Origin of the sequence: Burkholderia pseudomultivorans, from assembly GCF_001718415.1 — a bacterium.
Taxonomy (GTDB): Bacteria; Pseudomonadota; Gammaproteobacteria; order Burkholderiales; family Burkholderiaceae; genus Burkholderia; species Burkholderia pseudomultivorans_A.
The window spans coordinates 4,224,677-4,448,972 of the sequence record NZ_CP013378.1 but is presented as its reverse complement, the minus strand read 5'-3'; the positions used below and the strand labels follow the sequence as shown (position 1 = coordinate 4,448,972).

The 224,296-nt window shown below is 68.5% G+C and carries 208 protein-coding genes, 2 tRNA genes, 1 pseudogene and 1 riboswitch (1 of these 212 only partly in view); of the genes and pseudogenes, 108 read left to right on the top strand and 103 right to left on the bottom strand.

Annotated features, from left to right (window positions below; all coding sequences use genetic code 11):
- Positions 1-353: 353 nt before the first annotated feature.
- Positions 354-1,325 carry a DNA-binding protein YbiB gene (gene ybiB, locus WS57_RS32875; RefSeq protein WP_069245510.1) on the bottom strand — a complete coding sequence of 324 codons (972 nt, stop codon included), beginning with the start codon at positions 1,323-1,325 and terminating at the stop codon, positions 354-356.
- Positions 1,326-1,491: 166 nt separating this feature from the next.
- Between ybiB and maiA the strand changes: the two genes are divergently transcribed.
- Entirely contained in the window at positions 1,492-2,136 is a 645-nt protein-coding gene (gene maiA, locus WS57_RS32870) for a maleylacetoacetate isomerase (protein WP_009695235.1), read from the top strand.
- A 98-nt stretch (positions 2,137-2,234) separates the two neighbouring features.
- On the opposite strand, the gene ftsY is transcribed toward maiA, so the two are convergent.
- The gene (gene ftsY / locus WS57_RS32865; protein ID WP_059512664.1) at positions 2,235-3,389 is read right to left on the bottom strand and encodes a signal recognition particle-docking protein FtsY; all 1,155 of its coding nucleotides are present in this window, start codon (positions 3,387-3,389) and stop codon (positions 2,235-2,237) included.
- A 213-nt stretch (positions 3,390-3,602) separates the two neighbouring features.
- Between ftsY and rsmD the strand changes: the two genes are divergently transcribed.
- The 3 genes from rsmD to WS57_RS32850 all read left to right on the top strand — a co-directional run bounded on the left by rsmD (position 3,603) and on the right by WS57_RS32850 (position 5,140).
- A complete protein-coding gene (rsmD, locus tag WS57_RS32860; RefSeq protein WP_059512667.1) occupies positions 3,603-4,217 on the top strand; it encodes a 16S rRNA (guanine(966)-N(2))-methyltransferase RsmD in 615 nt (204 codons plus the stop codon).
- 111 nt (positions 4,218-4,328) lie between these two features.
- Positions 4,329-4,826 (top strand): pantetheine-phosphate adenylyltransferase, encoded by a 498-nt coding sequence (gene coaD / locus WS57_RS32855; RefSeq protein WP_006398238.1) that lies wholly within the window; start codon positions 4,329-4,331, stop codon positions 4,824-4,826.
- A gap of 59 nt (positions 4,827-4,885) precedes the next feature.
- Positions 4,886-5,140, top strand: a complete 255-nt coding sequence (locus WS57_RS32850) for a YfhL family 4Fe-4S dicluster ferredoxin (RefSeq protein WP_040128236.1) — start codon at positions 4,886-4,888, stop codon at positions 5,138-5,140.
- Positions 5,141-5,270: 130 nt separating this feature from the next.
- Here WS57_RS32850 and hisC read toward each other — a convergent pair whose 3' ends face one another.
- The 8 genes from hisC to WS57_RS32810 form a co-directional block, all read right to left on the bottom strand.
- Positions 5,271-6,338, bottom strand: coding sequence for a histidinol-phosphate transaminase (gene hisC / locus WS57_RS32845; RefSeq protein WP_060255075.1), 1,068 nt, complete (start codon positions 6,336-6,338; stop codon positions 5,271-5,273).
- 130 nt (positions 6,339-6,468) lie between these two features.
- The gene (gene pth, locus WS57_RS32840; RefSeq protein ID WP_060255076.1) at positions 6,469-7,068 is read right to left on the bottom strand and encodes an aminoacyl-tRNA hydrolase; all 600 of its coding nucleotides are present in this window, start codon (positions 7,066-7,068) and stop codon (positions 6,469-6,471) included.
- A gap of 120 nt (positions 7,069-7,188) precedes the next feature.
- Positions 7,189-7,794, bottom strand: coding sequence for a 50S ribosomal protein L25/general stress protein Ctc (locus WS57_RS32835; protein ID WP_009690955.1), 606 nt, complete (start codon positions 7,792-7,794; stop codon positions 7,189-7,191).
- Positions 7,795-7,956: 162 nt separating this feature from the next.
- Positions 7,957-8,913: a ribose-phosphate pyrophosphokinase gene (locus WS57_RS32830; RefSeq protein ID WP_009690953.1), complete on the bottom strand. Its 957-nt coding sequence runs from the start codon at positions 8,911-8,913 to the stop codon at positions 7,957-7,959.
- Positions 8,914-8,958: 45 nt separating this feature from the next.
- A tRNA-Gln gene (locus tag WS57_RS32825) sits at positions 8,959-9,035 on the bottom strand.
- 52 nt (positions 9,036-9,087) lie between these two features.
- Positions 9,088-9,969, bottom strand: a complete 882-nt coding sequence (gene ispE / locus WS57_RS32820; RefSeq protein ID WP_059512673.1) for a 4-(cytidine 5'-diphospho)-2-C-methyl-D-erythritol kinase — start codon at positions 9,967-9,969, stop codon at positions 9,088-9,090.
- A gap of 14 nt (positions 9,970-9,983) precedes the next feature.
- Entirely contained in the window at positions 9,984-10,604 is a 621-nt protein-coding gene (lolB, locus tag WS57_RS32815; protein ID WP_040128229.1) for a lipoprotein insertase outer membrane protein LolB, read from the bottom strand.
- On the bottom strand, positions 10,604-12,427 hold the full coding sequence (locus tag WS57_RS32810) for a tetratricopeptide repeat protein (RefSeq protein WP_040128227.1): 1,824 nt from the start codon (positions 12,425-12,427) through the stop codon (positions 10,604-10,606). Before WS57_RS32810 ends, lolB begins: the two co-directional genes overlap by 1 nt.
- 88 nt (positions 12,428-12,515) lie before the next feature.
- Between WS57_RS32810 and mutM the strand changes: the two genes are divergently transcribed.
- Together mutM and mutY are read left to right on the top strand one after the other, a co-directional pair.
- Complete coding sequence (mutM, locus tag WS57_RS32805; protein ID WP_059512676.1) at positions 12,516-13,343, top strand: bifunctional DNA-formamidopyrimidine glycosylase/DNA-(apurinic or apyrimidinic site) lyase; 828 nt, start codon at positions 12,516-12,518, stop codon at positions 13,341-13,343.
- Positions 13,344-13,368: 25 nt separating this feature from the next.
- Positions 13,369-14,478 carry an A/G-specific adenine glycosylase gene (gene mutY, locus WS57_RS32800; RefSeq protein ID WP_059512678.1) on the top strand — a complete coding sequence of 370 codons (1,110 nt, stop codon included), beginning with the start codon at positions 13,369-13,371 and terminating at the stop codon, positions 14,476-14,478.
- Positions 14,479-14,508: 30 nt separating this feature from the next.
- On the opposite strand, the gene WS57_RS32795 is transcribed toward mutY, so the two are convergent.
- The 11 genes from WS57_RS32795 to kdsD all read right to left on the bottom strand — a co-directional run bounded on the left by WS57_RS32795 (position 14,509) and on the right by kdsD (position 23,732).
- Positions 14,509-15,147, bottom strand: a complete 639-nt coding sequence (locus tag WS57_RS32795) for an LON peptidase substrate-binding domain-containing protein (RefSeq protein WP_009693758.1) — start codon at positions 15,145-15,147, stop codon at positions 14,509-14,511.
- A 27-nt stretch (positions 15,148-15,174) separates the two neighbouring features.
- Entirely contained in the window at positions 15,175-16,083 is a 909-nt protein-coding gene (rapZ, locus tag WS57_RS32790; RefSeq protein ID WP_009693757.1) for an RNase adapter RapZ, read from the bottom strand.
- 67 nt (positions 16,084-16,150) lie between these two features.
- Positions 16,151-17,119 carry an HPr(Ser) kinase/phosphatase gene (gene hprK / locus WS57_RS32785; RefSeq protein ID WP_006483133.1) on the bottom strand — a complete coding sequence of 323 codons (969 nt, stop codon included), beginning with the start codon at positions 17,117-17,119 and terminating at the stop codon, positions 16,151-16,153.
- A 128-nt stretch (positions 17,120-17,247) separates the two neighbouring features.
- Positions 17,248-17,760: a PTS sugar transporter subunit IIA gene (locus tag WS57_RS32780; RefSeq protein WP_040129020.1), complete on the bottom strand. Its 513-nt coding sequence runs from the start codon at positions 17,758-17,760 to the stop codon at positions 17,248-17,250.
- Positions 17,761-17,957: 197 nt separating this feature from the next.
- Positions 17,958-18,317, bottom strand: coding sequence for a ribosome hibernation-promoting factor, HPF/YfiA family (gene hpf / locus WS57_RS32775; protein WP_009693755.1), 360 nt, complete (start codon positions 18,315-18,317; stop codon positions 17,958-17,960).
- A gap of 158 nt (positions 18,318-18,475) precedes the next feature.
- A complete protein-coding gene (locus tag WS57_RS32770; RefSeq protein WP_040128221.1) occupies positions 18,476-19,981 on the bottom strand; it encodes an RNA polymerase factor sigma-54 in 1,506 nt (501 codons plus the stop codon).
- Between the two features lie 154 nt (positions 19,982-20,135).
- Positions 20,136-20,912: an LPS export ABC transporter ATP-binding protein gene (gene lptB / locus WS57_RS32765; RefSeq protein ID WP_009693752.1), complete on the bottom strand. Its 777-nt coding sequence runs from the start codon at positions 20,910-20,912 to the stop codon at positions 20,136-20,138.
- Positions 20,909-21,574, bottom strand: coding sequence for a lipopolysaccharide transport periplasmic protein LptA (gene lptA / locus WS57_RS32760; protein ID WP_009693751.1), 666 nt, complete (start codon positions 21,572-21,574; stop codon positions 20,909-20,911). The genes lptB and lptA overlap by 4 nt, the downstream gene beginning before the upstream one ends.
- Positions 21,575-21,594: 20 nt before the next feature.
- Positions 21,595-22,209 (bottom strand): LPS export ABC transporter periplasmic protein LptC, encoded by a 615-nt coding sequence (gene lptC, locus WS57_RS32755; RefSeq protein WP_009693750.1) that lies wholly within the window; start codon positions 22,207-22,209, stop codon positions 21,595-21,597.
- Between the two features lie 3 nt (positions 22,210-22,212).
- A complete protein-coding gene (locus tag WS57_RS32750; protein WP_060255080.1) occupies positions 22,213-22,749 on the bottom strand; it encodes a KdsC family phosphatase in 537 nt (178 codons plus the stop codon).
- Entirely contained in the window at positions 22,749-23,732 is a 984-nt protein-coding gene (kdsD, locus tag WS57_RS32745; RefSeq protein WP_040128218.1) for an arabinose 5-phosphate isomerase KdsD, read from the bottom strand. Before kdsD ends, WS57_RS32750 begins: the two co-directional genes overlap by 1 nt.
- A 125-nt stretch (positions 23,733-23,857) precedes the next feature.
- On the opposite strand from kdsD, the gene WS57_RS32740 reads away from it, so the two are divergent.
- From WS57_RS32740 to purU, 5 genes are all read left to right on the top strand, one after another.
- On the top strand, positions 23,858-25,864 hold the full coding sequence (locus WS57_RS32740; RefSeq protein WP_059601051.1) for a monovalent cation:proton antiporter family protein: 2,007 nt from the start codon (positions 23,858-23,860) through the stop codon (positions 25,862-25,864).
- A gap of 82 nt (positions 25,865-25,946) precedes the next feature.
- Positions 25,947-26,513: an adenine phosphoribosyltransferase gene (locus tag WS57_RS32735; RefSeq protein WP_009693743.1), complete on the top strand. Its 567-nt coding sequence runs from the start codon at positions 25,947-25,949 to the stop codon at positions 26,511-26,513.
- A gap of 26 nt (positions 26,514-26,539) precedes the next feature.
- Positions 26,540-27,154: a LysE family translocator gene (locus tag WS57_RS32730; protein ID WP_040128215.1), complete on the top strand. Its 615-nt coding sequence runs from the start codon at positions 26,540-26,542 to the stop codon at positions 27,152-27,154.
- Between the two features lie 5 nt (positions 27,155-27,159).
- Positions 27,160-28,017 carry an NUDIX hydrolase gene (locus tag WS57_RS32725; RefSeq protein ID WP_059601055.1) on the top strand — a complete coding sequence of 286 codons (858 nt, stop codon included), beginning with the start codon at positions 27,160-27,162 and terminating at the stop codon, positions 28,015-28,017.
- Positions 28,018-28,084: 67 nt separating this feature from the next.
- A complete protein-coding gene (gene purU, locus WS57_RS32720) occupies positions 28,085-28,969 on the top strand; it encodes a formyltetrahydrofolate deformylase (protein ID WP_059482826.1) in 885 nt (294 codons plus the stop codon).
- A 114-nt stretch (positions 28,970-29,083) separates the two neighbouring features.
- Here purU and WS57_RS32715 read toward each other — a convergent pair whose 3' ends face one another.
- Both WS57_RS32715 and uvrA read right to left on the bottom strand, forming a co-directional pair.
- Positions 29,084-30,166, bottom strand: coding sequence for an AI-2E family transporter (locus WS57_RS32715; RefSeq protein ID WP_040128209.1), 1,083 nt, complete (start codon positions 30,164-30,166; stop codon positions 29,084-29,086).
- A 235-nt stretch (positions 30,167-30,401) separates the two neighbouring features.
- Positions 30,402-33,287, bottom strand: a complete 2,886-nt coding sequence (gene uvrA, locus WS57_RS32710) for an excinuclease ABC subunit UvrA (protein ID WP_009693734.1) — start codon at positions 33,285-33,287, stop codon at positions 30,402-30,404.
- A gap of 244 nt (positions 33,288-33,531) precedes the next feature.
- Between uvrA and WS57_RS32705 the strand changes: the two genes are divergently transcribed.
- From WS57_RS32705 to WS57_RS32665, 9 genes are all read left to right on the top strand, one after another.
- On the top strand, positions 33,532-34,719 hold the full coding sequence (locus tag WS57_RS32705; RefSeq protein WP_009693732.1) for an MFS transporter: 1,188 nt from the start codon (positions 33,532-33,534) through the stop codon (positions 34,717-34,719).
- A gap of 100 nt (positions 34,720-34,819) precedes the next feature.
- Positions 34,820-35,362: a single-stranded DNA-binding protein gene (locus WS57_RS32700; RefSeq protein WP_040128207.1), complete on the top strand. Its 543-nt coding sequence runs from the start codon at positions 34,820-34,822 to the stop codon at positions 35,360-35,362.
- 463 nt (positions 35,363-35,825) lie between these two features.
- On the top strand, positions 35,826-36,107 hold the full coding sequence (locus WS57_RS32695) for a hypothetical protein (RefSeq protein WP_155774382.1): 282 nt from the start codon (positions 35,826-35,828) through the stop codon (positions 36,105-36,107).
- Between the two features lie 269 nt (positions 36,108-36,376).
- Positions 36,377-37,003 carry a DNA-3-methyladenine glycosylase gene (locus WS57_RS32690; RefSeq protein ID WP_069245334.1) on the top strand — a complete coding sequence of 209 codons (627 nt, stop codon included), beginning with the start codon at positions 36,377-36,379 and terminating at the stop codon, positions 37,001-37,003.
- 105 nt (positions 37,004-37,108) lie between these two features.
- Complete coding sequence (locus tag WS57_RS32685; RefSeq protein WP_059512688.1) at positions 37,109-37,873, top strand: ParA family protein; 765 nt, start codon at positions 37,109-37,111, stop codon at positions 37,871-37,873.
- 475 nt (positions 37,874-38,348) lie between these two features.
- On the top strand, positions 38,349-38,930 hold the full coding sequence (gene phaP / locus WS57_RS32680; RefSeq protein WP_040128200.1) for a TIGR01841 family phasin: 582 nt from the start codon (positions 38,349-38,351) through the stop codon (positions 38,928-38,930).
- Positions 38,931-39,235: 305 nt separating this feature from the next.
- Positions 39,236-40,417 carry an acetyl-CoA C-acetyltransferase gene (locus WS57_RS32675; RefSeq protein ID WP_069245333.1) on the top strand — a complete coding sequence of 394 codons (1,182 nt, stop codon included), beginning with the start codon at positions 39,236-39,238 and terminating at the stop codon, positions 40,415-40,417.
- Between the two features lie 225 nt (positions 40,418-40,642).
- Positions 40,643-41,386 carry an acetoacetyl-CoA reductase gene (gene phbB, locus WS57_RS32670; RefSeq protein WP_009691477.1) on the top strand — a complete coding sequence of 248 codons (744 nt, stop codon included), beginning with the start codon at positions 40,643-40,645 and terminating at the stop codon, positions 41,384-41,386.
- 135 nt (positions 41,387-41,521) lie between these two features.
- Entirely contained in the window at positions 41,522-41,731 is a 210-nt protein-coding gene (locus WS57_RS32665; protein ID WP_059513323.1) for a hypothetical protein, read from the top strand.
- 54 nt (positions 41,732-41,785) lie between these two features.
- On the opposite strand, the gene WS57_RS32660 is transcribed toward WS57_RS32665, so the two are convergent.
- The 10 genes from WS57_RS32660 to WS57_RS32615 form a co-directional block, all read right to left on the bottom strand.
- Positions 41,786-42,097 (bottom strand): hypothetical protein, encoded by a 312-nt coding sequence (locus WS57_RS32660; RefSeq protein WP_040128196.1) that lies wholly within the window; start codon positions 42,095-42,097, stop codon positions 41,786-41,788.
- Positions 42,081-42,578 carry a hotdog family protein gene (locus WS57_RS32655; RefSeq protein ID WP_069245332.1) on the bottom strand — a complete coding sequence of 166 codons (498 nt, stop codon included), beginning with the start codon at positions 42,576-42,578 and terminating at the stop codon, positions 42,081-42,083. The genes WS57_RS32660 and WS57_RS32655 overlap by 17 nt, the downstream gene beginning before the upstream one ends.
- Positions 42,575-43,393, bottom strand: coding sequence for a beta-ketoacyl synthase chain length factor (locus tag WS57_RS32650; RefSeq protein ID WP_069245331.1), 819 nt, complete (start codon positions 43,391-43,393; stop codon positions 42,575-42,577). The genes WS57_RS32655 and WS57_RS32650 overlap by 4 nt, the downstream gene beginning before the upstream one ends.
- Positions 43,390-44,610: a beta-ketoacyl-[acyl-carrier-protein] synthase family protein gene (locus WS57_RS32645; protein WP_040128190.1), complete on the bottom strand. Its 1,221-nt coding sequence runs from the start codon at positions 44,608-44,610 to the stop codon at positions 43,390-43,392. Before WS57_RS32645 ends, WS57_RS32650 begins: the two co-directional genes overlap by 4 nt.
- Before the next feature lie 63 nt (positions 44,611-44,673).
- Positions 44,674-45,570: a polysaccharide deacetylase family protein gene (locus tag WS57_RS32640; RefSeq protein ID WP_069245330.1), complete on the bottom strand. Its 897-nt coding sequence runs from the start codon at positions 45,568-45,570 to the stop codon at positions 44,674-44,676.
- A complete protein-coding gene (locus tag WS57_RS32635; protein WP_069245329.1) occupies positions 45,567-48,044 on the bottom strand; it encodes an MMPL family transporter in 2,478 nt (825 codons plus the stop codon). Before WS57_RS32635 ends, WS57_RS32640 begins: the two co-directional genes overlap by 4 nt.
- Positions 48,044-48,673 carry an outer membrane lipoprotein carrier protein LolA gene (locus WS57_RS32630; protein WP_059513334.1) on the bottom strand — a complete coding sequence of 210 codons (630 nt, stop codon included), beginning with the start codon at positions 48,671-48,673 and terminating at the stop codon, positions 48,044-48,046. Before WS57_RS32630 ends, WS57_RS32635 begins: the two co-directional genes overlap by 1 nt.
- Positions 48,670-49,644: an acyl-CoA synthetase gene (locus WS57_RS32625; RefSeq protein WP_059513336.1), complete on the bottom strand. Its 975-nt coding sequence runs from the start codon at positions 49,642-49,644 to the stop codon at positions 48,670-48,672. Before WS57_RS32625 ends, WS57_RS32630 begins: the two co-directional genes overlap by 4 nt.
- Positions 49,641-51,392, bottom strand: a complete 1,752-nt coding sequence (locus tag WS57_RS32620) for an AMP-binding protein (protein ID WP_069245328.1) — start codon at positions 51,390-51,392, stop codon at positions 49,641-49,643. Before WS57_RS32620 ends, WS57_RS32625 begins: the two co-directional genes overlap by 4 nt.
- Positions 51,393-51,453: 61 nt before the next feature.
- Positions 51,454-52,098, bottom strand: a complete 645-nt coding sequence (locus tag WS57_RS32615) for a hypothetical protein (protein ID WP_069245327.1) — start codon at positions 52,096-52,098, stop codon at positions 51,454-51,456.
- Positions 52,099-52,658: 560 nt separating this feature from the next.
- Between WS57_RS32615 and WS57_RS32610 the strand changes: the two genes are divergently transcribed.
- The 5 genes from WS57_RS32610 (at position 52,659) to WS57_RS32590 (ending at position 56,891) form a co-directional block, all read left to right on the top strand.
- Positions 52,659-52,922 carry a phosphopantetheine-binding protein gene (locus WS57_RS32610; RefSeq protein WP_208610309.1) on the top strand — a complete coding sequence of 88 codons (264 nt, stop codon included), beginning with the start codon at positions 52,659-52,661 and terminating at the stop codon, positions 52,920-52,922.
- A gap of 108 nt (positions 52,923-53,030) precedes the next feature.
- Positions 53,031-53,747, top strand: a complete 717-nt coding sequence (fabG, locus tag WS57_RS32605) for a 3-oxoacyl-ACP reductase FabG (protein WP_059478776.1) — start codon at positions 53,031-53,033, stop codon at positions 53,745-53,747.
- A 55-nt stretch (positions 53,748-53,802) separates the two neighbouring features.
- Positions 53,803-55,056, top strand: coding sequence for an endoribonuclease L-PSP (locus WS57_RS32600; protein WP_069245509.1), 1,254 nt, complete (start codon positions 53,803-53,805; stop codon positions 55,054-55,056).
- 125 nt (positions 55,057-55,181) lie between these two features.
- Complete coding sequence (locus tag WS57_RS32595; protein WP_081055817.1) at positions 55,182-55,967, top strand: glycosyltransferase family 2 protein; 786 nt, start codon at positions 55,182-55,184, stop codon at positions 55,965-55,967.
- 162 nt (positions 55,968-56,129) lie between these two features.
- The gene (locus WS57_RS32590) at positions 56,130-56,891 is read left to right on the top strand and encodes a M48 family metalloprotease (protein ID WP_009691029.1); all 762 of its coding nucleotides are present in this window, start codon (positions 56,130-56,132) and stop codon (positions 56,889-56,891) included.
- 134 nt (positions 56,892-57,025) lie between these two features.
- Here WS57_RS32590 and WS57_RS32585 read toward each other — a convergent pair whose 3' ends face one another.
- Genes WS57_RS32585 through WS57_RS32570 form a run of 4 tightly spaced genes read right to left on the bottom strand, consistent with a single transcriptional unit; the run spans position 57,026 to position 61,781 of the window.
- The gene (locus tag WS57_RS32585) at positions 57,026-58,735 is read right to left on the bottom strand and encodes a lactate permease LctP family transporter (protein ID WP_059513346.1); all 1,710 of its coding nucleotides are present in this window, start codon (positions 58,733-58,735) and stop codon (positions 57,026-57,028) included.
- Positions 58,736-58,789: 54 nt separating this feature from the next.
- Complete coding sequence (locus tag WS57_RS32580) at positions 58,790-60,235, bottom strand: LutB/LldF family L-lactate oxidation iron-sulfur protein (RefSeq protein WP_059513348.1); 1,446 nt, start codon at positions 60,233-60,235, stop codon at positions 58,790-58,792.
- Positions 60,232-60,987: a LutC/YkgG family protein gene (locus tag WS57_RS32575; RefSeq protein WP_069245326.1), complete on the bottom strand. Its 756-nt coding sequence runs from the start codon at positions 60,985-60,987 to the stop codon at positions 60,232-60,234. The genes WS57_RS32580 and WS57_RS32575 overlap by 4 nt, the downstream gene beginning before the upstream one ends.
- Positions 60,984-61,781: a (Fe-S)-binding protein gene (locus WS57_RS32570; RefSeq protein ID WP_069245325.1), complete on the bottom strand. Its 798-nt coding sequence runs from the start codon at positions 61,779-61,781 to the stop codon at positions 60,984-60,986. The genes WS57_RS32575 and WS57_RS32570 overlap by 4 nt, the downstream gene beginning before the upstream one ends.
- Positions 61,782-61,910: 129 nt before the next feature.
- Between WS57_RS32570 and WS57_RS32565 the strand changes: the two genes are divergently transcribed.
- The 3 genes from WS57_RS32565 (at position 61,911) to WS57_RS32555 (ending at position 65,476) form a co-directional block, all read left to right on the top strand.
- Positions 61,911-62,624: a FadR/GntR family transcriptional regulator gene (locus tag WS57_RS32565; protein WP_040128171.1), complete on the top strand. Its 714-nt coding sequence runs from the start codon at positions 61,911-61,913 to the stop codon at positions 62,622-62,624.
- A gap of 322 nt (positions 62,625-62,946) precedes the next feature.
- Positions 62,947-64,563 carry a phospholipase D family protein gene (locus WS57_RS32560; protein ID WP_069245324.1) on the top strand — a complete coding sequence of 539 codons (1,617 nt, stop codon included), beginning with the start codon at positions 62,947-62,949 and terminating at the stop codon, positions 64,561-64,563.
- 139 nt (positions 64,564-64,702) lie between these two features.
- Positions 64,703-65,476: a class II aldolase/adducin family protein gene (locus WS57_RS32555; RefSeq protein WP_009687291.1), complete on the top strand. Its 774-nt coding sequence runs from the start codon at positions 64,703-64,705 to the stop codon at positions 65,474-65,476.
- 6 nt (positions 65,477-65,482) lie between these two features.
- Here the strand turns inward: WS57_RS32555 and WS57_RS32550 are convergent, their stop codons facing one another.
- Positions 65,483-66,484, bottom strand: coding sequence for a hypothetical protein (locus WS57_RS32550; RefSeq protein WP_069245323.1), 1,002 nt, complete (start codon positions 66,482-66,484; stop codon positions 65,483-65,485).
- A gap of 574 nt (positions 66,485-67,058) precedes the next feature.
- On the opposite strand from WS57_RS32550, the gene WS57_RS32545 reads away from it, so the two are divergent.
- Both WS57_RS32545 and WS57_RS32540 read left to right on the top strand, forming a co-directional pair.
- Complete coding sequence (locus WS57_RS32545) at positions 67,059-67,493, top strand: CHRD domain-containing protein (protein ID WP_059478781.1); 435 nt, start codon at positions 67,059-67,061, stop codon at positions 67,491-67,493.
- 88 nt (positions 67,494-67,581) lie between these two features.
- Entirely contained in the window at positions 67,582-68,544 is a 963-nt protein-coding gene (locus tag WS57_RS32540; RefSeq protein WP_069245322.1) for an alpha/beta hydrolase, read from the top strand.
- On the opposite strand, the gene WS57_RS32535 is transcribed toward WS57_RS32540, so the two are convergent.
- Positions 68,514-69,356, bottom strand: coding sequence for an EcsC family protein (locus tag WS57_RS32535; protein ID WP_069245321.1), 843 nt, complete (start codon positions 69,354-69,356; stop codon positions 68,514-68,516). The genes WS57_RS32540 and WS57_RS32535 overlap by 31 nt on opposite strands.
- A gap of 107 nt (positions 69,357-69,463) precedes the next feature.
- Between WS57_RS32535 and WS57_RS32530 the strand changes: the two genes are divergently transcribed.
- Positions 69,464-71,059, top strand: coding sequence for an MDR family MFS transporter (locus WS57_RS32530; protein WP_059513364.1), 1,596 nt, complete (start codon positions 69,464-69,466; stop codon positions 71,057-71,059).
- Positions 71,060-71,082: 23 nt separating this feature from the next.
- On the top strand, positions 71,083-71,532 hold the full coding sequence (locus tag WS57_RS32525; RefSeq protein ID WP_009687298.1) for a MarR family winged helix-turn-helix transcriptional regulator: 450 nt from the start codon (positions 71,083-71,085) through the stop codon (positions 71,530-71,532).
- 90 nt (positions 71,533-71,622) lie between these two features.
- Here the strand turns inward: WS57_RS32525 and WS57_RS32520 are convergent, their stop codons facing one another.
- Both WS57_RS32520 and WS57_RS32515 read right to left on the bottom strand, forming a co-directional pair.
- On the bottom strand, positions 71,623-72,204 hold the full coding sequence (locus WS57_RS32520) for a DJ-1/PfpI family protein (RefSeq protein ID WP_040128161.1): 582 nt from the start codon (positions 72,202-72,204) through the stop codon (positions 71,623-71,625).
- 142 nt (positions 72,205-72,346) lie between these two features.
- On the bottom strand, positions 72,347-73,627 hold the full coding sequence (locus WS57_RS32515; protein ID WP_059478786.1) for an amino acid deaminase: 1,281 nt from the start codon (positions 73,625-73,627) through the stop codon (positions 72,347-72,349).
- Positions 73,628-73,747: 120 nt separating this feature from the next.
- On the opposite strand from WS57_RS32515, the gene WS57_RS32510 reads away from it, so the two are divergent.
- The 3 genes from WS57_RS32510 to WS57_RS32500 all read left to right on the top strand — a co-directional run bounded on the left by WS57_RS32510 (position 73,748) and on the right by WS57_RS32500 (position 76,643).
- Positions 73,748-74,686, top strand: a complete 939-nt coding sequence (locus tag WS57_RS32510) for a MurR/RpiR family transcriptional regulator (RefSeq protein WP_009691928.1) — start codon at positions 73,748-73,750, stop codon at positions 74,684-74,686.
- 2 nt (positions 74,687-74,688) lie between these two features.
- A complete protein-coding gene (locus WS57_RS32505) occupies positions 74,689-76,170 on the top strand; it encodes an N-acyl-D-amino-acid deacylase family protein (protein WP_069245320.1) in 1,482 nt (493 codons plus the stop codon).
- Between the two features lie 86 nt (positions 76,171-76,256).
- Positions 76,257-76,643 carry a RidA family protein gene (locus WS57_RS32500; RefSeq protein ID WP_009691931.1) on the top strand — a complete coding sequence of 129 codons (387 nt, stop codon included), beginning with the start codon at positions 76,257-76,259 and terminating at the stop codon, positions 76,641-76,643.
- Between the two features lie 81 nt (positions 76,644-76,724).
- Here WS57_RS32500 and queF read toward each other — a convergent pair whose 3' ends face one another.
- The gene (gene queF / locus WS57_RS32495) at positions 76,725-77,549 is read right to left on the bottom strand and encodes an NADPH-dependent 7-cyano-7-deazaguanine reductase QueF (RefSeq protein ID WP_009691932.1); all 825 of its coding nucleotides are present in this window, start codon (positions 77,547-77,549) and stop codon (positions 76,725-76,727) included.
- Positions 77,550-77,561: 12 nt separating this feature from the next.
- Positions 77,562-79,085 carry a threonine ammonia-lyase, biosynthetic gene (gene ilvA, locus WS57_RS32490; protein WP_009691933.1) on the bottom strand — a complete coding sequence of 508 codons (1,524 nt, stop codon included), beginning with the start codon at positions 79,083-79,085 and terminating at the stop codon, positions 77,562-77,564.
- 580 nt (positions 79,086-79,665) lie between these two features.
- On the opposite strand from ilvA, the gene WS57_RS32485 reads away from it, so the two are divergent.
- From WS57_RS32485 to WS57_RS32400, 18 genes are all read left to right on the top strand, one after another.
- Positions 79,666-83,685, top strand: a complete 4,020-nt coding sequence (locus WS57_RS32485) for a DUF3683 domain-containing protein (RefSeq protein ID WP_069245319.1) — start codon at positions 79,666-79,668, stop codon at positions 83,683-83,685.
- A gap of 74 nt (positions 83,686-83,759) precedes the next feature.
- Positions 83,760-84,203 (top strand): HIT family protein, encoded by a 444-nt coding sequence (locus tag WS57_RS32480; protein WP_009691935.1) that lies wholly within the window; start codon positions 83,760-83,762, stop codon positions 84,201-84,203.
- Complete coding sequence (locus WS57_RS32475) at positions 84,200-84,613, top strand: gamma-butyrobetaine hydroxylase-like domain-containing protein (protein WP_009691936.1); 414 nt, start codon at positions 84,200-84,202, stop codon at positions 84,611-84,613. The genes WS57_RS32480 and WS57_RS32475 overlap by 4 nt, the downstream gene beginning before the upstream one ends.
- A 52-nt stretch (positions 84,614-84,665) precedes the next feature.
- Positions 84,666-85,397: a bifunctional demethylmenaquinone methyltransferase/2-methoxy-6-polyprenyl-1,4-benzoquinol methylase UbiE gene (ubiE, locus tag WS57_RS32470; protein WP_009691937.1), complete on the top strand. Its 732-nt coding sequence runs from the start codon at positions 84,666-84,668 to the stop codon at positions 85,395-85,397.
- A 41-nt stretch (positions 85,398-85,438) separates the two neighbouring features.
- On the top strand, positions 85,439-86,461 hold the full coding sequence (locus WS57_RS32465; protein WP_040128156.1) for a Tim44 domain-containing protein: 1,023 nt from the start codon (positions 85,439-85,441) through the stop codon (positions 86,459-86,461).
- A gap of 141 nt (positions 86,462-86,602) precedes the next feature.
- The gene (locus WS57_RS32460; protein ID WP_009692410.1) at positions 86,603-87,229 is read left to right on the top strand and encodes a ubiquinone biosynthesis accessory factor UbiJ; all 627 of its coding nucleotides are present in this window, start codon (positions 86,603-86,605) and stop codon (positions 87,227-87,229) included.
- Between the two features lie 13 nt (positions 87,230-87,242).
- Positions 87,243-88,820 (top strand): ubiquinone biosynthesis regulatory protein kinase UbiB, encoded by a 1,578-nt coding sequence (ubiB, locus tag WS57_RS32455; protein ID WP_009692409.1) that lies wholly within the window; start codon positions 87,243-87,245, stop codon positions 88,818-88,820.
- Between the two features lie 17 nt (positions 88,821-88,837).
- Complete coding sequence (locus WS57_RS32450; protein ID WP_059513368.1) at positions 88,838-89,464, top strand: SAM-dependent methyltransferase; 627 nt, start codon at positions 88,838-88,840, stop codon at positions 89,462-89,464.
- 95 nt (positions 89,465-89,559) lie between these two features.
- Positions 89,560-89,883, top strand: a complete 324-nt coding sequence (locus WS57_RS32445; RefSeq protein ID WP_059513370.1) for an FmdB family zinc ribbon protein — start codon at positions 89,560-89,562, stop codon at positions 89,881-89,883.
- A gap of 61 nt (positions 89,884-89,944) precedes the next feature.
- The gene (locus WS57_RS32440) at positions 89,945-90,595 is read left to right on the top strand and encodes a DUF502 domain-containing protein (protein WP_040128152.1); all 651 of its coding nucleotides are present in this window, start codon (positions 89,945-89,947) and stop codon (positions 90,593-90,595) included.
- A gap of 67 nt (positions 90,596-90,662) precedes the next feature.
- Positions 90,663-92,465 carry an aspartate--tRNA ligase gene (aspS, locus tag WS57_RS32435; RefSeq protein WP_009693425.1) on the top strand — a complete coding sequence of 601 codons (1,803 nt, stop codon included), beginning with the start codon at positions 90,663-90,665 and terminating at the stop codon, positions 92,463-92,465.
- Between the two features lie 156 nt (positions 92,466-92,621).
- Positions 92,622-93,110: a dihydroneopterin triphosphate diphosphatase gene (nudB, locus tag WS57_RS32430; protein ID WP_009693426.1), complete on the top strand. Its 489-nt coding sequence runs from the start codon at positions 92,622-92,624 to the stop codon at positions 93,108-93,110.
- Complete coding sequence (gene clsB / locus WS57_RS32425) at positions 93,107-94,381, top strand: cardiolipin synthase ClsB (protein WP_009693427.1); 1,275 nt, start codon at positions 93,107-93,109, stop codon at positions 94,379-94,381. The genes nudB and clsB overlap by 4 nt, the downstream gene beginning before the upstream one ends.
- A 188-nt stretch (positions 94,382-94,569) precedes the next feature.
- Entirely contained in the window at positions 94,570-95,169 is a 600-nt protein-coding gene (locus WS57_RS32420) for a TetR/AcrR family transcriptional regulator (protein WP_009693428.1), read from the top strand.
- 57 nt (positions 95,170-95,226) lie between these two features.
- Positions 95,227-97,014 carry an acyl-CoA dehydrogenase C-terminal domain-containing protein gene (locus WS57_RS32415; protein ID WP_009693429.1) on the top strand — a complete coding sequence of 596 codons (1,788 nt, stop codon included), beginning with the start codon at positions 95,227-95,229 and terminating at the stop codon, positions 97,012-97,014.
- Between the two features lie 112 nt (positions 97,015-97,126).
- Positions 97,127-99,562, top strand: a complete 2,436-nt coding sequence (locus tag WS57_RS32410; protein WP_009693430.1) for a 3-hydroxyacyl-CoA dehydrogenase/enoyl-CoA hydratase family protein — start codon at positions 97,127-97,129, stop codon at positions 99,560-99,562.
- 26 nt (positions 99,563-99,588) lie between these two features.
- A complete protein-coding gene (locus WS57_RS32405; RefSeq protein WP_009693431.1) occupies positions 99,589-100,788 on the top strand; it encodes an acetyl-CoA C-acyltransferase in 1,200 nt (399 codons plus the stop codon).
- A 91-nt stretch (positions 100,789-100,879) separates the two neighbouring features.
- Positions 100,880-101,647, top strand: coding sequence for an enoyl-CoA hydratase (locus WS57_RS32400; RefSeq protein WP_009693432.1), 768 nt, complete (start codon positions 100,880-100,882; stop codon positions 101,645-101,647).
- A gap of 22 nt (positions 101,648-101,669) precedes the next feature.
- Here WS57_RS32400 and fdhD read toward each other — a convergent pair whose 3' ends face one another.
- Positions 101,670-102,494: a formate dehydrogenase accessory sulfurtransferase FdhD gene (gene fdhD / locus WS57_RS32395; RefSeq protein WP_009693433.1), complete on the bottom strand. Its 825-nt coding sequence runs from the start codon at positions 102,492-102,494 to the stop codon at positions 101,670-101,672.
- 122 nt (positions 102,495-102,616) lie between these two features.
- Here fdhD and WS57_RS32390 point away from each other — a divergent pair, with 122 nt between their 5' ends.
- Positions 102,617-103,099: a nitrate reductase associated protein gene (locus WS57_RS32390; protein ID WP_009693434.1), complete on the top strand. Its 483-nt coding sequence runs from the start codon at positions 102,617-102,619 to the stop codon at positions 103,097-103,099.
- 19 nt (positions 103,100-103,118) lie between these two features.
- On the opposite strand, the gene WS57_RS32385 is transcribed toward WS57_RS32390, so the two are convergent.
- Positions 103,119-103,514 (bottom strand): acyl-CoA thioesterase, encoded by a 396-nt coding sequence (locus WS57_RS32385; protein WP_009693435.1) that lies wholly within the window; start codon positions 103,512-103,514, stop codon positions 103,119-103,121.
- Between the two features lie 170 nt (positions 103,515-103,684).
- Here WS57_RS32385 and WS57_RS32380 point away from each other — a divergent pair, with 170 nt between their 5' ends.
- Positions 103,685-105,556, top strand: a complete 1,872-nt coding sequence (locus WS57_RS32380) for an ABCB family ABC transporter ATP-binding protein/permease (protein ID WP_040128146.1) — start codon at positions 103,685-103,687, stop codon at positions 105,554-105,556.
- Between the two features lie 50 nt (positions 105,557-105,606).
- Here the strand turns inward: WS57_RS32380 and murU are convergent, their stop codons facing one another.
- Entirely contained in the window at positions 105,607-106,323 is a 717-nt protein-coding gene (murU, locus tag WS57_RS32375; RefSeq protein ID WP_059604698.1) for an N-acetylmuramate alpha-1-phosphate uridylyltransferase MurU, read from the bottom strand.
- A 21-nt stretch (positions 106,324-106,344) separates the two neighbouring features.
- Positions 106,345-107,394: an aminoglycoside phosphotransferase family protein gene (locus tag WS57_RS32370; protein ID WP_009689494.1), complete on the bottom strand. Its 1,050-nt coding sequence runs from the start codon at positions 107,392-107,394 to the stop codon at positions 106,345-106,347.
- Between the two features lie 212 nt (positions 107,395-107,606).
- Here WS57_RS32370 and WS57_RS32365 point away from each other — a divergent pair, with 212 nt between their 5' ends.
- The 4 genes from WS57_RS32365 to rsmA all read left to right on the top strand — a co-directional run bounded on the left by WS57_RS32365 (position 107,607) and on the right by rsmA (position 113,269).
- Positions 107,607-109,967, top strand: coding sequence for an LPS-assembly protein LptD (locus WS57_RS32365; protein WP_040128143.1), 2,361 nt, complete (start codon positions 107,607-107,609; stop codon positions 109,965-109,967).
- Positions 109,968-110,016: 49 nt separating this feature from the next.
- Positions 110,017-111,375, top strand: coding sequence for a peptidylprolyl isomerase (locus WS57_RS32360; RefSeq protein WP_009689496.1), 1,359 nt, complete (start codon positions 110,017-110,019; stop codon positions 111,373-111,375).
- A gap of 11 nt (positions 111,376-111,386) precedes the next feature.
- Positions 111,387-112,376 (top strand): 4-hydroxythreonine-4-phosphate dehydrogenase PdxA, encoded by a 990-nt coding sequence (pdxA, locus tag WS57_RS32355; RefSeq protein WP_059604692.1) that lies wholly within the window; start codon positions 111,387-111,389, stop codon positions 112,374-112,376.
- Positions 112,377-112,441: 65 nt separating this feature from the next.
- Positions 112,442-113,269: a 16S rRNA (adenine(1518)-N(6)/adenine(1519)-N(6))-dimethyltransferase RsmA gene (rsmA, locus tag WS57_RS32350; RefSeq protein ID WP_069245318.1), complete on the top strand. Its 828-nt coding sequence runs from the start codon at positions 112,442-112,444 to the stop codon at positions 113,267-113,269.
- A gap of 93 nt (positions 113,270-113,362) precedes the next feature.
- On the opposite strand, the gene WS57_RS32345 is transcribed toward rsmA, so the two are convergent.
- The gene (locus tag WS57_RS32345) at positions 113,363-114,292 is read right to left on the bottom strand and encodes a DMT family transporter (RefSeq protein WP_040128140.1); all 930 of its coding nucleotides are present in this window, start codon (positions 114,290-114,292) and stop codon (positions 113,363-113,365) included.
- A gap of 338 nt (positions 114,293-114,630) precedes the next feature.
- Here WS57_RS32345 and gloA point away from each other — a divergent pair, with 338 nt between their 5' ends.
- Positions 114,631-115,020: a lactoylglutathione lyase gene (gene gloA, locus WS57_RS32340; protein WP_009694039.1), complete on the top strand. Its 390-nt coding sequence runs from the start codon at positions 114,631-114,633 to the stop codon at positions 115,018-115,020.
- A gap of 93 nt (positions 115,021-115,113) precedes the next feature.
- On the opposite strand, the gene WS57_RS32335 is transcribed toward gloA, so the two are convergent.
- From WS57_RS32335 to glyQ, 5 genes are read right to left on the bottom strand one after another with little or no spacing between them, the layout of a single operon-like run.
- The gene (locus WS57_RS32335; RefSeq protein WP_069245317.1) at positions 115,114-116,001 is read right to left on the bottom strand and encodes a M48 family metallopeptidase; all 888 of its coding nucleotides are present in this window, start codon (positions 115,999-116,001) and stop codon (positions 115,114-115,116) included.
- 46 nt (positions 116,002-116,047) lie between these two features.
- The gene (locus tag WS57_RS32330; RefSeq protein WP_040128138.1) at positions 116,048-116,812 is read right to left on the bottom strand and encodes a lysophospholipid acyltransferase family protein; all 765 of its coding nucleotides are present in this window, start codon (positions 116,810-116,812) and stop codon (positions 116,048-116,050) included.
- Positions 116,813-116,855: 43 nt separating this feature from the next.
- Positions 116,856-117,419 (bottom strand): D-glycero-beta-D-manno-heptose 1,7-bisphosphate 7-phosphatase, encoded by a 564-nt coding sequence (gene gmhB / locus WS57_RS32325; protein WP_009689825.1) that lies wholly within the window; start codon positions 117,417-117,419, stop codon positions 116,856-116,858.
- Between the two features lie 10 nt (positions 117,420-117,429).
- Positions 117,430-119,529: a glycine--tRNA ligase subunit beta gene (gene glyS, locus WS57_RS32320; RefSeq protein ID WP_059478806.1), complete on the bottom strand. Its 2,100-nt coding sequence runs from the start codon at positions 119,527-119,529 to the stop codon at positions 117,430-117,432.
- A 22-nt stretch (positions 119,530-119,551) separates the two neighbouring features.
- Positions 119,552-120,556, bottom strand: coding sequence for a glycine--tRNA ligase subunit alpha (gene glyQ / locus WS57_RS32315; RefSeq protein ID WP_009689827.1), 1,005 nt, complete (start codon positions 120,554-120,556; stop codon positions 119,552-119,554).
- Between the two features lie 304 nt (positions 120,557-120,860).
- Here glyQ and WS57_RS32310 point away from each other — a divergent pair, with 304 nt between their 5' ends.
- Complete coding sequence (locus WS57_RS32310; RefSeq protein WP_069245316.1) at positions 120,861-122,492, top strand: hypothetical protein; 1,632 nt, start codon at positions 120,861-120,863, stop codon at positions 122,490-122,492.
- A gap of 43 nt (positions 122,493-122,535) precedes the next feature.
- Here WS57_RS32310 and WS57_RS32305 read toward each other — a convergent pair whose 3' ends face one another.
- The 9 genes from WS57_RS32305 to WS57_RS32265 form a co-directional block, all read right to left on the bottom strand.
- Entirely contained in the window at positions 122,536-122,874 is a 339-nt protein-coding gene (locus tag WS57_RS32305) for a hypothetical protein (protein ID WP_155774381.1), read from the bottom strand.
- 264 nt (positions 122,875-123,138) lie between these two features.
- Positions 123,139-124,803: an apolipoprotein N-acyltransferase gene (lnt, locus tag WS57_RS32300; protein WP_069245314.1), complete on the bottom strand. Its 1,665-nt coding sequence runs from the start codon at positions 124,801-124,803 to the stop codon at positions 123,139-123,141.
- A gap of 59 nt (positions 124,804-124,862) precedes the next feature.
- The gene (locus tag WS57_RS32295) at positions 124,863-125,750 is read right to left on the bottom strand and encodes an HlyC/CorC family transporter (protein ID WP_009690996.1); all 888 of its coding nucleotides are present in this window, start codon (positions 125,748-125,750) and stop codon (positions 124,863-124,865) included.
- A gap of 280 nt (positions 125,751-126,030) precedes the next feature.
- Positions 126,031-126,180 carry a hypothetical protein gene (locus WS57_RS37765; protein ID WP_167361747.1) on the bottom strand — a complete coding sequence of 50 codons (150 nt, stop codon included), beginning with the start codon at positions 126,178-126,180 and terminating at the stop codon, positions 126,031-126,033.
- Positions 126,181-126,254: 74 nt separating this feature from the next.
- Positions 126,255-126,887 carry a gamma-glutamylcyclotransferase gene (locus WS57_RS32285; RefSeq protein WP_059513388.1) on the bottom strand — a complete coding sequence of 211 codons (633 nt, stop codon included), beginning with the start codon at positions 126,885-126,887 and terminating at the stop codon, positions 126,255-126,257.
- Between the two features lie 12 nt (positions 126,888-126,899).
- Positions 126,900-127,676: an rRNA maturation RNase YbeY gene (ybeY, locus tag WS57_RS32280; protein WP_009690871.1), complete on the bottom strand. Its 777-nt coding sequence runs from the start codon at positions 127,674-127,676 to the stop codon at positions 126,900-126,902.
- A 160-nt stretch (positions 127,677-127,836) separates the two neighbouring features.
- A complete protein-coding gene (locus WS57_RS32275; RefSeq protein ID WP_040128130.1) occupies positions 127,837-128,883 on the bottom strand; it encodes a PhoH family protein in 1,047 nt (348 codons plus the stop codon).
- 71 nt (positions 128,884-128,954) lie between these two features.
- Positions 128,955-130,328, bottom strand: coding sequence for a tRNA (N6-isopentenyl adenosine(37)-C2)-methylthiotransferase MiaB (miaB, locus tag WS57_RS32270; RefSeq protein ID WP_009690874.1), 1,374 nt, complete (start codon positions 130,326-130,328; stop codon positions 128,955-128,957).
- A 265-nt stretch (positions 130,329-130,593) separates the two neighbouring features.
- Positions 130,594-131,526, bottom strand: coding sequence for a LysR family transcriptional regulator (locus tag WS57_RS32265; protein WP_059513389.1), 933 nt, complete (start codon positions 131,524-131,526; stop codon positions 130,594-130,596).
- Positions 131,527-131,672: 146 nt separating this feature from the next.
- Between WS57_RS32265 and WS57_RS32260 the strand changes: the two genes are divergently transcribed.
- From WS57_RS32260 to ribB, 3 genes are all read left to right on the top strand, one after another.
- The gene (locus tag WS57_RS32260) at positions 131,673-132,848 is read left to right on the top strand and encodes an MFS transporter (protein WP_069245313.1); all 1,176 of its coding nucleotides are present in this window, start codon (positions 131,673-131,675) and stop codon (positions 132,846-132,848) included.
- Positions 132,849-133,106: 258 nt separating this feature from the next.
- Positions 133,107-133,790, top strand: a complete 684-nt coding sequence (locus tag WS57_RS32255) for a helix-turn-helix domain-containing protein (RefSeq protein WP_059513390.1) — start codon at positions 133,107-133,109, stop codon at positions 133,788-133,790.
- A 147-nt stretch (positions 133,791-133,937) separates the two neighbouring features.
- Positions 133,938-134,086, top strand: a riboswitch (FMN riboswitch).
- 118 nt (positions 134,087-134,204) lie between these two features.
- Positions 134,205-134,915 (top strand): 3,4-dihydroxy-2-butanone-4-phosphate synthase, encoded by a 711-nt coding sequence (ribB, locus tag WS57_RS32250; protein WP_069245312.1) that lies wholly within the window; start codon positions 134,205-134,207, stop codon positions 134,913-134,915.
- Positions 134,916-134,973: 58 nt separating this feature from the next.
- Here the strand turns inward: ribB and WS57_RS32245 are convergent, their stop codons facing one another.
- Positions 134,974-135,660, bottom strand: coding sequence for an HAD family hydrolase (locus WS57_RS32245; RefSeq protein ID WP_069245311.1), 687 nt, complete (start codon positions 135,658-135,660; stop codon positions 134,974-134,976).
- Between the two features lie 43 nt (positions 135,661-135,703).
- Here WS57_RS32245 and WS57_RS38230 point away from each other — a divergent pair, with 43 nt between their 5' ends.
- Positions 135,704-135,826: a hypothetical protein gene (locus WS57_RS38230; protein WP_257786279.1), complete on the top strand. Its 123-nt coding sequence runs from the start codon at positions 135,704-135,706 to the stop codon at positions 135,824-135,826.
- Between the two features lie 147 nt (positions 135,827-135,973).
- On the opposite strand, the gene WS57_RS32240 is transcribed toward WS57_RS38230, so the two are convergent.
- The 3 genes from WS57_RS32240 to glpD form a co-directional block, all read right to left on the bottom strand.
- Entirely contained in the window at positions 135,974-136,690 is a 717-nt protein-coding gene (locus WS57_RS32240; RefSeq protein WP_009690905.1) for an MIP/aquaporin family protein, read from the bottom strand.
- Positions 136,691-136,769: 79 nt separating this feature from the next.
- Positions 136,770-138,272, bottom strand: a complete 1,503-nt coding sequence (gene glpK, locus WS57_RS32235; protein ID WP_009690906.1) for a glycerol kinase GlpK — start codon at positions 138,270-138,272, stop codon at positions 136,770-136,772.
- A 97-nt stretch (positions 138,273-138,369) separates the two neighbouring features.
- The gene (glpD, locus tag WS57_RS32230; protein WP_059513393.1) at positions 138,370-139,893 is read right to left on the bottom strand and encodes a glycerol-3-phosphate dehydrogenase; all 1,524 of its coding nucleotides are present in this window, start codon (positions 139,891-139,893) and stop codon (positions 138,370-138,372) included.
- A 247-nt stretch (positions 139,894-140,140) separates the two neighbouring features.
- On the opposite strand from glpD, the gene WS57_RS32225 reads away from it, so the two are divergent.
- Positions 140,141-140,509 carry a hypothetical protein gene (locus tag WS57_RS32225; protein WP_063888033.1) on the top strand — a complete coding sequence of 123 codons (369 nt, stop codon included), beginning with the start codon at positions 140,141-140,143 and terminating at the stop codon, positions 140,507-140,509.
- 91 nt (positions 140,510-140,600) lie between these two features.
- Here the strand turns inward: WS57_RS32225 and WS57_RS32220 are convergent, their stop codons facing one another.
- Together WS57_RS32220 and WS57_RS32215 are read right to left on the bottom strand one after the other, a co-directional pair.
- Positions 140,601-140,798 (bottom strand): hypothetical protein, encoded by a 198-nt coding sequence (locus WS57_RS32220; protein WP_009690381.1) that lies wholly within the window; start codon positions 140,796-140,798, stop codon positions 140,601-140,603.
- A 309-nt stretch (positions 140,799-141,107) separates the two neighbouring features.
- Positions 141,108-141,887 carry a DeoR/GlpR family DNA-binding transcription regulator gene (locus tag WS57_RS32215; RefSeq protein WP_009690380.1) on the bottom strand — a complete coding sequence of 260 codons (780 nt, stop codon included), beginning with the start codon at positions 141,885-141,887 and terminating at the stop codon, positions 141,108-141,110.
- 433 nt (positions 141,888-142,320) lie between these two features.
- On the opposite strand from WS57_RS32215, the gene WS57_RS32210 reads away from it, so the two are divergent.
- Positions 142,321-143,148, top strand: a complete 828-nt coding sequence (locus WS57_RS32210) for a ferritin-like domain-containing protein (protein WP_009690379.1) — start codon at positions 142,321-142,323, stop codon at positions 143,146-143,148.
- 75 nt (positions 143,149-143,223) lie between these two features.
- Positions 143,224-143,730 carry a hypothetical protein gene (locus WS57_RS32205; protein ID WP_040128117.1) on the top strand — a complete coding sequence of 169 codons (507 nt, stop codon included), beginning with the start codon at positions 143,224-143,226 and terminating at the stop codon, positions 143,728-143,730.
- Here the strand turns inward: WS57_RS32205 and WS57_RS32200 are convergent.
- The 3 genes from WS57_RS32200 to WS57_RS32190 form a co-directional block, all read right to left on the bottom strand.
- Entirely contained in the window at positions 143,724-145,157 is a 1,434-nt protein-coding gene (locus WS57_RS32200; protein ID WP_059513396.1) for a DEAD/DEAH box helicase, read from the bottom strand. The genes WS57_RS32205 and WS57_RS32200 overlap by 7 nt on opposite strands.
- A gap of 126 nt (positions 145,158-145,283) precedes the next feature.
- On the bottom strand, positions 145,284-146,582 hold the full coding sequence (locus WS57_RS32195) for a c-type cytochrome (protein WP_059513398.1): 1,299 nt from the start codon (positions 146,580-146,582) through the stop codon (positions 145,284-145,286).
- 19 nt (positions 146,583-146,601) lie between these two features.
- On the bottom strand, positions 146,602-147,366 hold the full coding sequence (locus WS57_RS32190) for a c-type cytochrome (RefSeq protein ID WP_059478840.1): 765 nt from the start codon (positions 147,364-147,366) through the stop codon (positions 146,602-146,604).
- Positions 147,367-147,747: 381 nt separating this feature from the next.
- Between WS57_RS32190 and WS57_RS32185 the strand changes: the two genes are divergently transcribed.
- Positions 147,748-148,680, top strand: coding sequence for a CopD family protein (locus WS57_RS32185; RefSeq protein ID WP_059603358.1), 933 nt, complete (start codon positions 147,748-147,750; stop codon positions 148,678-148,680).
- Positions 148,681-148,788: 108 nt separating this feature from the next.
- Here WS57_RS32185 and dgoD read toward each other — a convergent pair whose 3' ends face one another.
- On the bottom strand, positions 148,789-149,937 hold the full coding sequence (gene dgoD, locus WS57_RS32180) for a galactonate dehydratase (RefSeq protein WP_069245310.1): 1,149 nt from the start codon (positions 149,935-149,937) through the stop codon (positions 148,789-148,791).
- A 121-nt stretch (positions 149,938-150,058) separates the two neighbouring features.
- Between dgoD and WS57_RS32175 the strand changes: the two genes are divergently transcribed.
- Positions 150,059-150,775, top strand: a complete 717-nt coding sequence (locus WS57_RS32175; protein ID WP_069245309.1) for a FadR/GntR family transcriptional regulator — start codon at positions 150,059-150,061, stop codon at positions 150,773-150,775.
- Positions 150,776-150,847: 72 nt separating this feature from the next.
- On the opposite strand, the gene WS57_RS32170 is transcribed toward WS57_RS32175, so the two are convergent.
- Together WS57_RS32170 and WS57_RS32165 are read right to left on the bottom strand one after the other, a co-directional pair.
- Positions 150,848-151,093 (bottom strand): DUF1272 domain-containing protein, encoded by a 246-nt coding sequence (locus tag WS57_RS32170; protein ID WP_009689915.1) that lies wholly within the window; start codon positions 151,091-151,093, stop codon positions 150,848-150,850.
- 115 nt (positions 151,094-151,208) lie between these two features.
- A complete protein-coding gene (locus WS57_RS32165) occupies positions 151,209-152,594 on the bottom strand; it encodes an MFS transporter (protein ID WP_069245308.1) in 1,386 nt (461 codons plus the stop codon).
- A 296-nt stretch (positions 152,595-152,890) separates the two neighbouring features.
- Between WS57_RS32165 and WS57_RS32160 the strand changes: the two genes are divergently transcribed.
- Positions 152,891-153,238, top strand: a complete 348-nt coding sequence (locus WS57_RS32160; protein ID WP_059479175.1) for a GFA family protein — start codon at positions 152,891-152,893, stop codon at positions 153,236-153,238.
- A gap of 41 nt (positions 153,239-153,279) precedes the next feature.
- Here WS57_RS32160 and WS57_RS32155 read toward each other — a convergent pair whose 3' ends face one another.
- Positions 153,280-156,387: a transglycosylase domain-containing protein gene (locus WS57_RS32155; protein WP_059603368.1), complete on the bottom strand. Its 3,108-nt coding sequence runs from the start codon at positions 156,385-156,387 to the stop codon at positions 153,280-153,282.
- Between the two features lie 408 nt (positions 156,388-156,795).
- Here WS57_RS32155 and WS57_RS32150 point away from each other — a divergent pair.
- Both WS57_RS32150 and WS57_RS32145 read left to right on the top strand, forming a co-directional pair.
- Positions 156,796-157,188, top strand: a pseudogene (locus tag WS57_RS32150) (MAPEG family protein).
- 133 nt (positions 157,189-157,321) lie between these two features.
- Positions 157,322-157,606, top strand: coding sequence for a PAAR domain-containing protein (locus WS57_RS32145; RefSeq protein WP_009689930.1), 285 nt, complete (start codon positions 157,322-157,324; stop codon positions 157,604-157,606).
- Between the two features lie 41 nt (positions 157,607-157,647).
- On the opposite strand, the gene WS57_RS32140 is transcribed toward WS57_RS32145, so the two are convergent.
- On the bottom strand, positions 157,648-157,959 hold the full coding sequence (locus WS57_RS32140; protein WP_009689929.1) for a cupin domain-containing protein: 312 nt from the start codon (positions 157,957-157,959) through the stop codon (positions 157,648-157,650).
- Positions 157,960-158,012: 53 nt separating this feature from the next.
- Positions 158,013-158,696 (bottom strand): DJ-1/PfpI family protein, encoded by a 684-nt coding sequence (locus WS57_RS32135; RefSeq protein ID WP_009689928.1) that lies wholly within the window; start codon positions 158,694-158,696, stop codon positions 158,013-158,015.
- Between the two features lie 115 nt (positions 158,697-158,811).
- On the opposite strand from WS57_RS32135, the gene WS57_RS32130 reads away from it, so the two are divergent.
- Complete coding sequence (locus WS57_RS32130) at positions 158,812-159,783, top strand: GlxA family transcriptional regulator (RefSeq protein ID WP_009689927.1); 972 nt, start codon at positions 158,812-158,814, stop codon at positions 159,781-159,783.
- A 234-nt stretch (positions 159,784-160,017) separates the two neighbouring features.
- Positions 160,018-160,992, top strand: a complete 975-nt coding sequence (locus WS57_RS32125; protein WP_040128106.1) for a LysR family transcriptional regulator — start codon at positions 160,018-160,020, stop codon at positions 160,990-160,992.
- Positions 160,993-161,020: 28 nt separating this feature from the next.
- Here the strand turns inward: WS57_RS32125 and WS57_RS32120 are convergent, their stop codons facing one another.
- The 6 genes from WS57_RS32120 to WS57_RS32095 all read right to left on the bottom strand — a co-directional run bounded on the left by WS57_RS32120 (position 161,021) and on the right by WS57_RS32095 (position 166,306).
- A complete protein-coding gene (locus WS57_RS32120; protein WP_009689925.1) occupies positions 161,021-161,374 on the bottom strand; it encodes a hypothetical protein in 354 nt (117 codons plus the stop codon).
- A 4-nt stretch (positions 161,375-161,378) separates the two neighbouring features.
- Positions 161,379-161,753 carry a hypothetical protein gene (locus tag WS57_RS32115; protein ID WP_009689924.1) on the bottom strand — a complete coding sequence of 125 codons (375 nt, stop codon included), beginning with the start codon at positions 161,751-161,753 and terminating at the stop codon, positions 161,379-161,381.
- 131 nt (positions 161,754-161,884) lie between these two features.
- A tRNA-Met gene (locus tag WS57_RS32110) sits at positions 161,885-161,961 on the bottom strand.
- Positions 161,962-162,095: 134 nt separating this feature from the next.
- Positions 162,096-163,754 carry an MFS transporter gene (locus tag WS57_RS32105; RefSeq protein ID WP_059478862.1) on the bottom strand — a complete coding sequence of 553 codons (1,659 nt, stop codon included), beginning with the start codon at positions 163,752-163,754 and terminating at the stop codon, positions 162,096-162,098.
- A gap of 227 nt (positions 163,755-163,981) precedes the next feature.
- Positions 163,982-165,529, bottom strand: a complete 1,548-nt coding sequence (locus WS57_RS32100; RefSeq protein WP_059513412.1) for a sensor histidine kinase — start codon at positions 165,527-165,529, stop codon at positions 163,982-163,984.
- Between the two features lie 18 nt (positions 165,530-165,547).
- Positions 165,548-166,306, bottom strand: a complete 759-nt coding sequence (locus WS57_RS32095) for a response regulator transcription factor (RefSeq protein WP_059513413.1) — start codon at positions 166,304-166,306, stop codon at positions 165,548-165,550.
- Between the two features lie 190 nt (positions 166,307-166,496).
- Here WS57_RS32095 and recA point away from each other — a divergent pair, with 190 nt between their 5' ends.
- The 10 genes from recA (at position 166,497) to WS57_RS32045 (ending at position 177,222) form a co-directional block, all read left to right on the top strand.
- Positions 166,497-167,570: a recombinase RecA gene (gene recA, locus WS57_RS32090; protein ID WP_006398386.1), complete on the top strand. Its 1,074-nt coding sequence runs from the start codon at positions 166,497-166,499 to the stop codon at positions 167,568-167,570.
- On the top strand, positions 167,570-168,445 hold the full coding sequence (recX, locus tag WS57_RS32085) for a recombination regulator RecX (protein ID WP_009694257.1): 876 nt from the start codon (positions 167,570-167,572) through the stop codon (positions 168,443-168,445). The genes recA and recX overlap by 1 nt, the downstream gene beginning before the upstream one ends.
- A gap of 146 nt (positions 168,446-168,591) precedes the next feature.
- Positions 168,592-169,200, top strand: coding sequence for a DUF2889 domain-containing protein (locus WS57_RS32080; protein ID WP_009694256.1), 609 nt, complete (start codon positions 168,592-168,594; stop codon positions 169,198-169,200).
- Positions 169,201-169,269: 69 nt separating this feature from the next.
- On the top strand, positions 169,270-170,436 hold the full coding sequence (gene sucC / locus WS57_RS32075; protein WP_009694255.1) for an ADP-forming succinate--CoA ligase subunit beta: 1,167 nt from the start codon (positions 169,270-169,272) through the stop codon (positions 170,434-170,436).
- Positions 170,437-170,503: 67 nt separating this feature from the next.
- On the top strand, positions 170,504-171,385 hold the full coding sequence (gene sucD / locus WS57_RS32070) for a succinate--CoA ligase subunit alpha (protein ID WP_009694254.1): 882 nt from the start codon (positions 170,504-170,506) through the stop codon (positions 171,383-171,385).
- Between the two features lie 100 nt (positions 171,386-171,485).
- Positions 171,486-172,949, top strand: coding sequence for an IS1182 family transposase (locus WS57_RS32065; RefSeq protein WP_155741224.1), 1,464 nt, complete (start codon positions 171,486-171,488; stop codon positions 172,947-172,949).
- 185 nt (positions 172,950-173,134) lie between these two features.
- Entirely contained in the window at positions 173,135-173,839 is a 705-nt protein-coding gene (locus WS57_RS32060; protein ID WP_040128099.1) for a TerC family protein, read from the top strand.
- Positions 173,840-173,939: 100 nt separating this feature from the next.
- The gene (locus WS57_RS32055; protein ID WP_069245508.1) at positions 173,940-174,536 is read left to right on the top strand and encodes a pilin; all 597 of its coding nucleotides are present in this window, start codon (positions 173,940-173,942) and stop codon (positions 174,534-174,536) included.
- A 144-nt stretch (positions 174,537-174,680) separates the two neighbouring features.
- A complete protein-coding gene (locus tag WS57_RS32050; protein ID WP_069245307.1) occupies positions 174,681-176,462 on the top strand; it encodes a PglL family O-oligosaccharyltransferase in 1,782 nt (593 codons plus the stop codon).
- 409 nt (positions 176,463-176,871) lie between these two features.
- Positions 176,872-177,222, top strand: a complete 351-nt coding sequence (locus tag WS57_RS32045) for a TonB family protein (RefSeq protein ID WP_009688111.1) — start codon at positions 176,872-176,874, stop codon at positions 177,220-177,222.
- A 160-nt stretch (positions 177,223-177,382) separates the two neighbouring features.
- Here WS57_RS32045 and WS57_RS32040 read toward each other — a convergent pair whose 3' ends face one another.
- Together WS57_RS32040 and WS57_RS32035 are read right to left on the bottom strand one after the other, a co-directional pair.
- On the bottom strand, positions 177,383-178,576 hold the full coding sequence (locus WS57_RS32040; RefSeq protein WP_069245306.1) for a hypothetical protein: 1,194 nt from the start codon (positions 178,574-178,576) through the stop codon (positions 177,383-177,385).
- 145 nt (positions 178,577-178,721) lie between these two features.
- Entirely contained in the window at positions 178,722-179,960 is a 1,239-nt protein-coding gene (locus WS57_RS32035) for a WD40/YVTN/BNR-like repeat-containing protein (protein WP_230949723.1), read from the bottom strand.
- A 189-nt stretch (positions 179,961-180,149) separates the two neighbouring features.
- Between WS57_RS32035 and WS57_RS32030 the strand changes: the two genes are divergently transcribed.
- The gene (locus WS57_RS32030; RefSeq protein ID WP_059513419.1) at positions 180,150-180,605 is read left to right on the top strand and encodes a cupin domain-containing protein; all 456 of its coding nucleotides are present in this window, start codon (positions 180,150-180,152) and stop codon (positions 180,603-180,605) included.
- A 73-nt stretch (positions 180,606-180,678) separates the two neighbouring features.
- Here the strand turns inward: WS57_RS32030 and moaC are convergent, their stop codons facing one another.
- Positions 180,679-181,158: a cyclic pyranopterin monophosphate synthase MoaC gene (moaC, locus tag WS57_RS32025; RefSeq protein ID WP_009688107.1), complete on the bottom strand. Its 480-nt coding sequence runs from the start codon at positions 181,156-181,158 to the stop codon at positions 180,679-180,681.
- A 327-nt stretch (positions 181,159-181,485) separates the two neighbouring features.
- On the opposite strand from moaC, the gene WS57_RS32020 reads away from it, so the two are divergent.
- A complete protein-coding gene (locus WS57_RS32020) occupies positions 181,486-183,171 on the top strand; it encodes a M48 family metalloprotease (protein WP_069245305.1) in 1,686 nt (561 codons plus the stop codon).
- Between the two features lie 39 nt (positions 183,172-183,210).
- Here the strand turns inward: WS57_RS32020 and WS57_RS32015 are convergent, their stop codons facing one another.
- The 6 genes from WS57_RS32015 to WS57_RS31990 form a co-directional block, all read right to left on the bottom strand.
- Entirely contained in the window at positions 183,211-183,798 is a 588-nt protein-coding gene (locus WS57_RS32015; RefSeq protein ID WP_069245304.1) for a DUF2946 family protein, read from the bottom strand.
- A complete protein-coding gene (locus tag WS57_RS32010; protein WP_040128088.1) occupies positions 183,791-184,828 on the bottom strand; it encodes a YheT family hydrolase in 1,038 nt (345 codons plus the stop codon). Before WS57_RS32010 ends, WS57_RS32015 begins: the two co-directional genes overlap by 8 nt.
- 26 nt (positions 184,829-184,854) lie before the next feature.
- On the bottom strand, positions 184,855-185,301 hold the full coding sequence (locus tag WS57_RS32005) for a nuclear transport factor 2 family protein (RefSeq protein ID WP_009694967.1): 447 nt from the start codon (positions 185,299-185,301) through the stop codon (positions 184,855-184,857).
- Positions 185,302-185,416: 115 nt separating this feature from the next.
- Entirely contained in the window at positions 185,417-186,454 is a 1,038-nt protein-coding gene (gene waaF / locus WS57_RS32000) for a lipopolysaccharide heptosyltransferase II (RefSeq protein ID WP_009694968.1), read from the bottom strand.
- 141 nt (positions 186,455-186,595) lie between these two features.
- Entirely contained in the window at positions 186,596-186,790 is a 195-nt protein-coding gene (locus tag WS57_RS31995; protein ID WP_009694969.1) for a zinc-finger domain-containing protein, read from the bottom strand.
- A 50-nt stretch (positions 186,791-186,840) separates the two neighbouring features.
- Entirely contained in the window at positions 186,841-187,764 is a 924-nt protein-coding gene (locus tag WS57_RS31990) for a branched-chain amino acid transaminase (RefSeq protein ID WP_009694970.1), read from the bottom strand.
- A 194-nt stretch (positions 187,765-187,958) separates the two neighbouring features.
- On the opposite strand from WS57_RS31990, the gene WS57_RS31985 reads away from it, so the two are divergent.
- From WS57_RS31985 to WS57_RS31975, 3 genes are all read left to right on the top strand, one after another.
- Positions 187,959-188,714 (top strand): AzlC family ABC transporter permease, encoded by a 756-nt coding sequence (locus WS57_RS31985; protein WP_069245303.1) that lies wholly within the window; start codon positions 187,959-187,961, stop codon positions 188,712-188,714.
- Positions 188,711-189,034: an AzlD domain-containing protein gene (locus WS57_RS31980; RefSeq protein ID WP_059513424.1), complete on the top strand. Its 324-nt coding sequence runs from the start codon at positions 188,711-188,713 to the stop codon at positions 189,032-189,034. The genes WS57_RS31985 and WS57_RS31980 overlap by 4 nt, the downstream gene beginning before the upstream one ends.
- A 279-nt stretch (positions 189,035-189,313) precedes the next feature.
- The gene (locus WS57_RS31975) at positions 189,314-190,510 is read left to right on the top strand and encodes a phosphoglycerate kinase (protein ID WP_009694974.1); all 1,197 of its coding nucleotides are present in this window, start codon (positions 189,314-189,316) and stop codon (positions 190,508-190,510) included.
- A 157-nt stretch (positions 190,511-190,667) separates the two neighbouring features.
- Here the strand turns inward: WS57_RS31975 and WS57_RS38225 are convergent, their stop codons facing one another.
- Positions 190,668-190,796, bottom strand: coding sequence for a hypothetical protein (locus WS57_RS38225; RefSeq protein ID WP_257786278.1), 129 nt, complete (start codon positions 190,794-190,796; stop codon positions 190,668-190,670).
- Between WS57_RS38225 and pyk the strand changes: the two genes are divergently transcribed.
- The 6 genes from pyk (at position 190,795) to WS57_RS31945 (ending at position 197,536) form a co-directional block, all read left to right on the top strand.
- A complete protein-coding gene (gene pyk, locus WS57_RS31970; RefSeq protein ID WP_009687785.1) occupies positions 190,795-192,231 on the top strand; it encodes a pyruvate kinase in 1,437 nt (478 codons plus the stop codon). The genes WS57_RS38225 and pyk overlap by 2 nt on opposite strands.
- Before the next feature lie 296 nt (positions 192,232-192,527).
- Entirely contained in the window at positions 192,528-193,592 is a 1,065-nt protein-coding gene (fba, locus tag WS57_RS31965; RefSeq protein ID WP_009687786.1) for a class II fructose-bisphosphate aldolase, read from the top strand.
- 186 nt (positions 193,593-193,778) lie between these two features.
- On the top strand, positions 193,779-194,669 hold the full coding sequence (locus WS57_RS31960; RefSeq protein WP_040128084.1) for a phosphoribosylaminoimidazolesuccinocarboxamide synthase: 891 nt from the start codon (positions 193,779-193,781) through the stop codon (positions 194,667-194,669).
- A 15-nt stretch (positions 194,670-194,684) separates the two neighbouring features.
- Positions 194,685-195,206, top strand: a complete 522-nt coding sequence (purE, locus tag WS57_RS31955; RefSeq protein WP_009687789.1) for a 5-(carboxyamino)imidazole ribonucleotide mutase — start codon at positions 194,685-194,687, stop codon at positions 195,204-195,206.
- A 90-nt stretch (positions 195,207-195,296) separates the two neighbouring features.
- Positions 195,297-196,493: a 5-(carboxyamino)imidazole ribonucleotide synthase gene (locus WS57_RS31950; protein WP_009687790.1), complete on the top strand. Its 1,197-nt coding sequence runs from the start codon at positions 195,297-195,299 to the stop codon at positions 196,491-196,493.
- Positions 196,494-196,507: 14 nt separating this feature from the next.
- Positions 196,508-197,536, top strand: a complete 1,029-nt coding sequence (locus WS57_RS31945) for an L-threonylcarbamoyladenylate synthase (protein WP_040128082.1) — start codon at positions 196,508-196,510, stop codon at positions 197,534-197,536.
- Between the two features lie 108 nt (positions 197,537-197,644).
- Here WS57_RS31945 and WS57_RS31940 read toward each other — a convergent pair whose 3' ends face one another.
- The 3 genes from WS57_RS31940 to dacB form a co-directional block, all read right to left on the bottom strand.
- Positions 197,645-198,781 carry an SGNH/GDSL hydrolase family protein gene (locus WS57_RS31940; protein WP_059603244.1) on the bottom strand — a complete coding sequence of 379 codons (1,137 nt, stop codon included), beginning with the start codon at positions 198,779-198,781 and terminating at the stop codon, positions 197,645-197,647.
- Positions 198,782-198,874: 93 nt separating this feature from the next.
- Entirely contained in the window at positions 198,875-199,789 is a 915-nt protein-coding gene (locus WS57_RS31935; RefSeq protein WP_059603240.1) for a sterol desaturase family protein, read from the bottom strand.
- A gap of 333 nt (positions 199,790-200,122) precedes the next feature.
- Complete coding sequence (gene dacB / locus WS57_RS31930) at positions 200,123-201,664, bottom strand: D-alanyl-D-alanine carboxypeptidase/D-alanyl-D-alanine-endopeptidase (RefSeq protein WP_059513427.1); 1,542 nt, start codon at positions 201,662-201,664, stop codon at positions 200,123-200,125.
- A gap of 197 nt (positions 201,665-201,861) precedes the next feature.
- On the opposite strand from dacB, the gene WS57_RS31925 reads away from it, so the two are divergent.
- From WS57_RS31925 to WS57_RS31900, 6 genes are all read left to right on the top strand, one after another.
- Positions 201,862-202,524, top strand: a complete 663-nt coding sequence (locus WS57_RS31925; RefSeq protein ID WP_009691805.1) for a response regulator — start codon at positions 201,862-201,864, stop codon at positions 202,522-202,524.
- Positions 202,525-202,527: 3 nt separating this feature from the next.
- Positions 202,528-203,874, top strand: a complete 1,347-nt coding sequence (locus WS57_RS31920; RefSeq protein WP_040128078.1) for an ATP-binding protein — start codon at positions 202,528-202,530, stop codon at positions 203,872-203,874.
- A 110-nt stretch (positions 203,875-203,984) separates the two neighbouring features.
- The gene (locus WS57_RS31915) at positions 203,985-205,469 is read left to right on the top strand and encodes a DegQ family serine endoprotease (RefSeq protein WP_059603235.1); all 1,485 of its coding nucleotides are present in this window, start codon (positions 203,985-203,987) and stop codon (positions 205,467-205,469) included.
- Between the two features lie 107 nt (positions 205,470-205,576).
- Positions 205,577-206,014 (top strand): carboxypeptidase regulatory-like domain-containing protein, encoded by a 438-nt coding sequence (locus WS57_RS31910; RefSeq protein WP_009687940.1) that lies wholly within the window; start codon positions 205,577-205,579, stop codon positions 206,012-206,014.
- A 134-nt stretch (positions 206,015-206,148) separates the two neighbouring features.
- Positions 206,149-206,508, top strand: coding sequence for a DUF427 domain-containing protein (locus WS57_RS31905; RefSeq protein WP_009688207.1), 360 nt, complete (start codon positions 206,149-206,151; stop codon positions 206,506-206,508).
- A 19-nt stretch (positions 206,509-206,527) separates the two neighbouring features.
- Positions 206,528-207,235: a CoxG family protein gene (locus WS57_RS31900; RefSeq protein ID WP_059513431.1), complete on the top strand. Its 708-nt coding sequence runs from the start codon at positions 206,528-206,530 to the stop codon at positions 207,233-207,235.
- A 48-nt stretch (positions 207,236-207,283) separates the two neighbouring features.
- On the opposite strand, the gene WS57_RS31895 is transcribed toward WS57_RS31900, so the two are convergent.
- Positions 207,284-208,294, bottom strand: coding sequence for a helix-turn-helix domain-containing protein (locus tag WS57_RS31895; RefSeq protein WP_196482399.1), 1,011 nt, complete (start codon positions 208,292-208,294; stop codon positions 207,284-207,286).
- A gap of 158 nt (positions 208,295-208,452) precedes the next feature.
- Positions 208,453-209,094 (bottom strand): TetR family transcriptional regulator, encoded by a 642-nt coding sequence (locus WS57_RS31890; RefSeq protein ID WP_059478898.1) that lies wholly within the window; start codon positions 209,092-209,094, stop codon positions 208,453-208,455.
- Positions 209,095-209,489: 395 nt separating this feature from the next.
- Here WS57_RS31890 and WS57_RS31885 point away from each other — a divergent pair, with 395 nt between their 5' ends.
- Genes WS57_RS31885 through WS57_RS31875 form a run of 3 tightly spaced genes read left to right on the top strand, consistent with a single transcriptional unit; the run spans position 209,490 to position 215,515 of the window.
- Entirely contained in the window at positions 209,490-210,776 is a 1,287-nt protein-coding gene (locus tag WS57_RS31885) for an efflux RND transporter periplasmic adaptor subunit (RefSeq protein WP_060254730.1), read from the top strand.
- A 15-nt stretch (positions 210,777-210,791) separates the two neighbouring features.
- A complete protein-coding gene (gene bpeB / locus WS57_RS31880) occupies positions 210,792-213,992 on the top strand; it encodes an efflux RND transporter permease BpeB (RefSeq protein WP_059513433.1) in 3,201 nt (1,066 codons plus the stop codon).
- Positions 213,992-215,515, top strand: coding sequence for an efflux transporter outer membrane subunit (locus tag WS57_RS31875; protein WP_069245302.1), 1,524 nt, complete (start codon positions 213,992-213,994; stop codon positions 215,513-215,515). The genes bpeB and WS57_RS31875 overlap by 1 nt, the downstream gene beginning before the upstream one ends.
- 254 nt (positions 215,516-215,769) lie before the next feature.
- Here the strand turns inward: WS57_RS31875 and WS57_RS31870 are convergent, their stop codons facing one another.
- Complete coding sequence (locus WS57_RS31870; protein ID WP_009690436.1) at positions 215,770-217,146, bottom strand: nucleobase:cation symporter-2 family protein; 1,377 nt, start codon at positions 217,144-217,146, stop codon at positions 215,770-215,772.
- Between the two features lie 425 nt (positions 217,147-217,571).
- Between WS57_RS31870 and WS57_RS31865 the strand changes: the two genes are divergently transcribed.
- The 3 genes from WS57_RS31865 to fghA all read left to right on the top strand — a co-directional run bounded on the left by WS57_RS31865 (position 217,572) and on the right by fghA (position 221,434).
- The gene (locus WS57_RS31865) at positions 217,572-219,023 is read left to right on the top strand and encodes a xylulokinase (protein ID WP_069245301.1); all 1,452 of its coding nucleotides are present in this window, start codon (positions 217,572-217,574) and stop codon (positions 219,021-219,023) included.
- Positions 219,024-219,462: 439 nt separating this feature from the next.
- The gene (locus tag WS57_RS31860) at positions 219,463-220,569 is read left to right on the top strand and encodes an S-(hydroxymethyl)glutathione dehydrogenase/class III alcohol dehydrogenase (RefSeq protein ID WP_006406473.1); all 1,107 of its coding nucleotides are present in this window, start codon (positions 219,463-219,465) and stop codon (positions 220,567-220,569) included.
- Between the two features lie 16 nt (positions 220,570-220,585).
- A complete protein-coding gene (fghA, locus tag WS57_RS31855) occupies positions 220,586-221,434 on the top strand; it encodes an S-formylglutathione hydrolase (protein ID WP_069245300.1) in 849 nt (282 codons plus the stop codon).
- Between the two features lie 111 nt (positions 221,435-221,545).
- Here fghA and WS57_RS31850 read toward each other — a convergent pair whose 3' ends face one another.
- The 4 genes in view from WS57_RS31850 to WS57_RS31835 are tightly spaced (at most 46 nt apart) and all read right to left on the bottom strand, a layout consistent with a single transcriptional unit that may run on beyond the window.
- On the bottom strand, positions 221,546-222,328 hold the full coding sequence (locus tag WS57_RS31850) for a metal ABC transporter permease (protein WP_009688263.1): 783 nt from the start codon (positions 222,326-222,328) through the stop codon (positions 221,546-221,548).
- Entirely contained in the window at positions 222,321-223,208 is an 888-nt protein-coding gene (locus WS57_RS31845) for an ABC transporter ATP-binding protein (protein WP_040128067.1), read from the bottom strand. Before WS57_RS31845 ends, WS57_RS31850 begins: the two co-directional genes overlap by 8 nt.
- Complete coding sequence (locus WS57_RS31840) at positions 223,205-224,146, bottom strand: metal ABC transporter solute-binding protein (protein WP_060335699.1); 942 nt, start codon at positions 224,144-224,146, stop codon at positions 223,205-223,207. The genes WS57_RS31845 and WS57_RS31840 overlap by 4 nt, the downstream gene beginning before the upstream one ends.
- 46 nt (positions 224,147-224,192) lie before the next feature.
- Positions 224,193-224,296, bottom strand: partial view of a Fur family transcriptional regulator gene (locus WS57_RS31835; RefSeq protein WP_009688267.1) — the 3' portion only. It continues 358 nt past the right edge of the window; 104 of the gene's 462 nt are visible here — the last part of the coding sequence; the start codon falls outside the window, past its right edge; the stop codon is at positions 224,193-224,195.

Here is a 224,296-nt window from a genome sequence, read left to right as displayed (position 1 = left end):
ACGGACGGCATGAGCGACGGTTGACGCTGCCTCGCACCGTGGCGCCGGATCGCGCTGCGGATGCGGATGATCTTCGCGAATCGACCGACGGATAGACGGACGAAAGCTGACGACTTCGGGTTGTAAAAACTGCGAGAAGGGTGCTGCGAGAACTGCTGGGAGGGACCGTGCGGACAGCACACGGCGCTACGACAGCCTTAGGCTAGTCGTAGCGATAGCGGCCGCGCTAGGCGGCCGGAGGTAATTCGGAGGGTGTTCGGAAAGGAACGCATGGCGACAACTCTATGCCAGGATGCCCGCGCGTGTCAAATGGTCGGAGGTGAAACCGGCCCGCGTCGCCGTGGCAGCGCCCGTCAGGGCGCGATCCGCGCGATTCGCACGATCGTCTCGACCTGTCGCGCGAGCGCCTCGGGCACCGGAACCTCGCCGCGCAGCACGGCGCCGGTCCACGCGGCGGTCGTCTCGGCATCGCGCGATTCCGGCAGCTCGACCGGCGGCGCGTCGGCCGACGAACGCTCGGCGGCGATCAGCGTGTCGCAGACGCCGTCGTGCAGCCAGTCGACCTGCACCTGGCGCCGCGTGTCGGCGACCGCCTCGCCCTCGGTGCCGCGCGCGAGCAGCGCACCGCCGAGCGCGGCATCCGGATGGTCGCGGAACAGCTGGGCGAGGCTGTCGCGGTACGGCGGATGCGTATAGTTGACGAGCCGCAGGCCCGCCGGCGCGAACGGCTGCAGCAGCTTCACGAGCGTGTGCGTCGAATTGCGCACGCCGAGCACCGCGCGCAGCGACAGCAGGCGCGCGATGCGCGGCGCCAGCGCGTCGATCGGCGCGAAGGCGACGCGGCGCTCGGCGAGCGTGTCCTCGATCGCGTCGTGCGACGTCGACGGCGCGATCGACAGCGCCGCGAAGATCTCCGCGCTCGTCACGCGGCCCGGATCCTGCGACACGCCGTGCACCAGCACCGGCACGCCTTCGCGCGCGAGCAGCAGCGCGAGCAGCGGCACGAGGTTCGGCTGCTTGCGCGCGCCGTTGTAGCTCGGGATCGACACCGGACGGAACGCGGCGTCCTGCACGTGCAGCGGCTCGAACGACGCATGCGTGGCGGCGAGCATCGCGGCCAGCTCGTCGGCGGTTTCGCCTTTCAGGCGATAGGCGATCAGGATCGCGCCGAGCTCGAGGTCCGACACGCGCGCATCGAGCATCGCGCGATAGAGCGCGAACGTGTCGTCGGCGGACAGCGCGCGCGCGCCGTGCGGGCCGCGGCCGATTTCCTTGATGAAGCGGGCGCAGGGGAACGGGGTGGCGGAATCGTGGGCAGCGGTCATCGGAGCGTGGGGCGCGGCCGGCATCGGGTCGCGCGGTGAGCGGTCAGGAATGCACCGAGTATCGCACGGGCAGCGGGCGCGCAAGCGTCGGGCCGCCGCGCGGCCGCGCTACACTCTGGTTCCCGGCGGTGCGCCGCCGGCCGAATACGACTACGAGAGACATCCCATGAAGCTCTACAGCTATTTCCGCAGTTCCGCTTCGTACCGCGTGCGGATCGCGCTGAACCTGAAGCGGCTGCCGTACGACTACGTGCCCGTGCACATGCTGCGCGACGGCGGCCAGCAACTGAAGGACGACTATCGCGCGCTGAATCCGGATGCGCTCGTGCCGACGCTGATCGACGGCGACGCGACGCTGCAGCAGTCGCTCGCGATCATCGAATATCTCGACGAAACCCATCCCGAGCCCGCGCTGCTGCCGAAGCAGCCGGTCGATCGCGCGTACGTGCGGGCGATCGCGCTGCAGATCGCGTGCGAGATCCATCCGCTCGACAACCTGCGCGTGCTGAAGTACCTGAAGCACACGCTGAAGGTGTCCGAGGATGACAAGAACGCGTGGTACCGGCACTGGATCGAGTCGGGCTTCGCGTCGCTCGAAACGCGCCTCGCGAGCGATCCGCGCACGGGCAAGCTGTGCTTCGGCGATACGCCGACGCTCGCCGACATCTGTCTCGTGCCGCAGGTGTTCAACGCGAACCGCTTTTCGATCGACACGACCGTCTACCCGACGATCCAGCGGATCGCCGACTATGCGTCGACGCTCGACGCGTTCAAGGCGGCCGAGCCCGGCGTGCAGCCCGACGCCGAGTAACGCAGCGCAGCCGCGCGCCGCGCGCTCGCGGCGCGCCGGCCCGGCCATTGAAAAAGGCGCCCGAAGGCGCCTTGTGCGTGCGGTGCGCAGCGCGGCGTTCAGCCGAGCAACGCGTCCGCGAATTCCTCGGCGCTGAACGGCTGCAGGTCCTCGACCTTCTCGCCGACGCCGATGAAGTAGACCGGCACCGGCCGCTGCCGCGCGATCGCGGCGAGGATCCCGCCCTTCGCGGTGCCGTCGAGCTTGGTGACGATCAGGCCGGTCAGGCCGAGCGCATCGTCGAACGCCTTCACCTGCGTGAGGCCGTTCTGGCCCGTGTTCGCGTCGATCACGAGCAGCACCTCGTGCGGTGCGCCGTCGTGCGCCTTCGAGATCACGCGCTTCACCTTCTTCAGTTCTTCCATCAGGTGCAGCTGCGTCGGCAGGCGGCCGGCCGTATCGGCCATCATCACGTCGATCTTGCGCGCGCGCGCGGCGCTGACCGCATCGAAGATCACCGCGGCCGGATCGCCGCTTTCCTGCTGCACGACCGTCACGTTGTTGCGCTCGCCCCAGACCGTCAGCTGTTCGCGCGCGGCTGCGCGGAACGTGTCGCCCGCGGCCAGCAGCACCGACTGGTCGAAACTCTGCAGATGCTTCGCGAGCTTGCCGATGCTGGTCGTCTTGCCGGCGCCGTTCACGCCCGCGATCATCATCACGAGCGGCTGCGCGCGGCCGAGCACCAGCGATTTCTCGAGCGGCGTCAGCAGCTCGACGAGCAGGTCGCGCAGTGCGGCCTTCACCTGCTGCGGGTCGGTCAGCCGGCCCGCGCGCACCTTCTCGCGCAGCGCGCCGAGCAGGTATTCGGTTGCGTCGACGCCCGCGTCGGACATCAGCAGCGCGGTTTCGAGTTCCTCGTACAGGTCCTCGTCGATCTTCGTGTTGACGAACACGCCCGTGATGCTCGAGCCCGTCTTCGCGAGCCCCGTCTTCAGGCGCGCGAGCCACGATTTCTTCGCGGACGCGTCCTGCACGGGCGGCGGCACGATCTCGACGGTCTCGACGACCTCGTCGCGGCCGTTATCGGTCGGCGTGACCGTCATCACGACGGCCGGGGCGGCCGGCTGGGCCGGCGCAGGGGGCGCATCGGCCGCGGGCGGCGCCGTCGGCGCGGGTGCTTCGGCCGGCGCATCGGGCTGCGGCGCGTCGGCCGATTGCGATTCCGCGGGATCGGGCTCCTGCGTTTTCTTGAATCGTTTGAAGAAGCTGAACATGGTCTGGCGTCGGGAAGAGGGCGGCTGCCGCGGGGGCGGGATGCCGGACGGGCCGTCTGCGTTCGCGCGGATGCGGCGCACGGCGGCCGAAACCGTGCATTTTATCAGGCGCGGCGGGGCGCTCGCGTCAGTGTGCGCCGCCGCTGTGGTAACGTGCGCCTGTCTGGCGGCACGCCCCCGCGCGCGCCCGTTCCCCCCGTCTCGATATTGAGTATGTCCCGTTCCCATTCCGGCCGTTCGTCGGCCTCCTCCAGTCGCGGCAAGCCGCATACGGTCCGCATCATCGGCGGCGACTGGAAACGCACGCCGCTCGCGGTGCTCGACCTCGACGGGCTGCGCCCGACGCCCGATCGCGTGCGCGAAACCCTGTTCAACTGGCTCGGCCAGGATCTGGCTGGCCAGCGCTGCCTGGACCTGTTCGCGGGCACCGGCGCGCTCGGCTTCGAGGCCGCGTCGCGCGGCGCGGCGAGCGTCGTGATGGTCGAGCGCCATCCGCGCGCCGCGCAGCAGCTGCGCGCGATCCGGGACAAGCTCGGCGCGCGCACGGTCGAGATCGCCGAGGCCGATGCGCTGCGGCTCGCGGCCGGCCTCGCGCCGGGTGCGTTCGACGTCGTGTTCCTCGACCCGCCGTTCGGCGACGCAGCCGTGTTCGCGCGCGCGCTGGCGCTGAGCGCGCCGCTCGTCGCGGCGGGCGGCGCGCTGTACGTCGAGAGCGGCGCGGAGCTCGACCCGGCCGCACACGAAGCGCTCGCGGGCTGGCAGGTCGTGAAGCGCGGCAAGGCCGGCGCGGTTCACTATCATTTGCTGCGGCGCGAAAATGATGAATAATGCGCGTTCCATACGAGGCGGCGCGCTGCAAAGGCGACGCATGCCCATCTCTGCAGCGGCGTGCGCGTTGCGCGGCTGCATTCCCGTTTGCGTGATGACAGGAGGAGCGACATGGTAGTCGCCGTGTATCCCGGTACGTTCGATCCGCTGACGCGCGGGCACGAAGACCTCGTGCGGCGTGCGTCGAGCATTTTTGATACGCTGGTCGTCGGGGTTGCCGACAGCCGTGCGAAGAAGCCGTTCTTCTCGCTGGAAGAACGTCTGAAGATTGCGAACGAGGTGCTCGGCCACTATCCGAACGTGAAGGTGATGGGGTTCAAGGGCCTGCTGAAGGACTTCGTCCGCACCAACAACGCGCGCGTGATCGTACGCGGCCTGCGCGCGGTATCCGATTTCGAATATGAGTTCCAGATGGCGGGGATGAACCGCTATCTGCTGCCGGACGTCGAGACGATGTTCATGACGCCGTCCGATCAGTACCAGTTCATTTCGGGGACGATCGTGCGCGAAATCGCGCAGTTGGGTGGCGATGTCAGCAAGTTCGTGTTCCCGTCGGTGGAGAAATGGCTGACCGAGAAGGTCGCCGCGATGGGAGGCCCGGCCGCGTGAGGCGGCGCCGGCCGGTTTCGACGGGAAGCCGGCCGCCGGCCTGAAGAAGCGAGATCAGTATGGCTTTGATGATTACCGACGAGTGCATCAATTGCGACGTGTGCGAGCCCGAGTGCCCGAACGGCGCGATTTCGATGGGCCCGGAGATCTACGTGATCGACCCGAACAAGTGCACGGAGTGCGTCGGCCATTTCGACGAGCCGCAGTGCCAGCAGGTGTGTCCGGTCGAATGCATTCCGCGCGATCCGCAGCATGACGAATCGCACGCGCAATTGATGGAGAAGTACCACGCGCTCTGCGGGGAATCGAAGTAAGCGCGCAAAGGCGCCGGCTTCGATCCACAGCCGCCCGCCGCGACGGGCGGCGATGCACGGCAGAGCAGGCGACACGCCGGCGCGCGTCGCGTGACACCCTTCCGGGCGGCGCATGCCGCCCGCGTGCTTTTCAGCGCAGCAGGTCGCGCAGTGCGGCGATCAGCGCATCGCATTCGGCGTCGGTGCCGACGGTGATGCGCAGATGCTGGTCGATGCGCGGCAGCCGGAAGTGCCGCACGAAAATTTCCCGTTCCTTCAGCTTCGCCGCGAGCGTGCCCGCATCGTGCGCGGGATGGCGCGCGAACACGAAGTTCGCGGCCGACGGCACGACGTCGAAGCCGAGCGCGTCGAGCGCCTGCGTGAGCCGCGCGCGGCTGTCGATCACGCGCCGGCACGTGGCGCCGAAATAGGCGTCGTCTTCGTATGCCGCCTGTGCGGCGACCTGCGCGAGCCGGTCGAGCGGATACGAGTTGAAGCTGTCCTTCACGCGGTTCAGCGCTTCGATCAGCGCCGCGTCGCCGAACGCGAAGCCCACGCGCATGCCGGCGAGCGAGCGTGCCTTCGACGTCGTGTGCACGACGAGCAGGTTCGGATGGCGATCGATCAGCGTAATCGCCGACTGCGCGCCGAAATCGACATAGGCCTCGTCGATCACGACGACCGACGACGGGTTCGCGGCCGCGATCCGTTCGACATCCGCGAGCGGCAGCGCACGCCCGGTCGGTGCATTCGGGTTCGGGAACAGCACGCCGCCGCCGTCGTCGAGATAGTCGTCGACGCGGATCGAGAAATCGTCGGCGAGCGGCACGGTCGTGGTCTGCACGCCGTACAGGCGCGCGTAGGTCGGGTAGAAGCTGTACGTGATGTCCGGAAAGCGCAGCGGCCGGTCGTGCTTGAGCAGCGCCTGGAACGTGTGCGCGAGCACCTCGTCGGAACCGTTGCCGACGAACACCTGCTCGGGGCGGATCCGGTGGTGGGCGGCGACCGTCTCGCGCAGCGCGCGCGCGAGCGGGTCGGGATAGCGGCGCAGCGTGTCGCCGGTTTCGCCGAGCTCGCGCGCGATCGCCGCGACGACGCGCGGCGACGGCGGATAGGGATTCTCGTTGGTGTTCAGCTTGACGGGGTGTGCGAGCGCGGGCTGTTCGCCCGGCACGTAAGGCACGAGTTGCTGAACGACGTCGCTCCAGTAACGGCTCACCGCTTGGCTCCTGACGGGCAAAACAGCGAGGTTACCGCATGTGCGCGGCGCGGTGCGCGTTCATGCGCAGCGTTGCGCGGGCGGGAGGCGAAGGTCGGCGTCCGTTGCACCGTGGCGGTGCAACGACGCGTCAGTTGCGATGCAGCTGCATCGTCGCGCGGTCGAGTTCGCCCTTGACGACCATCGGCATCACCGCGAGCGCGCGTTCGATCGCCGCGTCGATCACCTCCTGTTCCTCGCGGCGCGGCGGCTTCAGCACGAAGTTCGCGACGTCGGGCTTTGCGCCGGCGCGCGCGCTTTCCGGAATCAGGTCGCGCGGATGGCCGATGCCGATCCGCAGCCGCCAGTACTGCTGCGACGACAGGTGCGCGGAGATGTCCTTCAGGCCGTTGTGGCCGCCGCTGCCGCCGCCGAGCTTCAGCTTCACGGTGCCGGGCGGCAGGTCGAGCTCGTCGTGCGCGACGAGGATCTGGTCGGGCAGGATCTTGAAGAAATGCGCGAGCGCGACGACCGACTGGCCGGAACGGTTCATGTAGGTCTGCGGCTCGAGCAGGTGGACTTCCTCGCCGTGCAGGCGCGCTTTCGCGTAGAAGCCGTGGAAGCGGCGCTCGTCGCGCAGCGTCGCGCCGGCTTCGCGGGCGAGCTGGTCGATCAGCCAGAAACCGGCGTTGTGACGCGTTGCGGTGTATTCCGCCCCGGGATTGCCGAGGCCGACGATCAGTTTGATCATGACGTTTCGAAGGCGGCGTCGGCCGCCTGGGCGCAGAAAAAGAAAAACCCGCCGGGCAAGCCGCGGCGGGTTGCGTCGACCGTTTCGTGAAACGGATCGATGGGGCGCGCAGGCAGCCGCTTACGCAGCCGGCGTTTCGCCTTCTGCAGCGTCCGACACGGCGCCAGCCGGGACCGTCGCCGATGCGACGACCGGGTTTTCCGCGTCGACGTGGGCCGTCAGCGTGACGCCCTTCGGCAGTGCGATGTCCTTCGCGTGCAGCGACTGACCGGCTTCGATCTTCGACAGGTCGACTTCGAGGAACTCCGGCAGGGCAGCCGGCAGGCACTCGACTTCGATTTCCGTCGCGACGTGCGAAACGATCGCGCTCGACAGCTTCACGGCCGGGCTGATTTCAGCGTTCAGGAAGTGCAGCGGCACCTTCGTGTGCAGCTTCTTCTTCGCGTCGACGCGCTGGAAGTCCACGTGCAGCACCAGTTGCTTGAACGGGTGGTATTGCACGTCGCGCAGCAGAACCTGTTGCGACTGGCCGGCCACTTCGAGGTCGAGGATCGACGAGTGGAAGGCTTCCTTCTTCAGGGCGTGCCACAGTGCGTTGTGATCGAGTTCGATCATTTGCGGGGCAGCTTCGCCACCGTAGACGATACCCGTGGTCTTACCGGCGTTGCGCAGGCGGCGGCTCGCACCCGTACCTTGCTGTTGGCGCTCGAAAGCGACGACTTTCATGTGATTCTCCAATGGCTGCCCGCGACCAGGCAGTAAAACGGGGCCGTCGATACGGCGGCCCCCGATGAAACGGCCGGGGTTTCGTCTATCCCGTCCGATTGTGCAAAAAGCGAAGCGTTGCCGCTTCGCTTTTCACGCATGCTTTTGCTTGTCGGTGCGCGATCAGGATTCCGCGAACAGCGACATCACCGAATCGCCGCGGCGAATTCGCGAGAACGTTTCGGCCAGCAGGCTCGCACTCGTCAGCGCACGGATCTTCGAGCAGCCGAGCGACTCGGCCGACAGCGGGATCGTGTCGGTGACGACGAGTTCGTCGAGCGCCGACGCGGCGATGCGCTCGGCGGCGCCGCCCGACAGCACCGGGTGCGTCGCGTAGGCGAACACCTGCTTCGCGCCGCGCTCCTTCAGCACTTGCGCAGCCTTGCACAGCGTGCCGGCCGTATCGACCATGTCGTCCATGATCACGCAGGTGCGGCCTTCGACTTCACCGATGATGTTCATCACTTCCGACACGTTCGCCTTCGGGCGACGCTTGTCGATGATCGCGAGATCGCAGTTCAGCTGCTTCGCGAGCGCACGGGCGCGGACCACGCCGCCGACGTCCGGCGACACGACCAGCAGATCCGCGTAGTTCTGCTTGCGCAGGTCGCCCAGCAGGATCGGCGTCGCGTAGATGTTGTCGACCGGAATGTCGAAGAAGCCCTGAATCTGGTCGGCGTGCAGATCCATCGTGATGATCCGCTCGACGCCGGCGATTTCCAGCATGTTCGCGACGACCTTCGCCGAGATTGCGACGCGCGCCGAACGCGGGCGGCGATCCTGGCGGGCGTAGCCGAAGTAGGGGATGGCAGCGGTGATCCGGCCGGCGGATGCGCGCTTCAGCGCATCGACCATGATCATCAGTTCCATCAGGTTGTCGTTGGTCGGTGCGCACGTGGATTGCAGGACGAAGACGTCCTTGCCGCGCACGTTTTCCTGGATCTCGACCTGGATCTCGCCGTCGGAGAAACGGCTGACCATTGCTTTGCCGAGGGGGATTCCAAGAATATTGACGACTTCCTGAGCAAGCGCGGGATTCGCGTTGCCAGTAAAAACCATCAGGCCGTCATGGCTGCTCATCATGCACCTGCTTCGGGCTTAGGCGGGAAAATGCGGGAAAATTTTTGGCAGGGGAGGAAGGACTCGAACCCTCGCATGCCGGAATCAAAATCCGGTGCCTTGACCAACTTGGCGACTCCCCTACACTTAACTGATAACTTCACCGGACGGTAGGACATCCGATAAAGCGAAACTTCATGACGCGAAAGCGAAGAGCGGATGCTCGTTCAGGCTCTCGGCAACAGCGCCGTTCCAACCGGCAGGCAGTCGGGCTTGCGCCGCTTCTGCCTCCTGCTTGCTGCGAAACGCTGCAAACACGCTTGCTCCGGAGCCGGTCATCCTCGCGGGGGTCACATCATACAACCATTTGACCACCTGCGCAACTTCCGCGTACTTCCTTGTCACAACCTGCTGCATGTCGTTCCGGCCGAAGCTGTCTGGCCATCCCGCATCAACGTTTTGCTGTGCAAGAAAGTCCGTAATTGTGACTGGCTTTGAATCTCTTGTCAACAACTCATCTGAAAAAATTTCAGCGGTCGGGACATGAACGCTTGGCGTCACAACCAGGAACCAGCGAGTCGGCAATTGTACCTCAGCTAATTCTTCTCCGATACCCTCTGCGAACGCATTTTTTCCAAAAACAAAAAAAGGCACGTCGGCGCCGAGCTTGACCGCGAGCGACTGCAGTTCGGCGCGCGGCAGGTCGAGTTTCCAGAGGCGGTTCAGCGCGAGCAGCGTCGTCGCCGCGTCGGAGCTGCCGCCGCCGAGGCCCGCCCCCATCGGCAGGCGCTTGTCGATTTCGATATCGACGCCGGCCGCGGTGCCCGCATGCGTTTTCAGCAGGTTGGCCGCGCGCACGACGAGATCGCTTTGCTCGGGCACGCCGGGCACGTCGGTCACGCGGACCACCTGGCCGTCGTCGCGCAGCGTGAAGTGCAGCGTGTCGCCCCAGTTCAGCAACTGGAACACGCTTTGCAGATCGTGATAGCCGTTCGGGCGCCGGCCGGTGATGTGCAGGAACAGGTTGAGTTTCGCAGGCGCGAGGCAGTCGCGCAGCGAGCGGGTCGAATCGGTCATGCGTAGGTGGGTGCTCACTGGTCGAGCACGAGCTTGATGTCGAGCGGCGGCGTCGCGCGCACGAGGTTGACGCGCTTGACGCCCGTGGCCGGGGCGTCCGCGTAGGCGAGGTAGTCGATGGTCCAGCCGTCCTGGCGGATCTGCTTGACGCGCGTGCTGTCGGCCGGGTCGCGTACCGTTTCGGCCGGCGTCGCGGGCGCGGGCGTCGGCAGCAGCCAGTAGCGCAGGCCCGCGAGCGGCAGCGAGAAGCCGAGCGTGTTCTGCATCAGCTCGCCGACGTCGGTCGCGTACTGCGGCTGGCGGTTCGGCAATTCGAGCGTCGCGACCTGCGGCGTCGACTTGACGACCGCGAGCGTCTGGCCAAGCGGGCTGCGCAGTTCGAGCGACACGTCGTCGCCGTGCTCCTGCCAGTCGAAGTTGCCGTACACGTTCTGCGGCTTGCCGAGGCGGTCGTTGTACTGCACCGCGAAGCGGCCGTGGTAGGCATGCGTCGCGGCGGTTTGCAGCACGCCGCCTGCCGGGGCTTGCGCCGACGGCGGCGTGCTCGCGCAGCCGGCGAGCGCGAGCGCCGCGCCGGCCGCGGCCAGCGTGCGCTGCGCGCGGAAAGACAGGGAAAGCATCGGGAACATCCGCATCAGAGACCGTTGATCTGGAAGCGCTTCAGCGTCTGCACGAGCGTCTCGTTGTCCGGCTCGAGCTTCTGCGCGGCGCGCCACGCGGAACGCGCGTCTTCCTGCGAGCCGGTCTTCCACAGCACCTCGCCGAGATGCGCGCCGATTTCGGCGTTCGGCTGCAGGTCGTACGCGCGGCGCAGGATCTTCGCCGCGCCGGCCGTGTCGCCCATCCGGTATTTCACCCAGCCGAGGCTGTCCATGATGTACGCGTCGTTCGGCGCGAGCGACAGCGCCTTCTCGATCAGCTTGCTGGCCTCGGGCAGGCGCTGGTTGCGATCGGCGAGCGAATAGCCGAGCGCGTTGTACGCCTGCGGATTGTCGGGCTGCGTGCGGATCAGCTCGCGCAGCTGCTTTTCCATCGTCGCGTAGTGGCCGGTCTTCTCGGCCGCCATCGCGTAGTCGTAGCGCAGGTCGGGATCGTCGGGGAAGTCCTGGACCGCCTGTCCGAGCCGCGCTTCGGCCTCCGGATAGCGCTTCGCGGTGAACAGGATCGACGCGTCGGTGCGCGCGATCACGGCCGCGTCGCGCGGGTCGCTGACGGGCAGGTCGTCGAGCACCTTGCGCGCCTCGTCGGTCTTGCCCTGTTTCTGCAGCAGCTGCGCGCGCGTGATCTGGGCGGGCAGGTAGTGCTGGCTCGTCTGGTCGACCTTGTCGAGCCATTGCGACGCCTGCGCGTCATTGCCCTGTTCGATCGCGATTTCCGCGAGGTAGATGTAGCCCTGGCCGACGTCGAGATCGGGCTGCTTCGCGCCGAGCTGCACGTACTGCTTCAGGTACGCGCTCGCATCGTCGAGCTTCTTCTGCTGGATCTTGATCAGCGCGAGCGCCATCAGCGGCGTCGGATCCTTCGCGTCGAGCTTGCGCATCGTCTCGAACTGCTTCTGCGCGTCGTCGAGGCGATCGTCGGCGAGATAGAGCTGCGACAGCGCGAGCCGCGCATCGCGCGATTTCGGATTCTGCTGCACGTACTTCTCGAACGACACGATGCCGGCCGCGCGTTCCGCCGGCCCCATCTGCGACAGCATCAGCGCCGCGGGCAGGTAGTCGGGGCGGATCTGCAGCGCCTGCTTCAGCGACTGCGCGGCGCCTTCCTTGTCGTCGACCGCGAGCTGCTGGCGCGCGATCGCGAGCTGCGCCTCGGGCCGGCTCATGTCGTTCTTCAGCATGTCCTTCAGCACCGCGAGGCCGCCGACGCGGTCGGGGCCGCGCACGAGCAAGGCCTGCAGCGCGAGGATCGCCGGGCCGCGCGTCTCGCCGGTCGCCCGCGCGAGTTCGCGCGCGAGCATCGGCTGCGCGTCGGCCGGCTTGCCGGCGAGCACGAGCAGCGCGGCATCGACCTGCGACGCTCGGTTGGAGTCGGGTGCGTACTGGCGCCACAGGTTGGCGGCGGACAACGCGTCGGCCGGGCTTTGCGCACCGAGCGCGATCTCGGTCGCCCGCTGCGCCATGCGCGGATCGCGCGTGTCGCGCGCGAGCGCGAGGTAGGTCTGGTACGCCGGCGCCGGCTGGTTGCGCTGGAGCGCGACCTCGGCGGCGAGCACCTGGTAGACGATCTGGCTCGTCAGTGCGACGCCGGGAAGATCCTTCTTCTCGTCCGGCATCACGTGATCGAACGCACCCTGCGACTCCGCGTCGTCCGTTGCCGGATCCTGCGCGTGAGCCGGGAAGGCGGTGAGGGTCCAGACGGCGAACAGCGCGGCACCGAGCGCACGGCGGACCGGGAATGCGCGCGCGCCGCGCTCGGCGGCGGGGCGCTTCTGAAGCAGCTTCGAGGGCAGGGTCATGGAAATCCGTTCGATGTTTCAACCGATTGTAACGCGCTCGCTACAATACACGCACGATCGTGATCATCGGGTTTCAGACCCGCAAACCATGCCAGAGTTGCCAGAAGTCGAAGTCACGCGCCGGGGCATCGCGCCCTTTGTCGCGGGCCGCCGCGTCGAGCGTGTCGACGTCCGTACCGCGATGCTGCGCTGGCCCGTGCCGGCCGGGCTCGCGGAACAGCTGCGCGCGCGCGAGGTGCTCGCCGTCGAGCGCCGCGGCAAGTATCTGCTGTTCGAAATCGACGCGGGCTGGTTCATCGTCCACCTCGGCATGACCGGCACGCTGCGCGTGCTGCCGGCCGCCGGCGTGCCGGTCGCCGCGAAACACGACCACATCGACTGGATCTTCGACGAATTCGTGCTGCGGTTCCGCGATCCGCGGCGCTTCGGCGCCGTGCTGTGGCACCCGCGCGAGGCGGGCGACGTGCATGCGCATCCGCTGCTCGCGACCCTCGGCGTCGAGCCGTTCTCGCCGGCGTTCAGCGGCGCGCTGCTGCATGCGCGCACGCGCGGGCGCACGGTGTCGGTCAAGCAGGCGCTGCTCGCGGGCGACATCGTCGTCGGCGTCGGCAACATCTACGCGTCGGAGAGCCTGTTCCGCGCCGGCATCCGCCCGACCACGGCCGCCGGCAGGGTGTCGCTGCCGCGCTACGAGCGGCTGGCCGACGCGGTGCGCGCGACGCTGGCCGACGCGATCGAGCGCGGCGGCAGCACCTTGCGCGATTTCGTCGGCAGCAACGGCGAGAGCGGCTATTTCCAGCTCGACTGCTTCGTCTATGATCGAGCGGGCGCGCCGTGCCGCGTTTGCGGCACGCCGATCCGGCAAATCGTGCAGGGCCAGCGGTCGACCTATTTCTGTCCGACCTGCCAGCGTTGAACCCCCTTTCTTCCGATCCGAAAACTTGAAGCCGCCCCGCATCGCCCCCGCTCCGTTTCCCGTCACGCCGCTGCACCGCACCTTCGCCACGCGCCTGATCGCATGGCAGCGCGTGCACGGTCGCCACGACCTGCCGTGGCAGAACACCCGCGATCCGTACCGGATCTGGTTGTCGGAAATCATGCTGCAGCAGACGCAGGTCTCGACCGTCGTCCCGTATTACACGCGCTTTCTCGAACGCTATCCGGACGTCGCCGCGCTCGCGGCCGCACCGATCGACGACGTGATGGCGCTGTGGGCGGGGCTCGGCTACTACTCGCGCGCGCGCAACCTGCACCGCTGCGCGCAGGTCGTGGTCGCGGAACACGGCGGCGCGTTTCCGGCCACGCCGGACGCGCTCGCCGAACTGCCCGGCATCGGCCGCTCGACGGCCGCGGCGATCGCATCGTTCGCGTATGCCGCGCGCGCGACGATCCTCGACGGCAACGTGAAGCGCGTGCTCGCCCGCGTGTTCGGCGTGGAAGGATTTCCGGGCGAGAAGCGCGTCGAGAACGACATGTGGGCGCTTGCCGAATCGCTGCTGCCCGATGCCGCGAACGCGGCCGACGTGAGCGCCTACACGCAGGGGCTGATGGATCTCGGCGCGACGCTGTGCGTGCGTGGCAAGCCCGACTGCGCGCGCTGCCCGTTCGCTGGCGACTGCGTCGCGCAGTCGACGGGCCGCCAGCGCGAACTGCCCGCCGCGCGGCCGAAGAAGACCGTGCCGACGCGCAAGACCTGGATGCTGGTGCTGCGCGACGGCGACGCCGTGCTGCTCGAACGGCGGCCGCCGGCCGGCATCTGGGGCGGGCTGTGGAGCCTGCCGCAGGCCGACGGCGATGCCGCGCTCGCGGATCTCGCGCGCCGCTTCGGCGGCGGCGGCCCGGTGCCGCTCGCGCCGCTCACGCATACCTTCACGCATTTCCGGCTCGAGATCGAGCCGCGTCTGAGCGAGCTGGCCGACGGCGACGGCCCGGCGGCCGTGCATGCGCAGGAGGCCGAGACGGCATGGGTGCCGCTCGCCGGGCTCGACGCGTACGGCGTGCCGGCGCCGGTGCGCAAGCTGCTCGATGCGCTGAGCGGGCCGCTGCTGTAAAGACGGGCAGGGCGTTGGCTGCGAAGACGCCTACAACCAGCCGTGCCGATCGAGCACGTGGTGCACGGCGTCGATGCGCGCGCCGACGTCCGGAAACTCCATCAGCTTCTGCCGCGCGCGCAAATCGAGCGGCAGCAGTTCCGCGAGGCGGTTCGACACCCAGCTCGGGTCGTCGAGGCGAAACGGTTCGGCGAACGGCAGCTTGTCCGGCTCGGTCTTCTTCTTCAGCGCATCGATGATGCGTTCGAGCACCTCCGCGCACGAGCCGAATTGCGCGAGCGCCTGTTCGCCTTCGAGCGGGATGTCGTCGGGCAGCGGCTCGGCGATGCCGACCAGCAGCCCGTTCGATTCGACGCGGTAAGACAGCAGCTCGAAACGCTGCGTGCCGATCGCCTGCAGGTACAGCATGCCGAATTCGCCGGTGTCGCACTCGGTGATGCGCGCCATGCAGCCGATCGTCTCGGGCACCGACACCGCGCCGTCCTGCGCGACCTCGGGGCCGCTTTTCAGCAGGCAGACACCGAACGGCGCATTGTCGCGCAGGCAGGCGCGCGACATGTCGAGATAGCGCGCCTCGAACACCTTGAGCGGCAGGAGGCCGCCGGGAAACAGCACCGTATGAAGCGGGAACAGCGGCAGGTCGATCAGGGTGGTCGATAGGGAGGACATGGCGCGCGGGCGGTGGGCGGGCCGTCGCTAGGGTCGGTCGACCTCGGTGACGAGCCGCGACGACGCGTCGACATCCACCGGCGCGTCACGATGCCGCACGATCACGTTCGCCTCGTGCGCGACGCGCGCGGCGAGCGTTTCCGCAATGAACACCGAGCGATGCTGACCGCCCGTGCAGCCGATGGCGACGGTCAGGTAGCTGCGGTTGTCTTCGCGGAAGTGCGGCAGCCATTTCATCAGGAACGCATGGATGTCGTCGATCATCTGGTGGACGATCGGCAGTGCGTCGAGAAAGGCGATGACCGGCTGGTCGAGCCCGGTGAGCGGGCGCAACTCGTGGTCGTAGTACGGATTGGGCAGCGCGCGCACGTCGAACATCAGGTCCGCGTCGAGCGGCACGCCGCGCTTGAAGCCGAACGACTCGAACATCAGCATCAGGTCGTTGTTCTTCTGCTCGATGAAGCGCTTGACCCAGGTGCGCAGCGCATTCGCGCGCAGCGTGCTGGTGTCGATCTGGTGGCCGAACTCGGCGAGCGGCGCGACGAGTTCGCGCTCGCGCTCGATCGCCTCCTCGAGCGACGACAGCAGCCCGACGTTCGCATCGTGCGACGGCGAGCCGGACAGCGGATGGCGGCGGCGCGTTTCGGAGAAGCGCTGGATCAGCGCCTGGGTGCTCGCATTGAGGAACAGCACGCGCACGTCGTGCTCGCGCGACAGTGCGCGGATCAGGCCCGGCATCTCGTCGAGCGACGCGCTCGAGCGTGCGTCGATCGCGACCGCGAGCCGGCGCTGGCCTTCCTCGGCGAGATAGCGGGTGAGTTCGGGCAGCACGTGCGGCGGCAGGTTGTCGACGCAATAGTAGCCTGCGTCTTCGAGCGCGTTCAGCGCGACGGACTTGCCGGAGCCGGAGATGCCGGTGATGAGGACGATGCGCATGGGAAGCAGAGAATCCTGACGTTTCATCATAGCACCGGCTCGACGCGGTGGCCGGTGCGAGCGGACGCTATACGAGCTTGCCGGGGAACTGGCTGTCGGGATCCTGCATCGCGAGTCGTTGCCGATCCATGAAATCGCGCAACGTGTCGATTCCGCGCAACTGCAGGATCGTGTTGCGCACGGCCGCCTCGACCAGCACCGCGAGGTTGCGGCCGGCCGCGACCTGGATGGTGACCTTGCTGATCGGCAGGCCGAGCACGTCGACGGTCTGGCTTTCGAGCGGCAGGCGCTGGAATTCGCCGTCCGGACGCCGCACCAGCTGGACGATCAGCTTCAGCTTCATCTTTCGCCGCACGGCGGTTTCACCGAAGATCGTCTTGATGTCGAGCAGGCCGAGGCCGCGCACCTCGAGCAGGTTCTGCAGCAGCGGCGGGCAGCGGCCTTCGACGAAATCGGGGCCAAGACGGACGAAGTCGACCGCATCGTCGGCCACGAGGCCGTGGCCGCGGCTGATCAGTTCGAGGCCGAGCTCGCTCTTGCCGAGGCCCGAGTCGCCGGTGAGCAGCACGCCCATGCCGAGGATGTCGAGGAACACGCCGTGCAGCGTCGCGCGCGGCGCGAGGATGCGCGACATGTAGAGGCGCAGGCTGTCGATCACCGCGGCGGCCGACATCGGCGTCGTGAACAGCGGGGTCGACGAGCGCGTGCAGCGCAGCACCAGCTCGGGCGGCGCCGCGGCGCCGCCGGCGACGACCAGGAAGGGCGGTTCGAGGGCGATCAGCTCGGCCATGTGGCGCGAGCGGTCTTCGTCGGTCTGGCGCTGGTAGTAGTCGATTTCGGCTTCGCCGAGCACCTGGATCCGGTTCGGGTGGATCAGGTTCAGGTGGCCGACGAGGTCGGCGCTCGACGTCGCGTTGCCGACGGTGTCGGCGGAAAAGCCGCGTTCCCAGCCTTCATGCCCCGTCAGCCAGCTCAGCTTCAGCGTGGCCGCGTTGTCGTCGAAGATGCTCTGGGCGTTGATGCTGGACGTATCCATGACTGCGTCACTCCAATGAACCGGTGCCTGCGCGCAGCGACGGGCGTCGCGGTGCGGGACCGGCGCCGGGCGGCCCTGGGCGGCGGCACATGCCGCCACGTACGGGAAAATATTCCGCCCGGATCAACTCAAGGTTGCCACTGAGTGAGCAGGCGATGCAACTCGGCGGTATCCGTTTCGTTGTGCAAACGCTCTCGCGCGTCGCGGTCGGACAGCAGCTGCGCGATTTCCGACAGGATTTCGAGGTGCTGCTGGGTGGCTTGCTCGGGGACGAGCAGGAAAATCAGGAGGGAAACCGGCTGGCCGTCGGGCGCTTCGAACGGGATGGCGTCGGCGAGGCGGACGAACGCGGCGAGCGGGTGCTTGAGGCCCTTGATGCGCCCGTGCGGAATCGCGACGCCTTCGCCGAGCCCGGTCGAGCCGAGGCGCTCGCGCGCGAACAGGTTGTCCGTGACGGTGCTGCGGGCGATGCCGTTCTGATTCTCGAAGATCAGCCCGGCTTGTTCGAAGACGCGTTTCTTGCTGGTGACGGAGAGGTCGATGACGACGTTCTCTATGGGCAGGATTTTGGCTAGGCGATTCATGTTGGCAGGCGATTGGGCGGCCTGGGGTCTCCTTGCGGCGGCAGACTGATTTTCCATGTTCGGCGATATCAAGGCGTTCGGCATCGGCAACCCGCAAGGCACGGCTACCGCGTCCAACGCCCCCCGGCGATAACCGGAGCATTATAGAACACAGCCGCGCACGTGGTGCAGCGCGGTCGGACCATCGACTGCACCGCGTGGCGCCGCAAAAAAAACGCCCGGCGAACCGGGCGGCGTGTGTGCAGCAGTGACGGTTATTGCGGCGGCAGTTCGATCTGTTCGACGGCCGGCTGCAGCTTGATCGGGTCATGCGCGTGCGTCTGCAGGCGCTCCATGTGCTTGACGACCTGGCGGTCCAGCTTGTCGATCAGCAGATCGATCGCCGCATACAGGTTGCCGTTCGAACTTTCGACGAAGATGTCCTTGCCCTTCAGGTGCAGATTGATTTCCGCACGCTGCTGCTTGTCCTTTTCCTTGTGGTTGTCGACCGAGAGGATCACAGTGCCATCGATCACCTGATCGCTATGCCGTAGCACCCGGTCCAGCTTGGTGATCACGTATTCGCGAATTGCAGGGGTGACTTCGAGATGATGTCCACTGATCTTCAGGTTCATAGTGCTTCTCCAAGCGAGTGACCACCCGGCCGCATCGAGGCGGCGCTCCGGTCGACTTGCCCGTGCCGCGCGAGGCGGCGAATCGCGGACAGGTCGCCCGGCCTGTTCCCCGTATGCGCGGTGGCCGGAACACGCCTGCCGCCGGGCAGGCAGCAGGCTTAAAGAGACTTGCGCAGATTCACTGCCGGGATCCTGAGGGCTTCGCGATACTTGGCAACCGTGCGGCGCGCGACCACGAAGCCTTGTTCTGCCAGCAGCTCGGCAATGCGGCTGTCCGAAAGCGGCGATTTTGGGTCTTCGGCTCCTATCAGTTGCTTGATGAGGGCACGGATGGCGGTCGACGAAGCGGCGCCTCCGGTGTCGGTCGAAACGTGCGATCCGAAGAAGTACTTAAATTCAAGCGTCCCGAACGGGGTCAGCATGTACTTGCCGGTTGTCACACGGCTGACAGTCGACTCGTGTAGGCCCAGCGTATCAGCTATTTCCCGCAAAACCAAGGGGCGCATGGCAATTTCACCGTGCGCAAAGAAATTCTTCTGACGTTCGACAATAGCCTGCGCGACGCGCAGGATCGTGTCGAAGCGCTGCTGGATATTCTTGATCAGCCAGCGCGCTTCCTGCAGCTGCTGCTTCAGCGATCCGGCCGACGGATCGCCGCGGCTGTTGCGCAGGATGTTCGCGTACAGGTTGTTGATCCGCAGCTTCGGCACGACCTCGGGATTGAGCTCGGCCTGCCAGCCCTGGCCGACCTTCTTCACGATGATGTCGGGCACCACGTAGTCGGCCTCGGCCTTGCCGTACGCGGCGCCGGGGAACGGCTCCAGCGAGCGGATCAGCGCGTGCGCGTCGCGCAGCGCGTCGTCGCTCGCCTTCAGGTGCTTGCGCAACCGCGTGAAGTCGCGCGCGGCCAGCAGCTCGAGATGCTGCGACACGATGTCGAGCGCGAGCGTGCGGGTCGGGGACGGATCCAGTCGCAGCAGTTGCAGCTTCAGGCACTCGGACGCCGAGCGCGCACCGACGCCGGCCGGGTCGAAGCTGTGCAGCAGCGCGAGCGCCGCGTTCAGCTCGTCGCAGTCGACTTCGAGTTCGGGGGGCAGGTCGGCGAGGATCTCGTCGAGGGTCGAGGTCAGGTAGCCGTCGTCGTCGAGCGATTCGATCAGGAAGATCACGAGCGCGCGGTCGCGCGGGCTGGCCTGCGTGACGCGCAGTTGCGCGGACAAGTGGTCGCGCAGCGAGGTCGCGGCTTCCTGCACCTGCAGCGGCGGAAGGTCGTCGTCGTCCGACGCGCCGCTCGCGCGGCCGAATTCGTCGAGATTCCATTGCGGGCCGTCGTTGCCGTCGCCGGACGCGTAGGCGTCGTATTCGTCGGCGCCGGCCGGCTCGTCGCGCTCCGCGCGATCGGTCGACTGGCCGTTGCCGTTCGCGATGGCCGGCTCGGTGTTCGACGCGGGCGGCGTCTGCGCGATCAACGATCCGTCCGCCGCGACGCGCAGCGGGCTGGCGATCCAGTCGTCGTCGTTTTCGAGCAGCGGGTTCTGGGCGACGGCCATCGCCACTTCCTGCTGCAGTTCGAGCGTCGACAACTGCAGGAGCCGGATCGACTGCTGTAGCTGGGGCGTCAGCGCCAGGTGTTGCGACAGGCGGAGTTGGAGGCTGGCTTTCATGGCAGAGAGAGAGTCATACCGGCAGTGTGCCACGACCCAGGCGCATTGAGCCATCCGCGATTACGCGCGGCGCGGCGCCCCGCCGGGCGGCATCGCCGCGGCACGGGACGCGGCCCCGCGCCGCGGGGGCCGGGCGGGGGCTGCCAGGAAGGCGTTACATGCGGAAATGTTCGCCGAGGTACACGCGGCGCACGCTTTCGTTCTCGATGATCTCGCTCGGCGCGCCGGCGGCGAGCACCGAGCCGTCGCTGATGATGTACGCGTGATCGCAGATGCCGAGCGTTTCGCGCACGTTGTGGTCGGTAATCAGCACGCCGATGTTGCGCTGCTTCAGGAACTTGACGATCTTCTGGATCTCGAGCACCGCGATCGGGTCGACGCCCGCGAACGGTTCGTCGAGCAGGATGAAGCTCGGATTGGTCGCGAGCGCGCGCGCAATCTCGACGCGGCGGCGTTCGCCGCCCGACAGCGACAGCGCGGGGTTCTCGCGCAGGTGAGCGATCTGCAGCTCGTCGAGCAGCGCCTCGGTGCGCGACGCGATCGCGTCCTTCGACAGGCGCTTGCCGTCGTCGCCGTGCTGCAGTTCGAGCACCGCGCGGATGTTTTCCTCGACGGTCAGCTTGCGGAACACCGACGCTTCCTGCGGCAGGTACGACAGGCCGAGCGATGCGCGCTTGTGGATCGGCAGCAGGCTGATCGAGCTGCCGTTCAGCGAGATCTCGCCCGCATCGAGCGGCACGAGGCCGACGATCATGTAGAACGAGGTGGTCTTGCCGGCGCCGTTCGGGCCGAGCAGGCCGACCACTTCGCCGCTCTTCACGTCGAGCGACACGTCCTTGACGACCGTGCGCGAGCCGTAGCGCTTCTTCAGGTTGCGCACGACGAGCGAACTCGTGGTGCCGGCCGGCTGGCGGTTGGGTAGCGCGTTCATTGGCCCGGCGCTCCCTGGATCGCGGTCGACGGCGACAGCCGGGCCGGTGCACCGTTCAGCGGCGCAGGGCCGCCGTTCTTCGGCGACAGCATCGCGCGCACGCGACCGTTCGGGTTGCCCGGCGCGGCGACGTCCTTGCCGCCCTTCGCGGTGTAGAAGTCGTGCTGGCCGTCGTACGTGATCACGCTGCCGTGCACGGTGTCGGCGATCGTCGAGGTGCCCTGCAGGCGGCGCACGGTCGCGGCGGTCGTCAGCGTCGTCAGGTCCTGCTTGCCGTCGTAGTCGATGCGCTCGGAATCGCCGTCGATGTACTCGTCGAGGCCTTCGCGCTTCTGGCGGAACGTCGCGTGCTTCTTGCCGCTGCCGAACGACGTCGCGTACTGGTAGCCTTCCGGGTCCTGGCGCACTTCGACGCGGTCGCCGGTGATCTTGATCGTGCCCTTCGTGATCACGACGTTGCCGGTCGCGACCGTGACCTGCTTCAGGTCGTCATAGGTCAGGTTGTCCGCCTCGACGTTGATCGGCTTGTTCTGGTCGGCCTTCTCGGCATGGGCGAGCGGCGCCAGCCCGGCCAGCGGGAGCGCCACGAGCGCCGCGGCGAGCGCGGCGCGGACGGCGCGCGCAGCGCCGCCGGAATTCTGTCGAGGGAACGGTTCGTTCATGCAGTCACGTGAGGGAAGCGTCACTTGGGTTGGCCTTTCGAGCCGCCGGACGCATCCGACGCGGCGATCGTGCCGCGCACGTTGCCGTAAAGCTCGATGACCCGGGTGACGTTGTTGTACTTCATGCCGTCGGTCGCGTTGACGAGCGACAGGCCGCGCTGAAGTTTAACCGGCTTTTCGGTCTGGATCACATCGTCATTGACGAAGATCCGGAAATGCTGGGAATCGGCCTGCATCTGCGGATCGCCGCCGCCGGCCGCGCGCAGGATCCGCGCGTTGTCGTACAGGTCGACGATCGACACGTCGCCGTTGACCGTGCCGCGCAGCGCGGTGGTCGTCACGACCGGCTTGCCGGGCTGGAATGCACGCATCGCCGGGTCGGTCAGGTCGCTCGACTCGGTGTCTTCGTAATGGATCAGCTTCGCGGCCGTCAGCCGGTATTGGGTCGTGCCGGACTGGTCGAGCTCGGTGACCGAGAAGTTGTCGGCGAAATAGTCGGGCGTGTGGCGCTTGGGCTGCACGGCGCCCTCGCCGGGCGGCGGCAGCGTCGCCTGCAGCAGCCACCATGTGACGCCGGCGAGCGCCGCGACGGCGGCGAGCGGCAGCAACTGGGTCCAGCGGAAATGCGCGTTCATCCGTCAGGCTCCGCAGGCGGCCGCGAGCAGCGCGTCGTAGCGCCGCTGCGCGCGCAGGATCGCGTCGCAGACCTCGCGCACCGCGCCATGGCCGCCGCGGGCCTCGGCAACCCAGTGCGCGCGGGCGATTACCTCGGGGTGCGCATTGGCCGGCGCGGTCGCGAAGCCGCAGCGCAGCATCACCGGCAGGTCGGGCCAGTCGTCGCCCATGTAGCCGCACGCGTCCGGCGCGAGGCCGAGCGACGCGATCAGGTCCGCGAAGACGTTCAGCTTGTTCTCGACGCCCTGGAACAGGTGCGTGATCTTCATTTCCTTCGCGCGCGCCGCGACGATCTCCGAGCGGCGGCCCGTGATGATCGCGGTCGCGATGCCGGCTTCGCCGAGCAGCTTCACGCCGTGGCCGTCGAGCGAATTGAACGACTTCATCGCGTCGCCGGCGGCGGTAAACAGCAGGCCGCCGTCGGTCAGCACGCCGTCGACGTCGAAAATCATCAGCTTAATGCGGCTTGCGCGTTCGGCCGCGGTCAGCGCAGCGCTCATCAGATCACCTTCTTCGAAAACAGGTCGTGCATGTTCAGTGCGCCGATCAGCACGCCGTCGGCATCGACCACCAGCATCTGGTTGATCCGGTGGCGCTCCATCAGTTCCACGGCCTCGACCGCCAGGTGATCCGGCGCAATCGTGCGCGGGTCGCGCGTCATCACCTCGGCGATCGACAGCGAGCGGAAGTCGCCGTCGCGCGCGAGCACGCGGCGCAGGTCGCCGTCGGTGAAGATGCCGACGACCTTGCCGTTCGCGTCGACCACGGCCGTCATGCCGAGCCGCTTCGCGGTGATCTGGAACAGCGCGTCCGACAGCGTCGCGTCGAGGCCGACGCTCGGCACGTCGTCGCCCGAGCGCATCACGTCGCGCACGTAGGTGAGCAGGCGCCGGCCGAGCGCGCCGCCGGGATGCGAGCGCGCGAAGTCGTCGGAGCCGAAGCCGCGCGCGTCGAGCACCGCGACGGCGAGCGCGTCGCCGAGCGCGAGCGCGGCGGTCGTGCTCGCGGTGGGCGCGAGGTTCAGCGGGCAGGCTTCCTTCGATACCGCGGCGTTCAGGTTCACGTCGGCGAGCGTGCCGAGGCTCGATTCCGCACGGCCCGTGATCGCGATCAGCTTCGCGCCGATCCGCTTCACGAGCGGCAGGATCGCGACGAGTTCTTCGGACTCGCCGGAATAGGAAATGCCGATGAAGACGTCGTCGGCCGTGACCATGCCGAGGTCGCCATGGCTGGCTTCGGCCGGATGGACGAAGAAGGCCGGCGTGCCGGTGCTGGCCAGCGTTGCCGCGATCTTGCGGGCGATATGCCCCGATTTGCCGATGCCCGACACCACGACGCGGCCGCGGCAGCCGAGCAGCAGCGCGACGGCCTGGACGAAGTCGCCGTCGAGCTGGTCGCGCAGCGCGCGCACGGCGTCCGCCTCGATGTCGAGCACGTCGCGGGCGAGCGCGAGCGCCCGATCATCATTGATTTTCGCTATCATGCGCGGAGTATAGCAAAGGCGTTTGTTCGCCGCGCCGGCCCTTCGGACTCGTCCGATGCGCCTATCCCACGCTACGCCGCCGCGCCCGCTGCGCGACGGCACCGACGAACGAGGACGCTTTGCCCGTGATTTCCCCGCTCGAAATGACGCTCCTGCTGCTGCTGGCTTCAGTGGTGGGCGTCGTCGTGTTCCGCTCGCTGAACCTTCCGCCGATGCTCGGCTACCTGACCGTCGGCATCCTGGTCGGCCCGCATGCGTTCGGCGTCGCGGCGGATCTCGAGCGGGCCGAGCATCTCGCGGAATTCGGCGTGGTGTTCCTGATGTTCTCGATCGGCCTCGAATTCTCGCTCGCGAAGCTGCGCGCGATGCAGCGGCTCGTGTTCGGGCTCGGCCTGATGCAGGTTGTCGCGACGCTGGCGCTTGCGGTCCTGCTCGGGATGCTGTTCGAGCGCTGGGTGCACATCACGTGGCAGGGCGCCGTCGCGCTCGGCGGCGCGCTCGCGATGTCCTCGACGGCGATCGTGTCGAAGATGCTCGCCGAGCGGCTCGAGATCGAGACCGAGCACGGCCGCAACATCTTCGGCGTGCTGCTGTTCCAGGATCTCGCGGTCGTGCCGCTGCTGATCGTGATCGCCGCGTTCGGCGCCGAATCGTCGAAGGACCTCGCGATCACGCTCGGCTTCGCGGCCGTCAAGATCGTGATCGCGCTGGCGCTGCTGCTGATCGTCGGCCAGAAGTTCATGACGCGCTGGCTCAACGTTGTCGCGCGGCGCCGCTCGCAGGAACTGTTCGTGCTGAACCTGCTGCTCGTCACGCTCGGCGCCGCGTTCATCACCGACAAGTTCGGCCTGTCGCTCGCGCTCGGCGCGTTCATCGCGGGGATGCTGATTTCCGAGACGCCGTTTCGCCATCAGGTGGAGGAGGACATCAAGCCGTTCCGCGACGTGCTGCTCGGCCTGTTCTTCGTGACCACCGGGATGCTGCTCGACCCGCGCGTGATCTGGGAGCATCCGCTGCTGGTGTTCGGTTTCTTCGTCGGGCAGATCCTGTTCAAGGGAACCATGATCGCGGGGCTCGCGCGGCTGTTCGGCGCGACGCCGGGCGTCGCGATGCGCACCGGCATCGGGCTCGCGCAGGCCGGCGAATTCGGCTTCGTGCTGCTGAACCTGATCCTCGACCGGCACCTCGTCGATTCGACGCTGCTGCAGGCGATCCTCGCGTCGATGCTGCTGTCGATGCTCGCGGCGCCGTTCCTGATCCAGAACGCCGACCGGATCGTGATGCGGCTGTCGTCGACCGAATGGATGCAGCAGTCGCTGCAGATGACGCGGATCGCGACGCAGAGCCTGAAGCAGCGCGGGCACGTGATCATCTGCGGCTATGGCCGCGCCGGGCAGAACCTTGCGCGCATGCTCGAGCAGGAAGGCATTCCGTATGTCGCGCTCGACCTCGACCCGGACCGCGTGAGCGCGGCCGGCGCGGCCGGCGAATCGGTCGTGTTCGGCGACGCGGCGCGCCGCGAGTCGCTGCTCGCGGCCGGTATCCACCGCGCGGCGGCGGTGGCGATCACCTATGCGAACACGCCGTCGGCGCTGCGCGTGCTGCATCACGTGCACGAACTCGAGCCGACGCTGCCCGCGATCGTGCGCACCGTCGACGACGCCGATCTCGAGAAGCTGCTCGCGGCGGGCGCGACCGAGGTGATTCCGGAGATCGTCGAGGGCAGCCTGATGCTCGCGTCGCATACGCTGGTGCTGGTCGGCGTGCCGATGCGCAAGGTCGTGCGGCGCGTCGAGGAGATGCGCGACGAGCGCTACAGCCTGCTGCGCGGCTATTTCCGCGGCGCCGACGACGCGGACGACGACGACCACGAGCAGGTGCGGCTACAATCGGTGCCGGTCGACGCGCGTGCGGATGCGGTCGGGCGCTCGCTGGAGGAACTCGGGCTGTACGCGCTCGGGCTCGAAGTCACGGCGATCCGCCGGCACGGCATTCGCGGCGTCGAGCCCGATCCGCAGACCAAGCTGCGCGCGAGCGACATCGTCGTGCTGCGCGGGCTGCCCGAGGCGCTCGCGCTCGCGGAGGAGCGGCTGTCGCGCCATCGGCGCGACCCGCCGGCCGTGGCGGCCTGAGTCGCAGGTCGATCGATAACCTGACCCGTATTTACCAGAAACGGTGCCCGATCTTCGCGCACCGTTTTTTTCGGAGAGTTTCATGCCGCATTCGTCGTCGGGCGCACCGCTCGATCCGGTCGCCTTCATCCACAGCCAGATCCGCACGGTGCCCGACTGGCCGCAGCCGGGCGTGATGTTCCGCGACATCACGACGCTGCTGCAGAGCCCGAAGGCGCTGCGCATCCTCGTCGACCTGTTCGTCGAGCGCTATGTCGATGCGAAGCTCGACTATGTGGCCGGTCTCGATGCGCGCGGCTTCATCATCGCGCCGATCGTCGCGTACGAGCTGAGCGTCGGTTTCGTGCCGATCCGCAAGGTCGGCAAGCTGCCGTACAAGACCTGCTCGGAGTCGTACGAGCTCGAATACGGCAGCGCGACGGTCGAGATCCACGAGGACGCATGCAAGCCGGGCGACCGCGTGATCATCATGGACGACCTGATCGCGACCGGCGGCACGATGATGGCGGGGCGCAACCTGCTGCAGCGACTCGGCGCGGAAGTCGTCGAGGGCGCGGCGATCATCGACCTGCCCGATCTCGGCGGCTCGGCGCTGCTGCGCAACGCAGGGCTGCCGGTCTATACCGTTACCGAATTCGCCGGCCACTGAGCGCCGGCCCACGCAGCGAGGCCACGATGCCGAACTTCATGCTGTTTCTCGCCACCTCGATCGCGATCACGTTCGCGCCGGGTCCCGACAACCTGCAGGTGCTCGCGCGCGGCATCTCGCAGGGCCGCGCGGCCGGCTTCGTCGCCGCGCTCGGCTTCACGGCCGGGATCCTGTTCCACACGACGCTGGCGGCGCTCGGCGTCGCGGCCGTGCTGCGCTCGTCGCCGGTCGCGTTCCAGATCCTGAAGCTCGCGGGCGCCGCGTACCTGGTATGGATCGGCATCAAGGCGCTGCGCAGCCAGGGGCTCGCGAACGCGCATGCGCGCCCGCCGCAGCCGCTCGGCGTGATTTTCCGGCAGAGCGTGATCGGCAACCTGATGAACCCGAAGGTCACGCTGTTCTTCGTCGTGTTCCTGCCGCAGTTCGTCGATCCGCACGGCGCGCAGGGCGTGACGCTGCAGATGTTCGAGCTCGGCGCGCTGTTCATGCTGCAGACGGCCGCGATCTTCTCGCTGTTCGGCGTCGGCGCGGGCATGATCGGCGCGTGGCTGAAGCGGCGGCCGAAGGCCGGCGTGTGGCTCGACCGGCTCGCCGGCGCGACCTTCATCGCGATCGGCATCCGCGTGGCGCTGAAGGACTGACGACGATGACGTTTCCCTGTATCGCGGCCGCGCGCCGCTTCGATCCGGCCGCGCACCTGCGTTTCGAGATCGCCGGGCAGGCGGTCGGCTGGGTGCGCCGGCACGACATCGCGAAGCTCGCGCGCTGGCCCGACGTGTTCGAGCTGACCGACACGCGCGTCGTGCTGTCGGCGCGCTACGACACGGTCGACGCGCGCAGCATGGCGCTGGCGAGCGCGATCGGCGCGCTCGCGGCCGAAGGGGCGATTCCCGGCTGGCGCGACGAGATCTACGCGATCCGCAACCGCTTCGACGATCCGCCGCTCGCGTATATCGAGCGGGCCGCGTCGCGCTTTTTCGGCACGCAGACTTATGCGGTACACCTGAACGGCATCGTAGAATATGCGGCTGCGCCGGACGCGCCGGCGGTGCCGCAGATGTGGCTGGGCCGCCGCAGCGCGACCAAGGCGACCGATCCCGGCATGCTCGACAACGTCGTCGCGGGCGGCATCGGCTGGGGCCTCGGCGTTCACGAGACGCTGACCAAGGAATGCTGGGAAGAGGCCGGCATCCCGGCCGGGCTCGCGGCGCGCGCGATCGCGGGCCGCGCGGTGCAGGTGCTCTGCTCGCTGCCGGAGGGCACGCAGTCCGAACTGATCTTCGTGTACGACCTGCCGCTGCCGCACGACTTCGCGCCGCACAACCAGGACGGCGAAGTGGCCGAACACCTGCTGGCCGGCGTGCCCGAGGTGATCGGCTGGCTGCGCGACGGCCGCGCGACGGTGGACGCGAGCCTCGCGATGCTCGACACGCTGCTGCGCCATCGCTGGCTCGCGGCGGCCGACGCGGCGGGCATCGACGCGCTGTTCGCGACGGCCGCATGACGCGGTGCGCGGCCCGGCGGCGCGAACGGGCCATTTGACGAATACGGAAACGAAGGGAGTAGCGGTCATGTCGACCGATCACAGCTTTATCTTGAAACTGTCGTGTCCGGACCGGCACGGCATCGTCCATGCGGTCTCGGGCTTCCTGTTCGAGCGCAGCAACAACATCCTCGATTCGGCGCAGTTCGGCGACAGCCGTACCGGCGAATTCTTCATGCGCGTGCATTTCGAGCAGGACGGCGGCGGCGCGGATGCCGCGTCGGCGCTCGAGCGGCTGCGCGAGGAGTTCGCGCCGCTCGCCGAGCAGTTCGCGATGCGCTGGGAACTGCACGACGCGGCCGTGAAGCCGCGCGTCGTGATCATGGTGTCGAAGATCGGCCACTGCCTGAACGACCTGCTGTTCCGCTATCGCACCGGCCAGCTGCCGATCGAGATCGCGGCGATCGTGTCGAATCACAAGGACTTCTACCAGCTCGCCGCGAGCTACAACGTGCCGTTCCATCACTTCCCGCTGGCCGCCGGTGCGTCCGAGGCGGCGAAGGCCGCGCAGGAAGCGCGCGTGCTGGAGGTGATCGAGGAGAACCGCGCCGATCTGGTCGTGCTCGCGCGCTACATGCAGATCCTGTCGCCGAACCTGTGCCGGCAGCTCGCCGGCCGCGCGATCAACATCCATCATTCGTTCCTGCCGAGCTTCAAGGGCGCGAAGCCGTACTACCAGGCGTTCGACCGCGGCGTGAAGCTGATCGGCGCGACGGCGCACTACGTGACGACCGACCTCGACGAAGGCCCGATCATCGAGCAGGAAGTCGAGCGCGTCGATCACAGCATGACGCCCGACCAGCTCACCGCGATCGGCCGCGACGTCGAGTGCGTGACGCTCGCGCGCGCGGTGAAGTGGCACGTCGAGCACCGGATCGTGCTGAACGGCACGAAGACGGTCGTGTTCCGCTGATCGCCCGGCCGGCCGGTGCCCGACCGGCGATCGACCGGCAAGCCAGGCCGCCGCAAACGGAAAAGCCGCGCCCCGTGAAGGGCGCGGCTTTTTTTATCGTGCGGGCTGCGGGCGTCAGATCAACCGCAGCATGTACAGCTCGCGCTTCAGGTACGCATAGAAGATCGGCGCGGCGATCACGCCCGGCAGCCCGAACGCGGCTTCCATGATCAGCATCGCGAGCAGCAGTTCCCACGCACGCGATTCGATCTGGCCGCCGATGATCTTCGCGTTCAGGAAGTATTCGAGCTTGTGGATGATCACGAGGAACGCGAGCGATGCGATCGCGGTGCCCATGCTGACCGACAGCGACACGGCGACGATCAGCGTGTTCGAGATCAGGTTGCCGATCACGGGCAGCAGGCCGACGATGAAGGTGACCAGCACCAGCGTCTTCGACAGCGGCAGCCGCTGATGGAAGATCGGCAGCGCGACGAGCAGGTAGATGCCGGTGAACGCCGCGTTGATCGCCGAGATCTTGATCTGCGCGAACACGATCCGGCGGAACGCGTCGGCGAAGCGCGACACGCGCGTGACGAGCGCCGTCGACAGCGGGCGGCGCGCCTTGCCGTGCTCGACGCCGATCGCGATCATCGCGCCGATGATCATCCCGAACAGCACGTGGCCGAAGCCGCGCGCGACGTTCTTGCCGCCTTGCTGGAGCTGGTCCATGTGCGAGTGCATCAGCACCGCGGCCTTCGTCTTCATCTGTTCGACGTCGACCGGCAGCAGGTTCGCGATCCACTCCGGCGTGCGCGCGCGGGTCTGCTCGACGATCTGCATCAGCTGGTCGAGCAGGCTCTGCAGGTTCGGCACCGTGTGCTCGAAATGCTCGACGATGCCGATCGACAGGCCGGTGAGGCCGCCGACGATCGCGATCGCGAGCAGCACGACGGCGACCCAGCGCGCACGCATGCTGGTGGTATGGCGTTCGATCGCGGGGGCGATCGTGTGGATCAGCTGATAGACGAGCAGGCCGGCCAGCAGCCCGCCGAGCAGCTTCAGCTCGATGACGAGCCACATCGCGACGATGGCGAACACGTAGCTGCCGATCTCGATTGCCGACATTTTCGGCAGGCTGAAGTCGCTCGTCAGCCGCACACTGCGCAGGTGCGGCTCGCGGTTTTGCGCGTCGCGCGACTCTTGTTGCTTCTCCATCGTGGATTCCTGTCGTTCGTGTGCCGTCCCGCCCGATGCGCGGTGCAGCGGTGCTCGCCCGGCGTCGCACCGGATCGGGGCGTGCGGCGAAGCTTACGACCGTAAAGTATAGCCGCCATTATGGTCCGCAAGCGGGCCTTTGGCGCGTGGTGTAAACACAGAGGGGAAAACGCGGGGCCGACGGCGCGGCCCGGACGAGGCGCGCGCGGCCGGACGGCCGCGCGGGGAGGAGGGGTCAGCCCGCCGCGACCTTGCGGGTCGGGCGCTTGAGCAGCGGCGCGAGATACCTGCCGGTGAAGCTCGCCTTCGTCTTCGCGACCTGCTCGGGCGTGCCCTGCGCGATGATCTGGCCGCCGCCGGCGCCGCCTTCGGGGCCGAGATCGATCACCCAGTCGGCCGTCTTGATCACGTCGAGGTTGTGCTCGATGATCACGACCGTGTTGCCCTGGTCGCGCAGCCGGTGGATCACCTCGAGCAGCAGCGCGATGTCGTGGAAGTGCAGGCCGGTGGTCGGCTCGTCGAGGATGTACAGCGTGCGGCCCGTGTCGCGCTTGGACAGTTCGAGCGACAGCTTCACGCGCTGCGCCTCGCCGCCCGACAGCGTGGTGGCCGACTGGCCGAGGCGGATGTAGCCGAGGCCGACATCGAGCAGCGTCTTCAGCTTGCGCGCGACGACCGGCACCGCGCTGAAGAATTCATACGCGTGTTCGACCGTCATGTCGAGCACTTCGCTGATGTTCTTGCCCTTGTACTGCACCTCGAGCGTTTCGCGGTTGTAGCGCTTGCCGTGACAGACGTCGCACGGCACGTAGACGTCGGGCAGGAAGTGCATCTCGACCTTCAGCACGCCGTCGCCCTGGCACGACTCGCAGCGGCCGCCCTTCACGTTGAACGAGAAGCGGCCCGGATCGTAGCCGCGCTCCTTGGCGGTCGGCACGCCCGCGAACAGCTCGCGGATCGGCGTGAACAGGCCCGTGTAGGTGGCCGGGTTCGAACGCGGCGTGCGGCCGATCGGCGACTGGTCGACGTTGATCACCTTGTCGAAATGCTCGAGGCCCTCGATCGCCTCGTGCGCGGCCGGCTCGGCGGAGGAGCCGTACAGGTGGCGCGCGACCGCGTGATACAGCGTGTCGTTGATCAGCGTCGACTTGCCGGAGCCCGACACGCCGGTGATGCAGGTCAGCAGGCCGACCGGCAGGTCGAGATCGACGTGCTTCAGGTTGTTGCCGTGCGCGTCGACGATGCGCAGCATGCGCTCGGGATCGGGCGCGATCCGCTCGTCCGGATACTCGATCGTGCGCTTGCCGACCAGGTACTGGCCCGTCAGCGACTGCGGGTTCGCCTGCACCTGCTTCGGCGTGCCTTCCGCGACCACCACGCCGCCGTGCTCGCCCGCGCCGGGGCCCATGTCGACGACATAGTCGGCCGTGCGGATCATGTCCTCGTCGTGCTCGACGACAATCACCGAGTTGCCGAGGTCGCGCAGGTGCTTCAGCGTGCCGATCAGCCGGTCGTTGTCGCGCTGGTGCAGGCCGATCGACGGCTCGTCGAGCACGTACATCACGCCGGTGAGGCCCGAGCCGATCTGCGACGCGAGCCGGATGCGCTGCGCCTCGCCGCCCGACAGCGTTTCGGCGCTGCGCTCGAGCGACAGGTAGTCGAGGCCGACGTTGTTCAGGAACGTCAGCCGCGCGACGATTTCCTTGATCACCTTGTCGGCGATCTCGCGCTTCGCGCCGTCGAGCGTCAGGCCGTCGAAATAGCCGAGCGCGTCGCGCAGCGGCCAGCTGCTGATTTCGTAGATGCCGCGCGCGTAGTCGCCGGTGCCGACCCGCACGTGGCGCGCCTCGCGGCGCAGGCGCGTGCCGTCGCACGACGGGCACGGCTGGTTGTTCTGGTATTTCGACAGCTCTTCGCGCACCGCGACCGAATCGGTCTCGCGGTAGCGCCGCTCGAGGTTCGGGATGATCCCCTCGAACACGTGCTCGCGCACCGTCGTGCGGCCGCGCTCGTTGATGTACGAGAACGGGATCGTCTGCTTGCCGGAGCCGAACAGCAGCACCTTGCGGATCTTCTCGGGCAGGTCCTCGAATGCGGTGTCGATGTCGAACTCGTAGAACGCCGCGAGGCTCTGCAGCATCTGGAAGTAGAACTGGTTGCGGCGGTCCCAGCCCTTCACGGCGCCCGCGGCGAGCGACAGCGACGGATGCGCGACGACCCGCTTCGGGTCGAAGAAGGTGATCTGGCCGAGGCCGTCGCATTCCGGGCACGCGCCCATCGGGTTGTTGAACGAGAACAGGCGCGGCTCGAGTTCCTGCAGCGAGTACGAGCAGATCGGGCAGGCGAACTTCGAGCTGAACAGGTGCTCGCGGTCGGTATCCATCTCGAGCGCGATCGCGCGGCCGTCGGCGAGGCGCAGCGCCGTCTCGAACGATTCGGCGAGACGCTGCTTCATGTCGGGGCGCACCTTCAGCCGATCGACGACGACGTCGATCGTGTGCTTGTCGTTCTTCTTCAGCTTCGGCAGCGAGTCGACCTCGTAGATCTTCGCGACGCCCTCGTTCGCGGTGCCGCCGCCCGAGCGCACGCGAAAGCGCACGAAGCCCTGCGCCTGCATCTCCTCGAACAGCTCCGCGTGCTCGCCCTTGCGGTTCGCGACGACGGGCGCGAGGATCATCAGCTTGGTTTCCTCGGGCAGCGCCAGCGCGGCGTCGACCATCTGCGACACGCTTTGGGCTTCCAGCGGGATGTCGTGGTCGGGGCAGTAGGGCGTGCCGACACGTGCGTACAAAAGTCGCAGGTAGTCGTGGATTTCGGTGACCGTGCCGACGGTCGAACGCGGGTTGTGGGACGTCGCCTTCTGCTCGATCGAGATCGCGGGCGACAGGCCCTCGATCAGGTCGACGTCCGGTTTCTCCATCAACTGCAGGAACTGGCGGGCGTACGCGGACAGGCTTTCCACGTAGCGGCGCTGGCCTTCGGCATAAAGGGTGTCGAACGCGAGCGACGACTTGCCCGACCCGGACAACCCGGTAATCACGACGAGCTTGTGGCGCGGCAGGTCGAGATTGACGTTTTTCAGGTTGTGGGTGCGCGCCCCACGGATACGGATCTGTTCCATGAACCTGGCGAAAATGGAGGGAACCAAACCTGCTACTATAACGGCTTTTCGAGACCGTCGTTGGGGGCCCCCGGCCTTTGCAGCAGGTGGCAGCAAGGCGTTCCCGTGTCGAGGAAAGCAGCCGCGCCGCGCGGTTCCGGGGCGGCCTGCAGGCCGCCTGCGTCACGCCTTGCCGATCGTCCGGCGCTGATCTTCCGCCGCCCGCCAGCGGGCGGACATTCCGATCATTCGAAATTCAATCCCGATGTCCAATCCGTCCGCCACGTCTTCCCGCATGACTGCGCCCGAACTGCGCGCGACCACGTCGCTCGCGGCGATCTTCGCGTTGCGCATGCTCGGCCTGTTCATGATCATGCCGGTGTTCTCGGTCTACGCGAAAACCATCCCGGGCGGCGACAACGTGCTGCTCGTCGGCATCGCGCTCGGGGCCTACGGCGTCACGCAGTCGCTGCTGTACATCTTCTACGGGTGGGCGTCGGACAAGTTCGGCCGCAAGCCCGTGATCGCGACCGGCCTGCTGATCTTCGCGCTCGGCAGCTTCGTCGCCGCGTTCGCGCACGACATCACGTGGATCATCGTCGGCCGCGTGATCCAGGGGATGGGCGCGGTATCGTCCGCGGTGCTCGCGTTCATCGCCGACCTGACCTCCGAGCAGAACCGCACGAAGGCGATGGCGATGGTCGGCGGCTCGATCGGCATGTCGTTCGCGGTGGCGATCGTCGGCGCGCCGATCGTGTTCCACTGGGTCGGGATGAGCGGGCTCTTTGCGATCGTCGGCGTGCTGTCGATCCTCGCGATCGGCGTCGTGCTGTGGATCGTCCCCAACGCCGCGAAGCCCGTGCACGTGCCTGCGCCGTTCGCGGAAGTGCTGCACAACACCGAACTGCTGCGCCTGAACTTCGGCGTGCTCGTGCTGCACGCGACGCAGACGGCGCTGTTCCTCGTGGTGCCGCGCCTGCTGGTCGACGGCGGCCTGCCGGTCGCGTCGCACTGGAAGGTGTACCTGCCGGTGATGGGGCTCGCGTTCGTGATGATGGTGCCGGCGATCATCGTCGCGGAGAAACGGGGCAAGATGAAGCCGGTGCTGCTCGGCGGCATCCTGGCTATCCTGATCGGCCAATTGCTGCTCGGCAGCGCGCCGCATACCATCATGATTGTGGCGGCGATCCTGTTCGTGTACTTCCTCGGCTTCAACATCCTGGAGGCGTCGCAGCCTTCGCTCGTGTCGAAGCTGGCGCCCGGTTCGCGCAAGGGCGCGGCCACGGGCGTCTACAACACCACGCAGTCGGTCGGGCTTGCGCTCGGTGGCGTCGTGGGCGGCTGGCTGCTGAAGCACGGCGGCGCGAACACGGTGTTCTTCGCGTGCTCGGGGCTCGTTGCCGCGTGGCTTATAATCGCGGCCAGCATGAAAGCGCCGCCGCGCAAGGCCTGATCCTTTATCCGGGCAGGCGCCGGCCAGCTTGCCGGCTCGCCCGGCGGGCCGCCCCGACGCATTCGCGGGCGGCCCGGCATCGAATCTACTGGAGAAATACATGGCATCCGTCAACAAGGTGATCCTCGTCGGCAATCTCGGCGCCGATCCTGAAGTCCGTTATCTGCCGAGCGGCGACGCGGTTGCGAACATCCGTCTCGCGACGACCGATCGCTACAAGGACAAGGCAAGCGGCGAGTTCAAGGAAATGACCGAGTGGCATCGCGTCGCGTTCTTCGGCCGCCTCGCGGAAATCGTCAGCGAGTACCTGAAGAAGGGTTCGTCGGTCTATATCGAGGGCCGCATCCGCACGCGCAAGTGGCAGGGCCAGGACGGCCAGGACCGCTACTCGACCGAAATCGTCGCCGACCAGATGCAGATGCTCGGCGGCCGCGGCGGTTCGGGCGGCGGCGGTGGCGGCGGTGACGAAGGCGGTTATGGCGGCGGCTACGGTGGTGGTGGCGGTCGCGGCGAGCAGATGGAACGCGGCGGTGGCGGCGGTCGTGCCGGCGGCGCGGCGCGTGGCGGTGGCGGCGGGCAGAGCCGTCCGAGCGCGCCGGCCGGTGGCGGCTTCGACGAGATGGATGACGATATTCCGTTCTGATTTCCCGCACGCGGAAGCCGTGAAGATCAACCCCGCCTTTTGGCGGGGTTTTTCTTTTTGTGGCGAGGATTCCGGGCTTTCTGGCCGCAGCGTGTCGCGGCGGTCGGCGGCGTGTCGCCGACGTAGGGGAGGTCCGGTTCGAAGGCCGCGCTTTACAGTCCGCCACAGTGCGGTCGCAAGTCATTTCCGGTGGGCTGGCGGCGGCGAGGGGGTTTCCTCGTAACCCGCGAGGAAATCCACATTTTTTGTCGGCGCTTCTGAGGATAGAGTGCGTTGTCGGCACTAAACGCCAGGATAGAGGGGCCGACTGCAGTTCGCTTTTTATGGATGCCGAATCAATCCGTGTCCGTGGTGCACGGTATGCGTGGTTGCGCGGAGATGGAGCCTCCCCGCGCATGCCCGGATCCGCGGGTTCTCGAGCCTGATCGGCGATGTGCAACAGATTCAGACGTCCGGAGTCCTCATGCGCTTTCGTCGTTCTCAAAAGCCGCTTGTGAAGTTTCTGATGTATGGCATCTATCCCGACAGATTCAGCAAGGAATATGGCGATGGATGGTTTGCCGTCCTGCTCGGCGCGTTCGGAAGAACGCTGCCGATGTCGGTCGGGATAGCGGCACTGAGCTGTGTCGTTGCACCCGGCGCGCTCACGGCCGGAGGGCTGGCATTCACGACGGCGATTCTGTTCGGATACAACGCGTTTCTGGAACGGCATTTGATTCGCCGGTCCCGACGCGAAGAGACATAGTCGTCTCGCAGGACGACCTGCATGCCGATTCCAAGTCACGAGCGGTGATACGATCGGGGTGTCTTACGACGGCCCACGAGCGGTTTTCAACCCGTCCGGAACGTGACCGACGCACTCCCCGATCTCCTCGCCCCGCATCCCGACATGCTGTTCTTCGGGATCACCTCCCGCATGACGGCCCCTGTGACCGGCCATCGTGTCGATCGATGCCTGCCGTCCGCTTCGCATGGCGGCGCCCGCCATTGCCGTCCATCTGCCGGAGACGCCGCATGACCCGAAACAGGCGCGCGCCGGGCTGGCCAGGCACGCCGCTGCCGCGCGCGTTCTTCGATCGCGCCGCCACCGAAGCCGCGCCGCAACTGCTCAACAAGATTCTCGCAGCGGCTGACGGCCGCGCAGGACGGATCGTCGAAGTGGAAGCCTATGCCGGCGCGATCGACCCGGCCGCGCATACCTATCGCGGCAGGACGCCGCGCAACGCGACGATGTTCGGGCCGCCGGGGCATCTGTACGTCTACTTCACCTACGGCATGCACTGGTGCTGTAACTGCGTCTGCGGCCCGGCGGGCGCGGGCACCGGCGTGCTGATCCGCGCGCTCGAACCGCTGCGCGGGATCGAGCGGATGCGCGCCGCGCGCCCGCCGCGCGTGAGCGATCGCGATCTGTGTCGCGGGCCGGCCCGGCTGACGCAGGCCATGGGCATCGACGGTGCGCAGGACGGTATCGATCTGGTGAGTGCCGGTGACGGCTTCGCAATCGTCGACGACGGCACGCCGCCGCCTGCGGAGCCGGCGCGCGGGCCGCGCATCGGCATCCGCGTCGGCCAGGACCTGCCGTGGCGATGGTGGGTGCCCGGCAACCGGCACGTATCGGGTGTCGTCCGGCACCGCACGTGAGTCCGGGCGGTCGGTCCGTTGCACAGGATCGATCTGCGTCATGAGCACGCCATTATTGTCCGGCTAAGCTGATCCTTTCGACGTTTTGATCGAGGAGGGAACGCGATGCGACGGGTCGTATTCAACCAGAAGGGCGGCGTGGGCAAATCGACGATCGTCTGCAACCTGGCGGCCATCAGCGCGAGCGAAGGGCTGCGTACGCTCGTGATCGATCTCGATGCGCAGGCGAATTCGACCCGTTATCTGCTCGGCGACCGCGCGGCCGACGCGCATCCCGGCGTCGCCGATTTCTTCGAAACCGCGCTGACGTTCAATTTCCGTCCGGTCGACGTCGCGTCGTTCATCCATCCGACGCCGTTCGAACGGCTCGACGTGATGCCCGCGCATCCCGATCTCGACGCGCTGCACGGCAAGCTCGAATCGCGCTACAAGATCTACAAGCTGCGCGACGCGCTGAACGAGCTCGACATGTACGACGCCGTCTACATCGACACGCCGCCCGCGCTGAATTTCTACACGCGCTCCGCGCTGATCGCGGTCGAGCGCTGCCTGATCCCGTTCGATTGCGACGATTTCTCGCGTCGCGCGCTGTACACGCTGCTCGAGAACGTCAAGGAGATCCAGCAGGATCACAACGGGGCGCTCGAAGTGGAAGGGATCGTCATCAACCAGTTCCAGCCGCGCGCGAGCCTGCCGCAGCGGCTGGTCGACGAACTCGTCGGCGAAGGGCTGCCGGTGCTCGCGTCGCGCCTGACGTCGTCGGTGAAGATCCGCGAGTCGCATCAGCAGTCGACGCCCGTCATCCACCTCGAACCGGGGCACAAGCTCGCGCAGGAGTTTCGCGCGCTGCATCGCGAACTGGCCGGCTGACGATCATGCGCGCCAGCGGCTTCGGTGCGCGTTGCATTTCATCCGATTATTGAAGCCATTATTAATAATCCCGAAATCGGTTTCGATACAAATTCAAAAAAACGATTACATCGGCGACTTCTTGATCTTCTGCACATGCCGGCACTTATTTTCAAATAGTCGAAATAATAGGCCGGAAAATATTGCGCCAGGTCATGACGGGTTATGCTGCCAGCAGGAAAATCATTCCGCGGCACGAAATTGCGATGCGGCCCCCCGGCGGGCTCGCCGTATCAAAGGGCTTGACGGCCCACTATCGGCGAGTTAGGGTTTGCACCTAGCATTAAAGACATTTAATTGACAATTAATCGCTCTAGAATGGCTTTCCTTCACATCCCGTTCTGAATGAATCACGGGATGTCGATAAGGAAGCAGCTTCGATTTGACTTCCAATTTCTTTACGTCGTCTCTCGCATTGCTAACAGGAGCGTGCCCGATGTCCGTATTTGCCCCCGAAAAATTCGCCGCCGATTATCAATCCGGTATCGCCGCCTGGTTCGCGATTGCCCGTCCGGCAATCCAGGGCTTCGAAGCCGTCGTCGAACTCAACCTGCAGGCGACCAAGACCGCGCTCGCCGAGTACGAGGACAAGCTGAAGGGCGCGTTCAACAGCAACAATCCGGCGGCCAGTTTCGCGCAGCAGGTGGCCGCGCCTCAGGAAGCGACCGGCAAGGCCGTGTCGTACAGCCGCCATCTGTTCGACATCGCGGTGTCGACGCAGGCCGAATGGCAGAAAGTGGTGCACGCGCAATACGAGCAGGCCGACAAGCGCCTGAAGGACGTGCTCGGCGAGCTGACGAAGCACGCGCCGGCCGGCTCGGCGCCGGTGGTAGCCGCGCTGAATTCGGCGCTGTCCGCGGCGAGCGCGGCGGCCGATTCGGTGCGCGCGGCGACGGGCCAGGCGATCGAGGCCGCGCAAAGCAGCTTCGAGGCAGCCGGTGAGACGGCGGCGCGCAGCGCCAAGCAGACGGCCGCCGCGGCCCGCAAGGAAGCGGCCGCGCGCGAATCGTCGGAATGACCGCGTGTCGCGCCTCGGCGCGACACGAGTGAGCGGCGCCGGATGTCGCGACGCCTCGCGTGTGCCACGCGGGGGGCGACGCCAATCTGGTGTGCCGCGGTGCGCCGGCCCGCGTTTCGAGCGGCCCGGCGCCCCCTGACGCTGGCGGAGCGGCCGGCTGGCGCGCCTTCGTTCGTGCTGCGTGCAACGGGCGCGCGAGCGGCCGCAGCGCGTGCCGTTCGCGTCCCGACGTGCGTCATTGCCGGCCACGGCCCGTCCGTGACCGGCGTCTACACGACAATCTGACTTCGATGCAGGAACTGAACATGACGGACGTAGTGATCGTATCGGCCGCGCGGACCGCGGTCGGCAAATTCGGCGGTTCGCTGGCGAAGATCGCGGCACCCGAGCTGGGCGCGACGGTGGTTCGCGCGGTGCTGGAGCGTGCGGGCGTGAAGCCCGAGCAGGTGAGCGAAGTGATCCTGGGCCAGGTGCTGACGGCGGGCTCGGGCCAGAATCCGGCGCGCCAGTCGCTGATCAAGGCCGGGCTGCCGAGCGCAGTGCCGGGGATGACGATCAACAAGGTGTGCGGCTCGGGCCTGAAGGCGGTGATGCTGGCGGCCAACGCGATCGTCGCGGGCGACGCGGACATCGTGATCGCGGGCGGCCAGGAGAACATGAGCGCGGCGCCGCACGTGCTGCCGGGCTCGCGCGACGGCTTCCGGATGGGCGACGCGAAGCTGGTCGACACGATGATCGTCGACGGGCTGTGGGACGTGTACAACCAGTACCACATGGGGATCACGGCGGAGAACGTCGCGAAGGAATACGGGATCACGCGTGAAGAGCAGGACGCGTTCGCGGCGCTGTCGCAGAACAAGGCCGAGGCCGCGCAAAAGGCCGGCCGCTTCGACGACGAGATCGTGCCGGTGTCGATCCCGCAGCGCAAGGGCGAGCCGCTGCAGTTCAAGACGGACGAGTTCGTGCGTCACGGCGTGACGGCGGAGTCGCTCGCGGGCCTGAAGCCGGCGTTCGCGAAGGACGGCACGGTGACGGCGGCCAACGCGTCGGGGATCAACGACGGCGCGGCGGCGGTGCTGGTGATGTCGGCCAGGCGCGCCGAGGCGCTGGGGCTGACGCCGCTCGCGCGGATCAAGGCCTACGCGAACGCGGGCGTCGATCCGAGCGTGATGGGCATGGGTCCGGTGCCGGCATCGCGCCGCTGCCTGGAGCGTGCGGGCTGGACGCCGGGCGACCTGGACCTGATGGAGATCAACGAGGCGTTCGCGGCGCAGGCGCTGGCGGTGCACAAGCAGATGGGCTGGGACACGTCGAAGGTGAACGTGAACGGCGGGGCGATCGCGATCGGTCATCCGATCGGCGCGTCGGGCTGCCGGATCCTGGTGACGCTGCTGCACGAGATGGTCAAGCGCGATGCGAAGCGCGGGCTGGCGTCGCTGTGCATCGGCGGCGGGATGGGCGTCGCGCTCGCGGTCGAGCGCGACTGAGCAGGATCTGGCGATACCGCGCATCCGCGCGCGGCGCATGCCGGCGCCGCGGATGCGTGCAGTTTTTCGCGCACCACAAGCAGCGAACCACAAGCGCGATGTTCCGGTGCGCAAGCCGGTCCCGTCGGGCAGCGGAACCGGCGGCAGCGCATCGCAGCGGGGGGCGGCGGCATCGACGATGCCGCGGTTCCGGATCGATGACTTTTTTTGTCTGTAAATAATAGGATGACTAAGCGAATTGCAGTGGTGACAGGTGGTATGGGCGGGCTCGGCGAGGCGATCAGCATCCGGTTGCACGACGCGGGTCACCGTGTGGTGGTCACGTATTCGCCGAACAACACGGGTGCCGATCAGTGGCTGACCGAGATGCACGCGGCCGGCCGCGCGTTCGACGCGTATCCGGTCGACGTGGCCGACTACGACTCGTGCCAGCAGTGCGTCGAGAAGATCGTGCGCGACGTCGGCGCGGTCGACATCCTGGTGAACAATGCGGGCATCACGCGCGACATGACGCTGCGCAAGCTTGACAAGGTGAACTGGGACACGGTGATCCGCACCAACCTCGACTCCGTGTTCAACATGACCAAGCCGGTATGCGAAAGCATGGTCGAGCGCGGCTGGGGGCGGATCGTCAACATCTCGTCGGTCAACGGTTCGAAGGGCTCGGTCGGCCAGACCAACTATGCGGCCGCGAAGGCCGGCATGCACGGCTTCACGAAATCGCTCGCGCTGGAAGTCGCGCGCAAGGGCGTGACGGTGAACACGGTGTCGCCGGGCTATCTCGCGACGAAGATGGTGACGGCGATCCCGCAGGACATCCTCGACTCGAAGATCCTCCCGCAGATTCCCGCGGGCCGGCTCGGCAAGCCCGAGGAAGTCGCGGCGCTGGTCGCGTACCTGTGCTCGGAGGACGCCGGTTTCGTGACGGGCTCCAACATCGCGATCAACGGCGGCCAGCACATGCACTGACGCGCGGCGGCCCGGGCGGCGTTCGCGCGCGTCCGGGCCGCGCTTCCGCTGTATCCAGCGCCGGCGCGGCGCACACGCGACGACGCGAGTCGTCCTGTCGCGTGACGCGCGTCGGCCTTGCATTCCGGAGGAGGCATGGGTGAAGACTGGATGGGTGTCGCGATCGGCGGTGCGGCGCTGGCCGTCGCGCTGACGATGACGATCGCGCTGCACTGGCTCGAGCGGCGTCGCGCACGGCTGCTGCGCAACTTCGATCACCGCGATTGCTGGCTCGTCGCGTACGGCAGATGCTTCGCGCGCAAACCGGTGGCAAGACCGGCGCGCCGCACGCGACGCGGCGCATGACGTGACGGACGGCGGTGCGGCGGCGCGGCGCGTCAACCGCGCCGCCGTGCGCGCTCAATCGTTGCTGTCGTTCTTGTGGAAGATCCGCTTCGTCGTGCGCTTGGTGGCGTCCCAGCCTTCGCGCGACGCATGCGCGATGCCGTGACCGACCGTCTTCGCGGCGCTGGCGGTCGCATGGCCGAAGCTGCGCGCGGCCTCGCCGGTCTTGTGCGCAGCTTCCTTCGAGTCGCGCTTGATGTCCTGCTTCACTTCCGACATGTCCGCGTGCGCGAGCGGGCTGATCAGCGCGAGCACGAGCGCGGTGCAAACGAACGGGCGAATTTTCACGACCTGGTTTCCTCGAGTGGATTCATCGGGTGGCTTCATCGGCGGCAAGCGGCGCACGCAAGGCGCCGGCCGCCGCGGCGTCGAGCATGACCGTCGCGCGGCCGCTCAGCAGCACACGCTCGCCGCAGCGCAGCGCGAAGCCGTACAGCACCGAACGGTCGTCGCCGCCGATGCGTTCGGCTTCGATCGTCAGCGGCAGCTCGAACGTGTCGAGTCGCTCGACGAACGCGTCGACATTGCGCACGCTCGCGAGATAGCCGACCCGCGGACGCTCCTGCCGCGCGCCGAGCAGCGCGCCGTGCACGGCCATCGCCTGCGCCGCGTATTCGATTCCGCAGACCGACGCGAGCCGGTCGTGCGAGCGCAGCGGATTGTGCGGATCGCGGTGGCTCGTGGCCGTGCAGCGAATCCGTGCGGCGTCCCACGCATCGACCGTATCGAGCACGCACATCGCACCGGCGTGCGGAACATGCGCGGCGATCCAGGCGTGGTCGAGCGGCGGCGTCGGCGTGATCGTCATTGCGCGCGCTCCGGGGACGCGTCCGGCATCGCGACGTCGACCTGCACGCGCGTATCGTCCAGATAGTCGAGCACGACGCACGTCGTACGCCGCGCGGCCAGCGCGTCGAGCAGCGGCAGCACGCGTGCGGCCGGGTTGCCGGTGCGCAACGCTTCGAGTTCGGCGTGTGCAAGCATGGTTGCCGGTGCATCGGTGAGCTGTACGTCGATGCGCGCGAGCGTCGTTGCATTCGCATCGGGCGCGAGCACGAGCGCGACGCCGAACGCGTCGGCGATCGGCCGCACCGCGTGCAGCGGTTCCGGATAGTCGGTGTCGTAGGCGATCAGCAGGCTCGGCACGCGATCGACCGCGACCTGGCACAGGCTCTCGAGCAGGCCGGCTGCGAAGCTGCCGTCGTGCGCGCACAGCACGTTCGAGGTCGCCATCGCGCGGGTCGCGATGCTCCAGTAGCCGGCGGGCGCGTTGTGCACGGAGTTGTGGAAGCGCGTCGGCGACAGCTGGCGGTCGTCGCCGGCGAGCGTTTCGCAGATCGCATGGCAGTTCTGGCCGTCGCCGCCGGACGCGCTGAACACGGTCGCGAGCGTCGCCGCATCGCGCCCGCTCGCGGCTACCGCTTCATGGCCGACCGCGAGCGCGACGCGCACGACGGGGCCGGTGCGGCGCCGTTCGGCCGATGGCAGGCCGGCCGGCGGCGGCAGCACGGTGCGCGCCGGCGCGTAGGCCGCGCGGCCCGCGAGCACGTCGGCCGCTTGCGGCCAGTCGTTCAGGCCCGGGCCGACGAGGCCGATGCTTTCGATGAAGGCGGTCAGTTTCATGGAGCGACGGCGCCGTGGCGGCGCGCATGATCGGCATGGCCGAGGATCAGGCTGCAATTCGTGCCGCCGAAGCCGAACGAATTGGAGAGGACGGCGCGCACGCGCGCATCGCGGCTCGCGAGCAGGTAGTCGGGCGCGAGGGCCGGGTCGGGCTGCGTCGTGTTGACGCCGGCCGGCACGAACTGCGCGCGCAGCGCGAGCGCGCAGACGACTGCTTCGAGCGCGCCGGCCGCGCCGAGCGTGTGGCCGGTCGCGCCCTTCGTCGAGCTGCACGGCGTGCCGGCGAACAGCGCGCCCATCGCGCGGCTCTCGGCGGCGTCGTTGCTCGGCGTCGCGGTGCCGTGCAGGTTCACGTAGTCGATGTCGGTCGCGTCGAGGCCGGCCGAGGCGAGTGCCTGCCCGATCGCGACGCGCGCGCCGAGTCCTTCCGGATGCGGCGACGACATGTGATGCGCGTCGCTCGATTCGCCGATGCCGAGCAGCAGCACGGCGTCGTCGGCGGGTGCGGCGGGCAGGCGCTCGACGAGCGCGAACGCGGCGGCCTCGCCGATCGAGATGCCGTCGCGCGCGACGTCGAACGGCCGGCACGGCTGCCGCGACAGCAGTTCGAGCGAATTGAAGCCGTACAGCGTCGTCAGGCACAGCGAATCGACGCCGCCGACCACGGCCGCGTCGATCAGTCCCGCTTCGATCATGCGGCGCGCGGAGCCGAACACCTTCGCGCCCGACGAGCACGCGGACGAGATCGCCATCGCCGGCCCGCGCAGCGCGAAATACGCGCGCACGAACGCGGCCGGCGAATACGGGTTGTGGGTGTGCGCGTAGCGGAACTCGGCGGGTAGCGCGCCGCTCGCGGGATCGCGGCGCTGGTACGCGCGCTCGGTCTCGAGGATGCCGGCCGTGCTGGTGCCGACGAATACGCCGACGCGCGCCGCGCCGTAGCGCGACACGGCCGCGGCCACGCGTGCGGCGAAATCGTCCTGCGTCAGGCCGAGCTGCGCGAGACGGTTGTTGCGGCATTCGAAGTCGGCGAGATCGGCGCGCACCGGCTGCGCATCGACGCCGTCCACCGCGCCGATCCACGTGTCGAGATCCGCGCGCTCGAAGTGGCATGGCGCGAGCCCGCCGCGCGCGTGACGCAGCGCGTCGAGAGTCGCGTCGAGGCCGCGGCCGAGGCAGCTGGTGGCGGTGAAGTGCGAGAGCAGGAGAGGTTTCACGAGGATCGCATCCGGGGGCCGGAACGGGCGCCGCAGCAGGGCTGGCAGGCGCGCCGAAGATGGTCAGATTTTATCAAACGGGGGTACGCGAACGGCCGGCGTGCCGGGCGGTTCGGGTGGTTCGGGCGCGAGCGCGGCGCGCAGCGTGGTCCAGCGCAGCTGCGCGTCGGCGGCCGCGCGCAGCACCGTCGGCAGCACGTCGAGCACGACCGGTTCGCCGCGCGCGTCGCGCGCGACGTGACCGTCGTGCACGAGCAGGATGTCGCGCGGTTCGAGTCCGCCGCGCAGCAGGCGGCGCGTGACGCTGCCGGCATCGCGCGCGCGCGTGTCGAAGCCGCGCCGCGTCCAGCTGGCGAGCTGCAGGCCGAGCTCGCACAGCACCGGTTCGAGAAACGGATTGCGCAGCCCCGCAGGCGCGCGGAAAAACAGCGGGCGCGTGCCGGCGATCTCGGTCAGCGCCTGTTGCGCAGCCGCGATTTCGCCTCGCAGCGCGGCCGGCCCCGACAGCGAGAACGTATGCCGGTGCCGCTGGCTGTGGTTTTCGACCGCATGGCCGCGCGCGACGATCGCTTCGATCCACCGCGGATGGCGGCGCGCGCGATCGCCGATGCAGAAGAACGTCGCGCATGCGTCGTAGCGGTCGAGCAGGTCGAGCACGCGCGGCGTGACGTCGGGGTCCGGACCGTCGTCGATGGTCAGTGCGATGCGCCGGCCGGCCTCGGCCGGCAGCCGCGTCCAGTTCGGCCCGAGCAGCGCGCTGCGCGGCCACAGGCCGGCCGCGGTCAGCGCGAGATGCGATGCGACCACGCCGCCGACGGCCCACGGCCACGTGCCGGGCTCGGCGACGACGGCGGCGGCCGCGCCCGCATGCAGCACGGCCGTGCCGGTGATCAGCGGTGCGGGTTTCCAGCGGCGCGGGTCGCCGGGCCGGTGCGGCGCAACGTCCGGGCGCGCGTTCATGCCCGACCTCGCTGCGAAGCATGGCCGCTCGTGCGTGCGTCCGGGCTTGCCGCGACCGTGCGCGGCGCGAGAATCGCCGCGAACGCGAGCGCGAGGATTGCGCCGGGGCCGACGGTCAGCCCGAAGGTTTCGAGCAGCGGCACGTGCGACAGCGCGAGCAGCCCGAAGCCCGCGACCGTCGCGAGGTTCGCGATCAGCAGCGACACGAGCGTGTACGGCGTGACGGGCTGCGCATCGTCGCGCCTGCAGAAGAACAGCGCGTAGTTCGAGCCGACCGCGACGATCAGCAGCATCCCGACCAGGTGCAGGATCGTCAGCGGCACGCCGGCGAGCGCGAAGCCGGCCGTCACGACCAGCACGGCCGCGACCAGCGGTGCGAGCGCGCGCGCGGCGCGGCGCGGCGAGCGCAGCGCGACCAGCAGCAGCACGGCGATCGCCGCGAAACCGGCGAGCGACAGCCGGATGTCCTCGTGCACGTAGTCCACGTACAGGCGGTCGGCCTCGGCCTTCATGTCGACGAACAGCGCATCCGGCACGCCCGCGCGCGCGACGGCCGCGCGGATCGTGGCGGTGTCGAGGCCCGGCGCCGGCTCCACGGCGTGCGTGGCGTCCGGCGCGCGCAGCGGCAGCATCGCGCTCCAGCGGCCCGCGCGTTCGGTCAGCAGCGCGTCGACGGCGAGCGCCATCGACGTGCCGCGCAGGTCCGCGTGCGTGATCGGCGGCGCATGGCGCGCGGCTTCGACATCGGCGATGAACGGCGCGAACAGGCCGGGCTTCAGTTCGATCGGCTGGTTCGCGACGGCGTCGCGCATTCGCGCGGCGAGCGTGTCGGCATCGGGCAGGCTCGCCTGGCGCGCCCGCTGCGCGGCGTTGCTCGGCAGGTAGCGTGCGGGGCTCTCGAAACCCGCGAGCGTGCCGCGCTCGACGAGCGGCTGCAATTGCGCGGCAACCTGCTCGGCGCGTTCGAGCGCGGCCTGCTCGGTCGGCGCGCCGATCACGACGAGATAGCGCACGTCGGGCGCGCCGACGTCGGCGCGCAGGCGTGCGTCGAGCGCCTGCGCGCGCGCCGGCACCGGGCTCAGCGCAGCGAGCTCGCGGCTCCACAGCGCGTCGCGATGCAGCACGAGCGTCGCAGCCGCGGCGACCACCAGCACGGCCAGCGGCCAGCGCAGCCGCGGCGCGGCGTCGGCCGCGCGCGCGAGCACTGCGCCGACGCGCGACACGTCGCGGATCGCGATGTGCGCGCCGCGCAGGTGCGGCAGCACGAAGCGCGTGACGAGTGCGGCGGCCGTCAGCCCGACGATCGAATACAGCCCGAGCTGCACGAGGCCCGGAAAGCCGGAGAACAGCATCGACGCGAAACCGCAGACCGAGGTCAGCACGCCGAGCCGGATCGTCGGCCAGTAGGCGGCGAGCCACGCGCGCGTCGCGTCGGCCGGGCGCGCCGAGCCGGCCTGCGCCGACTGCACGAACAGGTAGATCGAGTAGTCGACTGCCTCGCCGATCAGCGTCGTGCCGAAGCCGAGCGTCAGCCCGTGCACGGTGCCGAACACGACGCTGACCGCCGCGACCCCGGCCGCGACGCCGGACAGCACCGGCAGCAGGCCCAGCGCGAGCGTGCGCGGCGAGCGGTACAGCGTCAGCAGCAGCGCGACGATCAGCACGATGCTCGCACTCGACAGGCGTTCGACGTCGTGCCGGATCGTGTCGCGCGTCTCGACCGAGAACACGCCCGGGCCCGTCATCGCGAGCGAGCAGGCGGCCGCGTTCGGCACCACCTGCGTCGCGGCGGCGAATGCGCGGCGCACCGCGTCGATCGCATGCGCCTGCGCATCGGTGTCGGAGCCGGCGGCGGCCGTCTGCACGACCAGCACCGCGCGCGCGCCGTCGCGCGACGCCCAGACGCCGTCGCGGATCGCCGGCTGCGCGCCGCTGTCGAGCTGGTCGACGAGCGCGCCGACTTCGCCGGTCGGGTCGCGCGGCAGCAGGTCCTTCGCGACGAGGCCCGCAGACGAGCTCAGCAGGTCGAGACTGTCGCCGAGCGCCTGGTGCAGGCCGGCGGCGGAGAAGCGCTGCGGCGTGACCGCCGGGCTCAGCAGGTAGCGATGCTCGAAGACGAACTGCCGGTCGCGCGCCTCGTTCACCGCTTCGCCGTTGTTGACCGCCGCGAACTGCGGATCGGCGCGCAGCGTGCCGGCCACGCGCCGCGACAGCGCCGCGCGCGTGGCCGCATCGCCGCCGTCGATCGCGACCAGGATCAGCCGCGACACGATGCCGTCGCGCAATTGATCGACGAGCACCTGCTGGCCGGCACTCGGCGAGCGCGGCAGGAACGCGGACAGGTCGGCCGTGAAGCTCGCGCGGCTGATCGCGATCCCGCACGCGACGAGCACGAGCAGCCACACGAGCACCGCGCGCTGCTGCAGCGCGTGCAGGCGGCGCGCGACGGGCGAGGGCCGGGTGCGCTCGTCCATCAGTTGGCCGGGACGGGCTGCAGGCGCATCAGCGAATGATCGCCGTCGGCCTGCCGGATCGCGACGCTGCGCAGCACGTCGCGCGTGCCGTCGAGCGTGATCGTGCTGACGACCTTCAGCATCCGCGCATCGAGCGGCGTGAGCGTCAGCGTCCAGTCGTCGCCGCGCCCGGCGAGCGCGACCTTGTACACCTGTTCGAGCGCGAAGCGGTTGCCGGCGAGCGTCGCGCGGATGCTGTCGATGAACGCGCCGAGCTCCGGATAGCGTGCGAGCGCGAGCGTGTACTTGCGGTTGTTGCGCTCGACCGTCAGCATGTCGCCGTCGACCACCATGTGTTCGGGCTTCGGGCTCAGCGTGTGCTTCTCGAGATGGTCGGGTGCGACGAACAGGAGTTCGCCGGACGATTCGACCGGCTGCGCGGCGATCGACAGGTATTTCGTCTCGGTGAAGGTCGCGCGCCCGGACTTGTGCTGCGCGAGCGTCGACATCAGCCGGTCGAGCGTCCAGGCCGGCGCGGTGTCGGCCGCGCGGGCGGGCAGCGCGAACCCGGCTGCGGCGACGGCGGCGGCAACGGCGAGCAGGCGGGCGGCGCGGTGCAGCGCAGGCGGAAAGCGGCGAACGGCGGTCATGCGTCGGAGTCTCTCGTGGCGGGCAGGTCGGCGGGCGTGCGCGTCTCGTCGCAGCGCGCGGCGGCAGCGCCGTCCTGCCAGAAGTCGAAATAATTGAACCAGTTGTACGGCGCCGCGCGGCAATACCGGTCGAGCAGCGCGACATAGCGTGCGAGCGCGTCGTCGATGGCGGCCGCGCGCGCGTCGCGCCGCACGTCCGAGAAATCGGCGAGCGGTTCGAAGTGCACATCGTAGCGGTTGCCGTCGCGATAGAGGCCCGTCATGAAGATCACCGGGCGCCGCAGCATCGCGGCCATGTACAGCGGCCCGAGCGGAAACGCGGCCGGCGCGCCGAGCAGCGGCAGCCGCCGCAGCGACGCGGCCGCGTCGTCGAGCAGCGTGCGGTCGGCGAGCATGCCGACCATGCAGTTCGCGTCGAGCCGCTCGCGCACCTTCAGCATCGAATCGACCTGCCCGAGCGGGATCACTTCCGGCTGCGCGGCCGGATTCACGGCGGCGAGTGTCGCGTTGATGCGGCGCGCGTTTTCCTCGTACATCGTGACGACGACGCGCAGGTCCGGACGCGTGCGGCCGATCGCGCGCACGACCTCGAAGCTGCCGAGATGCGCGCCCATCAGGAACGCGCCGCGTCCGCCGGCGAGCGCATCGTCGACGAGCGTCTGGCCGTGCACGCGGATGTCGAACAGGTCGAAGCGCGCATTCATCAGGTAGATGCGATCGTGGATCGTCGCCGCGAACGTGAACACGTGCCGGTAGACGTCGCGCCAGCGCGCGGGACGGCCGAGCACGCGGCGCAGGTAGTCGCGCGATGCCGCGCATGCGGCCGGCGAGAACAGCACGAAATACGTCGCGACCGCATGCAGCACGATGCGTGCGGGCCGTCGCCCGAGGCGCAGCGAGATCCACGTCATTGCGCGCAGCAGTCCCGCGTTGCTGCGTTCCTGGCGCTCGGCCCACGCGGTGCGCTTCATGCCTGCGCGCCGTCCTGCGCGGCCGGCGGCGCGGACAGCACGCCGGTCGCGACGTCGCGCGCGCCGGCGCGCAGCGTGAAGCGGATCGTGCCGCCGGCGGCTGCGTCGTACGCGAGATCGAGCGGCTCGCCGGGCGCGACCGGGCTCAGGAATTTCGCGGAACCGAGCCGCCACGTATGCAGCGGGCGCGCCAGCGTCGCGGCGAGTGCGGCGATTGCGTGGTCGAGCAGCACGACGCCCGGCACGATCGGGTGGCCGGGGAAATGGCCGGGCAGCGCCGGATGATCGGCGGGAATGGTGAAGCCGAGCGGTGCGGCAGGCGTGTCGGCCGCGCGCGGCGCGGCGGGCGACGCGGATGCCGGGCCGGCGCGCGTATGCCGCGCGACGAGCGCGGCGAGCACGTCGCGCGGCAGCTTGCCCGTTTCGTTGCGCGGCAGCGCATCGACGAACACGAGCGGCCGCGGCAGGAACGCGGGATCGATCCGTTCGCGCAGTGCGCGCTGCAGGTCGGCGGCCGCGAGCGTCGGCGCGACGACCAGCGCGACGAGCCGCGTGACGGGGTCACGGTCCGCGTCGCCGTGCGCCGGCGCGATGTCGTCGGGCATGAAGAACACGCCGTCGACGACCTCGGGAATCGCGTTGAGCTGGTGATTCAGGTACGCGAGCGACGTGCGCTTGCCGGCGATATTGACGAGGTCGGCCTTGCGGCCGTGCAGCAGGAAGCGGCCGTCGCCGAGCAGTTCGAGCGCATCGCCCATCGGCACCGGCGCCTCGACGTGTCCGCCCGACACCCAGACGGTCGGCCCGTGATCGTCGTCGTCGCCGTCGCGCGCGTCGAGGCGGATCTCCGGGAACAGCTGCCAGGCCGCGCCTTGCGCGGTGCGGCGCGTCGCGATCTGGCCGGTCTCGGTGCTGCCGTAGATCTCGACGAGCGGTGCATCGAGCGCGGCCTCGGCCTCGCCCGCCAGTTTCTCCGACAGCGGCGCGGTGGCCGACAGCACGAGCGCCGCGCGCGGCAGCGCCTGGCCCGCCGACACCAGCGCGCGCAGGTGGATCGGCGACGTGACGAGCACGCGCGGCTGCGGGATCGCGGCGAGCTCGTCGCGAATGTCGACCGGATAGAACGGCTGGCGGTTGCTGAATGCGAGTCCGCCGATCAGCGCGAGCAGCACCGTCGATTCGAATCCGTACATGTGCTGCGCGGGCACCGTGCCGATCAGCGTGGCCGCGCGGCCGTCGAGCAGGCCGAGGCGCTCGGCCGCCGCGCGCACGCAGCCGACCAGGAAGCCCCAGGTCTTGCGGTGCGGCACCGGCGCGCCGGTCGAGCCGGACGTGAACACGTAGGCCATGATGCGGCCCGCGTCGATCTGCGGCACGCGGAACGGCGCATCGTCGGCGCCGGCCGCGACGGGGGCTTCGGGATACGCGAAGCGCGGCAGGTCGATCGCGCAGTCGGGCGCGTCGTGCAGGCAGAACGCGTCGGGCGCGAACGACGCGAGCTGGCGCACCATTTCGGGCGTGTGCGTCGACGGCAGCAGGCTGATCCGGCCGGCGACGAGCGCCGCGCACAGGCTCACGGCGAACCGGTAGCGGTCGCGGCACACGTTGAACACGTGGCCGCCGGCGGGCAGCGCGGCGGCCACGCGCGCGACGTCGGCGACGAACGCGCGCACGGTGACGGGCGCGCCGTCGCGCCACGCGATGATCTGCTCGGGCGAAGAATGGAATACCAGCGGATGAGTCGGCATAAATCGGCGAAAACGGAAACAGGGGCCGGCGCGCGCCACGCGGCGCCGCACGGCCGGGAACTCATCGCGAGCCTTGCGTCGATGCGCGATACGCGCGCACCGCGTCGGCCATCCGCGGCCGTGGCTCGTGCGGCAGCGCGAAGCGCCGGCACATATGCTCGGCGACGAACATCACGGCGACCAGCGGCAGCGACAGGTAGTTCGCGAACGTCGACCACGCGACGATCGACGCGCTCGCGAACATCAGCGTCGACACGGCGGCGATCGCGACGAAGAACAGCGTCCACGCGAGCGTGATCTGCCGCGTGTAGCGCGCGACGGCCGGCGTGACCGTGCCGTGGATCATCGTCGCGAAACGCGTGCACAGCGGCATCTGGCCGGCCGCGAGCGTGCGGCCGAACAGCAGCGCCATCGCGAGGTTGAAGCTCGCGTGCTCGAGATACAGGCCCCATTCGAAGTGCTGCGCGAGCGGCGCGCGCGCCGCCCACAGCGCCGCGCAGGCCAGCAGCCACGCCGGCACGAACAGGGCGCGCCGCGGCGAGCGCAGCGCGGCGGCGAGCGCGAGCAGCAGCGGCGGCACGAGCGCCATCGCGAGGCCGAAGCCGTGCGCGCCGGGTGTCGCGACCGCGTAGTGCGCGCCGACCTGGTAGGCGGCCACCGCGCCGACGCCGGCAGCGCCGCGTGCGATGCGCCGCGCCGTGCTCATCGATGGCCTCCAAAGCAGCGCATGCCGCTAGCCGCGGCGCGGCGGCAAGCGGAGCGGCGAAACGGAATCGGTCGGACGGACGGGGGCTGCATGGCTGGATACATCGGATCGATCGGGGGGGCCGGGCGCGGGTCGCCGGGCGGTCAAAAATCATACGAATGACGGCCGGAACGGGCGTCCGAAGGCTGTCGCGCCGCTCATTTTAGGGCCGCGACCGCAGCTGTTCGGAGCGGCCGCCGGCGGGTTTTGTAACCGATTGTATGGCACCGCGCCGGGCGTTTCGCGGGGTCGGTCCATTTCAGTGCGAAGCGGCTCAAGCGTCTCGTTCGTTCGGGGCCCCGAACGACGCGCGGCGCGGGCTCGGCAGTCTGTAACCTTTCGCGGTATACGTCCCGATACCCATCGTCTAGAATCCGCGTAACTTTTACAAACGATCCCCAAATAACGCAGGCGGGGAAGCCGGCAGACGCCGGAGGGATGGAGATTCGCACGCGCCGGGCGTGCTCGAGACGGGCCGGTTCCGGCCGCCTTCCGCTGCCGTCGGCCGCCTGCTCGCAAGCATGATGAACGCACTGGAACAAGAGCTCGCCACGCTGATCGTCGGCGAACTGAACCTCGAAGACGTCCCGCTCGAAACAGTGACGGCCGACACCCCGCTGTATGGCGAGGGCTTCGGGCTCGACTCCATCGACATCCTGGAAATCGCGCTGCTGATCTCGAAGAAGTACGGCTTCGAGCTGCGCTCGGACAATCCCGACAACCAGAAGATCTTCGCGACGCTCGGCGCGCTGGCGGCGTACGTCGCCGCGCATCGCACGAAGTGACGACGCCGCGCGCAGGCACGGCGTGAACGATTACCGTACGTGGCGGCGAACGCAGGACGATTCGCCGCCGCGTCGATCAAGGTGGAACGCGATGGACGGAGCAATTCGATGCGGGCGCTCGTGACGGGCGGCAGCGGCGCACTCGGGCAGGCGATCTGCGCGGCGCTCGCGCAGGCCGGCCATGAAGTGTGGGTGCATGCGAACCGCCATGCCGCGCAGGCGGAGGCGGTCGCGCAGCAGATCGTCGCGGCCGGCGGCGTCGCGCATGCGATCGCGTTCGACGTGACCGATGCCGATGCGACGCTCGCCGCGCTGAGGCCGTTCATCGACGACGCGCCGGTGCAGATCCTCGTCAACAACGCGGGCATCCACGACGACGCGCCGATGGCCGGCATGTCGCAACAGCAATGGCGCAGCGTGATCGACGTGACGCTCAACGGTTTTTTCAACGTCACGCAGCCGCTGCTGCTGCCGATGATCCGCACGCGCCGCGGGCGGATCGTCAACATCGCGTCGGTCGCCGGCGTGACCGGCAATCGCGGGCAGGTCAACTATGCGGCCGCGAAGGCGGGGCTGATCGGCGCGACCCGGTCGCTGTCGCTGGAGCTCGCTTCGCGCGGCATTACCGTGAACGCGGTCGCGCCCGGCATCATCGAGTCGCCGATGGCCGACCATGCGTTCCCCGCCGAACGCATCAAGCAGCTGGTGCCCGCGCAGCGCGCGGGCCGGCCCGACGAAGTCGCCGCGATGGTCGCGTATCTGGTGTCCGATGCGGCGGCCTATGTGACCGGTCAGGTGCTGTCCGTCAACGGCGGCCTCGCATGACGACGCGCGGCGCATCGCGTTGAGGCGGGCCGCGCCGCTTACCAAGGAACCCGAAGTGTCCGTGCAACCCGTCGACGCCGAATGGCGCCCGTCCTCCGAATCGTTCGCCGCGCCGCCGGCCGAAGCCGCGCAGGCCGCGCGGCGCCCGGCCGAGCCGCGTGCGAACGGCGGCGCGTGCGCCTTGCGGCTCGTCCACATGCAGCAGGCGCGGCTCGTCGCGTCGCTGCGCGCCGCGCACGGAAGCGGCGATGCATTCGAACGCGCGTTTCCGGGCGCACTGGGCGCCGCGTGCATCGCGGCTGCGCCGGATATCGACGCGGCCGCCCGCGTGCTGGCCGCTGCCGCGCCCGATCTGCCGCTCGCGCCGGTGCGGATGGCGCTGCTCGGCTCGGCTGCCCCGCAGGGCGGCGCCGTCTACGAAATCTGGCAATGCGATGCGCGCGACCTGCGAAGCGCGCGGCGCGGGCCCGTGCATTACCGCTATAGCGAAGCGGCCGGGCTCGTGTTCGGCAGCATCGTCGTGCACGAAGCCGACACGGCGGCCGGCGACGGCACGCCGCTCGAGCGCGCGACCTGCGACGCCTACCGCGCGCTGTTCGACGTGCTCGACATGCTCGGCATCCCGCATCCGCTGCGGATCTGGAACACCGTGCCGGCGATCAATGCGGAACAGTTCGGGATCGAACGCTATCGTCAGTTCAATATCGGCCGCCAGCGCGCGTTCGATGCATGCCGCCGCGCGCTGACGGGCGGCGTGCCGGCCGCGTGCGCACTCGGCTCGGTCGATCCGGTCGCGGGCGATGCCGCGCCGGACGCGCCGCTGGCGATCCATTTCCTCGCGAGCCGCACGCCGGCCGATCCGGTCGAGAATCCGCGGCAGGTCAGCGCCTATCACTATCCGGCGCAGTACGGCCCGCGCGCGCCGACCTTCGCGCGCGCGGCGGCGTGGCCGCACGCGCCCGGCGCACCGGTGCTGTTCGTGTCGGGCACCGCGAGCATCGTCGGGCATCGCACCGTGCATGCCGGCGACGTCGTCGCGCAGACGCGCGAGACGATCGCGAACCTCGTCGCGGTGCTCGAACAGGCCGCGCGGCAAGGGCACGGCCCGTTCACGCTCGCCGACCTGAACTATCGCGTCTACGTGCGCGATGCCGCCGACGGCGCGGCGCTCGCCGCGATCGAGCGCGTGCTGCGCGAAGCGGCCGGCCCCGACTTGCGCGCGCTGTTCGTCCATGCGGATGTGTGCCGCGACGACCTGCTGGTCGAGATCGAGGCCGGCGCGGGGCACGCGACGGAGTGGCTGTCGTGAAGCGCGAGGGCCTGACGATCCGCGAACCGTCGCCGCGCGCGGGCGATGCTGACGACGCCTGTCGGCGGTCGCCGGCAGGTCATAAACTTTTGTCAGGATCACCGTCTTCGCACTCGGCCGTTTCCATGTCCACGCTGCACGCCTCGTCCACCCATCTCGTGCTGATCCCGAGCTACAACCCGGGTGTCAAGGTCGATGCGACCGTGCGCAGCGCGCGCGCGCAGTGGAACCCCGTATGGGTCGTCGTCGACGGCAGCAACGACGGCAGCGCCGAGCGCCTGCAGGCGATGGCCGAGCGCGATCCGGGGCTGCGCGTGATCGTGCTGCCGGAGAACCGCGGCAAGGGCGCCGCGGTGCTCGCGGGGCTCGACGCGGCCGCCGCGAGCGGCTTCACGCACGTGCTGACGATGGACTCCGACGGCCAGCATCCGGCCGACCTGATCCCGACGTTCATGGCCGCGTCGCAGGCCGCGCCCGACGCGATGGTGCTCGGCCTGCCGAAGTTCGACGCGAGCGCGCCGCAGCTGCGCGTGCAGGGACGCAGGCTGTCGAACCTGTGGGCCGACCTCGAGACGCTGTGGGCCGGGATCGGCGATTCGCTGTACGGCTTTCGCGTGTATCCGGTCGCGCCGCTCGCGGCGATCATGCACCGCCAGCCGTGGATGCGCGGCTTCGACTTCGATCCGGAAGCGGCCGTGCGGCTGTGCTGGGCCGGCGTGCGGCCGATCCGCATCGACGCGCCGGTGCGCTACTTCGGCGAGCACGAGGGCGGCGTGTCGCATTTTCACTACGGTCGCGACAACCTGCTGCTCGCATGGATGCACCTGCGGCTCGTCGCCGGGTTTGCGGTGCGGCTGCCGATGCTGCTGGCGCGGCGGCTTGCCGGCCGCGGCGGCCGGACGGCCGCCTGAGCGCGGCGATTGCCGCCTTCCGGTTTCCAATTCCGCCATTCGCCGCGCTTCTCGCGCCGTTTCGCCGCGTAATGAAGGTGTCATGGAATGTAAACATCTGGTAATTTTCTGCCGGATTATGCAAAATCGCCGCTCCCAAATACAACTACCGAGGGATCCGGGATGCAACTCAAGAAAGCAGTGGCGGCGTGTGGCGTGGCGTTTCTGTTGAGCGCGTGCGGCGGCGTGCAGAGTCTCGACGCAAACAGCCTGACGTCGGCGGGGACCAACCTGTTCAAGGCGGCGACGCTGTCCGATGCGGACATCGCGGCGCTGTCGAACGACTCGTGCAAGGCGAGCGACGCCGAATCGAAGATCGCGGCGCCGAACAGCGCGTACGCGAAGCGCCTGACGAAGGTGATGAAGGGCTTCGGCGACATGACGCTGAACGGCCAGAAGATCAACTACAAGGTCTACATGACCAAGGACGTCAACGCGTGGGCGATGGGCAACGGCTGCGTGCGCGTGTACAGCGGCCTGATGGACATGATGAACGACGACGAGCTGCGCGGCGTGATCGGCCATGAAATGGGCCACGTCGCACTCGGCCACTCGAAGAAGGCGATGCAGACGGCCTACGCGGTCAGCGCGGCGCGCAGCGCGGCCGGTGCGGCGTCGCCGGGCGTGGCGGCGCTGACGAGCTCGCAGCTCGGCGACATCACCGAGAAGTTCATCAACGCGCAGTTCTCGCAGACGCAGGAAAGCGCGGCGGACGACTATTCGTTCGACCTGATGAAGCAGAAGGGGATGAACCAGAAGGGCCTCGTCACCGCGTTCCAGAAGCTCGCGCAGCTCGACGGCGGCCAGAGCTCGATGATGAGCTCGCACCCGTCGTCGGCGAGCCGTGCGCAGCACATCCAGGACCGCATCGCGAAGGGCAGCTGATCGTCCGGTCGCGGCGGCGCGCTGCCGCCGTCGCGGCGAAGCCATGCCGGCGATGCCGGTGCTCCAGCGCAAACCCCCGCGTTCTCCGGAACGCGGGGGTTTGTTTTTGCGCGGACGCGAGAGCGTCCGGCGGCTTACGGCACCATGCCCGGCAGCAGGTACGCCTGCGCGAGCGTGATCAGCCCGACGATCACCGCGAACAGCAGGCTGTGCCGCACCGTGAAGCGGAACAGCTCCGATTCCTTGCCGATCAGCCCGGTCGCCGCGCAGGCGACCGCGATCGACTGCGGCGAGATCATCTTCGCGGTCACGCCGCCCGTCGTGTTCGCGGCGACGGCGAGCGTCTCGGGCACGCCGAGCTGATGCGCGGTCGCCTGCTGCAGCGAGCAGAACAGCGCGTTCGACGACGTGTCCGAGCCGGTCAGGAACACGCCGAGCCAGCCGAGGAATGGCGAGAAGAACGGGAACGCGGCGCCGGTGCCGGCGAGCATCAGCGCGAGCGTCGACGACATCCCCGAATAGTTCGCGACGAAGGCGAACGCGAGCACGAAGCCGATCGACAGGATCGGGCGCGTCAGGTCCTTCAGCGTTTCGCCGAACGTGACGAGCGCGTCGCGCGGCTTCATCCGCAGCAGCGCCATCGAGATCAGCGCGGTCACGAGGATCGCGCTGCCGACGGCCGACACGAGGTCGATCTTCAGCACCGCATCGAGCGCCTTCGGCGTCGCGGCGATCGGCGCGGTCTTCACGACCAGCTGGTCGAGGCCCGCGACGTGGAATTTCAGCACGGTCGCGGCGAGCGCGCCGTGCGCGCCGAACAGCGCCTTGAACGGCGCGAGGCTCCACACGGTGACGACGGCCGTCAGGATCAGGAACGGCGACCATGCGCGCACGGTCTGCGCGAGCGTGTACGGCGACGCCTGACGGCTCGCCGGCGCACCGAACCCGTTGCCGCCGGCGCCGAAGCCCGCGAGCGCCGCGCTGCCGCCGCCGGACGCGACCAGGCCGCCTGCCGCCTGCCGCGCCGTTTTCGGCTGCCAGACCTTCAGGAACGCGGCGAGCGCGACCAGGCTGACGAGCGACGACGTGATGTCCGGCAGTTCCGGCCCGATATGGTTCGACGTGAAGTACTGCGTGATCGCGAAGCTGCCGCCCGCGACCAGCGCGGCCGGCCAGGTCTGGCGCACGCCGCGCAGGCCGTCCATCATGAACACGAGCCAGAACGGTACGGCGAGCGACAGCAGCGGCAGCTGGCGGCCGGCCATCGCGCCGATGTGGAACGCGTCGATGCCCGTCACCTGTCCGGCGACGATGATCGGGATGCCCATCGCACCGAACGCGACCGGCGCGGTGTTCGCGATCAGGCACAGCCCGGCCGCGTGCAGCGGACGGAAGCCGAGGCCGACCAGCAGCGCGGCGGTGATCGCGACCGGCGCGCCGAAGCCGGCCGCGCCTTCGAGGAACGCGCCGAACGAGAAGCCGATCAGCAGCATCTGCAGCCGCTGGTCGTCGGTGATCGACAGCACGGACGCGCGGATGATGTCGAACTGGCCAGTCTTCACGACGATCTTGTAGAGGAACACCGCCGCGACGATGATCCACGCGATCGGCCAGATGCCGTAGGCGAAGCCGAAGCCGGCCGCCGCGAGCGCCTGCGGCACGGGCATCCCGTACGCGAGGATCGCGACGCCGAGCGACAGCAGCAGCGTGATGGCCGCGGCGACGTGCCCCTTCATCCGCAGCGCGGCGAGCGCGACGAAAAAGAAGATGATCGGAATCGCGGCGACGAACGACGACAGCGCGAGGCTGCCGAGCGGGGTATAGATCTGGTGCCAGGCCTGCAAGGTTGTCTCCTCCATGGTGGGTCTTTATCGGTACAGGTCAGAAAACGGACGGGCTCATTCGGGCTGGCCGCGGGCGCGCAGCAGGTCGGACAGGCTGCGCGGCGCCGGTTCGAGCGGCGTGCGGTGCTGCGTCCAGCCCATCTGCCTGGCGGGCGTCAGCGCGCGCAGCCGCGTCGCGGTCCAGCGGAACGCGCGGTACGCACGCGGATGCGCGAACGCGCCGGACCAGAAGCGCCATACGAGGTCTTCCGCGCGCGTGTAGTTCGCGCCCTGGCCGCGCAGCGGATGCGCGACCGGCTCGTCGGGCTTGCGGTTCGCCTCGGTGCGCAGCCGCACCAGCAGCTGCGGAATCGGGATGCGCACCGGGCACACCTCGCCGCATGCGCCGCACAGCGTCGATGCGGTCGGCAGGTCGGCCGTCGCGTCGAGGCCGAGCAGGTGCGGCGAGATGATCTTGCCGATCGGCCCCGGATAGGTCGTGCCGTACGCGTGGCCGCCGATGCGCGTATAGACGGGGCAGTGGTTCATGCATGCGCCGCAGCGGATGCATTGCAGCGTCGCGCGCAGCTGTTCGTCCGCGTACGCCTGCGTGCGGCCGTTGTCGAGCAGCACCAGATGCACTTCGCGCGGGCCGTCGCGTTCGCCGTCGCGGCGCGGTCCCGAGATCAGGTTGAAGTAGGTCGTGATCGCCTGGCCGGTCGCGGAGCGCGTCAGCAGGCTCGACAGCGGCACGATGTGCTCGAGCTTCTCGACGACCTTCTCGATCCCCATGATCGCGATATGCGTGTCGGGCACCGTCGTCGACAGGCGGCCGTTGCCCTCGTTCTCGACGAGCCACAGCGTGCCGGTGTCGGCCGCCGCGAAGTTCACGCCGGACAGCCCGATGTCCGCATCGACGAACGCGCGGCGCAGCGCGCGCCGGCCGGTCTGGATCAGCTCGTCGACGTCTTCCGTGTAGCGCGTGCCGGGAATGTGCTCTTCGAACAGTTCGGCGATGTCGCCGCGCGTCTTGTGAATCGCCGGCATCACGATGTGCGACGGCTTCTCGCCCGCGAGCTGCACGATGAACTCGCCCATGTCCGACTCGATGCAGTCGACGCCGCGCGCCGCGAGGTAATGGTTCAGCTCGATTTCCTCGCTCGCCATCGACTTGCCCTTGATCACACGGCGCGCCTTGCGCGCCTGCGCGATGCCGAGCACGATCGCGTTCGCGTCGTCGGCCGTCTCGGCCCAGTGCACGTGCACGCCCGCTTCGACGAGCCGGGTCTCGAGCCGTTCGAGCAGCGCGGGCAGCTGCGCGAGCGCGTGCTGCCGCACCGCTTCGCCGAGATCGCGCAGCTGCTGCAGCTCGGCGTCGTCGGGGAATTGCGCGGTGCGCTTGCCCTGCAGGAAGTCCATCGCGCCGCGAAAGCTGCGGCGCAGCGCGGGATCGTCGAGCGCGGCGCGCGCGCGGGCCTTGAAGTCGCCGGGGGCGACGAATTGCAGCGCCTGGTCGCTCATCGCGGCATTCCTTGCGAGGGCGCGGCCGGCGGCACGGGCGCGGCGGCGGTGTCGGGCGCGGCGTTCGACCGCGCGTCGGTGACGATCACGACCCACAGGCGGCGCGGGCCGTGCGCGCCGTATGCGAGCGTCTGCTGGATGTCGGAGGTTTTCGACGGGCCCGACACCAGCACGAGGTTGGTCGGCATGCCGGCGTGCCAGCGCTCCGCGTGCACGGCGGCATGCAGGTCCGCATGCAGCGTGCGCGCGTGGACCAGCGCGACATGCAGCGGCGGCACCAGCGACACCGTGCGCGGTGTGCCGGGATCGGGCGCGAGCACGACGGTGCCGGTGGCCGCGATGCCCGAGCGCGCGACGGTGAAACCCGCGTCGATCGTGTCGAACAGTTCGGTTTTCCACGCGTCGATCGGCCGGTCGAACGGCACGGTCGCGACGCTGTCGGGCAGCACGCGCGCGAGCGCCGCGCATTCGGCGCGGGCCGGGTCGAGCAGCAGCCGGCGCACGCCGGCGTCGGCGAGGCGCGCGGCGAGCTGTGCGGGCCATGCGTCGGCGCTCGCGCACCAGACTTCCGCGTGCGACGCGCTCAGCGCGGCCTGCATCGTCTGGACGAGCGCATCCGCAGCGGGCGCGGCCGGCGCGCGCCGTGCCGCGTAATGCGTATCGATGCGGGCATCGAGCGCGGGCGCGGCGCTCGCGGCGACACCGGGCGCGGCCGCGCGCAGGCGCGCGAGGATCGAGGCGCGCGCGTTCATTGCCGGTCTCCGCGCAGCGACGATGCGCCGGCCGTGCGCCGCCACAGAAAGCTCGCGAGATGCTCGACCGGCAGCGGCGCGCCGGCCTTGTCGGCTGCGTGGCCGATGTTCAGCAGGCAGCCGCAGTCCGCCGACACGAGCCGGTCGCAGCCGGTCGCGCAGGCCGACGCGACCTTGTCGCGGACCATCGCGCCGGAGATGTCGGGATGCTTCAGCGAAAACGTGCCGCCGAAGCCGCAGCATTCGGATTCGCGTTCGTGTTCGACGCGCGTTACGCCCGGCAGCGCGTCGACGAGCGCGACGCCGTGTACGCGCGTGCCCATCTCGCGGCGTGCGGCGCACGACGTGTGCAGCACTACGCGCTCGTCGCGCGCGGCGGCCGCGACTGCGTCGAGCCGCACGTCGAGCACGTGCACGAGGAATTCGGCGAGTTCGTAGGTCCGTTCTGCAATCGCGCGGGCCTTCGGGCCCAGCACCGGATCGTCGGCGAACAGCGCCGGCCAATGGTGCCGGATCATGCCCGCGCACGAGCCGGACGGCACGATCACCGGCCACGGCTCGGCGAACAGGTCGAGCTGCGCGGCCGCGACGCGGCGCGCTTCGTCGGGATTGCCGCTGCTGTACGCCGGTTGCCCGCAGCAGCTCTGGCCACGCGGATAGTGGACGGTCAGGCCTTCGCGCTCCAGCAGGCGAACCGCGTCGAGTCCCGCTTCGGGGACGAACAGGTCGACCAGGCAGGTCGCGAACAGATAGGCGTGCGCGGGGACGGCGGCGGGGTATTGCCTTTCGATCATGTCTCGCTCCAGGGGCGCCGGCCCGGCACGCGGATGCGGGGCGGCGATTTCGCTGCATAATTCCCGCGACGGCGCCGCAGCTCAAATTGGTTGGGCCAATCGGCGGCGCGCGGGCGAAGGAGACGCGAGATGGCGGCGATGACGGCACGGGGCAGGACCGAGGTGGTGATGCGCAAGATCGAGACGGCGCTGCTCGACGGCACCTGGCCGGCCGGCACGCGGCTGCCGGCCGAGCGCGTGCTTGCGCAGCAGTACGGCGTCGCGCGCAACACGGTGCGCGAGGCGACCCAGCGGCTCGTCGCGCGCGGGCTGCTGCAGAGCCGGCGCGGCGCGGGCGTCTACGTGACCGACCAGTTGCGCGCGGGCATCGCGTCGCCGTGGGGACAGCTGGTGGCCGATCATCCGGCGCTGCGCGACGACATCCTCGAGTTCCGTCGCGTGCTCGAAGGCGCGACCGCGTATTTCGCCGCGCTGCGCGCCGATGCGAACGATCGCCGCCGGATCCGCGCGCTGCTGCGCGAACTGGAGGTCGCGCACGCGAACGACGACCGGGTCGTCGAGGCGGCGACCGATGCGAAGCTGCACGAGGCGATCGCGCTCGCGTCGCGCAACACGATGTTCCTGCACCTGCATACGAGCGTGCTCGGCATGCTGCGCGAGCATATCTCGATCAACGTGTCGGGGATGACCGAGCAGGACGACGACGCGTCGGACCTGCTGCTGCGGCAGCACCGCGTGGTGTGCGACGCGATCTGCGCGCATCGGCCCGAGGAGGCGCGCACCGCGATGCAGACGCATATCGACTACGTGCGCAGCCATTTCGAGCGCAGCGGCGGCGCGTAGGTGGGCTATCCGCAGGCTCGCGTTCGAGTTGAATTGGTTGGACCACATCGTTCGTGCGGGCGCCGGGCGCGCGATGCGGCGTACAGGGGCGGTTGCGCGCGCGTTTGGCGGCAAGCCGCGAAGTCGGGGCGGTCGGGTTTGACGGCAAGGCGCCGGCATCCGCGCCATCGCCGCCCGTCCGTCGGGCCCGCCCGGCCAGCCGGCCGCTCCCGTCACACGATTGACCGCGTCATCGGCCGCCCACTAGAATCGGCCGGAACCGCCCGTCAGCCGCGCGCCGCGGCGAGTGCGGACTCGTTGATCCGCCTGTCGAGGAAGCCCCGTGCTCATGTCTTTGTTCCGGCGCGCGCCGGCCGCCCGTCAGCGGTGCGCCCGCTCTGCCCGCGTGCTGGCCGCCAGCGCGCTGCTGTCGCTCGTCGCCGCCTGCGCGACCCATCCGCCCGCCACGGCGCTCGATCGTCCCGTGTCCCACGCGCTGTCGTCGGCCGTCGCGACGCCGCTGCGCGACGCGCTGGCCGCACCCGAGGCCGCGCATCCGGGCCAGTCGGGCTTCCGGCTGCTGGCCGACGGCGCCGAGGCGCTGCAGATGCGCATCGCGCTCGCGCGCGCGGCGACCAGGACGCTCGACATGCAGTACTACATCGCGACCGAGGACACGACCGGCAAGCTGCTGCTCGGCGCGGCGCTCTATGCGGCCGATCGCGGCGTGCGCGTGCGGATGCTGGTCGACGACCTGAACTTCCGCGACATCGACCGCGTGATGGCCGCGCTGAACACGCATCCGAACATCGAGATTCGCGTGTTCAACCCGTTCGGTGCGTCGCAGCAGGGCGTGGTCCGCCGCACGGCCGATTTCCTGACGCGGATCGACAGCTTCACGCGCCGCATGCACAACAAGGCGATGATCGCGGACAACCAGCTTGCGATCGTCGGCGGGCGCAATCTCGGCGACGAATACTTCAGCGCGAGCCAGACGCTGCAGTTCCGCGATCTCGACGTGCTGGCCGCCGGCCCCGTGACGAACGAGATCTCCGGCAGTTTCGACGCGTACTGGGCGAGCGCCAGCAGCTATCCGCTGCGCGTGCTGAACCACCAGTCGTTCGACCCGAAGGATCTCGACGCGATGCGCGACGAGCTGCGCGACCACTGGCGCAAGAATGCCGACCCGTACAACGCGAAGCCGCTGAACGCGACGCCGCTCGCGCAGCAGATCGCACGCGACGAGCTCGGGCTCGTGTGGGCGCCGGCCGAGTTCAAGGTCGATGCACCGGACAAGGTCGCGCAGCCGACCGGTTACGTGAGCCCGCCGATGCAGCGCCTCGTCGAGCTGACGCGCGCCGCGCAGCTGGAATTCCTCGCGTTCTCGCCGTATTTCGTGCCGCACGACGCGGGCGTGAAGATCCTCGGCGATACGGTCGCGCGCGGCGTGCGCGTCGCGATCCTGACAAACTCGCTGGCCGCGACCGACGCGGTGGCCGTGCAGGCCGGCTATGCGCCGTATCGCGTGCCGCTGCTGCAGCGCGGCGTCGAGCTGTACGAGTTCAAGGCGCAGCCGGGCCAGGAGCGTGCGCGGGTGCTCGGCCTGCGCTCGCGCGCGAGCCTGCATGCGAAGGCGTACGTGATCGACCGGAAGATCCTCGTGATCGGCTCGATGAACCTCGACCCGCGTTCCGCGCACCTGAACACCGAGCTGGCGCTCGTGATTCACAGCCCGGTGCTCGCGCAGCAGGTCGCGACCATCTTCGCGCGGGACACGCAGCCCGACGAAAGCTATCGCCTGAGCCTTGCGCCGTCGGCCGGCGGCGCGCCGCCGGCGCTCGAATGGACGGGCACCGACAACGGCGTGTCGACCGTCTATCACGTCGATCCGCACGCGGGGCTGCTGCGCAACGTGCTGACCGGCGTATTCACGCTGCTGCCGGTCGACGACCAGTTGTAAAAGGGCCGGAAGCGCTCCGGCAAAACCCGCGATACCGATGCGCGGGGAAAGGTGATATGGTTGTGCGCGCAACGATATGGGTGGCGTGCGGAAGCCGCGAATGGGCGCGGCCGCGCGTGCGCCGCAACCGGAGCCTGCCATGCAACGTGTACCGAACCAGCCGTTCACGCGTCCCGCCCGTTTCTCCGAAGCCGAATGGCAGGCGCGCGTGCAGCTCGCGGCCGCCTATCGGATCTTCGACTACCTCGGCTGGACCGAGCTGATCTACAACCATATCTCGCTGCGCGTGCCGGGCGAGGACGGTCATTTCCTGATCAATCCGTTCGGGCTGCATTACCGCGAGGTCTGCGCATCGAATCTCGTCAAGATCGACATCGACGGCAACGTGATCGGCCATTCCGACTGGCCGATCAATCCCGCCGGCTTCACGTTCCACAGCGCGATCCACGCGGCGCTGCCCGATGCGCACTGCGTGATGCACGTGCATACGACGCCCGCGATGGCCGTGTGCTGCTCGCGCGGCGGGCTGTCGTTCTCGAACTTCTACGCGGCGCAGCTCTACGGCAAGGTCGCGTATCACGACTTCGAAGGGATCACCGTGCATCTCGAGGAAGGGCGGCGCATCGTCGAGAGCGCGGGCGGACGGCCCGTGCTGCTGCTGCGCAATCACGGGCCGGTGACGATCGGCGCGACGCTCGCGCAGACGTTCGCGCTGATGTGGCTGCTCAATCGCGCCTGTGAGGTGCAGGTCGCGACCCATGCGATCGGCGACGCGCTGCCGATCGCGCCGCCCGTGCTCGAAGCGTGCGTGCGCGATTCGCTGAACTTCGATCCGAAGCATGGCGCGGGGCAGGACGCATTCGACGCGCTGCAGCGCATCGTCGATCGCATCGATCCCGGCTATCGCGCGTGAGCGGGGCTAGAACCGGTAGCCGAGGCCGGCCTGGATCACGTCGGTGTCGCGGTTGTAGCGCGTGACCACGCGGTTCCACGTCAGGCGCGTGAGCCAGCGATCGGACAGCCGGTAGCTCGCCGAAATCGACACGATGCCGGAGACGCGTCCGTCGCCGGGCCCGGGCTGCCCTTCGCGGTTGCGCTGGTTGACCGTGAAGTACGCGCCGGCCCCGGCCGACAGCGTGACCTTGTCGTTCAGGAACGCGCGCGTGAGCCAGAGCTCCGACGCGATCCCGTTGCGGCGGGTGCCCTGTTTCGCGCCTTCGTACATCCAGGTCGCGGTCCAGTCGATCATGCGCGTGAGGCCGCGCCGGTATTCGACGCTGCCGCCGAGCGTCGACGGCGACGAGCGGCTGTTGAGGATCGTCTCGCCGAGCATCGCGGTCACCTCGTTGTTCGTGACCTTGCGCGTGCGCGGCAGCGCGGTGTCGCGCGGGCCCGGCGTGTCGGGCGCGTCGAGCTGATAGCCGATGCCGAACATCAGCGAGGTCGTATTCGGTCCGCTGAAGACCTGCGTGCGATTGAGCTGGAGCTGCGCGACCCAGCGGTGCGACGTGTAGTACGCGGCGCGCACGCTCATCAGCACGCCCCAGCCGTGCGAGTTCGAATAGCCGAGGCCTTCGCCGGCCGGCACCGTATCGAAGTAGCGATAGGGACCGACACCCGCGGACAGCACGAAGCGGCGGTCGTCGAGCGGCAGGCGGCCCCAGAACTGGACCGACTGGCCGTCGCGGTGATGGTTCGGAATGTGGCCCTCGTTGTACCAGGTGAAGCCGAGCGCGGTGTTCGGGCCGAGTCCTTCCTGGTAGTCGAATGCCCACGAGTACGAGCGGCCGCCGCCGCCCCACAGCGAGCCGGCGAACAGCGAGAATTCCTGCGCATCGGCGGGCGCGCCGTAGAACGCGGCGACGGAACAGAGGCCCGCCAGCACTGGGCGGACACGGACGGGTCGGGGCGGGCGGGGCATCGGGGGACGGTCCGGCACGGTACTTTCCAGTCACGATGAAACCCTGTCATTTTCCGGCGCGTGCGGCGGCGTGTCGACGCGGGTTTTCACAATACGCTATTACGCATTGCGACGATGACGGTGTCGCGACGATGCGCGATTCCGGTTCCGCGATGCCGGTGCGCAACGCGCGTGGACGCTCGCGAAATCGATTCGGGATGCTTGCAATCGCGCGAACCGGTTCGCCGTCTCAGCTTGCCGCGCGCGTGGCCGCGAGTGTCGAAGCAAGGCGCGTGCGGCACGCAAAACCGCACGCGGCATGCAAATCGACAGACAAAAAAAACGCGGCCGGGCGGCCGCGTGAATACTCGCAGACTCCTTCGGACGAAGGAAACAAGCAACTGTGAAACGAAGTGTAGCGAAAGGCCGCGCACGGATTCAGCCGTCCGGCTGCAAAGGTCTGTTCCTGATTGCGGCAGAGCGCCGGGCGGTCTGCGGCAACCCGACGCCGAGGGGCTGCCGGATCGGCGGCAATCGACTACCATCGAGTGATGCCGCCACGCCGGCGGCCTACTACGTCGTGCAAGGAGATCTCATGCCGAAGCTGCGTTTGCTCCAGGTGGCGTTACTCGCGGGCGCGCTGGTCGCCGGCAGCGCCGCTGCCGAAACGGTGCGCCTGTCCGCCAGTCTGCAACCGTCGAGCGAGGTGCCGCCGACGGCCACCCACGGCTCCGGCGCGGTCGACGCCAGTTACGACACGGCCACGCACACGCTGAAGTGGACGATCACCTACGAGAACCTGACGGGCCCCGCGACGGCCGCGCATTTCCACGGCCCGGCGCCGGTCGGCCAGAACGCGGGCGTGCAGGTCCCGATTCCGAAGGACGAACTGGCCAGCCCGATCAAGGGCTCGAAGGTGCTGACCGACGCGCAGGTCACCGAGCTGATGGGCGGCAAGTGGTATTTCAACGTTCATACGAAGGAACACCCGTCGGGTGAGATCCGCGGCCAGCTGATGCCGGCGAACTGAGCGGCGGGCGTTTGATATAGAGGCTCGCGTCGAGCGGCGCGGGCGCGTTCGCACGTACTATCGACACACCATGTCCAGGAGGGTGTCGATGAGTTGGCAAAGCAGGTTCGCGTGCTGGCTGCTGCGCTGGCAGTTCCGTCCCGAGACCACGCGCCCGGTGCTCGATCCGGCGCGTGCGCGGCGCTTTACCGAGCTGCGGATGATCGTGCCGCGCCGCGCGCCGTCGGGCTATCGTCTGCGCGAATGCTATGGCCCGGGCGACGCGCCGCTGCGCGGCGAATGGCTCGAACGCACCGACACGGCCGCCGGTCGTGGCGCCGGCCGCACGCTGCTGTATTTCCACGGCGGTGGCTACTACTTCTGTTCGACCAAGACCCATCGACCGCTGGTGTTCGGCCTGACCAGGCGGGCGCGCGTGCGGTCGTTCTCGCTCGACTACCGCCTCGCGCCCGAAAGCCGCTTCCCGGCCGCGCTCGACGATGCGCTGGCCGCCTATCGCCAGCTGGTCGCGCTCGGCACGCCGCCGGAGTCGATCGTGCTCGGCGGCGATTCGGCGGGCGGCGGCCTCGCGCTCGCGACGCTCGTCGCGCTGCGCGACCGCGGCGAGCCGCTGCCGGCCGGCGCGATCCTGTTCTCGCCATGGACCGACCTGGCGGGCACCGGCGACACGCTGCGCAGCAACGACGGCCTCGACCCGATGTTCGCCGGTGCGGCGCTGCCGAAGGCCGCGAAGCTCTATCTGGGCGACGCGCCGGCGACGGATCCGTACGCGTCGCCGCTCTACGCCGATTTCGCGGGCCTGCCGCCGCTGTACATCCAGGTCGGCAGCACCGAGGTGCTGCTCGACGATTCGCGTCGCGTCGCCGACAAGGCGAGGGCGGCCGGCGTGGCGGTGGAGATCGAGATCTGGCCGGACATGCCGCACGTGTGGCAGCTCTATGCGCCGATGGTGCCGGAATCGCGCGACGCGCTCGACCGCGCGGCCGCGTTCCTGAACCGCGTCGCGGTCGAGCGGGCGGTTCAGCGCGTCGGCGAGGCGTCGATCGCCTGATACGCGGCCTTGACCGCCACCGTGCCGTACTTGCGCTCGAGCCGTCGTACGGTGAAGTGGCCGTGCGCCATCTGCTGGAAGTGATCGATGAACAGCGTGTTGACGGTCGCGCCGAGCACCGCGCCGATCGCCGGGATCGATTTCGCGGCCATCTGCTCGGTCACCTGCACCGAGAAGCGCGACGCGACGGCCTGCACGAGCTTGAACACGGCCGCCGAACTATGCGCGGCGATGCCTTTGGTCGTGATGTCCGACGACGCCTTCGAGATCGCCTGCGCGAGTGCGCCGCGCAGCACGAAATAGCCGAGATCGGCGTCCTCCTCCTGCTTGTCCGGATTGCCGCCCATGCCGAGCACGGCGAGGCACTGCAGTTGCGTATCGACCGACGCGAGATCCTCGCCCTCGCTGCGCGCGATGTCGCACACCGAGCGGAAGATCAGCGTGGTCGTCACCGGCAGTTCGACCGGCAGCGCGAGGAAGCCGAATGCGCCGCCCGCCGCGCCGGTCGTCGCGACCGCGAGCTTGTGCAGCAGGTTGCTCGGCTTGTCGGGCTCGGCGTCCGGCGCAGGCGGCTTGCCGAGCGTGCGCAGCGCGATGTTCAGGCACTTGCGCAGCGCCAGTTGCGTCGCGTCGTTGATCTTGCCGGTCGCGAAATCGGGCAGTTTGGCGATCATCTTCTCGACCGGCGCGCCGAGCACGCCGGTCAGCTTCATCGTCAGCGACGGGCTTTCCAGCACCTGCTTCGCGCGCCGCAGCGCGTCCCGATCCTCCTGCGTCAGCGTCGGCGCGGGCGTGATTGAAATCGGTTCCATCTTTCTCCTTTGGCGGCCGGGGCCGGAATGACGGCGCCAGCCTAGCTTACTCCGGCGTGCTACAATTTTGAGATTGTTTGACCCGTCAAAAGTTGCATCATCAAAAAATGGCCGTCCACACTGCCGCCCACCATTCGAGCGGGCAAGTCCTGCCGTTCCGCGAGTCGCTGCTGGCGATGATCGGGATCTCGTTCGTCACCATGCTGGTCGCGCTCGACCAGACCGTCGTCGGCACCGCGCTGCCGACCATCGTCGCCGAGTTGCGCGGCTTCGACCTCTACGCGTGGGTCGCGACCTCGTACCTGCTCAGTTCCGTGATCACCGTGCCGATCTTCGGCCGGCTCGGCGACTACTACGGCCGCAAGCCGTTCGTGATCGCGTCGATCGTCGTGTTCACCGGCGCGTCGGTGCTGTGCGGGATGGCGAACGACATGCTGTCGCTCGTGCTCGCGCGCGGCCTGCAGGGCGTCGGCGGCGGGATGCTGGTCGGCACCGCGTTCGCGTGCATTCCCGACCTGTTTCCCGATTCCGTCGTGCGGCTGCGCTGGCAGGTGCTGATGAGTTCCGCGTTCGGCATCGCGAACGCGGTCGGGCCGTCGCTCGGCGGCGTGCTGACGCAGTCGTTCGGCTGGCGCTCGGTGTTCTACGTGAACCTGCCGGTCGGCCTGCTGTCGCTGCTGTTCGTGTGGCGCTACCTGCCGCACCTGCGCCACGTCGAGCACGACGGCAAGATGCGGCTCGACTGGCCGGGCGCGCTGCTGATCGCGCTGTCGCTCGGCGCGCTGCAACTGTTCGTCGAATGGCTGCCGAAGCACGGCATCGCGAGCTGGGCGAGCCTGCTGCTCGTCGTCGCGCTGGCGGCCGGCATTGGCCTGTGGCGGTGGGAGAAGCGCTGCGCACAGCCGATTCTGCCGTTCGACATGTTCGGCAATCGCGCGCTGTCGGCGCTGTTCGTGCTCGCGATCCTCGCCGGCTTCTCGATGTTCTCGCTGCTGTTCTATGCACCGCTGCTGTTCCAGGGCGGCTTCGGGATGTCGCCGAAGGAAGCGGGGCTCGTGATCACGCCGCTCGTCGTGTTCATCACGATCGGCAGCATCATGAACGGACGCGTCGTCACGCGCATCCGCAACCCGAACGCGATGCTGCACGTCGGCTTCGTGCTGTTCGCGATCGCGTGCGCGGGCGTCGTCGTGTCGACGCATACGACGCCGAAGTGGATGCTGATGGGGCTGATGGTCGCGGGCGGCATCGGCCTCGGCTTCGTGTTGCCGAACCTCACCGTGTTCGCGCAGCAGACGGCCGGCCGCGAGCACCTCGGCATCGCGACCGCGCTGCTGCAGTCGCTGCGGATGGTCGGCGGGATGATCGGCACGGCGTTGACGGGCACGCTCGTCAACCAGATGTATTCGGGCGGCGTGCGCGACGCGCTGGGGGCGGACCATGCGCTGCAATGGCACGCGCAGCTCGCCGACCCGCAGATCCTGATCGACCGCGCCGCCCAGGGCGGTCTCGTCGCGGAACTGACGCACGCCGGGCATAATGGCGCGCTGCTGCTCGAAGCGGCCCGCGAGTCGCTGGTCAGCGCGATTCACCTGGGTGTCGCGATGGCGGCCGTCGTCGCCGTGGTGTCGGTGTGGCAGTGCCGCCGCGTGCCGCCGATCGCGCTGCGGCACAAGATCGAACCCGGCCCGCTGGCCGAATGATTGTACGGAAACGAATTCAGCGCATGGAAGAACAGGACCGCGTCGCGATCTTGCAGCAATTCGGACGCACGTATCGCGCGTTCATGACCGCGTTCGAAGCGCACGTCGGGCAGCCGATGCCGCGCTGGCGCATCATGGTTGCGCTGCACACGATGGACGGGCATGCGTCGCAGAAGCGGCTCGTCGAGGTGCTGCGCATCGATCCGGGTGCGCTGACGCGCCAGCTGAAGGCGCTCGATGCGCTCGGCTGGATCGAGCGCGCGTCGGATGCGCGCGACAACCGCGTGACCAACGTGACGCTGACCGTCGCCGGCCGCGCGGCGTTCGACGCGTGCCTGCCGCGCCGCAAGGCGTTTCTCGAACAGACGATGGCGCAGTTGCCCGACGACGTGCTCGGCGCGCTGTCGGGGGCGCTCGCGATGCTGGAGTCGAAGATCGCGGAGGTCGGCTCGGCGCCGCCGGCCGCGCGCTGAAGCGCGCGCGACGCCGGAAGCGGCGGCCGCGCAGCGCTCGGCGGCAGGCTTGCCGGCCCGCGCGCCGATCCGCGTCGTTTCAATCCTGGTTTACAGCTCGATGCGCGTGCCCAGCAACGCGAGGAACTGCGACAGCCATGCCGGATGCGCAGGCCACGCGGGCGCGGTGACGAACGGCGCATCGGTCACGGCCGCATCGACCGGGATGTCCGCGTACTCGCCGCCCGCGAGCTTCACTTCGGGGGCGCAGGCCGGGTAGGCCGAGATGCGCTTGCCGCGGATCACGTCGGCGGCCGCGAGCAGCTGCGCCGCATGGCAGATCGCGGCGATCGGCTTGCCGGCCTCGGCGAACGCGCGCACCAGCGCGATCACCTTGGCGTCGAGACGCAGATATTCGGGCGCGCGGCCGCCGGCGATCGCGAGCGCGTCGTAGCCGGACGCGTCGACGTCGTCGAAGGTCGCATTGAGCGTGAACTGGTGGCCGGGCTTCTCGGTATAGGTCTGGTCGCCCTCGAAATCGTGGATCGCGGTCTTGATCTTGTCGCCCGCGCGCTTGCCCGGGCACACGGCGTCGACATGATGGCCGACGGCCTGCAGCGCCTGGAACGGCACCATCGTTTCGTAGTCTTCGGCGAAATCGCCGGTCAGGAACAGGATCTTCTTCGCTGCCATGGCTTTCTCCATTGAAGGGGCGCGACGACCCGTGCGGGCACGGGCGAACGCGGCCCCGAGGACGAACCGGCAGTGTACTCCGGCAGCTTGAAGCGCGCGTGACGGCCGCCGCCAGGGCGGCGGCGCGGTCGCGCGCGGTGCATCAGAAGAATGTTTCGATCACGCCCGTCACGCGGAACTGCGGGTCGAGCACGAGCAGCTGGCGCCACTTGTCGAACGTCAGGCACGGATGCGAGATGTCGAACGCGACCATGTCGCCGACCTTCACGTCCGCGCCCGGCGGGATCTGCAGGTACGCGTGCTGATCCATCATCCCGGTGACGGCCCAGCCTTCGCCTGCGGCGACGTCGCGCGGTGCGCTGTCGCGGCCCGGACGGAAATGCCGCGCCGGCTCCGGCAGGCCCGCATCGAACGCCGCGTCGCGCTTGCCGAGCGCGACGATCGCGCGGTCGGCTTCCGGCACCGACTGAACGTATGCCCACAGCTGCAGCGCGGGCAGCAGCCCTTCGCCCATCCGGCGCGCGATCGGGTTGCGCGCAAACACGTCGGTCTGCGCTTTCTTGTAGATGCCGACGTCGTGCGTCAGGTAGCAGCCCGGGCGCAGCACGACTTCCGCGAAGCCCGCGTCGGCGGCCTTCGCGAATTCCTCCGCGACCACGTCGTACCACGCCGAGCCGGCGCCGGACAGGATCGCCGGCGTGCGCGCGAAGCGGCCCGCGGCGGCGAGCTCGCGCGTGAGCGCGACCGCATCCTGCAGGAACGCGCGGATCTCGCCTTCTTCCTTCAGCACGCCTTCGTAGAGTTCGATGCCGGCCAGCTTCAGCGTGTCCGGATAGCGCGCCAGCGCGCCGAGCACGGCCTCGCGCTGCGCGGCGTCGCGCACGCCGGTGCGGCCGCCCGGCACGCCGAGCTCGAGCAGCACGTTCAGCGACTTCTTCGCGTCGCCGAAGAAGCGGCCGAGCTGGTCGACGCTGTCGGCGGAATCGACGAGGCAGTAGAACTCGAAGTCCGGATCGGACAGCAGACCCGCGATGATCGTCATGTTCTGGCGGCCGACGAGCTGGTTCGCGAGCAGCACGCGGCGCACGCCGCCGTGGTACGCGGCCTGCGTCTGATGCGCGGTCGCGAGCGTGATGCCCCATGCGCCCGCGGCGAGCTGGCGGCGGAACAGCTGCGGGGCCATCGTCGTCTTGCCGTGCGGCGCAAACTGGACGCCATACTGCTGGACGAACGCCTGCATCCAGTTCAGGTTGTGCTCGATGCGCTCCTCGTACAGCACCGCGGCCGGCAGGCTGACGTCTTCCGCGAGCAGGTTCCACTCGAGGCGGCCCGCGTCGTCGAGCGGCACGCTCGCGCTCGGCAGATTGCCGAGGCCCTTGCCCAGTGGGTCGATCGCCGGTTCCTGATAGTTTGTAACTTTCATGTCATCCCGCTCCATCATCACTATGCATTGCACTGAAGTTGACATGCAGATGGTACAGAAAGTAGCATCGGCGCGGTGATGTTATTTAGTAACATCAAGCCTCGCACCCTTTTTCCGCAGATGAATACGCGCGCCACCCCCACCGTTACGCAGGCAGCCACGCCCGAGCCGGCGCCGGTCGCGCCACCGGTCCTCGACATCGTCGCGCGGATCGCCGAATGCGCGCCCGAATTGCGTGAAGCCGAGCGCAAGGTTGCCGCGTTCATCCTTGCCGATCTCGCGCGCGCCGCGCACGCGAGCATCGGCGCGCTTGCGCGCGACGCGGAAGTCAGCGTCGCGACGGTCACGCGCTTCGCGAAGGCGGTCGGCTGCCGCGACGTGCGCGAACTGAAGCTGCTCGTTGCGCAGGCGGCGGCCGTCGGCCAGCGCTTTTTCGTGCCGGCCGAAGACACGCCCGCGGACGACGCGAGCCCCGCATCGGTCGTCTACGACGAGATTCGCGTGGCGCTCGCGCACAACCACCAGCTGCTGCGCAACACCTCGTTCGACGCGGCGGCCGACCGGCTCGCCGCCGCGAAGATGATCTACGTGTACGGGCAGGGCGGCGGCTCGACCGCGCTGGCCGACGAACTGCGTTTCCGGCTCGTGCGCTTCGGCCGGCCGGTCGCGTCGTACCAGGACAGCCTGCTGCAGCGGATGGTGTCCGCGACGCTGTCGCGCGACGCGGTCGTCGTCGCGCTGTCGGTCAGCGGGCGCGTGCCGGAACTGCTCGAGAGCTGCCGTCTCGCGAAGCGCTACGGCGCGACGCTGATCGCCGTCACCGCGCCCGCCTCGCCGCTCGCGAAGCTTGCCGACCACCTGATCCCGGTCGTCGCGTTCGAAACCGATTTCATCTACAAGCCGTCGACATCGCGCTACGCGATGATGATGGCGATCGACGTGCTCGTGACCGGAGTCGCACTGCGGCTCGGCGACGCGGGCCGGGAATCGCTGCGTCGCATCAAGCATGCGCTCGATGCGCATCGCGGCGGCGGCGACCGTCAACCGGTAGGAGACTGACCATGCATTCGCATCCCGAAGCGGCCGATACGCTGATCATTGGCGCGCAACTGTACGACGGCACCGGCGCGCCGCCCGTCACGCGCGATGTCGCGATCCGCAACGGCGTGATCGCGGCGATCGGCAACCTGTCGAACTGGCTCGCCGAGACCGTCGTCGATGCGAACGGCCGTGCGCTCGCGCCGGGCTTCGTCGACGTGCACACGCACGACGACACGCACGTGATCCGCGCGCCGCAGATGCTGCCGAAGATCTCGCAGGGCGTGACGACGGTGATCGTCGGCAACTGCGGGATCAGCGCGTCGCCGGTCACGCTCGCGGGCGATCCGCCCGACCCGATGAACCTGCTCGGCGAGCGCGACGCGTTCCGCTATCCGACCTTCGCCGACTATGTCGCGGCCGTGAACGATGCACGGCCGGCGGTGAACGTCGCCGCGCTGATCGGGCACACGGCGCTGCGCAACAACCAGATGGATCGCCTCGATCGCGCGGCCACCGACAGCGAGATTGCCGCGATGCGCGCGCAGCTCGAGGAGGCGCTCGCGAACGGCGCGCTCGGGCTGTCGTCGGGCCTGGCTTACGGCTCCGCGTTCGCGGCGCCCGCCGAGGAAGTGATGGCGCTCGCGGAGCCGCTCGCGAACGCGGGCGCGCTGTATACGTCGCACATGCGCACCGAGTTCGACGCGATCCTCGACGCGATGGAAGAGGCGTACCAGGTCGGCCGCCACGCGCGCGTGCCGGTCGTGATCTCGCACCTGAAATGCGCGGGTCCGTCGAACTGGGGGCGCAGCACCGAGGTGCTCGCGTCGCTCGACGGCGCGCGCCGCTACCAGCCGGTCGGCTGCGACTGCTATCCGTACAGCCGCAGCTCGTCGACGCTCGACCTGAAGCAGGTGACGGGCGACATCGACATCACGATCACATGGTCCGAGCCGCATCCGGAAGTCGCGGGGCGGCTGCTGAAGGCGATCGCCGCCGACTGGGGCGTGACCGAGCAGGAAGCCGCGCAGCGCATTCGCCCGGCCGGCGCGGTGTATCACAACATGTCCGAGGACGACGTGCGCCGGATCCTGTCGCATCCGGCGACGATGGTCGGCTCGGACGGCCTGCCGAACGATCCGCTGCCGCACCCGCGGTTGTGGGGTGCGTTCCCGCGCGTGCTCGGCCATTACGTGCGCGACACGAACCTGCTGCCGCTCGAGGAGGCGATCCGCAAGATGACGTCGCTGTCCGCGCGCCGCTACGGGCTCGCGCGCCGCGGCGAGGTGCACGTCGGCTACCACGCCGATCTCGTGCTGTTCGATCCGGCGCGCGTGATCGACGCGGCGACGTTCGACAAGCCGCAGCAGCCCGCGCACGGGATCGACGCGGTCTGGGTGAACGGCGTGCTCGCTTACGAGAACGGCCAGCCGACCGGCGCACGCGCGGGCGGCTTCGTCGCGCGCGGCGAACGTGCGCCGGCGAGCGCCGACGCCGCGTTCTGAGCGCGCCGAGCTGCCGATATTCCGCGCGCGCTGCTTGCGGCGTGCGCATTCGCAACCGAAACGGAACTGAAACGAGGAGTGAAACGATGAAGCGATATGGCGTGGGCGAAGCGAAGGGCACGGGCGGCCAGGTGATGCCGTTCGCGCGTGCGGTCGAGGCCGACGGCTGGCTGTACGTGTCGGGCCAGACGCCGATGGTGAACGGCGAGGTCGTCGAGGGCGGGATCGTCACGCAGTCGAAGCAGGCGATCGAGAACGTGATCGCGATCCTGAAGGAAGCCGGCTACGGCCTCGAGCACGTCGTGCGCTGCGGCGTGTGGCTCGACGACGCGCGCGACTTCGCGTCGTTCAACCGCGTGTTCGTCTCGTATTTCGGCGAGCATCCGCCGGCACGCGCGTGCGTGCAGTCGAGCATGGTGATCGACTGCAAGGTCGAGGTCGACTGTATCGCGTACAAGGCGCCGGCGAAGTAAGGCGGCGCGCCGTTGTCGCAAGTGAAATGAAAACAGCCCGGTCGAATCGACCGGGCTGTTTCGTTTGGCTTGCCACCCGCCTCACTGCCGCGCGGTCCGCGCGTTATCCGGCATCGGCTGGTTGTAGTTGGTCCGGAACGGATTGATGTCGAGCCCGCCGCGGCGCGTATAACGCGCATACACGGCCAGCTTCACCGGCTTGCAGCGATGCAGGATGTCGAGAAAGATCCGCTCGACGCACTGCTCGTGAAAGCCCGTGTGATTGCGGAACGAGATGATGTAGCGCAGCAGCCCCGCGTGATCGATCTGCGGCCCGACGTAGTGGATCTGCACGCTGCCCCAGTCCGGCTGTCCCGTCACCGGGCAGTTCGATTTCAGCAGGTCCGACACGAGCGTTTCCTCGACCGGCGCTTCGTCTTCGGCGGCCGACAGCAGCGTCGGATCGGGTTCGTACACGTCGGCATCGAGGTCGAGCCGGTCGAGCGACAAGCCATCGAGCTCGTCCATCTCCAGCTTGCGGAAGTCGTGCGGCGACACCAGCTGCACCGACACGCTCGCGCCGCACGCCGCCGACACGTCGCGCTTGAGCACGTCGCGCACCGCGTCGACCGAATCGAACCGCGATTGCGCGAACGAGCCGAGATACAGCTTGAACGACTTCGATTCGACGATGTTCGGCGATTCGGCCGGCACGTAGAACGTCGCGACCGCGACCTGCGGCTTGCCGCGCGCGTTCAGCCACGACAGCTCGTACGCGTTCCAGATGTCGGTGCCGAAGAACGGCAGCGCCGCCGTGATGCCGATCTGCTCGCGCGCGCCCGCGCGCGGGATCGGGAACAGCAGCGACGCGTCGTATTGCGATGCGTAGACGGTCGCCTTGCCGAGCGGGGAGTGTTCAGGGTTCATTGCTTGATGCCTTTACGACAGGAAGAGGCGGTACGCCGGGTTGGCGCTCTCTTCGACATACGGATAGCCGAGCGCCGCGAGGAAGCGTTCGAACTCGGCGTGATCGGTCTGCGGCACCTGCAGCCCGACGAGGATCGAGCTGTAGTCCGCGCCCTGGTTCCGGTAGTGGAACAGGCTGATGTTCCAGTCCGGCGCCATCGACGACAGGAACTTCATCAGCGCGCCCGGCCGCTCGGGGAATTCGAAGCGGAACAGGCGCTCGTCGAGCGCGAGCGGCGAGCGGCCGCCGACCATGTAGCGGATATGCTCCTTCGACAGCTCGTCGTGCGTCAGGTCGACCGTCCTGAAGCCGTGCGACTCGAAGTTCGCGGCGATCTCCGCCGATTCGCCGCGGCGGCGGATCTGCACGCCGACGAAGATGTGCGCGGACTGCGCATCGGCGATCCGGTAGTTGAACTCGGTCACGTTGCGGTCGCCGACCAGCGAGCAGAAGCGCCTGAAGCTGCCGCGCTCCTCCGGAATCGTGACCGCGAACACGGCCTCGCGCGCCTCGCCGACTTCCGCGCGTTCCGCGACGAAGCGCATCCGGTCGAAGTTCATGTTCGCGCCGGACGTGACCGCGACCAGCGTCTGGTTCTCGATCCCTTCGCGTTCCGCATACAGCTTCGCGCCGGCCACCGCGAGCGCGCCAGACGGCTCGAGCACGCTGCGCGTGTCCTGGAACACGTCCTTGATCGCCGCGCAGAGCGCGTCGGTGTCGACCGTCACGACGCCGTCGAGGTATTCGCTGCAGAGCCGGAAGGTTTCCTCGCCGACGAGCTTCACCGCGGTGCCGTCCGCGAACAGGCCGACCTCGGCGAGCTCGACGCGCTTGCCGGCCTCGAGCGACTGCGCCATCGCGCACGAATCCTCGGCCTGCACGCCGATCACCTTGATCTCCGGACGCACCGCCTTCACGTACGCGGCGACGCCGGATGCGAGGCCGCCGCCGCCGATCGGCACGAAGATCGCGTGGATCGGACCCTGGTGCTGGCGCAGGATCTCCATCGCGATCGTGCCCTGACCCGCGATCACGTACGGATCGTCGAACGGGTGCACGAACGTGAGGCCGCGCTCTTCCTGCACCTTGAGCGCGTGCGCATACGCATCGCTGTACGATTCGCCGGCCTGGATCACCTCGACGCCCGGGCCGCCGTGCGCGCGCACCGCATCGACCTTCACCTGCGGCGTCGTGACGGGCACGACGATCACCGCCTTCACGCCCATCCGGGCCGCCGAGAACGCGACGCCCTGCGCGTGGTTGCCGGCCGACGCCGTAATCACGCCGCGCGCGAGCGCGTCGGCCGGAATGTGCGCCATCTTGTTGTACGCGCCGCGCAGCTTGAACGAGAACACCGGCTGGTTGTCCTCGCGCTTCAGGTACACGGGGTTGCGCAGCCGGGCCGACAGGTTGCGGGCGGGTTCGAGTTCCGTCTCGATCGCGACGTCGTAGACGCGCGCGGTGAGGATTTTCTTCAGGTAGTCGTGGGAGGCCATTGGGGGCTCGCGTGCGATGCGGAAGCAGACGGTAAAGGATCAATGATAGCGCCAAGGGTCCCGCCGCATGCAAGCGGCATGCCGCTTGCGCGGCGCCGGCAGGTGCGGCCGCGGCACGGTTCGGGCGCCCGGAGCGGCGTTTTTACCGGTTTAACCGCCCGGTTACCGACCGGCCGGGCGGCGAATGATCAGGCGAAATCCCGGGGAGCCAGCACTGGCGCGGCTTCGCGGGATAGCCCCACGGGCTGTCCGGCGTGTCACGCGTGACCCGATCATGGGTTAGAATTCCGTTTTGAATCAAGGATCGGAAGATGCAGAGGCACCCTCGGATCGCCGAATTGACGCCGTCGCCGCGCGCAGCCCATCCCGCGGCGGAACGGCATGCGCGCCGCGCGCGATCGTGCTGATGGCTCCGAGTGCCGCCAGGCCCTGTCCCCGTCCCGGAGTGGCGAGTCCCCGCCCGCTCCGGCCCGATGCAGGACAGTCGCGCGCCTGGTAACAGAACAGATTTCCCCAAGATTGCGCCCACGCGCTTGCCGACGCCCGTGCACGGTGTATCGGCCCTCCGAGTCGTCCGAACATGAACGCACCACAAGTTTTCGATCCGCATGGCGCGGCCGCCGCCGTCGCCGCCGACCCCGCGCCCCGACTGCGCGAGATTCCCTATAACTACACGTCCTTCTCCGACCGCGAGATCGTGATCCGCCTGCTCGGCGAAGAGGCGTGGTCGGTACTCGACGAACTGCGCGCCGAACGCCGCACCGGCCGCTCGGCACGGATGCTGTACGAGGTGCTCGGCGACATCTGGGTCGTGCGCCGCAATCCGTACCTGCAGGACGACCTGCTCGACAACCCGAAGCGCCGCGCGCTGCTGATCGAGGCGCTGAACCACCGCCTGACCGAAATCGGCAAGCGCCGCCGCGCCGATCTGACCGAGCACCACGACGACGCGGGCCGCGAGCGCGCGGTGCGCGTCGAGGCGCTCGAAGCCGCCGCGCAGCGCGCGGTCGACGAATTTGCCGACGAATTCGACAAGATGGCCGAGCTGCGCCGCCGCGCGACCAAGGCGCTCGGCCGCTGCACGCAGAAGGACAACATCCGCTTCGACGGGCTGTCGCGCGTGTCGCACGTGACCGACGCGACCGACTGGCGCGTCGAATACCCGTTCGTCGTGCTGACGCCGGACACCGAAGCCGAAATCGCCGGCCTCGTGAAGGCCTGCTTCGAGCTCGGCCTGACCGTGATCCCGCGCGGCGGCGGCACCGGCTATACGGGCGGCGCGGTGCCGCTCACGCCGTTCTCCGCGGTGATCAATACCGAGAAGCTCGAGCAACTGGGCGCGGTCGAACTGACCGAGCTGCCGGGCGTGCCGCACAAGGTACCGACGATCTTCTCCGGCGCGGGCGTCGTCACGCGCCGCGTGACCGAGGCGGCCGAGGCGGCCGGCTACGTGTTCGCGGTCGATCCGACTTCGCTCGACGCATCGTGCATCGGCGGCAACGTCGCGATGAACGCCGGCGGCAAGAAGGCCGTGCTGTGGGGCACCGCGCTCGACAACCTGGCCTGGTGGCGGATGGTCGACCCGGACGGCAACTGGCTCGAAGTCACGCGTCTCGAACACAACCAGGGCAAGATCCACGACATCGCGGTCGCGCGCTTCGAGCTGAAGTGGTTCGACGGCGCGCATGCGCCGGGCGAGAAGCTGCTGCGCACCGAAATGCTCGAGATCGAAGGGCGCCGTTTCCGCAAGGAAGGGCTCGGCAAGGACGTCACCGACAAGTTCCTCGCCGGTCTGCCGGGCGTGCAGAAGGAAGGCTGCGACGGGCTGATCACGTCCGCGCGCTGGGTGCTGCACAAGATGCCCGCGCACACGCGCACGGTCTGCCTCGAATTCTTCGGCCAGGCGCGCGAGGCGATCCCGAGCATCGTCGAGATCAAGGACTACCTGTTCGAGACCTCGAAGCAGGGCGGCGCGATCCTCGCGGGCCTCGAGCACCTCGACGAGCGCTACCTGCGCGCGGTCGGCTATGCGACCAAGAGCAAGCGCAACGCGTTCCCGAAGATGGTGCTGATCGGCGACATCGTCGGCGACGACGCCGATGCGGTCGCGCACGCGACGTCCGAAGTGATCCGGATGGCGAACGGCAAGAGCGGCGAGGGCTTCGTCGCGGTCAGCGCGGAGGCGCGCAAGCGCTTCTGGCTCGACCGCAGCCGCACGGCCGCGATCGCGAAGCATACGAACGCGTTCAAGATCAACGAGGACGTCGTCATTCCGCTGAACCGGATGGGCGAGTACACCGACGGCATCGAGCGGATCAACATCGAGCTGTCGCTGAAGAACAAGCTGCAGCTCATCGACGCGCTCGAAGCGTTCTTCCGCGCCGGCAACCTGCCGCTCGGCAAGACCGACGACGCGAACGAGATCCCGAGCGCCGAACTGCTCGAAGACCGTGTCCAGCAGGCGCTTGAACTCCTCAAGCGCGTGCGGGCGCGCTGGGAATTCGTGCGCGACCGGCTCGACCAGCCGCTGCGCGAGGCGCAGCACTATCTCGTGCAGCTCGGCTACGAGGCGCTCGCCGAGAAATTCGCGGATCGCGCGGACGAGCAGCCGGGCGCGACCGTGTTCCACGTCACGCAGGACCGCACGGTGCGCATCTCGTGGAAGCAGGAGATCCGCGCGGAACTGCGCGCGATCTTCAACGGCGGCGCGTTCAAGCCGATCCTCGACGAGGCGCAGGCGATCCACAAGCGCGTGCTGCGCGGCCGCGTGTTCGTCGCGCTGCACATGCACGCGGGCGACGGCAACGTCCACACCAACATCCCGGTCAACTCCGACAACTACGAGATGCTGCAGGATGCGCACGCGGCAGTCGCGCGCATCATGACGCTCGCGCGTTCGCTCGACGGCGTGATTTCCGGCGAGCACGGGATCGGCATCACGAAGCTCGAGTTCCTGACCGACGACGAGATCGCCGAATTCCGCGCGTACAAGCAGCGCGTCGACCCGAACGGCCGCTTCAACAAGGGCAAGCTGCTCGACGGCGCCGACCTGCGCAACGCGTACACGCCGAGCTTCGGGCTGATGGGCTACGAGTCGCTGATCATGCAGCAGTCCGACATCGGCGCGATCGCCGGTTCGGTGAAGGACTGCCTGCGCTGCGGCAAGTGCAAGCCGGTGTGCGCGACGCACGTGCCGCGCGCGAACCTGCTGTACAGCCCGCGCAACAAGATCCTCGCGACCTCGCTGCTGGTCGAGGCGTTCCTGTACGAGGAACAGACGCGCCGCGGCGTGTCGATCAAGCACTGGGACGAGTTCAACGACGTGGCCGATCATTGCACGGTCTGCCACAAGTGCGCGACGCCGTGCCCGGTGAAGATCGACTTCGGCGACGTCACGATGAACATGCGCAACCTGCTGCGCAAGATGGGCAAGAAGAAGTTCAACCCGGGCCAGGCCGCGGGCATGTTCTTCCTGAACGCGACCAATCCGCAGACGATCAACGCCGCGCGCACCGTGATGATGGGCGTCGGCTACAAGGTGCAGCGCTTCGCGAACGACATGCTGAAGAAGGTCGTGACGAAGCAGACGCAGCATCCGCCCGCGACGACCGGCAAGCCGCCCGCGGTCGAGCAGGTGATCCACTTCGTCAACAAGAAGATGCCGGGCAACCTGCCGAAGAAGACGGCGCGCGCGCTGCTCGACATCGAGGACAACAAGATCGTGCCGATCATCCGCAACCCGAAGACGACGACCGTCGATTCGGAAGCGGTGTTCTACTTCCCGGGCTGCGGCTCCGAGCGCCTGTTCTCGCAGGTCGGTCTCGCGACGCAGGCGATGCTGTGGGAAGCGGGCGTGCAGACGGTGCTGCCGCCGGGCTACCTGTGCTGCGGCTATCCGCAGCGCGGCGCGGGCCAGTACGACAAGGCCGAGAAGATCGTCACCGACAACCGCGTGCTGTTCCACCGCGTCGCGAACACGCTGAACTACCTCGACATCAAGACGGTGGTCGTGTCGTGCGGCACCTGCTACGACCAGCTCGCGGGCTACGAATTCGACAAGATCTTCCCGGGCTGCCGGATCATCGACATCCACGAGTTCCTGCTCGAGAAGGGCATGAAGCTCGACGGCGTGACGGGCACGCGCTACATGTATCACGATCCGTGCCACACGCCGATCAAGACGATCGACCCGGTCAAGCTCGTCAACGAGCTGATGGGCTCGGAGAAGGACGGCTACAAGATCGAGAAGAACGACCGCTGCTGCGGCGAGTCGGGCACGCTCGCGGTCACGCGTCCGGACGTGTCGACGCAGGTGCGCTTCCGCAAGGAAGAGGAAATCCGCAAGGGTGCCGCGAAGCTGCGCAGCATCCCGGTCGTGGCCGGCAGCGCGCCGGCGCCGGCCGCCGCGAACGGCCCGGACGTGAAGATCCTGACGAGCTGCCCGTCGTGCCTGCAGGGTCTGTCGCGCTACAGCGAGGACGCGAACCTCGAGGCCGACTACATCGTCGTCGAGATCGCGCGCCAGGTGCTCGGCGAGAACTGGATGGCCGATTATGTCGCACGTGCAAACCATGGCGGGATCGAGCGCGTGCTGGTCTAATGCGGGCATGACGACGCCCGGGGAGGGCGCGGGCGCAGGCGTTGCAGCCGGCGCCCGTCCAGATGGGAGCGACGATGGAATGCGTGTTTTGCCGTGAAGACGGCGGCGAGGTGCTCTGGCGGGACGACGTGCTGCGCGTCGTCCTCGCGACGGGCGAGCACGACTATCCCGGCTTCTGCCGGGTGATCTGGGGCGCGCACGTGGCCGAGTTCTCCGATCTTGGCGAGCCCGAGCGGGCACATCTGATGCGCGTGGTCTACGCGGTCGAGCGGGCCGTGCGCCGCGTGATGCAGCCGAACAAGGTGAATCTCGCGAGCCTCGGCAACATGGTGCCGCACGTGCACTGGCACGTGATCCCGCGCTTTTCGAACGACGCCCATTTCCCGCAGCCCGTCTGGGCGCCGCGCCAGCGCAGCGTGTCCGAGGCGCTGCTGCGCACGCGTGCCGCGCAGGCCTCGCTGCTGCACAATGCGGTGCGCGAGGAAATTCAACGCATGACCGATTCGAGGCAGCCATGAGCGGTTTGACTTCCACGACGCCGATTCCGTCCGGCGTCGTCGTGCACGCGGTGTCGCGCGTGCTCGAATTGCAGTACCCGAACGGCGAGAGCTACCGGATTCCGTTCGAGCTGATGCGCGTGTATTCGCCGTCGGCCGAGGTGCGCGGCCACGGGCCCGGCCAGGAAACGCTGCAGACCGGCAAGCGCGAGGTGACGATCACCGCGCTGGAGGGCGTGGGCAACTACGCGCTGCAGCCCACCTTCTCCGACGGCCATTCGACCGGCATCTACTCGTGGGATCTGCTGTACGAGCTGGCGACGCAGCAGGACGCGCTGTGGCGCGACTATTTCGACAAACTGAAGGCGGCGGGTGTCGAGCGCGACGCGCCGATGCCGGCGGCGAGCGCGCCGCACGGCCACTGCCACTGAAATCGACGGCGCCCGTTCGGCGCCGTCTTGCCATTTACTGAGGATCAACGCGATGAGCAAAACCCACTTCGGCTTCGAAACCGTCGAGGAAACCGATAAAGCGAAGAAAGTGGCGGGCGTGTTCCATTCGGTCGCGAGCAACTACGACCTGATGAACGATCTGATGTCGGCCGGCATGCACCGCGCATGGAAGGCGTTCACGATCGCGCAGGCGAACGTGCGTCCTGGCTACAAGGTGCTCGACATCGCGGCCGGCACCGGCGACCTGACCAAGGCGTTCGCGAAGGCGGCCGGCCCGTCCGGCGAAGTCTGGCACACCGACATCAACGAGTCGATGCTGCGCGTCGGCCGCGACCGGCTGCTCGACAAGGGCGTCGTCACGCCGTCGCTGCTCTGCGACGCGGAGAAAATTCCGTTTCCGGACAACTACTTCGACGTGGTGACGGTCGCCTTCGGGCTGCGCAACATGACGCACAAGGACGCCGCGCTCGCCGAGATGCGCCGCGTGACGAAGCCCGGCGGCCGCGTGATGGTGCTGGAATTCTCGAAAGTCTGGGATCCGCTGAAAAAAGCGTACGATCTGTATTCTTTCAAAGTATTACCGTGGCTTGGCGACAAGTTCGCGAAAGATGCCGACAGTTACCGGTATCTTGCTGAATCTATCCGGATGCACCCCGACCAGGACACGCTGAAGACGATGATGGAACAAGCGGGCCTCGACGCCGTCAAATATTACAATTTGTCAGGTGGCGTGGTAGCTTTACACCTCGGAACCAAGTACTAAGGGGTTCTTTCCATACATTCGCCTTACATCTGGAGAAGCTGATGTCCGAATCGCGTTCGTTGTTCAACCGTAGCAAGCCGTCGAAGCCGTGGGCTCGACGGGTCGGCACGCTGCTGATGGTCGGCCTGCTCACGGCCGGCACGTTCGCATCGCTGGACGCCGAAGCCAAGCGCATGGGCGGCGGGCGCAGCATCGGCCGCCAGAACTCCACCGTCACGCAGCGCCAGGCCACGCCGCCCGCGCAGCAGCCGATGCAGCAGGCCGCGCCGTCGCAGGCGCAGCGCGCGAACCCGGCCGCGCCGGCGCCGGCCGCGCAGCCCAACCGCTCGCGCTGGCTCGGGCCGATCGCCGGTCTGGCGGCCGGCCTCGGCATCGCGGCGCTGCTGTCGCATTTCGGCCTCGGCGAGGCGTTCGCCGGCATGATGTCGAACCTGATCGTGATCGCGCTGCTCGCGATGGTCGGCATCTGGCTGGTGCGCAAGTTCATGAATCGCCGTCGTCCGCAGGAACCTGCGTATTCGGTCGGCGGCTCGGCATCGTCGTCGGGCGGCTACTCGCAGAGCCCGTCGTTCCAGCCGGGCAGCACGAGCAACTACTCGGGCAGCGGCAGCAACTATGCGAACGAAGCGCAGCGCGTGTTCGGCGGCGGTGCGCCGGCGGCGGGCGCGGCAGCGGCCGCCCCGCTGCAGCTGCCGGCCGGCTTCGACGCCGACGCGTTCCTGCGCAGCGCGAAGGTCTACTTCGTGCGCCTGCAGGCCGCGTGGGATCAGGGCAACCTGGCCGACATCCGCGAGTTCACGACGCCCGAGATGTTCGCGGAAATCAAGATCGACCTCGATTCGCGCGGCAACGAGGCGAACCAGACCGACGTCGTGCAGCTGGACGCGGAGCTGGTCGCGGTCGAGGATCGCGGCATCGAGCAGTCGGCGAGCGTGCGCTTCCACGGCCTGATCCGCGAATCGGCGAATGCGCCGGCCGAGCCGTTCGACGAGGTGTGGAACCTGTCGAAGTCGGGCGGGCAGGGCTGGCTGCTCGCGGGCATCCAGCAGCTGAACGCGCACTGAGCCCTGCCGGGCGGCCCGCGTGTCGCACTGCGACCGCTTGCCGCCCGGGTGTGTGGTCGGGCACGGTCTGCCGTCGATCCGACGTTACAATAGAAACCCGCGTGGGCGCCCGGCCCGCGCGGGTTTTTTCTTTCCCAGCCGATGACCTTTGCCGCCAAGCCTTTTGCTGCTGCCGTCAATCACCTGCTCGCGCGCGAATCATGGGCGCGCGACCGCCTGATTCCCTATGCGGGCAAGACTGCCCGAATCGACGTGCCGCCCGTCACGCTCACGCTGCTCGTGCAGCCCGACGGTTATCTGTCAGCGGTCGATGCGCACGATGCGCAGCAGGTCGACGTGTCGATCGCGCTCGCGGGCGACACGGTCGCCGCGTTCGTGCAGGGCGGTCAGGCAGCCGTGATGAAGCACGTGAAGATCGAGGGCGACGCGGAGTTCGCGACCCAGATCGCGAAGCTGGCCGAGCACCTGCGCTGGGAACCGGAAGAGGATCTCGCGAAGCTGGTCGGTGACGCGGCGGCGCACCGGATCGCGACGGTCGTGCGCGATGCCGGCGCGCGCGCGCGCCGCACCGGCCGCAACGTGCTCGATTCCATCGCCGAGTACTGGCTCGACGAGAACCCGCAAGTCGTCCGGCGCGCGTCGCTCGGGGGATTCGACGCCGAACTGGCGCGCGCGCGCGACGCGCTCGCGCGGGTCGAGAAGCGGGTCGAGCGACTCGAACAAAAAATCGGCGCGCGCGCGGGTACAGGCCCGCGCGGCGCGCACTGAGGGGCCGCAGGGCATGCGCATTTTCCGTTTCATCAAGATTCTCTACACCGTCATCCGCTTCGGCCTCGACGAGGTGATGCTGTCCCGGATCGACGATCGCCGCGTGAAGCTGCTGCTGCGCATCACGACGATCGGCCGCCGCTATTCCGATCCGCCCGCGGTGCGGCTGCGCCATGCGCTCGAAAGCCTCGGCCCGATCTTCGTGAAGTTCGGCCAGGTGCTGTCGACGCGCCGCGACCTGCTGTCGGTCGACTTCGCGAACGAGCTCGCGAAGCTGCAGGACCAGGTGCCGCCGTTCGACTCGTCGGTCGCGATCGCGATCATCGAGAAGTCGCTCGGCGCGCCGGTCGACGAGATCTTCGACGAATTCGAGCGCGAGCCGATCGCGAGTGCGTCGATCGCGCAGGTGCATTTCGCGAAACTGAAGCAGGGTCAGCACGCGGGCAAGGCCGTCGCCGTCAAGGTGCTGCGCCCGAACATGCTGCCGGTGATCGACTCCGATCTCGCGCTGATGCGCGACATCGCGACCTGGGCCGAACGCCTGTGGGCCGACGGCCGGCGCCTGAAGCCGCGCGAGGTCGTCGCCGAATTCGACAAGTACCTGCACGACGAGCTCGACCTGATGCGCGAGGCCGCGAACGGCAGCCAGCTGCGCCGCAACTTCGCGGGCCTCGACCTGCTGCTCGTGCCGGAGATGTTCTGGGATTTCTCGACGTCGCAGGTGCTCGTGATGGAGCGCATGACCGGCGTGCCGATCAGCCAGGTCGAGACGCTGCGCGCGGCGGGCGTCGACATCAAGAAGCTCGCGCGCGAAGGCGTCGAGATCTTCTTCACGCAGGTGTTCCGCGACGGCTTCTTCCACGCGGACATGCATCCGGGCAACATCCAGGTGAGTCTCGCGCCGGACACGTTCGGCCGCTATATTGCGCTCGATTTCGGGATCATCGGCGCGCTGTCCGACTTCGACAAGAACTACCTCGCGCAGAACTTCCTCGCGTTCTTCAAGCGCGACTACCATCGCGTCGCGACGCTGCACCTCGAATCGGGCTGGGTGCCGCCCGAGACGCGCGTCGAGGAGCTGGAAAGCGCGATTCGCGCGGTGTGCGAGCCGTATTTCGACCGCGCGCTGAAGGACATCTCGCTCGGGCAGGTGCTGATGCGGCTGTTCTCGACGTCGCGCCGCTTCAACGTCGAGATCCAGCCGCAGCTCGTGCTGTTGCAGAAGACGATGCTGAACGTCGAGGGGCTGGGCCGCTCGCTCGATCCCGAGCTCGACCTGTGGAAGACCGCGAAGCCGTACCTCGAACGCTGGATGACCGAGCAGATCGGCCTGCGCGGCTGGTACGAGCGCTTCAAGGTCGAGGCGCCGCAGTGGAGCAAGACGCTGCCGCAGCTGCCGCGCCTGATCCACCATGCGATGGCCGCGCGCCACAACGCGCCGCGCGCGGCAAGCGAGGACCTGATGCGGCAGATTCTCGTCGAGCAGAAACGAACCAACCGGCTGCTGCAGGCGCTGCTGATCTTCGGCCTCGCCGTCGGCGTCGGGGCGCTCGTCGCGCGCGTGCTGCTCGCGCTCGCGTACGGCGCGTGACCGAAAGGAGCACGGCGATGTCCGATCCGAAACAACCGAATGTGCCGGCGTCGGCCGATTTCTCGACGCGCGACCCGGGCGACGCATCGTTCTGGGACGAGCGCTTCGCGCGCGGCGTGACGCCCTGGGAGTTCGGCGGCGTGCCGGAAGGCTTTCGCGCGTTCGCGGCGCGGCTCGGGCCGTGCGCGGTGCTGATTCCCGGCTGCGGCAGCGCGCAGGAAGCCGGCTGGCTCGCGCGGGCCGGCTGGCCGGTGCGCGCGATCGATTTCGCCGCGCAGGCGGTGGCGACCGCGAAGGCGCAGCTCGGTGCGCACGCGGACGTGGTCGAGCAGGCCGATTTCTTCGCGTACCGGCCGCCGTTCGACGTGCAGTGGGTCTACGAGCGCGCGTTCCTGTGCGCGCTGCCGCCGGCGCGGCGCGCCGACTACGCGGCGACGATGGCCGCGCTGCTGCCGAAGGGCGCATTGCTGGCCGGCTACTTCTTCGTGATGGACAAGCCGAAGGGGCCGCCGTTCGGGATCCGGCGCGACGAACTCGACGCGCTGCTCGCGCCGCACTTCGAACTGGTCGACGATCTGCCGGTGGCCGATTCGCTGGCCGTGTTCGAAGGGCATGAACGCTGGCTTACGTGGCGTCGCCGCTGAGGCCCCGATGTCGCGCCGGTTGCCGGGGCGCGCCGAGGTTTCGGCTATAATTCAAGGTTTTGCAAGCCGTTTCCAGTTTCTGCGGGAAAAATATCATGCCGATCTACGCCTATCGATGCGAAGCGTGCGGTTTCGCGAAGGACGTGCTCCAGAAGATGAGCGACGCGCCGTTGTCGCAATGCCCGGAATGCGGGAAGGATGCCTTTCGCAAGCAGGTGACTGCCGCGGGCTTCCAGCTCAAGGGTTCCGGTTGGTATGTCACCGATTTCCGCGGCGGCTCGGGCGGCACCAGCGCGCCGGCAGCGGCGTCGCCGGGCGACGCGGCAGCGGCCGCGCCCGCCGCTGCGCCGGCGGCCGAAAGCACGACGACGAGCGCCGCGCCGGCACCGGCCGCGGCGCCCGCCGCCGCCAGCAGTTGACAGTCGCGGCCCCGCCGGGCCGCGCCCATTTCGCGCCGCCGGCGCGGTCCATTGACGGCAGATGATGAAAAAGACGACCCTGAAATCGGTGTTTCTGACCGGCCTGCTGGTTCTCGTCCCGCTCGCGATTACGCTGTGGGTGCTCGGCCTCATCATCGGCACGATGGACCAGACGCTGCTGCTGCTGCCCGAATCGTGGCAGCCGGAGCGGATGCTCGGCTTCCACCTGCCGGGCATCGGCGCGGTGCTGACGCTCGCGTTCATCTTCGTCGTCGGGCTGGCCACGCAGAACTTCATCGGCCAGAAGCTCGTCACGTGGTGGAACGCGGTCGTGCGTCACATCCCGGTCGTCGGACCGATCTACACGAGCGTCAAGCAGGTGTCGGACACGCTGCTGTCGAGCAGCGGTAACGCATTCCGCAAGGCGCTGCTGATCGAATACCCGCGTCGCGGCTCGTATACGATCGCGTTTCTGACCGGCGCGCCCGGCGGCGACGTGGTCAACCATCTGACGGAAGAGTACGTGAGCGTGTACGTGCCCACGACGCCGAACCCGACGTCGGGCTTCTTCCTGATGCTGCCGAAGAGCGAAGTCATCGAACTCGACATGTCGGTCGATGCCGCGCTCAAGTACATCGTCTCGATGGGCGTCGTGGCGCCTCCGGCGCCGGTTCCGGCGCCCGCCCGCCGCCCCGTCGAGCCGCCGCTGTAAGCCAAGAATCATCGCCCGGGCCGCGCGTTGCGGCACCCGTTGATCAAACCGAACGAAAGCAAACATCATGTCGATGCGTACTGAATACTGCGGTCTCGTGACCGAACACCTGCTGGGCCAAACCGTGTCGCTGTGCGGCTGGGTGCAGCGCCGCCGCGATCACGGCGGTGTGATCTTCATCGACCTGCGCGATCGTGAAGGCCTGGTGCAGGTCGTGTGCGACCCGGATCGCGCGGAAATGTTCGCGACCGCCGAAGGCGTGCGCAACGAGTTCTGCGTGCAGGTGAAGGGGCTCGTGCGCAACCGTCCGGATGGCACGGTCAACGCGGGCCTGAAGAGCGGCAAGATCGAGGTGCTGTGCCACGAGCTGAACGTGCTGAACGCGTCGATCACGCCGCCGTTCCAGCTCGACGACGACAACCTGTCGGAAACGACGCGCCTCACGCACCGCGTGCTCGACCTGCGCCGCCCGCAGATGCAGCACAACCTGCGCCTGCGCTACCGCGTCGCGATCGAGGCGCGCAAGTATCTCGACGAGCAGGGCTTCATCGACATCGAAACGCCGATGCTGACGAAGAGCACGCCGGAAGGCGCGCGCGACTACCTGGTGCCGTCGCGCGTGAACGCCGGCCAGTTCTTCGCGCTGCCGCAGTCGCCGCAGCTGTTCAAGCAGCTGCTGATGGTCGCGAACTTCGATCGCTACTACCAGATCACCAAGTGCTTCCGCGACGAAGACCTGCGCGCCGACCGCCAGCCGGAATTCACGCAGATCGACTGCGAGACGTCGTTCCTCGGCGAACAGGAAATCCGCGACCTGTTCGAGGACATGATCCGTCACATCTTCAAGACGACGATCGACGTCGCGCTCGACGAGAAATTCCCGGTGATGCCGTACTCGGAAGCGATGGCGCGTTTCGGCTCGGACAAGCCGGACCTGCGCGTGAAGCTCGAATTCACCGAGCTGACCGACGCGATGAAGGACGTCGACTTCAAGGTGTTCAGCACGCCGGCCAATGCGAAGGACGGCCGCGTCGCGGCGCTGCGCGTGCCGAAGGGCGCCGAGCTGTCGCGCGGCGACATCGACGGCTACACGGAATTCGTGCGCATCTACGGCGCGAAGGGCCTCGCCTGGATCAAGGTCAACGAGAAGGCGAAGGGCCGCGACGGCCTGCAAAGCCCGATCGTCAAGAACCTGCACGACGCATCGATCGCGGCGATCCTCGAGCGCACCGGCGCTGAAGACGGCGACATCATCTTCTTCGCGGCCGACCGCGCGAAGGTCGTCAACGACAGCCTCGGCGCGCTGCGCCTGAAGATCGGCCATTCCGAATTCGGCAAGGCGAACGGCCTCGTCGAAGCCGGCTGGAAGCCGCTGTGGGTCGTCGACTTCCCGATGTTCGAATACGACGACGAAGACGCACGCTACGTCGCCGCGCACCATCCGTTCACCAGCCCGAAGGACGAGCACCTCGAGTATCTCGAGACCGACCCGGGCCGCTGCCTCGCGAAGGCCTACGACATGGTGCTGAACGGCTGGGAAATCGGCGGCGGCTCGGTGCGTATCCACCGCGAGGAAGTGCAGAGCAAGGTGTTCCGCGCGCTGAAGATCGGCGCCGAGGAAGCGCAGGCGAAGTTCGGCTTCCTGCTCGACGCGCTGCAGTACGGCGCGCCGCCGCACGGTGGCATCGCCTTCGGCCTGGACCGCATCGTCACGATGATGGCCGGCGCCGATTCGATCCGCGACGTGATCGCGTTCCCGAAGACGCAGCGCGCGCAGGATCTGCTCACGCAGGCGCCGAGCCCGGTCGACGAGCGTCAGCTGCGCGAACTGCACATCCGCCTGCGTCAACCGGAGCAGCCGAAGGCGTAACGCGCGTTCGTGCATCGTGGTGTGCGCGGTCACGCGCACATCGCTCGAAGAAAAAGGCGCCGTGGCGCCTTTTTCGCTTTTTGCGGTACAGTCGCAGCACCTGCCGCACGTTCGGGGGCGCGAGCCGCCGGCGCGGCCCTGCCGTATGAAACAAAGATGACGAAGCCGCCGAAAATCCCCGAATCCGTTCTCGTCGTGATCTACACCCCGGAGCTCGACGTGCTGGTGATCAAGCGCGCCGACCAGACCGACTTCTGGCAGTCGGTGACGGGATCGAAGGACACGCCCGACGAGCCGCTGGCGCTCACCGCCGCGCGCGAGGTGGCCGAGGAGACCGGCATCGTGGTCGGTACGCCGGAGGTGCCGCGCGACGCGCTCGTCGACTGGCAGCACCGGATCGAATACACGATCTACCCGCAGTACCTGCACCGCTACGCGCCGGGCGTCACGCGCAACACCGAGCACTGGTTCGGCCTGTGCGTGCCGCGCCGCGTCGCCGTGACGCTGTCGCCGCGCGAACATGTCGACTACGCGTGGCTGCCGTATCGCGACGCCGCCGCGCGCTGCTTCTCGCCGTCGAACGCCGAAGCGATCCTGCAACTGCCCGTGCGCGCGGCGCTCGCGCAACACGGCGCGTCCGCATGACGGCGGAGGCCCGCAAGCGTTTTGCACAGCTGCGGCAGATGTTCCTGCAGGAGCGTGGCTCCGCGTCGCGGCTCGCGTTCACGACAGGCAACACGGTGCGGCTGTGCGAGGGCGGCGGCGAGTTCTTCCCCGCGCTGATCGACCGCATCGATGCCGCGCGCGAGCAGGTGATGCTCGAAACCTACATTTTCTGCGACGACGCGGCGGGCCGCCTGGTGTCGGATGCGCTGATCCGCGCCGCGCAGCGCGGCGTGCGCGTGCGCGTGATCACCGACGGCGTCGGCACCGCGCGCACGCCGCTGTTCGACGCGTGGGCGGACGCCGGCATCGAACACTGCATCTACAACCGCTACCTGTTCGGGCGCTTCGGCTTCTCGCGCACGCACCGCAAGCTCGCGGTGATCGATCTCGACGCCGCGTTCTGCGGCGGCATCAACATCGTCGACGACTACGCGCAGAACGGCACGACGCTGACGCATCCGCGCTGGGATTTCGCGGTCGAGATGACGGGGCCCGCCGTGTCGGACGTGCGCGCCGCGTTCGAACTGCAGTGGCACCGGATCCTGTTCGGCCACAAGCCGTATGCGCAGTACGCGGCCGGGCTGCACGGCGGCGAAGCGTTTCCGGAGATGTTCCGGCGCTGGATGCGCAGCCATCGATGGATCAAGGCCGGCGCGCTGCGCGTCGTGACCGAGCCGAGCGTCGCGTTCGTCGCGCGCGACAACGTCGTCAACCGCCGCACGATCGAGAAGGCGTATCTCGCGGCGATCGGCCGGGCGCGCCAGCGGATCCTGGTCGCGAACCCGTACTTCATGCCGGGCCGCAAGCTGCGCCGCGCGCTGACCGGCGCCGCGCGGCGCGGCGTCGACGTGCGGGTCCTGATCGGCCGCAAGGAATTCGCGGCGCTCGATACGGCCGTGCCGTTCCTCTATCGCGCGCTGTTGCGCGCAGGCGTGCGCGTGGCGGAATACGACAAGACGATGCTGCACGGCAAGGTGGCCGTGATCGACGACAATTGGGCGACGGTCGGCTCGTCGAATCTGGACGCCCTGAGCCTGATGCTGAACAATGAGGCCAATGTCGTGCTGGTCCGTTACGACGAAATCACGAACGAGCTGCGCGACGCGATCGCGGCCGCGTTCGAGGACGGCCGCGAGATCGACCCCGCACTCTATGCGGCGCGCCCGCTCGGAGAGCGTATCCTGAACTGGCTCGCGTACACGACATACCGCATCGTGATGAAGGCGCTGACGGTCGGCAGCTACGATTAAGCGCACACTTCAAAAAAGACCGCACGTTCGTGCGGAAAAGCCGCTCCGGCGCCGCCGGAATCGCGCAAAATAGCGGCTCGGTTAGACACCGGTTTCTAATAATTTCCTTGTTTCCGCGGGCGGTCGCACCCAATAATAGTACGGCCGTTCGATTTTATTTGAACCCCCGAACGGTGACAGAAAAAGCTATGCGAAAAGGCGAACAGACGCGTGCCGCGATACTCGAAGCTGCTTTGGACCTCGCCAGCCGTGACGGGCTGGAGGGGCTGACGATCGGCCTGCTGGCCGAACGGATGCAGATGAGCAAGAGCGGCGTGTTCGCGCACTTCGGATCGCGCGAGGACCTGCAGGTCGAGGTCGTCCGCGAGTATCACCATCGTTTCGAAAACGAGGTGTTCTTTCCGAGCCTGCGCGAGCCGCGCGGTCTGCCGCGCCTGCGGGCGATGCTGGCGCGCTGGATCGAGAAGCGCATCCAGGAGGTGACGACCGGATGCATCTACATCAGCGGCGCCGTCGAGTACGACGACCGGCCGGACAGCCCCGTGCGCGAGCAGCTGATCGCGAGCGTGACGGCCTGGCGCGCCGCGTTGCTGCGCGCCATTTCGCAGGCGATGAAAGAGGGGCATCTGCGTGCGGATACCGATCCGGACCTGATGCTCTTCGAGTTGTACAGCTTCACGCTCGGCCTGCATCACGATGCGCGCTTCCTGCATTCGCCGGATGCGGTGCGCCTCACGTGGGCCGCGCTGGAAAAGACGATTGTTTCGTATCAGAGCGAGAGCCGTTAGCGGCGCGTGATCCGCCCGCCTGGAGCTCGAGCCGTTTGCCCACCTTTGGAGAGAGTCATGGGACAGTACGCCGCGCCGCTGCGCGACATGCAATTCGTGTTGCACGAGCTTCTGAACGTCGAAGCCGAGCTCAAGCAAATGCCCAAGCATGCGGATCTCGACGCCGACACGATCAACCAGGTCCTCGAAGAGGCGGGCAAGTTCTGCGCCGAGGTGCTGTTTCCGCTGAACCAGGTCGGCGACCGCGAAGGCTGCACGTATGAAGGCGACGGCGTCGTGAAGACGCCGACCGGCTTCAAGGAAGCGTATCAGCAGTACGTCGAGGCCGGCTGGCCGGCGCTCGGCTGCGATCCGGAATACGGCGGCCAGGGCCTGCCCGCGTTCGTGAACAACGCGCTGTACGAAATGCTGAACTCGGCGAACCAGGCATGGACGATGTATCCGGGCCTGTCGCACGGCGCCTACGAATGCCTGCACGCGCACGGCGCGCCGGAACTGCAGCAGCAGTATCTGCCGAAGCTCGTGTCGGGCGAATGGACCGGCACGATGTGCCTGACCGAGCCGCACTGCGGCACCGACCTCGGCATCCTGCGCACCAAGGCGGAACCGAACGGCGACGGCTCGTACTCGATCAGCGGCACGAAGATCTTCATCTCGAGCGGCGAGCACGACATGTCGAAGAACATCATCCACCTCGTGCTCGCGCGCCTGCCGGACGCGCCGCAGGGCACGAAGGGGATCTCGCTGTTCATCGTGCCGAAGTTCATCCCCGACGCGGCCGGCGAGCCGGGCGAGCGCAACGGCATCAAGTGCGGCTCGATCGAACACAAGATGGGCATCCACGGCAACTCGACCTGCGTGATGAACCTCGACAACGCGAAGGGCTGGATGGTCGGCGAGCCGAACAAGGGCCTCAACGCGATGTTCGTGATGATGAACGCCGCGCGCCTGGGCGTCGGCATGCAGGGCCTCGGCCTCACCGAAGTCGCTTACCAGAACTCGCTCGCGTATGCGAAGGAGCGTCTGCAGATGCGCTCGCTGACGGGCCCGAAGGCGCCGGACAAGCCGGCCGACCCGATCATCGTGCACCCGGACGTGCGTCGCATGCTGCTCACGCAGAAGGCCTACGCGGAAGGCGCGCGCGCGTTCACGTACTGGTCCGCGCTGCAGATCGACAAGGAGCTGTCGCACGCCGACGAAGCGGTGCGCAAGGAAGCGGCCGACCTCGTCGCGCTGCTCACGCCGATCATCAAGGCGTTCCTGACCGACAACGCGTTCGAGTCGACCAACCACGCGATGCAGATCTACGGCGGCCACGGCTTCATCTCCGAGTGGGGCATGGAGCAGTACGTGCGCGACGCGCGGATCAACATGATCTACGAAGGCACCAACTCGATCCAGTCGCTCGACTTGCTGGGCCGCAAGGTGCTCGGCGACATGGGCGCGAAGCTGAAGAAGTTCGGCAAGCTCGTGTCCGACTTCGTCGAGGCGGAAGGCGTGAAGCCCGAAATGTCCGAGTTCATCAACCCGCTCGCCGACATCGGCGAGAAGGTGCAGAAGCTGACGATGGAAATCGGCATGAAGGCGATGCAGAACCCGGACGAAGTCGGCGCCGCCGCCGTGCCGTACCTGCGCACCGTCGGTCACCTCGTGTTCTCGTACTTCTGGGCCCGCATGGCGCGCCTCGCGCTCGACAACGAAGCGTCGGGCGATCCGTTCTACAAGTCGAAGCTCGCGACGGCGCGCTTCTACTTCGCGCGCCTGCTGCCGGAAACGGCCGCGACGATCCGCGCCGCGCGCGCCGGTTCGAAGACGCTGATGGAAGTCGACGAATCGCTGTTCTGACGCGAGTCCGGGCGGTGCGCGAGCGCGCCGCCCGAACGCAACGGTTCCTGGTACTCACTTCGCCGTGCAGCCCACCCAATCCGCGCTGCACGACATTATCCGGAGACATCCCGTGAGCAATTTCCTGATTCGCAAGGTCGCCGTGCTGGGCGCCGGCGTGATGGGCGCGCAGATCGCCGCGCATCTCGTCAATGCGCGCGTGCCCGTGCTGCTGTTCGACCTGCCGGCCAAGGAAGGCCCGAAGAATGCGATCGCGCTGAAGGCGATCGAGAACCTGAAGAAGCTGTCGCCCGCGCCGTTCGGCGTGAAGGAAGACGCGAAATACCTCGAGGCCGCGAACTACGAGGACGACATCGCGAAGCTCGCCGAGTGCGACGTCGTGATCGAGGCGATCGCCGAGCGGATGGACTGGAAGCACGACCTGTACAAGAAGGTCGCGCCGCACATCGCGCCGAACGCGATCTTCGCGACCAACACGTCAGGCCTGTCGATCACGAAGTTGTCCGAAGGTTTCTCGGACGAGCTGAAGGCACGCTTCTGCGGCGTGCACTTCTTCAACCCGCCGCGCTACATGCACCTCGTCGAGCTGATCCCGACCGCGCATACGCGTCCGGAAATCCTCGACCAGCTCGAGACGTTCCTGACGAGCGTCGTCGGCAAGGGCGTGGTGCGCGCGAAGGATACGCCGAACTTCATCGCGAACCGCGTCGGCATCTTCTCGATCCTCGCGGTGATCGCCGAGGCCGGCAAGTTCGGGCTGCGCTTCGACGAAGTCGACGACCTGACGGGCAGCCGCCTCGGCCGCGCGAAGTCGGCGACGTTCCGCACCGCGGACGTGGTCGGCCTCGACACGATGGCGCACGTGATCAAGACGATGCAGGACAACCTCGCCGACGATCCGTTCTTCCCGGTCTACCAGACGCCCGCCGTGCTCGCCGAGCTGGTGAAGCAGGGCGCGCTCGGCCAGAAGACGGGCGGCGGCTTCTACAAGAAGGAAGGCAAGGCGATCAAGGTGCTCGACGCGAAGACGGGCAGCTACGTCGATTCGGGCGCGAAGGCCGACGAAACCGTCGCGCGCATCCTGAAGCGTCCGCCGGCCGAGCGCCTGAAGCTGCTGCGCGAGACCAACCATCCGCATGCGCAGTTCCTGTGGTCGATCTTCCGCGACGTGTTCCATTACATCGGCGTGCATCTCGAATCGATCGCCGACAACGCGCGCGACGTCGACCTCGCGATCCGCTGGGGCTTCGGCTGGAACGAAGGCCCGTTCGAAGGCTGGCAGGCCGCCGGCTGGAAGCAGGTCGCCGAGTGGGTGCAGGAAGACATCGCGGCCGGCAAGGCGCTCGCGAACGTGCCGCTGCCGTCGTGGGTGCTCGAAGGCGCGGTCGCCGAGAAGGGCGGCGTGCACACGGCCGAAGGCTCGTGGGCGCCGGCGTCGAAGCGCTTCGTGCCGCGTTCGGATCTCGCCGTCTATCGGAAGCAGGTGTTCCGTGCGCCGCTGCTCGGTGAAGCCGGCGCGGATCCGAAGACCTACGGCAAGACGCTGTTCGAGACCGACGCAGTGCGCGCCTGGGTCGACGACCGCGCGGGCGAGGACGACGTCGTGATCGTGTCGTTCAAGTCGAAGATGAACACGATCGGGCCGAGCGTGATCGACGGCCTCGTGCAGGCGATCGAACTCGCGGAGAAGGACTACAAGGGCGTCGTGATCTGGCAGCCGACCTCGCTGAAGCTCGGCACGCCGGGCGGCCCGTTCTCGGCCGGCGCGAACCTCGAGGAGGCGATGCCCGCTTTCATGATGGGCGGCGCGAAGGGCATCGAGCCGTTCGTGAAGAAGTTCCAGGACGGCATGATGCGCGTGAAGTACGCGAACGTGCCGGTCGTCGCGGCCGTGTCGGGCATCGCGCTCGGCGGCGGGTGCGAGCTGATGCTGCACAGCGCGAAGCGCGTCGTGCACGTCGAGAGCTACATCGGCCTCGTCGAAGTGGGCGTCGGCCTCGTGCCGGCCGGCGGCGGCCTGAAGGAAGCGGCGCTGCGCGCCGCGGACGCCGCCACCGCCGCGAACGCGACCACCGACATCCTGAAGTTCGTCACGAAGTCGTTCGAGAACGCGGCGATGGCGAAGGTATCGTCGTCGGCGCACGATGCGCGCGCGATGGGCTACGTGAAGCCGTCCGACACGATCGTGTTCAACGTGTTCGAGCTGCTCGACGTCGCGAAGAAGGAAGCGCGCGCCCTCGCCGCTACCGGCTATCGCGCGCCGCTGAAGGCGAAGGACGTGCCGGTCGCGGGCCGCTCGGCAATCTCGACGATCAAGGCGCAGCTCGTCAACATGCGCGACGGCCGCTTCATCAGCGACCACGACTACCTGATCGCGAGCCGCATCGCCGAAGCGGTGTGCGGCGGCGACGTCGAGGCGGGCAGCCTGGTCGACGAGGAATGGCTGCTGGCGCTCGAGCGTCGCGCGTTCGTCGAGCTGCTCGGCACGCAGAAGACGCAGGAACGGATCATGGGCATGTTGCAGACCGGCAAGCCGGTGCGTAACTGAGCGAGCGATAAGGCAAGGAGTTTCAAATGAGCAAACAACTGCAAGACGCATACATCGTCGCCGCCAGCCGCACGCCGATCGGCAAGGCCCCGCGCGGTGTCTTCAAGAACACGCGGCCGGACGAGCTGCTGGTGCATGCGATCAAGTCGACGGTCGCGCAGGTGCCCGGCTTCGACACGAAGCTGATCGAGGACGCGATCATCGGCTGCGCGATTCCGGAAGCGGAGCAGGGCCTGAACGTCGCGCGCATGGGCGCGCTGCTCGCGGGCCTGCCGCAGACGGTCGGCGGCGTGACGGTCAACCGCTTCTGCGCGTCGGGCATCACCGCGCTGGCGATGGCGGCCGACCGCATCCGCGTCGGCGAGTCGGACGCGCTGCTCGCGGGCGGCTGCGAATCGATGAGCATGGTGCCGATGATGGGCAACAAGCCGTCGATGTCGCCGCACATCTTCGATCGCAGCGAAGACTTCGGCATCGCATACGGGATGGGCCTGACGGCCGAGCGCGTCGCCGAGCAGTGGAAGGTCAGCCGCGAAGACCAGGACGCGTTCTCGGTCGAATCGCACCGCAAGGCGCTCGCCGCGCAGCAGGCCGGCGAGTTCGGTGACGAGATCGCGCCGTACACGATCACCGAGCGCTTCCCGAACCTCGCGAGCGGCGAAGTCGACGTGAAGACGCGCGAGATCGCGCTCGACGAAGGCCCGCGCGCCGATACGTCGATCGAAGGCCTCGCGAAGCTGCGCGCGGTGTTCGCGAACAAGGGCTCGGTCACGGCCGGCAACAGCTCGCAGACGTCGGACGGCGCGGGTGCGCTGCTCGTCGTGTCGGAGAAGGTGCTCAAGCAGTTCAACCTGACGCCGCTCGCGCGCTTCGTGAGCTTCGCGGTGCGCGGCGTGCCGCCGGAAATCATGGGCATCGGCCCGAAGGAAGCGATTCCGGCCGCGCTGAAGGCCGCGGGCCTGAAGCAGGACGATCTCGACTGGATCGAGCTGAACGAGGCGTTCGCCGCGCAGTCGCTGGCGGTGATCCGCGATCTCGGCCTCGACCCGTCGAAGGTCAACCCGGTCGGCGGCGCGATCGCGCTCGGCCACCCGCTCGGCGCGACCGGCGCGATCCGCGCGGCGACCGTCGTGCACGGCCTGCGCCGCCGCAACCTGAAGTACGGGATGGTCACGATGTGCGTCGGCACCGGCATGGGCGCCGCGGGCATCATCGAACGCCTGTAAGCAGGACGGCACGGTAGCGACGGCGGTGCGCGAGCCACGAGCTTGCGCACCGCTTTTTCATTCCGACAGAGGACAGTCAAAGGAGACGGTAGTGACGGATATCCTGGTGGAACGCGCCGATGGCGTGATGACGATCACGATCGCGCGCCCGGCGAAGAAGAACGCGCTGACGGCGGCGATGTATCAGACGATGGCCGATGCGCTGGCCGACGCGCAGGAGGACAAGGCGGTCCGCGCGATCCTGCTGCGCGGCAGCGACGGCAACTTCAGCGCGGGGAACGATCTCGAGGACTTCCTGAAGTCGCCGCCGAAGGACGAGAACGCGTCGGTCTTCCAGTTTCTCGCGCGCATCAGCGGTGCGAGCAAGCCGGTCGTCGCGGCGGTGCCGGGCATCGCGATCGGCGTCGGCGTGACGATGCTGCTGCACTGCGACCTCGTCTACGCGGCCGACACCGCGACGTTCTCGCTGCCGTTCGCGCAGCTCGGGCTGTGCCCGGAAGCCGCGTCGAGCGTGCTGCTGCCGCGCCTCGCCGGCCATCAGGTCGCGGCCGAGAAGCTGCTGCTCGGCGAGGCGTTCGATGCGCTGGAGGCGCACCGGATCGGCATCGTCAACCGCGTGCTGCCGGCGGCCGAACTGGACGCGTTCGCCGCGAAGCAGGCCGCGAAGCTCGCGGCGCTGCCGGCGTCGTCGCTGCGCGTGACGAAGGCGCTGCTGAAGGATACGGGCGGCGTGACCGTTGCCGCGCGGATGACCGAGGAGGCCGGCCATTTCGCCGCGATGCTGCGCGCGCCCGAAGCGCGCGAGGCGATGACGGCGTTCTTCGAGAAGCGCAAGCCGGATTTCCGTCAGTTCGACTGACGGACGGCGCGGCGCCGCGCGCTCACGCGGTGCCGTAGTCGACGTGGCCGGTTTCGCGGCAGAAGCTGACGAGGCGCAGGCCGGCCGCTTTCGCGATGTCGATCGCGAGCGACGACGGCGCGGAAATGGTCGCGACCATCGGGATGCCGACGCGCGCGGCCTTGCGCACCAGCTCGTAGCTCGCGCGGCTCGACAGGAACACGAAGCCGTCGGTGGTGTCGGCGCGCGACAGCACGAGCGAGCCGATCAGCTTGTCCAGCGCATTGTGGCGGCCGACATCCTCGAACGCGGTGCGGATCGCGCCTGTTGCGTCGCACCATGCGGCCGCGTGCAGGCCGCCGGTCAGTTGCGTGAGCGTCTGGTGCGCGGGCAGCGCGTGCGCCGCGCGCGACAGCGCGTCGGGCGCGAGGCGCGCGAGAAAGCCGGTATCGGGCACGCGCTCGGGCGCGAGGTCGAGCAGGTCGATGCTTTCGATCCCGCACACGCCGCAGCCGGTACGGCCGGCGAGCGCGCGGCGCCGGTCCTTCAGCGCGGCAAACGCCTGCTGGACGACCTCCAGATGCACTTCCGCATACGGCAGCGGTGCGTCGGCATGCAGGAACACCTCGATGTCCTTGATGTCGCTGCCGCGCTCGACGATCCCTTCCGAGATCGCGAAACCGACCGCGAACGCCTCGAGGTCGCACGGCGTGCACATCATCACCGCATGCGAAATGCCGTTGAAGACGAGCGCGACCGGCCATTCCTGGCCGACGTAGTCGTGCGCGGTGACGACCGCGCCGCCGCGCGTGCGCTGCACGGACAGTTCGATCGCGCCGCGCGGTTCGGCGGTTTCAATCGGATTCACGAGCACTCCCGTTGATTTGCGGCACGGCCGTCGCGGCGATGACGCCGCCGGACGCGCGCAGAGGTTCTAAAATACCTCAGGCAGGCCGGCCGCGCCGGCATCCGCCACGTCAGGTAACGATCATGGGACTCAGCGACGCACCGTTGCTATTCAATTTCGAACACGAATCGTCGGAAAACCTCAAATACATCCCGATGATCGTGCGTTTCAATCTCGACCGCTTCGGTCTGCGGATCTCGCTCGAACAGTGGCAGATGCTGCCGCTCGAGGATCGCAGGCTGCTCGCGCGCTTTCCGGCCGACGAGGACGCCGCGATCGAGCCGAACTTCGACCATGCGCTGTTCGAGATGCTGCGCACGCACGCGGATCTCGAACCGTCGTGGTTCCAGCCGGACGAGCAGCCGGCCTGGCGCACCACCGAAACGGTGCCGGACGCGCTGGTGCAGCAGAGCGCGCTGGCCGGGCTGCCGGCGCCCGCGCTCGGGCAATGGCAGCAGCTCGCGCCGTTCCAGCGCTACGTGCTGATGAAGCTGTCGCGCAAGCCGAAACTCAATCACGATTTCCTGCCCGCGATGCGCGAGTTCGGGCTCGCCGCGCCGCACTGAGCACGGCGCGCCGGCGCCGTCAGAGCGGCGGCAGCGGACGCGGCTTGCGGTCGGGGCCGGTCGCGACGTAGGTGAGCGTCGCCTCGGTGACTTTCACGACTTCGCCCATCAGGCGCATGCGCTGCGCGTACACCTCGACGTCGACCGTGATCGACGTGTTGCCGGTGCGCGTGATGGTGGCGAAGAAGCTCAGCAGGTCGCCGACGAACACCGGCTGCTTGAACACGAACGAATTGACCGCGACCGTCGCGACGCGGCCGTTCGCGCGCTGGCTCGCCGGAATCGAGCCGGCGATGTCGACCTGCGACATGATCCAGCCGCCGAACACGTCGCCGTGGACGTTCGCGTCGTGCGGTTGCGGGACGACGCGCAGCGCGGGCTGCTTTTGCGGAAGTTCGAGGGTCGAATCGGTCATGTTGGAGGCTTTCATCCTGTAATCAATGCGCCGGCTGGGCGCCGGCCGGCGAGGGCGCCGGCAGCGGCGCCAGACGGCTTCTGCGACAATACAACGTTCGCAAATTGTACGAGAAAGCAGGCAAGCCGGCCGCCGATGCACCCGGCCCGCACTGCCGCCATCCTTCCCCCATGCGCCGATTTCCCGCTTCCGGCGAGCCCGCGCCGGCTTCGACCGGGCCTCGCAACGACTGGCAGACGATCCGTTCGCTGCTGCCGTATCTCGCGACCTACAAATGGCGCGTCGCGCTCGCGCTCGGCTGCCTGATCGGCGCGAAGGTCGCGAACCTCGGCGTGCCGGTCGTGATGAAGCGCATCGTCGACCATCTGTCGGCCGTGCAGCAGCTCACCGCGCTCGGTCGCGCGGAGCAGTCGGCCGGCGTCGTGCTCGCGGGCGGCGTCGGGCTGCTGGTGATCGCGTATGCGCTGGTGCGGTTGTCGACGTCGCTGTTTACCGAGCTGCGCGAGATCCTGTTCTCGAAGGTCACCGAGAGCGCGGTGCGCCAGCTCGCGCTGCAGGTGTTCCGGCATCTGCACGGGCTGTCGCTGCGCTTTCACCTCGAACGCCAGACCGGCGGCATGTCGCGCGACATCGAGCGCGGCACGCGCGGCATCCAGCAGCTGATCTCGTATTCGCTGTACAGCATCCTGCCGACGCTCGTCGAGGTCGGGCTCGTGCTCGGCTTCTTCGTCGTCAAGTACGAGGCCTATTACGCGTACGTGACCTTCGCCGCGCTGATCACGTACATCGTGTTCACCGTGAAGGTCACGAACTGGCGCACGCACTTTCGCCGCACGATGAACGAACTCGACTCGCGCGCCAATTCGCGCGCGATCGATTCGCTGATCAACTACGAGACGGTCAAGTATTTCGGCAACGAGGAATGGGAAGCGCAGCGCTACGACGAGAACCTGCGCCGCTACCGCAAGGCCGCGATCCGCTCGCAGAATTCGCTGTCGGTGCTGAACTTCGGCCAGCAGGCGATCATCGGCACCGGGCTCGTGTTCATCCTGTGGCGCGCGACGCAGGGCGTGCTCGCCGGCAAGCTGACGCTCGGCGACCTGGTGCTGATCAATACCTTCATGCTGCAGCTGTACATTCCGCTGAACTTTCTCGGCGTCGTCTATCGCGAGCTGAAGCAGAGCCTCACCGACATGGACCGGATGTTCGGGCTGCTGTCGGCCGCGCGGGAAGTCGCGGACCGGCCCGACGCGCCGCCGCTCGCGGTGGCCGGCGCGCAGGTGCGCTTCGAGCACGTGAACTTCGCGTACGAGCCGTCGCGGCCGATCCTGCACGACGTGACGTTCACGATCGACGCGGGCACGACGACGGCGGTGGTCGGCCACAGCGGCTCGGGCAAGTCGACGCTGTCGCGGCTGCTGTTTCGCTTCTACGATCTCGACCGGCAGGCGGGCGGCGCGATCCGCATCGACGGGCAGGACATCCGCGACGTCACGCAGGACTCGCTGCGCGCGTCGATCGGGATCGTGCCGCAGGACACCGTGCTGTTCAACGACTCGATCTACTACAACATCGCATACGGCCGGCCGACCGCGACCCGCGACGAGGTGATCGCGGCCGCGCGCGCCGCGCATATCCACGACTTCATCGAAAGCCTGCCGAAGGGCTATGACACGCCGGTCGGCGAGCGCGGGCTCAAGCTGTCGGGCGGCGAGAAGCAGCGCGTCGCGATCGCGCGCACGCTGCTGAAGGATCCGCCGATCCTGCTGTTCGACGAGGCGACGTCGGCGCTCGATTCGCGCTCGGAGCGCGCGATCCAGCACGAACTCGACCAGATCGCGCGGCACCGGACCACGCTCGTGATCGCGCACCGGCTGTCGACGGTCGTGCATGCGCAGCAGATCCTCGTGATGGACCACGGGAGGATCGTCGAGCGCGGCACGCATGACGAACTCGTGCGCGCGGACGGCTTGTACGCGCAGATGTGGGCGCTGCAGCAGCAGCGCGCGGCGGCGGGCGGGGAAGAGGCCGAAGCCGCGTGAGCGGCGGGGCAGCGCGCCAAGGCGCGCTGCGCGAACGGGCGGCCGGCCCGTTACTTCGCGGCGCGCAGCCGCGCGTCCAGCTCGCCCAGCTGCGCGGGCGTGCCGACGTTCTCCCAGATGCCTTCGTACAGCTCGCCGCTCGCGCGGCCGGCTCCGATCGCCGCGCGATAGTACGGCGTCAGCGCGCGCCGCGTGCCGGGCGCGAGATCGCGGAACATCCGCGTGTCGTACAGCCCGATATTGCCGAACGTCACGCGCGCGGCGCCGTCGAGCGACAGGCGGCCGTCCGCCAGCGCGAAGTCGCCGGCCGGGTGGAACGGCGGGTTCGGCACCATCACGAGGTGCATCGCCGGCGCATCGAGCGCGGCCATCCGTTCGGCGCGCGGCGCGAGCGTGCGGTAGTCGAACGCGCAGAACACGTCGCCGCTGACGGCGACGAACACGGTCGGCCGGCCGTCGCGCTCGAGCAGCGGCAGCGCCTGCGCGATGCCGCCGGCGGTCTCGAGCGCTTCGCCTTCGGCCGAATACAGCAGCCGCACGCCCCAGCGCGAGCCGTCGCCGAGCGCGGCTTCGATCTGCGCGCCGAGCCATGCGTGGTTGATGACGATGGTGTCGATGCCGGCGCGCGCAAGGCCTTCGATCTGCCAGACGATCAGCGGCTTGCCGCCCGCTTCGAGCAGCGGCTTCGGGCAGGTGTCGGTCAGCGGGCGCATGCGTTCACCGCGCCCGGCGGCGAAGATCATCGCCGTGGTCAGGATAGGAGTCATCTTCGGCTGGCGGTCACGCGATCAGAACGTATAGCCCACTTCGGCCGCCGCGTTGCCCTCGAGCTCGTCGAGCAGCTTCGCGAACGGCACGAGCGGCCGGTAGCGCAGCGCGACCTTGCGCGCGTAGCCGATGAAGCGCGGCAGGTCGTCCAGGTAGTGCGGCTTGCCGTCGCGGTAGTTGATCCGCGCGAACAGGCCGAGCACCTTGATGTGGCGCTGCAGGCCCATCCATTCGAGCTGCCGGTAGAATTCGCCGAAGTCGGGATCGACCGGCAGGCCGGCCTTCTTCGCCTTTTCCCAGTAGTACGCGAAGCAGTCGAGCTCGAATTCCTCGTCCCAGCTGATGAACGCGTCGCGCAGCAGCGACACGACGTCGTACGTCAGCGGCCCGTAGACGGCGTCCTGGAAGTCGAGGATGCCCGGGTTCGGCTCGCAGACCATCAGGTTGCGCGGCATGAAGTCGCGCAGCATGAAGCCCTGCGGCTGCGCGTGCGCGCTCGCGACCAGCAGCGCGAAGGTGCGGTCGAGCGTGCCGCGCATCGCGTCGGTGACGGGCTTGCCGAGATGGCGGCCGACGAACCATTCGGGCATCAGCTCCATCTCGCGGCGCAGGAACGCCTCGTCGAACGGCGGCAGCACGTCGGGCTTCGACGTCAGCTGGAAGCGGATCAGCGCGTCGAACGCGTCGCGCATCAGCGGCCGCGCGGCGAGCGGCTGGGCCGGATCGAGCACCGAGATGTACGAGGTGCGGCCGAGATCGGTCACGAGCATGAAGCCGGCGTCGAAATCGTGGGCCAGCACCTCCGGCACATGGTCGCCGGCGGCGGCGAGCAGCTGCGCGACCTGCACGAATTCGCGGCATTTCTCGGGCGGCGGCGCATCGACGGCGATCAGCGAGCCGCCGGGGCTCGCGGCCGACGCGACACGGAAATAGCGGCGGAAACTGGCGTCCGACGACGCGGGCGCGAGGGTCGACAGGTCGAGGGCGTAGCGGCCGGCGAGCGGGCGCAGCCAGGCGGCGAGCGCGTCGACGCGGGCGTCGGGGTGAGCGGCGGTGGATGGGGGCGTCATGAAACTCGGCGGAGGGGGGAACGTCTTGCCATATAATACCCCACGACTTTTTTGACGCGCCCCGCGTCAGCTTCCGCCGTGCAGGCCGCCGCCTGTCGCGCCGTTCGCCCGATCGCCTCCCCGGTTTGCGCTCAGCCGCAGTCGCGGTTCGACGGCGCGGGACGGCCGTGCGCGAAGGCGCGGTTGACAAGGGGCGATTCGCCAAACGATAGATGCCGCCCAAACCGCTATTCCCGAATGTCTTCCCCGCTGACGGGGCGCCGCGCAAACGGCGGCTCGCGCTCGCACTGCTGGCCGTGCCCGGCCTCGTGCCGGCCGTGTCGCACGCGCAGCTGACGGGCGCGGCCGCGCAGCCGCAGCCGCTCGACTCGCCGTGGGATCTGCGTCTCGCACCGCAGCTCGAGGATCATCCGCTGAAGGACGGTGCGAAGCCGGCCGCCTTCGTGATCGCCGACCATACGAGCGGCACCGCCGAGCAGGACATGGCCGCGAAGGGCTCCGCCGAGCTGCGGCGCGGCGACGCGGTCGTGAAGGCCGACGCGCTCCACTACGATCAGGATACCGACATGGCCGACGCGTACGGCCAGGTCCGCGTGATCAATGGCGGCACGTCGTTCGCAGGCCCCGAGGCGCATCTGAAGATCGAGGCGAACCAGGGCTTCATGACCGCGCCGAAGTATCACTTCAACGTGACGGGCGGCTCGGGCAGCGCGGAACGCGTCGACCTGCTCGACAGCGAGCGCTCGGTGTTCGTCAACGGCACCTACACGGCGTGCCAGTGCGCGACCCATCCCGCGTGGTACATCAAGGGCAGCCGCTTCGACTTCGACACGGGCGCCGACGAGGGCACCGCGCGCAACGGCGTGCTGTTCTTCCAGGGCGTGCCGATCTTCGCGAGCCCGTGGATGACCTTCCCGCTGTCGGGCGAGCGCCGCAGCGGCCTGCTGCCGCCGACGTTCTCGATGAACTCGAACAACGGGTTCGAGCTGTCGCTGCCGTACTACTTCAACATCGCGCCGAACCGCGACCTGACGATCACGCCGCGCATCATCTCGCGGCGCGGCGTGCAGACCGAGGCGACGTTCCGCTACCTGTCGCCCAGCTATTCGGGCACGTTTACGGCGAACTACCTGCCGGACGACCGGCTTGCGCACCGCAACCGCTACGCGATCTACTGGCAGCACCAGCAGAACTTCGGCGGCGGGTTCGGCGGCTACGTCTATTACAACAAGGTCTCGGACAACACCTATCCCGAAGACCTTGGGTCGATGAACCAGTTCATCAACGGGACGCAGACGCTGTACCAGCAGGAAGCGGGGCTCACGTACAACAACGGCCCGTGGTCGGTGCTCGCGCGCTACCAGCACTGGCAGACGCTGCCGCCGTCGATCGCGCCGTACAGCCGCGAGCCGCAGTTGAACGTGAAGTACACGAAGTACAACGTCGGCGGCTTCGACTTCGGCGCGGAAGCCGACTATTCGCGGTTCCGCATCACGACGGCCGATTCGACCGAAGGCGACCGGATCGTCTTCAACCCGTACATCGCATACGGCGTGTACGGGCCCGGCTACTTCGTCGTGCCGAAGGTGCAGTACCACTTCGCGTCGTACGACCTGAACTACCTGTCGTCGAGCACGCCGAACAACCCGAAGCGCTTCACCGAGTCGATCCCGACCGTGAGCTTCGACTCGGGCCTGATCTTCGACCGCTCGGTGCGCCTGTTCGGCCAGGACTTCATCCAGACCCTCGAGCCGCGCCTGTACTACGTGTACACGCCGTACCGCGACCAGTCGAACGCGCCGCTGTTCGACACCGCGGAATCGGACTTCGGCCTCGCGGAGATCTACCAGCCGAACACGTTCGTCGGCAACGACCGGATCGCCGACGCGAACCGGATCACGGCCGGCCTGACGTCGCGCTTCATCGATCCGCGTACCGGCGACGAGCGCGCGCGCTTCGTGGTCGCGCAGCAGTACTACTTCGCCGACCAGCGCGTGACGCTGAATTCCGGCCAGTCCGCGGTGCAGGCGCGCCATTCCGACCTGATCGTCGGCGCCGCGCTGAAGCTCGGCTCGGGCTTCATGTCCGAGACGGCGTTCCAGTACAACCAGAACAACAACCAGCTCGTGAAGTCGAGCGTCGGTTTCGGCTTCAGCCCCGGCGAGCGCAAGGTGATCAACGTCGGCTATCGCTACACGCGCGCGAACACGACGCTCGACGGCCAGCCGATCAACCAGTTCCTGGTGTCCGCGCAATGGCCGCTCACGCGGCGCCTGTACGCGGTGGGCCGCTTCAACTACGATCTGGCCGGCGATCGCGTGGTCGACGGGCTGCTCGGCTTACAATACGACGCGGATTGCTGGGCGCTCGGCGTCGGTGTGCAGCGCTTCGCGAACGGCGTGAATTCGTCGGGACAGCAGAATTCGTCGACGCGCTTCATGATGCAGCTGACGCTCAAGGGGCTGTCGACCGTCGACAACGGCCTCGTGGCCGCGTTCCGCGCCGGGGTGCCGGGCTATCAGCCGCTGCCGTCGGCGCCGCCGCCGATGTCCCGCTTCAGCAACTACGAGTAACGCGGCCTGTCTGACCGGTCAGCACGATTTCAATGGAGTCTCAGTGGCAATGAAGAAAACCCTTCGTTTCGCGGCAGTCGTGTCCAGCCTTGCCGCGTCCGCCGCGCTGCTCGGCGCCGCGCCGGCCGCGGCGCAGGCGCTCGGTTCGCAAGGCGCGCAGCTCGCCGACGAAGTCGTCGCGGTCGTCAACAACGACGTGATCACGGGCCGCGAACTCGACCAGCGCGTCGGCCTGATCGCGCGCCGGCTGCAGCAGCAGAACGCACCGGTGCCGCCGACCGACCAGCTGCGGGCGCAGGTGCTGAACCAGATGGTGCTCGAACGCATCCAGGTGCAGAAGGCCAAGGACGACGGGATCCGCATCGACGATGCGACCGTGCAGGCCACGCTGCAGCGGCTCGCGCAGGCCAACGGGATGACGCTCGACCAGTATCGCGCGCGCCTCGAATCGCAGGGCGTGCCCTGGAGCATCTTCACGGCCGATGCGCGTACCGAGCTGATGCTGTCGAAGCTGCGCGAGCGCGAGGTCGACGGCAAGATCACCGTGTCGGACGCCGAGGTCGCGAACTACATCGCGAGCCAGCGCGGGCCGAACGCGTCGCAGCAGCAGGACCTGCGCTTCCAGCACATCTTCATCAAGGCGCCGACCAACGCGCCGCAGACCGAAATCGAAGCCGCGCAGAAGAAGGCCGAAGCGCTGCTGCAGCAGGCGACGTCGGGCGCCGATTTCGAGAAGCTCGCGAAGAACAATTCGGAAGCGAGCGACGCGAAGAAGGGCGGCGATCTCGGCTTCAAGTCGCCGAGCGCGCTGCCGGCCGAAGTCGTCGACGCCGCGTCGAAGCTGCGTCCGGGCCAGGTCAACCCGACGCTGATCCGCGTGCCGGACGGCTTCGAGATCGTCCGCCTGGTCGATCGCCGCCAGAGCCAGGGCGCCACGGCCGCCGCGCCGAAGATCGTGCAGACGCACGTGCGCCACATCCTGCTGCGCGTCGGCGAAGGCAAGTCCGAAGGGCAGGCGCGCCAGCAACTGCTCGACATCCGCAACCAGATCGAGGCAGGCGGCGATTTCGCGAAGTTCGCGCGCACCTATTCGCAGGACGGCTCGGCGTCGCAGGGCGGCGATCTCGGCTGGATCAGCCCCGGCGAGACGGTGCCGGAATTCGAGCGCGCGATGAACAACCTGCAGGACGGCCAGATCAGCCAGCCGGTGCGCACCGAGTACGGTTACCACCTGATCCAGGTGATCGGCCGCCGCGACGCGGAAGGCTCCGTGCAGCAGCAGATGGACATCGCGCGTCAGGCGATCGGCCAGCGCAAGGCCGAACAGGCGTATGCGGACTGGCTGCGCGAGCTGCGCGATTCGTCGTACGTGCAGTACAAGATCGGCGGCGTCGGCCCGGCGAACTGAGCGAGTATCCGATGACGACGCCCGCCCTGCAGATCGCGATCACCACCGGCGAGCCCGCGGGCGTCGGTCCCGAACTGACCGTGCAGGCGCTGCGCGACGCCGGCGCGCGCTGGCCCGACGCGCAGTTCACCGTGCTCGGCGACGCCGCGCTGCTCGACGCGCGCGCGGCGGCCGTCGGCGTCGACCGCGCGGTATTCGCGGGCGGCGGCCGCGTGTCGGTCGAGCATCATCCGCTCGCCGCGCCGGCGCAGGCGGGCAAGCTGGACGCGGCCAACGGCCGCTACGTGCTCGGGCTGCTCGATGCGGCGATCGACGGCGCGGTGGCCGGCCGCTACGACGCGATCGTCACAGCGCCGCTGCAGAAGAGCACGATCAACGATGCGGGCGTGCCGTTCACCGGCCATACCGAATACCTCGCCGAGCGCACGCATACGCCGCGCGTCGTGATGATGCTGGCCGGCACCGGCGACACGCCGCTGCGCGTCGCGCTCGCGACGACGCACCTGCCGCTGAAGGACGTATCGGCCGCGCTGACGATCGACGGGCTGGTCGACACGCTCGCGATCATCGATCGCGACCTGCGGCGCGACTTCGGCCTCGCCGCGCCGCGCATCCTCGTGACGGGCCTGAACCCGCATGCGGGCGAGAACGGCTATCTCGGCCGCGAGGAAATCGACGTGATCTCGCCGGCGCTCGCGCAGGCGAAAGCGCAGGGGATCGACGCACGCGGCCCGTACCCGGCCGACACGCTGTTCCAGCCGCGCTATCTTGCCGATGCCGACTGCGTGCTCACGATGTTCCACGACCAGGGGCTGCCCGTGCTGAAGTACGCGACGTTCGGCGAGGGCATCAACGTCACGCTCGGGCTGCCGATCATCCGCACCTCGGTCGATCACGGCACCGCGCTCGATCTGGCCGGCACCGGCCGCGCCGATCCGGGCAGCATGGTCGCCGCGCTCGACACGGCCGTCACGATGGCGCGCCATCGGCGCGCAGCCTGACGTGGCCGGGGCCGCGCGGCCCCACTAGACTTCATCCATCGCGTTTTTTTCGTTTTTTTCAGTCGATGTCGAACAGCAGACAGCATCAGGGCCATTTCGCGCGCAAGCGCTTCGGGCAGAACTTCCTCGTCGATCACGGCGTGATCGACTCGATCGTCTCGACGATCGGGCCCGCGCGCGGCCAGCGGATGGTCGAGATCGGCCCCGGGCTCGGCGCGCTGACCGAGCCGCTGATCGAGCGTCTGGCGACGCCCGAGTCGCCGCTGTACGCGGTCGAACTCGATCGCGACCTGATCGCGCGGCTGACGCAGCGTTTCGGCGCGTTGCTCGAACTGCACGCGGGCGATGCGCTCGCGTTCGACTTCCGCTCGCTCGCGGCGCCCGGCGATGCGCCGTCGCTGCGGATCGTCGGCAACCTGCCGTACAACATTTCCAGCCCGCTGCTGTTCCACCTGATGACGTTCGCCGACGTGGTGATCGACCAGCATTTCATGCTGCAGAACGAGGTCGTCGAGCGGATGGTCGCGGAGCCGGGCACGAAGGCGTTCTCGCGGCTGTCGGTGATGCTGCAGTACCGCTACGCGATGGACAAGATGCTCGACGTGCCGCCCGAGTCGTTCCAGCCGCCGCCGAAGGTCGATTCGGCGATCGTCCGGATGATTCCGTATGCGCCGCACGAGTTGCCGGACGTCGATCCGGTGCTGCTCGGCGAGCTGGTGACGGCCGCGTTCTCGCAGCGACGCAAGATGCTGCGCAATACGCTCGGCGACTATCGCGACGCGATCGATTTCGACGCGCTCGGCTTCGATCTGGCGCGCCGTGCGGAGGATGTCAGCGTGGCGGAATACGTCGGCGTCACGCAGGCGCTCGCCGCGGCGCGCAAGGCCGGATAACGCGCGACGCGCACGTCGTCGAGCCGATCTGTCGAGGCTGCCCGGTCGGGCAGCCTTTTTCATGCGCGGCGCCGGCGGCAGTGGCGCGCCGCGTCACGCCCGGCCGCGCGACGGCGCGTTGACGAGCGCGATCCCGGTCAGCACCAGCGCGGCGGCCGACATGAAGCGCCAGCCGACCGACTCGCCGAGCAGCAGCACGCCGAACGCGACGCCGAACAGCGGCGACAGGAACGTAAAGACCGACAGCCGCGACGCGCTGTAGCGCGTCAGCAGCCAGAACCACGACAGATAACTGACGAACGCGACGATCACCGACTGGTACGCGAGGCTCGCGACGGCCACCGGCGTGACGTGCGCGAACGAGGTCTGGCCGAGCAGCGCGGCGAGTGCGACCAGCACGACGGCCGATACCGCGAGCTGGTAGAACAGCGTCTTGCTGGCGCTGGCGCGCGCGAGCGACGTCGAGCGCACGACGACCGTCGTCGCGGCCCACATCGCGCCGCCGAGGATCCCGAGCGCATCGCCGGCGAGGCCCGCCAGCATCGACGCGCCGGGCGCGAGCGGTTTCAGGAAGCCGTCCGCGAACGCGAGCGCGATACCGGCGAACGCGAGGCCGACGCCGGCCCACTGGACGGGCCGCAGGCGCTCGCCCGGCGCGAACAGGTGCAGGCCGAGCGCGGTGAAGCACGGCGCGGTGTACAGGAAGATCGCCATGTGCGACGCGCTCGTCAGCGTCAGCCCGAAGAATACGCAGATGAATTCGCCGGCGAACAGCGCGCCGGCCGCGAGCCCGGCGCCGAACGTGCCGTCGGCGCGGAACAGCGGCGTGCCGCGCGAGCGGGCCCAGCCCCACAGCAGCAGCGCGGCGAATACCGAGCGCAGGCCGGCCTGGAACATCGGCGGAATCGCGGCGTTCGTGCTCTTGATCGCGACCTGCTGGAAGCCCCAGATCGCGCACAGCAGCAGCATCAGGCCTGCGGCGCGCGCATCGAGCGCGCGCCGCGCGGGAGCGAGCGTCGTCATCGGCGCGCCTCGGCGGCCCGCAGCGGCGGTGGCGGGGACGGGGTCGGGCGGGCGGCGCGTTCTGCGCGCTCGTATCGGCGGTCTGGCACGGCAGTGTGGCTGAATGGGCAGGTGATCGCGTGGCGGTGTCGCGCGGCATGCCGGCCCGGGGAGGCGGGGTGCCGTGCCCGCTTTTGGTGCGAGGTGCAGCGATGTTACCCGATCGGCGGATCCGGCGGGAGCGCCATGCCGGCAGCGGAGGCGCGCTGTCGGCCCGGCCGGGCGGGGCGCCTGCGACGGAATTCGCGCGACTCTGGTAGAGTTTCCGGTTCTGGAAAGTCCCCACAGGAGTACGACACATGCGTTTGCTGCATACGATGCTGCGAGTCGGCGATCTCGACCGCTCGATCAAGTTCTACACCGAATTGCTCGGCATGAAGGTGCTGCGCCGCGACGACTATCCGGAAGGCAGGTTCACGCTCGCGTTCGTCGGCTACGAAGACGAAAGCACGGGCACCGTGATCGAGCTGACCCACAACTGGGATACGCCGTCCTACGACCTCGGCAACGGCTTCGGCCATCTGGCGCTGGAAGTCGACGACGCGTACGCGGCCTGCGAGAAGATCAAGGCGCAGGGCGGCAAGGTCACGCGCGAAGCGGGCCCGATGAAGCACGGCACGACCGTGATCGCGTTCGTCGAGGATCCGGACGGCTACAAGATCGAGTTCATCCAGAAGAAGGCGCACTGAGCGCCGGATGAAGGGGCCGCGGCGCGCGACGCGCGCGGCGGCCGGCACGGGCGGCGGCGGGGAAACCCGCGCCGCCCGTCTGCGTTTACCGCGTCACAGCGCCGGCAGCAGTTCGGGCGGGTGATGCTTGAGCGTATGCCGCGCTTCGCGGAATTCGGGAAAGATCGATTCGACCGTCTGCCAGAACGCGGGGCTGTGGTTCATCTCGCGCAGGTGCGACAGCTCGTGCGCGACGACGTAGTCGACGATCGACATCGGGAAATGGATCAGCCGCCAGTTCAGGCGGATCTTGCCGTCGCTCGAGCAGCTGCCCCAGCGCGTCGCGGCCGATGACAGCGCAACCATCGAATAGGTGACGCCGAGCTTTTCCGCATAGACCGCGAGGCGCTCGACGAAGATCCGCTTCGCCTCGCCCTGCAGCCAGCCCTGCACGCGATCCTTGATCTGCTGCGCGTCGGCCTGCGCGGGCAGCGGCAGCGACAGCCGCTGCGCATCGGCGTCGAACGCGACGGCGCTCGCGCCGAGCGCGATCGTCACCGTCTTGCCGAGATACGGAAGCTGCGCGCCGTCGCGCCAGTCGATCTGCGGCAGCGCACGCTGCTCGGTGCGCGTCTTCCATTCCGCAAGCTTCGCGAAGATCCAGCGCTGCTTTTCCGCGATCGCGGCCTCGATGTCGGCGAGCGTGACCCAGCGCGGCGCGGTGATCGACAGCCCGCTGCCGTCGATCGTGAAGCCGATCGTGCGGCGTGCCGAGCGCTTGAGCCGGTATTCGAGCACGCGGCTGTCGAGCGCGAGCGTGCGCACGCGCGAGCGATCGGGCGTCGGCGCGGTGTCGGGCGGCGTGGCGGGAGCGGTGTCGGGCGGCGCCGGCGGCGCGGCAGGCGCCGACGGTGCGGCAGCCGGCCCGTCGAAGAGCGGCAGGTCAAGCTGGCGATGATCGAGGGCCACGACGGCAGGTCGTGGCCGCGGACGCTTCTTCATCAGTTCGCTTCGTTTTGTCGTACGCAACGGCTGCAATCCGGGGGAATCAGACGCGCGCGGCATCGCGCGTGCCGGTATTGCCCGCTCGATCATACGCATTCGGGTCGATGCGGCGCATTTCCGCTTCGATCCATGCTTCGACCTTCGAGTTCAATACGTCGGGCGTCAGCCCGTCGACCGCGATCGGCTTGCCGATCGATACGGTGACGACGCCCGGGAATTTCGTAAACGAGTTGCGCGGCCACACATGACCGGCATTGTGCGCGATCGGCACGACCGGCGTGCCGGTTTCGATCGCGAAGCGCGCACCGCCCGTCTTGTACTTGCCCTGCTTGCCGACCGGCGTGCGCGTGCCTTCGGGGAACATGATGATCCATGCCCCCTCTGCGAGGCGCTTCTTGCCCTGGCGGATCACCGAGTCGAACGCGTGCTTGCCTTCCTTGCGGTTGATGTTGACCATGTGCAGCATCCCGAGCGCCCAGCCAAAGAACGGCACGTACAGCAGTTCGCGCTTGAACACGTAGCAGAGCGGCTTGGGCATCAGCGCCGGGAACGCGAGCGTCTCCCATGCGGACTGGTGCTTCGACAGCAGCACGGCCGGGCCGTCGGGCAGGTTCTCCATCCCTTCGATCCGGTAGCGGATGCCGTTCAGCCAGCGCACGACCCACAGCGTGGACTTGCACCAGCCGGCGGCCATCCAGTAGCGCGCGTCGGGGCGCATGAACGGGAACGCGATGAAGCACGCGGTCGCGTACGGCACCGTGTACAGGACGAAGTAGAGCAGCAGCAGCAGGGAGCGGATGAAGCGCATCGGCGTGAGTCTGGCAGTGGGGAGGATGCGCGCGGCGGCCGCATCACTCGTGGTCGTTGGAAAGGAAGTCGAGCGCGAACGCGCGCAGGTCGTCGTGGACCTTCGTGCCGGGCGGCAGGTTGCCCGCGGCGAGCGTCTTCTTGCCCTTGCCGGTCAGCACGAGGTGCGGCTGGAAGCCGATCGCGACGCCGGCCTGCAGGTCGCGCAGCGCATCGCCAACGACCGGCGTGTGATCGGGATCGATCTCGAAGCGCTCGGCGATCATCTGCATCATGCCGGGCTTCGGCTTGCGGCAGTCGCAGTGATCCTCGGCCGTGTGCGGGCAGAAGAACACCGCGTCGATGCGCGCGCCGACCGCGGCCGCCGCGCGATGCATCTTCAGGTGCATCTCGTTGAGCGCGGCCATGTCGAACAGCCCGCGACCGATGCCCGACTGGTTGGTCGCGACGACCACGCGATACCCCGCGTGGTTCAGCCGGGCGATCGCCTCGAGCGCGCCGGGCAGCGCGATCCACTCGTCGGGCGTCTTGATGAACGCGTCCGAATCGACGTTGATCACGCCGTCCCGGTCGAGGACGACGAGCTTGCGGTTGGGGCTGGTCGGCATGATGCAGCCCTCAAGCGGCGAGCTTCGAGATGTCGGCGACGCAGTTCATCTGCTGGTGCAGCGCGAACAGCAGCGCGAGACGGTTCGCGCGCAGCGCCGGATCCTCGGCGTTGACCATCACGTCGTTGAAGAACGTGTCGACCGGTGCGCGCAGCGCGGCGAGCGCCGACAGCGCGCCCGTGTACGCGCGCGCCTCGAGCTGCGACTGCACGTGCGGCGTCACGGCCGCGAGCTGTTCGTGCAGCGCCTTCTCGGCGGCCTCGACCAGCAGCGTCGGCTGCACCGCGCCGTTGGTGGCGCCTTCCGACTTCTTCAGGATGTTCGAGATCCGCTTGTTCGCGGCCGCGAGCGCCTCGGCTTCGGCAAGACGCGTGAACTCGCGCACCGCGTCGAGGCGGGCGACCAGGTCGTCGACGCGCGTCGGGTTCAGGCCCAGCACCGCGTCGACCTCGCCGGCCGAGTAGCCGCGTTCGCGCAGCAGCCCGCGCAGGCGGTCCATGAAGAACGCGAGGATCGCGTCGGTCGATTCGGCGACGCCCGGCACGCCTGCGAAGCGCGCGTACGCGGTGCGCAGTAGCGACACGAGGTCGAGCGGCAGCTGCTTTTCGAGCAGCAGGCGCAGCACGCCGAGCGCGTGGCGGCGCAGCGCGAACGGATCCTTCTCGCCGGTTGGCGCGAGGCCGATGCCCCAGATGCCGACGATCGTCTCGAGCTTGTCCGCGAGCGCGACGGCGGTCGAGACCGGCGTGGTCGGCAGGGCGTCGCCGGAGAAGCGCGGCTGGTAGTGCTCGGCGCACGCGAGCGCGACGTCGTCGGGTTCGCCGTCGTGGCGCGCGTAGTACGTGCCCATCGTGCCCTGCAGTTCCGGGAACTCGCCGACCATGTCGGTCAGCAGGTCGGCCTTCGCGAGGCGTGCGGCGCGCTTCGCGTGCGCGACATCCGCGCCGATCGCGGGCGCGATCTCGCCGGCTAGCGCCTCGAGGCGCTCGACGCGCGCGAGCGCCGAACCGAGCTTGTTGTGATAGACGACGTTCGCGAGCAGCGGCACGCGCTCGGCGAGCGGCTTCTTCTTGTCCTGCTCGAAGAAGAACTTCGCATCGGCCAGGCGCGGGCGCACGACGCGCTCGTTGCCCTCGACGATCTCGCCCGGGGTCTTCGTCTCGATGTTCGACACGATCAGGAAGCGCGAACGCAGCTTGCCGGCGATGTCGGTCAGCGCGAAGTACTTCTGGTTCGTCTGCATCGTCAGGATCAGGCATTCCTGCGGCACCTGCAGGAACTCGTCCTCGAAGCGGCACGGGTAGACGACCGGCCATTCGACCAGCGACGTCACTTCGTCGAGCAGCGCCTCGGGCATCACGACGGTGTCGCCGTTCGCGTGCTCGTTCAGCTGCGTGCGGATCGTTTCGCGGCGGTCGCCGAAGTGCGCGATCACGCGGCCCTTGTCGCGCAGCGTGTCGGCATACGCGCGCGCATGCTGGATCGCGACCAGGCCGTCGGACAGGAAGCGGTGACCGAGCGTGGTGTCGCCCGCGTCGATGCCGAACGCGGTGACGGGCACGACGCGGTCGTCGTGCAGCACCGTCAGCCGATGCACGGGACGCACGAACTTCACGTCGGTGCCGTCCGGGCGCTGGTAGGTCATGAACTTCGGGATCGGCAGCTTCGCGAGGGTTTCGTCGAGCGCGGCCTGCAGGCCGTCCGCGAGCGTCGCGCCGGCCGCCGAATAGTTGACGAAGAACGCTTCGGCCTTGCCGTCCTGCGCGCGCTCGAGATCGGCGATCGACAGGTTCGGGTGGCCGAGCGCCGCGAGCTTCTTCGCGAGCGGCGCGGTGGGCTTGCCTTCGGCATCGAGCGCGACCGACACGGGCAGGACCTTTTCGCGGACCTGCTTTTCCGGGGCGACGGCGCGCACGTTCTGCACGACGACCGCGAGGCGGCGCGGCGTCGCATAGCGTTCGAATACGAGTTCGCCTTCGACGAGGTCGCGCGCCGCGAGGCGTTGCGCGAGGCCTTCGGCGAATGCGTCGCCGAGGCGCGCGAGGGCCTTCGGCGGCAGCTCTTCGGTCAGCAGTTCGACGAGCAGGGGGGCGGGATGATTGTGCGTCATGATGTGAGGAAATCCGGTCTCGTCAGTCCTGATCGATCTTGCGTTCGACCTTCAGCGGCGGCGCCCATGCCGGCTGCGCGGCGTCCTGGGCGTCGGTGGTGAGGCCCGGCACGCCCGGCGGGTTGCCGAGCATCGGGAAGCCGAGCTTCTCGCGCGAGTCGTAGTAAGCCTGCGCGACGAGACGCGACAGTGCGCGGATGCGGCCGATGTACGCCGCGCGCTCGGTCACCGAGATCGCGCCGCGCGCATCGAGCAGGTTGAACGTGTGGCCGGCCTTCAGCACGAGTTCGTACGCGGGCAGCGCGAGCTGCGCGTCGATCATCTTCTTCGCTTCCGCTTCGTAGCTGTTGAAGAACGTGAACAGCAGGTCGACGTTCGCATGCTCGAAGTTGTAGGTCGACTGCTCGACCTCGTTCTGGTGATACACGTCGCCGTACGTGAGGCGGCGGATCTCGGGGCCGTTCGGGCCTTGCTCCTCCCACTCGGTCCAGATCAGGTCGTAGACGTTCTCGACCTTCTGCAGGTACATCGCGAGACGTTCGAGGCCGTAGGTGATTTCGCCGAGCACCGGCTTGCATTCGAGGCCGCCGACTTCCTGGAAGTACGTGAACTGCGTGACTTCCATGCCGTTGAGCCACACTTCCCAGCCGAGGCCCCAGGCGCCGAGCGTCGGGTTTTCCCAGTCGTCCTCGACGAAGCGCACGTCGTTCTGCTTCAGGTCGAAGCCGAGCGCTTCCAGCGAGCCGAGGTACAGGTCGAGGATGTTTTCCGGCGCCGGCTTGAGCACGACCTGGTACTGGTAGTAGTGCTGCAGGCGGTTCGGGTTCTCGCCGTAGCGGCCGTCCTTCGGCCGGCGCGACGGCTGCACGTACGCCGCGCGCCACGGCTCGGGGCCGACCGCGCGCAGGAAGGTGTGGACGTGCGAGGTGCCCGCGCCGACTTCCATGTCGATGGGCTGGAGCAGAGCGCAACCCTGCTTGTCCCAGTAGGACTGCAGCGTCAGGATGATTTGCTGAAACGTAAGCATGAAGAGCCTTCGTGGCGCTGGCGCTCCGTTGCGGGCGGCGTTCCGGGCCAGGCCCGGAGGTGCGGCTCGCGCGGCGGCGCGGCTTGTTAGTGTGCTGAAACGCGCAATTTTACCGGATCGGCGCGCGGATGCGGCCGGAACGCTGCCGACCGGGCCGGCGACCCCGTTTCGCCGCGGTATGCACGCGTCCGGCGCCGTGCGGTTCGATGCCGCGTGAACGGACGGCGCGAGACGCGCCGCGCGGACGTTAAGATGCGCGTATTGCGAGACGTGCGCCGCGCACCCGACTACCGATTCCGACCGCATGGACGATTCCGACGACCTCCTGATTCCGCTGTTGCCGCCGCTGCTGGCGCTGCTCGAGCGGGCCGCCGACGCGCAGTCGCGCGGCGAGCACGACGCGAGCGCACTGTGGCTCGCGGCCGCCGCCCATCTGCATGCGGTCGATGCGGATGCGCTCGTGCAGCTGACGGCCGCGCTGGTCGCGCGGCAGCGCACGGCCGACGCGACGGCGCTCGCCGAGTGCGCGGCGCGCTTGCTGCCGGGCGCGGCGGTCCGCTTCAACCACGGTTACGCGCTGCAGATGGCCGGTCGCCACGCGGACGCCGTCGCGCCGTACCGCGCGGTGCTCGCGATCGAGCCCGACTGGCCGTCGCTGCGCAACAACCTCGCGATCGCGCTGCGGCTGTCGGGCGGCGATCGCGGCGAGGAGATCGCATTGCTCGAGGCGGCCGTGCACGCGGATGCGCGCGACGTGCAGGCATGGATCAACCTGGTCGTCGCGCGGCTCGCAACGCACGACCTGGACGGCGCGCTCGCGAGTGCGGTGCGGCTCGTCGAGCTCGCACCCGACAACGCGCTGGCGATGAACAACGTCGCGATGGCGATGAAGGAGGCCCAGCGCTGGGACGAGGCCGAACGCTACGCGGCGCGCGCGTGCGAACTGGCGCCCGACGACGCGTCGTTTCGCTTCAACCTCGCGATCATCCGGCTCGTGCGCGGCGATTACGCGGCCGGCTGGCGCGGCCACGAAGCGCGCTGGGACGGCGCGGGCGAGCTGCGCGGCCGCCGCCCGGCGCTGCCGGGCCCGCGCTGGCAGGGCGAGCCGCTGAAGGACAAGACGCTGTTGCTGTGGGGCGAGCAGGGCCTCGGCGACGTGCTGCAGTTCTGCCGCTTCGTCGCGCCGCTTGCCGAGCGCGTGCACCGCGAGGGCGGCCGGCTCGCGTGGAATACCTTTCCGCAGGTCGGCACGCTGCTGCAGCGCAGCCTCGGCGCGCATGCGGATGCGTTCAGCGCGGGCGGCGACATCGACACGCTTCCCGCGTTCGACTACGAGGTACCGCTGATCGGGCTGCCGTTGATGCTCGGCATGGAGCAGGACACGCTCGCGTCGTCGGTGCCGTACCTGCGCGCCGAGGCGCGCGCAATCGACGCGTGGCGCGCGCGGCTCGCGGGCGCGCGGCGGCTGAAGGTCGGCCTCGTGTGGACCGGTAGCGCGGGGCATCAGCGCAATCCGTTCCGGCGCGTCGGGCTCGACCGGTATGCGGACGCGTTTCGCGCGATCGACGGCGTGGCGTTCTACTCGCTGCAGCCGGGGGCGGATGCGGACGTCGCGGCCGCGCGCGCGGCCGGTTTCGCGATCGAGGACTGCACGGCGCAATGGCGCAGCTTCGACGATACGGCCGCCTTTATCGGCGCGCTGGATCTCGTGATCACCGTTTGCACGTCGGTCGCGCATCTGGCCGGTGCGCTCGGCGCGCGGACCTGGGTGCTGCTCGACGTGAATCCGCACTGGCCCTGGCTGCTTGAGCGCAGCGACAGTCCGTGGTATCCGACGGCGACGTTGTATCGGCAGCCGACGTTCGGGGCATGGGAACCGGTGATGCAGGCGGTTGTGCGCGACCTGCGCGGCCTGGTCGCAGCGCGGGGCGGTTAGCTGATTCCGTTGGCGTTTTGCGTGAAATGCATCGTCCGGGCTCTCAAAGCAGGCGGTCTACGTAAGGTTCAAGATAAAGCAGCCCGGTGAGCAGGGTTCCGATGCCGAGCGAGAGAGCCCATTTCCTTCGCGACCAACGGTGATAGGCCAGCGCATTGAGAAGGCCGAAGAGCAGGGCCGGGGCGAGTAAATAGGCAAGAAGCAACGTCCCTGCCCACCACCGGATCGGGCAGTGGCCGAGTTCGTGGCAGCCGTGCGATGCAGGCGCCCGGACCTCCGGCCACTCGATGCGGCTGTATGTGTAAAGAAAAAACCAGGTCAGCAGAAGGCCGTAGAGAATCCCGAGCAGAAAGATCGCGAATCGCCTCACCTGATTTCCCAAAATAGAATCGATTTCGCGTCGACGAATCCGCGACGATCGCGTCGTGCAAAACTCGCACGGACGGCAAGGGAGAATCAATTAGACGAGTTCGAAATTGGCGCGGGCCGGTGGGGTGCCGGGCGTTACTGTCCCGGAGGAAGGGAAAGATGCCGGTAGTCCGACCACAGTAAGCGGGTCGATTCCGTCAAGATCGGCCGGCGAAACTTGCACGCCGCGGCGCGGCGCGCGCCATTCCGCCGCCGCGCACCGCTACGCGCACGAAAGTCAGTCGCGCTTGCGCCGCAGCCCCGGCCCGAACGTGAAGCCGAACGCCAGCAGCACCAGCGACACCGCCAGCACGGTGACGTTGCCGCTCGTCACGTACGGCGTGAAGCCGCTGGTGCCTTCGACGCGCACGTCGAGCGAGCCGATCGTGAACGGCTTCAGCTTGCCGAGCACGCGGCCCTGCGCGTCGATCGCGGCCGTCATCCCGGTATTGGTCGAGCGCAGCATCGGCCGGCCCGTTTCGAGCGAGCGCATCCGCGCGATCTGCAGGTGCTGGTCGAGCGCGATCGTGTCGCCGAACCACGCGAGGTTCGTCACGTTGACGAGCACGCCCGGCGGCTGCGGGTTGTCGCGAATCGTCGCGGCGATTTCCTCGCCGAACAGATCCTCGTAGCAGATGTCGGCCATCACCGGCTGGTTGTGCACGAGAAACGGCTTCTGCACGGGCGCGCCGCGCGCGAAGTCGCCGAGCGGCATCTTCATCAGGTCGACGAACCAGCGGAAGCCCCACGGGATGAATTCGCCGAAGGGCACGAGGTGGTGCTTGTCGTAGTGATAGATGTCGCGCGAGTTCGGCGTCACGCCGTACAGGCTGTTCGTGTAGTCGACGTAGCGACCGTCCTCGGTCACCGATGCGCCGACCGCGCCGAACAGCACGGCCGAGCCCGTCGTGTCGCTGAACTTGCGGATCGCGACGGCGAACGGCTCGGGCAGCTCCTGGATCATCACCGCGATCGCGGTCTCCGGCGTCACGATCAGGTCGGCCGGCTTCTCGATGATCATCTTCGTGTACATCTTGATCGCCGCGTCGATGCCCGCTTCCTCGAACTTGATGTCCTGCTTCACGTTGCCCTGCAGCAGCCGCACCGTCAGCGGCGCGTTCGCGGGCACGGTCCAGGCGACCTGCGACAGCGCGAGGCCGGCCGCGACCAGCGCGAGCGCGATGCCGGCCGGCGCGGCGATGCGCACGCGCACGTTGCCGGCCGGACGGGCGGCGGCCGGCGGCGACGGCCGCGCGGCGGCGAGCGCCTGCACGACCAGCGCCGCGAACAGCGCGAGCACCCAGCCGATTCCGTACACGCCGACGATCGGCGCGAAGCCCGCGAACGGCCCGTCGACCTGCGGATAGCCGCTCGCGAGCCACGGAAAGCCGGTAAACACGGTGCCGCGCAGCCATTCGCCGAGCGCCCACGCGCTGGCGAACGCGAAGGCGCCATGCCAGCTCGGCGAGAACGGCCGCGGATCGGGCGTGCGGCGATGCCACGCGTGCCCCGCGCAGAACGACCACAACCCGGCCGAGAACGCCGGATACAGCGACAGGTACAGCGAGAACAGCACGAGCGCGCCACCCGCGAGCGGTGCGGCCATCTCGCCGTACACGTGCATGCTGATGTAGAGCCACCAGATGCCGCTGATGAAGTTGCCGAAGCCGAACGCGCCGCCGGTCAGCGCGGCGCTGCGCCAGCTCGCGGTGCGCGTGAGCTGCGCGAAAAACCAGACGAATACGACGAGCTGCAGCCAGCCGCCGTGCGGCGTCGGCGCGAAGCTGAGCGTATTGGCCGCGCCGGCGAGCAGCGCGGCCGGGTAGTGCCAGCGCGGCAGCGCGCGGCCCGGCGCCGGCGCGAGAAAACCGCCTGCCGGGCGGGACGGGATCGGATCGTCCATGTGAAGCGGAAGTGGGCGAAGCGGTTGGAAGGGGCGCGGCCGACGGGGCGGCGCGCGGATCAGTCCTCGTGCGAGGTTTCGGCGCGGCGGCTCGCGAGCGGGTTGCGGCGCACCAGCAGCACGTGGACCTGGCGCGCGTCGCCGCGCTGGATCTCGAACACGAGGTTGCCGAGCTGCAGCTTTTCGCCGCGGTGCGGCACGCGGCCGAAATGATGGGTGATCAGCCCGCCGATCGTGTCGACCTCGTCGTCGGAGAAATCGGTGCCGAACACCTCGTTGAACTGCTCGATCTCGGTCAGCGCGCGCACGCGGTAGCGGCCGTCCGGCCCCGAGATGATGTTGCCGGCTTCCTCGTCGAAGTCGTACTCGTCCTCGATGTCGCCGACGATCTGCTCGAGCACGTCCTCGATCGTGATCAGGCCCGCGACGCCGCCGTATTCGTCGACGACGATCGCAAGGTGGTTGCGGTTCACGCGGAAGTCGTGCAGCAGCACGTTCAGGCGCTTCGATTCGGGAATGAACACGGCCGGGCGCAGCATCCCGCGCACGTCGAATTCCTCTTCCGCGTAGAAGCGCAGCAGATCCTTCGCGAGCAGCACGCCGATCACGTTGTCGCGGTTCTCTTCGTACACGGGGTAGCGCGAGTGCGCCTTCTCGAGGACGAACGGGATGAAATCTTCGGGCTTGTCGGCGATATTGATCGCGTCCATCTGCGCGCGCGGCACCATGATGTCTCGCGCGCACAGGTCGGATACCTGGAACACGCCTTCGATCATCGACAGCGAATCGGCGTCGATCAGGTTGCGTTCGTGGGCGTCCTGGAGGATTTCCAGCAGCTCGCCGCGGGATTCGGGCTCGGGCGAGATGAAGTCGGTCAGGCGCTCGAGCAGCGAGCGCTTTTCTTGCGGTTTGTCGGTTGACTTTCGACTGGGATACGAATCGTTCATGGTGGTGCGCCCGGGTCATGCCGGGGCGCGTTGTCACGGAGTAGGCAAGGATACACCAAGGGCATGGCGCGGCCGTGTCACCCGGCCGTCCGGCCAGGGCGGCCGGCTGCGCGGGCCCCGCTCGGGAACGGCCGCGCTGCGTGCGCCGTCCTTGGGGTCCATCCTATCGCAGAACGGCGCGGCGGGGCAGCGACGGCAAAATTGCGGGTGGGCGGGCGACGGGACGGTCGGTCGGCGTCAGCGGAATGGGGCCACACCGGCGGCGCGGGCGGCCCGACCTTCAGAACCGCATGCCGGCCGAGCAGCCGCCGGCGGCCGCGCCGTTGGTCGCGGCGCCGCCGCAGCCGAAGATCCCGCAGCCGGACAGCATGACGCTCGCGGCGGCGACCAGCGCGGCGAGCCTGCCGCGCGACCAGCGTGACGATTTCATCGGCGGACGTCCTCCGTCGGAGACGATTGCCGGGTTCGCGCGGCGCGAACCGGTGCAGGGCTGCGCGGGACGCGTCACCGGCATCGCGCGAGCAGCGCTTCGAGCGCGCGGTCGGGGATGCCGCTCGCGCGCAGCGCATCGACCGTGCGGCTGACGTAGTCGAGCGTCGTGCCGTAGCGGCCGGCCGCGCAGCTGAATACTTCCTTGACGACCGGATCGGGCAGCTTGCCCGTATAGGTCGGCACGTCGCGGCGCATCACGAATGCGAGCGCGTTCACGCGTTCGCCGGTCTCGAGCGTGCACGGCAGCCACGCGGGCCGGTACGAGCCCATCGGCATTTCGCGTTTCCACAAGGTTTCGAGATGCGGCTGCGCGGTCGGGCCGGCGAGGCGGAACGCGATACCGGCGCACGAGCCGCCGCGATCGAGCGCGAGCACGAGGCCCGGCCGCTCCGGCGTGCCGCGGTTCACGCGCGACCACAGGTAGAGCCCGCGATGGTAGCCGTGCACCTTGCCGCGTACGGCGGCGACGGTCGGCAGGCCCGGGTTCCAGATCAGCGACCCATAGCCGAACAGCCAGAGATCCTGCCGGCCGTCCCAGTCGCGCATCGTGTGCGCGAGCGAGGCCGCGAGCTCGTCTTCCGTCAGCAGGCGACCTTCGCCGATCGACGGCGGGTAGGCGGGCGGGAGCATCGCGGCGGTGTGCATCGTTCGACCGGCTTAGCGGTACGGGTTCGGGAAGCCCAGTTTCGCGAGGATGTCGACTTCGAGCGCTTCCATTTCGGCGGCGTCCTCGTCGCTCGTCTCGTGGTCGTAGCCCTGCGCATGCAGCGCGCCGTGCACCAGCAGGTGCGCGTAGTGGGCCGCGAGCGGCTTGCCCTGTTCGCGCGCTTCCTTCTCGACCACCGGGCAGCACAGCACGAGGTCGCCGATCACGGTGCCGTCGGGCGCCGCGTCGTAGGCGAAGGTCAGCACGTTGGTCGGATAGTCCTTGTGGCGATAGCCGGCGTTCAGCGTGCGGCCTTCCTCCTCGCCGACGAAGCGCACGGTGAGTTGCGCGCTGGCGAACAGCGCCGGCTCGATCCATTCGGCGATCAGCTTGCGCTTGGGCAGCGTCTTGCGGACTTCGCTCGTGATTTCGTCGCCGTACTGCACCGACAGGTCGAGTTCGAGCTCGCGCAGCGCGCCTTCTTCCTCGCCTTCCTGCGGCGCGGGCTCGGCGCCCACGTGCAGCGTCACGCTGTCGTAGTGCTCGGGCTGCAGCGCGAGCTTCGCGCGCATCGCCGGATCGTTGTGCTGCGCGACGATCGCGACGGCCGCGTCGCCGGAGCTGCCCGACAGGTCGAACATCAGGCTGCGGCCGTCCGGGAAGTCGATCCGCAGACCCTGCGCATTGACGGTCCGGGCCTTGCCCTTCGCGTCGAACAGCGAAAGACGGGGAGATTCGGACGCGGCGGGCTTGGCGCGCTCCGACTTGCGAGAACGGGAGGATTTCATGACGCGTGCGGCGATTGGAACGCGTTGAGGATACACCAAACGGCCGATCGCGCCCGATTTCGAACCGGCCGCGGGCGGGCGCAAAAAAGCCCGGCGCGCCGTCGGGCGGGCCGGGCCGGTGCCGGTGACGGTGCGACGCGCGCGGGCGTCGCCGCTGGCGTTACGCGTCCTGGTGCTGCGCGTGGAACTCGTCGTACGCCTCGACGATGCGCGCGACGAGCGGATGGCGCACCACGTCCGCGCTCGTGAAGCGCGTGAGCGCGATGCCGCGCACGCCGCCGAGCACCTGCTGCGCTTCGACGAGGCCGCTCTTGTGGCCGCGCGGCAGGTCGACCTGGCTCGTGTCGCCGGTGACGACGGCCTTCGAGCCGAAGCCGATCCGCGTCAGGAACATCTTCATCTGCTCGGGCGTCGTGTTCTGCGCCTCGTCGAGGATGATGAACGCGTGGTTCAGCGTGCGGCCGCGCATGTACGCGAGCGGCGCGATCTCGATCATCTGCCGCTCGAACATCTTCGCGGTCTTGTCGAAGCCGAGCAGGTCGTACAGCGCGTCGTACAGCGGGCGGAGGTACGGGTCGACCTTCTGCGCGAGATCGCCCGGCAGGAAGCCGAGCCGCTCGCCGGCCTCGACGGCCGGGCGCGTCAGCACGATCCGCTTGACCTGGTCGCGTTCGAGCGCGTCGACCGCGCAGGCGACCGCGAGATAGGTCTTGCCGGTGCCGGCCGGCCCGATGCCGAACGTCACGTCGTGCGACAGGATCTGCTTCAGGTATTCGCGCTGCGCGGGCGTGCGGCCGCGCAGGTCGGCGCGGCGCGTGTACAGCTTCGGCGCCGGCTCCTCGTCGGGGGCGACGTCGTCGAGCTGCGCGACGGGATCGTCGAACGGATGGTCGGGGTCGCCGCGAAAGCGTACGTCGAGCGTGTCCTGGCGGCCGTTGCCGGCCGTGTGGCGCACTTCGACGAGCGCGAGCTGGATGTCGTCGACCGACAGCGGATCGCGCGCGCGGTTGTAGAAGTTCTCGAGCGCGGCGAGCGCGAGCCTGGCGCCGCGCCCGCGAATCGTGATCCGGTGGCCGCGCCGCGCGAGCGTGACGTCGAGCGCCTGTTCGATCTGCCGCAGGTTTTCGTCGAGCGGGCCGCAGAGGTTCGCGAGGCGCGCGTTGTCGTCGCGCGGGGCGGTGAATTCCAGTGCTTGGGTCGGCTTCAAAGTGGCGTCGGGCTCCTGTGGTGGGTGCCGGTCGGCACGGCGCGCGCGAGCGCCCCGTGCACGGGCCGAGCCTAGTGCGTGGCCGCGCTCGCGTCGTCGCTCACGAGCACGAGCTCGCCGCGCAGCGAGTGCGGATACGCATGGTTGATCTTCACGTCGATCATCTGGCCGATCAGGCGCGGGTGCGACGCGAGCGGCGCCGGGAAATTCACGACCCGGTTGTTCTCGGTGCGGCCCGCGAGTTCGTTCGGGTCCTTGCGCGACGGGCCCTCGACGAGGATCCGCTCGACCTTCCCGACCATCGACTGGCTGATGCGCGCGACGTTTTCCTCGATCGTCGCCTGCAGATGTTGCAGGCGTTTGAGCTTGACCTCGCGCGGCGTGTCGTCGTGCAGGTTCGCGGCGGGCGTGCCGGGGCGCGGGCTGTAGATGAACGAGAAGCTGGTGTCGTAGCTCATGTCGTGCACGAGCGCCATCATCTTGTCGAAGTCTTCCTCGGTCTCGCCGGGGAAGCCGACGATCATGTCGGTCGACAGCGACAGGTCCGGGCGGATCGCGCGCAGCTTGCGGATCACCGACTTGTATTCGAGCACCGTGTAGCCGCGCTTCATCGCCATCAGGATGCGGTCGGAGCCGTGCTGGACGGGCAGGTGCAGGTGATTCACGAGCTTCGGCACCTTCGCGTAGGTGTCGATCAGGCGCTGCGTGAATTCCTTCGGATGCGACGTCGTGTAGCGGATCCGCTCGATGCCGGGGATGTCGGCGACGTATTCGATCAGCGTCGCGAAATCGGCAATCTCGGACGAGCCGGCCGTCAGCGCGCCACGATAGGCGTTCACGTTCTGGCCGAGCAGCGTGACTTCGCGCACGCCCTGGTCGGCGAGGCCGGCCACTTCGGTCAGCACGTCGTCGAGCGGGCGCGACACTTCGTCGCCGCGCGTGTACGGCACCACGCAGTAGCTGCAGTACTTCGAACAGCCTTCCATGATCGACACGAACGCGCTCGGGCCTTCGACGCGCGCGGGCGGCAGATGGTCGAACTTCTCGATTTCGGGGAACGTGATGTCGACCTGCGCGCGGCCGCTCGCGCGGCGCGCGTCGATCATCTGCGGCAGGCGATGCAGCGTCTGCGGGCCGAACACGAGGTCGACGTAAGGTGCGCGCGACACGATCGACGCGCCTTCCTGGCTCGCGACGCAGCCGCCGACGCCGATCAGCAGGCCCGGCTTTGCCTCCTTCAGCTCGCGCACGCGGCCGAGGTCGGAGAACACCTTCTCCTGCGCCTTTTCACGCACCGAGCAGGTGTTGAACAGGATGATGTCCGCGTCTTCCGGGGTATCGGTCTTTTCGAGGCCTTCGGCCGCATTCAGCACGTCCACCATCTTGTCCGAGTCGTACTCGTTCATCTGGCAGCCGAAGGTCTTTACGTAAACTTTCTTGGTCATGGGGTTCGCCGTTCGCAGTGGTTGACCTGGGGGCGTCGTCAAGGGTGAATCGGGACGGCCTCATGCTCTTGCATGAGGTTCGCCCGTCGCGCGCATGCCGCGGTCGCAAGGCAGCGGACCGGCGCGGGCAGCGCACATCGAGCGTGAAATGCCGTCGGGAAAGCCTTCCATTATAGCTTTTCGCGCCGTCCGGAGCGGCGCGCGGGTTGCGGCGGCGCGACGCTGCATGCGAGGTTCCGACCCCGCCGCGACGACGTGCCGGCCGTCAGCGGCACGCGTTCAGCAGATCCTCGAGCGCCGCTTCCTCGCGCGCGAAGCGCTCGGCGAGGAAGTCGAGCAGCACGCGTACGCGCGGCGCCATGTAGCGCTTGCTGTGGTAGATCGCGTGCAGCGGCGCGTCCTGGTGCCGCCATTCGGGCAGCAGCACGCGCAGGCGGCCGGCGCGCACGTCGTCGGCGATGTCCCATAGCGATTTCAGCGCGATGCCGTGGCCGCGCAGCGTCCATTCGCGCGTGAGGCCGCCGTCGTTGGTCTCGAACGCGGTCGACACCGGCACCGTGTAGGTCTGCACCTCGTCGCCGCGCGTGAAGCGCCACGTGTTCATCGGCCCCGATGCGATCGTGATCACGTTGCAGGCAAAGCGGGCCAGATCGTGCGGATCGGCCGGCTGCCCGTGCCGTTCGAGGTACGACGGCGCCGCGCACAGCACGCGCCGGTTCGCGGCGAGGCGCCGCGCGATCAGCGCGCCGTCCGGCGGCGCGGCGAAGCGGATCGCGAGGTCGATCTCGTCCTGCCACAGGTTCGACGCCGAGTCGGACGCCGTCAGCGAGAACGTGACGTCCGGGTGCAGCGTCGTGAATTCGTCGAGCCAGTCGAGCAACTGGTTGCGGCCGAAATCGGACGTCGACGACAGCCGCACCTTGCCGCCGACCACGTTGCGGCCTTCCTGCAGCATCGCGTCGGCGTCGTCGAGCGCCTGCAGCGCCTGCCGGCAGCAGTTCAGGTACAGCCGGCCCTCGTCGGTGAGCCGCAGCTGCCGCGTCGAGCGCTCGAACAGGCGCGTCGCGACCTTCGCCTCGAGCTTCGCGAGGCGCGCGCTCGCGGCGGCCGGCGTCAGGTTCAGCTTGCGCCCGGCCGCCGACAGGCTGCCGAGGTCGGCGGCTTCGACGAACAGCCGGATGTCGCCCAGTCGATCCATCGGATTTTCCAGAAGAATTTGAAAATGGTTCAAATGCCACGCCAATTATCAAATATAGGCGTATTCGCGACAATGCGCGCACATCCTGCTTTTTGTGCGGTGCGGCATCCTTCGGCGTGCCCGCCGCAGCCTTCCGGAGAAACGTCATGCCCATTCCGTTACTGGCGCTCGCGATCAGCGCGTTCGCGATCGGCACCACCGAATTCATCGTCATGGGGCTGCTGCCCGACGTTGCGCGCGACCTCGCCGTGTCGCTGCCGTCGGCCGGCCTGCTGGTCACCGGCTACGCGCTCGGCGTCGCGGCCGGTGCGCCGCTGCTCGCGGTGCTGACGAGCCGCATGCCGCGCAAGGCCGCGCTGCAGCTGCTGATGGCGATCTTCATCGTCGGCAACGTGCTGTGCGCGATCGCGCCCGGCTACGCGATGCTGATGGTGGCGCGGGTCGTCACGTCGTTCGCGCACGGCTCGTTCTTCGGGATCGGCGCGGTGGTCGCCGCGTCGCTGGTGCCGGCCGACAAGCGCGCGAGCGCGATCGCGCTGATGTTCACCGGCCTCACGCTGTCGAACGTGCTGGGCGTGCCGTTCGGCACCTTCGTCGGCCAGCTGCTCGGCTGGCGCGCGCCGTTCTGGATCGTCGCCGGGCTCGGCGTGCTGTCGCTCGCGGGGATCGCCGTGCTGCTGCCGAACCGGCACGACAGCGGGCCGGCCGGCCTCGGCCGCGAGGTGCGCGTGCTGAAGGAGCCGCAGGTGTGGCTTGCGCTGCTGATGACGGTGCTCGGCTTCGGCGGCGTGTTCGTCGTATTCACGTACATCGCGCCGATCCTCGAAACGGTGACGGGATTCTCGCCGCGCGCGGTCGCGCTGATCCTCGTGCTGTTCGGCGCGGGGCTCACGATCGGCAACACGCTCGGCGGGCGCTTCGCCGACCGTGCGCTGATGCCGTCGCTGATCGCGATCCTCGTGTCGCTGATGGCCGTGATGGCCGTGTTCGCGAAGACCAGCCATCAGCCGGTCGCGGCGGCCGTCACCGTGTTCGTGTGGGGGATCGCCGCGTTCGCGACGGTGCCGCCGCTGCAGGCGCGCGTCGTCGAGAAGGCCGCGAGCGCGCCGCATCTCGCGTCGACGCTGAACATCGGCGCATTCAACGTCGGCAATGCGGCCGGCGCGTGGCTCGGCGGCCTCGCGCTCGGCCACGGTTTCGCGCTCGACGCGCTGCCGTGGGTGGCCGTCGCGGTGACGTGCGCGGCGCTGCTCGTCACGTGGCTGGCGATGCGGCTCGACGCGCGCGATGCGGCACGCGGCTGCGCGCCGGCCGCGCAATAGGCGCGGCGGGGCGGCGCGGTTGGCTTGTCGCAGTTCGCCCGCTGCGGTTCGCCCGCCGCAGCTCGCCCGCATTCCGCAGGCAAACCGACGCCGCCGAAACGCATTCCTCCGCGATGCTGATAACGGTGTGAAGATAACTTCGTTTGCCGGCGCGAAGCCGGGTGATAGCGTCTCGATACGCGCCGTGCGTGGCGCAACCCGATTCCGATCCCGGCTTACCCCATTCGCAGGGCCGCGCAGCGGCCCGGAGGCAATGCTATGTCTTCACCCCTGGCGCTCGTGCGCGATGTGTCCTCCTTCGAGTCCGGCGCGGCCGCCGACGCCCGCACGGCCGCGTCGCTCGACCTGCTCGAGCAGGTCGTCGGCGTGAACCTCGCGCGGCTGCGCGCGGAGCGGCAGCTGTCGCTCGACGCGCTGGCGCGGCTGTCCGGCGTGTCGCGCGCGATGCTCGCGCAGATCGAATCGGCGCGCAGCGTGCCGTCGATCAAGGTGCTCTGCAAGATCGCCGCGGCGCTCAAGGTGTCGGTCGCCGCGTTCCTGCGGCGCCACGCCGTGAACGGTTTCGAGCATCTGGCGGCCGAGCGCGCGTCGCGCGTCGTCAGCTCGAACGGCCGCTTCTCGGCGCGCGCGCTCTACCCGGAAGGCGAGCCGGCCGCAGCCGAATTCCACGAACTGCGGATCGCGCCGCTGCACACGGAGCCCGGTACGCGCCGCGCGCCCGGCACGACGATCAACCTCGTCGTCAGCGAGGGCACGCTGGAAGTGAGCGTGCACGACCGTCGCCAGCTGCTCGCAACCGGCGACGCGATCGTGTTCGACGCCGATCAGCCGTACAGCCTGCGCAACCCGGGCGACAGCGAGGCGCGTGCGTTTCGCGTGACGGTGAGCCCCGAGGTGCCGCCGCGCTGGCTCGTGCCCGACGCGGCGCAGGCGGCCGTCTGACGGCCCTCGGCAGTTCGGACGATGCCGTTAGACGGCGTCGTCGGTAGGGTTTTGGATGGAGTTCGCTGCGCGTCGCGCGCGGCTGTTGTATGCTTGGCCCCGCCGGCCCGCAACCGTTTTTACCGATAACGGTGCGGCCGGCGATCAGTGCGTCTTCAGGGCGGGGCGAAATTCCCCACCGGCGGTAGGCTGGCGTAAGCCGGCGAGCCCGCGAGCGCCCGCGCATCCGCGCGGGGTCAGCAGATCTGGTCGAATGCCAGAGCCGACGGTCACAGTCCGGATGAGAGAAGATGTGCAGATAGTCATGTCCGTCAGGGCCGCTTCGCGCTGCGTGCGAAGCGGGTTGTCGTTCTGTCTGTTTGCAATGCCCTGAAACGTTTTTCGCCCAAATCGTCTTTGCGAGGAGCGTTTCACATGTCCTTGATGTCCGTTTCGTCGGCACCCGCCGACGCCTTTGCCGATCTCCCGTTGCTCGACTCCGAACCGGTGCCGCCGCGCATCGCGGCCGCGCTCGACGCATTGCGCGCGGGCCGTGCGGTCGTGTTGCAGGACGACCACGACCGCGAAAACGAGGCCGACCTGATCGTCGCCGCCGAGCGGATCACGCCCGAAACGATGGCGCTGCTGATTCGCGAGTGCAGCGGCATCGTCTGCCTGTGCCTGACCGACGAACGGGTGCGCGCACTCGAACTGCCGCCGATGGTGCAGACCAACGAGAGCCGCAACGGCACCGCGTTCACCGTGTCGATCGAGGCGCGCGAGGGCGTGCATACGGGCGTGTCGGCGGCCGATCGCGTGACGACGATCCGCGCGGCGATCGCCGACGGCGCGAAGTCGCACGACATCGTGCGTCCCGGCCACGTGTTCCCGCTGCGCGCGCAGCCCGGCGGCGTGCTCGCGCGGCGCGGCCATACCGAGGGCACGGTCGACCTGACGATCCTGGCGGGCCTGAAGCCGGCCGGCGTGCTGTGCGAGCTGATGAATCCGGACGGCACGATGACGCGCGGCGACGACGTCGAGCGTTTCGCGCGGCAGCACGGCCTGCCGATGCTGACGATCGCGGAACTCGTCGAATTCCGCGAGGCGCTGGCCGCCGCGCGCGAGCGCTGCTGCGAGCCGGCCTGAGCGGCGACGAAGCGGGCGCGGCCTGCGCCCGCTGCATCGCCACGGGCCCGAGCGGCCGTCAGGACTGCACTTCGCCGAATTCGCCGCGCATGCCGGCTTCGACGAGCGACGGCAGTTCGTCCATGTTGCGCATGATCCGCGTGATGCCCATCGCGCGCAGCGCGTCCGCGTAGTTGTCGGGGATGTGGCTCGCGCCGACGAACGCGATCGTCTTCATGCCGGCCGCGCGCGCGGCGTTCAGGCCCGACACGCTGTCCTCGACGACGAGGCAGCGCTCGGGCGCGACGCCGAGCGTGCGCGCGGCGTGCAGATAGACGTCGGGGTAGGGCTTCGGCCGCGCGACCTGCTCGGAGCTGAACACGCGATCGCCAAAGATCTCGGTGAGCGACGCGCGCTTCAACGAGTTGCGCACGCGCACCAGCCGGCTGTTCGACACGACCGCGGCCGGCAGGCCGACCTTCAGCAGCGCATCGCGCACGCCGGTGATCGGCGCGAGCGATTGTGCGAGACCGATCTCGATGTTGTGCTCGATGGTCTCGATGAAATTGTCGGGCATCGTGATCGCGAAGCGCGCTTCGAGCCCCGCGAGGAAGCGGGACGTCTGCTGGCCGAACGCCGTCTTCGCGGCGGCTTCGAAATCGACGTGGGGAAACGCGGCGGACAGCGTGTCGAGCAGCACGCGGTCGGCGATGACTTCGCTGTCGACGAGCACGCCGTCGCAGTCGCAGATGAGGTGATCGAGCATGGTGATGAAAAGGCGGGGCGTCGGCGACGCCGATCATGCCGCCATGATACGTGCTTTCGTGCGGGCTTCGCGAGCGGTCGAGCGCGGCGTCGACGTGGCGCCGGCCGAGGTGGCGAACGCGGATGTGAAGCTGAAGTCGCTGGTGTCGGCTGCGGCCGCGCAGTAGCGGGGAAGTCGTGCCGCGAGGGGGGAGGGAAGGCGAGCGCAAAACGGACGATCGTCCCGCCTCGCGATGCCGGCCCGGCCGCAGGCGGCCGAACCGATCAGCCGGCACGCGCGGCCGTCGATGCCGCGTGCGCCGGTGAAGCCGCGCTCAGACCGTCGTGTGCAGATGCAGATACAGGCCGGCCGCCGCGGCGCCGCCGAGCAGCGGGCCGATCACCGGCACCCATGCATAGCGCCAGTCGCTGTCGCGCTTGCCGGGGATCGGCAGCAGCGCGTGCATGATGCGCGGCGACAGGTCGCGCGCGGGACTCATCGCATAGCCGGTCGGGCCGCCGAGCGAGATGCCGATGCCGAGCACGAGCAGGCCGACCGGCAGCGCGTCGAGCGCGCCGAGGCCGACCTGCGGCGACGCGAGATACAGCACGCCGAGGATCAGCACGAAGGTGCAGATCGCTTCGGTCAGCACGTTGTGCGTGACGCTGCGGATCGCGGGCGCCGTGCAGAACACCGCGAGCTTCAGGTCGGGATCGGCTTCCTTCGCAAAGTGCTGGCGATACGCGAGCCACACGAGCAGCGCGCCGGCCATTCCGCCGAGCATCTGCGCGAGCACGTAGCCGCCGACTTTCGACCACGCGAACTTGCCCGCGAGCGCGAGGCTGATCGTGACGATCGGATTCAGATGCGCGCCGCTGAACGACGCGGTCACGTAGACCGCGACGAAGACGGCCATCGCCCAGCCCATCACGATCACGATCAGGTCCGCGCCCTTGCCCTTGGTCTTCGCCAGCAGCACGTTCGCGACCGCGCCGTTGCCGAGCAGCACGAGGATCGCGGTGCCGATGAATTCTGCAATGTAAGGTGACATGTTTGTCTCTCGTATGTCTCGGCAGGCTCGCGCGCTGCGCGGCCCGCCGTTGTTGTATTTCGTTATGGACGTCTGACGATTACTGGGTGTCGTCGGCCCACGCCTTCGCGGCGCGCACCGCACGCTGCCAGCCGGCCATGCAGCGCTCGACCTGGTCCTTCGGCATCGACGGCGCGAAGCGGCGATCGAGCTGCCACTGGTCGCGCACTTCGTCGAGGCTCTTCCAGTAGCCGATCGCGAGGCCCGCGAGGTAGGCCGCGCCGAGCGCCGTCGTCTCGGTGATCTGCGGACGCACCGCGTCGACGCCGAGCAGGTCGGCCTGGAACTGCATCAGCAGGTCGTTCGCGCTCGCGCCGCCGTCGACGCGCAGCTCGCCGATGCTGATGCCCGAGTCGGCTTCCATCGCGGCCAGCACGTCGAGCGACTGGTACGCGATCGCGTCGAGCGCCGCGCGCGCGAGGTGCGCGGCGCTCGTGCCGCGCGTGACGCCGAACACCGAGCCGCGCGCCCGTGCGTTCCAGTGCGGCGCGCCGAGGCCCGCGAACGCGGGCACCAGATAGACGCCGTCGGTATGCGGCACGCTCGCGGCGAGCGCCTCGATTTCGGCGGCCGTCTTGATGATGCCGACGCCGTCGCGCAGCCACTGCACGACCGCACCCGCGATGAAGATGCTGCCTTCGAGCGCGTACTGCACGTCGTCGCCGATCTGCCATGCGATCGTCGTGACGAGGTTGTTCTTCGACTCGATCGGCTTGTCGCCGGTGTTCATCATCAGGAAGCAGCCGGTGCCGTAGGTGTTCTTCACCATCCCCGAGGTCGTGCACATCTGGCCGAACAGCGCCGCGTGCTGGTCGCCCGCGATGCCGGCGAGCGGGATCTTCGATGCGAACACGGTGGTCTTGGTGTGGCCGTAGATCTCCGACGACGCCTTCACTTCCGGCAGCATGCTGCGCGGGATGTCGAGCAGTTCGAGCAGCTCGTCGTCCCACTGACGCGTATGGATGTTGAACAGCATCGTGCGCGACGCGTTCGTCACGTCGGTCACGTGCAGCTCGTGCTTCGTGAAGTTCCACACGAGCCAGCTGTCCACGGTGCCGAACGCGAGCTTGCCCTGGCGCGCCTTGTCGCGCGCGCCCGGCACGTTGTCGAGGATCCAGCGGATCTTGGTGGCGGAGAAGTACGAGTCGATCGGCAGGCCCGTCTTCGCGCGCACCTTCGCCTCGAGGCCCTGCTGCTTCAGCGCGTCGCAGAAGTCGGCGGTGCGGCGGTCCTGCCAGACGATCGCGTTGTACACGGGCTGGCCGGTCTCGCGATCCCAGACGATCGTCGTCTCGCGCTGGTTGGTGATGCCGATCGCGGCGATCGACGTGCCGTTCAGGCCGGTGCGCGTGACGGCTTCGGCGGCGACGCCCGCCTGCGTCGACCAGATTTCCTGCGGGTCGTGCTCGACCCAGCCGGGTTGCGGGTAGATCTGCTCGAATTCCTTCTGGGCGATCGACACGATGTTGCCCTGGCGATCGAACAGCATCGCGCGGGAGCTCGTCGTGCCCTGGTCGAGCGCGAGGATGTACTGGTCCTGCATGTCTCTCATCTCCATCCGTGGATTAGTTGTGATGCGCGCCGCATCGCGCGGCGCGTCGGTGAGTCAACGTCGGTGAGGCAACTTCAACTGCGATTGATCAAGCGTGCGGTGCATGCGCGGCGGCGAACCATGCATCGACCGCGGCCGTGACGGCGTCGAGCGTGCCCGGCGCGACGTGCAGGCCGAGCTTCGAGCGGCGCCACAGCACGTCCTGCGCGCAGGTCGCCCATTCGACGTCGCGCAGGTAGCGCAGTTCGGCGTCGAACAGGCCCGGCGCGATTTCCGCGCCGAGATCCGCGACCGAATGCGCGCCGGCGACGACGCGCTCGGCGCGCGTGCCGTACGCGCGCGCATAGCGGCGTGCGAGCGCGGCGGGCAGCCACGCATGACGTTGCGCGAACTGCGTGGCGAACGCGTCGAACTTTGCGCCGGCGATGTCGCCGCCGGGCAGCGGCGCGCCGGCCGTCCAGGCCGGCGCCTCGCGGCCGAGCGCGCGGCACAGCAGGTCGCCGGCTTCCTCCGCGAGCTTGCGGAACGTCGTGATCTTGCCGCCGAACACCGACAGCAGCGGCGCGCCTGCGCCGTCGTCGAGCTCGAGACGGTAGTCGCGCGTGACGGCCGATGCGTTCGCGGCGTTCTCGTCCTCGAGCAGCGGGCGCACGCCCGAATAGGTCCAGTGCACGTCGGCCGGCGAGATCTTGCGCTTGAAGTAGCGGTTGATCGAATCGCACAGATACTGCGTCTCGTCGCGATCGATCGCGACCTTCGCGGGATCGCTCGTGTATTCGACGTCGGTCGTGCCGATCAGCGTGAAGTCGTGCTCGTACGGGATCGCGAAGATGATCCGCTTGTCCGGGTTCTGGAAGATGTACGCGTGATCGTGATCGAACAGGCGGCGCGTGATGATGTGGCTGCCCTTCACGAGCCGCACGCTGTGCTGCGCGCCGCGGCCCAGCGCGCCGTGCAGCACCTCGCCGACCCACGGGCCGGCCGCATTCGCGATCGCGCGCGCCTGCACGACGCGAATCGAGCCGTCCGCATGCTGCAGCCGGGCTTCCCATTCGTCGCCGCGGCGCTCCGCGCCGACGAGCTTCGTGCGCGTCAGGATCCGGGCGCCGCGCTCCTTCGCGTCGAGCGCGTTCAGCACGACGAGGCGGGCGTCGTCGACCCAGCCGTCCGAGTACACGAAGCCGCGCCGGATCGAATCGACGAGCGGCGCGCCGGCCGCATGGCGGCGCATGTCGATGCCGCGCGAGCCCGGCAGCAGCTCGCGCTTCGCGAGGTGATCGTAGAGGAACAGACCGATGCGGATCAGCCATGCCGGGCGCAGGTTCGGCATGTGCGGCATCACGAAGCGCAGCGGCCACATGATGTGCGGCGCCGCGCGCAGCAGCGTCTCGCGCTCCTGCAGCGCCTTGCGCACGAGGCCGAATTCCTTGTATTCGAGATAGCGCAGACCGCCGTGGATCAGCTTCGTGCTGCACGACGACGTGTGCGACGCGAGATCGTCCTGCTCGCAGAGCAGGACCGACAGGCCGCGGCCGGCCGCATCGCGCGCGATCCCCGCGCCGTTGATGCCGCCGCCGACGACGAGCAGATCGTAGCGATTCGGTTGGGTCACCCTGCTGTCCTTATCGTCTGATGGAAGTATTTTTGAACAGAAAATGTTCGAATTCGAAATCTAACGAACGAAATCGAAAAAGTAAAGTTCGAAAAAGAGGGGCGGGTGGCGCGCAAGCCGATCCGGGACGATACTGGGGCCTGTTCTGCCGATAACGCCCTTGCGCCGGCGGGCGGTCCGCCGACACGGGCCGCTGCATGGTCAGCGACGGCAGGCCCCGAAGTCGACTGTTTTCGCGAGGTGAATCATGCGTATTGGGATGTGGGTCGGCGCGTGCGCCGTCGTTCTGGCAGGGTGCGGCGCCGGCACGCCGCCGCTGGCGGGCAACTGGCGTGCGCCGTCGTTCGTCGACCTGCAGACGGCCTGCGGCGGTGCGGCGCGCGACTGGGGCGCGGACGCGCAGCCCGTCTATTCGACGCTGTACGACGCCTATGTGGCGAAACGGTATCGTGGGCTGTCGGAAACGAACTACTGCGCGTTCGTAAACGAACTTGCGACGCACTACGCGGCGCCCGACACGCCGGGGCGCGCCGGCTGGATCGCGTATTTCAACGGCGCGCGTGCGCAGGCCGTGAGCTGGCGCGCGGCGGTCGATCCGACCTTGCGCGGCGGCTGACGCGGATGGCGAAGCGGAAAAGTGACCGGCGGGGAAGGCGGCGCGCGGCCGGGAGGCCGGCCGGCGCGCTCAGGTCGGCAACGGCGGGGCGTTACGAATAGCGATATTTGATGGATCGCAGGGTGGCGTCGCCGGTCTCGGTCACGCAGTATTTGCGGCCCGATCCGAGCCCTTCGAGGCGGACGAGTTGTTGTTCGAGCAGTGCGTCGATTTCGTCCCGATCCATGTTGGTCTGATCGGGAGCGTCCTTCACAAGCAATAGCGTGGCGAATTCATGCGGACTCAGCATCGTTCTCTCCATGGCGACCGGTGCCCGCGCGGCCGGCGCGAACGCCGGCGCACGATACCCCGAGGGGTATGGCTTGGGGGGAAAAGCTGCATTCGCCGGCCATGCCGTCGGTCCGCGCCCTGGCACAGGCGGAACGGGCAAACGGGCAAGCAGGCCGGGGAACTGGAGTCTAGTCGAGTGCGCAGGCAACGACAAATCGTGCCCCGTTAATTTTCCGTTTGACACGAAGGCGCCCCGCAAGCGGTTCGGCTGCGCCGCCAACTTCTTGATTTCACTTGAAGTTTCGGGTGCGGTGCAGCATCGCAACGATCATTCCGGAAGGTACACCTGGGTGCCGGCGGCGGCGATCGTGTCGGCCATTTCGTCGGGCAGCGGCTTGTCGGTGAACAGCGCATGCACCTGGCTCAGGTGCCCTTGGCGCACCAGCGCCGGACGGCCGACCTTCGAGTGGTCGGCCACCAGGTAGACCGTGCGCGCGTGCTGCATGATCGCCTCGGCGACGCGCACCTCGCGCGTGTCGAAGTCGCGCAGCGTGCCGTCGAGCTCGATCGCCGACGTGCCGATGATCGCGTAGTCGACCTTGAACTGCCGGATGAAGTCGATCGCCAGCTCGCCGACGATGCCCTTGTCCCACGGCCGCACGATGCCGCCCGTAATCAGCACCTCGCAGTCCGGGTAGCCGCTCATCATCGAGGCGACGTTCAGGTTGTTGGTGATCACGTGCAGCCCGTGATGGCGGTTCAGCGCGCGCGCGACTTCCTCGGTCGTGGTGCCGAGGTTGATGAACAGCGACGCCTGGTCGGGGATGTGCGAGGCCGCGAGCGCCGCGATGCGCCGCTTCTCGTCATGGAACATCCGCTGGCGCGCGGTGTACGACACGTTTTCCGAGCTGGTCGGCAGGCTCGCGCCGCCGTGATAGCGGCGCAGCAGGTTCAGGTCGGCGAGCCAGTTCACGTCGCGGCGGATCGTCTGCGGCGTGACCGCGAAGTGCGCGGCGAGATCGTCGACGGTCACGAAGCCGTCGCGCTGCACCCATTCGAGCAGTTCCTGCTGGCGCGCGTTGAGGGTGAGGCGGGGATCTCGGGTCATGGCTGGCGGTCGGGGCGTGAAGGCGGAGCGGGTATTGTAAGGGCGTCGGCCGCGTGCGTTCCACGGGCGCCTGCACGCGACGAAGTCGATGCGCGCAGGCATCGACGATGCCTGTCGCGCGGCCCGTTTGCTGACGAGTCGCTTCCAGTTTCGTAACAGCCGGCTCGACGGACAGCTGCAGCCGTCCCGCATGCGCCGACACGGTTTGAATAACTCGTCTAACGCGCGGCAACAGACGCCGTGGAACTGCGCCTGTTGGGTATGGTCAGTGCTCTGAAGCACGAACCTCAAAGTCCGGCTAAGATGCCAGGATGATGGTTCGGCCGGACCAACTCACTATAACGGAAGCAAGACGCCGCCCGCGGAAGGCCCCGCCCGCGCCTGCAGAAGGCATGGGCCGACCGTGCGGCGCGGCGACTGGGAGCGCACCACCATGCATACCGAAACGACGCATGTCATGCCGTGGCGAATCGAGGACATCGACCTGAACCGGATCGATCGTCAGCGTGCCGCGGCGAACGAGGATCTGCTGCTGCTGCTGTGCGCGGCGTCGTTCATCGAAAGCGGCTCGGATCTCTACACGAGCAACCTGAGCGAGTTCTTCAACGACGATCCGGAAGTCTCCGCGTGGCTCAACAATGCATGGGAGCACGAAGAATTGCAGCACGGCCGCGCGCTGAAGGCGTATATCGCGCACGTGTGGCCCGAGTTCGACTGGGACACCGCGTTCGCGAACTTCTTCGACGAGTATTCGAAGACCTGCTCGATCGAGGCGTTCGAGAAGACGCGCGCGCTCGAGATGGTGGCGCGCTGCGTCGTCGAGACGGGCACGGCCACGCTCTACCGCGCGATCAACGAGTGCTCGGACGAGCCGGTGCTGAAGGAAATCACCGACAACATCCGCACCGACGAAGTGCGCCACTACAAGCACTTCTTCAAATATTTCAAGAAGTACAACCAGCTCGAAGGCAACGGCCGGCTCGCGGTGCTCGGTGCGCTGATGCGTCGCGTGATGGAAATCAAGAACGAGGATTCGGAGATCGCGCTGCGCCATGTATTCGCGATCCGCTATCCGGACCGCATCGGCGACGACGAATACAACCGCGCGCGCGTTGCCCGGATCAATTCGCTGGTGCGGCGCAACCTGTCGGCCGACATGTGCGTGAAGATGCTGCTCAAGCCGCTCGATCTGCCGGCGAAGATCCAGCCGGGCGTTCACTATCCGCTCACGAAGCTCACGCAGCACGTGTTCTTTCGTTGATCCACACTGCGCGGCCCGTCGCGGCCGGGCCGCGGCGCCTGCCTTTGCCGAACCGTTGAACCGGGCCTCGCCATCATGACCGATTCCCATCGCCAGACGCTCGAACAATGGACGTTCGATGCGTGGCCGCCGGCCGTCGTCGCGCTGTTCGACGGCACCGCGCTCGAGCGTCATGCCGACATCGCCGCGTCGCTGATCGTCGCGACCGACGACGGCCAGTTGCGCACCACGCTGCTCGGCGTCGGCGAAATCTATGCGCGCGATGCGCGAACGCTGCTGCTCGCGCTATGGCCGCAGTCGCGCGCGGCGCGCGCGCTCGCGCAACGGCGCGCGGCCGCGCTGACGCTGGTCGCGGACGGTGCGTTCCTTCAGGCGCAGTTGAAGATCGATCCGCTCGAAGGGGATGTCGGCGGACTGGCCGGCTTCGCTGCGACGATCGCGCACGGCGATGCGCAGCGGGTCGGCTATGCGCGGCTCGCGACAGGCGTCACGTTCACGCTGGAAGGGGAGCGCGCCGCGGTGCTCGCACGCTGGCAGCGCCAGGTCGAGCACCTGCGGCGCGCGGCCGCGCGGCTTCAGTGACCGCGCTGGCCGCTGCGCGACGAACGGTTGCGGTTCGGGTGCGCGGCGTTGCCGTTCGCCGCGCGTGCGCCGTTGCCGCCGGCCGCGGGCCGGCCGCCATTGTTGCCGTTGCCGCCATTGCCGCCGGATGCACGCGGCTTCGCTGCCTTCGGCTGCGGGCTGCCGTCGCGCTTCGCGGCCGGCTGCGCTGAGCCGCCGGCGCGCGGCGCGCGATTGCCGCCGCCGCCACCACCGCCGCGCGGCTGCTGGCCGCGACGCTGCTGGATCGGTTCCGGCTTCGCATTCGGATCGGGCTCGAAGCCCGCGATCACTTCCTGCGGAATCTCGCGCTTGATCAGCCGCTCGATGTCGCGCAGCAGCTGCTTTTCGTCGACGCACACGAGCGACACGGCTTCGCCGGTCGCGCCCGCGCGGCCCGTGCGGCCGATCCGGTGCACGTAGTCTTCCGGCACGTTCGGCAGGTCGAAGTTGACGACGTGCGGCAACTGGTCGATGTCGATCCCGCGCGCGGCGATATCGGTCGCGACGAGCACCTGCAGCGTGCTGCTCTTGAACTCCGACAGCGCGCGCGTGCGCGCCGACTGGCTCTTGTTGCCGTGGATCGCCATCGCGCTGATGCCGTCCTTGGTCAGCTGCTCGGCGAGCCGGTTCGCGCCGTGCTTGGTGCGCGTGAACACGAGCACCTGGAACCAGTTGTGTTCGCGGATCAGGTGCGTGAGCAGCTCGCGCTTGCGATCGCGATCGACCGGATGGATCTTCTGCGCGACGCTCTCGGCGGTCGTGTTGCGGCGCGCGACCTCGATCAGCGCCGGCGAGTCGAGCAGGCTGTCGGCGAGCGCCTTGATCTCGTCGGAGAAGGTCGCCGAGAACAGCAGGTTCTGGCGGCGCGGCGGCAGCTTCGCCAGCACGCGCTTGATGTCGTGGATGAAGCCCATGTCGAGCATCCGGTCGGCTTCGTCGAGCACGAGGATGTCGAGATCCGACAGGTCGATCGTCTTCTGCTGCATGTGGTCGAGCAGGCGGCCCGGCGTCGCGACGACGATGTCGACGCCGCGCTTGAGCGCATCGATCTGCGGATTGATGCTGACGCCGCCGAACATCACGGTCGAGCGCAGCTTCAGGTATTTGCTGTACGCGCGCACGCTTTCCTCGACCTGTGCGGCCAGTTCGCGCGTCGGCGTGAGGATCAGCGCGCGCACCGCGCGCTTCGCGCCGCGGTGGTCGGCGTAGAACGTGTGCAGGCGCTGCAGGATCGGTAGCGTGAAGCCGGCGGTCTTGCCGGTGCCGGTTTGCGCGCCGGCGAGCAGGTCGCCGCCGCCGAGGACGGCGGGAATTGCCTGCTGCTGGATCGGAGTCGGCGACGTGTAGCCGAGCTCGTTGACCGCCTTGACCAGCGGTTCGGCCAGGCCGAGAGATTCAAAAGACATAGATACCACTCTTGGGTTTTATGGTGGCGACGCCTCGCGCGGCCCGCGCGGGTCCGGCGTCGCAAAAAAGCAAAAGGGCGCGGCCGCGGTTTCCCGCAGCCGCGCCCCGTTTGTGTCAGCCGCTTCTTAGTCGAGCGGTGCGGAACGCAGGTCGCTCACCTGTTGCGGAGAGATCGGCGTACCGTTGTTGCCCCACGACATCCGGATGTACGTGACGACTGCCGCGACTTCCTGGTTCGACAGCGACTGCGCGAACGGCGGCATCCCGTACGGACGCGGATTCTTGAAGGTGCTCGGCGGATAGCCGCCATTCAGCACCATGCGGATCGGGTTGACTGCCGATTCCATCACGATCGAATGGTTGCCCGCGAGCGGCGGATATGCAGGCGGCTTGCCGGCGCCGGTTTCGGCGTGGCAGGTCGCGCAGTTGTCCGCGTAGATCTTCTTGCCCTGGTCGAACAGCGCGTTGCCGAACTGCTTCGACGGCTCGTACTGCATGTTCTTCGGCGCTTCAGCCTTCTGCGGGATCGACTTCAGGTACGTCGACATCGCGCGCGTATCTTCGTCGGTCATGTACTGGAGGCTGTTGTGCACGACGTCCGCCATCGGGCCGAATACCGCGCCCTTGTTCGACACGCCGGCCTGCAGCAGGTCGGACAGCTCCTGCACGTGCCAGTCGCCGAGGCCGAGTTCCTTGTCGTTCGTCAGCGACGGCGCGTACCAGTTCTGCAGCGGGATCAGGCCGCCCGCGAAGGCCGCCGAGCTCACCGGGCCGCCCATCATGTTGATCGACGTGTGGCACATCGAGCAGTGGCCGAGACCTTCGACGAGGTACGCGCCGCGGTTCCATTCGACCGACTTGGTCGGATCCGGCTTGTATTCGCCTTCCTTGAAGAACAGCGTGCGCCAGCCGATCAGCAGGTTGCGGTTGTTGAACGGGAACTTCAGTTCGTGCGGACGGCTCGGCACCGACACCGGCGCGACCGAGCGCAGGTACGCGTAGATCGCGTCGGAATCCGCGCGCGTGACCTTCGTGTAGCTCGCGAACGGGAAGCCCGGGTAGAGCAGGCTGCCGTCCTTCGAACGGCCGGTGTGCATCGCGCGATAGAAGTCGTCCGACGTCCACTTGCCGATGCCGGCCTGGTCGTCCGGCGTGATGTTCGGCGTGTACATCGTGCCGAACGGCGTGGCCATCGGCAGGCCGCCCGCGAACGGCTTGCCGCCGCGCACGGTGTGGCACGCGATACAGTCGCCGACGCGCGCGAGGTACTCGCCCTTCTTGATCAGCGCGGCCTGGTCGGCCGGCGTGGCCGCGACGGCGGAAGCGCCGTGCAGCGTGTCGTTGCCCGGCCACAGGACGGGCACGAGGGCCGCTGCCGCGACGATCGCGACAGCCGAGAGTGCAAACAGGGACTTGCGTTTCATTGTGTCTGTCTCCCTTGCCTTATTGCGGTTCGCTGCCGCAGGCGAGCGGAGTCTTCATCGAACGCGCCGGAGCCGGCACGGGGTTGGCGGGCGCCGGCTGCGCGGCGAGCCATGCCGTCACGGCCGTCACGTCTTCGTCGGAAAGCTTCGAGGCGATTTCGTGCATGCAGTCGGGCGCCTTCGCGTGGCGGTTGCCCGAGCGCCATGCGCCGAGCTGCGCGCTGAGGTAGTCGGCGTGCAGGCCGACCAGGCCCGGGATCGCCGGCTGCATGCCGGTCAGGCCTGCGCCGTGGCAGGCCACGCAGGCCGGCAGCTTGCGCGACGGATCGCCCTGCGTGACGAGCTGCTTGCCGCGCGCGAGCGTTGCGGCCGGCAGCGTCGGCTTCGCCGGCGTCGGGTACGGCGGACGTTCGGCCGAGAAGTGCTCGGCGATCTCGCGCAGGTAGTCGTCGTTCAGGTAGGTCAGCAGATAGTTCATCGGCGGGTACTTGCGCCGGCCGTCACGGAAGTTGACGAGCTGGTTGTACAGGTACTCGGCCGGCTTGCCTGCAAGACGCGGGAAATAATCGTTGTCCGTGCCCTGGCCGTGGACGCCGTGGCATGCGGTACAGCCGCGCACGCGCTCGGCCATGGTATCGGGTGCCTTGAGCGGCGCCTGCTGGGCGTTGGTTTGCTCCGTGGGCTTGGTCTGCGCTTGGGCAGCGCTCGTAAGGCCCGCTCCGCCGATCAACAGAACGGCGAGCAGCGGACGGATGAGGCGTCTTGAAGACACACGAGACTCCATGTTTATTCGTCGGGGACCTGTTCCGGGCTACGATCGGCTCGGCATGACGGCAGGACAGCCGGGCTGCTGCGACGCGGCATTCTATCATCGATGGGTAATGACGGCTATTTGGCAAAAGGACATCGGTTCCTGTCTGTTTCCGACTTGCGACAATTTGACGCGCGTCGTGCGCGGGTCGCGTGAACCGGCGTGTCTTTTGTCCATCGAAGACCGTACACTCGCGGGTCGCGCGGCGCCGCCTCCGCCGCTGTCCCAGTCATTTCTCCTGCTTCCGGATTCATCGATGACGTTTTTTACCGTGCCGTTGCCTGTTTGCCGCCATTCGCTCCGTCTCCGTCGCCGCCGCGCCGCTGGCCTGTCGTTCGCGGGAGGGCGCGCGCGATGAGGATCGACAGCTTGTGGATCGGGCAGGTCGCGCTTGCGGCACTGATGGACGCCGCGTTCGCGATGGCGGTCGGCTCGGCGCTGCTCAAGGGCTGGCTCGGCAAGGACGGCGCGCGTCCCGTCGTCGCGCCGTCGCATCCGGCATGGCTGCGCGCGCAACATTCGCTGGTCGCGGCGGCGCTGGCGCTGGTGCTCGCGGATCTCGGCTGGCTCGTCTATGAAGCCGCGTCGATGAGCGGCGCGGGGCTCGGCGGCGCGCTGGCCGCGATTCCCGTCGTGCTCACGCAGACACACGCGGGCTTCGCGTGGAGCGTCGCGTTCGGCGGCGCGGTGCTGCTCGCGATCGTCGCGCTGGCGAAGCCGGACGGCCCGCTCGCGCATGCGGTGCTGTGGCTCGCGGTGATCGTGGTCGCGGCCGGCAAGGCATCGCTCGGCCATGCGGCCGACATGGGCGCGCTGTCGGCGGCCGTCGGCGTGCAGACGCTGCACCTGCTCGCCACCGCGGTGTGGGGCGGCCTCGTGCTGGCGGGCGGCCTCGCGGTGCTGCCCGCGCTCGGCTCGTCGGTCGCGCGCGGCGCGCTGATCCGCGTCGGCCAGCATCTGTCGCGCACGTCGGTGATCGCGGTCGTGTTCGTGCTCGGCACCGGCGTGCTCAATGCGCTGCGCGGCCTCGGCGGCTCGCTCACGCCGCTCGACGGCAGTACGTGGGGCCGCGTGTTGCTGCTCAAGCTGCTGCTCGTCGCGCTCGCGCTGGTGCTCGGCGCGCTGAATCGCTTCTCCGCGCTGCCGCGCCTGCGACGCACGGCGTCCACCGAGGACGCGCATACGTTCCGCAACATCCTGCATCTCGAGGCGCTGACGATGATCGGCGTGTTCGTCGCGGCGGCCGTGCTGTCGTTCAGCGTGCCGGGATACGCGACGCTCGGCTGAGCGTCGGCGCGCGCGTGCCGTCTCTCACGTAAAAGCGGCCGCCCTCGGGCGGCCGCACGATGTCGATGCGCGACGCGCGGGCCGCAGCCGCGCGCGGTGCGCCTCATCTCACCACTCGGCGACGCTGCCGTCCGCGTGACGCCACACCGGATTGCGCCAGCGATGGCCGGTCTTCGCCATCTCGCGCACCTTCTCCTCGTTGACGTCGATGCCGAGCCCCGGGCCTTGCGGGATCGCGACGAAGCCGTCGTCGTAGCGAAACACCTCGGGGTTGCGCAGATAGTCGAGCAGGTCGTTGCCCTGGTTGTAGTGGATGCCGAGGCTCTGCTCCTGGATGAACGCGTTGTAGCTGACCGCGTCGAGCTGCAGGCACGCAGCCAGCGCGATCGGGCCGAGCGGGCAGTGCAGCGCGAGCGCGACGTCATAGCTTTCCGCGAGCGTCGCGATCTTGCGGCACTCGGTGATGCCGCCCGCGTGCGATGCGTCGGGCTGGATGATGTCGACGTAGCCGCCCGCGAGGATGTGCTTGAAGTCCCAGCGCGAGTAGAGCCGCTCGCCGAGCGCGATCGGCGTGTTCGTCTGGTTGGCGATGTCGCGCAGCGCCTCGGCGTTCTCCGACAGCACCGGCTCCTCGATGAACATCAGCTTGTACGGATCGAGCTCCTTCGCGAGCACCTTCGCCATCGGCTTGTGCACGCGGCCGTGGAAGTCGACGCCGATCCCGACGTGCGGGCCGACCGCGTCGCGCACGGCCGCGACGTTCGCGATCACCTGCTCGACCTTGTCGTAGGTATCGACGATCTGCAGTTCCTCGGAGCCGTTCATCTTCACGGCCTTGAAGCCGCGCTCGACGACCGCGCGCGCATTGTTCGCGACGTCGCTCGGCCGGTCGCCGCCGATCCACGAATACACCTTGATGCGCTCGCGCACCTGGCCGCCGAGCAGCGCGTGGACGGGTACGCCGTGATGCTTGCCCTTGATGTCCCACAGCGCCTGGTCGACGCCCGCGATCGCGCTCATCATGATCGGGCCGCCGCGGTAGAAGCCCGCGCGATACATCACCTGCCAGTGATCCTCGATCAGTCGCGGATCCTTGCCGACCAGGTAGTCGGCGAGCTCGTGGACGGCGGCTTCGACCGTATGCGCGCGGCCTTCGACGACCGGCTCGCCCCAGCCGACGATGCCCTCGTCGGTTTCGATCTTGAGAAACAGCCAGCGCGGCGGGACGACGAAAGTTTCGAGTCGGGTGATTTTCATGACGCAAGTCTCCGGAGTGGACCGGTGCGGGCAGGCTCGCCCGACGCCGGTCGCGTGCTTTTCGCGGTTATCCTAGCGTAGTGCGCTAAAAAATAGTATTAATAGCACTATTGTGCAGATAGTGGGCAGCCGGAAGGCGCCCCGACGGAGAACGATCATTCAACGCGACCTGCATGGACAGACGGCCTTCCGGCTCGCGACGGCGATCCTGCGCGGCGACTACCCGCCCGAATCGCTGCTGCCGAGGGAGCCCGACCTGATGGAGATGTTCGGCGTGAGCCGTACGGTGCTGCGCGAGGCGCTGCGGACGCTGACGTCGAAGGGGCTCGTCGAATCGCGGCCCAAGGTCGGCACGCGCGTGCGGCCGCGCCGCGCGTGGAACCTGCTCGATGCCGACCTGCTCGACTGGTATGCGCGCGTCGCGCCGCCGCTCGCGTTCGCGCTGAAGCTGCAGGAGATGCGCGAAATGATCGAGCCGCACGCGGCTGCATTGGCCGCGCGCGCGCATGCGTCGCACGGCATGGACGCGATCGACGACGCGCTGCGCGCGATGAGCGCCGCGCGGAATGTCGACGAATGGGTGCGGGCCGACCTGCGGTTTCATCTCGGCGTGCTGGAAGCCGGCGGCAACGAACTGCTGGTGCCGCTCGGCGCGCTGATCGACCGCACGCTCGAGGCGCAGCTGCATCTGAATGCGCGGCGCGCGACGGTGTACAACGCGTCGCTGGCCGAGCACGAGGCGGTTGGCGAGGCGATTCGCGCGCGTGACGAGGAAGGCGCGCGCCGGACGATGGCCGCGCTGCTCGCGGTCACGCGCGCGCGCATCGAGCAGTCGTGATGGTGCGGGGGACCGCCTGCGGGGGACTGGCGGCGGGCGACCGGCTACGGGCGGTCGCCGTTTGTGCGGTCGTTACGCGTTCGCGCAGCCGCCCGGCTTGAGCACGCGCTGCGTCGATGCCGGATATTTCGCGAGCAGGGCCGCCGGCCGCCGCGGGCGCGCGACCAGCTCGCCGCCGCAGTTCGGGCAGCGGCCTTTCAGGACGTCGGCGGCGCAGGCTGCGCAAAATGTACATTCGAATGTACAGATGCGCGCATCCGCCGAATCGGGCGGCAGGTCCTTGTCGCAGCATTCGCAGCCGGGGCGCAGTTCGAGCATCGCGGTTTCCTTGGGTCGGGAAGTCGGGAGGCTGCGCCGCCGGGCGGCGCAGACGCTCGATACTGTACGCGCGTGAAGCGGTCCGGCCAACGTCCAGGCGACTTCAGGTCGCACTTCACGCGGCCCGCGCCTGCGCGCGGCGGCGGTCGTACTCGGCCTTCTCGACCGGCTGCGCATCGGGTTGGCCCAGTTCGTTCATCGGAATGCGATAGGTTTCGCGGGCGCTGAGCGCGGCCAGCGCGGCGATCACCGTGATGCCGAATGCGATCGCGCCGACGGTCAGCCAGATGTGGGCGGCACCGGGCGGCGCGACGGCCGTAAACAGCGCCGGCAGCATCGCGGTGACGGCCGTGCCGACGTTCTGCGCGATCGCCATCGCGGAGACGCGCGTGCGCGTCGGGAACAGCTCGGGGTAGAAGCTTGGGAACACCGCGTTGTAGCCCTGGTAGACCACGCCCCACATCAGCAGCGACATCGTGAAGGCCAGCGGCACGCTCTTGATGCTGATCGCATAGAGATAAGCGAACGCGAGCAGCCCCGACAGCAGCGCGCCGAACACGATCGGCGGCTTGCGGCCGATCCGGTCGGACAGGCTGCCGACGTACGGAATCACCAGCACCGCGACGATGTTGCCCGCGACCGGAATCCACAGATAGACGTCCTTCGCGAACCCGACGCCGTAGGCCGGCTGCACCGCATAGGCCGCGCCGAAGATCGTCGCGACGACCGGAATCACGTTCATCAGCGCCATGCAGACCACGCGCAGCATGTCCGCCCAGTGGAACCTGAAGGCATCGACGACGGGCGAGCGCGAGCGCGTCTGCCGCGCTTCCTCGCCGGTGAAGGCAGGCGTCTCCATCACGTTGCGGCGGATCATCCAGCCCGCGAAGATGACCACGACGCTCAGCAGGAACGGGATGCGCCAGCCCCAGCTGTTGAACTGCTCGGCCGGCATGTAGTGCGCGAGCGGCAGGAACACCGCCGCGGCGAGCACCTGGCCCGCCTGCACGCCCTGCAGCGTGAAACTCGAAAAGAAGCCGCGCCGGCCGAACGGCGCATGTTCGAGGATCATCGAGCTCGCGCCGGAGATTTCGCCGGCTACCGCGAAGCCCTGGATCAGCCGCAGGATCACGAGCAGGACCGGCGCGAGCAGGCCGATCTGGTCGTAGGTGGGCAGCAGGCCGACGCCGATGGTCGCGAAGCCCATCAGGAACATGCACGACAGCAGCACGGTCTTGCGGCCGTGGGTGTCGCCGAGATGGCCGAGCACGAACGCGCCGATCGGCCGCGCGACATAGCCGACGCCGTAGGTCGCGAGCGACGCGACGATCGCGGTGGTCGGGTCGCCTTTCGGAAAGAAGATCTGCGGGAAGATCAGCGCTGCCGCCGTCGCGTAGATGAAGAAGTCGTAGTACTCGAGCGCCGAGCCGATCCAGCCGCTCGCGGCGGCCTGCTTCGACTGGTGTCCGGGTTGGGGTTCGCGGGCCGCCGGTGCGGTCATGGCTGTCTCCGTTTTCGTTGGGTTCTCTGCACGAATCGACGCGTCGATCGCGTTCATTACAAACTGAAAGACTAGGGGCGGCGCGGGGAAGCGACAAGACCCAGCGTTCGATCATCGCGCGTAAGCGTTCGATGATCGAACGCTTCGAGGGTTTGCCCGGGCGGGCGCGCCGCGCGGATGCACCGCTTCGCCGATGCCGCGATCGGCCGATTGACGATGCATGCGGGCCGTGCGCATCATGGCGCGCAACCTATAACGGCGTCGCCGCTGCGTGCGGCGCCAACCGGGAGACGACCATGCTTTATCGCGGAAGCTGTCACTGCGGCGACGTGAAGTTCGAGGTGGAAGGCGATCTGCAGGGCGTGATGGCCTGCAACTGCTCGATCTGCCAGCGCAAGGGCGCGCTGATGTGGTTCGTGCCGCGCGACCGGATGACGCTGCTCACGCCCGACGAGCACCTCGCGACCTACATGTTCAACAAGCACGTGATCAAGCATCGCTTCTGCAAGCGCTGCGGGATTCATCCGTTCGGCGAGGGCGTCCATCCGAACGGCACCGCGATGGCCGCGATCAACGTGCGATGCGTCGAGGATGTCGATCTCGACGCGCTGCCCGTTACGCACTTCGACGGCCGCTCGCACTGAGCGGCGCGGCGCGCGATGCCGTCAGCGACGGTGCCGCGCGGTCACGACGGTTGCGCCGCGCCGGTTTTCGGCGCGGGCAGCTCGGCCTGCGGCGCGGTGCCGGCCGAGCGCGCGCCGGCATCGGCCGGGCGCTCGATCAGCGGCGCGAGCGCGGGCGCCATCGAGCGCAGCAACTGCACGGCCATCGCGCTCGTGAAGTCGTAGCGCGCCGCATACGGCTCGTGCGCGGTCGCCGTCAGCACGCCGAAGAACCGGTCGCCGATCACGAACACGAAGGTGCCGCTGCGGTTGACCTTGCGCGATTCGATCAGCCGCGCACCGCGCGCATACACGTTGAAGCGCTGGTCGCCGGTGCCGGTCTTGCCGTACACGTCGAACGTCTTGCCGTCGGGCAGCGTGAAGCCGCCTGCGATCCGTCGCGCGGTGCCGTTGAGCACGACGTCGCGCAGCAGCGTGTGCGCGACCTTGACGATCTCGGGCGACAGCGTCGGCTGCGGCTGCGCGGCCGCGCGCACGAAGCGCGTTTCATACGGCGTGCCCTGCGCGAAGTCGAGCCGCGTGATCGTCTCGGTCGGCGCCTTCTGGCCGCCGTTCGCGATCAGCCCGATCAGCTTCGCGAGCGCGTCGGGCTGGTCGCCCGATGCGCCGATCGCGGCCGCGTACGACGGCGTGACTTCCGCGAACGGATAGCCGAGCGCGCGCCACGCCTTGGTGATCGCCGCGTACGCGCGCAACTCGACCATGCGGCGGATGCGCCGGTCCTGGGTCGCGTGGTAGCGCGTCTTGTACAGCCACGAGTAGGTATAGAAGCGCGCGTCGCGGCTGTCGCGCTGCACGTCGTCGAGCGATGCGCTCGGGTGGGCGCGCAGATAATTGAGCGTCCACAGCGCAAGCGGATGCACGCTCGCGATATAGCCGCGGTCGTTGAGATTGAAGCGGTCGATCGCGTACTTCGCGTAGAGCGCGGCGAGATCGTCGTCGGACAGCGTTGCGGCCGGCGTGCCCTTCAGTTGCGCGCGCATCTGCGCGTCGAACCATGCGAGCGATTCGTTCGGCGCGACGCTGCGCAGCACGGTCGCGATCTTCGGCGGCGACTTGCGCACGTCCTGCAGCATCAGCGCGAGCGCGTCGTCGGGCGCCTTGCCCGCATAGCGCGTGTAGTAGCGCTTCACGTAGACCTTGCTCTCGCCGTCGACGAACTGCTGCAGGTAGTGCTTGCGCTGCTCGGGATCGTCGAGCCACGACGACGACGGGCCGGCCGCCTGGATCGTCTCGTAGTGGACGATGTCGCGCATCAGCCGCACGAACACGAGGTTGACCGAATGCTCGAACGCCGCGTGCAGCGTCATGATGCGGCCGTTGTCCGACTTGTCGAAGTTCGAGAAGACCTGCGCGCCGCCGCCCGTGTAGAACACGTCCGGGCTCGCCGAATACTTGCGCTCGACGGCCGCGTCGAGCATCGCCTGCAGCGAGCGGTCGCGCGTATGCGACAGGTAGTCGAGCGCCCAGCGCGACAGCCCGTCGATCGGGTCGGGCTTCACGCGCGCGAGTTCGGCGTTCGACAGGTTCCCGTAGCGCGCATGCAGGTCGGACACGATCTGCAGATAGGTGATCAGCGTGCGCAGCTTCGCGGTCGAGCCGAGGTTGATGCGGCCGCCGCGATTGACGTCGAACGGCTGGTTCACGCTGTCGGTCTGCACGCGCAGCAGGTTCGCGCCGTTACGGCGTTCGTACAGCGTGAAGCTGTACGTCAGGTGCGACGGGTCGTCCTTCGGCGCGAGCATCTCGAAGCCGTACAGCCCGGCGGCCTGCGCGCCCTCGCGGGTCGACGCCTGCGCGAGCCGTTCGGCGACCGCCTGCTGCACGCCGTTGTCGAGCGTGCTGGTGGCCTGCAGGTCCATCTGGTCGAGCTGGTACAGATCGGTCATGCCGAGTGCGGCGAGCAGCGACGCGCGCGCCGAGGTCACGGCCTTGCGCGACACGAACGACTGCACGTGCGCGGCGGCCGGCGGCGCGGCGCGCTCGATGTGCGCGGCGAGCGCTGCGTCGCGCAGCGCGGGCGAGATCACGCCGCCGTTCGACAGCAGCCGCAGGTAGCTGTCGGTCAGCCGCTGCAGCGCCGGATAGCCGCGATTGAGGAAGTACGACGGCGCGCGCTGCGCGATGATCAGCGACAGCACCTGGCGGAACGTCTCGCCCTGTTCGTCGACGTTGTCGCCGGTCGTCGGCGCGGACAGGATCCGGTTCACGTCGTTGAAGTCGCGGCCGTACCAGGCGGCGAGGCCGTCGCCGATGCCGGTGATCTCGCCGACGTGGGGCCGCGCGGCGAGCGGCACCGAGTTCAGGTAGCGCACGACGATCATGCGACGTGCGGGCATCGTCTGCGGGCCGCCCATATACGCGAGAACCGACGCGGACGCGATCTGCCGCAGCTTCTCGGGCGGCGTCGCGGTGCGGCCGTCGGGCGAATGGCGGAACTTCTCGATCTGCGTCGCGAGCGTGCTGCCGCCCGGGCGCGCCTGGTGATGGTTGACCACGTGCAGCGCCTGATCCGCGAGCGCGCGGCTGAAGCGCCCCCAGTCGAGCGCCGGGTTGCGGTTCGGCTGGTTCGCGTCGAGCAGGTAGCGGTCCTCGATGAACAGCAGCGAGTCGACCACCACGCGCGGGATGGTGTCGAAGTCCGCATAGACGCGCTGCGGGAACACGGTCGCGAACAGCGGCGCACCGGTCGAATCGAACAGCATCAGGCCCGCCTGGTCTTTCTCGTCGTAAGGCAGGAACAGGCCGCGATCGGCGAGCGACAGCATCCGGTCGGAGTCGCGCGCCTGCTTGCTGACGACGAAGCCGCGCTCGAGCAGCCGCTGCTGGAACGCGGGGATCATCGAATAGCCGAGGCGCTGATCGTAAGGACCGTTCGCCGGGAAGCGGATGTGGTCGCTCTCGCCGGCGTCGACCGTGTAGCCGACGTCGCGCGTCAGCTCAGACAGATAGTGCGCCTGCAGGCGGGAGGTTTCGATCTCGGTCTGCACGAGTCGCGCGATGATCGCGACCGCGATCACCAGCGCGGCAAGCAGGGACCACTTGATCCACGTCCAGACCGATGCAGGACCGGTCACGCGCGGCAGGATGCGATTCAGCGGCCGATTCATGGCGGCATCTCCCTGAAGGCGCGGGCTCCGGCCGCACCCCATTAAGGATTAGTGTAGTCCTCAACCGCGTACTGCCAAGGGCGGTCACTACGGAGATGCGTCGACGCAACGCGCGTGCCCGGGACGCGCGACGGTGGCGCCGCAAGGCACGCACCGTCCTGGCGCATCGGTGCAGGTCGCGACGGGCGCGTTCGTGCAAATGATGGCGGCGGGGCGCCTCGGCGGGCGGGGCTGCGCGCGGCGGGCGCCGCGCGGGTTCGCTGCCGCGCGGCACGCTCGAAATTCGTGCCGAATCAAATTCGCGAACCGGCGCGGGCAGCGCTACGGGTTTCCGCAATAGCGGCGTCTGCGCGCTGCGGGTAGGATCGACAATCCCGCGGTTGATTCACCGTCTTCGGGTGACGTCCCATGGCCATCCATCCGGTTGCACTCGTTTGCACGGCGATCCTCGGGCTGCTGCTGTTCGGGCTCGGGCTGCTCGTGTCCGCCGCGCGCTTTCGTGCCGTCACCGGGTCCGGCTGCGCGGCCGATCCGGCGAATGCGCTGCACAAGATCGTTCGCGCGCATGGCAACACGGCCGAATACGCGCCGTTTCTCGCGGTGCTGTTTCTCTATTTCGGTGCGCACGATCCGTCGCGCGTCATCCTGTCGCTGATCGTGGCGGCGACCGTGTGCCGCTGCCTGCTCGTGGTCGGCCTGCTGGCCTGACCGACGATGGCCGATCCGAATCCCGCTCGTTTCGTCGGCGCGCTCGGCACGTATCTGTGCGGCGCCGCGCTGTGCATCGCGCTGTTCGTCTGAACGACGACGCGTTCCGGCGTCGCGACCGGTCTGCTATCCTCGCCGCACGCTCGCGAGCGACGAGCGGATACCGATCGCCCGGGCGCGGCCGCCGGCTGCGTCGCGCGGCATTGCCGAGGGAATCACGGACATCATGAGCCGCAACTTCATTCTGAAAGGCGACACCACCGATCGTGGCGGCGCCGTGCTCGACGGGATCGCCGGTTCGTCGTTCGACGGACGCGAACTCACGTATCTCGGCGCGCCCGTGTTCTGCGCCGCGTGCAACACGCAAGGCGTGATCGTGCCGGACGGAGGCGAGCACACGATGTCGGTGATGGGCAAGGTCGTTGCGCTCGAAAACGACCTGTGCCAATGCCTGTGCACGCCGCAACCGAAGCTCGTCGCGTCGCAGCGCAGCGGGGCGCTCTCGGCGTAAGCGCCGCGGCCGGCGACGTGGGCGCGCAAGGGCTTGCGTCGTCAGACGCTGCCCTCGGTCTCGATCACCAGAATGCGCGCTTCGCCGACCGGATGCGCGACGTGTTCGGTGCCTGCGGGCGCATGGAACACGTCGCCTGACTCCAGCATCGCCACGCGTTCGACGCCCGCTTCGCGGTAGTGCATCTCGACGCGACCGTCGAGCACCGCAAAGACTTCCTCGCCGTCGTTCACGTGCCATCGATACGGCTGGTCGGTCCAGTGCAGGCGGACCGTGATGCCGTTCAGGTTCGCGATGTCGAGTGCACCCCACGGGCGGCTCGCGGTGAAGTCGGCGCTGCGGATGATGTTCATGTCTGCGTCGTTTCCGTAAACGGTGGGGTTGCCTGCGGCGCGAGCGGCCGGGTTCAGCGCGACATCGCCGCGAGCGCCTCGTCGATGATCTGCCTGCGCTTCGCGAGGCCGGCCGCCGAGCGCTCGGTCACGCGCTGCACGACCGACGCCGGCGCGGTGTCGGGCGAGCCGGCGTCGAACGGCGGTGCGGGTGCGTATTCGAGCTGCAGCTGGATCGCCTGCGCTTCGTCGTCACCGGCCAGTTCCGCGGCGATCGTCAGCGCGAAATCGATGCCGGCCGTCACGCCGCCGCCGGTGATCAGGTTGCCGTCGCGCACGACGCGCGCATGGACCGGCACCGCGCCCAACGGTTCGAGCAGCGTGTGGTACGCCCAGTGCGTCGTCGCGCGGCGTCCGCGCAGCAGGCCCGCGACGCCGAGCAGCAGCGCGCCGGTGCAGACCGACGTCAGATAGCGCACGCTCGCCGCGCGCTGCTGCACGAACGCGATCGTCTGCGCATCGAGCAGCAGCGCGTTGATCCCGATGCCGCCCGGAATGCACAGCACGTCGAGCGGCGGACAGTCGGCGAACGTACAGGTCGGTGCGAGTGCGAGCCCGCTGCTCGACGCGACCGGCTCGCGCGATTTCCACACCAGATGAACGGCTGCGTCGGGCAGCGACGCGAGCACGTCGTGCGGGCCGGTGAGATCGAGCTGCTGGACGCCCGGAAACACGAGAAAGCCGATATGCACGGTCATGCGGATACTCCGATGAAGTGAAGGGTGCGCGCGCCGGCGCGGGATGGACAGATCGATTCTAGGCGCGTAGTGTTTGGCGAAATTGCCATATCGCCCACGTTTTCAGCCAATCGCCATGTCCGCCGCCCCTCGCTCGATCCTGGTCCTCGCGTTTCCCCGTGCGCAGCTGCTCGACGTGTCGGGGCCGCTGCAGGTGTTCGCGTCCGTCAACGAGCTTGCGCAGCAGCGCGGGCAGCCGGCGCCGTATGCGCCGCGCGTCGTGTCCGCGGATGCGGGGCCTGTCGAGACGTCGTCGGGGCTCGTGGTGATGGCGGACTCGCTGCGTGCGGGCGCGCGTCGCGCCGATACGGTGATCGTCGCCGGCGGCAAGGGCGTGCACGCCGCGTCGCAGGATGCGCGCGTGCTGCGCTGGGTCAGGCAGCAGGCCGGGCAGGCGCGCCGCATCGCGTCGGTCTGTACGGGCGCGTTCCTGCTGGCCGAGGCCGGCCTGCTCGACGGGCGGCGCGCGGTCACGCACTGGACGCGCTGCGACGAACTCGCGGCGCGCTACCCGAACGTGCGCGTCGAAGCCGATCCGATCTTCATCCGCGAAGGCGCGCTATGGACGTCGGCCGGCGTCACGGCCGGCATCGATCTCGCGCTCGCGCTCGTCGAGGAGGACCTCGGACGTGCGGTCGCGCTCGACGTCGCGCGCGAACTCGTCGTGTTCCTGAAGCGTCCGGGCGGGCAGGCGCAGTTCAGCGCGGCGCTGTCGATGCAGCGCACCGACGACCGGTTCGGCGAACTGCATGCATGGATAGCCGAGCACCTGGGCGCCGACCTGTCGGTGCCTGCGCTGGCCGAACGCGTGAGCATGAGCGAGCGCAGCTTCGTGCGCCACTACCGCGCGGAGACGGGCCGCACGCCCGCGCGCGCGGTCGAGCAGATCCGCGTCGAGGCGGCGCAGCGCCTGCTCGGCGAAACGACGTGGCCCGTCAAGCGCATCGCGACGCGCTGCGGGTTCGGCTCGGAGGAAACGCTGCGGCGCAGTTTCGTGCGCGTGCTGGGCGTGTCGCCGCAGGGATATCGCGAGCGGTTCGTGCGCTGAGCGTGTGCGGCGGCGATCGGTGTCATCGGCGCGTCATCGTCTGGCGGCGAGCGATCGGGGCGGCGCGGTTGGCGTCCGGAACCGGAAGCGCACTGAATTGAACTGAACGAAAACCGATCGATTTCCACTGCGAAGTACTGAAACTGTTCAGGATCGTCGAACAATGGAAGGGGGCTTGTGCCGCGGCCGCCGCGCGCTCTATTCTGTTCCGTTGGCGATTCGAAGGGGAGCAGCATGGACCGAATCCAGGCAATGGAAGTTTTCACCCGCGTGGTCGACGCAAACAGCTTCACGCGTGCGGCCGACACGCTCTCGATGCCGCGCGCGTCGGTGACGACCATCATCCAGAATCTCGAGGCGCTGCTCGGCGTGCGCCTGATGAACCGGACGACGCGCCGGCTGTCGCTGACCGCGGAAGGCGCCGCGTACTACGAGCATTGCGTGAAGATCATCTCGGAGATCGCCGAAGTCGACTCGAGCCTGCAGACGGGCAACCGCAAGCCGAGCGGCCTGCTGCGCGTCCACATGCCGAGCTCGCTCGGCCGGCGGCTCGTGATTCCGTCCCTGACGCTGTTCCGGCAGCGCTACCCGGACATCACGCTCGACCTCGGCCTGTCCGACCGGCCGGTGGATCCGGTCGAGGAGGGCATCGACTGCATGATCCGCGTCGGGCCGCTCGAGGATTCGTCGATGGTCGCGCGGCGCATCGGGATGCTGCGGCGCGTGACCTGTGCGTCGCCCGACTATCTGGCGCGTCATGGCGAGCCGCGCGAGATTGCCGACCTGACCGAGCATCATGCGGTGAATTTTCGCGTGAGCCACGGCGCGCGTGCCGTTCCGTGGGTGTTCATGATCGACGGCAAGCCGGTCGAGGTGCGCATGAACGCGACGGTCACGGTCAATGATTCGGATGCCTACGTGACCTGCGGCCTCGAAGGATTCGGCATGATCCAGCCGACGCTGTTCATGGTGCTGCCGAACCTGCTCGACGGCTCGCTGGTCGAGGTGCTGCCGGACTGCAATCCGAAGCCCAAGCCGATCTCGATCGTCTATCCGCAGAACCGGCACCTGTCCGCGAAGGTGCGGGTGTTCGCCGACTGGCTCGCCGAAGCGTTCGAGTCGACGCCGGCGCTGGAGGGCGGCGAGAACTGGCGCGGCAAGCTGCGTACGCCCGACAGTCCGGACAAGCGGCGTTCGGTGGCGGCGTAGCGATGGCGGTTGCGTTGGCTCGGCGGGATCAGAACGGCCGGATGCCGATGCGCGGATGCATGCACGCATAGACGAGGCTGAACGCGAGCAGCGCGAACAGCGCCGCGACGACGATGCGGGCAATCGGGCGCGTGCGTTCGACCGGGATGAAGAGCGTGCCGCCGACAAGCATCAGGGCGATGCCGATGTAGAAGTCGTTGGCGGCGTCGCCGAAATCGCGGTCGGCGAGGCTGTCCGCGAAGCTCATGTAGTCGTAGCCGAGCAGATGGCGCAGCTGATCGACGGTCGTCAGGTTCGCGAGGATGCGGACGACCGGCAGCAGGCCGACGAGCGTGAGCAGCGTGGCGACGGTTGCGAGGGCAATGGCGGCGCGTCGGTTCATGACGTCAGGCCACCTGGTAGAACGCGTGGATCTGCGCGTTGACGAGCACGGCCAGCATCACGAGGGCGCAGGCGAGCACGAACGCGAAACGCTTCGCGCTGCGATGGGCATGCAGGGCGAAACCGCCGGCCAGCATGTTGAGCGCGGCGAGCAGCAGCACGTAGAAGCGGCTCGCGTACAGGTCGGCTTCGGGCAGGGTGCGGTCGAAGCGGTTGAGCCAGTGATAGGTGATCGGCTTGAGCGCGAGGCCCGCGCTGATGACGGACGGTGCGAGCAGTCGGGAAACGGGCGGCGTGCCGGCGGCGTAGTAGCACAGTGCGAGTACCGCCAGCGTGACGACGGCGATGCGCCATTTCGGATGCGGAGTGGTCGGGGTCATCGGCGAGGGTGGCCGGGTTCGCGGGGTGGGGGCATTGTGCAGGGAAAGTGGAAGGCGGTGCGGCGGGGAAGAAAACGAAAAAAGAAAACGAAAAAGCCGCTGATCCTTGCGGAACAGCGGCTTTTTACATTTGGTGGCGAATCAGGGACTCGAACCCCGGACCTGCGGATTATGATTCCGTCGCTCTAACCGACTGAGCTAATTCGCCGAAGACTTGAATTATGCAGATTGCCGATCCGGCTGTCAACACCTTTCTTCATCTTTCTTGAAAAAGGTGCGGCGGCCCGAATCCCGGCGGGCGCCGGCCCAACCCGGCAACCCGCCGATCGTCCGCCCGCAGCCTCAATCCTGCGCGTAGATGTTCGAGTCCTTCGTCTCCTTGACGAACAGCAGCCCGATCACGAACGTGACCAGCGCGATCACGATCGGATACCACAGCCCCGAATAGATGTCGCCCTTCGCCGCGACGATCGCGAAGGCGGTCGCCGGCAGGAAGCCGCCGAACCAGCCGTTGCCGATGTGATACGGCAGCGACATCGAGGTGTAGCGGATCCGCGTCGGGAACATCTCGACCAGCATCGCCGCAATCGGCCCGTAGACCATCGTCACGTAGATCACGAGGATCGTCAGGATCACGATCGTCATCGGCCAGTTCAGCTGCGCCGGGTCCGCCTTCGCCGGGTAGCCGGCCCCCTTCAGCGTCGATGCGAGCGTCTTGTCGAACGCCGCACCCTGCGCCTTCGCATCGGCCGCCTTGCCGTCATAGGCCGGGATCACCGTGTCGCCCACCTTGATCTGCGCGGTCGTGCCCGCCGGTGCCGCGACGTTCTCGTAGTTCAGGCCGGCCTTCGCGAGCGCACTCTTCGCGATGTCGCACGAGTTCGTGAACTTCGACGTGCCGACCGGGTTGAACTGGAACGAGCAGGTCGCCGGATCGGCGACGACCGAGATCGGCGCCTTCTGCGTCGCGATCTCGAGCTGCGGGTTCGCGTAGTGCGTGAGCGCCTTGAACAGCGGGAAGTAGGTGAGTGCGGCGATCAGGCAGCCGGCGAGGATGATCGGCTTGCGGCCGATCTTGTCCGACAGCGAACCGAAGAACAGGAAGAACGGCGTGCCGATCAGCAGCGCGATCGCGATCAGGATGTTCGCGCTGGCGCCGTCGACCTTCAGCGTCTGCGTAAGGAAGAACAGCGCGTAGAACTGGCCCGTGTACCACACGACGGCCTGGCCGGCCGTCAGGCCGACGAGCGCGAGGATCACGATCTTCAGGTTCTTCCACTGGCCGAACGCTTCGGTCAGCGGCGCCTTCGACGTCTTGCCTTCCGACTTGATGCGCAGGAACACCGGCGATTCGTTCAGTTGCATCCGGATCCACACCGACACCGCGAGCAGCAGGATCGACGCGACGAACGGCACGCGCCAGCCCCATGCACCGAATGCCTCTTCACCGATGAACGTGCGCACGCCGAGGATCACGAGCAGCGACAGGAACAGGCCGAGCGTCGCGGTCGTCTGGATCCACGCGGTGTAGAAGCCGCGACGGTGCGCCGGCGCATGCTCGGCGACGTAGGTCGCCGCGCCGCCGTACTCGCCGCCGAGCGCGAGGCCCTGCAGCAGCCGCATCGCGATGAAGATCACCGGCGCGGCGATGCCGATCGACGCGTAGCCGGGCAGGAAGCCGACCACGAATGTCGAGATGCCCATGATCACGATCGTCACGAGGAACGTGTGCTTGCGGCCGACGAGGTCGCCGAGCCGGCCGAACACGAGCGCGCCGAACGGCCGCACCGCGAAGCCGGCCGCGAAGCCGAGCAGCGTGAAGATGAAGGCCGCGGTCGGATTGACGCCGGAGAAGAAGCTCTTGCTGATGTAGGCCGCGAGCGACCCGGCCAGGTAAAAGTCGTACCACTCGAACACCGTGCCGAGCGACGACGCGAAGATCACCTTCTTCTCTTCGCCCGTCATCGGCGAGTGCGCAATTTGCCCGCCTAAGGTTGCCATGAATCGTCTCCAAGTCCCTTGATATAGATGTGCGGCCGCCTTGGGAGGGGCGGGCCTGTCGACGATTATTGGCAGGGAAACTTACGGCGCACTGACTCGCGCGTACAAAACCACTGCGCGTTAACCCGCGCCCAATCGGCCGCTTTGCCTCCCGATCATGTCGCGAACGGTCGGCAAATCGACGATTTCGACGCGATCGCGGCGCGTCGTCGCGCCGCCTGTCAGGGTTAATCCGGGGCGGCTTCCGACAGCGGCAGGCTGATGCGCACGAGCGTGCCCGCGGCGCGCGGCGCCGTCTGGTAGACGTGGTCGTCGAGCGTCAGCGTGCCGCCGTGCTGCGTGGCGATCTCGCGCACGATCGCGAGGCCGAGCCCGCTGCCGTCGCCTTCGCGGCCCAGGATCCGGTAGAAGCGCTCGACGACGCGCTCGCGCTCGGCGGCCGGGATGCCGGGCCCCGTATCCTCGACTTCGAGATGCGCGAGCCGCGCGGTGCGGTCGGCGTGCACGCGCACGGTGATGCGGCCGCCTTCAGGTGTGTAGCGGATCGCGTTGTCGATCAGGTTGCCGAGCATTTCGCGCAGCATCACCGGATTGCCGTCGACGTCGATCGGCGCGTCGTCGGGCGGGCCTTCGTAGCCGAGATCCATCTGCTTCGCGAGCGCGGCCTGCACCCAGTCGCGCACCGCGCGCCGCGCGAGCGACGCGATCTCGACGGGCTCGAACGTCAGCCCGCTCGCGCGGTTCTCGGCGCGCGCGAGCGCGAGCAGTTGCGTGACGAGCCGCGCGGCCTGCTCGGAACTGGTCGCGATCTGTTCGAGCGAGCGCTGCACGTCGGGCGGCACCGGGTGGCGCAGCGCGAATTCGGCCTGCGTGCGCAGCCCCGCGAGCGGCGTCTTCATCTGGTGGGCGGCGTCGGCGATGAAGCGCTTTTGCAGCGCCATGTTCTGTTCGAGCCGCGCGAGCAGGTCGTTGAACGACGTGACGAGCGGCTCGATCTCGGGCGGCGCGCGCTGCGCCTCGACGGGCGAGAGATCGTCGGGCCGCCGCGCGCGGATGTGCGCCTGCAGCGCGTTGAGCGGCGCGAGCCCGCGCGACAGCCCGAACCACACGAGCAGGATCGCGAGCGGCAGGATCACGAATTGCGGCAGGATCACGCCCTTGATGATGTCGTTGGCGAGCGCGTTGCGCTTGTCGAGCGTCTCGCCGACCTGCACCAGCACGAGTTGCGAGCCGCTCGTCTGCGGCAGCGAGACGGTCGTATAGGCGACCCGCACGTCGTTGCCGCGCAGCAGGTCGTCGCGGAACACGACGACGCCCGGCGGCGGGCGATCCTCGTCGCGCGGCAGCGGCATGTCGGCTTCGCCCGCCACCAGCTCGCCGCGCGTGCCGAGCACCTGGAAATAGACGCTGTCGATGTTGTCCGCGCGCAGGAAGTCGCGCGTCTGCTGCGGCAGCGTCAGCTCGGCCACGCCGTTGACCGGATGGATCTGCCGCGCGAGCACGTACGCATTGGTTTCGAGCGAGCGGTCGAACGGGCCGTTCGCGATCGTCTTCGCGACGAGGTAGGTGACGGCGATGCTCATCGGCCAGAGCAGCAGCAGCGGCGCGAGCATCCAGTCGAGGATCTCGCCGAACAGCGAGCGCGGGCGCGCGGCTTCGGGCGCGTCGGTTTCGTCGGGCGGGGCGAACGGGTTCGCGTAGCGCGCGTCGCGCGCGGCGTCGGCGGCCGACGACGGCTCGCCGGTCGGCTGGCGGGAGTGGGCCGGCGTGGCCATCGCGGCAAGCGCCGGGCGTCAGCGCAGCGGCGTGCCGGCCGTCGCGGGCTGGGGCGTGGCCGGGTCGGCCGCGGCGGATGGCGGCGCGAGCGGGTCGGCCGGCGCGGCGGGCGCGACCTTCTCGAGGCAGTAGCCGAGGCCGCGCACGGTCGCGATCCGCACGCCGCTTGGCTCGATCTTCTTGCGCAGCCGGTGCACGTAGACTTCGATCGCGTTGTTGCTGACTTCCTCGCCCCATTCGCACAGGTGGTCGACGAGCTGCTCCTTCGACACGAGACGGCCGATCCGCTGCAGCAGCACCTCGAGCAGCCCGAGCTCGCGCGCGGACAGGTCGAGCACGCGGTCGTTCGCATAGGCGATCCGGCCGACCTGGTCGAACGCGAGCGAGCCGTGGCGCACGACGGTCGGGCCGCCGCCCGCGCCGCGCCGGGTCAGCGCGCGCACCCGCGCCTCCAGCTCGTTGAGCGCGAACGGCTTGGCCATGTAGTCGTCGGCGCCGAGGTCGAGCCCCTTCACGCGCTCGTCGACGCTGTCGGCGGCGGTCAGGATCAGCACGGGGAGATTGGAGTTGCGCGCGCGCAGGCGCCTGAGCACGTCGAGCCCGGACAGCTTCGGCAGGCCGAGATCGAGGATCAGCAGGTCGAACGCCTGCATCGACAGGGCCGTATCGGCCTCGATGCCGCTCTTCACGTGGTCGACCGCATAGCCCGATTGGCGGAGTGACCGGGTGAGGCCGTCCGCGAGTATGCTGTCGTCTTCGGCGATGAGAATTCGCATGTGCGTGACCGGTGACCGGCAGGGCGTTCGCGCCGGCGCGGTTGTCTCCGAAGTGATTCGTGTACGACGCAGCCCGCATTGCGGGCTTGCATAAAACACTGTTTTTTTATACAGTGTCTGCATTCGTGGGCAGCGCCTGATCGCAGGCGCGCCTCTGACAGACGCTGCTCATCATAGCAAAGGACGATTCATGGAAGAAAGCAAGAAAGGCTCCGGGATGACCGCCGAGAAGAGCAAGGCGCTGGCCGCCGCACTCGCGCAGATCGAGAAGCAGTTCGGCAAAGGGTCGATCATGCGCATGGGCGACGGCGAAGCGGCCGAGGACATCCAGGTCGTGTCCACGGGCTCGCTCGGCCTCGATATCGCGCTCGGCGTCGGCGGCCTGCCGCGCGGCCGCGTGGTCGAGATCTACGGCCCGGAATCGTCCGGTAAAACCACGCTGACGCTGCAGGTCATCGCCGAGCTGCAGAAGCTGGGCGGCACGGCAGCCTTCATCGACGCCGAGCACGCGCTCGACGTTCAATATGCGGCGAAGCTCGGCGTGAACGTGCCGGATCTGCTGATCTCGCAGCCGGACACCGGCGAGCAGGCGCTCGAAATCACCGACGCGCTGGTGCGCTCGGGCTCGATCGACATGATCGTCATCGACTCGGTCGCGGCGCTCGTGCCGAAGGCCGAAATCGAAGGCGAGATGGGCGATTCGCTGCCGGGCCTGCAGGCCCGCCTGATGTCGCAGGCGCTGCGCAAGCTGACGGGCACGATCAAGCGCACGAACTGCCTCGTGATCTTCATCAACCAGATCCGGATGAAGATCGGCGTGATGTTCGGCAACCCGGAAACCACGACGGGCGGCAACGCGCTCAAGTTCTATTCGTCGGTGCGTCTCGACATCCGCCGGATCGGCTCGATCAAGAAGAACGACGAGGTGATCGGCAACGAAACGCGCGTGAAGGTCGTCAAGAACAAGGTGTCGCCGCCGTTCCGCGAAGCGATCTTCGACATCCTGTATGGCGAAGGCATTTCGCGCCAGGGCGAGATCATCGATCTCGGCGTGCAGGCGAAGATCGTCGACAAGGCGGGCGCCTGGTACAGCTACAACGGCGAGAAGATCGGTCAGGGCAAGGACAACGCGCGTGAATTCCTGCGCGAGAATCCGGAAATCGCGCGCGAGATCGAGAACCGCATTCGTGAATCGCTCGGCGTTGCCGCGATGCCGGATGGCGCAGGCCACGACGAAGCCGAGGCGATGGACGAAGAAGAGTGATGGTGGGGCGCCGAGGTCGGGCTGGCGAACCGGAGCAGAGCGATACGCCCGAATCGGCGCATCGCTCCGGCCGGCAGGCCGAACCCTCGGGCGCCAATCGGCGGCTTGCAGGCAGCGATGCCGCAGGCCGCACCGCAGCGAGGGCATCCGACGATGCCCTCGTTTCGTTTGAGATCAGCGCACCCGATGATCCGTTCGACGACGACGAATCGTTCGATGCGCACGATCGTTCCCGCCGGCGCGTGTCCGGCGTCAGCTTCCCGCACGATCGCACATCCGGTGCCGCCGATGCATCGGCGCCGGCACGGGAAGACGTCTATACACGCAGCAGCCAGCATCCGCGCCGCACCCGCCGTGCGGGCGGCGCATCCTCGTCTTCCGGCGACGCTGCCGATACGCCCGAACGCAAGCACTCGTCGAAACCGCCGCGCTCACTGAAGGGGCGCGCGCTCGGCTATCTGTCCCGCCGCGAATACAGCCGCGCCGAACTCGCGCGCAAGCTCGCGCCTTACGTCGGCGACGACGAATCGGTCGAGCCCGTGCTCGATGCGCTGGAGAAGGAGGGCTGGCTGTCCGATGCGCGCTTCGCGGAGAGCCTCGTGCATCGTCGCGCGTCGCGTGTCGGCGTCGCGCGGATCGTCAGCGAGCTGAAGCGTCACGCGGTCGGCGACGCACTCGTCGAGGAGGTGAATGCGCAGCTTCGCGAGACCGAATGGGCGCGCGCGCAGGCCGTCTGGCGCAAGAAATTCGGTGCACTGCCGCAAACGCCGGCCGAACGGGCGAAGCAGGCACGCTTTCTTGCCGCGCGCGGCTTCTCGAGCGCGACCATCGTGAAGTTGCTGAAAGTCGGCGACGATTTTCCGATCGACGACTGACGCGACCGGTCGCGCGCGTGACGCGCGATTTTGCTGCAATGCAACCGTTTCCCGACAGAGGGGAATACCCGCCTTCGCGTCCGACTGTCACAAATACCCAATATGCTAAAATCCATGGGTTTTCCTCTTCGGCCTCAACCTCCAGCATGCCGCTATCCGAGCCCGTGCCCCGTCAGTTGCGACATCGACGCGCAATCCGAGCGGACGCTTACGAGCGCGATGACGGCCTGTGGGACATCGAAGCCTGCCTGACCGACCACAAGCCGCGCGATGTCGCGCTTGCGTCGGGCATCCGGCCCCAGGGCCTGCCGATTCATGAACTCTGGCTGCGCGTGACCATCGATCGTGACCTCAATGTCGTCGACGCCGAAGCGTCTTCGGAATGGGTGCCATATCCCGGTCAGTGTCAATCCGCCCCTCCCGCCTATCGGGCCCTCATCGGGCTCAATCTCTTCCGCAATTTCCGTCGCGATGCGAACCGGCTGCTGTCGGGCGTCGCCGGCTGTTCCCACCTCACCGAACTGTGCGCCGTGCTGCCGACGGCGGCGATCCAGGCGTTTGCCGGCGAGGTATGGAACGTGCGCGAGGAGGGCGGCGAAGGGCCGGATCACGACGGCGCGCACGACGAACCGCCTTTCCAGCTCGGCCGCTGCCGTGCGCTGCGGTTCGACGGCGAGGTCGTGCGGCAGTTCTACCCGCGCTGGTATGGCGCGAGCCGGCCGGACGCGCCCGGTGAAGGCAGCACGAAGGAATGAACGGAAATCATTCGAAGAAGCGTCCTTAAGCGACTTTTCATCCAACTCTCAGACTGAAGGGAATCACGCATGAAGATTCACGAGTACCAGGGTAAGGAAATCCTGCGGAAATTCGGAGTCGCGGTACCGCGCGGCAAGCCGGCGTTCTCGGTTGACGAAGCCGTCAAGGTGGCAGAAGAGCTCGGCGGCCCGGTGTGGGTCGTCAAGGCTCAGATCCACGCGGGTGGCCGTGGCAAGGGCGGTGGCGTGAAGGTTGCGAAGTCGATCGAGCAGGTTCGCGAGTACGCGAACCAGATCCTCGGCATGCAGCTGGTCACGCACCAGACGGGCCCGGAAGGCCAGAAGGTGAACCGCCTGCTGATCGAGGAAGGCGCGGACATCAAGCAGGAACTGTATGTCAGCCTCGTCGTCGATCGCGTGTCGCAGAAGATCGTCCTGATGGGTTCGAGCGAAGGCGGCATGGACATCGAAGAAGTCGCCGAAAAGCACCCGGAGTTGATCCACAAGGTCATCGTCGAGCCGTCGACGGGCCTGCTCGACGCGCAGGCCGACGACCTCGCCGCGAAGATCGGCGTGCCGGCTGCCTCGATTCCGCAAGCGCGCGCGATCCTGCAAGGCCTGTACAAGGCATTCTGGGAAACCGACGCATCGCTGGCTGAAATCAACCCGCTGAACGTCTCCGGCGACGGCAAGGTCACCGCGCTCGACGCGAAGTTCAACTTCGACTCGAACGCGCTGTTCCGCCACCCGGAAATCGTCGCGTACCGCGACCTGGACGAAGAAGATCCGGCTGAAATCGAAGCGTCGAAGTTCGACCTCGCGTACATCTCGCTCGACGGCAACATCGGCTGCCTCGTGAACGGCGCAGGCCTCGCGATGGCGACGATGGACACGATCAAGCTGTTCGGCGGCGAGCCGGCGAACTTCCTGGACGTCGGCGGTGGCGCGACGACCGAGAAGGTCACCGAGGCGTTCAAGCTGATGCTGAAGAACCCGGACCTGAAGGCGATCCTCGTGAACATCTTCGGCGGCATCATGCGCTGCGACGTGATCGCGGAAGGCGTGATCGCGGGTTCGAAGGCCGTGAACCTGAACGTGCCGCTGGTCGTGCGCATGAAGGGCACGAACGAAGACCTCGGCAAGAAGATGCTGGCCGAATCGGGCCTGCCGATCATCTCGGCGGACAGCATGGAAGAGGCTGCGCAGAAGGTTGTCGCGGCTGCCGAAGGCAAGTAAGCGCGCTCAATGAACACGCATGGCGGCGCGGCTTGCACGCGACGCCAATGAACAGAGGTCAAAATACATGTCGATTCTGATCAACAAGGACACGAAGGTCATCACGCAGGGCATCACCGGCAAGACCGGCCAGTTCCACACGCGTGCCTGCCGTGAATACGCAAACGGCCGCGAAGCATTCGTCGCGGGCGTGAACCCGAAGAAGGCCGGCGAAGATTTCGAAGGCATTCCGATCTACGCAAGCGTCAAGGAAGCGAAGGAAGAAACCGGCGCGACCGTGTCGGTCATCTACGTTCCGCCGGCAGGCGCTGCTGCTGCGATCTGGGAAGCGGTCGAAGCCGATCTCGATCTCGCGATCTGCATCACGGAAGGCATCCCCGTGCGCGACATGATCGAAGTGAAGGACCGCATGCGTCGCGAAGGCCGCAAGACGCTGCTGCTCGGGCCGAACTGCCCGGGCACGATCACGCCGGACGAACTGAAGATCGGCATCATGCCGGGCCACATCCACCGCAAGGGCCGCATCGGCGTCGTGTCGCGTTCGGGCACGCTGACGTATGAAGCCGTTGCGCAGCTGACCGCGCTCGGCCTCGGCCAGTCGTCGGCAGTCGGTATCGGCGGCGACCCGATCAACGGTCTGAAGCACATCGACGTCATGAAGATGTTCAACGACGATCCGGACACGGATGCGGTCGTGATGATCGGCGAAATCGGCGGTCCGGACGAGGCGAACGCCGCGCAGTGGATCAAGGACAACATGAAGAAGCCGGTTGTCGGCTTCATCGCGGGCGTCACGGCGCCCCCGGGCAAGCGCATGGGCCACGCCGGCGCGCTGATCTCGGGCGGTGCGGATACGGCCGCTGCGAAGCTGGAAATCATGGAAGCGTGCGGCATCACCGTCACGCGCAACCCGTCGGAAATGGGCCGTCTGCTGAAGAAGGCGCTGTAAATTCCGTCTGGTTTCGTCATGCAGAAAACGCCGGCCTTGCCGGCGTCAGATTGCTGACAAACCCTCGCCAAGTGCGGGGGTTTTGTTTTTTAATGGCGTGATGCTGAAGACGCCCATGCCCACGCAGCACGAACTCGAGATGGTGACGCTCGAGGAACTCGTGCCGAAGGACCACCTGCTGCGCCAGATCGACGCGGCGGTGGATTTCGAGTTCATCCGCGCGAAGGTGGCGCATCTGTATTGCGCGGATAACGGGCGGCCAGCGCTCGATCCCGTGGTGATGTTCAAGCTGCTGTTCATCGGCTACCTGTTTGGGGTGGGCAGCGAGCGGCAACTGATGCGTGAGGTCCAGGTCAACGTCGCCTATCGGTGGTTCGCGCGGTTCCGGCTGACCGACAAGGTGCCGGATGCGTCGACGTTCTCGCAGAATCGCCGCCGCCGCTTCCCGGACACGGTGGTGTATCAGGAGATCTTCGACGAGATCGTGCGGCAGGCAATGAAGCGCGGGTTGGTCGATGGTCGGGTGCTGTACACCGACAGCACGCACCTGAAGGCGAATGCGAACAAAGGCAAGTTTGATGTCGTGAAGCTGGAGCAGACGCCTGCGGCGTACACGGAGGCGCTGAATGCGGCGGTGGATGCGGACCGGGCCGCGCATGGCAAGAAGCCGCTGGATCGCGACGACGACGAGCCGCCGCCGAGCAAGGACACCAAGATCAGCCGAACCGATCCGGACAGCGGCTACATGGTTCGGGACGACAAGCCCAAAGGGTTCTTCTATCTGGACCACCGCACGGTGGATGCCCGGCACGCGATCATCACCGATACGCATGTGACGCCGGCCTCGGTGCACGACAGCCAGCCGTATCTGGATCGGCTGGATCGGCAGCGCGAGCGCTTCGAGTTCAAGGTCGATGCGGTGGGGCTGGATGCGGGCTACTTCACGCCGGCGGTGTGCCAGGGGCTGGAGGAGCGAGGGATTGCCGGGGTGATGGGCTATCGCACGCCGAACCACAAGCCGGGCATGTTCTACAAACGGCAGTTCAAGTACGACGCGTATCGCAACGAATACGTGTGCCCGCAGGGGCAGGCACTGCCTTACAGCACGACCAATCGAGTCGGCTACCGGGAATACAAATCCAACCCGCAGATCTGCCGGCGTTGCCCGGTACGCGCGCAGTGCACGAACAGTGCGAACGCGGTGAAGGTGGTGACGCGCCACGTGTGGGAGCGCGCCAAGGAGAAGGTGGACGCGCGGCGCTTGACCGAATGGGGCCAACGCATTTACGCGCGGCGCAAGGAGACGGTGGAGCGTAGCTTCGCCGATGCCAAGCAACTGCATGGGCACCGTTATGCGCGTATGCGTGGGCTACGCAAGGTGGCCGAGCAGTGCTTGCTGGCCGCGGCGGCGCAGAACATCAAGAAGATCGCGATGCTGGTGGCGCGGAAGCGGAAAAAGGGGCCAGCGGGTCCCGATTGGCGCTTCGTGCGCATGCTGCTGCGTCTGGTGAGCGGTTTGCGCTGCAGCTTCGACTACCCGCTCGCGGCGAGCTCGCAATCCTGATCCCAGAAAGACAAAACCCCACGCTTCCAAAAACGTGGGGTTCGTCAGCAATCTGACGCCGGCCTTGCCGGCGTTTTTTGTTATGCTCGCGCAATCCATTTGTAAGTTCCGGGCATGCGTCGTGCATGTGCCGGCAATGAACCGGGCCGCCCGTCGGGCGGCCGCTGCCCCGCACCTCATCGGCCATGCTCGAATTCCTGACGTCGTTGCACTGGGGCGCCGTGCTCCAGATCGTCATCATCGACATCCTGCTCGGCGGCGACAACGCGGTCGTGATCGCGCTCGCGTGCCGCAACCTGCCGGCGAACCAGCGGCTGCGCGGCGTCGTCTGGGGCACCGCGGGCGCGATCCTGCTGCGTGTCGTACTGATCTCGTTCGCGGTCGTGCTGCTCGACGTGCCGTTCCTGAAGCTCGGCGGCGGCCTGCTGCTGCTGTGGATCGGCATCAAGCTGATGGCGCCTGCCGCCGATGCGCACGACGACATCAAGCCGGCCGATCGGCTGTGGGATGCAGTAAAGACGATCGTGATCGCCGACGCGGTGATGAGCCTCGACAACGTGATCGCGATCGCCGGCGCGGCCGAGCAGGCCGATCCGTCGCACCGGATTGCGCTCGTGATCTTCGGGCTGGTCGTCAGCGTGCCGATCATCGTGTGGGGCAGCACGCTGGTGCTCAAGCTGCTCGACCGCTTCCCCGTGGTCGTGGCGGCCGGCGCGGGGCTGCTTGGCTGGATCGCCGGCGGGCTGATCGTGCACGATCCGGTCGGCGACCGCTGGCCGGTGCTCGACACGCCCGCCGCGGTCTACGGCGCGAGCGCCGCGGGCGCGCTGTTCGTCATGGCGGCCGGCTATGCGCTCCGGCGGCACCGCGGCGCGACGCGCGCGCACTGACGATACTGGCCGTCCGGCCGAATGTCGGTTGCGCGGCCTGCTGGCTACGATCGAAACGCCTGCTGTTACCGGCAGGCGTTTTTCGTTTCCGGAGCCCGTCATGTTCGAAGCCTTTTCCGTTGCCCTGTTCCGTCGCGTGGCCGCCGATCTGCGGCGCGCGCGCCGTCCCGCGCGCCGCTGGTGGCCGGCCGGTTTCACGCTGATCGAGTTGATGATCGTGCTGGCGATCGTCGGCGTGGTCGCGGCCTATGCGATTCCCGCCTATCAGGATTACCTCGCGCGGTCGCGGGTCGGCGAGGGGCTTGCGCTCGCGTCGTCCGCCCGGCTGGCGGTCGCCGACAACGCGGCGAGCGGCGCGGGCCTCGACGGCGGCTACAGCCCGCCGGCCGCGACCCGCAACGTCGAATCCGTGCGCATCGACGCCGACACGGGACAGATTACGGTGGCGTTTACGCCGCGCGTGGCCGCGGCCGGCGCGAATACGCTCGTGCTGGTGCCGTCCGCGCCGGACAAGCCCGATGCGCCGACCGGGCGCGTGCCGCTGAAGAAGGGGGCGACGCAGGCCGGGGCGATCGCGTGGGAATGCTTTGCGGCCGGCAAGGCGGCGTCGTCGCTGCCGGCGCCCGGCGCGGGGCCGCTGCCGGCCGACGCCGCGACGCTGCCGGCGAAATACGCGCCGGCGGAATGTCGCGCATAGCGCCCGAGCTGCCGTCGGGCGGCGCGCCGGGCGACGGAATCGCGTGGCGCGCGGGTCGCACCCCGTCGCGGGGTGTCGCGGCCGCTCCGCACAGAGCGGGCAAAGTTTTGTATAGTGCGCCGGTTGCTGACATCCGGTTCGCTCATGCCTTCTACTTTTTCCCGTTCGTTGCCGCTCATTGCACTGGCTGTCGCGCTGATCGTGCCGTATGCGATCACCAATCACACGTATCCGATCCCGACTTTCTACTCGGAATATTCCGCGCTGGTGCTGTACCTGCTGCTGGGGATTTCGGTCGTCCTGCTCGCGCGGACGGGCCCGCAGGCCCAGCCGTTCGCCGCGCCGACCGCATTCGTCGCGCCGCTCGGCTTCGCGGCGGTGCTCGTCGCGCAGGTCGCGCTGATGCCGCTGAAGGTGCCGTCGATGAACTGGCTGGCGGTCGGCTATCTGGCGGCCGCGCTGGTCGCGATGCAGGCGGGCTTCACGCTCGCGCGCGACGGGCTGGCCGAGGCGGTCGCGCGGATGATGGCGGGGGCGCTGCTGATCGGCGGCGTGTTCGCGGTCGCGTGCCAGATCGCGCAGTTGTTCCACCTCGAATCGGCGATGTCGCCGTTCGTCGTGGTGTACAACATCGCGGTCGATCGCCGTCCGTACGGCAACATGGCGCAGGCGAACCACCTCGCGAGCTATATCGCGTTCGCGCTCGCCGGCGCGCTGTATCTCGTGCAGACGCGCCGGCTCCCGGCATGGGCGTGGCTCGTGCTGTCGGCCGTGCTGTCGGTCGGCCTCGCGCTGACGGTGTCGCGCGGCCCGTGGCTGCAGGTCGCGGTGATGGTCGTCGCCGGTTTCTGGATGGCGTGGCTCGAATCGCGCCGCGTGCCGGGCAATGCGCGCGCGTGGCTGATGCCGGTTGCGCTCGCGGCCGTGTTCGTCGCGGTGAACGTCGGCGTGCGCTGGGCCAACGTGCATTTCCATCTGGGCCTCGCGGAGTCGGCGGCCGACCGGATGCGCGACGCGGGGCAGATCGCACCGCGCCTCGCCCTGTGGAAGTACGGGCTGGCGATGTTCCGCGAGCACCCGCTGCTCGGCGTCGGCTGGGGCGAATTCCCGTCGCACCAGTTCGCGCTGGTGCGCGCGCTCGGCGGCGTCGAGATCGCGAACAACTCGCACGACATCTTCATCGACCTGCTCGCGAAGTCCGGCCTGGTCGGCCTCGGCGTGCTGGTCGTCACGCTCGTGATGTGGTTCGTGCGCGCGGTGCGCGCGCCGCAGTCGAGCACGCGCGTGTTCGGCTTCGCGCTGATCGGCATCCTGCTGATGCATGCGCTGGTCGAGTATCCGCAGCAATACATGTTCTTCCTGCTGCCGGCGATGTTCGTGATCGGCCTGCTCGAGGTGAAGCCGCTGCGCGTCGTGCCGGGTAGCGCCGCGTTCGGCCTGTTTGCGGTGTTGTCGTTCGGCGGCCTGCTCGCGACCGTGCCGGTGCTGCGCGACTACCAGCGCGCGGAGGTGCTGTACTACGGCAACGATCCGGCCGCGCAGTATCGCGATTCGCCGTCGCTACTGTTCGGTGCATGGGGCGATTACGGCGCGGCGACGCTGCTGCCGATCTCGCCGGACGATTTGCCCGCCAAGCTGGCCGCGCACGAACGCGCGATCGCGCTGCTGCCGGGCGAGACGGTGCTGCGCCGCTATGCGGTGCTGCAGGCGCTCGACGGGCGCGAGGCTGACGCGCTCGATACCGTCGCGCGGCTGCAGGTATTTGCGAAGGAACTGAAGGACTGGCCGGCGCAACTGGCCGCGCTGTACAAGCTGTGCGACCAGCAGCCCGCGCTGAAGGCATTCCGGGCGGCGGTGGCTGCGAAGTACGGGGAGGTCGCGCCGGACGCCGCCGACGACTCCGACGAGGACGATTCCGACGATTGACGCGTCGCGGGCGCCGGGGCGGGCGTTCCCGGTGTCGACCGCGCTGACGGCCCGTCGCCGCTGCAGAGGCCGCCGATTACTTCGCGAATCGCATGGAGTTCGGCGGAACACGGTGCGATTCACCGTCAACCATTGTCAAATCGCCGCCATGCGCCGGGCGGCGCGTGCACAATGCGCGAATGCGATCGTGTATCGGCTTGCGTGGCACGATCGGCGTGCATGTCGCCTCCCGAGCGCTTCGGGGCACCAGACGAGAAGGATCGCGGCCTCGCATCGAGCGGCCGCGCGGCCGTAACGGGGCGCCGGTCCGATGGCCGCGGCGCAATGCGGCGCACGCGATGCGGGCCGGGCAAGGGCCGGTCGTCGCGCGGCGCTCGTCCGGAACCGCATTGAATAACGATATTCGACCATGGCTACTCGCTCGACCCTCCTGATCCTGCCCGCCGTCGCGATGCTGTTTTCCGGCTGCGCGATGCTGTCGTCGTCGCAGGAAAGCAAGCTCACCTGTCACATCCCGCGCGCCGTCTATCCCGACACCGCGAAGCCGCTCACGCGTCCGGCGACGGTGCTGGTCCGCGCGCTGATGACGACGGCCGGCGAAGCCCAGAACGTGACGGTCACGACCAGCAGCCGCAATGCGGCGGCGGATCGCGCGGCCGTCGAGGCGATGACGCACGCGACCTGCGTGCAGACGGGCGCCACCGCGAATCCGTTCCTGCTGACGCAACCGTTCGTGTTCGAGCCGCGGCGCGGCGACTGAGCGTCGCAAGCGGCGCGTGACGCCGAGTCTGCGCCGCAGGTGCTTGATGCGATCGTTATGCGATCGTGCGATCGCCGTTTCGCTCGCCCGCGACCGGGCGCCGGCCTGACCGTCGACCACACCGTCTCACGGCCGGCCGCCGATCCGGCGCGACCGATCTTCAGTGCTGCGGCATCAGGTTTGCGCCGCGACAGGCGGGGTCGGCCGCATTGCGCAACCCGAGCATCGTGAAACCGTTGCGCTCCTGGCGAATCAGCGCATAGCGCTTCGCAACCGTCTCCCCGGTCTTGCCCGTCAGGTCGAGTTCGACCTGATAGCGGTCCTTGCTGTCCGAGCATCCGCGCACCGGACCGTACGCGAACCCGATGTCGGGCGCCTTCATTTCCGTGTTGAACGACTGTCGCGCCTTCAGCGCGGCCGCCGCGGCCGAGGGTTCGCTCCATTCGCGCGCGAGCGCGTCGTCCGTTTTCAGCCATTCGTCGACGAAATCGCGGCCGTTGACCGACACCGGCTGCACGCGGTGCACGGTGTCGCCGTCCACGCGATAGCGGAAGATGCCGGGCCGCGTCATCACGTCGGTGTCGAGCGAGCCCACCGTCGCGCGCAGCTCGAAGCCGTCGGGGCGGACCTTGAACCGGATCGCGTTGTCGTCGAGCACGTACGCGTGTTCGGCATGGAACAGCGTGCGTTGCGCGGCGGCGCCATCGGCCGGCGCGATCACGTCCACGCCGAACCGGCTCCAGCGCGACGAGCACCACGGCGTACCGTGGACAACCGTGACCTGCCCGCCGGGCAGCGCCGCGAACCGGAACACGCCGCCGATGTCCTTGTAGTCGCCGGCCTGCCAGCGCAGCACGCGGCGCCAGCCGCCGTTTTCCCACGCGTAGGCGGTGAGCAGGTTGTCGTCGCCGCACGGAATGTCGAAGCCGGTACGCACGAACAGCAGCGGGCGCGACGTGCCGTCGCGTACGACGCCGATGTCCGGATTGCGGCCGAACGCCGATTCGCCGGTTTTCGGTTCGGTACGCTGGGCGGGCATGCCAAGCGCGGCTGCGAGCGTGCGTTGCAGCGCGGCCGGCTCGACGTTCTCGTCGCTGCAGGCGAGCCGCGCGTCGAGCGCGCCGACGAGCGCCTGCTTGTACGCGCGCAGCGCGTCACGCAGCGGCGGCGACACGTCGACGTTGTCCGCGCCTTCACCTTGCGGGTTGCGGACCTGTTGCAGGCGGTGCTGCGCGTCGATCGCCGCGCGCGCGGTGGTATCGGCGGCGGGGCAGGCGCCGGCCGCGAACGCGGCGACGGGTGTCGCGCAGGCAACGGAGAGCGCGACGGCGGCGCGCTTCAGCAGGTTCTTCATCGGTTTTTCTTCTTGGTGGGGGCGGAATGTTTCGTGCGGCGGCCGGCGCTCGCGTGCACGAGGCCTGCGCATTCTAGCCGGACGGCGCGAGTCGCAGCGCCCGTATGCGCGTTCGGCGCGCACGGCCGCACGCGGCACACCCGGCTCAGAACGTCCGCTTCCTCAGCGCGGACGCGGACAGCGCGTACAGCGTGTTGGTCTGCGCGTCGAAGTAGCCGCCCTGGGCCGCCTGGCCGCTCGCCTGTTGCCACGACTTGCCCGCATCGGTGCTGCTGAACAAGAGGTCGATCGGCGCGCCGCCGCTGGCCGAATTCGGATCGGTCGCGAAGACGAGCAGCACGCCGTCCCGACCGGCGGCCAGGCCGTCGAGCGCCAGCTTTTTGTCGAAAGTGCGCAGTTGCCGCACGGCGGCCGGGTCGGCGTTCGTCCAGGTCGAGAGAACGCCGGTGCGGCGGCTGCCGTCACGGGCCTCGCCGTTCTGCGGCTGGTCCGGATGCGACAGCGCATACAGCGCGTAAGGCGCGGCCGGACCGGGCGCGGCGTCGAGATGGATGACGGTCTGGCGCGGCAGCACGGTATCGGTCACGAAGGCGGATCGTCCCCAGTCGAGCCGGGCGACGACGCCGTGCGCAGGCGCGTCGGCGGTCGGCCCGACGTGGTACGCGATGCGCAGCACGCTGTCCGGGCCGAGGTTGATCGCATCGAAGTGCCGGCGCGGTTGCCCGGCGACGCGTGCAGCGGCCGATACGTCGATCGCCTGCCATGTCGCACCGCCGTCGGCCGTCCGCCAGACGCGCGGGCCGCCGCCGGCGGCATAGCCGCGCTGCGGGTCGACGAACAGCAGGCGGTCGATGTCCTGCTGTTCGGGCCAGGGAAGCTGCGCCCAGGTCCGTCCGCCATCGACGGTTTTCCACAGCCGCGTGGTTTGCGGCGCATCGCCGGTCTGCCCTTCGGCCGACTTGTAATCGATCCACGACGTGCCGACGAACTGCACGGCCCAGTCCGTCGAGGCCCACCACGCCGCATGCTGGCCCGGCTGACGGAAAAGTCGCTGCATGCCGTCGTCGACGGTGCCGCGAAAGAAGCTGACCGTCATGCGATTCAGCAACTCGCCGGTATCGTTCATCCACGCTTCGGTCGGCTCGGCGCGCTGTGGGTGCGGTTGCTCGGGCAGCGACTTGAACGTCACCTCGGGCAGCGCGAGCGCGATGCTCATGATCTCGCTGCCCCTGACGCGGAAATTGCCGCCGCGATAGCGCGCATCGCCGGGCGCGAAGGTCGTGATCGTCTCCCAGTGCGTCGTCGTGCGGACGTATCCGTAGGTCGCGATCGCCAGTGCAACGAGGCCGGCTGCGAGCCATTTTCGGCGCTTGTCTGATGGCATGTCGGTTCGGCGGCGGTCGCGCGGGCGTGTTCGTTGGAGGAGAGCGGTTCGCGCGATGGTAACCGTTGCGGCGCGAAACGGCGATCGCGTCCGGGGTCGCAGGAACGGATTCCCGATGCGCAGACGACTGGCTACAATCGGCGGCATCCCGTCCGCATCGACGCTTTCCCCCTTCGAACCCGGCAGACGATGAACGATCCGCACGAACTATTGAGGGCCGCCGACATCGCGGCGATGGAGCCGGAGCGATCCGTGCATCCGCTGAACGAGCGTGCCGTCCGCCTGAAGCGATCGCCGGGCGACCGCACGGGACTGACGCAGCTCGGCTTCCATCTGATGACGCTGATGCCGGGCTGCGAGTCCACCGAATATCACCGGCATCTCCATGCGGAAGAATGCGTGTACATCCTTTCCGGCACCGGCGTCGCGATCATCGACGGACAGACCTGCGCGATCGGGCCCGGCGACTTCATGGGATTCCCGCGAGGCGGCGCGGCGCACACGATGCTGAATACCGGCGACGTTCCGCTCGTCTACATCGTCGCCGGCGACCGGCCGGAACACGATGTGTGCGATTACCCGAAGCAGGGCAAGCGCCTGTACAAGTCGGGGGCGAACAAGGTGTTCGTCGATCGGGACCGGTAATCGTCAGCCGGCGATCCGCGAGGCCGCTCGCGCCGCAACGGCGCGCGACGGCCTGCCCGGTCGAGACAACCCCTCAATCCTCCGCCTTCCAGTCCCCCGACTTCCCGCCGCGCTTCTCGCGCACGCTCACATCGGTGATCACCATCCCGCGATCGACCGCCTTGCACATGTCGTAGACGGTCAACAGCCCGACCTGCACCGCGGTCAGCGCCTCCATCTCGACGCCGGTGCGCCCGAACGTCTCGACCTGCACGGCGCAGTGCACGCCCGGCAGTGCGTCGTCGAGTTCGAAGTCGACGGCCACGCGCGTCAGCGCGAGCGGATGGCAGAGCGGAATGAGGTCGGCCGTGCGTTTGGCGCCCTGGATCGCCGCGATGCGCGCGACGCCGAGCACGTCGCCTTTCTTCGCCTTGCCGTCGCGGATCAGCGCGAACGTCGCGGGCAGCATCCGGATCGTGCCGCGCGCCACCGCGATGCGCTGCGTTTCCTGCTTGCCGCCGACGTCGACCATGTGCGCGTGGCCGGCGGCATCGAAATGGGTAAGTCCTGACATGTCATGCTCCAGTGGAACGGTGCGGGGCGCGCGAGCGCCTGCTGCGGCGGTCGATCCGCGCGCCGCATCCGAGGCGTCGGCGCCTGCCGCATCGGCGCCCGGCGCCTATGCCGACAATCCGCCGGCGCCGGCGCGCGCCGCGGTCTCGTGCGGGGTTTCGACGGGCGCCTATCATAGCAGCGGCGTGCGCGCCGCCGGGTGCGCAGATCGCGCGCGTGCGTCGCAGGACAGGCGCGGCGGCGCCGGTACAATGACCACGATATTCAAATCAGACCAAACGCCGCGATCCGGGCCCGGCGCACGGGGCGGCGTCGCATTCATCCTGCCATGCGTGTCAAACAGTTGCTTGCCCTGTCGCTGTCGGCGGCGCTCGCGCTGCCGCCGGACGGCTTCGCACAGGCGCCGCCGCTCGAACCGGCGGGCGCCGGTTCCACGTCGATCTCCACGGTGCCGTCCGGCATCGCGCCCGGCGTATTCGGCACCTACGGCGGCGCGGACAGCCGGTTCTCGGGCGCCGACGGCGCGTCGGCGCCCGCCGCGAGCCTGCGGGCGCCGCTGCGCGCGCTCGAGCTGCCGGACCTCGGCGATGGCTCCGGCGGCGCGATGACGCCGCAGGCCGAGCGCAAGCTCGGCGAGCGCGTGATGCGCGAGGTGCGGCGCGACCCCGACTATCTCGACGACTGGCTCGTGCGCGACTACCTGAACGGTATCGCGAAGCAACTCGCGGCGGCGGCTTCCGCACGCTTCATCGGCGGCTATGCGCCGGACTTCGAGCTGTTTCCGGTGCGCGATCCGCAGATCAACGCATTCTCGATGCCGGGCGGCTTCATCGGCATCAACAGCGGGCTCGTCGTGACGACGCAGACGGAATCGGAACTCGCGTCGGTGATCGGCCATGAGATGGGCCACGTACTGCAGCGGCACATCGCGCGGATGATCGGTGCGAACCAGAAGACCGGCTACACGGCGCTCGCGACGATGCTGCTCGGCGTGCTGGCGGGCGTGCTCGCGCGCAGCGGTGACCTCGGCAGCGCGATCGCGATGGGCGGGCAGGCGTACGCGGTCGACAACCAGCTGCGGTTCTCGCGCTCGGCCGAACGCGAGGCCGACCGCGTCGGCTTCCAGCTGCTCGCGGGCGCCGGCTACGACCCGTACGGGATGCCGAGCTTCTTCGAGCGGCTCGAACGGGCGTCGATGGGCGACGCGGGCGTGCCGGCCTATGCGCGCACCCACCCGCTGACGGGCGAGCGGATCGCCGACATGGAAGACCGCGCGCGCCGCGCGCCGTACCGGCAGCCGCGCCAGTCGTCCGAATACGGATTCGTGCGCGCGCGGCTGCGTATCCTGCAGAATCGCGCGCCGAACGACATCGCGGCCGAAGCGCACCGGATGCAGCTGGAGATCGACGAGCGCACGGCGCCGAACGTCGCGGCGAACTGGTACGGCATCGCGCTCGCGAACACGCTGCTCGGCCAGTACGACGCGGCCGGCCAGGCGCTGGCGGCGGCGCGCGCCGCGTTCGACGCGCGCGCGCGCCGCGAAGGCGAATCGGCGACCAGTTCGCCGAGCCTCGACGTGCTCGCCGCGGACCTCGCGCGCCGCGCAGGGCGAACCGACGACGCGGTGCGGCTCGCGGCGCTCGCGCAGCGGCGCTGGCCGGCCTCGCACGCGGCGATCGTCGCGCATCTGCAGGCGCTGATCGCCGCGCGCCGCTTCGCCGAAGCGCAGACGCTCGCCCGCGCGCAGGCCAAGGCCGACCCGGAGCAGCCGGACTGGTGGGACTACCTCGCGAAGGCGAGCGACGGCAAGGGCGACGTGCTGGCGCGGCGGCGCGCGCTCGCGGAAAAGCTCGCGCTCGACGGCGCGTGGCCGTCGGCGATTCGCCAGTTGAAGGAGGCGCGCGACGCGAAGGACGTGTCGTTCTACGAGCAGTCGATGATCGGCGCCCGCCTGCTGGAATTCGAGGCGCGCTACAAGGAAGAACGCGACGACGAGAAGAACGGCCGCGGCTAGCGGCGCCCCCGAAGCGGGAAGGGCGGCCGGGCAGGCCCGTCAGCGGCCGTCGTCGCCCGCTTCGTGCGCGCGCTTCGCCGGACTCGTGACGAACCCGAACCGCGCCGGCACGTCGACGCCGGCGATATTGCCGAGCGGCAGCGTGCGATCGCGGCGCCAGCGCAGCACGGGCGGCGTCGCGTCGAGGCCCGCGTGATCGGCGAACAAGCCGAGATCGTGATCGTGCAGCGCCGCGACGCGCGGCGGCGTGCCCGCGTCGGCGAACAGCACGCCGCCCGCATCGTCGAGCCACGCGGCAGCAGGCTCGAACGGGGCGCCCGTATGGTCGGCAAGCGACAGCTGTCCGTCGCGCTCGGCAAGCCGCACGATCCACGGCGTATACGCGAGTTCGACATACACGCGCTGCGGGCCGTTCTGGAAAAACCACTGGCCGTGCGCGTCGCATTCGTAGTTGCGGCCGATGAACGCGTTCAGCGCCGCGTGCCGGATCGGCGAGCCGAGTTCGCCGGCGGCCTGCGCGGCGTCGTCGCGCAGCCGCCATTCGCCGCGCCGGTCGAGCAGCAGCCAGCCGGTGCAGTGCGGGACGTTCGGCCACTTCGCGAGCGCCTGTCTGACGATTTCATCCATGGTCGACGAATTTCGAGCAATAGCCGAACACCCGCGCCGACAGCCAGTCGAGGCGGCCGGGGAACGGCCCGGTCATGAATCCCGCGTGACCGCCGTGCGCGGGCTGGTCGAGCTCGACGGCCGGCGACACGTCGGCCGGGCCGGGCAGCGCCCATTCGGGCAGGAACGGATCGTTGCGGGCGTTGAGGATCAGCGTCGGCACGTCGATCGCCGGCAGCAGCGGACGCGTGGTCGCCTGCGTCCAGTAGTCGTCCGCGTTCGCAAAACCGTGCAGCGGCGCGGTCACGACCTCGTCGAAGTCGCGCATCGTCACCGCGTGCAGCATCGCCTCGCGATCGAACAGCCCCGGATACTGGACCAGCTTCGCGAGCGCCTTGCGCTTCAGCGTCTTCAGGAAGCTGCGCGTATAGACCATCGAGAAGCCCTGTGACAGCGCGCGGCCGCCCGCATGGACGTCGATCGGCGTCGAGATCGCGGCGGCCGCGCGCACGATCGACGTGTCGCTGCGGTGCTCGCCGAGCCAGCGCAGCAGCACGTTGCCGCCGAGCGAGACGCCGGCCGCGAGCAGCGGCCCGCGATGCTGCGCGGCGAGCCGGTGCAGGATCCAGTCGACTTCGGCGCTGTCCGCGAGGTGATAGAAGCGCGGCAGGCGGTTGATCTCGCCGCTGCAGCTGCGGAAGTGCGGCACCACGCCATGCCAGCCTTTCGCGCGCGCGGCGGCCATCATCGCGAGCGCGTAGTGCGAGCCGGAACTGCCCTCGAGGCCGTGGAACAGCACGAACAGCGGCGCATCGGGCGGCGGCGCCGCGCTGTCGAGGTGCGCGATCCAGTCGAGGTCGATGAAGTCGTGGTCGGGGGTTTCCCATCGCTCGCGTCGGTACGCGACGACGGGACGCCGCGCGAACAGCGCGGGCACGATGGTTTGCGCATGGCTGCTCGGCAGCCAGCGCGGCGCGCGATAGCGCAGGATGTCGTCGTCTGGGGCGTGAGCCCCGTCCAGCGGCGATGTGGGCGGAGAAGCCGTACTCATGATCGCCCCGCGTTCTTCGTGTTCCGTCAGTGCAGCGGGCCCTGCCCGTGACGGATCTTGGCGGCGAACTGCCCGGCCGCCTGTTCGGGAATCGGGCTCGCGTGGATATGCGCGATGCGCCATTCGCCGCGTTCGTGGATCATCACGTACGTCGCGAAAACCATGTCCGGGTCGGCCGTCAGGTCGGCCTGCTGATGCGCTTCGGCGATCGTATAGACGACCGTGCCGAGGCTGTCGTACACGCGGATGTCGAGCGGCTCGATCGTCACCGGCCGCGTCGCGAGCCGGCTCGCGAGCCCGCTGCGGATCTGGTCGAGGCCGTGCAGATGCTCGCCGTCCGCCCACACGCAGCTGGCGAAATCCTCGTCGATCCACAACGCCAGCAGCGCGTCGAGATTGGCATCGGCGACGGCCTGGTAGAAGGCGTTCAGCGTATCGGCGGCAGCTTCGAAAAGGCGGGCAAAACGTGGCATCGGGGTTGTCTCTCGCGCGCGTCGCGCGCCGTATTCAGCGCGGCGGCCCGGATGGGGCCGCCGCACACCGGTGAATCGGATTGCCCGGCGCGCCGTGCGACGCCGCCGGTCAAGGTCAGCGCTGCCCGACGAGCATGCCGCGCAAATCGCCGAATACCTGTTCCGGGCCGAGTTCGCGCAGGCACTTCAGGTGGCCGAGCGGGCACTCGCGTTCGAAGCAGGGACTGCATTCGAGATGCAGCCATTGTACCTTCGCCAGGTCCGACAGCGGAGGGGTGTGGCGCGGATCGGTCGATCCGTACAGCGCGACGAGCGGCCGGCGCAGCGCGGCCGCGACGTGCATCAGCCCCGAATCGTTGGTCACGACCGCGTTTGCGCGCGCGATCAGCGCGCACGCCTCGGACAGCGAGGTCTGCCCGCACAGGTTGCGCACGTTCGGTGCGTGATCGGCGATCGCCTGCGCGGCGGCCGCGTCCTTCTGCGAGCCGAGCGCGACGATCTGCGTATACGGGAACGACTGGTGGACGATGGTGGCGAGCGACGCGAAATGCTCGGGCGGCCAGCGCTTGGCCGGGCCGTATTCCGCGCCCGGGCAGAACACCACCAGCGGCTTGCGCGTGTCGAGGTTGAAGCGCGCGGACACGCGCGCCGTCTCGTTCAGGTCGGCGTCGAGGCGCGGCGGCGGCAGCGTCTTCATCGACTCGGGCAGCTTCGCGCCCGGCGCATACGCGAGCGCCGCGTAGTGCGTCGTCATCGGCGGCCGTTCGGCGGACTTGTCGGGATTCGCGTGCCGCACGTTCAACAGCCCGTAGCGGTGCTCGCCCGTATAGCCGATCCGCAGCGGGATGTTCGCGAGCCACGGGATCACCGCCGACTTCAGCGAGTTCGGCAGCACGTAGGCCGCGTCGTAGCCGACGTCGCGCAGGTCGCTCGCGAGCTGCCAGCGGCGTAGCAGCTGCAGCTTGCCGTGCGCGAGGTCGGTCGCGTAGACATCGTGGATCTCGGGCATCCGCTCGAGCACCGGCGCGACCCAGGTGGGCGCGACGGCATCGATCGCGATGCGGGGATGGAGTTTCTTCAGCAGCGCAAAGAGCGGCTGCGCCATCAATGCGTCACCGATCCAGTTCGGTGCGATAACCAGCGCTCGACGCATCAGGTCGATTTCCGATGTCGTAATGAAGCACGGCGCGCAGGCGCCGCGTTCGGGTTGTCAGAATGGGGAAAGGGCAGCGCGCCGGGCTTCCGGCTGCGCCGCCTCGCGGGTGGGCGGGCCGGCGAGCCCGGCCGCACGGGCTCAGTGGCCCTTGACCACCTCGCCGTCGCGCAGCTTGTAGCGCGTGCCGCAGTACGGGCAGCGCGCCTCGCCGTGCGACACGTCGATGAACACGCGCGGATGCGCGCTCCAGCGCGTCATGGCCGGGTTCGGGCAATAGGCGGGAAGGTCCTTGGCCGTCAGCTCGACCAGCGGCATTTCCTTGATTTCACTCATGAGACTTTCTCTTATCACTCTTTTGTGGGGCGGTCGGTCGCGCGGCGCGCTCAGACCTTCGTCAGCCAGTGCGCGTACTTCGCGTTCTTGCCCGACACGATATCGAAAAACGCCGACTGGAGCTTTTCGGTGATCGGGCCGCGCGCGCCGCTGCCGATCGTGCGGTTGTCGAGTTCGCGGATCGGCGTGACTTCGGCGGCCGTGCCGGTGAAGAATGCTTCGTCCGCCGTGTAGACCTCGTCGCGCGTGATGCGCTTCTCGATCACCTCGATGCCGGCGTCGCGCGCGAGCGTGATGACCGTGTCGCGCGTGATGCCGTCGAGGCACGATGCGAGGTCGGGCGTGTAGACCTTGCCGTTGTTCACGAGGAAGAAGTTCTCGCCGGAGCCTTCGGACACGTAGCCGTCGACGTCGAGCAGCAGCGCCTCGTCGTAGCCGTCGGCCGTCGCTTCCTGGTTCGCGAGGATCGAGTTCACGTACCAGCCCGACGCCTTGGCGCGCACCATCGACACGTTCACGTGGTGGCGCGTGAACGACGAGGTCTTCACGCGGATGCCCTTCGCGAGGCCGTCCTCGCCGAGATAGGCGCCCCAGGGCCACGCCGCGATCGCGACGTGGATCGTGTTGCCCTTGGCCGACACGCCGAGCTTTTCCGAGCCGACCCAGATGATCGGGCGCAGGTAGCACGACTCGAGCTTGTTCTCGCGCACGACCGCGCACTGCGCGGCTTCGAGCGTTTCCTGGTCGAACGGCACGTCCATCTGGAAGATCTTCGCCGAGTTCAGCAGGCGCTTCGTGTGCTCGCGCAGGCGGAAGATCGCGGTGCTGCCGTCGGCCGTCTTGTATGCGCGCACGCCCTCGAAGACGCCCATGCCGTAGTGCAGCGTATGGGTCAGGACGTGGATCGTGGCGTCGCGCCAGTCGATCAGCTTGCCGTCCATCCAGATCTTGCCGTCGCGGTCGGCCATTGACATAGGATTCTCCTGGGATGCGGTTGTGTGCAGCGTTGAGCCGGAAAGACGCATATTTTAGCGTCATTTGGCGGGAACCCGGTCGGTCGGCGCGGGGCCGGCGCTATAATCGTCCGGCACCGATTCCAATAACGACGGGCCGTGCCGGCAGGAGGCGCCGGGGCCCCGACGAACCGCCCGCCGCGGCCCGCTTTCCCATGCTCGCTCGATTGTCCGCCACCGACCGTTTCGCGCTGATCCAGGGCGCGCGCGACTATTCCCCGACGCTGATGGCGATCCTGTCGTGGGGGCTCGTGACCGGCATCGCGATGAGCCAGTCGGTGATGACGCTCGGGCAGGCGAGCGCGATGTCGCTGCTCGTCTACGCGGGCTCGTCGCAGCTCGCGGTGCTGCCGCTGCTCGCCGCCAAGCTGCCGACCTGGACCGTCCTGCTGACGGCCGCGATGGTCAATACGCGCTTCGTGATCTTCAGCGCCGGGCTTGCGCCCCATTTTTCCTACCTGCCGCTGTGGCGGCGCCTCGCGATCGGCTATTTCAACGGCGACGTGATCTATCTGCTGTTCCAGAAACAGGGCTTCGCGAACGGCCACGTGCCGGGCAAGGAAGCCTACTTCTGGGGGATGGCGCTCGCGAGCTGGGTGTCGTGGCAGGTGTCGTCGCTGGCCGGGATCCTGCTCGCGAGCTTCTTCCCCGCGAGCTGGGGGCTCGAGCTGGCCGGCACGCTCGCGCTGATCCCGATCATGGTGTCGGCGGTCGCGAACCGCTCGACGCTGGCCGCCGTCGTGGTCGCCGGCATCGTGTCGCTGGTCGCGTTCGACCTGCCGTATCGGCTCGCGCTGCCGCTCGCGGTGCTGAGCGCGCTCGCGGCCGGCTGCACGGCCGATTTCTTCGTCGAGCGGGCCGACTGGCGGCGCATCCGCACCGAAACCGTGCACGAAAAGGAGATCGAATGAGCGCCGTGGAGATCTGGGTCGTCATCATCGGGATGACGATCGTCACGGCCGTCACGCGCGCGCTGTTCCTGATCGGCGGCGAGCGCACCGTGCTGCCCGAGCGCGCCCAGCGCGCGTTGCGCTATGCGCCCGCGGCGGCGCTGGTCGCCGTGGTGTTGCCCGACGTGCTCGAAACCCCGGCCGGGCTGTCGTTCGCGCTGTCCAACCATCCGTTCTATGCGGCGCTCGCCGGCTTCGGCTGGTTCATGTGGCGGCGCAGCATGCTCGGCACGATCGTCGTCGGCATGATCGTGTTCACCGTGTTGCGGCTGGTCGCCTGACGGGCCGGCGGCCCGGCCGGTCGTGCGCGGGCCGCCGGCGCGCCTCGATGCTGCGCCGCAGCATCGGACGTTTTCACCCGCCGGATCCCAAATAGGCGGAATTCGCGGCGGCACGAGCCAGTGTGCCGGGTGGATCGGCTAGAATGCCCGTTCGAGATTTTTTACCCGTGCGCGTCATGCGAACCGCCAGCCACGGCCGCATCCGGCGCCCTTTCGCGGCAGCCCGCGCACGTCCAGCGTGAACCCCCTTTCCCCATCCACTACTTCAACCTGTTCAACATGAGCCAAGTCAAGCGTCTTACCGACCTGATCGCCGCCGGCCAGCTCGCCGGCAAGCGGGTGTTCATCCGCGCCGACCTGAACGTCCCGCAGGACGATCACGGCAACATCACCGAGGACACGCGCGTGCGCGCGTCGGTGCCGGCCATCAAGGCGGCGCTCGATGCCGGCGCGGCCGTGATGGTCACGTCGCACCTCGGCCGTCCGACCGAAGGCGAGTTCAAGCCGGAAGACTCGCTCGCGCCGGTCGCCAAGCGCCTGTCGGAACTGCTCGGCCGCGACGTGCCGCTGGTCGCGAACTGGGTCGAGAACGGCGTGAACGTCGCGCCGGGCCAGGTCGTGCTGCTCGAGAACTGCCGCGTGAACAAGGGCGAGAAGAAGAACTCGGACGAACTCGCGCAGAAGATGGCGAAGCTCTGCGACGTGTACGTGAACGACGCGTTCGGCACCGCGCACCGCGCGGAAGCGACCACCCACGGGATCGCGAAATACGCGCCGGTCGCGTGCGCGGGCCCGCTGCTCGCGGCCGAGCTCGATGCGCTCGGCAAGGCGCTCGGCAACCCGGCGCGCCCGCTGGTGGCGATCGTCGCCGGCTCGAAGGTGTCGACCAAGCTGACGATCCTGAAGTCGCTGGCCGAGAAGGTCGACCAGCTGATCGTCGGCGGCGGCATCGCGAACACCTTCATGCTCGCGGCCGGCCTGTCGATCGGCAAGTCGCTCGCGGAAGCCGATCTCGTCGCCGAGGCGAAGGCGATCATCGACGAAGCGCGCAAGCGCGGCGCGTCGGTGCCGATCCCGACCGACGTCGTCACCGCGAAGGAATTCTCGCCGACGGCCGCGGCCACGGTGAAGCAGGTCGCCGACATCGAGGCCGACGACATGATCCTCGACATCGGCCCCGACACCGCGAAGGCGCTCGCGAGCCAGCTCGAGAAGGCCGGCACGATCGTCTGGAACGGTCCGGTCGGCGTGTTCGAGTTCGACCAGTTCGGCAACGGCACGAAGACGCTCGCCGAAGCGATCGCCAAGTCGTCCGCGTTCTCGATCGCAGGCGGCGGCGACACGCTGGCGGCCATCGCGAAGTACGGCATCCACGACCAGGTCAGCTACATCTCGACGGGCGGCGGCGCCTTCCTCGAGTTCCTCGAGGGGAAGAAGCTGCCGGCGGTGGAAGTGCTGGAAACGCGGGCGGCCTGAGCGTGGCGGCGCGCGCAGGGGCGAACAAGGCCGCGCGCTCCGCGAAAGCGGAGCCGGCGGCCGGCGCGGGCAAGCGCAAACGCGCGCCCGCGCGGGCGAACACCGCCCCGCGCGCACCGGCGGCTGCCGGCGACGCGGCCGTGCCACACCACGAGATTCAGAACAAAGCGATGCCGGGCGCAAGCACCGGCACGCCCCCCGGAGCGGCCGCCGCTGGGCCCGCCGCGTCCGGCTCTCGCAGCGTTTCACCCAGCGCACCCACCTTGATCCAGATGAGGAGTTTCATGCAGCGCGCCACCAAGATAGTCGCCACGATCGGCCCGGCCTCCAGTTCGCCGGAGATTCTGCTGCAGATGATGCAGGCGGGCCTCGACGTCGTGCGTCTCAATTTTTCTCACGGCACGGCCGATGATCACCGCCAGCGCGCCGAGATGGTGCGCGAGGCCGCCCGCAAGGTCGGCCGCGAGATCGCGATCATGGCCGACCTCCAGGGGCCGAAGATTCGCGTCGGCAAGTTCGAGAACGGCAAGACCACGCTGACGCCGGGCCAGCCGTTCATCCTCGACGCGGGCTGCGAGCTGGGCAACGACGATCGCGTCGGCCTCGACTACAAGGAACTGCCGCGCGACCTGAAGCCGGGCGACCTGCTGCTGCTGAACGACGGCCTGATCGTGCTGACCGTCGAGCGCGTGCTCGGCGACGAGATCCATACGATCGTCAAGGTCGGCGGCGAGCTGTCGAACAACAAGGGCATCAACCGCCAGGGCGGCGGCCTGTCGGCACCGGCGCTGACCGCGAAGGACATGGAGGACATCCGCACCGCGATGTCGCTCGGCGCGGACCTGGTCGCGGTGTCGTTCCCGAAGAACGCGACCGACATGGAAATGGCGCGCCAGCTCGCGAACATCGCGGGCGCGCCGTACGGCATCAAGCCGAAGATGATCGCGAAGATCGAGCGCGCGGAAGCGATTCCGGCGCTGCAAAGCATCCTGGACGCGTCCGACGGCATCATGGTCGCGCGCGGCGACCTCGCGGTGGAAGTGGGCAACGCGGCCGTGCCGGCGCTGCAGAAGCGGATGATCCGGATGGCGCGCGAGTCGAACAAGCTCGTGATCACCGCGACGCAGATGATGGAATCGATGATCCACGCGCCGGTGCCGACCCGCGCGGAAGTGTCGGACGTCGCGAACGCGGTGCTCGACGGCACCGACGCGGTGATGCTGTCGGCCGAGACGGCCGCCGGCAAGTATCCGGTCGTCACGATCGAGACGATGGCGGCCGTGTGCGTCGAGGCGGAAAAATCGGAGCAGGTCGAGCTGGACAAGGATTTCCTCGACCGCACGTTCACGCGGATCGACCAGTCGATCGCGATGGGCGCGCTGTTTACGGCATACCACCTCGGCGCGAAGGCGATCGTCGCGCTGACCGAATCGGGCGCGACCGCGCTGTGGATGTCGCGTCACTACACGCACGTGCCGATCTTCGCGCTGACGCCGCGCGTCGGCAGCGAGCGCACGATGGCGCTGTACCGCAACGTGACGCCGCTGCACGTCGACTTCAACAGCGACCGCGACTCGGCGCTGCAGGCCGCGCTCGAGATCGTCGTCAAGCAGGGCTACGTGCAGCACGGCGACATGGTCGTGCTGACGGTCGGCGAGCCGATGGGGCAGGCGGGCGGCACCAACACGCTGAAGATCGTGCGCGTCGGCGAGCACTATTGAGCACCGACCGGGCATTTGCCCGGCCCGGCGCGCCGATCCGGGTCGATCTGGCGCCGTTTTTCGACGAAAGCCGCGCGGGGTGCGACGCCCCGCGCGGCTTTTTTTCTTCTTTTTGCCCGCATTGTGCCGTGCGAACGTAACAAATTGCGAGCGAGCGCCGCCGGGCGGTCGGATTCCGGGGCGCTTCGCGATAAAATGCGGCTATTCGACGCTCAGCCGCGCCGCCTGCCCGGATTCGCCGGGTCGAGCCGCGCCGGCGTCAGGGCGCACCGGTTTTCATTCCAAGGAGTTCCACAATGCCTCTCGTATCAATGCGTCAATTGCTGGACCACGCGGCAGAGAATGGTTACGGCCTGCCGGCCTTCAACGTGAACAACCTGGAGCAGGTCCAGGCGATCATGGCGGCGGCGGACCAGGTCGGCGCGCCCGTGATCATGCAGGCATCGGCCGGCGCGCGGAAGTATGCGGGCGAGCCGTTCCTGCGCCACCTGATCGAAGCGGCGGTCGAGTCGTACCCGCACATCCCGGTCGTGATGCACCAGGATCACGGCCAGTCGCCGGCAGTCTGCATGGCCGCGATCCGCAGCGGCTTCACGAGCGTGATGATGGACGGTTCGCTGGAAGCCGACGGCAAGACGGTCGCTTCGTACGAATACAACGTCGACGTGTCGCGCAAGGTCGTCGAGATGGCGCACTCGATCGGCGTGACGGTCGAGGCCGAGCTCGGCGTGCTCGGCTCGCTCGAGACGATGAAGGGCGACAAGGAAGACGGCCACGGCGCGGAAGGCACGATGACGCGCGAGCAGCTGCTGACCGATCCGGAGCAGGCCGCCGACTTCGTGAAGCTCACGCAGTGCGACGCGCTCGCGATCGCGATCGGTACGTCGCACGGCGCGTACAAGTTCTCGAAGAAGCCGACCGGCGACATTCTGTCGATCCAGCGCATCAAGGAAATCCACGCACGCATTCCGAACACGCACCTCGTGATGCACGGTTCGTCGTCGGTGCCGCAGGAACTGCTGGCCGAGATCCGCGAATTCGGCGGCGACATGAAGGAAACCTACGGCGTGCCGGTCGAGGAAATCCAGGAAGGCATCAAGCACGGCGTGCGCAAGGTCAACATCGACACCGACCTGCGTCTGGCGATCACCGGCGCGATCCGCCGCTACATGTTCGAGAACCCGGGCAAGTTCGATCCGCGCGACTACCTGAAGCCCGCGCGCGAAGCGGCGAAGAAGGTCTGCGTCGACCGCTACCTCGCGTTCGGCTGCGAAGGCCAGGCCGCCAAGATCAAGCCGATTGCGCTCGACAAGATCGCCGAGCAGTACAAGTCCGGCGCGCTCGCGCAGGTCGTGCGCTGAGACTGTAGTACGATTGCCGCGCCGCAAGGCACAGGCAGGGCCGTCCGGCCAGAACGAGGGCCGGCCGGCAACCCGCCGGGCGTCGCCGCCCGGCCGGTTCGCCGACGTATCGCAAGGCCGCCGTTCCCGCCTGCCGCGGGGAACGGCGTTTCCCTTTTTGTTTGGCTTCTTATCTGCGAAAAGACGATGTCTACCCTCTACGAATCCACGCTCCGCTCGCTGCCGCTCCTCGGTCGCGGCAAGGTCCGCGACAATTACGCGGTCGGCAACGACAAGCTCCTGATCGTCACGACCGACCGCCTGTCGGCATTCGACGTGATCATGGGCGAGCCGATTCCGAACAAGGGCCGCGTGCTGAACCAGATGGCGAACTTCTGGTTCGACAAGCTCGCGCACATCGTGCCGAACCACCTGACGGGCGACGCGCCGGAAGCGGTCGTCGCGGCCGACGAGGTCGAGCAGGTCAAGGGCCGCGGCGTGGTCGTCAAGCGCCTCGAGCCGATCATGATCGAAGCGGTCGTGCGCGGCTACCTGGCCGGCAGCGGCTGGAAGGAATACCAGGCGAGCGGCTCGGTGTGCGGCGTGAAGCTGCCCGAAGGCCTGCAGAACGCGCAGAAGCTGCCCGAGCCGATCTTCACGCCGGCCGCGAAGGCCGAGATGGGCGAGCACGACGAGAACATCACCTTCGAGGAAACCGAGCGCCGCATCGGCACCGAGCTGGCCGCGACGATCCGCGACATCTCGATCAAGCTCTACAAGGAAGCGGCCGACTACGCGGCGACGCGCGGCATCATCATCGCCGACACGAAGTTCGAATTCGGCCTCGACAACCACGGCAAGCTGTACCTGATGGACGAAGTGCTGACCGCCGATTCGTCGCGCTTCTGGCCGGCCGACCAGTATCAGGTCGGCACGAACCCGCCGTCGTTCGACAAGCAGTTCGTGCGCGACTGGCTCGAGGCGCAGCCGTGGGGCAAGACCGCGCCGGCGCCGGCGCTGCCGGCCGACGTCGTCGAGAAGACGGCCGCGAAGTACCAGGAAGCGCTCGAGCGCATCACCGGCCAGCCGCTCGCGTAAGCAGGGGACACGCAAATGAGTGAAGTCCAGACTGCCCACACGCACGGCGCGCCGCTGGTCGGCGTGCTGATGGGTTCGAGTTCCGACTGGGACGTGATGAAGCACGCGGTCGCCATCCTGCAGGAATTCGGCGTGCCGTACGAGGCGAAGGTCGTGTCCGCGCACCGGATGCCCGACGAGATGTTCGACTATGCGGAGAAGGCGCGCGAGCGCGGGCTGCGCGCGATCATCGCGGGCGCCGGCGGCGCCGCGCACCTGCCCGGCATGCTCGCCGCGAAGACGACCGTGCCCGTGCTCGGCGTGCCGGTGGCCAGCAAGTACCTGAAGGGCGTCGATTCGCTGCACTCGATCGTGCAGATGCCGAAGGGCGTGCCGGTCGCGACGTTCGCGATCGGCGAGGCCGGCGCCGCGAATGCCGCGTTGTTCGCGGTGTCGATCCTGTCCGGCACTTCGGCCGACTACGCGAACCGCCTCGCCGCGTTCCGCGTGCGCCAGAACGAAGCCGCGCACGCGATGGTGCTGCCGCCGCTCGAATGACGGGACGGCGTCCGGCCGCACGTCGCGGCCGGCGCCGCAGATCCCCACTGCGGCGGGGTTTCCCGCTCCCCGCCGCGATCGACCACTGACATGACCGCAACTCCTGATTCCGTTTCCCCGATCCTGCCCGGCGCGTGGCTGGGCATGGTCGGCGGCGGCCAGCTCGGCCGCATGTTCTGCTTTGCCGCCCAGTCGATGGGCTATCGCGTCGCCGTGCTCGATCCCGATCCGGCCAGCCCGGCCGGCGCGGTCGCCGATCGCCACCTGCGCGCCGCGTACGACGACGAAGCCGCGCTGACCGAACTGGCCGAACTGTGCGACGCCGTGTCGACCGAGTTCGAGAACGTGCCGGCCGCGAGCCTCGATTTCCTGGCGCGCACGACCTTCGTTGCGCCGGCCGGCCGCTGCGTCGCGGTCGCGCAGGACCGGATCGCGGAGAAGCGCTTCATCGAGGCGTCGGGCGTGCCGGTCGCGCCGCACGTCGTGATCGAATCGGCGGCGGCGCTCGCCGCGCTCGACGATGCCGCGCTCGACGCGGTGCTGCCCGGCATCCTGAAGACGGCGCGCCTCGGCTACGACGGCAAGGGCCAGGTGCGCGTCGCGACCGCGCAGGAAGTGCGCGACGCGCACGCGTCGCTCGGCGGCGTGCCGTGCGTGCTCGAAAAGCGCCTGCCGCTGAAATACGAAGTGTCGGCGCTGATCGCGCGCGGCGCGGACGGCCGTTCGGCCGCGTTCCCGCTCGCGCAGAACGTGCACCACAACGGCATTCTCGCGCTGACGGTCGTGCCGGCGCCGGCCGCCGACGCCGCGCGCGTCGAGGAAGCGCAGCGGGCGGCCGTGCGGATCGCCGATACGCTCGGCTATGTCGGCGTGCTGTGCGTCGAATTCTTCGTGCTCGAAGACGGCTCGTTCGTCGCCAACGAGATGGCGCCGCGCCCGCACAACTCCGGCCACTACACGGTCGATGCATGCGCGACGAGCCAGTTCGAGCAGCAGGTGCGCGCGATGACGCGCATGCCGCTCGGCAACCCGCGCCAGCATTCGCCGGCCGCGATGCTGAACATCCTCGGCGATGTCTGGTTCCCGGACGGTGCGTCGGCCGAAGCCGTCACGCCGCCGTGGGACACGGTCGCCGCGATGCCGGCCGCACACCTGCACCTGTACGGCAAGGAAGAGGCACGGGTCGGCCGCAAGATGGGCCACGTGAACTTCACGGCCGAGACGCGCGACGAAGCCGTCGCCGCGGCCACCGCGTGCGCGCAGCTGCTGCGCGTGCCGCTCGACTGAGCGCGGGACCGCCGATGTCCACCGATCTCCCGAACGCCGTGACGCCCGCGCAGATCGACGCGGCCGCCGCGCTGCTCGACGCGGGGCAGCTCGTCGCGTTCCCGACCGAAACCGTGTACGGGCTCGGCGGCGACGCGGCGAATCCCGAGGCCGTCGCGCGCATCTACGCGGCGAAGGGGCGCCCCGCGAACCATCCGGTGATCGTGCATCTGCCGCCCGGCGGCGATCCGGGCTACTGGGTCGACGCCCTGCCGGCCGACGCGCAGAAGCTGATCGACGCGTTCTGGCCGGGCCCGCTGACGCTGATCCTGAAGCGCCATCCGCGCATTCCGGATGCGGTGAGCGGCGGCCAGGACTCGGTTGGGCTGCGCTGCCCGTCGCATCCGGTCGCGCAGGCGCTGCTGGCCGCGTTCAGTGCGCGGCGCGGCGGCCATGGCGGCGTCGCCGCGCCGTCCGCGAACCGCTTCGGTCATGTGAGCCCGACCACCGCGCAGCATGTGCGCGACGAATTCGGCGACACGGTGCACGTGCTCGACGGCGGCGCATCGGAAGTCGGTATCGAGTCGACGATCGTCGATCTGTCGCGCGGCTTTCCGGCGCTGCTGCGGCCCGGTCACGTGACGCCGCAGCAGATCGCCGACGTGCTCGGCCGCGCGCCGCGGCTGCCGGACGGCAGCGACGCGACCGCGCCGCGCGCGTCGGGCACGCTGAAGGCGCACTACGCGCCGCGCACGCCGCTCGCGCTGCTGCCGTTCGACGCGCTCGAATCGCTGCTCGCAGTCGCGCAGGCCGATGGCGAACGCGTCGCGCTGGTCGCGCGTGCATCGCGCGCCGGCCGCTGGGCGCAGGCCGACGGCGTGCATTTCGTCGCGGCGCCCGAAGATCCGCAGGCTTACGCGCGCGACCTGTACGGCATGCTGCGCACGCTCGATCGCGCGCAGGTCGCGCGCATCCTCGTCGAGAAACTGCCCGAGACCGTCGAATGGATCGCGGTCAACGACCGGCTCGGTCGTGCGGCCGCGGCGTTCGAAGCGACCGAATGAACGCATGATGCCGAGGCGGCGGTCTGGTTGCCGCGTCGGCTCGCCCCGAAACGAAAAACGCCCGACCTGACCGGTCGGGCGTTTTCATTGGTGCGTACGGCCGAGGGCTTACTTGCCGACGCCCGACGCCGCGATCTTCGACTCGACGAACTGCGCGAACAGCGCGTGCAGGTGCGTGGTCGGGTGCACGGTGTCGGCGAACATGTAGGTCTGGTCCGCGTTCGCGGTCGTGTAGGTCTGCGGCGAGCAGAACAGCGACGAGCCGAAGGCGCTCGCATTCGCGACGCCGTACTGGGTCGCGGCCGCGACCATCGCCTTCAGGTTGCACGCGGTATCGGTGTTCGACACGCTGAAGCCGTTCGCCTTGTAGTTGGCCGCGATGCCGTCCTGCCACGTGAACGTGTCGAGCAGCACGTACTTGGTCGTGTCGACCTTCAGCGCGGCCAGCGTGCCGGCGAGCGTCTGGTTGAACAGCCCCGACAGTTGCGTGAACGCGGCCTGCGTGCCGCCCTGCAGCGCGAGCGGCGTGCCGCCGATGTCCGGCACGTTCGACACGAACACGTGCGCCGCGCCCGCCGCGACGATCTGCTGGACGAGCCCCGCGAGCTGCTGGGCGGCCAGGCCGATCGCCTGCGCGGCCGCGAGCTGGGCCGCCGGCGTGTTGCCCTGCGCCTGCGCGACTTGCGCCTGGTAGAAGATGTCGTTGGCGCCGCCGTTGATCAGCACGATCTGGCCGGCGTTGAAGCTGCCGTGCTGCGACAGGTATTGCTTGACCTGGTCGGCGATCGGCGTGGTGGTCGCCTGCGCGTAGTCGGCGTTCGGCACGCTCGCATCCGCATGGCCGATGCCCGGCTGCAGCGTCACGCGCGAGCCGCCCTGTGCGTAGCCGAGGCCGCCGGTCGCCTGCAGCGGGATGCCGAAGCCGCCCTGGTTGGCCGGCTGCAGCGTATCGCCGTAGTACTGCGCGACGTCCTGCGTCCATACCTGGCCCGGGTTGGTCGTGAAGCGGCCGCCGCCGAAGCCGAGCTTGATCTGCGAGTAGGTGCCGACGTCGGACAGGCTGTCGCCGAACGACACGATCTGCATTTTCACGCCGGACGGCGGCGTGTTCGACGCGCTGCTGTTGTTGTCGTCGCCGCCGCCGCAGGCGGCGAGCAGCGCGAGCGCCGCGCCGGCGATGGCGACTTGCGCGGTGCGCAGCAGGCGCTGCCGGGTGCGGGGCGCCTGGTGTTGTTGTGTCTGCATCGATCGATCTCCTCGTAGATATGGCCTGATGTTTCGCATCTGCCGCGTGCCTGCTCGGGGCCGGGCTGCGCGGCGGCCGTTGGCTGAAACGGTTTATTGGTCGCGCACGGCCGCAAGCGGCGCGGTGCACGGGTCGTGGTTACCGGCCCCGGCGATCTGCGCATGATAAGCGCTGGCCCATTCGGGTGGGCCGAAAATCGCGCGCAGCTTGTTGCGCCATCCGTCGACGCGCCACGCGTCGGCCGCCATCGACCGCCACTCGTGGAAGGTCGCGACGAGCGGGTTGTTCGAGTCGAGCCGCTCGACGATCCCGTACTGCGGCGGATCGTCGGCGGACTCGTCGACGTAGCTGCCGAACAGGCGGTCCCAGATCACGAGCACGCCCGCGTAGTTGCGGTCGATGTAGCGCGGGTTGCGCGCGTGGTGCGCACGATGGATCGACGGCGTGTTGAGCACGTATTCGAGCCAGCCGAGCCGGCCGATCGCCTGCGTATGCACGAAGAACTGGAACGCGAGGTTGATCAGCACGACGCCGACGATCTGCTGCGGCGGAAAACCGATGAACGCGAGCGGCAGCCAGAACGCCCACATCCCCGCGACGGGGTACATCAGGCTCTGGCGGAACGCGGTCGAGAAATTCATCCGCTCGGACGAGTGGTGCACGACGTGCGCGGCCCACAGCCAGCGCACGCGATGGCTCGCGCGATGGAACACGTAGTAGAGGAAGTCCTGGCCGACGAACAGCACTGCGAACGACAGCCAGCCGTCCCGCCACTTGAACAGCCGGTAGTGTTCGTAGCAGTACGCATAGACGGGGATCACGAACAGCCACGCGAGCTTGTCGGCGCCCTGGTGCATCAGCGCGAGCGCCGCATTGCACAGCGTGTCGCGCCACGCATAGACGTGGTCCTGCGGACGCGTGCGGGCGAGGTGCCAGGCCTCCCAGCCGATGCAGAGCAGGAAGACGGGCGCCAGCGCGAGCAGAAGCAATTCGACGTCGAATCGCATGGGCGTGTCTCCTCCTTTCCCCTGCAAGCCATGAGGCCGGGCGTACAGCCCGTTGTAGATATCGGTCAGGCCAACAGCCTACGCAATCGACGCGCGCTAGGCGAGAGGGCAGCGTAGAGGGTTCCCTCTGAGGACAGGGTTTCTACGGAAGCCGCGCGGCGCGGGGCCGGGCGGTGCGGCCCTGTTTTCTGGAGGGCGGCTGGCGCACCGCGTGCTGCGAGCCCGGGCGACGGCCGTTTCAAACCGCGCAGGCGCATTCGCGCGTGTCGGCGACACGGCGGCGGGCGGCTTGCGCCGCGCGATGCCGCGCCGGCGCTGCCCCATCGCCGCGCGTCAGTGCGCGCCCGCGTAGATCCATTCGAGCAGCGTGTCGTGCGCGGCGCGCGCGGCTTCCGCGTGATCGTCGTTGATGAAGCTGACGACGATGTAGCTCTGCCCGTCGGCGCCCGCGACGTAGCCCGCGATCGCGCGCACGTCGCGCAGCGTGCCGGTCTTGATGTGCGCGTTGCCGAGCACGCCCGCGTTGGTCAGCCGGTTCTTCATCGTGCCGTCGATGCCGGCGATCGGCAGCGAGTCGACGAACGCCTGCGCGACCGGGCTCGCGTTCGCGGCCTGCAGCAGCGCGGCGAGCGATTCCGCGCTCACGTGCTCTTCGCGCGACAGGCCCGAGCCGTTCTCGAGCACGAGGTCGGGCATCGCGATGCCGCTCTTCTGCAGGAATGCGCGGATCGCGCGGCTCGACTGCTCGGGCGTCGCGGGCGGCTTGCCGGCGACCGCGCCGATCGTCAGGAACAGGTTGCGCGCCATCACGTTGTTGCTGAACTTGTTGATGTCGTACACGATGCTGCCGAGCACGGGGCTGTGGTGCACGGCGAGCGGCCGCGCGCTGGCCGGCACCTTGCCTTCGCTGACGGGCCCGGCGATCGTGCCGCCGTCCTGCTGCCACAGCGCGAGGAAGCCGCGCGCGAAGAAGGTCGTGTGATCGAGGATCGCGAGGTTGGTCGTGTGCGCACCGCAGCGCACCGGATAGTCGCCCGCGAACGACGCGGTCATCATCCCGTCGCCGGCCGTCAGCGTCGGTCGCGCCGCCGCGGCGGCCGCGCCGCACGAGCCGTTGCCTTCGTACAGCTGATTGTCGATCGACAGGTTCGCGAGCGGCGGCAGCACGTCGACGGCCACCTTGCCGTCGTCGCCCGGCGTCACGGTGAACGACACGGCCTTGAACGCGTACAGCAGCGGATCGGGGCCGACGTTGTACGGCGCGCTCGCGTCGTCGTCGAACGACGGCAGGTCGCGCGTCGATGCCGCGAAATAGCTCTTGTCGAGCACGAGGCCGCCCGCCACGCGCTTGACGCCCGCCTTGCGCAGCTTGTCGACGAGGTCGATCAGCTCCTCGGGTACGAGCTTCGGGTCGCCGGTGCCCTTGATGTACAGGTTGCCTTGCAGCGTACCGTCGGGGTCGACCGGGCCGTCCGCATACGCGGTCGTGCGCCAGCGGAAGTCGGGGCCGAGGATCGACAGGCCCGAGAAGGTCGTGACGAGCTTCATCGTCGATGCGGGCAGCATCGGCCGGTTCGCGTTCCACGCGATCAGCGGCGTCGGGTCGCCGACGCGCTCGACCACGACACTCATCGCCGATGCCGGCACCTTCGCGCGCTGCAGCGCGACCAGCACGGATGCCGGCAGGCCCGCCGCACGCGCGGCCGATGACACGACCGGCGCGCGGCGCGCTTCCTTGTGGACTTTCTTGCGGGCCTGCGCGGCGGGCGCGAATGCGAGGGCCGTGCAGGTGGCGAGGACGGCGGCCGCGCGCAGGCAGACGCGGGCGCGGGGAGCCAGTCGGGCGGGGAGGGCGGAGCGGGCGAAAATCGGCATGGACGAATACGGGAAAAGCAGGGGCTCGGGCGACGCGCGTCGGCGCCGGAGCGCACATTGTAGAGACAAGTGCGGACAAGTCCCTTGCAATCCGCCTTTCCGTTGCATTGCATGCACGCATCTTCGCGTGTCGCGCACGCGATTCGCGGCGCTACAATGGTCGGCATGTTTCACTCGTCCCATGGACTTCGATTCCGATGCGGATTCTGCTAGTCGAAGACGACCGGATGATCGCCGAGGGCGTGCGCAAGGCGCTGCGCTCGGACGGCTTCGCGGTCGACTGGGTGCAGGACGGCGACGCGGCGCTCACGGCGCTCGGCGGCGAAACCTACGACCTGTTGCTGCTCGATCTCGGCCTGCCCAAGCGCGACGGCATCGACGTGCTGCGCACGCTGCGCGCGCGCGGGCTGTCGCTGCCGGTGCTGATCGTCACCGCGCGCGACGCGATCGCCGATCGCGTGAAGGGCCTCGACGCGGGCGCCGACGACTATCTCGTCAAGCCGTTCGACCTCGACGAGCTCGGCGCGCGGATGCGCGCGCTGATCCGGCGCCAGGCCGGGCGCAGCGAGTCGCTGATCCGCCACGGGGCGCTGACGCTCGATCCCGCGTCGCACCAGGTGACGCTCGACGGCGCGCCGGTCGCGCTGTCCGCGCGCGAGTTCGCGCTGCTCGAGGCGCTGCTCGCGCGGCCCGGTGCGGTGCTGTCGAAGAGCCAGCTCGAGGAGAAGATGTACGGCTGGGGCGAGGAAATCGGCAGCAACACGGTCGAGGTCTACATCCACGCGCTGCGCAAGAAGCTCGGCTCCGACCTGATCCGCAACGTGCGCGGGCTCGGCTACATGGTGGTCAAGGAAAGCTGACGCGTGAGGTCGATTCGTCATCAACTGCTGATCTGGCTGCTTGCGATCGTCGTCGCGGGCGTGGGCCTCGCGGGCTGGCTGATTTACCGTCAGGCGCTCGCCGAGGCGAACGAGCTGTTCGACTACCAGCTGCAGGAAATCGCCGCGGCGCTGCCGTCCGAGCCGTTCTCGCAGGTGTTCGGCTCGCGCACCAACGGCGACGAAGGCATCGTGATCCAGATCTGGAACCGCAACGGCGTGCTGATGTACTTCTCGCATCCGCGCGCGCCGATTGCGCCGCGTGCGGAGCTCGGCTTCTCGACCGAGCGCACCGATCGCGGCGAGTGGCGCGTGTACGGCGCGATCGTCGGCGACAACGTCGTGCAGCTCGCGCAACCGCTGTCGGTGCGCAACCGGCTCGCGGCGAACGTCGCGCTGCGCACGCTGTGGCCGCTGATCGTGCTGCTGCCGTTCCTCGGCGCGGCCGTCTGGATGATCGTCGGCCGCGGACTCGCGCCGCTCGGCCGCGTGACGCGCGCGGTCGAGGCGCGCCGGCCCGAGGCGCTCGACCCGCTGCCCGATGCGCGGCTGCCGCTCGAGGTGCAGCCGCTGGTGCGCGCGCTGAACGGGCTGCTGGCCCGGCTGGCGGCCGCGCTCGACACGCAGAAGGCGTTCGTCGCCGACGCCGCGCACGAACTGCGCACGCCGCTCGCGGCCGTGCAGATCCAGGCGCAGCTCGTTGCGCGCGCAAAGGACGATGCGTCGCGTCGCGAGGCGGTCGCGGACCTGCAGGACGGCGTCACGCGCGCGACGCGCCTCGCCGAGCAGCTGCTCGCGCTCGCGCGCGCCGAACCCGACGCGGGCGCGATGCGCGAGCCGGTCGACCTGCAGGCGCTGCTGGCCGAGTGCGTGGCCGCGCATGCGCCGCTCGCGCAGCGGCGCCACATCGACCTCGGCTTCGAGGAAACGCGCGCGGCGAGCGTCGTCGCGGATATCGGCGCGCTGCGCGTGATGTTCGGCAACCTGCTCGACAACGCGGTGAAGTACACGCCGGACGGCGGCCGCATCGACGTATCGCTGACGCGCGACGCGGCCGGCCGCGCATGCGTGCAGATCGGCGACAGCGGGCCCGGCATTCCGGCCGACGAGCGCGAGCGCGTGTTCGACCGCTTCTATCGCGACAGCTCGGCGCGGGCGCGCACCGACGTGTCGGGCAGCGGGCTCGGGCTCGCGATCGTCAAGCGCGTCGCCGCGCAGCAGGGCGCGACGGTGTCGCTCGGCGATGCGGCCGCCGGCGGCCTGCTGGTGAGCGTCGTGTTCCGCGATGCCGAGATGCCGGCCGAGGCGCCGCAGCCGTCCGAATCGGTATGAAAAACCGCCGGGCGGCCCTGCGCGGCCGCTTAAGCGCCGCTTAAGGCTGATTAAGCCTCCTTTAAGTCAGCGTCGTTACGCTTTGAGCTAACAAAAGAGGAGGTCCTACGATGAACACCCGATTCCTTGCGCGCGGCGCCGTCGCGGTCGCCGTGGCGGCCGCCCTGTCCGCCGGCTATGTGGCCGGCACCCGCCGCGCCGATCCGCAGATCATCACGCCGGCGCAGGCTGCCGCGCTGATGCCGGCCGAAGCGGCCGCAAAGACCGGCATTCCCGATTTCTCCGGGCTGGTCGAAACCTACGGCCCGGCAGTCGTGAACATCAGCGCGAAGCACGTGGTGAAGCAGGTGTCGCGGCGCGTGCCGCAGCCGCAGCTGCCGATGGACCCGAGCGACCCGTTCTACCAGTTCTTCAAGCACTTCTACGGCCAGGTGCCGGGCATGGGCGGCGACGCGCAGCCGGACGACCAGCCGAGCGCGAGCCTCGGCTCGGGCTTCATCGTCAGCTCGGACGGGTACATCCTCACCAATGCGCACGTGATCGACGGCGCGAACGTCGTCACGGTCAAGCTGACCGACAAGCGCGAATACAAGGCGAAGGTGGTCGGCTCGGACAAGCAGTCCGACGTCGCGGTGCTGAAGATCGACGCGAGCGGCCTGCCGACCGTGAAGATCGGCGACCCGGGCCAGAGCAAGGTCGGCCAGTGGGTCGTCGCGATCGGTTCGCCGTACGGCTTCGACAACACGGTCACCTCGGGCATCATCAGCGCGAAGTCGCGCGCGCTGCCCGACGAGAACTACACGCCGTTCATCCAGACCGACGTGCCGGTCAACCCCGGCAACTCGGGCGGCCCGCTGTTCAACCTGCAGGGCGAGGTGATCGGCATCAACTCGATGATCTACTCGCAGACGGGCGGCTTCCAGGGCCTGTCGTTCGCGATCCCGATCAACGAGGCGATCAAGGTCAAGGACGAGCTCGTGAAGACCGGCCACGTGAGCCGCGGCCGCCTCGGCGTCGCGGTGCAGGGGCTGAACCAGACGCTCGCGAGTTCGTTCGGGCTGTCGAAGCCGGACGGCGCGCTGGTCAGCTCGGTCGATCCGGACGGCCCGGCCGCGAAGGCCGGCCTGCAGCCGGGTGACGTGATCCTGGCGGTCAATGGCGCGCCGGTCGCCGATTCGACGACGTTGCCGTCGCAGATCGCGAACCTGAAGCCGGGTTCGAAGGCCGACCTGCAGGTCTGGCGCGACAAGTCGAAGAAGTCGATCAGCGTGACGCTCGGCGCGATGACCGACGCGAAGCTCGCGTCGAACGACGGCGGGCCGGTCGAACAGGGCCGCCTCGGCGTCGCGGTGCGGCCGCTCACGCCGCAGGAGCGCAGCGCGACCAACCTGTCGCACGGGCTGATGGTGCAGCAGGCCGGCGGCCCGGCCGCGAGCGCCGGCATCCAGCCGGGCGACGTGATCCTCGCGGTCAACGGCCGCCCGGTCACGAGCCCCGAGCAGCTGCGCGACGCGGTCAAGGGCGCAGGCAACAGTCTTGCTCTGTTGATCCAGCGTGATAATGCCCAGATCTTCGTGCCGGTCGACCTGAGCTGACCGGCCGACGCCGCGGCCCGCCCCGGGCGGTCCGCGGCGGGCGCTGCCGTCGTTCGGACATGCGCTGCAGCGCGTCCCGTATGTGTTCCGACCCCAAGGAGAGAGCCATGCAATATCTACGCAACGTGTCCCGATTTGCCGTCGCCGCGGCGTTGGCCGCCGGTCTCGCAGCCGGCGCGACCGGCGCGTACGCGCAGTCGGACGGCTTGCCCGCCGCGCGCCAGCAGGGCGATGTCAGCTTCGTGTCGGGCGGCGTCGGGCTGGACGAATCGACGGCGTTCCAGCGCAACGAGGCGAGCTGGCCGCTGGCGCTGCGCTTCACCGGCAAGGGCGGCGAGTTCCTGTCCGACGTCCACGTGCGGATCGTCGACGGCAAGGGCGCCGAACTGCTGAAAACCGATGCGCGCGGGCCGTACATGCTCGTGAAGCTGCCGCCGGGACGGTATACGGTGCATGCGTCGTATCAGGGCAACGACGAATCGCGCGCCGTCACGGTCGGCGCAAAGGGCGGCGCGAAAGCCGCATTCCAGTGGAGCGCGCAGTAGCCTGCCGTGCGCGGCCCCGGCCGGGCCGCGCAATCGGACGAAGTTTCGCCCATAATGAAAGCCACGGCGTTCGCGCCGTGGCTTTTTCGTTTCCTGCGCCCGGCTCGCGTGCCGGGCCGCCCGAAGGAGAAACGATGTCCGACGCAACCGACGCCCGCCTCGAGATCGTGCCGAACCGCCATCGCGTGCGCGTGATCCATCGCGGCATCACGTACGCCGATTCGCAGGGCGCCCTGACCGTGCGCGAAGCGGGGCTGCCGGACGTCCACTATCTGCCGCGCGGCGACGTCAACATGCGCAGGCTCGTGAAGTCGAGCATGACGACGGCCTGCCCGCTGAAGGGCACCGCTGTCCATTTCGACTTGCAGACGGAAGACGGCGTGATCGAGAACGCCGCATGGAGTTACGAGGAACCGGAGGCGGCCGCGCTGGCGCTCGCGCGCTACGTCGCTTTCGATGCCGCGCGGGTCGACAGTCTCGTCGAGACGTCCTGACGCGGATCGGGGAGGCATCATGGAGCTGAACGACACGTTGAGCGTCTCGCTGGCGCCGGCCGTCGTGCGGGACGCGTTCGACGACCTCGCGCTGCTGCGGGCGAGCTTCGACCATTGCGAGTCGTTCGCGAAGCTCGCGGACGGCGAATTCGCGTTGACGATCACGGTGCCGCTCGGCCCGCTGCGCGCGCGCTACGACGTGCGCGTGCATGTCGCGGGCGAGCAGGGCGATGCGGAGGGGCAGCCGCGCCGCGTGCTGAATTTCAAGGCGCGCGCCGACGGCCTCGGCGTGCTGCGCGGCCAGGTCGAACTGGTGCTGCGGCCGGACGGCGACGCGGACGCGACGCGCATCGACTACGTGGTGTGGGCCACCGCCAGCGGTCCGCTCGCCGAGCTGCCGGCCCGGCAGATCGAGAACGCGCTGCGCGAGTGGACCGACGATTTCTTCCGCGAATTCTGCGCGGTCGTGCAGGCGAAGCATGGTCTCGCGCCGAATCGCGCGCGCTCGGCCGCGCCACGACGCCAGCATGTGTTTCTGCGGCCCGCGGCGCTGACGGCCGCGACCAGGCGTTCGCCGTCGCCGCACCTCGGCGGCGCGCTGGGCGGCCGTGCGGCCAGTGCGCTGCATCATCGCGAACCGGGTACGGTGCCGGTCTGGGCGTGGGCGGCGATGATCGTGTTCGTCGCGCTGCTGCTCTACGCGGCGCGCTGGTTCAACGGCGGCTGAGCAAACGGCCGCCGGCTGCATCTCGCCGGGCTGCCGGTGCGGCGGCCTTTACCGTGGCGCGTCGGGGCCGGCGCCGCGAAACTCCCTTCGATAGGCGGATGGCGACGTGCCGAGCGCGCCGGCGAAATGCTGGCGCAGCGACACGCTCGATCCGTAGCCGGCCGCCTGCGCGATCGCGTCGATCGACTGTCCGGTGGTTTCCAGCAGATGCTGCGCACGCGCGAGCCGTTCGGCCTGCAGCCATGCGGTGACGGTCGTGCCGGTCGCCTGGCGGAAGTGGCGCGTGAACGTGCGCCGGCTCATCAGCACGCGCGCGGCGAGCGAATCGACGCTGTGCGCGGCGTCGAGATGCGCGCGCACCCAGTCGAGCAGGCCCGCGAGCCGGGTGTCGCGCGGGTGCGCGGCGACCGGCTGCGGCACGTATTGCGCCTGCCCGCCCTGGCGGTGCGGCGGGATCACGAGGCGGCGCGCGATCCGGTTCGCGGCCTCCGAGCCGAAGCGGCGCCGCACGACGTGCAGGCAGCAGTCGAGCCCCGCGGCCGTGCCGGCCGACGTCATCAGGTTGCCGTCGTCGACGTACAGCACGTCGGGATCGAGCTTCACGCGCGGAAAGCGCTGCGCGAAATCGTCGGCCCATGCCCAGTGCGTCGTGGCCGGGCGGCCGTCGAGCAGCCCGGCCGCGGCCAGCACGTACGCGCCGAGGCACAGGCCGACCAGTTGCGCGCCGCGTGCGGCGGCCGCGCGCACGGCGTCGAGCAGCACGTCGGGCGGCGTTTCGGCCTCGTCGCGCCAGCTCGGCACGATCACGATGTCCGCGTCGAGCAGCCCGTCGAGCGTGTACGGCGCGACGATCGTGAAGCCGCCCGTCGTCGCGAGCGGGCCGCGTTCGGCCGAGCACACGCGGAACTCGAAGGCGGGCGTCCCGGCCGCATCGCGCTCCTTGCCGAACACGACCGACGGAACCGACAGGTGGAACGGGCTGATGCCGTCGTACGCGATCACGGCGACGACGGTCGGGGCGGGCGGCGAAACGGGTGACACCGGCGAAACGGCGGCCATGGCGGGCTCCGGGAACGGAATGGCCCGATTCTAGCGAAGAATGGAGACCGGGCCATGGCTGGCGAGGGCGGACCGCCCCGGCGCGGGCCGGCTCGTCGGCCGGGCGGCAAATCGCCCGGCGCGCCGCGCGCGGCGGAGCGCGGGCGGCGACCGGACGCTCAGTCGCCTTCCTTCAGCATGGCGGGGCTGAGGCGCAGCATGTCGAAGCAGCTGTCGACCAGCTTTTCCGCGTGCCGCTCCGCGTCGATTTCGTCGGGCAGCATCAGCATGTCGCGCACGAAGCCGCTGATCAGCGCGTGCAGCATCAGCGTCGCGCGCCAGGTGTCGAGCCGGTCGGGCAGCAGCCTGAGCCGCACGGCCGCGGCGAGATCGGCGTCGATCGCGTGCAGCGCCTCGCTCATGCCCGCGCGATTGCGCAGCAGCAGCGGCTCCATGTCGGCGACGTACTCGCATTTCATGAACAGGATGCTGAACACGCGCCGCAGCTGCGAGTCGCGCTGCACGCCGAGCAGGCACCAGATCAGGATCTTGCGGACCTTGTCGAGCGGATTGCCGCCCGGCGCGTCGATCGGCATCGTCTTCAGCTCGTCGAGCGGCAGCAGCACGCGGTCGAACATCGCGTCGAACAGGTCGCTCTTGTTCGCGAAATGCCAGTAGATCGCGCCGCGCGTGACGCCGGCATGCTGCGCGATGTCCGCAAGCGACGTGTGGGACACGCCCTTCTCGAAGAACACGTGTTCGGCTGCGTCGAGAATGCGGTTGCGCGTCTCGAGTGCCTCCTCCTTGGTGCGTCTGACCATGTGCAGGCCTGAATGGAATCGGTAGGTGATAAACAGGGTCACGAACCCTCGCCGCGCGCACGCTAACGGGCTATGCTTGCGACTGGTAATAATTCGTAAGACTTGGCGCCTGGCAGTGCGCGGACGGTCTTTTTACATACATTCGTGAATGTATATACAATACCACCCTACGATCGAATGACCCAAGTGGCAATCAGTTAATATCCCACTCTGCTGATTCCCGCCAAAGTAGCAGTTCGCAAGTTCGCGGCACTTGTCGGCACGGAGGTTTCGTGCCGCTTGCTGTATCCAGCAGTCCAGTAATTCAGGTGTTCGATCTGCGCCGCGAGGCGCATCCGTGTTGCGCTCCGGTCGGGCGCTGCACTCATTCCATTGGTTATACAAGAGGTCGCTCCATGCGCGTCGAACGGGTTCCATACCGCTTAATCACTGTCGCGACGGCCGCCGTTTTCCTGGCCGCGTGCGGCAAAAAAGAATCGGCACCGCCGCCGCAAACGCCGGAAGTCGGCGTCGTCACCGTCCAGCCGCAAGCCGTACCGGTGTTCACCGAACTGCCGGGCCGCACCAGTGCCTTCCTCGTCGCGCAGGTGCGCGCGCGGGTCGACGGCATCGTGCTGCGCCGCGAATTCACCGAGGGCAGCGACGTCAAGGCCGGCCAGCGCCTCTACAAGATCGATCCGGCGCCGTACGTCGCCGCGCTGAACAGCGCGAAGGCGACGCTCGCGAAGGCGCAGGCGAACCTGGCCACGCAGAACGCGCTGGTCGCGCGCTACAAGGTGCTGGTGGCCGCGAACGCGGTCAGCAAGCAGGACTACGACAACGCGGTGGCCGCGCAAGGGCAGGCCGCGGCGGACGTCGCAGCCGGCAAGGCGTCGGTCGACACCGCGCAGATCAACCTCGGCTACACCGACGTCGTGTCGCCGATCACCGGCCGCGTCGGCATTTCGCAGGTCACGCCGGGCGCCTACGTGCAGGCCAGCCAGGCGACGCTGATGTCGACCGTGCAGCAGCTCGATCCGGTCTACGTCGACCTGACGCAGTCGAGCCTCGACGGGCTGAAGCTGCGCCAGGACGTGCAGAGCGGCAAGCTGAAGACGAGCGGCCCGGGCGCGGCGAAGGTGTCGCTGATCCTCGAGGACGGCAAGACGTACTCGGAGCAGGGCAAGCTGCAGTTCTCGGACGTGACGGTCGACCAGACGACGGGCTCGGTGACGATCCGCGCGGTGTTCCCGAACCCGGGCCGCGTGCTGCTGCCGGGCATGTTCGTGCGCGCACGGATCGAGGAAGGCGTGAACGAAGGCGCGTTCCTGGTGCCGCAGATCGGCGTCACGCACGACCAGAAGGGCCAGCCGGTCGCGCTGGTCGTCAACGCGAGCAACAAGGTCGAGACGCGCACGCTGAAGACCTCGGGCATGCAGGGGCCGAACTGGATCGTCGAAGGCGGCCTGGAGGCGGGCGACCGCGTGATCGTGCAGGGCGTCGACAAGGTGCGTCCGGGTGCGACCGTGAAGTCGGTGCAGGCGCAGCTCGCGCCGGCCGCGGGCGCCGCCTCCGGTGCAGCTGCCACCGCCGCGCCGGCCGCCGCCGGCTCCGGCGCCGCCGCGTCGGGCGCAGCTGCATCGGGCGCAGCTGCATCGGGCGCCGCTCCGGCGAGCGCTGCCGCTGCGTCGAGCGCGCAATAACAGGGGGCCTGTTTCATGGCAAAGTTTTTTATCGATCGCCCGATCTTCGCGTGGGTGATCGCCATCATCCTGATGCTGGCCGGGGTTGCGGCGATCTTCACGCTGCCGATCGCGCAGTATCCGACGATCGCGCCGCCATCGATCCAGATCACCGCGAACTACCCGGGCGCTTCCGCGAAGACGGTGGAAGACACGGTGACGCAGGTGATCGAGCAGCAGATGAGCGGCCTCGACAACTTCCTGTACATGTCGTCGACGAGTGACGACTCGGGCAACGCGACGATCACGCTCACGTTCGCGCCGGGCACCAATGCCGACATCGCGCAGGTGCAGGTGCAGAACAAGCTGTCGCTCGCCACGCCGATCCTGCCGCAGGTCGTGCAGCAGCTGGGCCTGTCGGTGACGAAGTCGAGCAGCAGCTTCCTGCTGGTGCTCGCCTTCAACTCCGAAGACGGCAGCATGAACAAGTACGACCTCGCGAACTACGTGGCGTCGCACGTGAAGGACCCGATCAGCCGCCTGAACGGCGTCGGTACCGTCACGCTGTTCGGCTCGCAGTACGCGATGCGGATCTGGCTCGACCCGACCCGCCTGACGAACTACGGCCTCACGCCGGTCGACGTGACGACCGCGATCACCGCACAGAACGTGCAGATCGCGGGCGGCCAGATCGGCGGCACGCCGGCCAAGCCGGGCACCGTGCTGCAGGCGACGATCACCGAATCGACGCTGCTGCAGACGCCCGAGCAGTTCGGCAACATCCTGCTGAAGGTCAACCAGGACGGTTCGCAGGTGCGCCTGAAGGACGTCGCGCAGATCGGCCTCGGCGGCGAAAACTACAACTTCGACACGAAGTACAACGGTCAGCCGACCGCGGCGCTCGGTATCCAGCTCGCGACCAACGCGAACGCGCTGGCGACCGCGAAGGCCGTGCGCGCGAAGATCGACGAGCTGACGCCGTACTTCCCGCACGGTCTCGTCGTGAAGTACCCGTACGACACGACGCCGTTCGTGAAGCTGTCGATCGAGGAAGTGGTCAAGACGCTGCTCGAAGGTATCGTGCTGGTGTTCCTCGTGATGTATCTGTTCCTGCAGAACCTGCGGGCGACGATCATCCCGACGATCGCGGTGCCGGTCGTGCTGCTCGGCACGTTCGCGATCATGTCGCTGGTGGGCTTCTCGATCAACACGCTGTCGATGTTCGGCCTCGTGCTCGCGATCGGTCTGCTGGTGGACGATGCGATCGTGGTGGTGGAGAACGTCGAGCGCGTGATGGCGGAAGAGGGCCTGTCACCGAAGGAGGCGACCAGGAAGGCGATGGGCCAGATCACCGGCGCACTCGTCGGCGTGGCGCTGGTGCTGTCGGCGGTGTTCGTGCCGGTCGCGTTCTCCGGCGGTTCGGTCGGCGCGATCTATCGTCAGTTCTCGCTGACGATCGTGTCGGCGATGGTGCTGTCGGTGCTCGTCGCGTTGATTCTGACGCCGGCGCTGTGCGCGACGATCCTCAAGCCGATCCCGCAGGGGCATCACGAAGAGAAGAAGGGCTTCTTCGGCTGGTTCAACCGCACGTTCAACCGGAGCCGCGACAAGTACCACGTCGGCGTGCACCACGTGATCAAGCGCTCGGGCCGCTGGCTGATCATCTATCTGGTCGTGATCGTCGCGGTCGGGCTGCTGTTCGTGCGCCTGCCGAAGTCGTTCCTGCCCGATGAGGACCAGGGCCTGATGTTCGTGATCGTGCAGACGCCGTCGGGCTCGACGCAGGAAACGACCGCGAAGACGCTCGCGAACATTTCCGACTACCTGCTGAAGGACGAGAAGGACATCGTCGAATCCGCGTTCACGGTCAACGGCTTCAGCTTCGCGGGCCGCGGCCAGAACTCGGGTCTCGTGTTCGTGCGCCTGAAGGATTACGCGCAGCGTCAGCACGCGAACCAGAAGGTCCAGGCGCTGATCGGCCGGATGTTCGGACGCTATGCGGGCTACAAGGACGCGATCGTGATCCCGTTCAACCCGCCGTCGATTCCCGAACTCGGCACGGCCGCGGGCTTCGACTTCGAGCTGACGGACAACGCGGGCCTCGGCCACGACGCGCTGATGGCGGCGCGCAACCAGCTGCTCGGGATGGCCGCGAAGGATCCGACGCTGCAGGGCGTGCGCCCGAACGGCCTGAACGACACGCCGCAGTACAAGGTCGACATCGACCGCGAGAAGGCGAATGCGCTCGGCGTGACGGCGGATGCGATCGACCAGACGTTCTCGATCGCGTGGGCGTCGAAGTACGTGAACAACTTCCTCGACATCGACGGCCGGATCAAGAAGGTGTACGTGCAGGCCGACGCGCCGTTCCGGATGACGCCGGAGGACATGAACGTCTGGTACGTGCGCAACGGGTCGGGCGGGATGGTGCCGTTCAGCGCGTTCGCGACCGGTCACTGGACGTACGGTTCGCCGAAGCTCGAGCGTTACAACGGTATCTCGGCGATGGAAATCCAGGGCCAGGCCGCACCGGGCAAGTCGACCGGTCAGGCGATGGCCGCGATGGAAGCGCTCGCGAAGAAGCTGCCGGTCGGTATCGGCTATTCGTGGACGGGCCTGTCGTTCCAGGAAATCCAGTCCGGTTCGCAGGCGCCGATCCTGTACGCGATCTCGATCCTCGTCGTGTTCCTGTGTCTGGCGGCGCTGTATGAAAGCTGGTCGATCCCGTTCTCGGTGATCATGGTGGTGCCGCTCGGCGTGATCGGCGCACTGCTCGCGGCGACGATGCGCGGCCTCGAGAACGACGTGTTCTTCCAGGTCGGCCTGCTGACCACCGTGGGCTTGTCGGCGAAGAACGCGATTCTGATCGTCGAGTTCGCGCGCGAACTGCAGATGACGGAGAAGATGGGGCCGATCGAGGCCGCGCTGGAAGCGGCGCGCCTGCGGCTGCGTCCGATCCTGATGACGTCGCTCGCGTTCATTCTCGGCGTGATGCCGCTTGCGATCAGCAACGGTGCGGGTTCGGCGAGCCAGCACGCGATCGGCACGGGCGTGATCGGCGGGATGATCACCGCGACGTTCCTCGCGATCTTCATGATCCCGATGTTCTTCGTGAAGATCCGCGCGGTCTTCAGCGGCGAGAAGGAAGACGCCGACGAGGCGCTGCGCCTGGCTCAGGAGCACTCGCACCACGAAGAGAAGCCGGGCAACGGCGACGAAGGCAACAAGGGGCAGTGATGATGCAAAAACACGCTTTGACTGCGATCGCAGTCGCGCTCTTCGCCACGGGCTGCACGATGGCGCCGCACTACAAGCGGCCCGACGCGCCCGTGTCGCAGGCGTTCCCGTCCGGCGGCGTCTATGCGACGCAGCCGGGCGCCGCCGGCGCGCGCAGCGCGAACGGGCAGGAGGCGACGGCGATCGGCTGGCGCGAATTCTTCGTCGATCCGCGCCTGCAGCGGCTGATCGAGATCGCGCTGAAGAACAACCGCGACCTGCGCGTGTCGGTGCTGAACATCGAGGCGGCGCGCGCGCAGTACCAGATCACGCGCGCGGGCCTGTTCCCGACGCTCGACGGCACGGGCACGGGCAGTATCCAGCGCGTGCCGCAGGGCCTGTCGCAGACCGGTGCGCCGTACATCTCGCGCGCCTACAACGTCGGCTTGTCGGCGTCGTGGGAACTCGACCTGTTCGGCCGCGTGCAGAGCCTGAAGGATCAGGCGCTCGCGCAATACCTGTCGACCTCCTATGCGCGCCAGGCCACCGAAATCTCGCTGGTGTCGCAGGTGGCCGACCAGTACCTGACGCTGCTGTCGACCGAGGACCTGCTGAAGGTCACCGAGAACACGCTGAAGACCGCGCAGGCGTCGTACGACCTGACCAAGCTGCAGTTCGACAACGGCACGGGCTCCGAGCTCGACCTGCGTCAGGCGCAGACGATCGTCGAGCAGGCGCTCGCGAACCAGCAGGCGCAGGCGCGTGCGCGCGCGCAGGCCGTCAACGCGCTGGTGCTGCTGATCGGCGAGCCGCTGCCGGACGATCTGCCGCCGGGCATGCCGCTCGATGCGCAGAACCTGCTGACCGATGTGCCGGCGGGCCTGCCGTCGGACCTGCTGACGCGTCGCCCGGACGTGATGCAGGCCGAGCAGACGCTGCTGGCCGCGAACGCGAACATCGGCGCGGCGCGCGCGGCGTTCTTCCCGCGCATCTCGCTGACGGGCGCGTTCGGTACCGGCAGCCCGACGCTCGGCGGCCTGTTCAAGGCCGGCACGGCGGTGTGGTCGTTCGCGCCGCAGATCACGATGCCGATCTTCGAGGGTGGCCAGAACATCGCGAACCTGAACCTCGCGAACGTGCAGAAGCGCATCGAGATCGCCAACTACGAGAAGGCGATCCAGACGGCATTCCGCGAAGTGGCGGACGGGCTGGCCGCACGCGGCACGTACGACCAGCAGATCGCCGCGCTCGAGCGCAACGAGCACGCGCAGCAGCGTCGCTTCGACTTGTCGGACCTGCGCTACAAGAACGGCGTCGACAGCTACCTGTCGGTGCTGACCGCGCAGACGGACCTGTACACCGCGCAGCAGTCGCTGATCAACGCGCGGCTGGCGCGCTGGACGAACCTCGTCGACCTGTACCGCGCGCTCGGCGGCGGCTGGATCGAGCGGGCCGGCGAAACGCCGCGCGCGCCGGACGACACGGCGGACTACGACAAGGCGGCCGCACCGGCGCCTGCGTCGGCAGCAACGACGAACGGCTGAGCACGACGAACGGCGGGAGCGGGCAAGCTTTCCCGTCCGTCCTGCCGGCCGGACCGGCTTGATGCAAGAAACGCCGCGGACGCAAGTCCGCGGCGTTTTCCTTTGTGCCGGCCGACGCTGTCGGGCCGGCCGATGGCTTGGCCTGCATCGGCGTCGCGCGATGCGCGCGCACCATGCAAAACGCCACGGCAATCCGTGGCGTTTTGCGTTGCGGGCTGTCGTTACGCGCCGCGTAGCGGCGCGCGTACTGCCGATCAGTGATGCACGTCGGCCGGCTGTCCGTCGAAATCGTGGCCGGCGCGGCGGATGTCGCACTTCGCGTCCTTTTCGCCCTTCACGCCGTTGAACACGATGTTCAGGATCACGGCCGACGCCGACGCAAGCAGGATGCCGCTGTGCAGGATCGGTGCGAGTGCCGGCGGCAGCTTCGAGAAGAAGTGCGGCGACACGACCGGCACGAGGCCCATGCCGATGCTGACGGCGACGATGAACAGGTTGTGGTGGTTCTTCACGAAGTCGACCTTCGACAGCACCTTGATGCCGTTCGCGGCGACCATCCCGAACATCACGATGCCTGCACCGCCGAGCACGAACGGCGGCACCGACGCGACGACCTGCGCCATCTTCGGGAACAGGCCGAGCAGCACGAGGATCACGCCGCCGGTGGCGCACACGAAGCGGCTCTTCACGCCCGTCACGCCGATCAGGCCGACGTTCTGCGAGAACGAGGTATGCGGGAACGAGTTGAAGATGCCGCCGATCAGCGTGCCGAGCCCGTCGACGCGCAGGCCGCGCACCAGTCGGTCCTGGTCGACCGGACGATCGACCATGTCGCCGACCGCGAGGAACATCCCGGTCGATTCGATGAACGTGACGAACATCACCGTGACCATCGTCGCGATCGACAGCGGATCGAAGTGCGGCAGGCCGAAGTGGAACGGCATCACGAAGCCGACCCACGGCGCGAGCGACACGCCGTCGGTATTCACGCGACCGAGCGCGAACGCGATCACGAAGCCCGCGACGATGCCGAGCAGCACCGAGATGTTGGCGATGAAGCCGCGCCCGTACTTGTTGATCAGCAGGATCAGCGTCAGCACGAGCAGCGACAGGCCGAGATAGACCGGGCTGCCGTACTCGGGATTGCCGACGCCGCCCGCCGCCCAGTTGATGCCGACTTCCATCAGCGACAGCCCGATCACCGAGATCACGGTGCCGACCACGACCGGCGGGAAGAAGCGCAGCAGCTTGCCGATCATCGGCGCGAGCACGATGCCGATGATCCCGGCCGCGATCGTCGAGCCGAAGATGTCGAGAATGCCGAGGCCGGGATTGGTGCCGATCGCGATCATCGGACCGACGGCCGCGAACGTGCAGCCCATGATGACGGGCAGGCGGATCCCGAAGATCCACAGGCCGAGCGTCTGGATCAGCGTCGCGATGCCGCACGAAAACAGATCGGCGCTGATCAGGAACGCGATCTGGTCTTTCGGCAGCTTGAGCGCGCCGCCAACGATGAGCGGCACGGCGACAGCGCCGGCGTACATGACGAGGACGTGTTGCAGGCCGAGCGTTACGAGCTTGCCGGTCGGCAACACCTCATCGCACGGATGGACCGTGTTCGATTGCATCTGTCTCACTCCATGATCTTGTTTTCGGGGTGATACGAAGTTATGCGGAATGAACCGGCGCAACAAGAGCACTGGGTTCTATTCCGTTCTTTGCAGGTTCGATATGCCATTTCGGCATGGAGCAGGGTGTCGGTCACGGGAAACTGCCGCTGGAGTGAGGTTTCCCGGTTTTATAGCCCTTCAAAATTGTGCGGGCCCCCCTGTCAAATATCGCCGGCTTTATGGTGTGTATGGCCGTCGCGGCATAGTGGGGAAACGCGGCCGCGGAAAAGTACGTCGGGTTAACCCGCGAACGGCCGTTTTCGGGCGCACGGTGCAGCCCGGTACAACCGCGCCGCCGCAGTCGCGCGGCGTCCGTCGAAATCGGGGCGCGCAGCACGATCCCGCTATCATCGGGATCCGTTCATTCGACTCGTCATCCCGTCATGCGTCTGCTAGGCATCGATCTCGGCACCGGCTCCGTCAAACTCGTCACGCTCGATGCGGATGGCGTCGAGCGCGCGGTCGCGAGCGAACCGTATGCGCTGTCGTCGCCGCAGCCCGGCTGGGCCGAGATCGCGCCCGACGCATGGTGGCAGGCGCTCGTGCGCGCGGCCGCGCGGTTGCCGGCCGACGAGCGCGCACAGGTCGCGGCGATCGGTTTATCGGGCCAGATGCACGGCGTCGTGCTGATCGATGCGGCCGGCCGGCCCGTGCGGCCCGCGCTGTTGTGGCCCGACACGCGCGCGGCGCGCGAAGCGCAGGCGGCCGACTGGTCAGGCGCCGGTTCGTCCGCTGCGCCGAATCCGGTCGCGCCCGGCATGGCCGGCCCGCTGTTGCGCTGGCTGGCCGCGCACGAGCCGGACGCGCTGCGCGCCGCGCGCTGGGCCGTGCAGCCGAAGGACTGGCTGCGCGTCGCGCTCGGCGGCGACGTCGCGGCCGATCCGAGCGACGCGTGCGCGACCGCGCTCGCCACGCCGGACGGCGAGTGGGATACGGCGCTGATCGGTGCGCTCGGGCTGCCGGCCGACCGGTTCGCGCCGCTGCGCGCATCGACCGCGCGCTGCGGCGCGCTCGCCGCACCGGCGGCCGCGGCGCTCGGTTTGCCGGCCGGCGTGCCGCTCGCGACGGGCGCGGCCGACACCGCGTGCGCGGCGCTCGGCAGCGGGCTCGTGGCGGCCGGCGATGCGCTGCTGACGACGGGCAGCGGCGGCCAGATCGTCGTGCTCGCCGATACGCTGCCGCCGGCGCGGCGCGGGCTGCATCGCTATCGTGCGGCGGCCGGCGGCGGCTACTACACGATGGCCGCGATGCAGAACGTCGGGCTGGCGCTCGAAGCGGTGCGCGGCTGGCTCGGCTATGCGGACTGGGCGGCCGCCTATGAAGACGCGTTCGCGCGGCCGGCGTCCGAACGGCTGTGCTTCCTGCCTTACCTGACCGGCGAGCGATCGCCATGGATGAATCCCGATGCGCGCGGCGGCTGGCTCGGTCTTTCGCTCGGCGATACGCGCGGCGCGATGATGCGGGCGGCGTTCGAGGGCGTGGCGTTTGCGCTGCGCGCGGGGCTCGATGCGATTCGCGACGCGGGCGGCGGCGGTGGCGTCACGTCGCTGCGCGTGGCGGGCGGCGGCTCGGTCGATCCGCGCTGGCGGCAATTGCTCGCCGACGCGCTCGGCGCCTCGCTCGACGCGGTCGATTGTCCGAACGCCGCGACGCGCGGCGCCGCGCTGCTCGCGGGCGTCGCGACCGGGCACTGGCGCGAGTCCGCGTTGCGCGCGCTTGCGCCGGCGGCGTCGCCGGTTGCGGCGCCGCGTGACGATCGCGCGCTCGCGTCGCGGCGCGCGCGCTTCGTCGACCTGTATGCGCGAACGGATGCGTGGTTCACGACGGGCGATTAAACTCGGGCACTTGTCGTTTTGCGTCATCGATGACGCATCGTGGCAAGCCGGCGACTGTTTCCCGCACGCGGCGCGCGTGGGGATCGGCGATCATGGCGAGCATGATGGCGGTGCTGCGTGCGATGCGGTGTAGGGCAGGCGAACGGGCGCCGATGCGCCGACGGCGATCGGCGGCTTTGCATGAGACCGGCGCAAGCGCGCAAACGCCAACTCGAATCGAAAGTTTTGCATGGGACTCGATCAAGCGCTGAAGCGCTGACTCGAGTCGATGGCTTTGCATGGGATCCGCGTAAGCGCTGAAGCGCTAACGCTGATCGACAGCTTTGCATGGGACTCGAGTAAGCGCTGAAGCGCTAACTCGAATCGACAGCTTTGCATGGGACTCGACTAAGCGCTGAAGCGCTAACTCGAGTCGACAAACTCAACGAGGAGTCACACGATGAAGACGAAAGCAGCGATTGCATGGAAGGCGGGCGCGCCGCTGACGATCGAGGAAGTCGATCTGGAAGGGCCGCGCGCCGGCGAAGTGCTGATCGAGGTGAAGGCGACCGGCATCTGCCACACCGATTACTACACGCTGTCCGGTGCGGACCCTGAAGGCATCTTCCCCGCGATCCTCGGCCACGAAGGCGCGGGCGTCGTCGTCGACGTCGGCCCCGGCGTCGGCACGGTGCGCAAGGGTGACCACGTGATTCCGCTCTACACGCCCGAATGCCGCGAGTGCAAGTTCTGCCTGTCGCGCAAGACCAACCTGTGCCAGAAGATCCGCGCGACGCAGGGCAAGGGCCTGATGCCCGACGCGACCTCGCGCTTCTCGCTCGACGGCAAGCCGCTGTTCCACTACATGGGCACCTCGACGTTCTCGAACTACATCGTCGTGCCCGAGATCGCGGTCGCGAAGGTGCGCGAGGACGCGCCGTTCGACAAGATCTGCTACATCGGCTGCGGCGTGACGACCGGCGTCGGCGCGGTGGTCTACTCGGCGAAGGTCGAGGCCGGCGCGAACGTCGTCGTGTTCGGCCTCGGCGGGATCGGGCTGAACGTGATCCAGGGCGCGAAGATGGTCGGCGCGGACAAGATCATCGGCGTCGACATCAACCCGAAGCGCGTCGAGCTCGCGAAGAAGTTCGGCATGACGCACTTCATCAACCCGAACGAAGTCGAGAACGTCGTCGACCATATCGTGCAGTTGACCGACGGCGGCGCCGACTACTCGTTCGAGTGCGTCGGCAACGTGAAGCTGATGCGCCAGGCGCTCGAATGCACGCACAAGGGCTGGGGCCAGTCGTTCATCATCGGCGTGGCGGCAGCCGGCGAGGAAATCAGCACGCGCCCGTTCCAGCTGGTGACGGGCCGCGAGTGGAAGGGCTCGGCATTCGGCGGCGCGCGCGGGCGCACCGACGTGCCGAAGATCGTCGACTGGTACATGGAAGGCAAGATCAACATTGACGACCTGATCACGCACACGCTGCCGCTCGAGCGCATCAACGAAGGCTTCGACCTGATGAAGAAGGGCGAGTCGATCCGCTCGGTCGTGCTGTACTGATCGAGAGGGCGCGACCATGCTCGAACTCGTTTCAGCACACGCCTGCCACGGCGGCGAGCAGCGCTTCTATCGTCACGATTCGACGACGATCGGCCTGCCGATGAAGTTCGCCGTGTACCTGCCGCCGCAGGCCGCGCACGGCCGCGTGCCGGCGCTGTTCTATCTCGCGGGGCTCACGTGCACCGAGGAGACGTTTGCGATCAAGGGCGGCGCGCAGCAGTATGCGGCGCAGCACGGTATCGCGCTCGTGATGCCCGATACGAGCCCGCGCGGCGCGGGCGTGGCGGGCGAGACCGACGCGTGGGATTTCGGCGTCGGCGCGGGCTTCTACGTCGACGCGACCGAAGCGCCGTGGTCCGTGCATTACCGGATGGAGTCGTACGTGACCGGCGAGCTGCGCGAGATCGTGACGGCCGAACTGCCGATCGACGGCGCGCGGCTCGGGATCTTCGGGCACTCGATGGGCGGACACGGTGCGCTGACGCTGGCGCTGCGCCATCCGGACCTGTACCGGTCGGTATCGGCGTTCGCGCCGATCGCGGCGCCGACGCGCTGCCCGTGGGGCGAGAAGGCGTTCTCGGGTTATCTGGGAGAGGATCGCGAAGCGTGGAAGGCGCACGACGCGAGCGAGCTCGTCGCGCGTGCGGATGCGCCGAAGTTCGCGGACGGCATCCTCGTCGACCAGGGCCTCGCCGATCAATTCCTCGCGAACCAGCTGAACCCGGACGTATTCGAAGCCGCGTGCGCGAAGGCCGGCCAGCCGCTGACGCTGCGCCGTCATGCGGGCTACGACCACGGGTATTACTTCATCTCGACGTTCGTCGCCGATCACGTCGCGCATCATGCGCGCGTGCTGACGCGATGAGCCGAAGCGTGTAACGCGCGGCGGCATTGATAAAAAACGCCGGCGATGCCTTCGGGCACGCCGGCGTTGTTCATTTGCGTCGCGGGCCCGACGCAATGCGGGCCGCGCAGGTCAGCGTCGTCTCAACAGGCTTGCGCCGTACACGAGCCCCGACAGTGCGGTGATCCAGAAGCTGGTCGGCCAGTCGGTGTGATAGGCGAGCACGATGCCGAGCCACGCTTCGAACAGCGCGAACAGCGCGGCGAGCAGCACGCCCGTCGACAGTCGCGTCGACACGTTCTGCGCGGCGGCGGCCGGGCCGACCAGCAGCGTGAACACGAGCAGCACGCCGACGATCTGCGTCGCGGCGGCGACCGCGAGCGCGCACACCGCGAGGAACAGCACCGACACCGTGCGCAGCGACACGCCCTTCGCCTCGGCCAGTTCGGGCTGCAGCGACGCGAACAGCAGCGGCCGTGCGATCAGCGCGAGCGCGACGAGGCTCACCACGCCGATGCCGGTGAGCACGGCGAGCGTGTCGTGACTGACCGCCAGCACGTTGCCGAACAGCAGCGCCGTGACCTGCGTCGCGAACGACGTATAGAAATGCAGGAACAGCAGCCCGAAGCCGAGCGCACCGGACAGGATCACGCCGATCGCGACGTCGCGGCCCGCGAGCCGCTCGCCGAGCGCGCCCATCGCGATGCCGGTCGCGAGCGTGAAGCCGACCATGCCCCAGATCGGCGAGATGCCGAACAGCACCGCGCCCGTCGCGCCGGTGAAGCCGACGTGCGACAGCGCGTGGCCGGCGAAGGTCTGCCCGCGCAGCACGAGGAAGTAGCCGACGATGCCCGCGAGCACCGCGACGATCCCCGACGCCGCGAAGGCGTTGATCATGAAATCGTATTCAAACATCGTGCGAATGCCCGGGATGCGCGTGTCCGTGATGAGGGTGATGATCGTGGCCGCCGCCGTGCGCATGGCCGTCGTCGTCCTCGTGTTCGTGGTCGTGCTTCTCGATCTCGACGTCGCCCGACATCACGAAGATCTTGCCGTTCACGCGCATCACGTCGATCGGCGACCCGTAGAGGCGCGACAGCACGGGCTTCGTGATCACCTCGTCGACGGTGCCGAGCGCCGCGACGCCGTTGCCGAGATACAGCACGCGGTCGAGCGCATTGAGCAGCGGGTTCAGTTCGTGCGCGGAGAACAGCACGGTGATGCCGAGCTCGCGCTGGACCTTGCGCACCAGTTCGACGACGCCGCGCTGATGGTTCGGATCGAGGCTGATCAGCGGCTCGTCGAGCAGCAGCAGCTTCGGATTGCCGAGCAGGCATTGCGCGAGCAGCAGGCGCTGGCGCTCGCCGCCCGACAGCTCCGACAGCGGCCGGCGCGACAGCGCGCGGCCGCCGACCAGGTCGAGCACGCGATCGACGTCGCGCCGCGTCGCGGCGCTCGTGTGCGGCAGCCCCCAGCGATGACCGTCGGCGGCCATCGCGACGAAGTCGTAGCCGCGCATCCGGCGGTTCGCGAGGCCGCTGCGGATCTGCGGCATGTAGCCGATCGACGCATTGCCGCGCGCGACCGGCAGGCCGCCGACCGACAGCGCGCCGCCGACGACGGGCACGAGCCCGAGCACCGCGCGCATCAGCGTCGTCTTGCCCGCGCCGTTCGGCCCGAGCACGCCGACGAATTCGCCCGGTTCGATCGAGAAGCTGACGTCGCGCAGGATCGTGCGTCCGCCCAGTTCGAGCGTGACGCGATCGAGCGCGAGTGCATGGGGATTCGATGTCATTTCTTGCCGGTGGAAAGCGCATTGCCGAGCGCGTCGAGCTGCGCGGCCATCCATTGCTGGAAGGTCTTGCCGGCCGGCTGCGTCTCGGTGACGCTGACCGTCGGCACGCCGCTGTCGCGCGCGATCTTCAGCATCCGCCGGGTCATCGCTTCCTCGGCCTGGCTGTTGTAGATCAGCACGCGAACCTGCTTGTCGCGCAGATCCTTCTCGAATGCGGCGACGTCCTGCGCGCTCGCCTCGGTGTCGTTCATCGTCGCGAGCTGGAAGCGCTGGTTGCGCATCTCGAGGCCGATCGCGTCGGCCATGTAGCCGAACACGGGCTCGGTGGCCGTCACGGGCGCGCCCTTGTACTGCGCGCGCAGCGCGGCGACCTTGTCGTCGACGGGTTTCAGCGAGGCGATGAACTTCTGCAGGTTCGCATCGTATTCGGCCTTGTTGGCCGGATCGGCGCGGCCGAGCTCGGTCGCGATCGCGCGCGCGGCGGCCGGCATCGTCGCCGGGTCGTACCACAGGTGCGGGTTGTCGCCGGCCTTCTTGCCGACCAGGTCGGCGACGACGATCGTCGCGCGCTTCGCCTGTTTCGACGCGCCGAGCAGCTTGGCCATCCACGGATCATAGGCGGCGCCGTTGTAGATCACGAGCTGCGCATGCTGCAGCGCGCGGGCCGTCTTCGGGCTCGCCTCGAACAGGTGCGGATCCTGGTCGGGATTGCTGAGGATGCTGGTGACCGCGACGTGGCTGCCGCCGATCTGCGTGACGACGTCGCCGTAGAAATTCTCCGCGGCGACGACATTGACGGGCGCGGCCTGCACGAGCGCAGGCGCCGCGAGCGACAGCGCGGCGACGCCGGCGGCGAGCCAGCGCAGCGCGCGCGACGCGGTGGAACGACGAACGGGCGACAGGGCGCGCAGCGGCGCGCGCTTCAGGGCAATGGACATGGAACTCCTCGTTGGAAGGGGCGGCGCACGCGCCGCGCGATCGACGTCAGCGCTGGGCGGGCTTGCGCTTGCAGTGGCCGCACAGGCCGCTCAGCTCGACGACCTGGTGATGCACTTCGAAACCGTGCGCGGGCTCGGTCGACGACAGCT

Bases quoted from the DNA above. Each gene is read 5' to 3' on its own strand.
- ybiB (WP_069245510.1), bottom strand. From the start codon at position 1,325: ATGACCGCTGCCCACGATTCCGCCACCCCGTTCCCCTGCGCCCGCTTC.
- maiA (WP_009695235.1), top strand. From the start codon at position 1,492: ATGAAGCTCTACAGCTATTTCCGCAGTTCCGCTTCGTACCGCGTGCGG.
- ftsY (WP_059512664.1), bottom strand. From the start codon at position 3,389: ATGTTCAGCTTCTTCAAACGATTCAAGAAAACGCAGGAGCCCGATCCC.
- rsmD (WP_059512667.1), top strand. From the start codon at position 3,603: ATGTCCCGTTCCCATTCCGGCCGTTCGTCGGCCTCCTCCAGTCGCGGC.
- coaD (WP_006398238.1), top strand. From the start codon at position 4,329: ATGGTAGTCGCCGTGTATCCCGGTACGTTCGATCCGCTGACGCGCGGG.
- WS57_RS32850 (WP_040128236.1), top strand. From the start codon at position 4,886: ATGGCTTTGATGATTACCGACGAGTGCATCAATTGCGACGTGTGCGAG.
- pth (WP_060255076.1), bottom strand. From the start codon at position 7,068: ATGATCAAACTGATCGTCGGCCTCGGCAATCCCGGGGCGGAATACACC.
- WS57_RS32835 (WP_009690955.1), bottom strand. From the start codon at position 7,794: ATGAAAGTCGTCGCTTTCGAGCGCCAACAGCAAGGTACGGGTGCGAGC.
- WS57_RS32830 (WP_009690953.1), bottom strand. From the start codon at position 8,913: ATGAGCAGCCATGACGGCCTGATGGTTTTTACTGGCAACGCGAATCCC.
- ispE (WP_059512673.1), bottom strand. From the start codon at position 9,969: ATGACCGATTCGACCCGCTCGCTGCGCGACTGCCTCGCGCCTGCGAAA.
- lolB (WP_040128229.1), bottom strand. From the start codon at position 10,604: ATGCGGATGTTCCCGATGCTTTCCCTGTCTTTCCGCGCGCAGCGCACG.
- WS57_RS32810 (WP_040128227.1), bottom strand. From the start codon at position 12,427: ATGACCCTGCCCTCGAAGCTGCTTCAGAAGCGCCCCGCCGCCGAGCGC.
- mutM (WP_059512676.1), top strand. From the start codon at position 12,516: ATGCCAGAGTTGCCAGAAGTCGAAGTCACGCGCCGGGGCATCGCGCCC.
- WS57_RS32795 (WP_009693758.1), bottom strand. From the start codon at position 15,147: ATGTCCTCCCTATCGACCACCCTGATCGACCTGCCGCTGTTCCCGCTT.
- rapZ (WP_009693757.1), bottom strand. From the start codon at position 16,083: ATGCGCATCGTCCTCATCACCGGCATCTCCGGCTCCGGCAAGTCCGTC.
- hprK (WP_006483133.1), bottom strand. From the start codon at position 17,119: ATGGATACGTCCAGCATCAACGCCCAGAGCATCTTCGACGACAACGCG.
- WS57_RS32780 (WP_040129020.1), bottom strand. From the start codon at position 17,760: ATGGAAAATCAGTCTGCCGCCGCAAGGAGACCCCAGGCCGCCCAATCG.
- hpf (WP_009693755.1), bottom strand. From the start codon at position 18,317: ATGAACCTGAAGATCAGTGGACATCATCTCGAAGTCACCCCTGCAATT.
- WS57_RS32770 (WP_040128221.1), bottom strand. From the start codon at position 19,981: ATGAAAGCCAGCCTCCAACTCCGCCTGTCGCAACACCTGGCGCTGACG.
- lptB (WP_009693752.1), bottom strand. From the start codon at position 20,912: ATGAACGCGCTACCCAACCGCCAGCCGGCCGGCACCACGAGTTCGCTC.
- lptA (WP_009693751.1), bottom strand. From the start codon at position 21,574: ATGAACGAACCGTTCCCTCGACAGAATTCCGGCGGCGCTGCGCGCGCC.
- lptC (WP_009693750.1), bottom strand. From the start codon at position 22,209: ATGAACGCGCATTTCCGCTGGACCCAGTTGCTGCCGCTCGCCGCCGTC.
- WS57_RS32750 (WP_060255080.1), bottom strand. From the start codon at position 22,749: ATGAGCGCTGCGCTGACCGCGGCCGAACGCGCAAGCCGCATTAAGCTG.
- kdsD (WP_040128218.1), bottom strand. From the start codon at position 23,732: ATGATAGCGAAAATCAATGATGATCGGGCGCTCGCGCTCGCCCGCGAC.
- WS57_RS32735 (WP_009693743.1), top strand. From the start codon at position 25,947: ATGCCGCATTCGTCGTCGGGCGCACCGCTCGATCCGGTCGCCTTCATC.
- WS57_RS32730 (WP_040128215.1), top strand. From the start codon at position 26,540: ATGCCGAACTTCATGCTGTTTCTCGCCACCTCGATCGCGATCACGTTC.
- WS57_RS32725 (WP_059601055.1), top strand. From the start codon at position 27,160: ATGACGTTTCCCTGTATCGCGGCCGCGCGCCGCTTCGATCCGGCCGCG.
- purU (WP_059482826.1), top strand. From the start codon at position 28,085: ATGTCGACCGATCACAGCTTTATCTTGAAACTGTCGTGTCCGGACCGG.
- WS57_RS32715 (WP_040128209.1), bottom strand. From the start codon at position 30,166: ATGGAGAAGCAACAAGAGTCGCGCGACGCGCAAAACCGCGAGCCGCAC.
- uvrA (WP_009693734.1), bottom strand. From the start codon at position 33,287: ATGGAACAGATCCGTATCCGTGGGGCGCGCACCCACAACCTGAAAAAC.
- WS57_RS32705 (WP_009693732.1), top strand. From the start codon at position 33,532: ATGTCCAATCCGTCCGCCACGTCTTCCCGCATGACTGCGCCCGAACTG.
- WS57_RS32700 (WP_040128207.1), top strand. From the start codon at position 34,820: ATGGCATCCGTCAACAAGGTGATCCTCGTCGGCAATCTCGGCGCCGAT.
- WS57_RS32695 (WP_155774382.1), top strand. From the start codon at position 35,826: ATGCGCTTTCGTCGTTCTCAAAAGCCGCTTGTGAAGTTTCTGATGTAT.
- WS57_RS32690 (WP_069245334.1), top strand. From the start codon at position 36,377: ATGACCCGAAACAGGCGCGCGCCGGGCTGGCCAGGCACGCCGCTGCCG.
- WS57_RS32685 (WP_059512688.1), top strand. From the start codon at position 37,109: ATGCGACGGGTCGTATTCAACCAGAAGGGCGGCGTGGGCAAATCGACG.
- phaP (WP_040128200.1), top strand. From the start codon at position 38,349: ATGTCCGTATTTGCCCCCGAAAAATTCGCCGCCGATTATCAATCCGGT.
- WS57_RS32675 (WP_069245333.1), top strand. From the start codon at position 39,236: ATGACGGACGTAGTGATCGTATCGGCCGCGCGGACCGCGGTCGGCAAA.
- phbB (WP_009691477.1), top strand. From the start codon at position 40,643: ATGACTAAGCGAATTGCAGTGGTGACAGGTGGTATGGGCGGGCTCGGC.
- WS57_RS32665 (WP_059513323.1), top strand. From the start codon at position 41,522: ATGGGTGAAGACTGGATGGGTGTCGCGATCGGCGGTGCGGCGCTGGCC.
- WS57_RS32660 (WP_040128196.1), bottom strand. From the start codon at position 42,097: ATGAAGCCACCCGATGAATCCACTCGAGGAAACCAGGTCGTGAAAATT.
- WS57_RS32655 (WP_069245332.1), bottom strand. From the start codon at position 42,578: ATGACGATCACGCCGACGCCGCCGCTCGACCACGCCTGGATCGCCGCG.
- WS57_RS32650 (WP_069245331.1), bottom strand. From the start codon at position 43,393: ATGAAACTGACCGCCTTCATCGAAAGCATCGGCCTCGTCGGCCCGGGC.
- WS57_RS32640 (WP_069245330.1), bottom strand. From the start codon at position 45,570: ATGAACGCGCGCCCGGACGTTGCGCCGCACCGGCCCGGCGACCCGCGC.
- WS57_RS32635 (WP_069245329.1), bottom strand. From the start codon at position 48,044: ATGGACGAGCGCACCCGGCCCTCGCCCGTCGCGCGCCGCCTGCACGCG.
- WS57_RS32630 (WP_059513334.1), bottom strand. From the start codon at position 48,673: ATGACCGCCGTTCGCCGCTTTCCGCCTGCGCTGCACCGCGCCGCCCGC.
- WS57_RS32625 (WP_059513336.1), bottom strand. From the start codon at position 49,644: ATGAAGCGCACCGCGTGGGCCGAGCGCCAGGAACGCAGCAACGCGGGA.
- WS57_RS32620 (WP_069245328.1), bottom strand. From the start codon at position 51,392: ATGCCGACTCATCCGCTGGTATTCCATTCTTCGCCCGAGCAGATCATC.
- WS57_RS32615 (WP_069245327.1), bottom strand. From the start codon at position 52,098: ATGAGCACGGCGCGGCGCATCGCACGCGGCGCTGCCGGCGTCGGCGCG.
- WS57_RS32610 (WP_208610309.1), top strand. From the start codon at position 52,659: ATGATGAACGCACTGGAACAAGAGCTCGCCACGCTGATCGTCGGCGAA.
- fabG (WP_059478776.1), top strand. From the start codon at position 53,031: ATGCGGGCGCTCGTGACGGGCGGCAGCGGCGCACTCGGGCAGGCGATC.
- WS57_RS32595 (WP_081055817.1), top strand. From the start codon at position 55,182: ATGTCCACGCTGCACGCCTCGTCCACCCATCTCGTGCTGATCCCGAGC.
- WS57_RS32590 (WP_009691029.1), top strand. From the start codon at position 56,130: ATGCAACTCAAGAAAGCAGTGGCGGCGTGTGGCGTGGCGTTTCTGTTG.
- WS57_RS32580 (WP_059513348.1), bottom strand. From the start codon at position 60,235: ATGAGCGACCAGGCGCTGCAATTCGTCGCCCCCGGCGACTTCAAGGCC.
- WS57_RS32575 (WP_069245326.1), bottom strand. From the start codon at position 60,987: ATGAACGCGCGCGCCTCGATCCTCGCGCGCCTGCGCGCGGCCGCGCCC.
- WS57_RS32570 (WP_069245325.1), bottom strand. From the start codon at position 61,781: ATGATCGAAAGGCAATACCCCGCCGCCGTCCCCGCGCACGCCTATCTG.
- WS57_RS32565 (WP_040128171.1), top strand. From the start codon at position 61,911: ATGGCGGCGATGACGGCACGGGGCAGGACCGAGGTGGTGATGCGCAAG.
- WS57_RS32555 (WP_009687291.1), top strand. From the start codon at position 64,703: ATGCAACGTGTACCGAACCAGCCGTTCACGCGTCCCGCCCGTTTCTCC.
- WS57_RS32550 (WP_069245323.1), bottom strand. From the start codon at position 66,484: ATGCCCCGCCCGCCCCGACCCGTCCGTGTCCGCCCAGTGCTGGCGGGC.
- WS57_RS32545 (WP_059478781.1), top strand. From the start codon at position 67,059: ATGCCGAAGCTGCGTTTGCTCCAGGTGGCGTTACTCGCGGGCGCGCTG.
- WS57_RS32540 (WP_069245322.1), top strand. From the start codon at position 67,582: ATGAGTTGGCAAAGCAGGTTCGCGTGCTGGCTGCTGCGCTGGCAGTTC.
- WS57_RS32535 (WP_069245321.1), bottom strand. From the start codon at position 69,356: ATGGAACCGATTTCAATCACGCCCGCGCCGACGCTGACGCAGGAGGAT.
- WS57_RS32530 (WP_059513364.1), top strand. From the start codon at position 69,464: ATGGCCGTCCACACTGCCGCCCACCATTCGAGCGGGCAAGTCCTGCCG.
- WS57_RS32525 (WP_009687298.1), top strand. From the start codon at position 71,083: ATGGAAGAACAGGACCGCGTCGCGATCTTGCAGCAATTCGGACGCACG.
- WS57_RS32520 (WP_040128161.1), bottom strand. From the start codon at position 72,204: ATGGCAGCGAAGAAGATCCTGTTCCTGACCGGCGATTTCGCCGAAGAC.
- WS57_RS32515 (WP_059478786.1), bottom strand. From the start codon at position 73,627: ATGAAAGTTACAAACTATCAGGAACCGGCGATCGACCCACTGGGCAAG.
- WS57_RS32510 (WP_009691928.1), top strand. From the start codon at position 73,748: ATGAATACGCGCGCCACCCCCACCGTTACGCAGGCAGCCACGCCCGAG.
- WS57_RS32505 (WP_069245320.1), top strand. From the start codon at position 74,689: ATGCATTCGCATCCCGAAGCGGCCGATACGCTGATCATTGGCGCGCAA.
- WS57_RS32500 (WP_009691931.1), top strand. From the start codon at position 76,257: ATGAAGCGATATGGCGTGGGCGAAGCGAAGGGCACGGGCGGCCAGGTG.
- queF (WP_009691932.1), bottom strand. From the start codon at position 77,549: ATGAACCCTGAACACTCCCCGCTCGGCAAGGCGACCGTCTACGCATCG.
- ilvA (WP_009691933.1), bottom strand. From the start codon at position 79,085: ATGGCCTCCCACGACTACCTGAAGAAAATCCTCACCGCGCGCGTCTAC.
- WS57_RS32485 (WP_069245319.1), top strand. From the start codon at position 79,666: ATGAACGCACCACAAGTTTTCGATCCGCATGGCGCGGCCGCCGCCGTC.
- WS57_RS32480 (WP_009691935.1), top strand. From the start codon at position 83,760: ATGGAATGCGTGTTTTGCCGTGAAGACGGCGGCGAGGTGCTCTGGCGG.
- WS57_RS32475 (WP_009691936.1), top strand. From the start codon at position 84,200: ATGAGCGGTTTGACTTCCACGACGCCGATTCCGTCCGGCGTCGTCGTG.
- ubiE (WP_009691937.1), top strand. From the start codon at position 84,666: ATGAGCAAAACCCACTTCGGCTTCGAAACCGTCGAGGAAACCGATAAA.
- WS57_RS32465 (WP_040128156.1), top strand. From the start codon at position 85,439: ATGTCCGAATCGCGTTCGTTGTTCAACCGTAGCAAGCCGTCGAAGCCG.
- WS57_RS32460 (WP_009692410.1), top strand. From the start codon at position 86,603: ATGACCTTTGCCGCCAAGCCTTTTGCTGCTGCCGTCAATCACCTGCTC.
- ubiB (WP_009692409.1), top strand. From the start codon at position 87,243: ATGCGCATTTTCCGTTTCATCAAGATTCTCTACACCGTCATCCGCTTC.
- WS57_RS32450 (WP_059513368.1), top strand. From the start codon at position 88,838: ATGTCCGATCCGAAACAACCGAATGTGCCGGCGTCGGCCGATTTCTCG.
- WS57_RS32445 (WP_059513370.1), top strand. From the start codon at position 89,560: ATGCCGATCTACGCCTATCGATGCGAAGCGTGCGGTTTCGCGAAGGAC.
- WS57_RS32440 (WP_040128152.1), top strand. From the start codon at position 89,945: ATGATGAAAAAGACGACCCTGAAATCGGTGTTTCTGACCGGCCTGCTG.
- aspS (WP_009693425.1), top strand. From the start codon at position 90,663: ATGTCGATGCGTACTGAATACTGCGGTCTCGTGACCGAACACCTGCTG.
- nudB (WP_009693426.1), top strand. From the start codon at position 92,622: ATGACGAAGCCGCCGAAAATCCCCGAATCCGTTCTCGTCGTGATCTAC.
- clsB (WP_009693427.1), top strand. From the start codon at position 93,107: ATGACGGCGGAGGCCCGCAAGCGTTTTGCACAGCTGCGGCAGATGTTC.
- WS57_RS32420 (WP_009693428.1), top strand. From the start codon at position 94,570: ATGCGAAAAGGCGAACAGACGCGTGCCGCGATACTCGAAGCTGCTTTG.
- WS57_RS32415 (WP_009693429.1), top strand. From the start codon at position 95,227: ATGGGACAGTACGCCGCGCCGCTGCGCGACATGCAATTCGTGTTGCAC.
- WS57_RS32405 (WP_009693431.1), top strand. From the start codon at position 99,589: ATGAGCAAACAACTGCAAGACGCATACATCGTCGCCGCCAGCCGCACG.
- WS57_RS32390 (WP_009693434.1), top strand. From the start codon at position 102,617: ATGGGACTCAGCGACGCACCGTTGCTATTCAATTTCGAACACGAATCG.
- WS57_RS32385 (WP_009693435.1), bottom strand. From the start codon at position 103,514: ATGACCGATTCGACCCTCGAACTTCCGCAAAAGCAGCCCGCGCTGCGC.
- WS57_RS32380 (WP_040128146.1), top strand. From the start codon at position 103,685: ATGCGCCGATTTCCCGCTTCCGGCGAGCCCGCGCCGGCTTCGACCGGG.
- murU (WP_059604698.1), bottom strand. From the start codon at position 106,323: ATGACTCCTATCCTGACCACGGCGATGATCTTCGCCGCCGGGCGCGGT.
- WS57_RS32370 (WP_009689494.1), bottom strand. From the start codon at position 107,394: ATGACGCCCCCATCCACCGCCGCTCACCCCGACGCCCGCGTCGACGCG.
- WS57_RS32365 (WP_040128143.1), top strand. From the start codon at position 107,607: ATGCCGCCCAAACCGCTATTCCCGAATGTCTTCCCCGCTGACGGGGCG.
- WS57_RS32360 (WP_009689496.1), top strand. From the start codon at position 110,017: ATGAAGAAAACCCTTCGTTTCGCGGCAGTCGTGTCCAGCCTTGCCGCG.
- pdxA (WP_059604692.1), top strand. From the start codon at position 111,387: ATGACGACGCCCGCCCTGCAGATCGCGATCACCACCGGCGAGCCCGCG.
- rsmA (WP_069245318.1), top strand. From the start codon at position 112,442: ATGTCGAACAGCAGACAGCATCAGGGCCATTTCGCGCGCAAGCGCTTC.
- WS57_RS32345 (WP_040128140.1), bottom strand. From the start codon at position 114,292: ATGACGACGCTCGCTCCCGCGCGGCGCGCGCTCGATGCGCGCGCCGCA.
- gloA (WP_009694039.1), top strand. From the start codon at position 114,631: ATGCGTTTGCTGCATACGATGCTGCGAGTCGGCGATCTCGACCGCTCG.
- WS57_RS32335 (WP_069245317.1), bottom strand. From the start codon at position 116,001: ATGAAGAAGCGTCCGCGGCCACGACCTGCCGTCGTGGCCCTCGATCAT.
- WS57_RS32330 (WP_040128138.1), bottom strand. From the start codon at position 116,812: ATGCGCTTCATCCGCTCCCTGCTGCTGCTGCTCTACTTCGTCCTGTAC.
- gmhB (WP_009689825.1), bottom strand. From the start codon at position 117,419: ATGCCGACCAGCCCCAACCGCAAGCTCGTCGTCCTCGACCGGGACGGC.
- glyS (WP_059478806.1), bottom strand. From the start codon at position 119,529: ATGACGCACAATCATCCCGCCCCCCTGCTCGTCGAACTGCTGACCGAA.
- glyQ (WP_009689827.1), bottom strand. From the start codon at position 120,556: ATGCTTACGTTTCAGCAAATCATCCTGACGCTGCAGTCCTACTGGGAC.
- WS57_RS32310 (WP_069245316.1), top strand. From the start codon at position 120,861: ATGGACGATTCCGACGACCTCCTGATTCCGCTGTTGCCGCCGCTGCTG.
- lnt (WP_069245314.1), bottom strand. From the start codon at position 124,803: ATGGACGATCCGATCCCGTCCCGCCCGGCAGGCGGTTTTCTCGCGCCG.
- WS57_RS32295 (WP_009690996.1), bottom strand. From the start codon at position 125,750: ATGAACGATTCGTATCCCAGTCGAAAGTCAACCGACAAACCGCAAGAA.
- WS57_RS37765 (WP_167361747.1), bottom strand. From the start codon at position 126,180: ATGAAATCGTCACGCTGGTCGCGCGGCAGGCTCGCCGCGCTGGTCGCC.
- WS57_RS32285 (WP_059513388.1), bottom strand. From the start codon at position 126,887: ATGCACACCGCCGCGATGCTCCCGCCCGCCTACCCGCCGTCGATCGGC.
- ybeY (WP_009690871.1), bottom strand. From the start codon at position 127,676: ATGAAATCCTCCCGTTCTCGCAAGTCGGAGCGCGCCAAGCCCGCCGCG.
- miaB (WP_009690874.1), bottom strand. From the start codon at position 130,328: ATGACCAAGAAAGTTTACGTAAAGACCTTCGGCTGCCAGATGAACGAG.
- WS57_RS32265 (WP_059513389.1), bottom strand. From the start codon at position 131,526: ATGGATCGACTGGGCGACATCCGGCTGTTCGTCGAAGCCGCCGACCTC.
- WS57_RS32260 (WP_069245313.1), top strand. From the start codon at position 131,673: ATGCCCATTCCGTTACTGGCGCTCGCGATCAGCGCGTTCGCGATCGGC.
- WS57_RS32255 (WP_059513390.1), top strand. From the start codon at position 133,107: ATGTCTTCACCCCTGGCGCTCGTGCGCGATGTGTCCTCCTTCGAGTCC.
- ribB (WP_069245312.1), top strand. From the start codon at position 134,205: ATGTCCTTGATGTCCGTTTCGTCGGCACCCGCCGACGCCTTTGCCGAT.
- WS57_RS32245 (WP_069245311.1), bottom strand. From the start codon at position 135,660: ATGCTCGATCACCTCATCTGCGACTGCGACGGCGTGCTCGTCGACAGC.
- WS57_RS38230 (WP_257786279.1), top strand. From the start codon at position 135,704: ATGATACGTGCTTTCGTGCGGGCTTCGCGAGCGGTCGAGCGCGGCGTC.
- WS57_RS32240 (WP_009690905.1), bottom strand. From the start codon at position 136,690: ATGTCACCTTACATTGCAGAATTCATCGGCACCGCGATCCTCGTGCTG.
- glpK (WP_009690906.1), bottom strand. From the start codon at position 138,272: ATGCAGGACCAGTACATCCTCGCGCTCGACCAGGGCACGACGAGCTCC.
- WS57_RS32225 (WP_063888033.1), top strand. From the start codon at position 140,141: ATGCGTATTGGGATGTGGGTCGGCGCGTGCGCCGTCGTTCTGGCAGGG.
- WS57_RS32220 (WP_009690381.1), bottom strand. From the start codon at position 140,798: ATGCTGAGTCCGCATGAATTCGCCACGCTATTGCTTGTGAAGGACGCT.
- WS57_RS32215 (WP_009690380.1), bottom strand. From the start codon at position 141,887: ATGACCCGAGATCCCCGCCTCACCCTCAACGCGCGCCAGCAGGAACTG.
- WS57_RS32210 (WP_009690379.1), top strand. From the start codon at position 142,321: ATGCATACCGAAACGACGCATGTCATGCCGTGGCGAATCGAGGACATC.
- WS57_RS32205 (WP_040128117.1), top strand. From the start codon at position 143,224: ATGACCGATTCCCATCGCCAGACGCTCGAACAATGGACGTTCGATGCG.
- WS57_RS32200 (WP_059513396.1), bottom strand. From the start codon at position 145,157: ATGTCTTTTGAATCTCTCGGCCTGGCCGAACCGCTGGTCAAGGCGGTC.
- WS57_RS32195 (WP_059513398.1), bottom strand. From the start codon at position 146,582: ATGAAACGCAAGTCCCTGTTTGCACTCTCGGCTGTCGCGATCGTCGCG.
- WS57_RS32190 (WP_059478840.1), bottom strand. From the start codon at position 147,366: ATGGAGTCTCGTGTGTCTTCAAGACGCCTCATCCGTCCGCTGCTCGCC.
- WS57_RS32185 (WP_059603358.1), top strand. From the start codon at position 147,748: ATGAGGATCGACAGCTTGTGGATCGGGCAGGTCGCGCTTGCGGCACTG.
- dgoD (WP_069245310.1), bottom strand. From the start codon at position 149,937: ATGAAAATCACCCGACTCGAAACTTTCGTCGTCCCGCCGCGCTGGCTG.
- WS57_RS32170 (WP_009689915.1), bottom strand. From the start codon at position 151,093: ATGCTCGAACTGCGCCCCGGCTGCGAATGCTGCGACAAGGACCTGCCG.
- WS57_RS32165 (WP_069245308.1), bottom strand. From the start codon at position 152,594: ATGACCGCACCGGCGGCCCGCGAACCCCAACCCGGACACCAGTCGAAG.
- WS57_RS32160 (WP_059479175.1), top strand. From the start codon at position 152,891: ATGCTTTATCGCGGAAGCTGTCACTGCGGCGACGTGAAGTTCGAGGTG.
- WS57_RS32155 (WP_059603368.1), bottom strand. From the start codon at position 156,387: ATGAATCGGCCGCTGAATCGCATCCTGCCGCGCGTGACCGGTCCTGCA.
- WS57_RS32145 (WP_009689930.1), top strand. From the start codon at position 157,322: ATGAGCCGCAACTTCATTCTGAAAGGCGACACCACCGATCGTGGCGGC.
- WS57_RS32140 (WP_009689929.1), bottom strand. From the start codon at position 157,959: ATGAACATCATCCGCAGCGCCGACTTCACCGCGAGCCGCCCGTGGGGT.
- WS57_RS32135 (WP_009689928.1), bottom strand. From the start codon at position 158,696: ATGACCGTGCATATCGGCTTTCTCGTGTTTCCGGGCGTCCAGCAGCTC.
- WS57_RS32130 (WP_009689927.1), top strand. From the start codon at position 158,812: ATGTCCGCCGCCCCTCGCTCGATCCTGGTCCTCGCGTTTCCCCGTGCG.
- WS57_RS32125 (WP_040128106.1), top strand. From the start codon at position 160,018: ATGGACCGAATCCAGGCAATGGAAGTTTTCACCCGCGTGGTCGACGCA.
- WS57_RS32120 (WP_009689925.1), bottom strand. From the start codon at position 161,374: ATGAACCGACGCGCCGCCATTGCCCTCGCAACCGTCGCCACGCTGCTC.
- WS57_RS32115 (WP_009689924.1), bottom strand. From the start codon at position 161,753: ATGACCCCGACCACTCCGCATCCGAAATGGCGCATCGCCGTCGTCACG.
- WS57_RS32105 (WP_059478862.1), bottom strand. From the start codon at position 163,754: ATGGCAACCTTAGGCGGGCAAATTGCGCACTCGCCGATGACGGGCGAA.
- WS57_RS32100 (WP_059513412.1), bottom strand. From the start codon at position 165,529: ATGGCCACGCCGGCCCACTCCCGCCAGCCGACCGGCGAGCCGTCGTCG.
- WS57_RS32095 (WP_059513413.1), bottom strand. From the start codon at position 166,306: ATGCGAATTCTCATCGCCGAAGACGACAGCATACTCGCGGACGGCCTC.
- recA (WP_006398386.1), top strand. From the start codon at position 166,497: ATGGAAGAAAGCAAGAAAGGCTCCGGGATGACCGCCGAGAAGAGCAAG.
- recX (WP_009694257.1), top strand. From the start codon at position 167,570: ATGGTGGGGCGCCGAGGTCGGGCTGGCGAACCGGAGCAGAGCGATACG.
- WS57_RS32080 (WP_009694256.1), top strand. From the start codon at position 168,592: ATGCCGCTATCCGAGCCCGTGCCCCGTCAGTTGCGACATCGACGCGCA.
- sucC (WP_009694255.1), top strand. From the start codon at position 169,270: ATGAAGATTCACGAGTACCAGGGTAAGGAAATCCTGCGGAAATTCGGA.
- sucD (WP_009694254.1), top strand. From the start codon at position 170,504: ATGTCGATTCTGATCAACAAGGACACGAAGGTCATCACGCAGGGCATC.
- WS57_RS32065 (WP_155741224.1), top strand. From the start codon at position 171,486: ATGCTGAAGACGCCCATGCCCACGCAGCACGAACTCGAGATGGTGACG.
- WS57_RS32060 (WP_040128099.1), top strand. From the start codon at position 173,135: ATGCTCGAATTCCTGACGTCGTTGCACTGGGGCGCCGTGCTCCAGATC.
- WS57_RS32055 (WP_069245508.1), top strand. From the start codon at position 173,940: ATGTTCGAAGCCTTTTCCGTTGCCCTGTTCCGTCGCGTGGCCGCCGAT.
- WS57_RS32050 (WP_069245307.1), top strand. From the start codon at position 174,681: ATGCCTTCTACTTTTTCCCGTTCGTTGCCGCTCATTGCACTGGCTGTC.
- WS57_RS32045 (WP_009688111.1), top strand. From the start codon at position 176,872: ATGGCTACTCGCTCGACCCTCCTGATCCTGCCCGCCGTCGCGATGCTG.
- WS57_RS32040 (WP_069245306.1), bottom strand. From the start codon at position 178,576: ATGAAGAACCTGCTGAAGCGCGCCGCCGTCGCGCTCTCCGTTGCCTGC.
- WS57_RS32035 (WP_230949723.1), bottom strand. From the start codon at position 179,960: ATGCCATCAGACAAGCGCCGAAAATGGCTCGCAGCCGGCCTCGTTGCA.
- WS57_RS32030 (WP_059513419.1), top strand. From the start codon at position 180,150: ATGAACGATCCGCACGAACTATTGAGGGCCGCCGACATCGCGGCGATG.
- moaC (WP_009688107.1), bottom strand. From the start codon at position 181,158: ATGTCAGGACTTACCCATTTCGATGCCGCCGGCCACGCGCACATGGTC.
- WS57_RS32020 (WP_069245305.1), top strand. From the start codon at position 181,486: ATGCGTGTCAAACAGTTGCTTGCCCTGTCGCTGTCGGCGGCGCTCGCG.
- WS57_RS32015 (WP_069245304.1), bottom strand. From the start codon at position 183,798: ATGGATGAAATCGTCAGACAGGCGCTCGCGAAGTGGCCGAACGTCCCG.
- WS57_RS32010 (WP_040128088.1), bottom strand. From the start codon at position 184,828: ATGAGTACGGCTTCTCCGCCCACATCGCCGCTGGACGGGGCTCACGCC.
- WS57_RS32005 (WP_009694967.1), bottom strand. From the start codon at position 185,301: ATGCCACGTTTTGCCCGCCTTTTCGAAGCTGCCGCCGATACGCTGAAC.
- waaF (WP_009694968.1), bottom strand. From the start codon at position 186,454: ATGCGTCGAGCGCTGGTTATCGCACCGAACTGGATCGGTGACGCATTG.
- WS57_RS31995 (WP_009694969.1), bottom strand. From the start codon at position 186,790: ATGAGTGAAATCAAGGAAATGCCGCTGGTCGAGCTGACGGCCAAGGAC.
- WS57_RS31990 (WP_009694970.1), bottom strand. From the start codon at position 187,764: ATGTCAATGGCCGACCGCGACGGCAAGATCTGGATGGACGGCAAGCTG.
- WS57_RS31985 (WP_069245303.1), top strand. From the start codon at position 187,959: ATGCTCGCTCGATTGTCCGCCACCGACCGTTTCGCGCTGATCCAGGGC.
- WS57_RS31980 (WP_059513424.1), top strand. From the start codon at position 188,711: ATGAGCGCCGTGGAGATCTGGGTCGTCATCATCGGGATGACGATCGTC.
- WS57_RS31975 (WP_009694974.1), top strand. From the start codon at position 189,314: ATGAGCCAAGTCAAGCGTCTTACCGACCTGATCGCCGCCGGCCAGCTC.
- pyk (WP_009687785.1), top strand. From the start codon at position 190,795: ATGCAGCGCGCCACCAAGATAGTCGCCACGATCGGCCCGGCCTCCAGT.
- WS57_RS38225 (WP_257786278.1), bottom strand. From the start codon at position 190,796: ATGAAACTCCTCATCTGGATCAAGGTGGGTGCGCTGGGTGAAACGCTG.
- fba (WP_009687786.1), top strand. From the start codon at position 192,528: ATGCCTCTCGTATCAATGCGTCAATTGCTGGACCACGCGGCAGAGAAT.
- WS57_RS31960 (WP_040128084.1), top strand. From the start codon at position 193,779: ATGTCTACCCTCTACGAATCCACGCTCCGCTCGCTGCCGCTCCTCGGT.
- purE (WP_009687789.1), top strand. From the start codon at position 194,685: ATGAGTGAAGTCCAGACTGCCCACACGCACGGCGCGCCGCTGGTCGGC.
- WS57_RS31950 (WP_009687790.1), top strand. From the start codon at position 195,297: ATGACCGCAACTCCTGATTCCGTTTCCCCGATCCTGCCCGGCGCGTGG.
- WS57_RS31945 (WP_040128082.1), top strand. From the start codon at position 196,508: ATGTCCACCGATCTCCCGAACGCCGTGACGCCCGCGCAGATCGACGCG.
- WS57_RS31940 (WP_059603244.1), bottom strand. From the start codon at position 198,781: ATGCAGACACAACAACACCAGGCGCCCCGCACCCGGCAGCGCCTGCTG.
- WS57_RS31935 (WP_059603240.1), bottom strand. From the start codon at position 199,789: ATGCGATTCGACGTCGAATTGCTTCTGCTCGCGCTGGCGCCCGTCTTC.
- dacB (WP_059513427.1), bottom strand. From the start codon at position 201,664: ATGCCGATTTTCGCCCGCTCCGCCCTCCCCGCCCGACTGGCTCCCCGC.
- WS57_RS31925 (WP_009691805.1), top strand. From the start codon at position 201,862: ATGCGGATTCTGCTAGTCGAAGACGACCGGATGATCGCCGAGGGCGTG.
- WS57_RS31915 (WP_059603235.1), top strand. From the start codon at position 203,985: ATGAACACCCGATTCCTTGCGCGCGGCGCCGTCGCGGTCGCCGTGGCG.
- WS57_RS31910 (WP_009687940.1), top strand. From the start codon at position 205,577: ATGCAATATCTACGCAACGTGTCCCGATTTGCCGTCGCCGCGGCGTTG.
- WS57_RS31905 (WP_009688207.1), top strand. From the start codon at position 206,149: ATGTCCGACGCAACCGACGCCCGCCTCGAGATCGTGCCGAACCGCCAT.
- WS57_RS31900 (WP_059513431.1), top strand. From the start codon at position 206,528: ATGGAGCTGAACGACACGTTGAGCGTCTCGCTGGCGCCGGCCGTCGTG.
- WS57_RS31895 (WP_196482399.1), bottom strand. From the start codon at position 208,294: ATGGCCGCCGTTTCGCCGGTGTCACCCGTTTCGCCGCCCGCCCCGACC.
- WS57_RS31890 (WP_059478898.1), bottom strand. From the start codon at position 209,094: ATGGTCAGACGCACCAAGGAGGAGGCACTCGAGACGCGCAACCGCATT.
- WS57_RS31885 (WP_060254730.1), top strand. From the start codon at position 209,490: ATGCGCGTCGAACGGGTTCCATACCGCTTAATCACTGTCGCGACGGCC.
- bpeB (WP_059513433.1), top strand. From the start codon at position 210,792: ATGGCAAAGTTTTTTATCGATCGCCCGATCTTCGCGTGGGTGATCGCC.
- WS57_RS31875 (WP_069245302.1), top strand. From the start codon at position 213,992: ATGATGCAAAAACACGCTTTGACTGCGATCGCAGTCGCGCTCTTCGCC.
- WS57_RS31870 (WP_009690436.1), bottom strand. From the start codon at position 217,146: ATGCAATCGAACACGGTCCATCCGTGCGATGAGGTGTTGCCGACCGGC.
- WS57_RS31865 (WP_069245301.1), top strand. From the start codon at position 217,572: ATGCGTCTGCTAGGCATCGATCTCGGCACCGGCTCCGTCAAACTCGTC.
- WS57_RS31860 (WP_006406473.1), top strand. From the start codon at position 219,463: ATGAAGACGAAAGCAGCGATTGCATGGAAGGCGGGCGCGCCGCTGACG.
- fghA (WP_069245300.1), top strand. From the start codon at position 220,586: ATGCTCGAACTCGTTTCAGCACACGCCTGCCACGGCGGCGAGCAGCGC.
- WS57_RS31850 (WP_009688263.1), bottom strand. From the start codon at position 222,328: ATGTTTGAATACGATTTCATGATCAACGCCTTCGCGGCGTCGGGGATC.
- WS57_RS31845 (WP_040128067.1), bottom strand. From the start codon at position 223,208: ATGACATCGAATCCCCATGCACTCGCGCTCGATCGCGTCACGCTCGAA.
- WS57_RS31840 (WP_060335699.1), bottom strand. From the start codon at position 224,146: ATGTCCATTGCCCTGAAGCGCGCGCCGCTGCGCGCCCTGTCGCCCGTT.